This window comes from Pseudomonas sp. NPDC086251 (genome assembly GCF_044746405.1).
Classification (GTDB): Bacteria; Pseudomonadota; Gammaproteobacteria; order Pseudomonadales; family Pseudomonadaceae; genus Aquipseudomonas.
In genome coordinates, this window is sequence record NZ_JBIVBY010000001.1 from 342,640 (window position 1) to 573,325 (window position 230,686).

Consider the following 230,686-nt stretch of genomic DNA (forward strand, 5'->3'; position numbering starts at 1 on the left):
CGGCGTCATCCATTTCAAGGGCCAGGCGGTGGGTGACCTGCCGGCGAATCAGGTGCTCGAACGCGGCATCGCATTGGTGCCGGAAGGCCGCAAGCTATTCCCCTCGCTGAGCGTCGAGGAAAACCTGTTGATCGGCGCCTACAGCAAACGCCCCGGCCCGTGGACGCTGGCGCGGATCTACCAGCTGTTTCCGGTGCTGGAAAAACTGCGTAAACGCCCTGGCACCGCACTGTCCGGTGGCCAGCAGCAAATGGTTGCGATTGGCCGGGGCTTGATGGCCAACCCGCAGTTGCTGTTGTGCGACGAGATCAGCCTCGGGCTGGCACCGACCACGATCAAGGACATCTACGCCGCACTGCCCTCGATCAAGGCTGACGGCACCACGGTGATTCTGGTCGAGCAGGACATCAATCAGGCATTGAGTGTCTGCGACCGTTTCTATTGCTTCCAGGAAGGGCGCGTGTCCCTGACCGGCCGCCCTGGGGAGGCGGACAAAGCGCAAATCAAAGCCGCGTATTTCGGGATCTAGTTATGGAATGGCTCAATACTTTGCTGCAAGGCATGTTGCTCGGTGGCCTGTACGCGATGTTTGCGGTGGGGCTGTCGCTGATGTTCGGCATCATGCGCCTGGTCAATATCGCCCACGGTGACTTCATCGTGCTGGCGTCGTACCTGGCGCTGATGGTGGTCAATCACCTGGGGTTCAGCCCGCTGTCGAGCTTGCTGATCGTGGTGCCGTTGATGTTCTGTTTCGGCTATCTGCTGCAACGGTTGTTGCTGAACCGAACGCTGGGCCAGGACATCCTGCCGCCACTGCTGGTGACTTTTGGCCTGTCGATCATCGTGCAGAACGTGCTGCTGGAATTCTTCAGCGCCGACAGTCAAAAGCTGTCGCAGGGTGATCTCGAAGTCGCCAGTGTCGGTTTCGGCAGTTTGAGCGTGGGCGTGATGCCACTGATCGTGTTTTGCAGTGCGTTGCTGATCATTGGCGGCCTGCAATTGCTGTTCTACAAAACCGCTGTGGGTCGAGCGTTTCGCGCCACTTCCGATGATCAGCAAACCGCGCGACTGATGGGCGTCAACAACGCGCATATTTTCGGTTTGGCCATGGCATTGGCAATGGCCGTGGTGTCGATTGCCGGGGTGTTTCTGGCGATTCGTACCAGCTTCGACCCGACGGTGGGGCCGGCGCGTCTGTTGTACGGTTTCGAAGCGGTGATCATCGGCGGCTTGGGCAGCCTGTGGGGCACCCTGGCCGGTGGGGTGATCCTCGGCGTCGCCCAGGCGCTGGGCGCGAAAATCGATCCTGGCTGGCAAATCCTCGCCGGTCATCTGGTGTTTCTGCTGATTTTGGTCGTGCGCCCGCGTGGCCTGTTCCCACGGAGTGTCGACTGATGAATGCCTTGAATAATCCAGCGCTGACCTATCGCGTACAGCGCACCACCACCAGCAGCATGATCGGCCTGTCATTGCTGGGCCTGTGTGTGTTGGTGTTGATCAGTGCGCCATTCTGGGCCGACCGTTCAAGCCTGCGGCTGGTGGTGGAGTTCGCCTATTACCTGGCCTTGGCGCAAATGTGGAACCTGCTGGCTGGTTACGCCGGCATGGTCTCGGTGGGGCAGCAGGCGTTTGTCGGTCTCGGCGGATACCTGCTGTTCATGCTGTCCACCCGTTTTGGTGTGCCGCCCTTGTTCGCGGTGTTGCTCTCCGGAGTGATGGTCGCGTTGCTGGCGATTCCGACCGCGTTGATTGTGTTTCGATTACGCGGTGCTTATTTCGCGATTGGCACCTGGGTGGTGGCCGAAGTGTTTCGCCTGGGGCTGGCGCAGATGAGCAGCCTTGGCGGCGGTTCCGGGCAAAGCCTGCCGGCGGCGATTGTGCGGCAGATCGGTAATGACCGGGACGAGCGCGAAATGCTGATCTACTTCACCGCGCTGGCCATCGCCATTGCCGCCGTGGCCGTGGTGTTCTTTGTGCTGCGTTCGCGACAAGGCCTGGCCTTGGCGTCGATTCGCGATTCCGAACCGGCGTCCGGCAGCCTCGGGGTCAATACCTTCCGCACCAAGTTGATGGTGTACGTGCTGGCGGCCGGTTGCACGGGCGTGGTCGGCGCGCTGATCTTCCTGCAAAAGCTGCGGATTTCTCCGGATGCCGCGTTCAACCTGCAGGACTGGACGGCGGTGGTGATCTTCATCGTCATCATCGGCGGCATCGGCACGCTCGAAGGGCCGCTGATTGGCACGTTGATCTACTTCGTGCTGCGCGGCTGCCTGGCGCAATACGGCGCGGTGTACATGATCATCCTCGGCGTGGTCGCGGTGGTGATGATGCTCAAGGCCCCGCAAGGGGTGTGGGGGTTGATCAGCGAACGCCTGGGCTGGCAGGTCTTCCCGATGCAGCGACGGTTGTCTGTCCAGAGCGACAAGTAGCACGCTGTCAGGGATGTGGAGTGCGAGGTGCCGACAGGCTAACCTTACTGTTCCTATAAGAACAAAAATATCCAGAGAGCCAGTCAGCCAAGCCGTAATGCAATCCGTGTAGCAGCTGGCGAAGCCTGCGTTCGGCTGCGCAGCAGTCGTGAATCCAGGCACTGCGGTCTATCAGTCAGATCGCATGCACAGGTTTTACGACTGCTGCGCAGCCGAACGCAGCCTCGCAGGCTCGACAGCTGCTACGAGAGGGTGCGTTACGACAACTGACTGGCACTCTCCAGAGAGCCTGCCCCATGGATCGTTTACTCAGTGTCGAAGCCTTTGTGCGAGTGGCCGAAACCGGCAACTTCGCCAAGGCCGCCCAGCAATTGGGCGTGACCCGTTCGGTGATCACCCACCGAATCCAGCAACTGGAACAATTCATCAACGCGCCGCTGTTCCATCGCAGCACGCGGCATGTGCGGCTCTCCGAAGTAGGGGAGACCTACTACAAGGAATGCGCGGACATGGTCGCGAGTTTCAACTCGCTGACCGAACACATGCGCGAGTTGCGCGCCAAACCCACCGGCAAACTGCGGGTGCAGATGCTGCCCGGGTTTGCCATCGGCCACTTTGGCCGGATGCTTGCCGAATTCACCCGGCTGTACCCGGACATTGAGGTCGACGTCATCGTCAACGACCGGGTGGTGGACCCGATCGAAGAGGGTTTCGATGTGGCGTTCCAGATGTTCCCGCCGATGGCCGAAACCCTGATCGAGCGCAAGCTGTTCAGCGTGCGCCGATTGTTCTGCATGTCACCCGATTACGCCGCCGAGTTTGGTGTGCCGACGCACCCGCAGGAACTGCTGCAACACAAGATCGCCTTGTACGAGGGGTATCCATCGCGCAACCGCTGGATTTTCACTGGTGCGGATGAACAGGTGGAGCTGAGCCTGCCGGGCCAGGTGCGATCCAACTCGGTGCATTTGCTGCGCGATTACGCCTCGACGGGCGTGTGCATTGTCTGTTTGCCGACACTGGTGGCCAGCGACGACTTGCTCAGCGGTCGGCTGATTCCGGTGTTGCCCGAGTATGCGCTGTCGTCCTTCAACTTCTCTGCGGTGTACCCGGCGACCCAGCGCCGGGCCTTGAAAGTGCGCACGCTGATCGATTTCCTGGTGGAAAACTTCGGCGACGAACCGTGCTGGGACAAACCCCTGCTGGAGCGTGGCTGGATCCGCTGAATCAACACACCCACTTGTGGGAGCGAGCCTGCTCGCGATTGCGGTTTCACATCCGGCCTGGAGGTAGGCTGACACACCGCCATCGCGAGCAGGCTCGCTCCCACAAGGATTGCAGTGCCCCCAGTGTTTGCGTTTCGCGAACACTGTTGTCGCCGGTCCTCTAATTGTCCCCGGAGCAGCTGCGACGTACTGTTGACTCACTGTTACTACAACAACAAAACGGTGAAAACCATGAGTAGCGCGGCAATCGAAACGGTCTTCGGCTCGCTGGACAATTACAGCAAAGGCTCGGTTGAAATCATCAGCGGCCAGGCCAGCCATTACGCCTTTTCGAATATTTTCGAAGTGGCGGAAAAATCCCTTCCGTATGAAAAAGTCGTGGTCGGCCTCAACTTGGGCTACGTCATTGAAACCCTGCGCGCCGAAGGCCAGTCGCCCTGGTACACGGCCGCGCACGACGAATTCGCCATCGTCATGGACGGTGAAGTGCGGGTGGATCTCCTCAAGCTCGACGCGCCATTGAAAGACGGCGAGGGCACTCGCCTGGCCGGTGAAGTGCCGGCGGGTAAACCGATGGGCTACGTGCTGCTCAAACGCGGCCACCAGTGCCTGTTGCCGGTCGGCACGGCGTATCGATTCGAGGCCAGTCGCCCGGGCGTGATCCTGCAGCAGACCATCAAAGGACCGTTGTCGGTCGAGAAGTGGGCAGACATCTGCTTCAAGTGATCTGAACCTTCCCATCCAACAAAAGCCACAAAAGGAACCCCGTCATGGCCATGCTTGAAACCGCTGCCGATACCACCGCCTTTGCCGACGACGAAGTCCAGGCCAGCGCCCCCCATGCTGTCACCGGCTACCGCGCCTTCAAACTCGGCGCGTTCGAACTGTCGCGCGACGAGTATTTCGCCCGCATCACCTGGCCCGCCAAAGGCCAGACCCGCTCGCACCTGATCCCGGTCGACGCCTTTCTGCGCGCCATGATGCGCGACGTCGCCTGGGGCTTCTTCTACGGCTGGGTCAACTTCGACCAGGTCATCGGCACCCGCAATTACTACGGCAAAGTCGACCTGTACGCCGGCACCTTCAATGGCACGCTCAAGGCCGCCGGCGTCAACTACACCGAAAACTTTGAAACGCCGCTGATCATGGCGACCTTCAAAGCCATCCTGCGCGACTGGACCAACGCCACGTTTGACCCGTTCGCGGCGCCGGAAGAAACCGGTACGGCGTTCGGTCGCAAGAACGGCGACAACATCGAAGCCATCGAGCGCTTCCGCATCGCCACCAAGCGCATGCCGGGCCTGCCGGATGACTCGCCGCTGCGTAACGATTTGCCGGTCAATCGCCAGTTCATCGACGTTTCCCAGGACGAGCCGGAAATCCACGCGGCAGAAGGTTTCGAAGGCCAGCTGCATGCCTTCAGCCTGTTCAAGTACCTGTCGCGCTCCGACGTGACCTGGAACCCGTCGGTGACCTCGGTGTGCAAGGCCAGCCTGTTCTGCCCGACCACTGAAGAATTCATCCTGCCGGTGTTCCATGGCAATGACCGGGTCGAGTGGTTCTTGCAGATGTCCGATGAAATCATCTGGGACGTCGGCGACAAGGACGACGGCAACCCGCGCGCCCGCATCACCATGCGTGCCGGCGACATCTGCGCGATGCCGGCGGACATTCGCCACCAGGGCTACTCGACCAAACGTTCGATGCTGCTGGTGTGGGAAAACGCCACGCCGAACCTGCCGCAACGCTACGAAAGCGGCGAGCTCAAGCCGTATCCAATCGAGTTCTAAGACCTTTGTCTTGCCCGGCATCGCGCCGGGCCATGCTCGAAAGAATCAAGTCGTCAGACACTGCGCCATGGGCGCGGTGCGAGGGAAATATTATGCAAAATCAGCTCTATATCGATGGCCGGTTCGTTGACGCCGTTGCCGGCGGCACCATTGACGTGGTGTCGCCCCACGACGGTTCGTTGATCACCCGGGTTGCCGCTGCCGAAGCCGCGGACATTGAACTGGCTGTCGCCGCGGCGAAACGTGCCTTCCCGGCGTGGTCTGCCCTGGGCGCCACCGAACGCGGGCGCCTGTTGCTCAAGCTCGCGGACAAGATCGAAGAGTGCGGCGAAGAACTGGCGCAACTCGAATCCCTGAACACCGGCCATCCCATTCGCGATTCCCGTGGCCTCGACGTCCCGCGCACGGCCGCCTGCTTCCGCTATTTCGGCGGCATGGCCGACAAGATCGAAGGTTCGGTGATTCCGGTTGAAGCCGGGTTCCTCAATTACGTGCAGCGCAAGCCAATTGGCGTGGTCGGGCAGATCGTGCCGTGGAACTTCCCGCTGATGTTCACCAGCTGGAAAATGGGTCCGGCGCTGGCGGCCGGCAACACTATCGTTATCAAGCCGTCGGAAATCACCCCGCTGTCGACCTTGCGCATTGTCGAGCTGATGACTGAAGTCGGTTTCCCCAAAGGCGTGGTCAACGTGGTGCCGGGTTACGGTCATACCGCTGGCCAGGCGCTGGCGGAACACCTCGACGTCGGCAAGATTGCCTTCACCGGTTCGACGGCCACGGGGCGCAGGATCGTTGACGCCTCGAAAGGCAACCTCAAGCGCATCCAGCTGGAGCTCGGCGGGAAGGGCGCGAACATTGTGTTCGAAGACGCCAACCTCGAAGCGGCCGTCAACGGTTCGGCCTGGGCGATTTTTCACAACCAGGGCCAAGCGTGCATCGCCGGTTCGCGGTTGATCCTGCACAAAGACATCGCTGATCGCTTCCTGGAACGTTTCATCGAACTGGCCAAATCGATTCGCCTGGGCGATCCGCTGGACCCCGAGACCGAAATGGGCCCGCTGACTTCGGCGCTGCACCGCGACCGCGTGCTGGCCTATATCGACATCGCCATCGAGCAGGGCGGCAAGATCCTCGCGGGCGGCAAAGCCCCGGACGATCAGGCATTGGCCAATGGTTTTTATGTCGAGCCGACCATTGTCGAGGCATCGCCCGAAGATCGCGTGTGCCAGGAAGAAGTCTTCGGCCCGTTCGTCACCGTGGTGCGTTTCAGCACTGACGAAGAGGCCTTGGCCATCGCCAACGGCTCGGAATACGGGCTCGGCAGCGGCCTGTGGACCCAGAACCTGGCCCGCGCGCACAAAATGGCCGACGCCATTCATGCCGGGATGTGCTGGGTCAATTGCTACAAACGCGTCAGCCCCGGCAGTCCGTTTGGTGGCGTTGGGCAGTCGGGTTACGGCCGTGAGATGGGCTTCGAAGCGATCCACGATTACACCGAAGCCCGCTCGGTGTGGGTCAACGTCGACGCGAAAATCCCGCCGCACTTCAAACGCTGAGGCCTGCCATGAATCCTTTTGTCTACCAAAGCCTGCCGACCCGTGTGGTGTTCGGCTGGGGCAAGCTCTCGGCGCTGGCTGACGAGATCGAACGCCTTGGCGCCAGACGCGCGCTGATCCTTACCACGCCGGAACAACAGGCGTTGGGTGAACGGGTCGCAGCGTTGCTCGGTGAGCGTGCGGCCGGCGTCTACCCCAAAGCGGTGATGCACGTGCCGCTGGAAGTGGCGCAAGCGGCGCGCGTCGAAGCGGCGCGCCTGGATGCCGATTGCTGCGTGGCCATTGGTGGCGGTTCGACCATTGGCCTGGGCAAGGCGATTGCCATGGATTCGGGGTTGCCGATCGTGGCGATTCCGACGACCTACGCCGGTTCGGAAATGACCCCGATCTACGGGCTGACCGAAAACCGCCTGAAGAAAACCGGGCGCGATCCGAAGGTTTTACCGAAGACCGTGATCTACGATCCACAATTGACCCTGACCTTGCCGGCGCAGATTTCCGCCTGCTCGGGGATGAACGCCATGGCCCATGCGGTTGAAGCGTTGTACGCCGAGGACGCCAACCCGATCATCGGTTTCATGGCTGAAGAATCTATTCGCTCCTTGGCGCTGGCGTTGCCGGGCGTGGTCAATGATCCCAATGACCCTGACGCACGCAGTCAGGCCTTGTACGGCGCGTGGCTGGCGGGCATTTGCCTGGGTTCGGTCGGCATGGCGTTGCACCACAAGCTTTGCCACACCCTGGGCGGGACGTTCAATTTGCCGCACGCTCAGGCGCACGCCATCGTCCTGCCCCACGCCGCGCATTACAATCGTGAAGCGGCGGCGGGGCCACTGCAACGCGCCGCCCGTGCCTTGGGTGGCAGCGAGGCGAGCGAAGTCGGTGCCTTGTTGTACGCGCTGAACCAGAAGCTGGGCATTCCCCTGGCACTGGCAGACATCGGCCTGCCGGAAAACGGCCCGGCCGACGCGGCGCAAATCGCCTGCGCCAGCCCTTATTACAACCCACGGCCGTTTGAACAAGGCCCGATCGAAGCGCTGTTGACCCGTGCCTTGAAGGGCCTGGCACCCGCCTGATTGATCCCACGTCGGAACAATAACAATGACCGATCAAGACAAAGCCGCAGAAATGCTGATCTCCCGGCATGCGGTGGACAGCTTCAACGACGCGCCCAATGCGCGTTACAAACAGATCATGCAAAGCCTGGTGCGTCACCTGCATGCGTTTGTCAGCGACGTCGAACTGACCGAACAGGAATGGTTTGAAGGCATCCGTTTTCTCACCGACACCGGCCACACGTGCGACGGGCTGGTGCGCCAGGAATTCATCCTGCTGTCGGACACCCTCGGCGTGTCGATGCTGGTCGATGCGATCAACCATCGGCACAGTGCCAGCGCGACCGAGACCACGGTGTTCGGGCCGTTCTACATCGAAGGCATGCCGGAGCGTGCGTTCGGCGAAAACATGGCCTTCACGCCGGGCGAAACGGCGCTGGTGCGCGGGCGTGTGGTCGATACCCACGGCGAGCCGCTGGCCGGCGCGGTGCTGGACGTCTGGCAAACCGCCGAAAACGGCATGTATTCAGGCCAGGACACCGAACAACCGGTTGGCAATCTGCGCGGTCGCTATCGCACCGATGCCAACGGCTATTTCGCGATTCGTACGATTGTCCCGGTGTGCTACCCGATCCCTACGGATGGCCCGGTCGGGCGCATGCTCAATGCTGCCAACCGTCACCCGTGGCGACCGGCGCACCTGCATTTCATGATCGACGTGCCGGGTTATCGCAAATTGGTCACGCACCTGTTCAATCACGATGATCCGTACCTGGCGTCGGATGCGGTGTTCGGCGTCAAACAGTCGTTGCAGGTGATCTATGAAGACCGGGTCACTCACGATGATCTGTCTGCCGACCTGGGCATCGACTTGCCGTTCAAGCGTGCGTGTTACGAATTCGTCATGGAAACCGAATGAATCATGGGACAGTTTTTTGCGGTATTCGCTACAGACCACCCGGACTCGCTGGCCTTGCGTCAGCGTTTGCGGCCCAGTCATCAAGCCCACTTGCGCGCGACCGAGACGCATCGGGTGATCGTCCGTCTCGGCGGTCCGACCCTCGACGAGGCGGGCGCGGCGATGAATGGCACGTTGCTGGTGATTGAGGCGGGCAGCCTACCGGAGGTGGAAGCGTTCATCCAGGACGACCCGTATGTTCAGGCCGGTCTGTTTGCCAGCATCCAGATCCGTCCCTGGCACTGGAGCCTTGGCAACCCGGAATTGCGTGGCTGACCATGACCACCATCACCTTGTGCCAACGGGATGACATCACCGACGGCGGCGCTCTGGGGCTGCCCGAGCACCAGCAGCTGCATCCCGCCGGGCTGATTGCCGTTCGTCAAGGCGAGCAGGTCTGGGTGTACATCAACCGCTGCCCGCATTTCTCGGTGCCGCTGGACTTTCGCCCGCAAGAATTCTGCACCTATCGCGGCAAGATCCTGATGTGCGCTCATCACAGCGCGATGTTTCGTTTCGAAGACGGGCATTGCATCGACGGGCCGTGCAAGGGTGCACAACTGGAGCCGGTGCCGGTGCATTGGGTCGAAGACCGGTTGGTGATGGAGGTGTGATCTACACTCTTTGATGGTGAGAACCAGGCTCATCCGGAGGTCATCATGAAAAGGTTGTCGCCCATCAGTCTGTGCGTCGCATTGTCGGTTTTCAGTGTCCAGGGCTGGGCCGAAACGGTGGTGCCGATGAAAGGCCAGAGTTCACAACAAACCCAAACGGACATTACTGAATGCCACAACATTGCGGCCAGTCAGAGCGCTTCGACGGCTACGTCGCCTTCGGGTGGAAGGCTGAAGGGTGCCGCGGTGGGCGCGGCCGCCGGTGCGGCGGGGGCTCAGGTGCGCGGGCGTCAGCATGACGAGTTTTATGATCGTGTCGACGATGATGTAAAGCAGGACTATCGCCAGAATCGCGCCAAAGAGACCGCGGCGGCGGGCGCGGTGGTGGGCGGCTCACGCCAGCGTCAGGAACGCCGCGCACAACAGAAAACCAGCGCCGCAACCACGTCAACGGCCTATACCAGTTGCCTGCAAGGAAAGGGCTATCAGGTCAACCCCTGAACCCTCCCGGAAACCCCGGACCTGTAGGAGCGAGGCTTGCCCGCGAAGGCGTCCACAAGATCGCCTTCGCGGGCAAGCCTCGCGCCTACGAAAAGCTTTTCTGAGCCGTGCGCTGATCGAGCAGGTGAACCATCAACACGGCATACAGCGTGACGAAGATGAACAACCCCATGCGCACCGCAAAAGCGGTGTAGACGTCTTTGCCCGCCGCGCTGTCCTGAACCGACTGGCCCAGCAGGATAATCATGGTGATCAGCGTATTCAGCCAGAACCCCGGGCTTAAACGGGTCGGGCTCAGGGCGTAGAGCTTGCGCGCCAGTATCAGGCCGAACAGCAGCATCCACAGAAAGAACATCCACAGGTGCACAAACAGGCTGAGCGCGCACCAGAACAGGATCGCCAACACCCCACCGAGCAGGGTTGAACCGACCAGTTCGCGACCGGCGTTGCGCGCGCTGGTGGTCTCGCTTTGCTGCCCGAGGCTGACCGCTTTGAGGATGATCGGCAGATAGCTGGCCGGATTGATCAGCGCCAACAGGAAAGTGGGCAACACGATCAAGGTTGCACGTAGCGCCACCCGGCCAGTGGCTTCGGCGGACAGGGGCGGGGCGCGCGGCGGGGTTGGGGCGTTGACCGGTTCCGGGAACAGCCAATGACTGATGGCCATCACCGTGACGGCGAGGAGCAACCCCTTGACCAGGGCAGCAATGACCATCGCCGCCAGGTCAAATTCGGCGACACCGGCCGAGGAAATCATGGTCAGGCCAATCACCAGAAATGTCACGACCAGGTTATTGCCGCCACTCAAGCCAAAACGGAAGGCCAGGAACAGACAGACGCCGATCAACAGCACACCGCTGATGGGGTAGTAACGCAGGATCGGAATCAACAACAAGCCGACGCCCGTGGTCAGCGCCGCCACCAGAGCGAGCACCAGACTGGTTTTGAACGGCAGCGCCCGATTAAGCATGGCCAGCAGCATCAGGCACAGTACCGGCCCGAGAAACGGCAGCGGCAAGCCCAGGCCGAAGCTCGCCGCGAGGCACAGTGCGGTGCCAGTGGCCAGCCGAAGCGCGCGCTGATCCCGGGCTGTGCGTTTAATAAACATACGACAGCCAGCTCATCAGTCCGAGAAACACCCGGCCCAGCAGGTTCAGCGGATTGCCCTGGCTCGGGAACGCCATGACTTCGGCCTGCCCACCGGCACGGATGGCGCCACTCTCGCGCAGCTCCTTCATGGACGTCTCGGAAAACTCGATAATCACCGGAAAACGTTGGGCCGGGCGCAGCCAGTCGCGACTGTTCTGCACACTGGGCAAGGTGCCCGGCGCGGGCGGCTGACCGACGCTGACGCCATAGCCCATGCTGCGCACGCGGCCCTCGAACACTTCGCCCGGCAGCGAATCCAGAACAATCGAAACCGGAGTCTCGAGCTTGACCAGGCCGAGATTGTTCTCGGTCAGATCCGCGCTGATCCACACATCATGGATGGCAATCAACGTCATGACCGGGCTGCCGGCACCCGCGAACTGTCCGGCGTCGGTGCGCAGATCGGTGATCAACCCCGCCGAACGTGCGCGTATCTGCGTGTTTGACAGGTCCAGCTCGGCTTTTGACAGCGCGGTGGCGGCGCTGCGCAGCAAGGCGTTGTCTTCCTGACTGCCACCTTCCTGCTCACGCGCCCGCTGCACTTCGGCACGGGCCTGGGCCACTTGACTGACCGCCTGTTCGCGGTTGGCGCGAGACACTTCCAGCAGGCGCACGGAAATCGTGCCAGGGTCTTCGCGATACAAGCCTTCCAGACGCTGGTTGTCCTGTTTCGCCTTGAGTTCGTTGGCCTGGGCGGCGCGTAAATTGGCTTGCGCCGAAGCAATGCCGGCGGTGCTGGCACCGATCTGGCGGCGTGTCGATTCAAGGTCTGCGCGGGCACGGTCGACGGCGATCTGATACGGCTGCGGGTCCACCTCGAACAGCACATCGCCGGCCTTGACGTCCTGGTTGTTGCGCACGTTGACACGCACGACGCGGCCCGCCACCTCTGACGCCACCGGAATGACAAACGCGCCTACTCGCGCCTGTTGCGTATACGGCGTGTAGCGGTCAGCCAACAGGTACCAGGCCAGGCTCAAGACAATCAGCAGCAACACCCACTTGATGCCTTTTTTCGCCGGGTCGGCGGCCGGCGCCGGTGGCTTGGAGGAGGGCGCGTCGGGGGAGGGCTGCGCGGCTTCACTCATGGTTGTCTACCTTGTCTGGAAGAGGAAAGGCTGGCAGCGCAGCGTCAGGTTCATTCAGCAGATCGCCCCAGTCCGTGCGTTTTTCCATGTGCCGGCGGGTGGCTGGATCGACGCGCGGCAAGGCGCTGTACCAGCCACCGCCCATGGCTTTGTACAAGGCAATCACATTGCTCACCGCATTGCTGCGGGCGACCAGGTAGTTGTCCTGTTGTTCGAGCAGCGCGCGCTGTGCATCCAGCACCCGCTGGAAATCCGAATAACCTTCCCGGTACTGAGTGTTGGCCAGCACCAGCGAACGCTTGGCCGCGACTTCGGCCTCGCGCAGGATGCGTTCGCGCTCCAGCGATTTGATCAGACCGTTCGCCGCGTCGTCCGCCTCGCGTGCGGCCTGGCGAACCTTGTCGCGGTACACCTCGATCAGTTGCTGCAAACGCGCATCCTGCACACGCACGTTGTTGCTGATCTGACCATGGTCGAACAGATTCCAGCGCAAGCTGGGGCCGCCGATCAGGTCCAGCGTCCTCGATGTACCGTTGAGCGTGTCGGCCGACCAGACGATGCTGCCGAGCAAGGTCAGCGACGGATAGAAATCGCTTTCGGCCACGCCGATCAACGCCGATTGAGCGGCGACATTCAGCTCGGCGGCACGCACGTCGGGCCGGCGCAGCAACAAATTGGCCGGCACGTCTTGCAGCACCGCGCGGTCGACCAGCGGGATCAATCCTTCATTTTCCAGCAGCTGCGGCAGCCCGCCGGGCGGCTGGCCGATCAACACGGCCAAGGCGTTGCGTGTGCGCTGTAGTTGATCTTCCAGGTTGGGAATGGTGCTCAACGTGCCCAGGTATTGGGTCTTGGCTTGTTGCAGGTCGAGTTCGGCTTGCTGGCCGCTGTTGAACAGCTTCTCGGTGATCTCGAAATTGCGCTGTTGTTGTTTGGCGTTTTCCCGGGCGACGCGCAAACGGGCTTCGGTGGTGCGCAATGAGTAATAGGTGTCGGCCACTTGCGCCCGTAGCAGCACAAGCACGTCTTCATAGTTGGCCTGGGCGGCGAAGTAGCTGGCATCGGACGACTCGATGGCGCGACTGAAGCGTCCCCAGAAATCCAGCTCCCACCCCACATCAAACCCGGCGCTGTACTGCCAGAAATGGCTGTCCTGCGGGTTAGTCCCCCCGGATTGCTTGCGGTTGAAGTACAAACTGTCGGCGCTGGCCTGTTGCAGTTGTGGGTAAAGGCCGCTTTGGGCAATGCCCAGCTGGGCGCGAGCTTCCATGACGCGCAGGCCGGCGATCTTGAGGCTGGCGTTGTGCGCGTCCGACTCGGCAATCAAACGGTCGAGCACTGGATCGGTGAACACCTGCCACCACTGGCGCAGGTCCGGGTTCATTCCACGTTGGCTGGATTGCTCGAGGGCCGGGGTGTCCCAGTGTTTGACCCACGCTTCACCCGGCGGCTGGAAATCCGGACCCAGCCGCACGCAGCCACTGAGCGCAAGCGCGCCAAGCATCAGGAATCGGCCGGATGTAGATGAATGCATTACGCATTTTCCAGTGCAGGAAGATCACAGGGAGCATAGACGTCCGGATAGGCAAGTTGAGCATTTTGCATATTCGCCCATAACGGAAGTGACAAGGTTTTTTGAAACTACACTGTAGGGGTGCTGAAAAGACCGGCCCTGGAAAAATCGCTGCACTGACCGATGAACCTCGCATTACGCGGGTACGTATCCGCAAGGCAGGAAGCATGCAAGGCACTGAAGAACCAAAGCGCGCACGGGTGCTCGATCCCGTCGATCGGGTCACGGAAGTGATCTTCGGTCTGCTCATGGCGATGACCTTCACCGGAACGATCAGCGTGGCGACCTCAGGCCAGGAGGCGGAACGCACGATGATGATCGCCGCGCTGGGCTGCAATCTGGCCTGGGGGCTTGCTGATGCGGTGATGTATTTGTTGCGAACGCTGATCGAGCGCACCCGCAAGCGCACGCTACTCGCCACGTTGCGCGGCGGGACGGACGCGGCCACGGGCCAGGCGCTGATTGCGCAAGCCTTGCCGCCACGTCTCTCGGCGGCGGCCGGCGCGGATGAATTGGAGTCGCTGCGTCGACGCCTGCTTGAGATCACTGCGACACCGGCAGAGCCGCGCCTGGGCCTGGATGATCTAAAGGGCGCACTCGGGGTTTTCCTGTTGGTCGTGGCCTCGACATTCCCGCTGGTGGTGCCCTTCCTGTTGCTCGACCAGACAGCGCTCGCCGTTCGTCTCTCTAACCTTGTCGGACTCGGGGTGCTGTTCATCGCCGGCTGGATACTCGCGCGCTACGCCGGTGCAAAACCGTGGCAAGGCGCGATTGCGCTGACAGTGACCGGTGCGGTGCTGATCACCGCAATCATCGCACTCGGTGGCTGAAGTAAAAGCTCGCAGCCGAGGGTGTTTATCTTTTGACGACTGACATTTGCGAGGTCCTGATCATGGCAAAAGACAAGAAAAAAGCCCTGAAGAGCAAACCGGCTGAGAGCCTGAAACTGTCGAACAAAGACTATCTTGCCCAACTCAGGAAACTGCATGTCGAACTGGTCAAGTTGCAGGAGTGGGTCAAGGAAAAGGGCATCAAGATCTGTATCGTCTTCGAAGGGCGTGATGGCGCCGGCAAGGGCGGGACGATCAAGGCGCTCACCGAACGGGTGAGTCCACGGGTCTTCCGGGTGGTGGCGCTACCGGCGCCCACCGATCGAGAGAAGAGCCAGATGTATGTGCAGCGCTACCTGCCGCACCTGCCTGCGGCGGGTGAAGTGGTGATCTTCGACCGCAGTTGGTACAACCGTGCGGGCGTCGAGCGGGTGATGGGGTTCTGTACCCAGGAACAGGTGGATCGTTTCCTGAAAACCGTGCCCAATGTGGAGCGTGCGATCGTCGATTCAGGGGTGATCCTGCTCAAGTATTGGCTGGAAGTCAGTCCGCAGGAACAGACCCGCCGGCTAGAGGCGCGGATCAACGATGGCCGCAAAATATGGAAGTTGTCACCCATGGACCTCAAGTCGTACAGCCGCTGGTACGACTATTCGCGTGCACGTGACGACATGTTCAAGGCGTCCGACACCGAACATGGACCGTGGCTGGTGGCCAACTCGAACGACAAGCGCCGGGCCCGTCTGAACATCATTTCTGATTTGCTCAGCCGCATTCCGTACAAGGAGGTGCCTCGCGAGAAGGTGGTTTTGCCCAAGCGGCAAAAGCCCGGCAGCTATCGCGAAGCGGATTATCCGTACAGACGCGTTGCCGAGAAATTCTGACGGGAACGTTCAGTCGATTGGCGCGTTACAGCAAAGGGTCACCGTCCTATGAGCCTTTCGGATGCTTTGCCCCCCGTCCCGGAACCGGGCCGGATTGCGCCTCGGGACACAGGCGACGATCAAGGTCGCTGGAGCCGCTGGCTGCCGGGGTTGCGCACGCTGCGTGGATACCAAATGGCCTGGTTGCGACACGATATCGTCGCCGGTCTGGTGCTGACCACCATGCTGGTGCCCGTCGGCATCGCGTATGCGGTGGCCTCGGGCGTACCGGGCATCTACGGTCTTTACGCGACCATCGTTCCGCTGCTCGCTTATGCGCTGTTCGGGCCCAGCCGGATTCTGGTGCTGGGGCCGGACTCCTCACTGGCGGCCGTCATTCTCGCGGTCGTCCTGCCGTTGTCGGGCGGCGATCCGCAGCGCGCCATCGCTCTCGCGGCCATGATGGCGATTGTCTCGGGGGCGGTGTGTATCCTGGCGGGTATTGCGCGGCTGGGTTTTATCACGGAGCTGCTGTCCAAACCGATTCGCTACGGCTACATGAATGGGATCGCACTGACGGTGCTGATCAGCCAGTTGCCGAAGTTTTTTGGCTTTTCGATCGACGCCGAAGGGCCGCTGAGAAACCTGTGGGCCATCGCCACCGCCGTGCTGGAGGGCAAAACCAACTGGGCGACGTTCGCTATCGGCGCCGTCACGTTGGTGGTGATCCTGCTGCTCAAACCCTACAAACGCGTGCCGGGCATCCTGATCGCGGTAGTAGGGGCAACGGTTGCCGTCGGTGTGCTGGACCTTGCCGCGCGAGCCGGGGTGAAAGTGCTCGGCTCGCTTCCACAAGGCCTGCCGGCGTTCGCCATCCCCTGGATCACCAGCGCCGACATCGTCCCGGTGCTGATCGGCGGCTGTGCTGTCGCCATGGTTTCGTTCGCTGACACCAGTGTGCTGTCGCGCGTCTATGCCGCGCGGACCCGCACCTACGTGGACCCGAACCAGGAAATGGTCGGGCTCGGCGTCGCTAACCTGGCCGCCGGGTTTTTTCAGGGTTTCCCCATCAGCAGCAGTTCATCGCGTACCCCGGTTGCCGAGGCTGCTGGCGCCAAAACCCAACTGACCGGAATCGTCGGGGCACTGGCGGTTGCCTTGCTGCTGCTGGTGGCACCGGACTTGCTGCAGCATTTACCCAACAGTGCACTGGCCGCGGTGGTGATCGCCTCCGCCATCGGCCTGATCGAGATCACCGACCTGCGACGGATTTATCGCATTCAGCGCTGGGAGTTCTGGCTGTCGATCGTCTGCACCGTCGGCGTGGCCGTGTTTGGCGCAATCGAGGGGATCGGCCTGGCGGTGGTGATTGCGGTCATCGAGTTCCTCTGGGATGGCTGGCGCCCATACTCGACGGTGCTCGGGCGTGCCGATGGCGTCCAGGGTTACCATGACATCCAGCGCTACCCCGACGCGCGCCTCATCCCCGGCCTGGTCCTGTTTCGGTGGGACGCCCCGTTGTTTTTCGCCAACGCCGAGTTATTCCATGACCGGGTGCTCGACGCGGTGGCGGCATCGCCAACGCCGGTGAGCTGGTTGGTGATTGCAGCGGAACCCGTCACCAGTGTCGACGTGACGTCCGCCGACATGCTGGCCGAACTGGATGAAACCTTGCGCGCGGCGGGTATCGAGCTGCGCCTGGCCGAAATGAAGGACCCGGTCAAGGACAAGCTGAAGCGCTTCGGACTGTTCGACCGGTTTGGCGAAACCGCGTTTTTCCCGACCCTGGGCGCTGCGGTCAATAGCTACCTGGCGACGCACCCGGTGGATTGGGTCGACTGGGAGGACAAGTAGCGGAATACGCCAGGCACCTGTCATGAAATGAAAAGCCATTGTCGTCTGATGAGAAGCGGTTCACCAGGCGCCGTCCTACAGTCCAATCAGCGCATATCGACGCAAATAGCCAACAGTGCAGATTGGAGAATAAGAAAACATGGCCAAAGCCGTCCGCTTCTACGAAACCGGTGGTCCCGAAGTCCTTCGCTATGAAGAGGTCGAGGTCGGGGATCCGGGCCCGGGCCAGGTTCGCCTGCGCCACGTGGCGGTCGGCCTGAACTATGCCGACACCTACTTTCGCAACGGTACCTACCCGATCCCGATGCCCAACGGCATGGGCGTCGAAGCCTCCGGAGTGGTCCAGGCCGTGGGCGAGGGCGTCACTCATGTGGCCGTCGGCGACCGAGTGACCTACACCGGTTTTCTCAACACCCTGGGTGCCTACAGCACTGAGCGGCTGATCCCGGCCGCGCCGCTGATCAAATTGCCGGAAACCATCAGTTTCGAGACAGCCGCCGCCATGACCATGCGCGGGCTCACGTCTTCGTACCTGATGCGACGCATCTATGACTTCAAGGCCGGCGACAGCATTCTGCTGCATGCCGCCGCCGGTGGCGTAGGGCTGATCGTTTCGCAGTGGGCCAAGCTGCTTGGCCTGACGGTCATTGGCACGGTGTCCACCGATGTCAAAGGTGAAATCGCCCGCGCCCATGGCTGCGACCATGTCATCAACTACAGCCACGAAGATGTCGCCCGACGCGTTCGCGAAATCACCGAGGGCACCGGTGTTAATGTGGTGTTCGACAGCGTCGGCAAGAACACTTTCACGGGTTCCCTGGACTCGCTCAAGCGCCGTGGCCTGATGGTCTGCGTCGGCACGGCATCCGGCCCGATCCCGGCCTTCGACCCGGTCATGCTGGCCATGAAAGGCTCACTGTTCCTGACCCGTCCGGCCTTGGCTGACTACATCGCCGATCCGGCGGAAAAAGCCGCCTTGGCCGGCGAGCTGTTCGACCATGTCGGCAGCGGTCGAATCAAGATCGAGATCAATCAGCACTACGCCTTGCAGGACGCGGTACAGGCGCATCGCGACCTGGAGTCACGCAAGACCACGGGCTCGTCGATTTTCGTCATTTAAGGGAGCGACCCGCCATGAGAGTCGAACAATTGACCGCCAACATCGGCGCGGAACTGATCGGCGTCAACCTTGCCGATGCCGTCCACGACGACGGTCTTTTTGCCGAAATTCGTGCCCAATTGCTCAAGCACCGGGTGGTGTTCCTGCGCGATCAGGACATCAGTCGCGCCGAGCACGTGGCCTTCGCCCGTCGCTTTGGCGAACTGGAGGATCATCCGGTGGCGGGCAGTGACCCCGACCACCCGGGTCTGGTGCGCATCTACAAAAGCCCTGACCAGCCGATGGACCGCTATGAAAACGCCTGGCACACCGATGCCACCTGGCGTGAGGCGCCGCCGATGGGGTGTGTGTTGCGCTGTGTGGAATGCCCGCCGGTCGGTGGCGACACCATGTGGGCCAACATGGTCGAGGCTTACGCGCGGTTGCCGGATGACGTGAAGGTGAAAATCGCCGACCTGCGTGCCCGCCACAGCATCGAAGCGAGTTTTGGTGCGGCCATGCCGATCGAAAAACGCCTGGCGCTCAAGGCGATGTACCCGGATGCCGAGCACCCGGTGGTGCGCACTCACCCGGAAACCGGCGAAAAGGTGCTGTTCGTCAACGCCTTTACCACCCATTTCAGTAACTACCACACCCCTGAGCGGGTGCGCTTCGGTCAGGACGCCAATCCCGGCGCGGGCGAATTGCTGCGCTACCTGATCAGTCAGGCGTACATCCCCGAGTATCAGGTGCGCTGGCGCTGGAAACCCAACAGCATCGCCATCTGGGACAACCGCAGTACCCAGCATTACGCCGTCATGGATTACCCGCCGTGCCATCGCAAGATGGAACGTGCCGGCATCATCGGCGACAAGACTTACTGATCGACCCTCTCTGCATTAGCACTCGTAAACACGCCTGCCCGGCACGACTCCGGGTGGGCGGGACAATCATAAGAACGGAGTAAATCATGCAATTCTTCGACGATTCCCTGCACCCGGAAAACATGGAAAAGGTGGTGATCACCGTCGCCCCTTACGGCCCGGAATGGATGCCGGAAGACTTCCCGGAAGACATCCCGCTGACCATGGATGAGCAAGTCCAGAAAGCGGTCGAGTGCTACGAAGCCGGCGCCACGGTCCTGCACTTGCACGTGCGTGAACTGGACGGCAAGGGCTCCAAGCGCCTGTCCAAGTTCAACGAGCTGATCGCCGGTGTGCGTGAAGCGGTGCCGGACATGATCATCCAGGTCGGCGGTTCGATTTCCTTCGCCCCCGAAAGCGATGGCGAAGCCGCGAAGTGGCTGTCCGATGACACGCGCCACATGCTGGCCGAGCTGACGCCGAAGCCGGACCAGGTGACGGTGGCGATCAACACCACCCAGATGAACATCATGGAATTGCTCTATCCGGAATACCTGGAAGGCACGTCCCTGGCGAACCCGCTGTTTCAGGCCGCCTACAGCGAAATGACCGTACCGGCCGGCCCGGCCTGGGTTGCCGAGCACCTCAAGCGCCTGATGGACAATGGCATCCAGCCGCATTTCCAGCTGACTGGCATGCATGCCATGGAAACCCTGGAACGCCTGGTGCGCAAGGGCGTGTACAAGGGCCCGTTGAACCTGACCTGGATCGGCATCGGTGGCGGTTTTGACGGCCCGAACCCGTTCAACTTCTTCAACTTCATCCACCGCGCACCGGACGGCTGCACCCTGACCTCCGAGTCGCTGCTCAAGAACGTCATGCCGTTCAATACCATGGCGATGGCCATGGGCATGCACCCACGCGTGGGCAACGAAGACACTATCATTGATCATAAGGGCGATCGTTTCGGCTCGGTTGCGCAGATCAAGCAGACCGTGCGCATCGCCCATGAACTGGGTCGTGAAATCGCCACCGGCAAAGAGGCCCGCGAGATCTACCGCATCGGTGTGCAGTACCCGAGCATCGAAGCAACCCTGTTGGCCAATGGCATGGCCCCCAACCGCAAGGTTGGCCAGAAAGGTGTGCCGCAACGCGGCTGACCGGGCAGGGGACGCGAGGCGCTAACCCCTCGTCCCCTGAACTGCTACACGCTTGATAACAACAATAAAACAAAGCTTTGAGGAGGCTGCATGGCCTTTCATCCCATTGCCGCAGACGATGACGACGCCAGTGGTGTCGGTGTTGCGCGCAAGTACGCCTGGATCGTCTTTGCCTTGACGTTCGGTCTGTTGATTTCCGATTACATGTCGCGCCAGGTACTGAACGCGGTGTTCCCGATGCTCAAGGGCGAGTGGGCACTCAGTGACGGCCAGCTCGGCCTGCTCAGCGGCATCGTGGCCTTGATGGTCGGCCTGCTGACCTTCCCTTTATCGCTGCTGGCGGATCGCTTCGGTCGAGTCAAAAGCCTCGCGCTGATGGCGTTGCTGTGGAGCGTGGCCACGCTGGGCTGCGCGTTGGCCCAGGACTATCAGCAAATGTTCATCGCGCGCTTCATGGTCGGTGTCGGTGAGGCGGCTTACGGCAGCGTCGGTATCGCCGTGGTGATTTCAGTGTTCCCCAAACACATGCGCGCCACCCTGGCCAGTGCCTTCATGGCGGGCGGGATGTTCGGTTCGGTGTTGGGCATGGCCCTCGGTGGCGCCATCGCCGCCAAGCTGGGCTGGCGCTGGTCGTTCGCCGGCATGGCGCTGTTCGGTTTGCTGCTGGCGTTGCTTTACCCGGTCATCGTCAAGGAAGCACGCATCGCCCCACAACGCGTGGCCAAAGCTGCGGCGGCGGTCAAGCGGCCGTTGCGTACGCTGTATTCCAGCCGTTCGGTGGTCGCGACCTACATCGGCAGCGGCTTGCAATTGTTTGTCGGCGGCACCGTGATTGTGTGGATGCCCAGCTACCTCAATCGTTATTACGACATGGCCACGGGCAAGGCCGGTGGTGTCGCGGCGATCATCGTGCTGTGCAGCGGCGCCGGGATGATTCTGTGCGGCATGCTCAGCGACCGGATGTGCCGCCACTCGCCAGAACGCAAGGTTGCCCTGGCCATCGCCTATTGCCTGGGCAGTTGCCTGTTGTTGTCGGTGGCGTTCGCGCTGCCGCCGGGACCGCTGCAATTGCTGATGATCTGCCTGGGCATGGTGATTGCCGCCGGCACCACCGGTCCGGCCGGGGCGATGGTCGCCAACCTGACCCATTACTCGGTTCATGGCACGGCCTTCGCCACGCTGACCCTGGCCAACAACATGTTGGGCCTGGCGCCCGGGCCGTTTCTCACTGGCAAGGTGTCTGACCTGATCGGCCTGCATGCCGCGTTTCAACTGGTGCCCCTGATCAGCATCGCGGCAGCGGGCGTGTTCTTTTATGCCAAGTGTCATTACCAAACAGATATTGCCCGGCTGAAGGGCCAGAACGTCGATGACCCGGTCAGCGACGCAGCGTTAGAGGTGAAGTTGTGAGTCGTCGTTTACGTATTGATGTGTTTTTCGATTTCATCTGCCCGTGGTGCCTGATCGGCAAACGGCAACTGGAGCATGCGCAGGTGCAGTTTCGCAGTCGCCACCCGGAGGTGCAGATCAGCACGGTGTGGCACGGGGTGCAGTTGCTGCCACAGGTGCCGGTCCACGGTGAACCCTTCGCTGATTTCTACCGCCAGCGCTTGGGCAATGACGATGCTGTAGCCATGCGCCAGGGTCAGGTGCAGCAGGCTGCGGCGGCCGTCGGGTTGCGCATCGATTTCAGCCGCATCACGACAATGCCCAACACTGCGGATGCCCACCGTTTGTTCGAACGGGTCAGTGCGCAGGGCAATGCTGTGCGGACTGACATCTTGCTCGAGCGCCTGTTCGCCGCGTATTTCCAGAAGGGTGAAGACTTGGGTTGCCGTGAGACTTTGCTGGCGATTGCCCGCTCCTGCGGCATCGAGGCTGAGGCAGTGGCCGACAGCCTGAAAAGTGACGGCAGTCACTTCGACGGTTTCCCGGGCGCGGCGGGTGGCGTACCCAGTTTCCAATTCGACCGTCGCCTGTCAGTGGTGGGCGCGCAACCTGCCGAGGCCTTACTCGGGGCCATGCGCCAGGCACTCAAGGAAAGTGACCGCGAGCGGCAATCGGCATGACTCGGCGTATTCCCGTACCTGCCGGCAAACACCCGCAGGCCGGTAGCCGTGCGCTGTTTGAGTTCGAAGACAAAAGCCTGGCGCTGTTCAACGTCGAGGGCGAGGTGTTCGCCATCGACGACAGTTGCCCGCATCAGGGTGCCTCGCTGTGTGGCGGGCGCCTTGAAGGGAAGGTGATCCAGTGCTGCGCCCATGGTCTGCGTTTTGATCTGCGCAGCGGTTTTTTGCTCAATTCCACTCAGGTCAAAGTCGCCCGTTACCCGGTTGAGATTGTCGACGGTCAGGCATTCATCGTTATCGTTCCCGAGGAGTCCGCGCCATGAGCGTCATTGCGCTGAGTCAAATCCATAGCCGAACGCGCGAACTGGCGCCGGGCTTTGTCGTTAGTCTGATCGTGGCGGCGGCCGCCTCATTTTTGTCCGAGCACTACGGCGCCCCGGTGATGCTGTTCGCCTTGCTGTTGGGCATGGCCCTGAACTTTCTCGCTGGTGATGGCGCCTGCAAGGCCGGTATCGAGTTCACCGCCCGCACCGTGTTGCGCATCGGCGTGGCGTTGCTGGGAATGCGCATCACCCTGGAGCAAATCGCCGGGCTGGGCTGGAAACCGGTGGCGCTGGTGGTGATTCTGGTGGTGGTGACGATCAGTGTGTCAGTGGTGGCGGCCAAGGCCCTGGGCTTCCAGCGCTTGTTCGGCATGCTGACGGGCGGGGCAACGGCAATTTGTGGCGCCTCGGCGGCGTTGGCGCTGGCTGCGGCGTTGCCTAACCATCCGCAGAAAGAGCGGGCGACGCTGTTCACCGTGATCGGGGTGTCGGCGATGTCGACCCTGGCGATGATCGTCTATCCGATGATTGCCAATTGGCTGTCGTTGTCGCCACAAGTGGCCGGGGTGTTTTTGGGCGCCACGATCCACGATGTCGCCCAGGTCGTCGGGGCCGGTTACAGCATGTCGACCGAGACCGGCGACACGGCCACCGTGGTCAAGTTGATGCGGGTTGCGATGCTGCTGCCGGTCATCGTCTGTGCGGCCATGATCACCCGCATGCAGGGCGCCGACCCGACGGGCAAACGACCGCCGCTGCTACCGTGGTTCGCCGTCGGTTTTCTGATCCTGGCGTGCATCAACAGCACCGGCTGGGTGGCACCGGTGGTGCAGGGTTCGGTCAACGAATTGTCGCGCTGGTGCCTGGTGGTTTCCATCAGCGCCCTGGGCATGAAAACCCAGCTCAAGGAACTGGCGGCGGTGGGCATCAAGCCGATTCTGCTGATGGTGGGGGAAACGGTGTTCCTGGTCGTGCTGGTGCTGCTGTTGTTGCGTTGGGGTTTGTAGATAGCAATCCCTGTGGGAGCGAGCCAGCTCCCACATGAGATGCTCAGCGAACACGGCTTTTGTGCACGACAACGATCAAGTGTGGGAGCGGGCTTGCCCGCGAAGAGGCCGGCACATTCAACATCAATATCGCCTGACACGCCGCTATCGCTGGCAGGCCAGCTCCCACAGGGTTTGATGTTTGCCGCATTGTCCGGGCATGCCGTAGAACCGGGGGCTTTTCCTCCGTCGCGGGATCGCCCGCATTGGCCTGCTGTCGGTTCAAACCACCCGTGGCTCCCGTGGCATGCCCAGCGCGCGCTCGGCGATCACATTGCGCTGGATCTCGTTGCTGCCGCCATAAATGGTGTCGGCGCGGGTGAACAGAAACAGCGACTGCAGGCGGCTGAGCTGGTAGGGCGCGGCGTCGAGGATTTCCGCCGCATCGCCGAGCACATCCATGGCCAGTTTGCCCAGGTCGCTGTGCCAGGTCGACCACGCCAGTTTGTATATCATCGCTTCGCGACCGAGGCCGCTGTCTTGCGGGCCTGAGAGCATGCGCAGAGAGTTGTAGCGCAGCACCTTGAGCCCGCTCCAGGCCTGGGCAATGCGCTGGCGCAGCAGCGGGTCGCGCGCGGCACCGTTGGCGCGAGCGATGCGGATGATTTCGTCGAGTTCGTTGTGAAATAGCATCTGCTGGCCCAGCGTGGAAACGCCGCGCTCGAACCCCAACAGCGCCATGGCGATTTTCCAGCCATCACCCGGCTGGCCAATCAGATTGTCGGCACGGGTGATGGCCTGGTCGAAGAACACCTCATTGAACTCACTGGTGCCGGTCAGTTGCCGGATCGGTTGCACGCGAATATTTTCCTGGGCCATCGGCACCAGCAGGAACGACAAACCATGATGCCCCTGGCTGCCGGGTTCGGTGCGCGCCAGCACGAAACACCAATCGGCCTCGTGGGCCAGGGACGTCCAGACCTTCTGCCCGCTGATCAGCCAGTACTCGCCTGATGCATCCAGTTTCGCCCGGGTCTGCACGTTGGCCAGGTCTGAGCCGGCACCCGGTTCCGAATAGCCCTGGCACCAGAACTCGCTGCCATCAAGGATGCCGGGCAACAGGCGTTGTTGTTGGGCCTGAGTGCCGAAGGCGGCCAGCGTAGGGCCGACCAGCCCTTCACCGATATGGCCCATGCGCCCGGGGCCACCGGCGCGGGCGTATTCCTCATGGAAGATGACCTGCTGGCTGATCGACAGGCCGCGTCCGCCTTGTTCCCTGGCCCTGCCGACGCCGATCCAGCCACCCGTGGCCAGCTTGCGTTCCCAGGCTTTGCGCTCTTCGGGAAAACTGTGTTCATCCCCCGGGCCGCCACGAAAGCGCAGCGGCGCAAATTCACCGCTCAAGTGCTCGGCCATCCACTGGGCGACCTCTTCGCGGAACGCTTCGTCTGCACGACTGAATCCGATTTTCATGCTTGGTCTCCCAGAAGGTGTGCGGCCAGACGCTCGCGGTGCAGTGCCGGGCTGCCCAGTAACTGCTCGCCGGCGCGGGCGCGTTTGAAGTACAGGTGAGGATCGTATTCCCAGGTGAACCCGACGCCGCCATGCAGTTGGATGGACTCGGCGGCGCAGTGGAAAAACGTTTCGCTGGCATGGATTTTTGCGGTGGCGGCCGCCTGTTCAAGCTCGCCCGCCACGGTGGTGTCGCCTTCTGGATCGAGGCGTTCCTGGGCGGCGCAGGCGGCGTAATACGTCGCCGATCGGGCGCATTCGACCTGCAGCATCATGTCGGCGCAGCGGTGCTTGATCGCCTGGAAACTGGCAATGGTGCGATTGAATTGACGCCGTTCTGCGATATACGCGAGGGTCAGGTCAAGCGCCTGTTGCGCACCGCCAGTCTGCTCGGCGGCAAGGCCGATGGCCGCGATCAGCAGCGTGTCACGCAACACCGACCAGCCCTGTTCGGGGCCGCAGAGCTGTTGCGCCTCACTGACCTGCACTTGATGCAGTTCGATGCGCGCAAGGCGACGGGTCTGGTCCATGGTCGCCAGCGTGTTGCGCACCACCCCCGGTGTATCCCCCGGCAAGACGAACAGGCTGATGCCCTGTTCGTTTTCACTGCCGGGGGCACGGGCGGCGACGATCAGCACATCGGCCGAGGCGCCATCAATGACCTGGGCGTATTGACCGTCCAGGGTCCAGCCTCCCGGATGCGGTTCGGCCACGGTTTGCACGCTGCTGGCCTGCAATCCCGTGACACTGGCAAACGCCAGGGTGGCACGGGTTGCGCCGGCGGCAATCGCCCCCAGCCAGTGTTCTTGCAGCGCCGGGTTGTGCCCGAGCAACAGGGCCGGGGTGGCCAGGCACGCCGTGGCGAACAGCGGCGAACCCAGCAGATAGCGCCCGCTCTGTTCCAGCAGGATCGCCAGTTCGACAAACCCCAGCCCCATGCCGCCAAAGCGTTCGGGCACCATCAGGGCCGGCCAGTACAGCTCCTGGCCGATCCGGCGCCAGACCTCTGGATCGTGCGCGTCCGGGCGGTTCATGGCGGCGCGCACGGCATGCGAGTCGCTGACCTGTGCGAGAAAACGCTCGGCGCTGTCGCGAATCATCAGGTGTTCTTCGGTAAAAGCGAACTCCATGGGAACTGTCTCTGCAAAGCGGATGAATGCGCGAGTCTGGAGCGGGGCAGGCGCAGTTCGAATCACTAAAACGGACTAGAACCCCAACCTGCGCACCGCATCCTCGACCTTCGCCGGTAGGGGGGAGGCTTGCCCGCGAATGGGGGGCTGCGGTGTATCAGACCTACCGCGTCATCGTTGTTCGCCGGCAAGCCTGGCTCCTACAGGGAAGGAGGGGTCCTTGTCGGCAAGCCTGGCTCCCACAGGTGCTTAGTCTCAACGGACGATGAAGCCGCCGCTGGCGCTTTGCACAATGCTCGCCACGACAGGACATTCAGCCAACGAGGACCAAGGCATGATCGACATTCGCGGTTTGAGCTATTTCGTCTCGCAGATCGAAAACCTCAGCCATTGGCAGCGTTACGCCGAAGACGTGCTGGGCATGCAAGTGCGGGCGGCGCCGGGTGGTGGCTTGTACGTGAAAATGGATGAGCGTCCGTTTCGCATGTTGATCGTCGAAGGCAGCGAGGCGCGTTACCTGGCTTCGGGCTGGGAACTGGCCAACGAGCCGGCGTTCAAGGCCGCACTCGAGCACCTCAGCACCGCAGGCATCGAATGGCAACCGGGCACTGCCGCCGAGATCGAGCAGCGCGGTGTCCAGGCGCTGGTCAAGGTCACCGATCCATCGGGCAACTGCCACGAGCTGAGCTGGGGGCATCGCTCCGATTGCCTGCCGTTTATCTCGCCCCAAGGCGTGCCGCGTTTCATCACCGGCGATATGGGCCTGGGTCACACCGTGCTGCCGGCGCCGAACTTCGACGCCACCCTGGCGTTCGCCAAGGATGTGCTGGGTTTCCAGCTGTCGGACCTTTTCAACTTCCGTCCCGACCCCTCGGCGCCGCCGATCCGCATTCACTTCCTGCATTGCCACAACGCCCGTCACCACAGCCTGGCGCTCGCCGAATACCCGGTGCCGTCCGGTTGCGTGCACGTGATGGTCGAGGTCGATTCGATGACCGAGGTCGGCCGTGCCCACGACCGCCTGCATGCCCATGACGGGCGCCTGTCGGCCACCCTCGGCCAGCACCTCAACGACCGCATGACCAGTTTCTACATGAAGACGCCATCCGGTTTCGACCTGGAGTACGGCTGCGGCGGATTGCAAGTCGACTGGGCCGAGCACTCGGCCTTCGAGTTCACCCGCGTAAGCATTTGGGGGCACGACTTTTCGGTCGGCCAGCAATAAGGAATCGCCATGATGAACAAACAACTGACAGCGGCCGATGCGGTCGCTCAACTGCGCGATGGCATGACCATCGGTTTTGGTGGCTGGGGCCCGCGGCGCAAGCCGATGGCCATCGTGCGCGAGATCCTGCGTTCACCGGTCAAGGACCTGACCGTGGTCGCCTACGGCGGCCCCGAAGTGGGCATGCTGTGCGCCGCGGGCAAGGTCAAAAAACTGGTGTTTGGCTTCGCCACCCTTGATGCCATTCCGCTGGAACCCTACTACCGCAAGGCCCGTGAAGCCGGCGAGCTGGAACTGATGGAACTCGACGAAGGCATGTTCCAGTGGGGCCTGCGCGCCGCCGGCATGCGCTTGCCGTTCCTGCCCACCCGTTGCGGCCTGGCCACCGACGTGACGGGCTTGAACTCGCAGCTCAAGACCATCCAGTCGCCCTATGCCGATGGCGAGGTGCTGCTGGCGATGCCGGCGCTCAACCTCGATATGGCGTTCCTGCACGTCAATGTCGCCGACCGCCTGGGCAACTGTTTGGTGACCGGGCCGGACCCGTACTTCGATCACCTGTTCGCCCGTGCCGCCCAGCAGTGTTTTGTCTCGTGCGAACGCCTTGAAGATCGATTGGCGCTGAGCGCCGAGCAGGCCCGCTTCAATACCTTCGAGCGCTATCTGGTCAGCGGCGTGGTGCATGCGCCACTCGGTGCGCACCCGACCTCCTGCGCCCCGGACTACGGCTGGGACATGAAGCACCTCAAGGGCTACGTCGCCAGCAGCCAGGCGGAAAACGGCTGGTACGAGTATGTGCAGGCCTACATCGCCGCTGGCGAGCAGGCCTATCAGGCACAGAACGGCGGTGCCGATTCCATGGGCGCCTTGCCCCTTCCCGTGTTCTGAGGAATAGCGACTATGTCTGCAACCTGTGATTTCACCCTTGCTGAACTGATGATCGTCGCCGCCTCGGAAGCCTGGCGCGGCGATGGCGAGGTGATTGCCTCTGGCCTGGGCGTGATCCCGCGCCTGGGCGCGAGCCTGGCCAAACTCACCCACAGCCCCGAACTGTTGATGACCGACAGCGAGGCCTTCCTGGTGGAAGAGCCGATCCCGCTGGGCCCGCGTGGCGACTACGTGCCGCGTTACTCGGGCTACCTGTCGTTCGAGCGGGTCTTCGAATGCGTCTGGGGCGGGCGTCGTCACGCGATGATCGGGCCGACCCAGATCGACCGCTGGGGCCAGACCAACCTGTCCTGCGTCGGCGACTATCAAAAGCCCAGGACGGCGATCCTCGGCGTACGCGGCTTGCCGGGCAACAGCATCAACCACCTCAACTCGTTCTTCGTGCCCAGCCACAACACCCGGATTTTTGTCAGTGGCGAAGTGGACATGGTCTCCGGTGTGGGCTTCAAGGCCGAGCGCTGGCCCGAAGGTGTGCGCCGCGACTTGATGGACATCCGCTGGGTGGTCAGCGATTTATGTGTTCTCGATTTCGACGGTCCCGAGCGGGCGGTGCAGGTGCGTTCGCTGCACCCCGGCGTGAGCTTCGAGCAGGTCCAGGAAAACACCGGTTTCCCGCTGCTCAAGTCCGCGCAACTGCACGAAACCGCGCACCCCACCCGTGAACAGTTGGCGCTGATCCGCCGACTCGATCCTCACGATTACCGCGCCACGGCGATCAAGGGCAACCCGCCCGGCATCCGTACGGCCTGAGGCAAGGACAGCGAGCATGCACAGCAGCGACAGTGAATTCATCGTCCGCCAGGACAACGCCGTCTACGAGACGGACACCCCGGTGCTGTACAGCGTGGCCGAGGGTATCGCCACGCTGACGCTGAACCGGCCGACCTTCAACAACGCGCAAAACTCGCAGATGACTTACGCCCTCGATGCGGCCTTTCGTCAGGCGGTAAGCGACGACAGCGTCAAGGTCATCATCCTGCGCGGCAACGGCAAGCACTTCTCGGCGGGCCACGACATCGGCACGCCGGGACGCGATATCGACAAGCCGTTCGAGCGTGCGCACCTGTGGTGGGACCACACCAACAAGCCCGGTGGCGAGCAACTGTATGCCCGCGAACAGGAGGTGTACCTGGGCATGTGCCGGCGTTGGCGCGAACTGCCCAAGCCGACGATCGCCATGGTTCATGGCGCGTGCATCGCGGGCGGGCTGATGCTGGCCTGGGTGTGCGATCTGATCGTCGCCAGCGACGATGCGTTCTTCCAGGATCCGGTGGTGCGCATGGGCATTCCGGGGGTCGAATATTTTGCCCATCCCTATGAAATGAACCCGCGCATCGCCAAGGAATTCCTCTTCACCGGCGACCGCATGAGCGCCACTCGCGCCTGGCAAGTGGGCATGGTCAATCGCCTGGTGCCGCGCGAGGAACTGGAACAGGCCACCTATGCCCTGGCCGCCGGCATCGCCCGTCAGCCACGCATGGGCCTGGCCCTGACCAAGCAGGCGATCAACCATGTGGAGGACCTGCAAGGCAAACGCACGGCGATGGATGCAGCGTTCGCCTGGCACCATTTCGCCCATGCCCACAACGAGTTGTTGTCGGGCGACAAACTGGGCGGCTTCGACGCCAAGGGCATGGCCCGGGCCAATAAGCAGGCCGAGGATAAAAGCCAATGAACCGCTGGCTGGAGACGCCCCTGACCGAGGCCCTTGGCTGCCGTTACCCGATTGTGCAAACCGCCATGGGCTGGGTCGCCGACGCCAATCTGGTGATCGCCACGACCCAGGCCGGAGGCTTCGGTTTCCTCGCCGGGGCTACCATCCCGGCCGATGAACTGGAAGGCGAGATCCGTAAGGTGATCGAGGCCACCGGCGGCAGCAACTTCGGCCTCAACTTTCACATGTTCCAGGACAACGCCGCCCAGTGCGTCGACCTGGCGATTCAATACCGCCTGCGCGCCGTGAGCTACGGACGCGGGCCGGACAAACAAACCATTGCGCGCTTCAAGGCGGCCAAGGTGTTGTGCATTCCCACCGTCGGCGCCTTGAAGCACGCGCTGAAGGCGGTGGAACTGGGTGCCGACCTGATCACCATTCAGGGCGGAGAGGGCGGCGGCCATACCGGCGGCGTGCCCAGTTCGATCCTGCTGCCGCAGGTGTTGGCGGCGGTCAAGGTGCCGGTGATTGCCGCGGGTGGATTCGCCACCGGCCGAGGTCTGGCCTCGGTGCTGGCCGCCGGCGGCGCTGGCATTGCCATGGGCACGCGCTTTCTGATGACCCGCGAATCGCCGACGCCGGCCGCGACCCTGGAACGCTATCTGAAGGTCAACGACCCGCAGCAGGTGCGCGTGACCACGGCGGTGGATGGCATGCGCCACCGCATGATCGAAAACCGCTTCATCAATCATCTGGAGCAGGCCGGTCCGTTCGGTCGCCTGCGCATTGCCCTGGGCAGTGCCTGGCAATGGAAGCAGCAGACCGGCATGAGCCTGGCGCACATGGGTGCGGTGTTTTTCCGGGCGCTGCGTGAAGACCCTTCGCAGCTGTCGCAAGTGGTGATGGCGGCCAACCAGCCGGTGCTGTTGCAGCGCTCGATGGTCGATGGCGCCCCGGACGAAGGGATTTTGCCCAGCGGCCAGGTCGCGGCGGCCATTGGCGAACTGCTCAGTTGTCGTGAAGTCATCGAAGGTATCGCCAGCGAGGCCCAGCACTGCCTGGACGCACTCCTGGCCCGCAGCCAACCCCGTCCCTCGAACCATCCCGCCAGTATCGGAGAACCCCTGTGAACCAGGCATTTACGACACAACTCAACCAGGGGATCGCTGAACTGGTGATCGCCAAGCCACCGGTCAACGCCCTCGATAGCCAGGAGTGGCACGCGCTGGCACGGCAGATCGACGCCCTCGGGGCCAATCCCGAAGTGCGGGTGATCGTGATCCGCGCCGAAGGCCGGGGCTTTTGCGCCGGGGTCGACATCAAGGAACTGGACCAGTATCCCGAGCGGATCGTCGAGGTCAACGCCGGTAACTACGCGACCTTCAAGGCCGTGCACCGCAATCCGGTGCCGGTGATTGTCGCGGTGCATGGTTTCGTTTTGGGCGGCGGCATCGGCATCACCGGGGCAGCGGACATCGTCGTCGCGTCCGACTGCGCGACCTTCGCTTTGCCGGAAGTCGACCGTGGCGCCATGGGCGGCGGTGCGCATTTGCAGCGCCTGTTCCCGGTGCAAAAAGTCCGCTACCTGTTTTTTACCGGCGACAGCATCGGTGCCCCTGAGGCCCTGCAATACGGGTTTATCGAGCGCGTTGTCAGCAAGGACCAGTTGCGGGAAACCGCCCTGGGCATCGCGGCGAAAATCGCCGAGAAGAGCCCGGCGATGATCCGCATCGCCAAGGAAGCCTTGAACGGTATCGAAGACGGCAACCTGGAAGATAAATACCGCTGGGAGCAGGGTTTCACCATGCAGGCCTACAGCAGCCCCGACTCCGCGGAAACGCGGCGGGCCTTCGTCGAAAAACGCGACGCCACGTTCTGAGATATCGCCATGGACCTGACTTATACCCCCAAGCAAAACGCCTTCCGCGCCGAAGTACGCGCCTGGCTGGCCGCCAACCTGCCGCGCGAGCCGCTGGCCAGTTACGACACCCGCGAGGGCTTTGAACAGCACCGCGCATGGGAAGCCAAATTGTTCGAAAGCCGCTGGTCAATGGTGATGTGGCCGGCCGAACTGGGCGGTCGTGGCTGCGATCTGATCGAGTGGCTGATCTTCGAGGAAGAGTACTACGGCGCCGGGGCCCCGATGCGCGTCAACCAGAACGGCCAGCTGTTGCTGGGCCCGACCCTGATGGAATTCGGTACCCCGGAGCAGAAGCAGCGCTTCCTGCCGCGCATGGCCGAAAGCCTGGACATGTGGGCGCAAGGCTGGTCGGAGCCCAACGCCGGTTCCGACATGGCCGCGATCACCAGCAAGGCCGTACTCGACGGCGACCATTACGTGATCAACGGGCAGAAAACCTGGTCGACCCGGGCGATCTACGCCGACTGGCTGTTCGGCCTGTTCCGCAGCGAACCGGGATCGACCCGTCACCACGGCCTGTCGTTCGTCATGGTACCGCTGGATACGCCGGGGGTGAGCATTCGCCCGATCAAGGCGCTCAACGGCAAGGACGCCTTCGCCGAAGTGTTTTTCGACGACGTGCGGGTGCCGGTGACCAACCGCATCGGTGCCGAAGGGCAGGGCTGGCACGTGGCGATGGCCACCGCCGGTTTCGAGCGCGGCCTGCTGCTGCGATCGCCCGCGCGCTTCCAGGCCACGGCCCGCAAGCTGGTTGAACTGTACAAGACGCACCGCGCCAGTGCCGATCGCGATCCGGGGCTGCGCGATGCCGTGCTGGACACCTGGATGGGCGCCGAAGCCTATGCGTTGTCGGCCTATTACACCGTAGGCCGCTTGAGCCGGGGCGAACAGATTGGCGCCGAGTCGAGCATCAACAAGATTATTTGGTCGGAGCTGGACTTGAAGATGCACGAGACCGCCATGCGCATCCTCGGTGCGCGCGGCGAACTGGTGACCAAGGGCTCGGATGCCGGTGATGCAGAGGGCTGGCTGGAGGGGTTCCTGTTTGCGCAGTCCGGGCCGATCTATGCCGGCACCAACGAAATCCAGCGCAACATCATCGCCGAGCGGATGCTCGGCTTGCCGAAATAAGGAACCGCCCATGGACTTCACTTTTAACGATGACCAGTTGGCGTTCCGCGAAGCCATCAGCCGTTTCCTGATGACGGAAGCCGCGCCGGAAATGCTCCGGGAAATCTGGGAAACCGACCTCGGGCGTTCCCGTGACCTGCGCGACAAGATCGCTGGCCAGGGCCTGACCGCCCTGTCGGTACCCGAGGCCGAAGGCGGCCTGGGCATGGACGATGTGACCTGGGCGTTGATGACCCAGGAACTGGGTTACTACGCCATTCCCGATTCATTGGCCGATACCGCCTATGTCGCCTGCGGCTTGCTCGCCGCTTTGCCGGCGTTGCATCCGGCGCGCGCCGAGCTGTTGCCGCGGATCGCCGATGGCAGTTTGCGCCTGGCCATCAGTCATCCGGTTAACGGGCTGATCAGCGATGCGCAATTGGCTGAAGTGCTGATCCTCACCGACGGCGATGACATCCATGTGCTGCCACGCTCCGAAGTGGAGGTTGCAAACCACCCGAGCATTGATGCTTCGCGACGCCTGGGCCGGGTGACCTGGACCCCGTCGCCGAGCACCTGCATTGCCAGTGGCGAGCAGGGCCGCGCGTTGCTGGAGCAGGTACTGAACCGAGGCGCGCTGTCGGTGGCCGGGCAATTGCTGGGGCTGGCGCAACGCATGCTCGACTTGTCGGTGGACTACGTGGCCCAGCGCAAGCAGTTCGGCAAGCCGATTGGCAGCTTCCAGGCGGTCAAGCATCACCTGGCCGATGTCGCCCGTTATATCGAACAGGCCAAACCGGTGCTGTACCGCGCCGCGCATGCCTTGGCTCGCGGCGACGTCAACGCCGGTGTCCGGGTTTCGCAAGCGCGGCTGGCGGCGAACGAGGCGAGCTGGATCGCCGCCCGCAAAGGCATCCAGGTGCATGGCGCGATGGGGTACACCTGGGAAGTGGATCTGCAGATGTTCATGAAGCGCGCCTGGGCCCTCGATGCCTCCTGGGGTGATCGCGGCTTCCACAAGACCCGAGTCGGCGACTACCTGTTCGCCGACGCCACCGGCCTGGGGCCGGGGCATACTTTCGAGGAATGACTCATGGCACAAGCCTACATTGTTGATGCACTGCGCAGCCCCACCGGCAAGCGCAAAGGTTCATTGAGCGAGATCCACGCGATCGACCTGGGCGCCCATGTGCTCAAGGCGCTGGTGGAGCGCAACGTCATCCCTGCCGAGGACTACGACGACGTGATTTTCGGTTGCGTCGACACCATTGGCTCCCAGGCCGGCGACATCGCCCGCACCAGTTGGCTGGCGGCCGGTTTGCCGCTGACGGTGCCGGGCACCACAGTGGATCGTCAGTGCGGCTCGTCGCAACAGGCGCTGCACTTCGCCGCGCAAGCGGTGATGAGCGGCACCCAGGACGTGGTCGCGGTGGGCGGGGTGCAGACCATGACCCAGATCCCGATTTCCTCGGCGATGCTGGCCGGTCAGCCGTTGGGGTTTGCCGATCCGTTCTCGGGCAGCGTCGGCTGGCGCGCGCGGTTTGGCCAGCAACCGGTCAACCAGTTCTACGCCGCGCAACGGATTGCCGATCACTGGCAGATCAGCCGCGAGCACATGGAAGCGTTTGCCCTGCAAAGCCACGAACGCGCCTTGGCGGCTATCGCCAGCGGGCGGTTCGCCCGGGAAATCGTCACCTGCCAGGGCCTGGCGGTGGATGAAACCCCGCGCCACAGCAGCCTGGCGAAGATGGCCGAATTGCAGCCGGTGGACCCGCAATTCCCGTCGATCACCGCGGCCGTGTCCAGTCAGACCTGTGATGCCTCGGCGGCGCTGTTGGTGGTGTCGGAGGCGGCGCTCAAACGTTATGACCTGACGCCTCGGGCGCGGATCCATCACCTGACGGTGCTGGGTGACGATCCCATCTGGCACCTGACCGCACCCATTGCCGCCACGCGTAGGGCACTGGCCAAGAGTGGCCTGAGCATGGGCGACATTGACCGGGTCGAGATCAACGAAGCCTTCGCCTCGGTGGTCATGGCGTGGGCCAAGGAGCTGGATTACGACCCGGCGCGCACCAACGTCAACGGCGGTGCGATTGCCCTGGGTCATCCGCTCGGTGCAACCGGCGCACGACTGATGACCACGCTGCTCAACGAACTGGAGTGCAGCGGTGGTCGCTACGGCCTGCAAACCATGTGCGAAGGCGGCGGTCAGGCCAACGTAACGATCATCGAGCGTCTGTAGTTTTTATGCGAGGCCGCCGCTTCGGGCTTGCGGCCTCCCCATCTATTAAGGAGTCAAACATGACGATGTGTGCAGACCGCACCGTGATTATCACCGGGGCCGGCGGCGGCCTCGGTCGCGCCTACGCACTGGCGTTCGCCGCGCAAGGGGCCAATGTGGTGGTCAACGATATTCGCGCCGAGGCCGCAGAGGATGTGGCGGGGGAGATCCGCGCCAACGGTGGTCAGGTGATAGCCAACAGCGACGACATCACGACCCTGGCCACCGCACAGCGCATTGTCGACGCAGCGTTGGCGGCGTTCGGTGAAGTGCATGTACTGATCAACAACGCCGGGATCTTGCGTGACCGTATGTTCATCAGTCTCAGTGAGGAAGACTGGGACATGGTCATGCGCGTCCACCTCAAGGGCCATTACTGCCTGGCCAACATCCTGGGTCGCCGCTGGCGCGACTTGGCCAAGGCCGGCACGCCGGTCGACGCGCGAATCATCAACACCAGCTCAGGCGCCGGCCTGCAAGGCTCGGTGGGGCAGTCGAATTATTCGGCGGCCAAGGGCGGTATCGCGGCGCTCACACTGGTGCAAGCAGCGGAGCTGGCTCGCTACGGCGTCACCGCCAACGCGCTGGCCCCCGCCGCGCGCACCTCGATGACCGAGAGCGCCATGCCGGATGTAGTGAAAAAGCCTGAGGACGGCAGCTTCGACGCCTGGGCCGCCGAAAACGTCGCGCCGCTGGTGGTGTGGTTGGGTAGCCCGTCTTCGGCTCACGTCACTGGCCAGGTGTTCGAAAGCCAGGGTGGGCGGATCTCCCTCGGCGATGGTTGGCGCACGGGTGTTACCCGCGACAAAGGCGCGTTGTGGCAGGTGGAAGAGATCGGCGCGGCCGTCGACGCGATCCTCGCCGAAGCACCGAAGGCGCAGAGAGTCTGGGGAAGCTGAAGGGCCATAAGATCAAAAGATCGCAGCCTGCGGCAGCTCCTACATTGATCGGGTACGCCACGAATATCGTGGACGGACAACAATCCCTGTAGGAACCGCCGAAGGCTGCGATCTTTTGATTTTTACCAACCCATCAAACATCGCCGCGTATCGCCGCCATACCCCATTTTGACGATGCGCCGGCCCAGCCCACTCCGTACAACTGCAGCGTATTGATTTCTTCGGAGGTAGACGCTGTGAAACAAGCCCCCCCTTATGTTCCCGGTCACCAACTGCTGGCCGGCAAGTCGGTGTTGATTACCGCTGCCGCAGGTGCCGGTATCGGTTATTCCGCGGCCCGGCGCAGTGCCGAGGAGGGTTGTCGGGCGTTGATGATTTCCGACGTCCATCCGCGCCGCCTGGAAGAGGCGGTGGAGCGCCTGAAAGCCGAAACCGGCCTGCAGGCGATTTTTGGCCAACTGTGCAATGTCACCGTCGAAGATGAGGTCCAGGCCTTGGTGGCTACAGCCGAAGAAGCGCTGGGCGGGGTCGACGTGTTGATCAACAACGCGGGCCTGGGTGGCCAGAAACGCGTGGTGGATATGAGCGACGAAGAGTGGTTGCGAGTCCTCGACGTGACCCTGACCGGCACCTTCCGCATGACCCGGGCGATGTTGCCGCACATGCAGCGCCGCGGCGCCGGGGCCATCGTCAATAACGCTTCGGTGCTGGGATGGCGGGCGCAGAAAGAGCAGGCCCACTACGCCGCCGCCAAGGCCGGAGTGATGGCGCTGACTCGCTGCAGTGCCCTGGAAGCCGCCGAATTTGGGGTGCGCATCAACGCGGTGTCGCCATCGATTGCCCTGCACGATTTTCTCAAGAAAGCCTCCAGCGAAGAGCTGCTTGCCAGCCTGGCCGGGCGCGAGGCGTTCGGCCGCGCCGCCGAGGTCTGGGAAGTGGCCAACGTGATGATGTTCCTGGCCAGCGACTACGCCTCCTACATGGTCGGCGAAGTGCTGTCCGTCAGTTCGCAACAAGCCTGAGGAGTCATACATGAGCCACGTTTTCAGCAGTGCCGAGGCATTGCTCGCGGCCGAAGGCCTGGACCTTGGCCACACCGAATGGCTGACCATCAGCCAGCAACGCATCAACCTGTTCGCCGAAGCCACGGACGATCACCAGTGGATTCATGTCGACCCGGTGCGCGCCGCCAGTGGCCCGTTCGGCGTGTGCATTGCACACGGCTACCTGACCCAATCCCTGGCGAATCTGTTCATGCCGCAGTTGTTGACCCTCGAAAACATGGCGATGGGGGTCAATTACGGCAGCGACCGGGTGCGCTTTCCGGCGCCGGTCAAGGTCGATTCGCGGGTGCGCGGCAGCGGCCAGATTATCCGCGCCGAGCCACTGGGCGACGCCGTGCAACTGGTGGTGCGCATGACCATGGAAGTCGAGGGCCAGGCGCGCCCTGGCTGCGTGATCGACACCATCAGCCGCTACACCTTCACCCCCATTTCCAAGTGAGTGCCCCATGGACCTGAATGAAGTCGTTATCGTCGCCACTGCCCGTACTGCGCTGGCCAAATCGTTTCGTGGATCGTTCAACGATACCGAAGCCCCGGTGCTGGGCGGCCATGTGGTGCGCGCGGTGGTCGAGCGCGCCGGCATCGAGCCGGCCGATGTCGAGGATGTGATCATGGGCGCGGCGGTGCAGCAAGGCACCCAGGGCTACAACATCGGCCGTCTGTGCGCCTATACCGGTGGTTTGCCTGACAGCGTGCCGGGCATGGCCCTGGATCGGATGTGCGCGTCGGGCCTGATGAGCATCGGTGTGGCGGCCAAAGGCATCATGACCGGTGAGATGAGCATTGCCATCGGCGGCGGCGTGGAGTCCTTGTCGCTGACCCAGACCCAGCACAAGAACAGCTACCGCGCGCAATCCGCAGCCGTGCTGCACGTCATGCCCAGCGCTTACATCCCGATGATTGAAACCGCCGAGATCGTGTCCCGCCGCTACGGCATCAGCCGCGCCGCTCAGGACGAGTACTCGCTGCAGAGCCAGCTGCGCACCGCTGCCGCGCAACGGGACGGCCTGTTCGACGAGGAGATTGTCAGCCTGAGCGTGGACAAGCTGCTGTTCGCCGATGGCCAGCCCAACGGGCATGAACGGGTGGACGTCGTGCGTGACGAGTGCAACCGGCCCACTACGCGCCTGGAAGACCTGGCGGGATTAAAACCGGTGTGGAAGGACGGCAAGTGGATCGAGCAAGGCGAGTTCGTCACCGCCGGCAACGCCTCGCAGTTCTCTGACGGAGCGTCTGCCAGCCTGCTGATGAGTCGTGCCGAGGCCAAGCGTCGTGGCCTGACACCGCTGGGGATCTATCGGGGGATCGCCGTGGGCGGTTGCGCCCCGGAAGAAATGGGCATCGGCCCGGTCATCGCCATTCCCAAGTTGCTCAAGCGCTTTGGCCTGGGCGTGGCGGATATCGGTCTGTGGGAGATCAACGAGGCCTTTGCCTGCCAGGTGCTGCATTGCCGTGATGCGTTGCAGATTCCGCCGGAGCGCCTGAACGTCAACGGTGGTGCGATTGCCATCGGTCATCCATTTGGAATGTCCGGTGCGCGGATGGTCGGCCACGCCTTGCTCGAGGGCCGGCGGCGCGGTGTGCGGTATGTGGTGATTGCCATGTGCATCGGCGGCGGCATGGGCGCCGCCGGCCTGTTCGAGCTGCCGTAAAGCGAGCGGGGTGCTGTCGCACACTGATTAAATCCATGGGGCCCGCAGGTCGGGCTCGCTGCTGGGGAATGGATATGCAAAGTTGTATGCCCAATGCACAGGTCCTGGCGCAAATGGGCCTGGAGTTGGCCGAGTACGAACGGATCATAGGCGACATCTACAATTCAGCGATGAACACCGCGTCCTTGAGCGATTCGTTGCGCGAAATACGCGCGCTGTTCAAGGCTAATTTCGTGACCTTGATTCTGCGGGTCCAGGATGAGCCGCTGTTGTCCCCGATGGTGGTTGCCGGTGATGTCGAGCTGGGGCAGGGCGGCATCAACCATTACGCTTACTACGCCAAATCCACCCTGTTCGACGGTTTGCCCACCGACACCGTGTTCACCATCGATGAGCTGATGAGCGATGCCGAATGGACCCGCTCGGCGTTTTACCTGCTGTACTGCCAACCCTACGATTGTTATCACATGCTGGGTGCCGATATACGCATGCCGGATGGCGGGACCGTGCGTTTTCGGATCAATCGACCACAGGGTCATCCACCTTTCAGTGGCACCGAGCGGGCCATGTGCGCCATGTTGTTGCCCCATTTGCGCCGGGCCTTGCACCTGTATTCTCTGCTCGACCGCAGTGAGTCGCTCGGCAGCCTGTATTCGCAGACGATCAGCCGCCTCGCGGTGGCGACCTTCGTGCTCGATGAAAACGGCTGCGTGGTGCAACTCAACCCTGTGGCTCGGCAAATCCTCGACAGTCAGGACGGCCTCAAAGTGGTTGGCGGTCGTCTTGAGGCCACCTATCCCAGTGACAATCGGGAATTGGCGCGGCTGGTGCGCAATGCCTTCCAGCGTGCCAGGCAAGGCGCCGGTAAAGGCGTGCAAGTGGCCGAGGCGACGTCGATTTCGCGGCCTTCAGGGCAAGTCAGCCTGGGCGTCGTGGTGGAGTTGATTCCATCTCGTGAATTGCTCGAAGGCAACGGTAAACCCACGGTGGTGGTGTATGTGCGCGACGCGGTGAGCAAGTCGCTGGTGAGCACGGTGGTGACGTCGCAGCTGTACAACCTGACCCCGGCGGAAACGGCGCTGGCCCTGGAATTGGCCAACGGCTTGTCGCTTGAGGAAGCCTCGGAAATTTTGAACATCCGGCGCAATACCGCGCGCGCGCACCTGCGTTCGATATTTTCCAAGACGGGCGTGCGGCGCCAGACCGAGCTGGTGCGGATCATGCTCAATAGCGTGGTAGCGCTGGGCTCACCGCTGCCGGCCGGGTCGCGGAGGTGACTGGGAACCCGGGAAAAATGCGTTAGTCCGTGCGGACGATGCTGTCGGTTTCCTTGCCTGTCGATACTGGGCAACCGTTGTCGAACCCATGGAGAATAAAAATGACCGGCAGTAAACAGTCCCCTAGGTGGGCCTTTACGTTGTTATTGGGATGCTGTGCCAGCGACATGGTAAGTGCCGCACCGGAGGACATCCTGCGCCTTGGCAAAGACTTGACCTGCCTGGGCGCGGAAAAGGCTGGCAATGCCGACGGCAGCATTCCAGCGTTCAGCGGCAAGTGGATAGGTGTACCGCCCCATGTTGATTTCAAGGGCACGGGCAACCACCCGGTGGATCCGTACCCGGACGAAAAACCGCTGTTCGTGATTACCGCGCAGAACATCGCGCAATACAGCGACTCCCTGTCCGACGGCCAAAAAGCCTTGTTCAAGCTGTACCCGGCCACCTACAAAATGCCGGTCTATCCCTCGCACAGGGATTTTCGCGTCAACGACTCGGTCTGCCAGGCTACTCGGGAGAACGCCAACACGGCGCGTCTGGTGGATGACGGTGAAGGGGTGGTCGGCAAGACGGGGGGCACACCATTTCCCGTGCCGCGCAGCGGCCTGGAACTGTTGAAAAACGCCTCGGCTTTTACCATCCGGGCCTGGACCGAGGAGTACATTTCCGACAACGCCTATGTGCTCAAGGACGGCAACATCAACTGGGGCCGCGTGCACTCGCGCAACCTGGCGCCAGCGCTGGAGCCAGGCAAGATTGGCGATACCACCGGCAATTCGTCGTTCTATCTCAATGAAACGCTACTGCCGCAACGGGACAAGGGTGAGATCAATACCGGCACCGAGTTCTGGAACGACAAGACCGAACCGCGCCAGGCCTGGCGTTACGATCCGGGCACCCGGCGTGTGCGGCAGTCACCAGGCTATGGTTTCGACATGTCGTTTCCGGGCAGCGGCGGCTCGATCACCGTGGACGAAGTGCGCCTGTTCAACGGTTCCGGCCAGCGCTACGACTGGAAGATCGTCGGCAAGCGTGAGATGTACATTCCTTACAACACCTATCGCCTGCACGACGCCAAACTCAAATACGCCAACCTGTTGACTCCCGGTCATATCAATCCCGATGCCATGCGTTATGAGCGCCACAGGGTCTGGGAGCTGGAAGGCAATCTCAAGCCTGGCTATCGCCATCTGTATGGCAAACGCAAGTTGTACATCGACGAGGACACCTGGTTCCCGATGCTCGCCGACAACTACGACAACCGTGGCGAGCTGTGGCGCACCTCGATGGTCAACTACTTCTACGCCTACGAAAGCCAGGCCCAGCAGGCGGGCGTAGGTGTGTACTACGACCTTAATGCCGGCAGTTACCTGGCGTTCAACCTGATCAACGAACAGCGCAACGGCTATCTGCTGAACAAACCCGGTTTCAGTCCCCGGGACTTCGGCCCGGAAGCGGCTCGCCGCTTCGGTCAGTAAGCATGAAACAGGGTGCCCGCTGTGTCGGGGGCGCCCTTTGAGAAACACTCCCATTTGATCTAGTCCGACTGAACGATGAACTGCGTCTGCGACTACACAATGATGTCCGGCATGGGATCACCCTGTATTTCTTGGGGGCATTGGCTGCCCCGAAGTCAGCATTCGAGGAACAAGAACAATGACGAAACTTGCTGAAATCAACATAGAGAATGCCCAGCGTACCCACCGTTACGCACGCGGCTGGCACTGCCTGGGCAATGTAAACGATTACCGTGATGGCAAGCCCCATACTCTGGAAATCTTTGGCACCCGCCTGGTGGCATTTGCCGATAGCCAGGGCGCCATCAGCATTCTGGATGCCTACTGCCCGCACATGGGCGCCGATCTGTCTCAGGGTACCGTCGAGAATGACAAACTGGTGTGCCCATTCCACCACTGGAAATACGACACCGGCGGCAAATGCGTGGAGATCCCTTACTGCAAGCGCATTCCACCCAAGGCCAAGACGCGCAGCTGGCTGACCTGCGAGGAAAACAACCTGCTGTTCGTCTGGAACAACCCCGAAGGCCGTCCGCCAAAAGAAGGCGTGGTCATTCCGCACTTACCCGAGATGGATGATCCCGACTGGATTCATGACTGGAACATCGACACCATGCTGATTGAGACCAACCCACGGGAGTTGGTCGATAACCTGGTGGACGCCCAGCACTTCGGGCCGGTGCACGGCACGCCGACCAAGTATTTCGCCAACATTTTCGAAGGGCATATCGGCCATCAGATTTTCCATGGCGACTCCGAGCGCTTGGGCGGCGACTTGATCGCGCCATCGGCCTACTACGGGCCAGCCACTCACTTCACGCATATCAGCTCGATGTTCGGCGATGCGCGGATCCACGCCATTTTGCTCAACAGCCACGTGCCGGTGACGCCAAACAGTTTCGACCTGCGCTTTGGGTGCATGGTCAAGCGGGTTCCTGGCTGGACCGAGGAGCAGAACCAGGAAGTCGCCAGGGCCTATGTCCAAGGCAACCGCGATTCGTTCTACCAGGACGTGGTGATCTGGAAGCACAAAATCCGTATCGACAAGCCGGTGCTGGCAGAAACCGACGGCCCGGTTTATCAGTTGCGTGAGTGGTATGAGCAGTTCTTCACCAATGAGGATGACGTGCCTGCTTCCATGGCGCAGCGTCGCGAATTCATTACGGTCGACGAGCGCTGATAGAGGAGCAGGCCGCCTTCGAGAAGCAAGCGATGTCTCTCGAAGGCGGCATCCCCAGGGGCACTGCCGCCCTTGAGCCATGGTCATGATTCAGGTCCGTTTGAAGGCAATGAGGGAATGCACAATGAAAATAAAAAATGCCTATACCTTTCCTTTGTTAGTACTGACTCTTCTGGTGTTGGTCGTACAGGTTTCGGTGCCGCCGGAATCGGCCAGCGTCAAGGCGTGCAAGCGTTACGCGAGCTGTCTCACGATGAGTTCGGCTGGTTCGAATTGGCTGGGTTTCCGCTAGGGATGTTCTGGCGAGCCCATTCGGTTTGTAGCCGGGCTGGTGTCCTCTTACTCGCCACTACCGCGCTAAAGCGGCTATCACCATGAGTGCGAGAAAACAAACCAACTGTACGAAAAAAAACGCGAATCGAACCGCCACGAACGCATCGGTTTGCACATGGGCTACGTGGACCAGGGACTGGCACACGCGAGCGATCAGGATGATTATGGACAAGTAGTTCACTGCAGGGCCGTCGATACCAAGGGCGGTAATCACGAACACGATGACGCCAAAAACCGGCAGATTTTCCACACAGTTGGCGTGTGCTCTTGTCCCGCGCCGGTACCAATCCTCGCCTTCGAGCCGATCGCTTCGGAAAGAAGCAATCGGCACATTCGAAAACAGGATTCTGACCCAGCGATACACCCCGACGGTGGCCATCAACAACAGTAATGTCCAGGTTGAAAATCCAAGCAGCATCCACATCGGAATGGTCATGGCCGCCATCCTCAAATCAAGCATTTCCAGCACGTTATCTCGCCGTAGTACGACCGACGCGCGGTCGGTCGCCCCCTACCGATCAATTGCTCATGATGGGTGCCAGTGCGGTCTGAATCCTGGACATCTGTGCGGGCGTTGTCATGCGCGTCAGCAGCCGGCCAAAATGTGGATGCTGCACACCCGAGATAATGTATTGCCAGCGGTAGGCGCTCAGCACGCAGGCCTTGATTTGCGCTGTCTCATCGACACTGAACGACCGTGAAGCATTGCGAATGAAGTAGTCTGCATCGGATGCTGATTGTGCCTGCAGGAGGGCGTCGACGGCCGCCACCAGCGCAATCAGATCGTTCACGGCCTGGTCACGCTCGGCTGGCGAGCGTTTCGCGTGCTCCGCCTTCCATTCCAGTTCATCGAGTACGACGTGCCGGCTTTCATCCTTCCAGTGAAATTTGAAGACATCCTTGAACAGTGGGCACAGCTCCTCGTGCGGGGCGATGCTTTGCACGTAGTGCGTCTGAACAAACAGCTCGATGTGGCAGGTCAGCGCCAGTACCGACCAGGTGCTGGACGCCAGCACTGCGCGCGCCACTTCGTTGGGATCGGCGACTTGCTGATATCCCGCGGGCAATTGAGCACCCATCATCGTTTCGATGCGTCGGAACAGCTCCTGATGCTTGATCTCGTCGTTGGAAAATCGCACCAACGCTTCGAGTGCGAGCTGATCGTCAAACACATGGGCCCGACCTTGATCGAGCATTTTGGCACTGATAAAACGCTCGACCAGGCCAAAGAGATACGCATAGGTTCGGCCCTGAATCTGGCTCAGCAGGCGCGCGTCGTCCGGGGCGAGAAAGGTCAGGCGGTCGATGCGCGACAGTCCGTCGGGCAAGAATTTTCGCGAGAAGTCGAAGCGACGGTCCTGTAGCAAATCGCGATCGATCTGCCATTCTGCTTTCTTCGATGATCTGACGATTTGAGCATAACGGGCGACGTTGCCCGAATCCGGGCTGGGGAGGGTAGCGGCGCTGTTCATAGTGATCTCCGGCTTCCGTGGTCGAGTAGGAATGGGCCAATGGCGGCTAACGCGGGAGTCAATGAGCATCGGTGAAGGTCTCGATCACTGAGTCCACGTTGGTGCTAATCTAGGCCTCGCCGTTCAGGCGTTGAATGACCAGTGCGCCTGATTACATGCTCGGGACTCCGGAAAGGAGGGCTGGCCATTGTTGGATGCGCTTTCTGATGTCTTGCGTGTGATTCGGCTGTCTGGAGGGGTCTTCCTCGAGGCGGAGTTCACCGCGCCCTGGTGCGTCAGCGGAAGAATCTCGGCAGACGATTGCAAACCGTTCCTGGCGGCACCCAGGCATATCATTGCGTCGCATTTTGTCGCAGCGGGGCACATGCAGTTGCGCATCGACGACGGCGCCACCCTCGACGTACGGGCAGGCGAACTCATCCTGCTGCCTCGCAATGACGTTCATACGTTTGGCAGCGATCTAAGCGTTGCGCCCATGTTGGCGCGCGAAGTCATTCAGCCGCCGGAAGTCGGCGGCATCTCACGAATCAAGTACGGCGGGGGCGGCGAGGCCACCCAGTTATTGTGCGGATTCCTCGGCTCTGAAACACCGTTCAGTCCGTTGCTTTCGTCGCTGCCATCCTTATTGAAGTTAGATATGCGCGCGACGGCCTCGGGAGCCTGGATTGAAAGCTCATTCCGTTTCGCTGTCAGTGAGATCGCGGCGGGGCGCGTCGGCTCGACAACGGTCATCGCCAAGCTGTCCGAATTGCTGTTCGTCGAAGCCGTCAGCCAGTATGTCGCGAACCTCCCCACTGAGCAGCGCGGGTGGCTGGCGGGTTTGCGAGATCCGCCTATCGGGCGGGCACTGGCGCTGCTCCATGCTCGTCCAACCGAGGGCTGGACGGCAGAAGCGCTGGCGCTCGAAGTGGGCATGTCGCGCTCAGTGTTTGCGGAGCGATTCACGACAGTGGTTGGACAGCCACCGATGCAATACCTGACGCTCTGGCGTATGCATGTGGCGGCTCAACACCTGCGCGAAGGTCGCGGTAATGTGGCGCAAATCGGCTTTGCAGTTGGCTATGAATCCGAAGCGGCGTTCAGTCGCGCCTTCAAGCGCCAGTTCGGCACATCCCCCGGCACTTGGCGTAGACAATCGGGCCCAGCGTCAGTCCCGGTCAGTGACCAATGAGCGAAGCACCCTCCGTTGAACGCCCTTGATCAGTGCCTCCGTGCTCAACTCATTGCCGAGTGGTCCCAGCACCGTTCCATTGAGCATGGTTCGCACGGCTGACACCGCGATGTTCAAGTCATCGACCTGGAAACGTCCACCCACCACGCCCAACGAAATAACGTCTTTCAAAAGTTGCGCCTGTTTGGCGCGCAAGCCTCCTGTTTTTCGTTCGTTGGGCGGTCTCCGGCGGCGTAAACCCATCGCAGGATGATGTGGATTGTTCAAAAACAACCCATCAGTGGGAATGGCGTGGATCGCCACTGCGCGCGATGACTCGCAGGTGCAAGGTCGCGGGCTCCAGGCAACCGCCGGTGGAGAGCTGGCCGACCTGCTGGCGATAGAGTTCCTGCCAGGGGGTTTGCGACGCCGGAATGGAGGGTTTGAACGCCGCCTGACGACGTGCCATTTCGCTTTCATCCACCAGCAGATCGACTCGGCGAGCATTGAGATCGACGCGAAGACGATCGTTGGTCTCCAGCAATCCAATTCCACCGCCAACGGCGGCTTCAGGGGACATGTTGAGAATCGACGGACTGGCCGAAGTACCGCTTTGACGCCCATCACCCAGGCAGGGAAGGGAATCGATGCCGCGTTTGATCAGCGCTGCGGGGGGCGCCATATTGACCACCTCGGCACTGCCCGGGTAACCCACGGTACCGCAGCCCCGAATGACCAGAATGCAGCGCTCGTCGATGTCCAGCGCGGGGTCATTGATGCGGGCCTGATAGTCCTCAGGGCCTTCGAAAACGATGGCCCTGGCCTCGAAACTGTTTTCCGCGCCGGGTTCTGACAGATAGGTTTTGCGGAACGCTTCGCCCACCACAGACATTTTCATGATGGCGCTGTCGAAGAAATTACCGCTTAACACGATGAACCCGGCTCGCTGAATCAAAGGGTCTTCATACGCGTGGATCACATCGGTATCGCTGGCAGCCGCAGTGCCAACGATCTCGCCAATGGTCTTGCCCGAGACTGTGTTGCAGTTTTGATGCAGTCGCCCGGCTTTCTGCAGTTCGTGCATGACGGCCGGCACACCGCCCGCGCGGTGAAATCCTTCACCGAGGTATTTGCCCGCTGGCATGCAGTTAACCAGCAGCGGCACGTCTTCACCGATGCGTTGCCAGTCTTCCAGACTCAAATCGATTCCGGTGTGTCGCGCGATAGCGATGAGATGTGGCGGGCAATTGGTCGAGGCGCCCAGAGCCGACGCCACGGCAATGGCATTCTCAAAGGCTTCGCGGGTCATGATTTGCGATGGGCGAATATCCTGGCGAACCATGTCGACGATGCGCTTGCCAGTGGCATAGGCCATCTGACCGCGTTCACGATAGGCGGCCGGAATGCTCGCGCAGCCGGGCAGGGACATGCCCAGCGCTTCGGCAAGCGCGTTCATCGACAGCGCGGTGCCCATGGTGTTGCAGTGACCAATCGAAGGCGAGGCCGCCGTGGTCATCTCCATGAACCCTTCGTAATCGATCTCACCGCTGGCGAGCAAGTTACGCGCATGCCACAGCACCGTGCCGGAGCCAATCAACTTGCCCTTGTGGTGTCCATCCAGCATCGGCCCACCCGACAGTACGATGGCCGGAATATCCACCGTCGCCGCCGCCATCAGGCAGGCGGGGGTGGTTTTGTCGCAGCCGGTGGTCAGCACCACACCATCCAGCGGGTATCCGTGAAGAATTTCCACCAGCCCCAGGTAAGCCAGGTTGCGATCCAGCGCGGCAGTGGGACGCCGGGTCTGTTCGGCCATCGGGTGCACGGGGAACTCCATGGGAATGCCCCCTGCATCGCGAATGCCCGCTTTGGTGCGCTGCGACAGTTCGAGGTGATGACGGTTGCACGGGGCGAGGTCGCTCCCGGTTTGCGCGATACCGATGATCGGGCGGCCGGATTGCAACTCCTCACGCGTCATGCCGTAGTTCATGAAGCGTTCTACGTAGAGCGCGGTCATGTCCGCATGGCTTGGATCGTCAAACCATTGTTGACTTCGCAGGGGCAGAGGAGTGTTTTCAGGCATCGGTTTTATCTCTTGTTAGAGGGGTATCAACGGGAATTTGAACAACGGCAAATGACTCGACAGAAGAACAACTGCAGCGCATCTGGCGACATTCCTTGATCAGATGTTACCGGTAACAATTATTTTGTAAAGGCCCAGGATCGTATTCGAATGGCGGTAAAGCCGCCCTGAAAGGAGCAGAGGTATGCCTGATTGCGCGCATGTATAATCAGCAACCATCAGTATCGGCTGCGGTGTTTTGATGGTCCGCACGGTCATTTTTTCAGGAAAACAGGACGTCCATGAGTCACGAGGATTTAGGCAGGATCACCACGCCGCCGCGTATGGCCGACGTCGCCAAACTGGCAGGCGTTTCGAAGATGACGGTTTCCCGGGTCTTGGCCGGTCGCGATGTTTCAGAACGCACGCAAAAACTTGTCCTCGCGGCGATTGAAACCCTTGGGTATCTGCCTGATGCCTCTGCTGGAACCCTGTCGACCGGACGCTCGGAGTTTATCGTGGCGCTGGTGCCGTCATTGGCGAGTTCGAACTTTGCCGACACCGTGCGCGGCCTGAATGATGCCGTGAGCGAACATGGCTTGTGTCTGCTATTGGGTGACACGGATTACCACCTGGAGCAGGAGGCATTGCTGGTACGCACCTTGCTGCGCCATCGGCCAGTAGGCGTGATGCTGACAGGCAGCGCGCATTTGGACGAAACCCGTAAGCTCCTGCGCCAGGCGCAAGTTCCGGTTGTTGAGACCTGGGATATTCCAACGGACCCTATTGAGCAATCCGTTGGGTTTTGTAACGTATCGGCCGCTGCCGCGTTGTACGAGCACCTGCATCAGCAAGGCTATCGGCGAATTGGCTACATCGGTGGCGCGTCGGTTCTCGACCACCGGGGGCAGCAACGCCAGCAGGGTTACCTTCAGGCATTCGCAGCGTTGGGGGCAGGGGAGCCCAGGGTGATGGAGTATGGCGAATCACCCATCACGATGAGTCATGGCGGAGAGTCCGTGAAGCGGCTGCTGGAAAAGTGGCCGGATACGGAAGCGGTGATGTGCGTGAGTGACCTGTCGGCGTTCGGCGCAATCATGGAGTGCCATCGACAGGGTCGACGTGTACCCGGGGACGTTGCGATCGCAGGCTTCGGTGATTTCGAAGTATCACGGTATTGCACTCCGACCATTACCACCGTCTCAGTCGATCCTTATGGAATAGGCCGCCGTGCAGGCCAATTGCTGGTCGCCAGTGCCGCTGCGCAGCGGCTTGGACTGCCACGTCCTCGTGAGCGTGACGTCGTCGAATTCAAAATCCTGGCGCGTGAAAGCACCTGAAAGTTTTTAATCGAGCCTGCTTGCTTTGCTCTGAAGCTAATTGCTAAATTAAAAATGTTACCGGTAACACGCAACTTGCAGAGGCCTTTTATCCTTGCGGATTGCCCCAGGTCAGTCCGAGGAACTCAGGTCGCAAGCCAAAACAAAAACAATCGGCATGACAACATGCCTTGAGGTCAACACATGGAATCAGTATCTCAGCGTCCTCTCGAAGGAGAGGGCTCGGCGGAGCTTACCTTCGAGGATCGTACCTACCGAAAGGTCATCCTGCGTATTCTGCCGATCCTGCTGTTTTGCTACATGGCCGCGTACCTGGATCGGGTCAATATCGGCTTTGCCAAGCTGGATATGCTCAACGATCTGCAATTTAGCAACACCGTCTACGCGCTCGGTGCGAGCATTTTCTTCTGGGGCTATTTCCTGTTCGAAGTGCCTAGCAACCTGTTCCTCCATCGCTTCGGCGCGCGCCTCTGGATCGCTCGCATCATGGTCTCCTGGAGCATTGTCTCCATTGCAGTGGCGTTTACCGTGCCGCTGGCAAGGCTCCTCCACATTGAATCGGAGACCATGTTCTACGTGCTGCGCTTCCTGCTGGGGATCTGCGAAGCCGGGTTTTTCCCTGGCGTGATTCTCTACCTCAACTACTGGTTTCCCACCCACCGTCAGAGCCGGGTCATGGCGGGCTTTCTGATGGCCATGCCGATCAGCCTGACGCTCGGCGGGATTCTGTCGGGTTGGTTGATGGGCGCTATGCAAGGTGTGAAGGGCATGGCCGGATGGCAGTGGATGCTGATCATCGAAGGCATCCCGTCGTTGATCATGGCCGTGGTGGTGGTGACGTTGCTGGTCGATAACATCGACAAGGCCAAATGGCTGTCCACCGCAGAAAAGAACATGCTCAAAAACAACCTCAACCGGGAAAACACGAAAAAGGCATCGAGCCTTCGAGAGGTGATCTTCAATGGGCGAGTGTGGTTGTTGGTGTTGATCCTGCTGACCTTCAACACCGGTTTTTACGGTCTGGCATTCTGGATGCCGACGATCATCAAGGCCACGGGCGTTTCCAATACCCTGCATATCGGTTTGCTGACGGCCATCCCATACGCCACCGCCATTGTGGCCATGACCCTCAACGCCTGGCATTCCAACAAAACCGGCGAGCGTCGACTGCATGCGGCTATTCCCGCTTTCATCGGTGGGGTCGGGTTGATTTGTAGCGCGATTTTTGCCCATAACCTGCCGGTGTCTATTTTCTTCCTCAGCGTATCCGCCTCAGGTTTGCTGAGCCTGATGCCGATTTTCTGGACATTGCCAGGCACGGTATTGTCCGGTGTGGCAGCAGCGGCGGGTATTGGCATGATCAACGCAATTGGCAATCTCTCGGGATTTACCGGTTCGATGATTACGGCCACGGCAGAGACACTGACAGGCGACATGAACAACGGCACCTATGTCCTCGGTGGTTGCTTGCTCGTTAGCTGCGTGCTGATTCTGCTGATCCCGAAGACGATGCTTTCAACAGACAAGGCATAACCTGTCGACTAATAGGCAAAGCCCCTATGCACGGGTGAATGTCGAGATCAGACGTGAAGGTGGCGCGCTCAGGCTACTTTCGTTACGGGTGAGACGCGTAAGGTGGCGCGTCATTCCCTGACAGTGAGCCGTTGTGAAGCCTGCTGGGGAATGCTCAGAAGCGCTGAGGTTCGCCGCTTTCGATAAGAGGCAACAGGATGGAATGATGATCGCCTGACCCTCAGTCAGCAGCTCTAACGTCGATCACCAGAGAACAAAAAAAACAATGGATAGCCTGAACTCCAAAGATTCGAACGGTCAGCTGGCGCAGGGTTTCAAGCCGCGTCACGTCACAATGCTTTCTATCGCGGGGATTATTGGCGCGGGTTTATTTGTTGGCTCCGGCCATGCCATCGCGGCTGCCGGTCCAGCGGTATTGCTGGCTTACTTATGCTCCGGCCTGTTGGTCGTATTGGTCATGCGCATGCTGGGCGAAATGGCCGTGGCCAACCCGGACACCGGTTCCTTTTCGACCTATGCCGACCAGGCGATCGGGCGTTGGGCCGGCTTCACCATCGGCTGGCTCTACTGGTGGTTTTGGGTGTTGGTCATACCGATCGAAGCGCTCGCCGCCGGGCATGTCTTGAATCAATGGTTTCCCCAGATCGACACCTGGCTGTTTGCCTTGTCATCCATTGTCCTGTTGGTCGTGACCAACCTGTTCAGCGTGTCCAAATATGGCGAGTTCGAATTCTGGTTTGCGATGGCCAAGGTCGTGGCGATCATCGGCTTTATCGGCCTTGGTTTTGCGGTGCTGATGGGTTGGATTCCCGAGCGAGAAGCCAGCGGATTGAGTCGACTCATGGAGGAGCATGGTGGCTTTGCCCCTAATGGTTTGTCAGCGGTCGTAGGCGCGTTCATCACCATCATGTTCAGCTTCATCGGGACAGAAGCGGTGACCATTGCAGCCGCCGAATCCAGCAACCCCGCGCAGAACATCGCCAAAGCCACACGCTCAGTGATCTGGCGCATCGGCGTGTTTTACTTGTTGTCGATTTTCGTGGTCATTTCCGTGGTGCCCTGGAACGATCCGTTGCTGGCGTCTGTAGGCTCTTATCAGCGGGCACTGGAACTGATGAACATTCCCCATGCCAAGTTTCTGGTGGACGTAGTGGTGTTGATTGCCGTGGCCAGCTGCATGAACTCGTCGATCTATATTTCCTCGCGCATGTTGTTCTCGCTGGGCAAGCGCGGTGATGCGCCGAAGCCACTGAAGGTGACGTCGTCGGCGGGCGTGCCGAGGGCAGCGGTGATTGCCAGCACCGTACTGGGTGCCGGTGTGACCTTGTTCAGCTACTTCATGCCTGCCGGACTGTTCCAGTTTCTGCTCGCCAGTTCCGGGGCCATTGCGTTGCTGGTGTACCTGGTGATCGCCGTGTCGCAATTGCGCATGCGCAAGATTCTGCATCGGCAGAATGTCACGCTGACCTTCAAGATGTGGTTGTTTCCATGGCTGACCTGGTTGGTCATCGCCTTCATCTGCGCAGCGTTGGCGGTGATGATGGTGACGCCAGAGCACCGTCTGGAGGTCTCTTCAACCATCGGCCTGGCGTTGGTGATTTCTTTCATCGGCCTTGTGACCACGCGTCACCATGGGCGACCGCAGAGGGCGGTGTCGGCGCAACGTGCGTAGTCGTCATATTCCGCGCAAAAACCTGCTTGCGCTCTGATCAGTGCGCGAGTAGCGGCGGGGCGGTTAACACCGTCTGCGCCACGGGTCCTTACCGTTCGCTGCGAGAGTAACTTCGATGGCATACGACACCTCCAAGCCCGCACATCCCCAAACCATTGGCTTTTTGCTGCTGGACCAATTCACGTTGATCTCGCTGGCGTCTGCGGTTGAGCCTCTACGAATGGCCAATCAGTTGACGGGCCAAGAACTGTACCGCTGGCACACCTTCAGCCTGGGGGGCGAGCGGGTATGGGCAAGCGACGGCATGCCGATCACGCCGGATTCGTCGACGCATAACACACCGATGCTTGATACGGTGATCGTCTGCGGCGGCATTGGCATTCAAGGCGCGGTGACTCGGGAGCACGTGACCTGGTTGCGATCCCAGGCGCGGCGCTCGAAACGCATCGGGGGTGTGTGCACCGGTAGCTGGGCGTTGGCCCAGGCGGGGTTGCTGGACGGTTTCGACTGCAGTGTGCACTGGGAATTTCTGGCGGCCATGCAGGAAGCTTTTCCGCGCGTGAACCTCAGCTCCAGTCTGTTCACCCTCGACCGTGACCGCTTCACCTGCTCTGGTGGAACCGCCCCCATGGACATGATGCTGCACCTGATCAGTCGCGATCATGGTCATGAACTGGCAGCGGCCATCTCCGAAATGTTTGTCTACGAGCGCATCCGCAACGAACAGGATCACCAGCGAGTCCCCCTCAAGCACATGCTCGGTACCCATCAACCGAAGTTGCAGGAAATCGTCGCGCTGATGGAGGCCAATCTGGAAGAGCCTATCGAACTGGACGAGCTGGCACATTATGTCGGCTTGTCCCGCCGACAGCTCGAGCGGTTGTTTCAGAAGTATTTACAGTCCTCGCCTTCGAGGTATTACCTCAAACTGCGCCTTATCCGCGCGCGTCAGTTGCTCAAGCAAACACCGATCTCCATCGTAGAGTTGTCGGTGGTGTGTGGCTTTGTGTCGACACCGCATTTTTCAAAGTGCTATCGCGAGTGTTTTGGCATTCCTCCCAGCGACGAGCGCTTGGTGACGCAAACCCTACGGCAAGTGACAGTAACGCCGATGGCGCAGGCATTGCCATCGACACGGCCGATGAGCTTGCTGGATCAGGCACGTGATGAGTCGACATTCGCCAGTGTCAAAATCGTGAAATCCTGAGCGATCCGGGTCATTAGGGCCGGTGGGCTTAAGGCGCAATGATCTGGGTCGGCTTACTCGAAGACGCTCGCGAATCAAGCGAGGCTGCGCCTATTCGCTAAACGGCGTCCACCGCGTCTCGATAGTACGCCTTCAGCGTATCGACGAATTCCACGGCCAGTTGCGTCCTCGTTTGGGCGGTCGGCCAGATCACGTAGGTGGGAAAGAGGATGTCGGGCCTGAACGGTCTGATCACGATATCCCGATGCCGATAATCCTTGGCCACCAGCGGATGGGCGAGGGTGACGCCCATGCCGAGCGCGACTATCTCGCAGTTGATCGCGCTGTATTGCGCTTCCACCGCCATCACCCGCTCGACGCCGGCCTGCTCGAATAAGCCGTCCACCAGTGAGCGTATGCCATCCCCGTGACAGAGCGAAACGAACGCTTGCCCTTCGAGGTCTTCGAAGGTGATCTGCGATCGTTCCGCCAGCGCATGTGAGCGGGGCAACACGCAAACGGCTGCGATCTCGGCGAGCAACTCGACCTGCTGACTGTTGACGTCGCCGGGATGAACCACGATGCCGATGTCGCAGAACTGCGATTTCACCCATTGCTCCACCGTCGGCGAGGAGTTCACGTGCAACGACACCGTCAGTTCCGGGCGTGAGTCGGTGAAGGTCTTGATGACCCCGGGCAGCACGCTCATGCCGGTCGACGGGACGGCGGCCACACGCAAACGTCCTGTGCCCAGATTGCGGATGTTCTTCGCCGAATGCTTGAGGCTGTCGAGGCCGACATAAGCACGTTCCACTTCATGAAAGAACGCCTGGCCTTCCTGGGTCGGGATCAGCCGCACGCCCGCGCGTTTGAACAGGGTCAAGCCGGTGCTCAATTCCAGCTGTGCAATCAGCCGGCTGACATTGGGCTGCGAGGTGTACAGCACTTCCGCCGCCGCAGTCATCGAGCCCAATCGCATGACGCTGCGGAACGCTTCTATCTGCCTGAGATTCATGCCGACCATCCATATCAAATATGAATAACTAACCCGGATATTGTGATTTGACCATATAGATAGTGCCTCGCAATACTTCAAACCAGCAACCCATAGCGCACATGAAGATGCGCCATCCCGTGATGTATTCGCCGGGACATGCACTGCGGTGCATGGCTTCGATTGACGCCGAAGCGACTGACGCATTGTTCGATCTGCCCCACGCACTTCGGAGATAGTCTGTGAATAGCCATAACTCGACCTTAGCAACACCGCCGTTTCGCCCTTTGACCCGCATTGCCACGGCTGTCGCTGTCACCCTTGTCGGGCTGGGCAGCGGCGCCGCGTTCGCCGAGCCGACGCTGTATGTCGCCGGTGTCGGCGGTTCCACCGAGCAGATGTACAAGACCAAAGTCATCCCCGCGTTCGAGAAACAGCACAACGTCAAAGTGGTCTACGTCGCCGGCAACTCCACCGAAACCCTGGCCAAACTCCAGGCTCAAAAGGGGCGTCAGCAGATCAACGTGGCGATGATGGATGACGGGCCGATGTACCAGGCGCTGCAATTGGGCCTGTGCGAAAAACTCAGCGACGCCCCGGTCTACAAAGACCTCTATCCGCTGGCGCGCATCAGCCCTGAAGCCACCGCTGTCGGTATGGTCGCCACGGGCATCGGTTACAACGAAGAGGCGTTCAAGAAGCGTGGCTGGGCACCGCCCGACTCCTGGGAAAACCTCACCGATCCCCGCTACAAGCAACTGCTGGGCATGCCACCGGTGACCAACACCTACGGCTTGCACACCCTGGTGGAAATGGCCCGTCTGCGCGGCGGCGGTGAGAAGGACATCAACCCCGGCTTCAAGGCGCTCAAGGATGAAATCGGCCCGAACGTCCTGGCCTGGGTCTCGGCCCCCGGTGAAATGGACGGGATGATGCAAAACGGCGACGTGGTCATGGCGGTGTATGGCAGCGGTCGCGCGGTGGCGCTGCAGGAGACCGGTTTCCCGCTCAAATTCATCTACCCCAAAGAAGGCGCGATTGCCTTGCAGATCGCCGCTTGTGGCATCACGCCCAATGCGCAGCCGGAGCTGTCGCAGCAATTCATTCAGTACGTGTTGTCACCCGAGGTGCAGACAATCCAGGCCCGGCAAAACGGCTTCGCGCCGGTCAACCAGACCGTCACGCTTGAGCCGGACATTGCCGCGCGCATGCCCTATGGCCCGGAGAAGGTCAGTGCGTTGATCAAGGTCGATTGGGACACGATCAACCAGCAGCGTAGCGAGTGGACGACGCGCTGGAATCGCACGGTCGAACGCTAGCCGCTCAGGGGTTCCGATCCTTCCTGAAATCATTCTGGAGACGCAGGCCCGCGCCTGCGTGGCAAGCCAATGGCATTTCTCACACTCGAAGGCATCGTCAAGACGTATGGCAGTTTCAGGGCCATCGACGGATTGAACCTGGAAGTCCGGCACGGCGAATTCATCGCCTTGCTCGGGCCTTCCGGATGCGGCAAGACCACCACCCTGCAATCCATTGCCGGCTTCGTCCAGCCCACCGAAGGGCGGATCGTCCTCGATGGCCGCGACATCACCCATGTGCGTCCCGAGCAGCGGGGCCTGGGCATCGTCTTTCAAAGCTACGCGCTGTTCCCGCACATGAGCGTGGCGCAGAACATCAGTTTCGGCCTGGAAATGCGCGGCGTAGCCAAAGCCGAACGCAGCAAGCGCATCGATGAAGCCCTGGACCTGGTACGCCTCGGCGGCCTCGGCGAGCGTTACCCCAAGGCGCTGTCAGGCGGGCAACGGCAACGGGTCGCGATAGCCAGGGCCCTGGCCATTCGGCCCAACCTGTTGCTGCTCGACGAACCGATGTCCAACCTCGACGCCAAACTGCGCGAAGAGATGCACATCGAGTTGCGGGCGATTCAGCGCGACCTGGGCATCACCACGATTCTGGTGACCCACGATCAGGTCGAGGCCATGACCATGAGCGACCGTATCGCGGTAATGCAAAAAGGCCGGATCGTGCAGATCGACACACCCTACGAAGCGTACGAGCGTCCGCATTCACCGTTTGCCTCGGCGTTCCTGGGCAAGACCAATGCCTTCGCGGGCGCGGTGCAAACCCGCAATGCTCGCTGCTGCAATGTGCAGGTCAAGGACACGCTGTTGCACGTGCCTCACGAGGATCGCTCGCTGGGCAACGACGTCAATGTCTACATCCGCCCGGAAAAAATCCGTCTGACGGAGGCGGGCAGGGGGCGTTTGAACGGACGCATCCGCTTGCGCGTGTTCCTCGGCAACCTGTGGTTGATCGCGGTGGAAAGCAGCTTTGGTGTGGTGCACATGACCCAGCCCAACCTGGGTTCGCCACCGCCGGATGAAAACGCTGAAGTCGGGTTGGACTGGTCGGATGACGACCTGCGTCTGCTGGATCGGGAGGTCGCCCATGGCCAGGTATGACGCCGAACACGTCGGCACGGCGCCGTGGTTGCTGAGCGGGCCGGCACTCCTGGTGTTCGTTGCGCTGTTGCTGGTGCCGCTGCTGTTGACCGCCGTGTTGTCGCTCAATTTGTTCAGCGACACCGAAGGCGTGTTGCCGGTCTACAGCCTCGGCAATTATCTGGAGGTGTTCAAAGACGGTTATTTCCACGAAATCTTTTTGCGCACCGGCGGCATGGCACTGGCGGTGACGGTCCTCTGCGTGCTACTCGGCGTCCCGGAAACCATCATCATTGCGCGCATGGCGCCGCGCTGGCGTTCGTTGTTTTTGCTGGTGGTGCTGGGGCCGTTGCTGATCTCGGTGGTGGTGCGCACGCTCGGTTGGGCGATCCTGTTGGGTAACAACGGCCTGATCAACGATGCCTTGCAGGCGCTGGGGATTACCGATCAACCGGTGAAGATGTTGTTCACCCAGTTCGGGGTGATCATCGCGCTGACCCACGTGCTGGTGCCGTTCATGGTGATTGCCGTGTGGGCCACTTTGCAGCGCCTGGACCTGCAGGTGGAATGGGCCGGCCTGTCCCTCGGCGCGTCGCGTCTGACGGTGTTCCGCCGCATCATCCTGCCGCAGATCATGCCCGGCATTCTCTCCGGCTCGATCATTGTCTTCGCCCTGGCGGCGTCAGCCTTCGCGACCCCCGCGATCATTGGCGGTCGACGTCTGAAAGTGGTGGCGACGGCAGCCTACGACGAATTCCTCGGCACCCTCAACTGGCCGCTCGGCGCCGCCATCGCCATGCTCCTGCTGGTTGCCAACCTGATCATCATTCTGGGTTGCAGCAAGCTGGCCGAGCGTCGCTTCAAGCAAGTCTTCGAGTAACCCGCCATGCACAAGAACGGATTTTTCTCGCTGCTGTTTCATCTGCTGTTCATCACGTTTATCGTCGCGCCGCTGGTGGTGGTGATGGCGATGGCGTTTACCGACAAGGGCTATCTGTCGCTGCCCACCAACGGCTTGTCGTTGCGCTGGTTTCGGGCGTTGCTGGAGAACCAGGAAATGCTCGATGCGTTCTTCCTGTCGCTCAAGCTGGGCCTGGTCTCGGCCACCGTCGCCACGTTGCTGGCGGTCCCGGCAGCACTGGCGATCAGCCGTTACGAGTTTCCGGGGCGTAGCACCCTGACCGGATTTCTGCTGTCGCCGCTGATGATTCCCTCCGTGGTGCTGGGCATTGCCTTTTTGCGATTTTTCTCCATGGCGCAGATTGGCGGATCGTTCTGGGCGCTGAGCATTACCCATGTGATCGTGGTGCTGCCCTATGCCTTGCGGTTGACGCTGGCCTCGACCATTGGCCTGGAGCGCGACATCGAACAGGCCGCCTTGTCCCTCGGCGCGCGGCGCTGGACGGCTTTCTACCGCGTGGTCCTGCCACGGATCCGCACCGGTGTCATCGGCGGCTGGATGCTGGCATTCATCCAGAGCTTCGACGAACTGACCATGACCGTGTTCGTCGCCACGCCTGGCACCACCACCTTGCCGGTGGCCATGTACAACCAGATTTCCCAGACCATCGATCCGCTGATCACCGCCGTCTCCACGGTGCTGATCGTCGGCACCGTGTTGTTGATGCTGGTGCTGGATCGCCTGGTCGGGCTGGATCGGGTACTGATCGGAGAAGGCAAATGAGCCAGGACAGACACAACGTCGTGCAGTCGGACGTGATTGTGATCGGCGGCGGGCTGGTGGGGACGGCGGTGGCCTATGGGCTGGCCCGCAGCGGTGTCGACACCGTGGTGCTCGATCAGGGCGACGATGCGTTTCGCGCTTCGCGAGGCAATTTCGGCCTGGTCTGGGTCCAGGGCAAGGGCCATGACTTGCCGGATTACGCGCGCTGGACCCGGTCTTCGGCGAGTCGCTGGCCGGCGTTCGCGCAAGCACTGATGGCCGACAGCGGCGTCGACGTGCAGCTCAAGCAACCGGGTGGTTTTCACCCGTGCTTCAGCGACGAAGAACTGCTGGAGCGCCAGTGGCGCTTACAGACCTTGCAGGATGCGTTGGGTGATTACCCGTTCGAGATGCTGGACGCCGCCGACGTGAAAGCGCGTTTGCCGCTGATCGGACCGGCCGTGATCGGCGCCAGTTACACGCCGCAGGACGGCCACGTCAATCCATTGAAACTGCTGCGGGCCTTGCACACGTCGGCGCTGGCCAAGGGCGCACGACTGCATGGCAACGTGCAGGTCGATCGCATCGATTGCGCCCCCGGAGAATTTCGTGTCAAGGCCGGTCAGCGTTGCTTTGTCGCGCCACGGGTCGTGCTGGCTGCCGGGCTCGGCAACGCGGCGTTGGCGCGGCAGGTGGGCCTGTATGCGCCGGTTGCACCGAATCGCGGGCAGGTGTTGATCAGTGAGCGGGTGCGGCCCTTTCTCGATTACCCGACCCTCAATGTCCGCCAGACCGACGAAGGCACGGTGCAGCTGGGCGATTCGATGGAGGAGGTGGGCTTCGATGACGGCACGTCCACCGACGTCTTGGCGGCCATCGCCAAACGCGGCGTCTCGACGTTTCCGTTGCTGCGCGATGTGCGGCTGGTACGGGCCTGGGGCGCCTTGCGGGTGCTGAGTCCGGACGGATTTCCCATCTACCAGCAATCCAGCGCCCACCCCGGTGCCTTCGTGGTCACTTGCCACAGCGGCGTGACCCTGGCAGCGGCCCATGCCTTGCGCATCGCGCCGTGGATCATGGGTGGGGCGCCTCCCGATGAGCTGGAGGTGTTTACCGGTGATCGTTTTCTAACTGACAAGGTGTTTTCACATGCGCACTGATCCGCTGTTTCAACCCGTCATCAGTGAAGTCAGGGCGACGCGGACTGTGAGCCTGACCTTCAATGATCAACCGCTGACGGTGCCCGCCGGCATCAGCGTCGCTGCGGCATTGCTGATGTCCGGCATCAGCCGGTTTCGCGCCACACCGGTCAGCGAGTCACCCCGTGCGCCGTATTGCATGATGGGCGTGTGCTTCGAGTGCCTGGTGGACATCGACGGCGTTCCCAATCGCCAAAGCTGCCTGATCGACGTGGTTGACGGCATGCGCATTCGGTCCCAGGAAGGTGCCCGGGATTTGATCTATCAACCGATGAATGTCCAGGCCGTGGAGGTGCAGTCATGAACCGCGAAACCGTCGATGTTGTGGTGGTGGGTGCAGGCGCGGCCGGCATGGCCGCCGCCACGCAAATGGCTGGGCTGGGTTTGCAGGTGGTGTTGCTGGATGAGCAGGGCAGTCCGGGTGGACAGATTTATCGGGGCATCACCCTGGCGCCGCTGTCTCGACGGGATCTGCTCGGGCCGGATTATGCTCACGGCAATCAACTGGTCCAGGCCTTGGCATCATCGAGCGTGCGCTATGAAAAAGGTGCCTCGGTGTGGCAGGTGACCCGCGATCATCAGGTCAGTTATCTGCGCGACGGGCGACTGTATACCTTGGACGCCAACGCCGTGTTGCTGGCGACCGGTGCCATGGAGCGGCCGTTTCCGATTGCCGGCTGGACCTTGCCCGGCGTGATGAGTGCCGGTGCAGCGCAGATCCTGCTGAAAAGCTCAGGCCTGGCGCCGAGCGAACCGGTGGTCTTGGCCGGTTGTGGACCGCTTCTGTATTTGCTCGGCTGGCAGTACCTGCGCGCCGGCGTGAAGATCAAAGCCCTGATCGACACCACGCGTCCCGACGATTACTGGCGTGCCCGTCGGCACCTGTTTGCGGCTCTGCGCGCCTGGCCTTATCTGCGCAAGGGGCTGGAACTGATGCGCAGCCTGCGCAGTGCCGGGATCGCTCATTACAGCGGCGCCGAACAACTGGCGGTTGAGGGCGAAGAGGCGGTACAGGCCCTGACCTTCAGCGTGTCTGGCAAGGCGCAGCGCATCGCCACTCGCTGCGTGCTGCTGCATCAGGGCGTGGTGCCGAATATCCAGTTCAGCCAGGCATTGCGCGCCCGGCATGAATGGGATCTGGATCAGCTGTGTTTCAGGCCGGTCACCGATCCGTGGGGTGAGCTGGATGTGCCAGGTGTCTATGTCGCCGGAGACGGTGCCGGCATCGGTGGCGCTCAGGCCGCGGCCGTACAGGGCCAGCTGGCGGCGCTGGGGATCGCCTCACAACTCAAGACCCTCAGCACCGCTGAGCGTGATGACAAGGCTCGCGAGTTGCGCGTGCAGCTTGAGGCCAACGTGCGGATTCGGCCGTTTCTCGATGCGCTCTATCAGCCCAAAGAACAAAACCGTATTCCGGCCGATGAGGTGATGGTCTGCCGCTGCGAGGAAGTGACGGCGGGCGAACTGCGCGGCTTCGTCGCCCTGGGGTGTTCGGGCCCGAATCAGGCCAAGTCATTTGGTCGTTGTGGCATGGGGCCGTGTCAGGGGCGCATGTGCGGCCTGACCGTGACCGAAGTCATCGCCAAGGCCCGTGGCGTATCGGCGGCGGAGGTGGGTTACTACCGCATTCGTCCGCCGATCAAGCCCATCACATTGGGAGAGCTGGCCGGTGAGTGAGTCGAGCAAACGCCAGGCCGATGTGCTGGTCATCGGTGGCGGTATCCATGGCTTGAGCACGGCGTTTTATCTGGCGCACGCCGGGGTCAAGGTGACTGTGCTGGAAGCGGAGTATTGCGGCCGCCATGCCTCCGGCGTCAATGCCGGTGGCGTGCGCACGTTGGGCCGTCACACTGCGGAAATTCCATTGGCGCTGGCCTCACGCGAGCTGTGGCATGACCTGAAAAATACGTTGGGCGATGACGGCGGTTTTGTCCCCAGCGGCCAGCTCAAACTGGCGGAAAACGCGGCGGAACTGGAGGAGTGCCGGCAGCGGGTCGAGCACCTTCAGGCGTTGGGTTTCAGCCATGAGGTGTTGATCGATCAACACCAGGTGTTCGACACAGTACCGGCCATAGCGCGGCACGTGACGGGCGGCATCTGGGTCGAAGACGACGGTTACGCGGTGCCTTACAAAACCGTCACCGCGTTTCGCCTGGCCGCGGAAAAACGCGGCGTCCAGATTCACGAAAACACCTGCGCGCAACGCATCGAGCAGACAGGTACCCAGTGGCGAGTGTCGACGCCTGCAGGCAGTTTCACTGCCGAACACCTGGTGGTGACGGCGGGCGCCTGGGCCGCAGGCCTGGCGGCCCAGATTGGCGAGCCGGTGCCCGTGCACCCGGAAGGGTTGATGCTGATGGTCACCCATCGCGTCGCACCTTTCTGTGCCCCCGTGCTGGGTGCCACAGCCCGAGCACTGTCGTTCAAACAGTTTGCCAATGGTACGGTAGTGATTGGTGGCAAGCTGATCGGGTCACTGGATTTTCTCGCGCGCCATGGCGAGGTCGACATGCAGCGACTGGGCAACAGCGCGCGCACGGTCACTGATTTGTTTCCACATTTAAAACACTTGGGCGTTAATCGTGTCTGGGCTGGTGTCGAAGCGTTCACCGCCGATGATCTGCCGGTGATAGGCGCCAGTCGTAAAGCCAGTCACCTGAGTTACTCATTCGGTTTTTGCGGCAGCGGCTTTCAGATGGGGCCCGGCACCGGCAAGCGTCTGGCCCAGCTCATACTTGGCGAGCATTCGGACATCTCACTGGAACCGTTCGCCATCGATCGATTTTCCATAGCCGCCAGCACACTGGCGTCTGCTTTTCCTTCCGCTTCAACCATCCCGCAACATTGAGGAGTTCACATGCTGGACATCAAACGCATCGAAACCAATCAGCGCATGAGCCGCGTCGTTCAATGCAACGGCTTCACCTTCCTCGGCGGCCAGACGGCCACCGATCGGACCCAGGACATCAAGGGCCAGACCGCTCAGGTACTGGCGAAAATCGATAACTTCCTGGCGCAGGCCGGGTTGGACAAAACCCGCATTCTCACCGCCCAGGTCTGGTTGAAGGACATCCAGGCCGACTTCTCCGGCATGAACGAGGTGTGGGACGCCTGGGCGCCAGAAGGCCATGCACCGGCACGTGCCACCGTTGAATCGCGTCTGGCGGCGCCGGACTTGCTGGTGGAAATCACCGTCGTCGCGGCGGGCTGATCGCGAGCGGCTCATGGAGTGAACCGGGATTACCGGTTGACTCCATGATCAACAATATCAGCGGCCAATCAATCAGCCGGCGGGTAGCAGGCCTTTCTGTTTGGCGACATGAGTCGCCAGTGCGTCCATCAAATCCGGAGACAGGCAGTCATAGGGCTCCAGGCCGATCGAGCGCAAACGCTCACGGATGGCCTTCATTTGCGCTGGCGGTGTGCCGGTTTCGATGATGGAGGACACGAACGCTGCGAAGCCTGGCGCTGCCCATCCGCTCTGGGGAGAGAGCTCGGTATGGACGAAGTCCAGGCCATAAAACGCATGATCCTTGTTCTCGATGCGCCCGAAGAGATGGACGTGGCACTGCTTGCAGGCGTGCCGCTGGATGGTGGCGGTTTCGTCGACAATGGCCAGTTTTTCACCGTGGGCGGTGACAGTGACCTTATCCCGAGGCACTACGGCAATGACGGCGAACGTCGCGTTTTGCGGTTTCCAGCATTTGCTGCAACCGCACGCGTGGTTATGCAGGGTTTGTGCGTCGATCTTGACTTCGACCTTGTCGGTCGCACACAGGCATTGCAGGGTGCCACCTGCGAAATTCGCGGCGGCGGGTTGGATACCGTTGTCCAGTGCAGGGTGAAGTTTCAAGGTGTTCACGTTGTCTTCTCCGTATCAGGGTGTCAGACGAAAGTGCCCGGGGCCGAGCCCCAGGCGACGGTGCAGCTCGATGTGCATCAGGTCAAAGGCTTCATTGATTCGCTCGAGCAGCAGGGTGTAAGTGACGAAAGACGCCAATTCCAGCCCGCCATTCACGCATCCTAGACCAACTTCAAGCTCTGTGTGCGACCCTCAACGCCTTTGGATTTATCGGCCCGAAGATCGCCATGGGCGATGCCGACGGTGCCAATCTTCTTAAGGAGGGTGGTGCAGCGTGCTGGGAGTGATCGCGCATCAAGAGAGCGACAAATTGTTGGATTAAGCTAATGTCTAGTTGTTCGCCTCGCCAGTCACAGCCTGATCAGCTCGTCCCTGAGTGGCTGGTGAGGCGAACTTTTTTTGGAATGCCCTATCTCCCAGATAGGGATTAGCCGGGCATCGGTTCTACCAGTTCCACCTCGCCACGGATCGGGCTCAAACACAACAGTAATTCATGCACCCACCGAGACATCCGATCCACCTGACTTACGATATCGTCGATGTACTTCTTGGCGGGTTGACCGTCCATTTCTTTCGCCAATTCTGCGCTAGAGCGAATGCAGGCGAGGGGGGGGTGCGAAGACTGTGGGCGACTGCCGTGGACATTTCGACCAAGCCGCCGAAGGTCTTGTTGGCAACGACTTGCTCCTCTTCCGAGGCCAGCAAAATCGACGTGCGTCGGGCAAACCAATAAATCCCGAAATAAATAAGCAGACCGACCATTGTAGACAGCCAGATGATCCAGTGTCCGCGATTGAGGCTTTTAATCAGGTCAAGCGGCTCCCTGTAAATTTCAGCCCAATATCGGGGCTTATCCCCTGATATTGGGAATTCAATAGTGAGCTTTTAATCTATTTTCCGGAGGTGAGTTTCCGGGTGCACTGTGTTGCATATAACCGACGGCTCTTTGTCTTTAAGCGAGTGAATTAACCCTGTTCAACATTCGCGCAACAAATAATAGCAATCGACAATCATTGCTAGTTACATGAAGTTCACAAAAAATACTAACTCACTGTTTTAATTGCAAAAATATCAACGTAACATTTTGATACAAATATTGCGTCGGGCAATTGGTACGCACTAAGTGACGTTGATCTATACCCACTTCAACCGGTGGCCAGTTCGATTTCATCCTCGCGAAATTGAGTTTGTCTTCCTAACTAGCGGTATTTTTTATCTCACGTCCACGAGGCAGCAGCATGACCCCATTTAGGAAGTTCTATGACCAAATAAAGAAGAAGGGATTTCGACGTACAGTTAAAACTCTCTGGGAACGTTATGTGTTTTTCCACTGGGAGCTACTGTGGATGGAGCGTGACTTGATCACCCCCGTATCACCTCACAAATTAAGACCTTATGCTTCAGTGAGTCTAGTGACCATAGATGTAGATAATGCGATTGCGTTCTCCAAGCATTTTGGCGATCGGGTGGACACCATGCGCGAACTGGCGTCGGAAGGCCATACGGGGCATATGTATCTAGATGACAAAGGCGATGCCATTGCATTCATATGGGCAAGCGAACGCGACTATCATGACCGCCATTACTATGGCTGCCGGTTTCCGGTCAAAGAGGGCGAATTTTTTGAGTTTGGCGGAGAAATGACACGTCCTTATTTTGGGACAAGTCTTTCAGTCGATGCCCAAATTGCATTATGGAATACCATGCAAGCCAAGGGATTGAACAAGGTGGTGGATGTCTGCGAGACGCACAATATTCCGGCGCTCAAATTGCACATTCGCATGGGCTATCAGGAGCAGGGCCGGATTACGCATGTCTACGGATTGTTTGGACGGTGGCGGCTATTCCGGGAAACTCACTACAGCGGCTCCCGTTTGGAAACGTTACGAAATCCAGTGAAATCTGTTGCTCCAGTTCCTGCGTGATACACAAACTATCCCGCTGTCGTACCATCGGCAGGTCACCTTGGAATTACGCTGGCGGCGATAGTGGGACGTCTTGCCAGCGAGGAGATCATCGACGACAAGGCGTCCAGTGCCCTTTGCCCATGCCGGCGCGATCGATTCTTCCAGGCAATCACCCAGTCAGATACATCTGATATACCCGGCAGCAAATCAGGTTAGAGTGTTCATCAATATCTGTTCCAGGCCCGCCACTCGATTCGCATCGTCGCGCCAAGCGTTTCCAGCGAACGGACCGGGCAAAAAAAACCTTCTATCAATTGTTATGTGAAGAATGAATCCTCCGCTGTTTATTTCTCTAGATGGGCCCAAGGGAACCGGCAAAACCACACTGTTGGAGGCCGTTACGAAAGTACTGAGGGCAGACAACAAAATGGTGATCCGACTTTGCGAGAGCAAAAGCGATCCCTATCGGGGTGAAACAATGGCCCTCGTTAACAAACTCGTCAGAAATCCCTCCCGGGATTTAGAGTTGGAGGTGTGTGAGCGCTTTGCGGAAAGCCGTACCTGGATTTCCCGGCACGTGCTGGCTAAACAGCCGCCAGGCAGCATCATCTTGATCGATCGCTGGTACCCGTCTGATGCCGCGTTTCGCCGGACAATCCCGTTTGCAGAGATTCTGCAGTTAAACATTGATCGAAACGTGCGAGTGCCAGACCTGCATGTCGGGGTCGTCGCCGACCCTGAAGTTTCATGGGCGAGGGCGACGGCAAGACGGCGTGGGCTGAGCAGTACGGTGATCCATAAGCTGGAAGAACATGTCGCTTGTACCGAGGCGTTTGAGCGAGCGATCGCCGATCACGGCTGGGTTTTATGCCGTAATGAAGGAACAATCGAAGACGCAACGATGCAGGTGGTTTCTGAGATCTACAGAGTCCTGTAGAGGCTCCGTAGGCGACGCTCGTCGCCCCTGGTTTCGGAAAACTTAGCGTCTGCGCTCATATGTCGCTCTATAACTACTCGGAGCTACACCAAAGAAGTCTCGAAATCGCATATGGAAATTGGCGAAACTACAGAAGCCGGTCGCAATCGCGATGTCGGTGATGAGCCGATTGCTTTGAAGAATAAGTTGACGCGCACGCGTCAAGCGCAGCTCAAGGTAGTAGCGTGTGGGCGTAGCACCCACGAAACGGCAGAAGCGACGTTCTAATTGTCGACGGGAAATGTTCACACACTCAGCCAGTTCGTCGATCGATAACGGCTCTTCAATGTTCTTTTGCATCAGTTCTAAAGCGAGCTTCAGGGTTTGTGGCAAGGTGGGATCAGAGTCAACGATGACAGTCGATATCCCAGAGACTTCAGTGGTTTGATCACAACTGAGTATTTCCTCGACAGCCTGGGTCAGCGACACGCCTTGTTTAGCGGTGATGAGCTCCAGCATCATGCGAAGCGAGCTGCTGGCGCCGGCGCACGTGATACGGTTTCTGTCTATTACGTGAGTTCGACAAGAGACCAGGACTTTGGGGAATACATCCTCCATCATCGCTCGCCCATCGGGATGGAAGGCGCACTCGACACCGTCCATTAGCTGAGCTTCCGCCAGGAAAAATGCACCGTTCCACAAACCTCCCATGGTTGCGCCAAGAGAGGCGACGTTACGCAGCTTGCGCCGTAATAGTGGGTCGCTGATCAGCTTCACTCGCAAACCACCGGCGACGATGAGAACGTCGATACGCTCCGGTAGTTGTGATAGCTCCAGGTCTGCTGAAATCGCAATTCCCAGATCGCTCATTACCAGACGGCTCTTGATGCCGACAGTCAACACCTCAAACGCCGGTGTCTCGCTAATCAGGTTGGCGGTCACCAGCGCATCGATAGCGCCGGTAAACGACAGCATCGAGAAATTGTTCAAAAGCACAAACACTACACGTGTCACCGCCTGCGGCTTTTCTGGTTTTTCCGCCGTATAGGAGTACCCCATGTTCTTGTCTTTGAGCACGCTCTCGAATACGAATGGCATAAATCCTCTTTGACACTAGGCAGCGGTTTTTGGAGCGCACAGCAACAAACTAAAGAATGATTGGCAGTCATCACTACCGGCCAATGCTTCAACACTGTGCTTGATGGCATTGCTGAGTGTGGTTCCCAAGCTGTCATCAGCCAGTAAATGGTATTTAGCGCTGAGTTCTTCAGTCGACATAGGGTTGCCTGGGTCGCCCTTGGCCGTCGCGGTTGGGCTGGTAAGACGCGTGCCGTCTTTCAGGGTGACCGTGACGCGGGACAGAATTTCCTCCGGGAACCTGGCGGACAAGTCAGGCGCTTCATGAAGGATTATTTTCTCGCTGATGCTCAAGATGTCTGGCGCATGAATGGAATCCCCGGTGACCTCTTTTGGCCCCAGCTTCCCGCGAACGATCAAGGCTGCCAACGGGAACGCCAGCGCATACTGGGCCTCGTCCGCATTCTTCGGAAAATGCCCTTGCAAACACACCGACTCATGGAATGTTTCGACATCTATGGTCTCGATCAACTCTGCCGCGATGACTGGGTGCGCACGCATCAAATCGGTCATGGCGGTGAGTGCCGGTTGCGCCCAGCGGCATACCGGCCACGGCTTGAAATATTGCTCATCGATTTCCCACCGGGTTCCGATGTCCTGCCAGAAAGTGGAAATCTCCAACGGTTCAACGGTGGCGGCTGGAGCGCCGGTGACTCCTAGCTGCGCCATCAATAGAGCGTTCAGTCCGGCATACGCCCCGGCGCCGTGGGCATCACGCAACATTGTTGGAAAACTCACCAGGCGCATCATCGGACACCTGGGGCCAAAGTATTCCGCGATCCCCAGTGCATGACGGAACGTCGTTTCATCAAGCTTCAGCAGGCGGGCACCGGCGCAAACGACCCCGATCCCGGAAAAGGCACCTGAGGCATGATATTCAGGGGCAGTGGCCATCAATGCCTGGCCCGCCCGCAAGGCGGTTTCGTAACCGATGCACAGCGCGCTGAGGAATTCCTCGCCGCTGATGTCTTTGCCCTGACTGCGATACGCGTCGACCAATGCAACAATGGCCGGGACAACGGTTGCCCCCGCATGCCCCTTGGATGTGAAGTGACCTTCATGTGCATCCAGGCTATCAACGCAGAAACCGCCAGCGTACGCGGCGCCCAATGGATGTACGGCTCTGCCGTCGAACCAAAGGCGGCTGCACAGCTTGTTGGCAGAGTAGTGGGTGTCAGCGTAGGTTTTGAGCATTGCGCTGGTTTGATTGTCGCGAGCACCTGCGGCCACACCAATGATGTCGAGCAGGCAAGTTTTAACCAACTCGCGTGTATGCAGGGGCGCGTCCTGGTAACGGAAATTCTGGACGAATGAATACAACTGCATTTCATGATTCCTGAATGATGAACGCCGAGACGGATGAAAAAGTTGCCCGGGGAAGGGCAACTTTATGCATGTTTAAATGAAGGGACTATTTTTTTGCGGTGGTGGTATTAGCCGCTGCTCGTGCGTCTGCAAGCCAGTTGTCGTAATTCGCGCGATGCGCCGCGATCCATTCTTTTGCGTGACGAGTAATGTCAGCTGCACTTTTCTCACCATTGTGCATTTTGAGATTTTGCGCGCTCTCATCGTCGGTACTGATCTGCATTTCAGACAGGAACTTCACGGCCGCCGGATTTTTCTCGGCGAACTCTTTGTTGATGACCGCTTTGACACTGTCTACCGCGAAACCAAGGTTCTTGCCATTAAAGGTTGTGTTGGTATCGTTTTTGCCACCTGGGAGATCCGTACGCGACACGGTTAACCAAACCACATCTTTACCCTCGACCAGAACACCGGAGATCCACTGAGGTACCCAGGTGTAATAGAGAATCGGCTTGCCTTGTTTGTAACGAGCAATAGTGTCGGCCATCAGGGCAAAATAGGAGCCCTGGTTATTGGAAACGGTCTTTTCCAGGCCATAGGCTTTCATATGGTGGGCGATGATCAGCTCACAGCCCCAGCCGGGGTTGCAACCTGTCAGATCTGCCTTGCCGTCACCGTTACTGTCGAACAGCTTGGCAATCTCTGGCTTTTTCAAATCATCGAGAGAGGTGATGTGATATTCGTCAGCCGTTTTCTTATCGATCATGTAGCCCTGTAGTACGCCCGGCATAATCTCGCCGGTTTTCACCATCGTTTCGTCACCGCCGGCCTTCGCATAGAAAGATTTGTGTAGTTCCTCCCACAGATGAACCGAGAAATCAGCGTCACCATTGGCAATCGCAATCATCATGGTGGAGTACTCGGTTTCCTTAGGCGTCTCAACGTCGTAGCCCAATTCCTTGAGACCGGCCATTGCAATCTCTCCACGAAATCGCTCTTCGGCAATTGACGGGAAAATCGGGGTGATTGATACCCCTTTTCCGGGCTCCTGCGCCGTGGCGGCCGATGCGAAAATTGGCGAAACCGCGAGTACTAAAAGTGCCACAGAATGAATGAATTTCTGTTTTATTCCGAAGGTCGTGAAGTTCATTATCGTTTGCCTTGGCTGGATTAAGAGGTTGGCATTTCTTTTGGTTCAGGACGCGCCGCTTAGCGGTGTTAACTTTCTTTGGGACGGACTTCTATTTTCGTAACAGGGGTTTTTCTCTTCAGGCGATAAATCACCCCCGCCGGGCCTGTCTGGTACCAGTGCTCACCTTGGGTTGCCCTGTTACTGCGTTCGCCCATTGCCTGGGTCAGTCGGTCGAGGAAAATCGCCAGCAATACCAGCCCCAACCCACCAACGGTTGCCAGGCCCATATCAAGGCGGCCAATCCCGCGAAGTACCATCATTCCCAACCCGCCAACCGAAATCATTGATGCGATCACCACCATGGAAAGTGACAACATTAACGCCTGATTCAGACCCGCCATGATCGTCGGTGCAGCTAGAGGAAGTTGAACCCGCCTCAGCATCTGGCGTGGGGTGCATCCGAAGGCCCGGGCTGCTTCAACTTTGTCTTCCGGTACTTGGCGAATGCCCAGATTGGTGAGCCTGACCAGTGGAGCGACCGAAAAGATGATGGTGACCAGTACTCCCGGCACGTTGCCGATACCAAACAGCATCACCACGGGTACCAGATAAACAAAGGCAGGCAGCGTTTGCATTGCATCGAGTACCGGCCGCAGAAGCATCTCCAGCCGGTCACTCCTGGCGCACAGGACGCCCAGCGGTATGCCAACAACTGCACAGAAAAACAGTGAAGTGAGCACCAGGGCGAGGGTGATCATCGCGTCATTCCATACGCCGATCACGCCTAAGAGGGTGAGGGTGACGAGACAAAGAATTCCTATCTTTTTCCCTCCTACCTGCCAGCCGAAGAGCGTTGCAATAATAATGAATATTGACGGAGGAATAGCCAACAATCCGAATTGAATACCATTAAGCACTTGGTCGATTGGCCATCTGATCGAGCGGAATACCTCGCGGAAGTTATGAACCAGATAATTCAGGGCAACTTCTACCCATTGGCCCAACGGGACGTTGATGGATTGAAACGGGTCTAGAAAACTGAATTCGTTCATGTAATCACCTGAATGTCCGAACCTGGCAAGCCAGCCAATGGAGGCTATTAGTGTCGGCTCATTGTCTGAAGCAGTAGGCTCTTGGAAATCGTGCCTTTAAACACACCCTGGCGATCCAGCACGGCCACTGGATTAACAGCATCAGCCACGATGTGAAAGACATCCTGCAGAAGTACATCGTCACGCAGCGTTGGCGTGGATTGATCGACGGCGTACGGATGTTCTGCGCAGATTTTGGCAACATCACCCGCTTTTAGAATCTTCGAGGCATCAAAGCCTTTGAAGAAAGCCCTGACGTAATCGTTAGCGGGGTTGCAAAGCAACGCTTGCGGGGTACCGATCTGTACTACCCGGCCACCCTCCATGATCGCAATGCGATGGCCGATGCGAATCGCCTCGTCAATGTCATGGGAGATGAAGATGATGGTGCGATGCTGTTCTGCCTGCAGGCGGATCAGCTCACCCTGCATTTCGTGGCGAATCAACGGGTCGAGTGCCGAGAAGGCTTCGTCCATCAGCAGGATGGCGGGGTCGTTGGCCAGCGCTCGGGCCAGGCCTACCCGCTGTTGCATACCGCCGGACAGTTGGTGCGGATAGCTGTAGGCGTGACCATCGAGTCCCACCTGCTTGAGCGCCTCAAGTGCACGTTTATGCCGTTCACGTTCTTCGACACCCGAGATCTCCAGGCCGAAAGCAACGTTGTCGATCACACTCATGTGGGGCATCAGGGCAAAGGACTGAAACACCATGCTCATATCTTTGCGGCGTACGCTCAGGAGATCAGCATCCGACAAACCGGTGATTTCCTGGCCGTTGAGATGGATGGTGCCAGAGGTCGGTTCGATCAGTCGGTTGAACAGTCGAACCATCGTCGACTTTCCAGACCCGGAAAGCCCCATAATGACGAAAATCTCACCGCGTTTTACGGAGAAACTGGCATCGAAAACGCCAACGACTTGACCGGTTTTGCTGAAAATTTCATTCTTGTCAGCACCGCGAGCCAGCATCTCCATCGCGAGCTTTGGTTGAGCACCAAAGACTTTGTAAATGTTTTTTACCGAGAGTATCTCGTCACCAAGACTCATAACCCCTCCTGCTGCAATTACGACGTAAGATCAAGAATTCAGGTGTGCATTTCTTGATCAGTTAAGACAGTGCGTGTGGGGGCAGTCAAGCTGGGAGAAAGATCGGGAATTAGTCATTATGACCATCCTCTTAATTATGTGATGTTTATTATTTTTGTTTTATCAGCGCTGAATTAAGCAGTACCTTGATAACCAAGTTATTACCTAATAGAGTCAGCGTCTAACAACATTTCTTCCCGCCAATCAATAACGCTATGTTATCAATCATTGGGCTGTGTCAATTTGCGACTGCGGCAGTGCTAGTTGCGAAGACGAATGCCGCTGGCACTGTCTTAGACCCTCTGTTTCAGCTACGCTCCAGCGAAGGCTCCAGGTGCAACCCTCTCGCCGATCTCGTCCCTAACGGCCTCGAAAGGGCCCCGAACCGGATATTCAATACTCTAGGTTATGGTTAAGCACATCGATCCAGACATGACGCTGCTGAAAATGCCGTCTCTAAAGGCCGTGAAGTCATTCGTAGCCGCCGCCAAGTATCAGAGCTTTACGCGTGCGGCTGAAGCGTTGTGTGTTACTCAAGCTGCAATCAGCCGTCAGATTCGGGAGCTTGAGGCGTACCTTGGGGTAGATCTCTTCAAAAGGGTGGGGCGAGCAGTCGAGCTGACGGAAGCCGGGTCCATCTTTTTTGATGCCGCACAGTTATCTTTCGTCAACATTTCCCAGGCGGCGGAGCGCATCCGCACCAACAATGCAGGCAAGCGCACGTTGACGCTTTGCTGTTCTCCCGCATTTTCAGCCCTCTGGCTCGCAGCGAAGCTGCCGGGTTTTTTTACCAGGAACGCGGACATCGACCTCAATCTGGTCACCACTCAAAACTTTTTGTCGATGGAGCCGGGTGTAACTCCAGATATCTTCATTACTAAAATGGCCAGGATTCAGGATGGCTACCGCAGTTATCCGTTGTTTCATGACGTCATCTACCCGGTGTGCACGCCTCGTTACAAAGAGGAGCACCCTGAGTTGTCCAGTCTGGAAGGATTACGCGACGGGGTTTTGCTAAACCTCAGTCCCTACGGCAGATCCCAGGTAGCGGAGCACGTTGACTGGGGCGTTTGGCTGGCTTATCACGATGTTGATATCGAGAAGCGACCCCACGACAGCCCTCACGTTTTCAACGCGAATGACTACAACCTGGTGATTAGCATGGTGTTGACCCACCAAGGCGTAGCGCTGGGATGGAATCACCTGGTGGAAAACCTGATCGAAAACGGCACGCTGATTCGTCCGATCGAAGAAGAAGTGGTTCTCCATGAAAGCCAGCACTATCTGACATTCCGTGAAGATCGGGTCAATGACGACGCCTGTTGCCGACTACGCGACTGGATTCTCGCCCAGTTTTCCGGACCTGTTTAGAGGATAGAAGCAGTCATTTGAGTAGCGATGAGGCCGATGTTGGATGTACCGGTGGTGATCATTCGTGGTTCTCACCACCGGCAGTGTTGCGCTTAACCGACAGATCTTAACGGGATCGTGTCATTGAGCTGCTCAAGCATCGTTTTGCAGTACCAATCATCAAACTGGCACACACCAATTTCGCTGGCCACCGACAACGGGCCTGGCTCGAAAGCAGGGGAGCTGACCCCGACCTGCGCGCCTTCCACCAAGGTGCGATCCTGGTCATTGGTTGCGAGCCAGACTTTGGTCAATCGATCGATGTCGTAGTCGACACCTTCCTGAGCGTCCTTCTTGACGAGCCATTTAGTAGTGACCAACGTCTCGCCCGGACCGATGGGCAGAACGCGGAAGCTGAGCGCGTGATCGCCCAGAAAGTGGTTCCAGGTTGATGGGTAGTTGAAATAAAGCAACGCACCAATGTTGGCTTCACCGGTTGTGTCCAACCGGCCAGCGACCGCCGGCTTGCCATCCATTGTGTAGCTGACGGCCCCGGAAAACAGGGGGATGCGCGTCATTCGGAAACGACCTTCATCATCCATCACCAATCGGCTAGGCAAACCTGCGGCCTCGCAGCGATCCCAGTGCTCTTTCAGTTCGAGATCTTCATCGCCGCCGGCGCCGCCCACTGATGGGTTGTCCACGAAGGAGTGCATCAATTCCGGGTGGGTAAAGTCACAGTGGTAGCACTCACGGTTGTTCTCGAAAACCAGTTTCCAGTTACCTTTCTCGATGATGTTCGATTCAAACGCGACTTTGCAGTCGTCAAGATTATGAGGCGCAACGAAAGGCGTAACGGCTTTTCTGAACGACGAAAAGTCTGGGGCGACATCAGCTACGCACACATAGATGTACGTTTCGACGACTTCACAATGCACGGACTTCAAGCCGTGCTGAGACTTGTCGAAATCGTCCCCCATGTTCCCGGCGAAAAGCAGTCTGCCGTCCAACTCGAATGTCCATTTGTGGTAAGGGCACACCAGTTTGGCGACTTTGCCGCTTGCTTCCGGACACACCTTGGAGCCGCGATGGCGGCAGGCGTTGTGAAATGCACGAATCTGCTTGTCTGCGCCGCGCACGATCGCGACAGGGTAATCGCCGATTTGCAGCGACAGGTACTGACCTGACTTCTCCAGCTCAAATGTGTGCCCTGCGAAGATCCAGCTTTTGTGCCAGATCTGTTCCAGATCCTGCCTGTAAACGTCTGGATCGCTATAAAGGGCACCTGGCAGCGCGTGGTCAGGCTTGCGCTGCGCGATTAGATTTGAAACGGCCGATTTAGTGCTCACGGTCAACACACTCCAAAAAACCAAGGGGGCGACACATTCAGCCTGCTCAGCGAGGTAAGGCCAAACGGTCTTGAGTTAGCAGTACCGTTTGTGGATCCAGGCCCATCAAACTGTGCTGCTTTTAGCTGCGAACCGGAACGCGTTGCCACGTCCAGGAAGCGTCTTACGAAAAATGTGCCTTCTTGGATGGTGGTGCCATCCGTGCACTCATTTCGTTCAAGACCTTACTCATGCAGGCATTTTTGTAATGCCGATGTTTGCATCAATAGCAATTTCTCTACAGCTCATCATTCGGGGCCCAGACAAACAGATTCAAACTAATCGAACGAATGTTCGGGACATTCTTTTTTGCAATTCGCCGGCAGAATATCGCTGTTGTAAGGCTACGACGGCAATCATGCATCAACAAGAAACTTTTACGCTGATCAATGCATAAACAAATGTTATCAATGGGCGTAGTGGCTTTGACGAGGAAATTTCAAATCATTGAAAATAAAGGAAAAATAATTTTTAAGAACAAGTTGTGCACCTATCTAGGAATGTATACGTCAGAAATACACTCTATTGACCGCCTTCTTTGCCCATGCCAGTCTGGTTTCAACAGTTAGTCGACTAGTCGGTAAAAAACCTCTGGAGGTCATTTGTGAAAGGGCAGCAAAAGTGCTCTTTATAAAGGCTTGAAACTATATAGCCATTCGAGAGAGTTGAGGCGCCTGGGTCATTCCCATGAATTAGGCAACTCTTCGAAACTTCCTTCTGGTCGCTCCAATGATCTATGAAAACACTTTCGCAACATCACTGTTTCAAAATGCTTTTATCGCGCCGCAGGGCATCAAGGCTGTCGCGCTCGTTGATTTTCCACCTGACTCGCATTCGGAGCATTCATCTTGAAATTTGAAGGTATTTATACGCCAGCAGTAACTCCTTATAACGCTGATGGGGAGATTGACTGGAATGTGTATTCGGACGTTTTGGAGTCTCTGATTGAGGCGAAGGTGCACGGCATTATTATCGGCGGGTCGACCGGCGAGTATTACGCGCAGACGTCGGAAGAACGCACGGAGTTGGCAGCCTACGCCAAAGATGTGATCGGCACTCGCGTGCAACTGATCGTCAGTACCGGGGCGATTCGTACCGAAGATGCGGTCCAGTACGCCAAGGATGCCAAATCGATCAAGGCAGACGCCATTCTCGTCACGTCCCCGCCTTACGCGCTGCCAACCTCACAGGAAAACGCGATTCACGCGCTCACTATCGACCGCGCAGCGGACTTGCCGATCATGCTTTACAACTATCCGGGGCGCATGTGCGTTTCGATGGACGAAGAATATTTCACGCGTGTCAGCCAATCGAAAAACGTCGTCGCCATCAAGGAAAGTTCCGGCGACATGGGCCAGGTGCATATGTTGGCCCGGCAGTTCCCCACCATCGCCTTGTCCTGCGGATGGGACGACCAGGCCCTCGAGTTTTTTGCCTGGGGCGCCCGCAGCTGGGTGTGTGCAGGTTCCAACTTCCTGCCCAAGGAACACGTAGCGCTTTATGAAGCCTGCGTGATCGAAAAGAACTTCGACAAAGGCCGTCAAATCATGTCGGCAATGATGCCGCTGATGAATGCCCTGGACGGTGGCAAGTTCGTGCAGTCGATCAAGTACGGCTGCGAAGTTGCCGGATTGAAAGTCGGAAACGTGCGCCTGCCATTGCAGCCACTTGAAGCGGACGAAAAGCAGCGTTTCGCGTCAGTCATTACCGAACTCAAACGTAACGTAGCCAACATTTCTTCGGGAGCCAGCCATGGGTGATCTTCTGAGCAAGGCCGAATATGCCGCTCTGGCCAAAGACATTTCGTTGCCATCCAAGGCGTTCATCAATGGCGCGTTTAAACCTGCGATCTCTGGCAAAACCTTCGCCACGAACAATCCGGCGACCGGTGACTTTTTAACCGACGTCGCAGCGTGTTCGTCCGAAGATGTCGACTTCGCGGTAAGCAATGCCAAGGAGGCCTTTGAGGATGGACGCTGGAGATCAATTTCTCCTCGGGAGCGCAAAGCGGTTCTATTGAAGTTTGCAAGCCTGCTTGAAAGCCATCAACACGAACTGGCCGTCCTTGAAAGCCTCGATAGCGGCAAACCGGTCAGTGAATGTCAGTTGGTCGACATCCCGGACACCATCCACACGATCCGCTGGCACGCAGAACTGATTGACAAGATTTATGACAACACCGCCCCGGTCGGCAGCGACGCGCTGACGATGGTGGTGCGGGAGCCGATCGGCGTGGTGGGCTGCGTGTTGCCCTGGAACTTCCCGCTGCTGATGCTTGCCTGGAAAATCGGCCCGGCGCTTGCTGCGGGCTGTTCGGTCATCGTCAAACCTGCTGAACAAACCTCGCTGACGACGTTGCGTGTCGCTCAACTGGCGTTTGAAGCCGGTATACCCGCTGGTGTGCTCAACATTGTGACCGGCACGGGCAAAGACGTCGGTGAGCCCATTGGTTTGCATAATGATGTCGACATGGTGAGCTTCACCGGTTCCACCGCGACCGGCCGCCGTTTCCTGCATTACGCCGCCGATTCGAACCTGAAACGCATCGTCCTTGAGTGCGGCGGAAAAAATCCGGCCGTGGTGATGGACGATGCGCAAGACCTGGATCTCGTTGCTCAACATGTCGTCAACGGCGCGTTCTGGAACATGGGCGAAAACTGCTCCGCGACGTCTCGTCTGATCGTCCACGCATCCGTTAAAGACGAGCTGCTGGAGCGCATGGGTGCCTACATCCGCGAATGGAAGATGGGCGACCCCCTCGATCCCGAAAACCGCGTAGGGTCGCTGGTCAGCCCTGAGCATTTTGCCAAAGTGAAGTCGTACCTTGAGCACGCCACCGCCGCAAAACTTGAAGTTGTTTACGGTGGCGCGACCAAAGACGGTGCCTTTGTAGAGCCAACGGTGATTGACGGTGTTGGTCGAGACAGCCGGCTGTTCCAGGAAGAAATCTTCGGCCCGATTCTCTCGGTCACCACCTTCAACACGATCTCCGAGGCCATTGCGTTGGCCAATGACACGGTCTACGGCCTGGCAGCTTCTGTTTACACCGCAAGCCTGCGAAGGGCCATCAGGTTGTCGCGGGAAATTCGCGCGGGCATCGTCACCGTGAACTGCTTTGGTGAGGGCGACGCCTCGACACCATTCGGTGGCTACAAGGAGTCGGGCTTCGGCGGTCGGGACAAATCCATTTTTGCCCATGACCAGTACACCGAAATCAAAACAATCTGGATCGATGTGTCTGATCGGTCGGATGAAGAGACCGAAAAATGAGCACCCATACCATCAAGCGCCTGCCGGTAGACACCGGGGTTTCAGGTTGGGAGGCGATTTCCGCACGCACTGCGCCTGTCCGCATGCTTGATGGAAACGTGACGGCGGATTGGCTGATTATCGGGGCCGGTTTTGCCGGCCTGTCCGCCGCTCGCAGACTTTCACAACTGCACCCGGGGGACAGCATTGTTGTGGTCGATGCTCATGAAGTCGCCAAGGGGCCGGCGGGCAGAAACTCTGGTTTCATGATTGATGTGCCGCACAGTCTGTCGTCCGGGGAATACTCCGTGGCGAGTGAGTCTGCAACGGCACTGGAAATCACGCAAAATCGTTTTGCGATTGCTTTTGCCGCTGAAGCTGCACGGGAGTACGGCATGTCTGGCGACACGTTCGACCCTTCCGGGAAGATCAACGCGGCCGCCACTGAGCGGGGATTGAAGCTGAACGTCAATTACGCTCAATCCCTTGAGCGCATTGGTGAGAAGTTCGAGATGTTTGATGCTGCGCAAATGCGCGAAATCACTGGGTCCACCTATTACCACGGTGGGATCTACACGCCCGGCGCAGTGATGATTCAACCCGCGCAATACATTAGAGACCTGGCAGCAGGGCTCGAAGGGAAAATCACGCTGTTCGAACGCTCTCCGATTATTGAGTTGACCAGGCAGGGAAGCGGTTGGAACGCTCGATCGCATAACGGGACGGTGCAGGCCCCCAAGGTCATCCTGGGGGTTAACGGCCACATCGAAGACTTTGGCCATTATCAAGGACGACTGCTGCACGTCTTCACTTACGCTTCCATGACGGCGGCGTACAGTGATAATGCATTCAGGAAAGAGGTGCCGGGCAAAGCCAAGTGGGCGTTGTTGCCGGCTGATCCAATGGGCGCGACCGTTCGCAAGATCTCTTCAGACGGTCTCTCGCGTATTGTGATTCGGACAAAGTTCACCTATGACCCGAGTATCCAGGTGACTCCAGAGCGTGTAGCTGCGGTGGCCAAGGAACAGCGCCATTCCTTGGATGCGCGTTTTCCCGAATTGAAATCCACGGCGTTGGAATTCAGTTGGGCCGGCCGTCTGTGTTTGAGTCGGAACAGCGCAGCTGCATTTGGCGAAATTGAAGAAAACCTGTATTCGGCTTGCTGCGAAAATGGACTGGGTACGGTCAAAAGTACCCTCGCAGGCGTGATGGCTGCGGAGTTGGCATCGGGTACGCGCTCTGAGTTTCTCGATAGTTTCAGTCATGCACCGGGCCCCAGCAAGCTACCACCCAAACTCATAACGAAACTGGGCGTCAGTTCGGTCATTCGTTGGCATGAGTTTTGGGCCGGACGAGAAGGTTAACGATTGGGTAGTTGTCGGTGCCGCGTGGTTGATCATCGGGGACGGTATGCGATTAAAGCAAAGACGTGAGTAAGGTGTTCCGCAGGTATGAATCAACGTCGGGCTGCTGCGCAACATGAAAAAAGGGGAGCCGGAGGCTCCCCGTTGCCAGTCGTGGCTCATCCATTCAAAACGGCAGCGGTAGTTTCGCTGTGCGGCCCCCATCCACCACCAGCACTTGGCCGGTGATAAAGGCCGATAGTTCGGAGGCCAGGAAAACGACTGCGCCTCCAATATCCGTCGGCATTCCGGTGCGTCCAACTGGATGAAGTCGCAGGAGGGCCTGACGCGCCGCACGAGGATCAGCCTGGTTGGCGAGATACGCATCACTTAACTCAGAATTGATCCACCCAGGTGCGATGGCATTGCAGCGAATGCTGTCCCGGCCAAGATCGACAGCCAAGGCGCGGGTCAATCCATGGATGCCCGCTTTGGAGGCACAATAGGCAGCATGTTCAGGGTTAGAGCCTATCCCTTCGATCGAACCGATATTGATGATGCTGCCTGCGCCTCGAAGTCGCATCTGTGGCACGAGCGCCTTGCACAAAAATGCCGGTGCCCGCAGGTTCACAGCCATCATGCGGTCCCAATCCTGCTCGGTCATATCGTCAATGGATTTTTCGAACATGAATCCCGCGTTATTTACCAAAACATCGACTCCGCCGAGTTGCTTCTGGGCGACTTGCGCGATCAATCCGGGAGCGTCTGTCGAAGCGAGATCGGCCTCGACGAAATAGACTCGGGGGTGCTTTTGCAACTCGGCGTCCAATACCTGGCGCTGAGCGATCAATACCGACGCCCCCGCCTCAAGCAGTTTTTCGGTAATGCCCCGACCAATGCCTCTGCCGCCCCCGGTAACCACTACATTTTTACCATTAAGCATTGCTAGCTCTCCTTAGCCTGATACCGGCTTGGCACCTGTGACTTCCACCGTTTCACCGGCGATGTACCTGGCTTCATCGGACGCCAGAAATGCGATGACATCCGCAATGTCTTCGGGCTCGGCGATCCGGCCCAGTGGCACGCTCTTGTTTAACTCCTGCACGGCCTTGTCCGGATCCAGACCTCGACGTGCAAAGCCACTGCGTATCATGGGCGTATTGATTTCGTGCGGGCAGACGGCATTCACACGGATGCCCAAAGGGGCACAATCGCGGCCCAGATTCTTGGTTAAAGCCGCAACCGCACCTTTGCTTGTGCAATACGCCACGTGAGCGGGGCCGGGATAAATACCCCAAACCGATGATGTGTTAACGATCGCGGCGCCAGAGCGATTTTTCATGTGCGGTATCGCTGCACGACAGATGAAGAACACTGCATTCAGGTTGACGCCCATGGCGTCAAACCACATCTCGTCAGTTGTTTCTTCAATGGTGCCCCGGGGAATGATGCCCGCATTGTTCAACACGATATCGATACCCGCAAATAGATCGACAGCCGTTTGAACAATGGCCTCGCAATATTCTTTGCGGCGTAAATCGCCGGTCAGATAATGCACTTCGGCACCTAAGTCTCGGACTTTGGCGGAAATAAGTTTGCAGCCGGCTTCGTCAAGATCAGACAAAACAAGCTTGGCGCCTTCACGGGCGAACAATAACGCTAATGCCTGGCCGACGCCCCCAGCAGCGCCCGTGATAATCACCACTTTATTATTGAACTTCATGGCACCTACCTATTGTTTTTTTTGGTAGAACCATTATTGGGTGTCATGGGTTCTAATCGTCTAGCAACTTTTTTACTGGGGCAAAGATAACGTGCCGTTATCTAAAAAAAGGAATTGATAGAGAGCATTTGAGACGCTGCGACCGCCGTCAAAAAAATGTACGCCACTGTACATGCCGTGTACGCCACGGACCTTGAGGTGTACAGTGGCGAAGAATTTTTTACATGAAGGTGCACCTGGATGTCGCAGGCAGGAAGGGGGAAAACCAAAGCGCAGGATGCCGGCTGGCGAGGGTCCGTCGATGGTTGGCTGGACGCTGCCTACGATGCGCTTAAAGAGTCGGGGGTCGATGCCGTGCGGGTGATGCCGCTGGCCAAGCGTTTGAACTTGTCGCGTACCAGCTTTTACTGGTTCTACACCGACCGTGAGCAGCTGCTCGCGGCACTCCTGGCCCGATGGAAGGACAAAAACACCGGCGGTATGGTGAGCCAGTGCGAGAGCTACGCGGAAAGTATTTCCGAGGCGATTCTCAACATCTTCGAGTGCTGGGTGAACCCTGAACTGTTCGATTCTCAGTTTGAATTTGCGGTGCGCAGCTGGGCACTGCAATCAGACGAGGTCAAAAACGAAATCGCCCTGGCGGACGAAGCGCGCATGAATGCCTTGGCCGCAATGTTCCGACGGTTCGGCTACGAAAACGAGGCGGCGGACGTGCGTGCCAGGACGATCTACCTGACGCAGATCGGCTACATCTCCATGAAGACCACTGAAGATATTGTCGTTCGGTTTCGACGGATTCCTCAGTACGTAAGCGTGTTTACCGGCAAGGCCCCGAAACGACGGGAGCTGGACCGCTTTTATGGCAAGTTCGGCTACGCGGAAAAAGAGCCCGGCGTTTTCGTACCCTTGGTCGAAACATTCGAGGAGTCAACTGCCGATGGCGAATAGAACCGTGGGCATCATCGGCGGCACCGGCTGGCTGGGACGCGCTATCGCCGAGGCGCTGCTCGATAGTCGCCTCCTGAGCCCCGACCACTTGTTGATCTCAAACCGCTCCGGCACGAGCACTTTCGGGCCAGACGTAAGACTGCTGGTCGACAACCAGCAGCTGGTGGACCTCAGCGATATTGTTGTGCTGTCCATTCGGCCGGAGCAGTTCCGTGAACTGCAGATTAACGCCAGTGGCAAACTGGTGATTTCCCTGATGGCGGGTGTCACGGCGGCAGCCATCTGCGCGGCTACCGGTGCCGCTGTGGTTGTGCGCGCCATGCCCAATGCGGCCGTGGAAATCAGGCAATCATTCACGCCTTGGTACAGTGCCGGAAAACTTGATGAGCGCGACCGCAAATGGGTGCAGCGTCTGTTTGAGTGTGTCGGGACGGCAGGCGAAGTGCCTGATGAAGACTGCATTGACTACCTCAGTGCATTGTCTGGGACCGGGCCAGCCTTTCCGGCATTGCTTCAAATGGCGCTCACTGATCAGGCAGTGGCTGCTGGCATTCCTGTTGCCATTGCGCAGCGCGCTGCACGAGGCGTAGTGGTAGGGGGCGGACAATTGCTTGCCACCCATGATCCGCAGCAACTGCTTGAGTCGTTAATGGCTTACCGTGGAGTGACGGCCGCAGCGTTGCAGTCGATGGTCGATCAAAACATCGAGTCCATCATAGGGCAGGCAGTGACGGCGGGCGCGGCAGTGGCGCGGCGGGGAATGTAGCGAAGCGGCGGATAGGCCTCGTTTCAAATATCAAGATTGCCCCTGAGGGGTGAGATCAGGGGCGTGACTTCAGATGTCTTTCAGCAGGCGCAGCGCATCGTAGATGGCCGCGTGAGTATTGCGCGCCGAGACCGCATCGCCGATGCGGAACAGCTGGAAGCGGCCTTCCGGGTTGGTCACGATGTTCTGGGTTTTACCGGCGATCAGATTGTGCTGTTCGACTGCGCCGTCGTTGCTCGAATGGGGGCGCAGATCAAAGTACAAATCGTCCAGGGGCAGGGTGCCGTGGTTGATCACGACCTGATCGACCACCCGCTGCTTGTGGACCTGGCGATAATCGCTACCGAAGTTGGCAACCAGCTGGCCATCGCGCTTTTCTACGGAGTCGACCCGATACGTGACCGTAAAGATGACGTCGAGGTCTTGCAGGCTGCGCATGTAAGGCACCAGGTTCATGGCCATCACCTCCGGGGAAAACGACCGGTCAGGTGTGACGATCTCCAGTTTTGCACCACTGTTGGCAATGACCTCGGCAGCCTGTAGTGCCGCGTGGTCACCTGCATCGTCGAAGATCAGTACGTTCTTACCGGGCTTGATGTCGCCGGAGATAATGTCCCAGGTAGACACCACCAGTTCATTGCCGTGCTTGAGAACCTCGGTGTGCGGCAAACCACCCGTAGCGACGATCACCACGTCCGGCGCCTCAGCCATTACCGTCTCGACCTCGGCCCAGGTGTTGAAGTGAAACTTCACGCCCAGCCGTTCGCACTGCGCCATACGCCAATCGATGATGCTGATCATCTCGCGTCGACGCTCGCTCAAAGCGGTCAGACGAATCTGTCCGCCGGGCTGGTCGGCCACTTCGAATACCGTGACGTCGTGACCGCGCTCACCGGCAACCCGTGCAGCCTCCAGACCCGCCGGGCCAGTTCCGATGACGACTACTTTACGCGGGGTCGATGCCTTGGGAATTTCATGGGGCATGGTGGTTTCGCGCCCGGTCGCCGCATTGTGGATGCAATACGCGGCGCCGCCCTGGTAGATGCGATCGAGGCAGTAATTGGCCCCCACGCACGGGCGGATCTCTTCTTCACGCTTTTCGATAATCTTGCGCACGATATGCGGATCGGTCATGTGCGCTCGAGTCATGCCCACCATGTCAATCTTGCCGGATGCGATGGCGTGTCGGGCGGTGGCGACGTCAGGAATCTTGGCGGCATGGAACGTTGGGAAACCTGTTGCCGCGCGGATCTCACCAGCGAAATCCAGATGGGGAGAGTTGCGCATTCCCTGGATTGGAATCACATCGGTGAGGCCTGCATCGGTATCGATGTGCCCACGCACCACGTTAAGGAAATCAACCAGGCCGCTGTCCTTGAGCATGTGCGAAATAGCGATGCCTTCCTGTGCCCCGAATCCACCGGGCAGGTCCTCATCGCCGGTGTAGCGCACACCCAGCAAAAAGTCCTCACCGCATTGTTTGCGGATGCCGCGCAGGATATCGAACGTAAACCGTAGCCGGTTTTCCAGTGAACCGCCGTAAGGGCCCTCGAGATCGTTGGTCAACGGTGACCAGAACTGATCCATCAAATGCCCGTAGGCCTGAAGCTCCAGACCGTCGAGGCCAGCGGCTTTCATGCGCTCGGCCGCATCGACGTAGTCTTTGATGATTCGCTCGATATCCCATTCTTCCATCTTCTTGGGGAAGGATCGGTGTGACGCTTCGCGGCGGTGAGACGGAGAGACCACAGGCAGCCAGTCAGCCTTATCCCAGCGGGTGCGACGCCCCAGGTGCGTCAGTTGGATCATCACAGCAGCGCCGTGCTCATGACACTCATCCGTCAGATCCTTCATCCAACCAACCACTTCATCCTTGTAAGCCAGGATGTTGTTGAACACTGGCGGGCTATCGCGGGAAACCGCGGCAGAACCGGCGGTCATCGTCAGTGCCACGCCTGCCTTGGCACGCTCGACGTGATACGCCCGATAAAGCTCCTTAGGCATGCCGTCGACCGGGTATGCCGGCTCATGGGAGGTGGTCATGATGCGATTGCGCAGCGTCAGGTTTTTGATTTTATAGGGTTGCAGCAAGGGATCGCTGGACATGTATTGCGCTCCTGGAACAGAACATCAGGCGTGGTTTGACATAACAGTATGTCCAGCGTTCATCTGTGTCAACGATGATGACACCTATGTACATTTTGCTTGCGTGGCGAAAAATCGAGGATTAAGATCCGCCAAAACAAGGACTGGTTTGGCTCGAACGCACCTGTCATCCATCGCATGGTTTGATCAGTGCCCGAGGCGTCATGAAAGTGCTCGCAGCGGTAAATGCACCGTTGAGCCGGACGGAAGAGAGGGTGTGACAGGTGTGATTCAGCGGGATTGAAGAGGGCACAGCTGTGCTTTCTGTATCGACTGCCTTATTGATACTTCGGAAAGGAGCGCATACGTGACAGAGTTATTGGATAGTCGTCTGGCCAGCAAGCAAACAGCTTTTACTGAAATCCCAATCATCGATATATCATCGCTTATCAATGACGAAAACCCACTCGAGGTTGCCAGGCAAATAGGTGACGCATGCGAAAAAGTGGGGTTTTTTTATATTAAAAATCATGGCGTTGAGCAGCAATTGATCGATGAGATGTACACGCTGACCAAGCGTTTTTTCAATCTCCCTTATGAAGAAAAGAACCAGATTAATATCGTAAAATCCGGCCCCACGCTTCGTGGCTATATACCGATGTATGCGGAAAACGTCGATCCGGCCAATACACGGGACTTCAAAGAGTGCTTTGATTGCGGCGCTCATTACGATGAGGTTTCGCCATTTTTTGGCCCTAATCTGATGCCGTCCGCACTGCCTCGGTTCGAGACGGTTGCCGAAAATTATCACTCGGCGGTACTGGCGCTCGCGAGAACGCTCATCGGCGCAATCGCACTGAGTTTGGGGTTGCCACAAGATTACTTTGAGCATCTTCAACGCAAGCCCATCACTATCCAGCGAATCTTGCGCTATCCACCTCAGATGGGAAAAGTGACCCAAGAGGAAATCGGTATAGGGGCCCATACGGACTATGGTTTTTTAACCGTCCTGTCTCAAGATGCCGTCGGCGGTTTGCAAGTGCGCAATCGAGCAGGAGACTGGGTGACTGCGCCACCCGTTGAAGGCACTTTTATCGTCAATATTGGTGATTTGGTTCAAAACCTCACCAACGATCGCTATACCTCGACCATGCATCGCGTCATCAATACCAGCGGCCTGGAACGTTATTCAATTCCGTTCTTCATCGATCTGGATTTCGATGCAATCGTTGAGCCTGTGCCAACCTGCGTCAGTGAGGCGTTACCTGCGAAGTACGAAGCCTACACCTGTGGCCAACACAAGTTTAAGCGATTCGTTGATAGCTATGCGCATTTGCAAGGAGTCGAAAATGTGTGATCGCTCTTTAAGTAGCGTGAGTGCCTGATTTGCAATGGTAAGGCTTACACGTCGGTGCAGGCCAATCTGCGAGCAGCTTCAGGGGGGAAGGGTAGGGGTTTATTACTTGTGGTTGTCAACGCAACCACGAGTGAACTTTTAGGCTATCGGGAATAAGGAGTTTCAATGTGCATCCTATACATGGCAGACCCCCTCGATGCGGAGAAGTGGCGGGATTGCCTATTAACGCATGCCCCTGAACTGGAGTTCCGCCAATGGCCTGATATCGGAAACCCCTCAGATGTTCACTACATCCTGGCTTGGGAGCCTCTCACCAACCTTGCGGAGCAGTTTGGTAATCTTCGACTTCTCTTCGCTGCCGGAGCGGGGGTTGACCAGTTCGATTTGCCCCATTTTCCCGCTCACGTGTCGCTCATCCGGCTGGTAGATAGCTCGATGGCTGACATAATGGCGGAGTATGTGCTGTTTGGCGTGCTTGCCTTGCATCGAGACATTCTCGATTACCGAGAGGATCAGCACAGTGGTCGCTGGCAACCTCGGTCGATCGTGCGTGCTTCGCAGCGACGCGTCGGTGTCATGGGTATTGGCACTCTAGGAATGGCTGCGCTGGGTCGCCTTCAACCATTGGGATTTCAGCTCAGTGGCTGGAACCGTTCTTTGAAGGACATTCCCGGCGGACGTTGCTTCGTCGGCCCAGACGAATTGGACGAGTTCCTGAAGCAATGCGACATTCTTGTGAACATGCTGCCGCTGACTCCTGAAACCAATGGAATACTCAATGCTGCCAGGCTCGATTGCCTTCCGCATGGAGCCGGATTGATCAACGTGGGACGTGGCGCCCACGTGATCGAGACCGATTTGATTTCTGCTTTGGATACCGGGCGCTTGAGAGGCGCTGTATTGGATGTGTTGGTAGAAGAACCTCCTCCCCGCGATAGCTCTTTATGGAACCACTCCCGAGTGCTCATGACCCCTCATATCGCTAGCGATGTACAGATTGACGGCGGGGTAGCATTGATAGTCGAGAATATTCGAAGAGCGCGCGCAGGAACACCGCTTTTAAATGTGGTGGATCGAGGTAAAGGCTACTAGTCGTAACATAGCCGATTCGCTTCGGTCGATTTCCGCAAATACCCCTTCTCAGGTCTCACGTTCGTTAGCTGACGGCAGCCAAATCAACCTCAGCGCACGCTGATTTTACCGTCCAGTCTGCAACCGATGACTCCACTGGGACCACAAGACTCGACTTGGTGTGCCTTGTGGTTTTTTCAACTTGCCGTTGTACAACATACCCGCTCGTCACCCACTTCAAAGCCCGATCTGCATAACCGGCACTAACCCGAGGCCGCGTTGTCAGTTATTGGCGCCTGTAGCGACGAGGACCGTCTCTGATAGCGGCACGTCAGACTGCACTGGGTGTTTCGCCCCATGGGCAAACGCTCGCGATGGATTGCGTCCTGGACCGACTCTTTCTTAAGCGAGCAACTTTCTATGGGTTTTTTTCTCGATCCGCGTCATGACATTGACGCCGCGTTATTAAGTTACCGCCGGCTGTTTTGGTCGTTGGCACTGTTCAGTGGCGTGATCAACCTGCTGGTGCTGGTGCCGTCGCTCTACATGATGCAGGTGTACGACCGCGTCCTTACCAGTCGTAACGAAACCACTTTGTTCATGCTTACTTTGATCGCGCTGGGGCTGTTCATGTTCAGCGCCCTGATCGAGTGGGTTCGTGGCGCGGTGATGATTCGCATGAGCGCGGGGCTCGACGAAGCCTTGAGCGAGCGGGTTTTCGACGCTGCTTTCGCCCGCAGCCTTCGCGAGCACGATGCCAACCCGGCCCAGGTGCTCACCGACCTAGCGACACTGCGGCAGCTGATCACCGGCCAGGGCCTGATTGCCTTGCTCGATGCGCCATGGTTGCCGATCTTTTTGCTGATAGCGTTCATCTTTCACCCATGGTTCGGCGTGCTGACGCTGATTCTGGCCCTGATACTGATCGGCCTGGCTCTGTGGGGAGAATGGGCGACTCGAACACGCTTGGACGAAGCCAATCGGCTGGGTGTGCAGTCGTCGATTTATCTCAACAGCACGTTCCACAATGCCGAAGTCATCCAGGCCCTGGGCATGCTCGGGCCATTGCGTCAGCACTGGAGCCTGCTGCAGCAGCGCATCGTTGCGGCCCAGGCCCATGCCAGTGACCGTGGTGCGCGCATCACGTCGATGACTCGTTTCGTACGCATTTCCGGTCAATCGCTGGCCCTGGGGCTCGGCGCGCTGTTGGTGCTCGAAGGCCAATTGTCGGCGGGCATGATGATCGCCATGTCGCTGCTGTTGGGGCGCGCCCTGGCCCCCGTGGAAATCGCCATCGGCTCGTGGAAGCAATTCAACTCCGGCCGCCAGAGTTACCAGCGCCTCAGTCAACTCCTTGTCCGGCATCCAGGCGAGCGCCTGCGCATGCCGTTGCCACCGCCCACCGGCGCGGTGCGTGTGGAGCAGTTGTATGTCGGCCGGCCCGGTGCCTCGCAACCGATCCTGCGGGGGATCAATTTCAACCTGGTCAAAGGTGACGTGCTCGGCGTTGTCGGGCCCAGCGCCAGTGGAAAGTCAACGCTGGCCAGGGCGCTGGTCGGGGTCTGGCCAGCCATGGGCGGGTCGGTGCGCCTCGATGACGCCGAGATCAGCCAATGGTCTCACGACGCCCTGGGTCCGCACCTCGGCTACTTGCCGCAGGACATAGAGCTGTTCGACGGCACGGTGGCCGACAATGTTGCCCGCTTCGGTGAGCAGGACGCCGACAAGATCATCGCAGCGGGGCGTCATGCTGGCATACACGAGATGATCCTGAGGCTCCCCAAAGGTTACGATACGCCGTTGGGCCCCGGCGGGCTGGGATTGTCCGGGGGACAGAAACAGCGCCTCGGCCTGGCCCGGGCACTCTATGGGCTCCCTTCGCTGATCGTGCTCGATGAGCCGAACTCCAACCTCGATGAAGCCGGGGAGCTGGCGCTGGTCCAGGCGATCGGTGCGCTCAAGACCGCTGGCAGCACCGTGGTGCTGATTACACACCGCCCTAGTGTACTGGCGGTGGTTGACCACATCCTTGTGCTCAAGGACGGCACTCAACAAGCATTCGGTCCACGGGACCGGGTGCTCAAGGCATTGCTTGCGGGGCCGAGACCGGCAGCGATCAAGGAGGCTGGCGAAGATGCATGATCTGACCCCAGGCACACAGATGTACAGCGAACAACGACCGACCGTACGTGATAAACCCACACTGCCAGGTGCCAATACCGACGCGGGCAGCGCGGCACGATATGGCGTGGGCTTCCTGGCCCTGGCACTGGGTGGCTTCCTGCTCTGGGCCTGCCTGGCGCCGCTCGACCAGGGTGTCGTGGGCAGTGGCACCGTGGTCGTGGCGGGCGAACGCAAAGCGGTGCAGTCGTTGGTCGGTGGCGTGGTGGAAAAACTGCTGGTCAGTGATGGCGACCGCGTCACCCAAGGGCAGTTACTGGTGCAACTCAACACGGTGCAAGCGCAGTCACAACTGGACGTGACCCGGGGCAAATTGCTTAATGATCGCAGCGTCGAGGCTCGCTTGATTGCCGAGCGCCTGGGCACCGCCGAGATCCAATGGCCACCAGACTTGCTGGAACACGCTGAAGCGCCGCGGCTCAAGGCAGCCATGGCCTTGCAGAGCCAGTTGTTTGCGACCCGCCGTGCAGAGTTGGCCAGTCGCTTGCAGATCATCGAACACGAAACCGCCGCATTGCAGCAGCAACTGATCGGATATGAAGGCGTCAAGCGCAACTACGAAACGCAGATGCGCTTCCAGCAGCAGGAGCTGGAAGGCCTGCGTGTTTTGGCACATGAGGGCTACGTCCCGCGCAACAAACTCTTCGAGGCCGAGCGCAACGCCGCCCAATTGGCCGGGCAGATTGCCTCCGTGATAGGTGATGTCGGCAGGACTCGCCAGTCGATCAATGAAGGTCGGTTCAAGGCCTTGCAGGCGCAGCAGGAATTTCGCCGCGATGCCGAAATCCAGCTCAGTGAAGTCTCCGCCGAGGCGTCAGCTTTTGCCGATCAGATCAGTGCCTTTGAGTTTGAAGTCGAAAACGGTGCGATCCGCGCGCCGGTGTCCGGACAGGTCATGGACGTGAACATTCATACGATTGGCGGCGTTGCCCAGGCGGGACAAACCCTGATGCAGGTGGTGCCGTTGGATGCGCCGATGGCGATCACCGCGCGTTTCGAGCCGTTGATGGCCAACAAGTTGCGTCCGGGGTTGCCGGTGCACGTGCATTTCACGGCGCTGCAACGGGTGGACACCCCGACTGTCACCGGTACGGTGAGTACGGTGTCGGCGGACCAGTTGATCGATGAACAGACTCACCAGCCGTACTTTTCCGCCAAGGTCGAAATTCCCGCAGATACCGTTGTGTCGCTACAGGCCGCCGGCCTGCCGGTGCGGCCGGGCATGCTTGCCGATGTCACGGTGGTCACGGGCGAGCGTACCTTGATGAACTACCTGATGAAACCTTTGCGCGAACGCTTGCTCGCAGCCTTCAAAGAGGAATGAGCGGCTTTCCTCGTCTTTTAGTACGCCACACATTCCGGTAGGAGCGGGCTTGCCCGCGAAAGCGGTGGCTCAGCTTGCATCCATGCTGGCTGTGCCACCGCCTCGCGGACAGGCTTGCTTACTCAGGCGGTGAAATCGCTGGCGTGCAACTCCTTGACGCCCAGCAGTTCGAATTCGAACTCGGGGGTGGCGTCGGCGTCGACACTGCCGTAGAGAATGCCATCGGCAAAGCGCACTTGGCCGGTAGCGTTGGCAGGGTCGAAAGCGTTGCTGCCGATGAAGGTGAAGGCATCGACAGGGCCGGTCAACGGGTTGGCGTCCAGGCCGGAGAAGTCCAGATGATCGCCTTCGATGCTCTTGAAACCGTTGAGCACATCACGCGAAGCACCGACGCCCATGTCCGACAGCGCACCAAATGCGTAGGTATCCGCGCCAGTGCCACCGGTGAGATTGTCGGTGCCTGCACCGCCGATCAACCGATCATCGCCGGAACCGCCCACGAGCGTGTCATTGCCCGCACCACCGCTCAGGACGTTCGCAGCGCTGTTGCCCGACAGACTGTCTGCATAGGCACTTCCCGTCAGGTTTTCGAAGAATTTCAAGGTGTCGAGCCCCGATCCCCCGGTGTTTTGTTGCGCTGAGGTCGAGAGGTTGGCGGTGACACCGGACAGAGCGCGCTCAAAAGACACGGTGTCATTTCCCTCGCGTCCGTCCAGCACGTTGTTGCCGGCTGCGGCGAACAGCGTGTTGTCCAACGCGTTGCCCGTGCCATTGGCGGCGCCCGGGCTCTCGATATACAGATTCTCGACATTCGTGCCTAGGGTATAGGTCCCCAGACTGCTGCGCACACTGTCGATCCCTCCGGGCAACACGTTGCCTTGGGTCTCGATCACGCTGTCGTCGGCGTTGTCGACATAGTAAGTGTCGTTGCCATCGCCACCACTCATGCTGTCGGCCCCTGCGCCACCATTGAGCACGTTGGCGGCGGCATTGCCGGTGATGAAGTTGCGCAGCGTGTTACCGCTGCCGTCGATCTCCGAGACACCGGTGAGCACGAGGTTCTCGAGATTGGCGCCCAGGGTCCAGCTGACTGATGCCTTCACTGTATCGATCTGCGAGGCCGAGGTGTTGGTTTCCACCACGCTGTCGGACGCGTTGTCGACCAGATAGATGTCGTTACCATCGCCACCGGTCATGGAGTCGGCGCCCAAGTCGCCATCCAGTGTGTCATTGCCCGAACTGCCCACCAGGGTATCGGCCTGGTCAGTGCCGGAGATCATGCCGCCCTGGTTCTGGGCATTGTCGAAAATGTCCTGAACACTATTGTTGTCGTCCGGGTTGCCTTGAAACCCAAGGTCTGCGGCGATGTAGTCGGCCAGGCGCTGGCCGACGATTTCCGCCGATTCCTCGTGCAGGTGCCAGACGTCATCGGGATACACCAGCGGATCGACTTCGTAGCGCAAGGGCAGGTCGGTGTAGTCCACCGCCAGCTTGACGTCGGCGCGTTCGGTGGCGATGGCTTCCTGGACGGCGCGAACATAGCCTACGCCCTCGACGATGGAGGCTATCTTTTCTTCGGAATAGCCCCGGGCACGTGCCGCATCCTCCTGATAGTGGCCGGTTTCCATGATGTACACGTTGAAGTTGCCGAACTGGGCATGCAGGTAATCGAACACCTTCAGTGTGGCGTCCTTGTAGGCCGCGGCCGCCGCTGTTTTGTCCGTGGCACGCGCGATCTCCTGGGCAGCTTCCTCACCCTGGCCCCAAATGATGCCCATGGTGACGTTATCGATCGATTGCAGTTCGGTGAGCTGGTCCCCCAGCAACGCGACGGCACGCAACAGTGCAGGCCCCGGTTGGTTGGTATCAGTCAACCACCAGCACAACTTGAGCTCTTCGGCGCTCAGGGTCGACAGGCCGTTGACCGTACTACCTCCCACCGCGATGTCGATGCCGTTGCCGTCGGCATCGGTGAACTGGCTGCGTACGTCATAGGGGGTGTAGCGGTCCAGGTCTTTGACCAGCATCGAGGTGCCAGATTGATCGTCATCCTCCGTCATGCGCAGCAGGCGCGCGTTGGACTGACCGAGCGTGGGCAGGTAAAGAATGTCCTGTTGTGCGCGCTCGCCAAACACGAAGTCGCTGGCCGTGAGGGTGTTGAGGTAGTTGCCGTTGAGGGCGATCTCAAAACGGTTGCCATTGGCATCCGCGTCGGCGGATTTGATGTAGGTCTTGTCGCCGGCCGCGTTAAGGGTCATGTACAGCGTGTGATTGCTGCCATCGCCGAGACCGAGAAAGCCCAGGCCCGACACATCGATCCTGTCGACGCCAGCAGTGAAGTCATAAATCGTGTCGGTGGCAGTGATGCCGCCGACGTCGTAATCGTGGTAACTGTCGAGCACGTTGGTGTAGCGGAAGGTGTCAGCCCCATCGCCGCCATACAGCGAGTCGCGTCCGGCACCACCGTCGATGATGTCTGCTCCGGTGCCAGCCCTGATCGTGTCATTGCCACCGTTGCCCAGGATCAGGTCAGCACCTGTCGTGCCGTTGAGCGTATCGGCATTATCGGTGCCGACGAGGGTGCTGGCTGGCGCATCAGCCACCGTCAGGGCGAAGCTGTCGCTGACCGAGGCACCTGAAGGATCGGTGGCCTTGACCAGTACGCTGTAGTTTCCGGCCGCTGTGCTGATCGGCGTGCCGCTGAACGTCAGGCTGGTGGCATTGAAGCTCAGCCATGTGGGCAGGGCGCTTCCATCGGCGAGGGTCGCGGTATAGACCAACGCATCCTGGTCGGCGTCGGTGAAACTGTCATGGGTCACGGTGTAATTGAACGGCGTGGTTTCGGTGGCGTTCTGGTCGAGCAGGGGAATGGCCACCACTGGCGCCGCATTGCTTGGGGGGTTCTGGTCGGCGAAGACAAAATGACTCGCCGTCAGGCTGCTCACCAGATTGCCCGCCATCGACAACTCAAAGCGATTGCCGTTGGCGTCGACGGTGAGATCCTTGAGGTAAGTACGGTTGGTCGACGCACTGTAGGTCAGTTGCAGCGTACCGTTCAGACCATTGCCCAGCGCCGTGTAGCCGAGTGCCGAGACATCGATCTTGTCGGCGGTCACATCAAAATCGAGGATTTGGTCGCTTACGCTCGTGGAACTGGTGCGGTAACTGTCGAGTTTCGAGGTATAGCGGAACACATCGGCACCCGCGCCGCCGGTGAGCTTGTCCACCCCGGTGCCACCGATCAGGATGTCGTTGCCCGCGCCACCATTCAGCGTGTCGTTACCTGCGCCACCTTGCAGTTGCTCGTTGGCTGCGGTGCCAGTCAGGGTGTCATTGTTCGGGGTGCCATTGATCACCGTGGGGCCCGCGGGTACGTCCTGCACGGCGAGGGTAAAGCTGTCGCTGACGGTGGCGTTGCTGCCATCGCTCGCGGTGACCTGGATGGAGTAAGTGCCCGACGCGGTGTCGCTGGGTGTGCCACTGAACGTACGAGTGGCGGCATCGAATGTCAGCCAACCGGGCAGGGCGCTGCCATTGGCCAGCTTGGCGGTGTAACTGAGGCTGTCATTATCCGGATCGGTGAAGCTGGTGGCCGGGACAACGTAACTGAACGGTGTACTTTCGGTCGCGCTCTGATCCGGCAGCGGCGTGGCCAGCACCGGCGCCTGGTTGGTGGGTGACGACGTGGCGAAGACGAAGTTGGCGCTGGTCAGTTTGTCGAGGTAGTTGCCGGCCAGCGTCACCTCAAAACGATTGCCATTGGCGTCGGCGGCCAAGGACTTGATGTAAGTCTTGGTGCCGGTGCTGTTGAGCACAAGGTACACGGTGTTGTTCTTGCCATCCCCCAGGCCGGTAAATCCGATGGCCGACAGGTCGATCTTGTCGTTGCTGACATCGAAATCGGTGATGAGGTCGCTAAGGTTGGCACCGCCGGTGTTGTAGTTGCGGTAACTGTCCAGGCGATTGGAGAACACAAAAGTGTCCGCCCCGGCGCCACCGGTGAGGCTGTCCATCCCGGCGCCGCCGTCGAGCTTGTCGTCGCCCGCGCCGCCATTGAGATTATCGTTTCCTGCGAGGCCGAGCAGGGTGTCGGCCGAATCGCTGCCCAGCAATGCATCGCTGGCGCTGGTGCCGGTGACCACCCGATTGAAAATGAAGTTGCTGGCGGTCAGGGTGCTGGCGAGGTTGCCCGAGAGAATCAACTCGAAGCGATTGCCGCTGGCGTCGGCATCGTAGTCCTTGATGTAGGTGCGGTCGTTGCTGGCGCTGTAGCTGACCTGCAGGGTGCCACCACGGCCATTACCCAGGCCGGTGAAGCCCAGGCCGGCCAGGTCGATCTTGTCCTGGGTGACGTCGAAGTCGGTCACGGTGTCATCGAAGCTTGCGGTTGCATTGCGGTAGCTGTCGGACTGAGCGGCGAAACGGAACGTATCGGCGCCGGTACCTCCGGTAAGTTTGTCGATGCCTGCACCGCCCACCAGAATGTCGCCACCAGCCCCGCCGTTGATCGTATCGTTGCCGGCCCCGCCGTAGAAAATCTCGCTTTCGGCGCTGCCCAACAGGGTGTCGTTGCCAGCCGTACCTTGCACAGTGGTCATCGGCACCGTGTCGCTGACGTAGCTGCCGTCACCATAGATCAACGTGGCACCCTTGCTGGTGTGACTGATGGTATTGCCGATGATGGCATTGCGATCCGTGCCGTTTTCATTGCGTTCTGCAACACCGTAGGTCGAGAGGTTGCTGCCGCTGATGATGTTGCCCTGGAGGGTGTTGTCACTGCCGTTGAAGTACTTGCCTGACACGCCCAGGGTGTCGTCGTAGGACTGGATGATGATTTCCGGTACGGGGTTGCCCAGTGAATTGTTGTGGAGCGTGTTGTCGGTGATTTCAACGTGGTTACTGCCGTAGATGCGAACCCCGGCGCTGGCATTGTCGTGAATATCGACGCCGCTGACAGTCACCTCGCTGGACATCTTGATCAGCACCCCTTCGGCGCCGTTGCCGTACACCTCGCCACCGGTGATGGTTATGTTGCTGGGGGAGGGGATGTCCTCGCTGCCGCGCTGCACCACGATGCCATTACCGCCGTTGTTGTAGGCAATGTTATTGGTCAGGGTGAAGTCGTGGGTACTGGTAACGACGTTGAAACCGTGCCGGTCATTGTCGTAGGCGATGTTGTTTTCAAAGGTACTGTCGCTCAGGAAATCAGCGACGAAGCCGTCCAGGCCATTGCCGTGGGACACTGGGGCACATAAGCTGGTTACGCCATAACGCTCCAGGACGTTGAGTAGCGCGCAAGCGCTGAAGCGCGTGACATTGTGGATGAAGATACAAGCGCCGGCGTTCCACGGTGCGAACAGGCAGCTCCAGGCGTGCTTGGCCCAGCCCGGCGAAGAAATATTCAAATGCAGGTCGCCTGGCTGCAGGCCGATCCAGTACATGGTTGAGAGGTGGCCGACTGGGTAGCTCTGGTGACTGTGCAACACCATCTTTGGTTTTGATGTGGTGCCAGAGGTGAAGTACAGCAGCATGGGGTCGGTGGCGAGCGTCTTGCCGTCGACTTCGAATTGTGTGTCATACCCTTTGGCCGCGTCGTGCGAATTCCAACCAGCAGGAGCTGCACCTACACAGGTTCGACTGCAGTGCTCACCAAGACCGGAAAATTTTTCCACGTGGGCACTGCCCACTACCAAATGTTGTACCCGGCCGCGCTCAATGCGATCACGTAAGTCATCTGAGTTAAGCAGCGCGGTGGCGGGGATAACCACAGCGCCTAGTTTGAAGGCAGCCAGCATGGTCTCCCATAACGCAACCTCGTTACCGAGCATCACCAGGATACGCTCACCCCGACGCACGCCGAGGGCGCGCAAGTGGTTAGCCACTTGGTTGGAGCGCGTGGCCAGCTGCTGAAAGCTGTAGCGTTGCTCACTGCCATCTTCTTCGACTATCCAGAGTGCGTTGGCCTGGTTGTCCTCGGCCATCTCGTCGAAGTAGTCCAGCGCCCAGTTAAACTCCTCCAACTGTGGCCATCGGAAATCACGCACTGCCGTTGCATAGTCGGTGCGGTGTTCCAGAAGGAAGTCCCGTGCAGCCAGAAAGGGTTGGCAGTTGCTGTTCATTGGCTTCTCCCAAGACCGTTGCGGGTACCTGACAGCGAGGAAGCAAAGGCAAGCATGAATGCGTTCACAGTGGGATCTCTTATTTATTTTTATTGGGATACGCCCGGCGCATGACCGGGGAGGCGAGTTGAGTATAGGCATGCAAAATCAAATAAAAACGCCCAAAAAACCCAATGTGTTGTGCAAAAAAATTATAGGTTTTTTTCATGCTTGCAAAATGAACGCACTGCTTCTCTAGCACGAGCTGATGCTAGTGAGGGTAAACGGCTAGGTAGAGAGCGGGCGTGTTCTACGGTGTCGCAAGCCCTGAGCTTCCCATCGCAATAGTGCGATGAGGTGTACCTTCGGCTGGTGTTGCTAGTCCCCTTGAGCACGAACATCTAGACGACGAAAGACATCGACGTCTTGTTTGTATCGAATCAAAAACACCACGGCTAGCGCATCAAGCCGCGGCCGCGAGAGCATTGGACGTCAGTGAATCCGTTGAATGCAGTGGTGGAAGAGCCTGTGGGGGGCATCACCTGATACCGAATAGTGCACTTTTTGTTCAAAGTGTTTGCCCAAAAACACATCTGTTTGTGAGCGTCGCATTTCCCTACGCTAGTTTTAACACCCGAAAATTCCGTCGGTAAGTTGGCAGGTGTGCGAAGACTCAGAATTCAGGTGCCATGCGCTGGGCTATCAAATAGCTCGCGCCGCTTGATGCCGTCTCCAAGTTGCTCAGGCTGCTCTTTGCATTAAAAGAACGCTGTTGCTCGCTCTAAATATAGCTTTTGCGTAAGTTTCAATTGCAGTAACACATGAAACTGAAAATGTTCTTCCAATAAAAAATTAATTTAGCCGCTGCAAGTAACGCGCTATCAGAGTGAAGAGACTATGAACAATAATGTTAAGGCCTCCATCAATGCGGTGATCGTCAGTGCAGTCTTTGGCGCAGTGCAGGTAGCCAATGCTGCGTTTATTGAAGATAGTAAGCTGACGCTGGGCATGCGTAACTTCTATTACGATAACGATAATAGAGAAGGGGGGGCAGACCAGCGCGAGTGGGCGCAGTCGTTCAAACTCGATTATTCATCAGGCTTCACCGAAGGTTTCATAGGATTCGGGGTGGATATGCAGAGCCTAGTTGGGATTCACCTCGACGGCGGCAAGGGGTATCACCCGGACAGCAATACGTTTACGCCGAGCGATAGCGACGGGTCGGCGACGCAAGAATGGAGCAGCTTTGGTGCCACTGCCAAAGCGCGGATATCGCAGACAGAATTTCGCGTCGGTAACACGTTGACGCCAAGCCTGCCCATCCTGATCGCTACGGATAGCCGCCTGCAGCCGCAAACATTTGGCGGAGCAATGTTTACCTCAAAGGAAATCGACAACCTCATGATTACCGGGGGGCAGTTGGAACGCGCGAAAGGCCGGGCGTCGACAAACAGCACTGGACTGTCGGTTCCCGGCGGCACCGAGGAAAGTAACCACTTCAGGTTCGCTGGCGCAGACTGGAAGGTGACCAAAGATCTGATGCTCCAGTTCTACTACGCCAACCTGGAGGACTTTTACACTCAGCATTTCTTCGGCTTGATTCATATTCAGCCGCTCGGCGAGCGCCAAAGCTTTAAAACAGATCTGCGCTACTTCAAAAGCAGCTCAGATGGAAAAAACGGTGAACCCGGGTATCGCTTCAACAACAATGGAGGTTATGCGAAAAATCCAGGCGAAGTCGATAATACAACGGCGATTGCCATGTTTACCTACACCTTCCAGAGCCACAGCCTGATGGTAGGTCACCAACGCGTATCCGATGATGGCTCTCTTGTCTGGTTAAGCCAGGCTAACGTGGTTAATGGCAGTGGGCGAAACGAAGGCGAGGGGGGTATTTCGTTTTATTCGTTCACTGACGCCATGATAGGCAACTTTGCCCGCGCGGGTGAGAACACCACATTTGGTCAATATACCTATGACTTCGCAGACGCGGGTATTTCCGGACTGAAAGCATCGATCTCATATTTGCGCGGTGAGGACATCAAGGCAGTCAGTGGCAGTGGCCCCGACTTGCATGAAGTTGAAACCGATCTGCGCATCGACTATGTCGTTCCGGAAGGCCCGCTTAAAGGCTTCGGTACCACGTTACGCCATGGGGTCTATCGAGGTGGTGGTACGAGTATTGACGACCAGGATCAAACTCGACTCATCTTCAACTACACGTACAGCTTCTTCTGACCAGCAAGGTATTTTTGCAAAAGCTCAAGTGGACTGATCCGCCCGCTTCAGGGGTTCAGTGAAGATAAGGGCGGTGAGTGGGTGAAACCGAAAAGTACCCAGCTTACTCAGAACGATGCCAATGACGCTGTACCGTGGTTTTTGCCATCCCCAGCTCCCTCGCGATTTCAGCCTGCGAAAGGCCTTGCACCTTGAGCGCTTGAACTGCCTCTCGCATTTTTGCCGCAGCCGTAACGCGAGGGTGAGGCTTCTCTTCAATTTCTAGCGGAATCGAAGCCTGCAATAGCGCCATGTCCTGGAGATCCTTTTCCGCGATTTTCAGGACATCGCCCGCGCTGCGCTCGTCTCGTGCACCACACACCAGCGCCATCAGGGCAACAGGGCTAAGTTCCAAGACTCTGGCGAGCTCAATAATGGCTTCGAGGCTGGGAGAGGTCACTTCGTTTTCGATGCGGCTTACATGCGTTTGAGCCTGTGTCTGGAGACTACGATCTGGTTGTTTTGGCAGGGGACATTGATGTCAAAGCTAGAGGGGTGGCCTGGGCGAACGGGGTTTTCGCGTGCCCTGTGATTTACGTGAGTGGCAATCATGAATTCTACGGTGGCCACATCGATTCAACGCATCGAAAAATGAAAGACGCCGCATCAGTGCACGTCCACGTTTTAGAAAACGAGATGTTTGTTTGGAACCAAACTCGTTTTCTCTGCGCGACCGCATGGACTGATTTCTCTTCTACAGGGAGCGTCGCTGTGGCGAGCCAAACCGCGTGGGCATGGATGAATGATTTCCGTTTCATCCGGACTGGAGAAAACTACCGACGTTTACGTCCATCCGACCTGGTTAGCCGAAACCACGCGACATTCGCCCGGTTAACCAAAGAGCTTGATAAGCCGTTTGAGGGCAAAACGGTCGTAGTGAAGCATCACGCCCCAGTCTTAGAGGTGGTGGGTGATAAGCATGATGGGCACCTGAGCGCTGCATATGCAAATAGTTGGTACACGCTCCTGGAGAAAGCAGATCTTAGGATTTTCGGGCAGGCCCACCGGGCCGTCGATGTGACGTTGGGACGCTGCCGTGTGGTCTCGAATCCTCATGGGTAGTAACCGATACGTATGGAATCCATCACGCTTCAAATTCACGCGGATGGGTGGCTGTTTGTACTCACTTTGCTCATTGGGCAAATCCGGAATGACTGTTTGAACGATTACGGGTGGATGCTTGTGCCGGATCATCGACCGACATCGAATATCACCAAATGGGTTTTCGAGATCCTGGCGCTCTATGCTTCTGAGCTCTTCGAGCAACGGTTTGCCTCGTCAGCGCCGGGGCGTAATCCTTCGAGCGTCCAAAGTAGCCTGCGCCGTTGGTTCACATGCAGCCACAAAGTCTTCAGGTCGGTCTCCATCATTGCTTCCTTACCTTTGCACTCATCGATCAACTCACTAATCACGCAGAACTGTTAAATCTGGCGAATTTAACTGGATCCCGTGACGGTAGGCAGTAGTAAGGAAGGGGAAGGTATAAGGCATTGTCGCTATACAGGCTACGAAGCGTCGCTCGTATGTATGTTTATCCGCTCATTGGGTTGATTCACTATCCGCGCCGCGGTGTGAAGCGTCGTTGTCCAGCGGGGCTTTAGACGACGACATCCCACCACGGTGCGAGTGTTCCTAGGCAATCGTCGCATTCGTATTTAATCGTCTTCCCGCGTTCGGCCTAAAAAAGATGATCCCTTTACTGAGCTTCAACCGACTGCCCTCAGTAAGTGTTTCCACCAGGAAAGGAACACTGAAGCGTTGAGTGATGATGTGATCAGGAGCACCGGTTATGACGCTGATGACGATCCTGCGTGGCTCATTAGCGTTGAGCCACGAGTTGCCAACCCTGTCGTTGCCTGCGGCCCACAAGGATGAGTCGGTGCTGGTTCGTTCAATCGCTGGGGTTTGCCCCTGAAGCGTCCTATCTGCATCCGCTTAAATGTTGCTCGCCACGAGCACACATAGCGGCGCGTGTACGGTCATTAACCGCACTCACCGTTATCTATCTCTCGTCGCACTGGGCGAAATCCAAAATTCAGGAGCGTGCATGAGCGCACAGCAAAGATCATCGAACCACTTTTGCCCAGGCCATAAGTCGCTGAACAGCGGTGAAACTCCGATGCCACTTGCGCCATCCATTGAGCTGTCAAACGGAGAACGGTTTATCCCTCAGCACTATTTGCAGTACGAACAAACCGTGCAGACGGTATCTGAAATACTGAACGATATTGAGCAGGTTGATCATTATCTTCTGTTCTGTGGTGATGATGAGTTTGGCCTGTACCTCCAAGTAGGTTCCATTGGGCCGGACAACTACAAAGACCTCACAAAGCGCCGAATCGTATACGGCCGAAAGTGGCGTATTGAACGCTACACCCCGACGTCTGAGGTGATACAAACGGCGTTTTTGGCGTTGAAAAAAGCGGCAGAACACGAAGTTCGTGAACTCGTAACTGTTAGAGAATTATCGAGTGGTCACGACGCTACGCCATTCAGTACGCATGTAGATCTGCCTCTCATGGCACGTTTTCCCGAATTAGTCATGGACAACCTCTTTAGCCTGGGTGAGCTACCGGATGATTGGCTTCAAGGAATCCGCTTCGACGGTCGAGCCATTCGAACGAAAGATTGGAGCACTCGTTCCAACGGTAATGCTGTTGTCGATCTGGAGTTGGATACGCCGGTACGAAGCAAGTCTCGTTCGGGTTTTGGTGACTTCACGTTGACGGTTGTGCTTGATAAGCCCAGCAAGACTTCGTTGGTGCATGGTGTGATGAACGCGCTGATTGCTTACAGCGATCGTCGAATCGATGAGATGTTTCGCTATAGAGGATTTGCGCGGTTTAGTCAGGCCGTGAGTCCACTGCGCATCGGGTCTCTATCTCTTGCATCGCGACAATCAGGTGAAGGAGGAAAACAGTTCCGGGCTATAAGAGCCAAGCTGAGTGAGGAGGTCGACAAGAGACGCCCACCGTCATTCGGCGTCGGAGCGTTGGCTGTTCGCAACAAGCGAGCGATCCGCTTAGAAAACGCACTAGAGGGGCACCTACCGATTGAGTCCAACCCGTAGCTTTCAATTCATGGTTCAGTTTTGGCTGGCATGCAATGTAAGGGTTCGGCAGCTTCAGTGGACGCTCAAAGATCATGGGCATGTGAATGGAGCGATAGCGCGCCCGGTACCTTGGTACGTTCCAACCCCCCACCGTCCAGCCACCAAAGCGTCTGTTTATAGGCACGCTGCAACAACGACTCGGTTTGGGCGAAGTTAAACACTGAGACATCCACGGGGCACAACGGCGGAACGATGTGCAGGCTAGTGAGCGTGCGGAAGTGTTCGATGTCGCTCACCAACTGACGCATGCTCATCAGGTTGACGGTGTGCAGGGCTAAGGCGATCAAGCCTCGGGGTGGCTGAGACAGGGCACAACTGACTCCCGTTGGCACGACCACGACGTTGGTCGCTCCCAGGGCCACTGCAGTTGAAATGGGTGTATTGCTGGCCACGCCACCGTCAATCAGGAACTGATCGGCAATCTGCACGCAGGGGAACACCAACGGGATAGCTGCGCTGGCCAGCAATGCCTGCCCGAGTTCACCGGAAGACAGAACGGTCTCAGCACCACTGAGCAAGTTGGTGGTGACGATGTGCAGAGGCAACAGCGCATCTTCAATGCGATGAATCGGCAGCACTTGTCCCAGCAGTCGGTTCAAAGCCGCGGGCTGAAGCAGAAAGCCCCGCCGTTTGATCAACCCTCTACAGGTATCGAGCCAGGACACGGGAAAAATGTCGGTTTTACGCAAGCCACGCCAGAAACCTGCGAGCGCCTCGACCCCAGCAGCATCGGGCCTTGCGGCGAAGTAAGCACCGTTGATGGCCCCGACAGAAGCGCCCACCACCAGGTCGAATCGAACATTGGCCTCGACCAGGGCCTGCAACATCCCCACCTGCACGGCACCCAAGCTACCGCCGCCAGCGAAAACGATTGCGGTTTTGGTTGCCATGCGAAAAGCCTCTGTACCGATGCATCGGATGAGTGTAGTTGACGGAGCAGCGTTGTTTTCAAGAGCTCCCAACATGCACGCCTGGAGCTCCGGGCGTCCCTTTAAAACATCGCAGCGCCCAAGCCACTCAAACCCATATCCAAGCCTAATAGCCGGAATATGAGTGACGTTTGTCTCTTTGCCAGCGACAGAGCGTTGCTTTTCGACGGGCTTATTCTTTCTAACGACATAGGCATAGTGCTCTCAATTGAATTGACAACAAAACGGTTGTCGATGAACCGATGACACAGAGGTATTCAGATGTCTGATAGCACTCAATTGACGCCTTTTCGCATTGAGATCCCACAGGTCGAGCTCGATGATTTGCAGCGTCGCTTGAATGGAACTCGCTGGCCGGATCGGGAAACCGTTGCCGACCAGTCGCAAGGTGCACAGCTGGCCAAGGTGCAAGATTTGGTTGAGTACTGGCGGACTCAGTACGACTGGCGTCGATTCGAAGCTCGCTTGAACAGCTATCCGCAGTTCAAAACTGAAATTGATGGGTTGGGCATTCACTTCCTGCACATCAAATCCAAGCATGAAGATGCAATGCCACTGATCATGACCCATGGCTGGCCGGGATCTATTGTCGAGTTCCTCGATACCATCGATCCGTTGGTTAACCCGACCGCCCATGGTGGCGAAGCCAAAGACGCTTTTCACGTGGTACTGCCGTCGATCCCTGGATATGGGTTCAGCGACAAGCCGACGACCAAAGGGTGGAACCGTACTCGTATTGGTAACGCCTGGCATGAGCTGATGCAACGTCTCGGCTACCCTCGCTATGTCGCTCAAGGCGGCGATTGGGGCAGCGTGGTAACCACTGAGATGGGTCGCCTAAAGTTGGATGGTTTGGCGGCAATCCATGTGAATCTGCCATTCGTTGTTCCTGCCGATATGCCGGCAGAGTTGAGCGAGGAAGAACAAGCGGCACTCGATCAGTGCGTGCTATTTGCTTCTGACGGTATCGCATACCACGATTTGCAAACGACTCGTCCGGAAACGATTGGCTACTCCCTGTCGGACTCCCCTGTGGGTCAAGCAGCGTGGATCTACGAGAAGCTCGCCTCCTGGAGCGATAGCGAGGGTCAAGCAGAGAGCGTTTTCACCTACGACCAGATTCTCGACAACGTGATGTTGTATTGGGTGACGAACAGCGGTGCGTCCTCGGCGCGTATGTATGCCGAGCATCCAGGGCTTAACTTCGGCGCCATTCATCTCGATCTGCCGGTTGCCGTATCCGTGTTCCCAGGAGAGATCTACACGCCACCGAAGGCGTGGGCGGAACAGGCATACAGCAATCTGATTTACTGGAATAAGACGCAGAAGGGCGGCCATTTCGCGGCTTTTGAGCAGCCAGCGATTTTCGTTGATGAAATTCGTGCGGCGTTCTCAAGCGTCCGCTGATTGCCCGCGGGACAGGTGCGCGAGGTACTCGCGCATCGACAGATGAAGTTGATGTTGCTTTGGCGCGCAAAGGGAAACAACCCTTTGTGCGCTAACTTCTATCCTCTATTTTCCGTTCCGCCTTTATGAATACTGCCGTTACCCACGTCGCATGCGTGTGCCAATCATTCGGCCAATCGTTTCCACGGAAAATTCTGCAGCGAATGCTGTCCGCTGTTCGCGCACTTAGTGTGTTCGGGGACTTTTTCCATTCAGCTCCGCAGCCAGTGCAGCCTGAACACTTGGCCGAGCGCCGATTCGTTCTTGGTAGGCCACCAACGCCGGCCATCGCGCCAAGTCAATCGAGAACCACGCGAGCCATCTCAACAGCGTATAGAGGTACGGATCTGCCACGGAGAACGCCTGGCCGAGCAAGTATGGTTGTTGGCTTAAGGTTTCATTGAGTGAATCGATACGTCGAAAGAGGCGAGCGAAAATCTCATCGCGCGCCTGCTGCGGAATGTTCCGGAAGAGGGGGCTCATTGCACAGTTAAGCTCGCACGAAAGGAAGCTCAGGCGCTCACGCAGGCGAACTCGTTGCCAGCTTTCAACCGGAGGGGCTAAGCCTGTTTCTGGTTTCAGGTCAGCAAGGAATTCGAGAATCGTCGAGCCTTCGGTCAACACCTCTCCGTTATCCAGCCGCAAGGCCGCAATGTAGCCATGAGGATTGATGCTCCAGTAATCCTCTCCTGCAGAGGTCGTCTTGGTAGCGTGGTCTACCTGGATCAACTCAAACGGCAGGCCCAGTTCGCGCAAAACAATGTGAGGGGCCATCGAACAGGCTTCAGGCGTGAAATACAGCTTCATGGCGGGCTCTCGATGCGCGTTTTTTGAAACCAAAGGATACCTTGCTTGGGAAAGCCTGTGTTCGAAATGGCGCCACTGAAATCCTTGGAGCCTCATTGGGGGCGAGGTTTGTTCTCATGACCGCAATGGGCAGCAAGCAAGTTATTTTGCCGCTGTCGATCCAGCAGGAATGGATTGTTGCTTTTAAAGCAACTGTGAAACAACTATCGCGTTATTTATGCGGAATTGGCCCGCAGGCATAATTCAACCAGCTCATGTAGGAGGGTTGAAAATGTTAATTTCAGCAATCAATACCATCGAAATAGATGCCGCTCCAGGACGGGTGGGTGAAGTCTGCCAGAAGCTCCCGCAGATAATCCGCACCCTCCTTAGCACTACGAGGTGCGTTGGCTACGCGGTTACTGATAATCGTATGACTAATAATTCCTGGATCGTCAGCGGTTACTGGAAGTCCGAGAGTCAGATGCGCGAGCATTTCGAACATCCAGAACTGGCCGGTTTTATGGAAATGCTTACCAGCGGAATGGCAAAAAGAATTAATTTTAATAGTTTCGTTGTCGGTTTGGATGAGTAAGTGCGACGCGCGAATTCAGGATTGCTCTGTCGAAAGAAAAGTAGAACCCCGCGTTTGTTCAATTCCCACAGTCAGCGTGTGGATGCTCAGCGAAAATGGAAACCAGGATCGGTCTGCCGTAAGTCGCTCTTTTGGAGCAAATACGGCAGTTGCTGAGCTTTCATCTTTATGCACCAGTAAGGTGCATTGGCCAGTAAGAAATCTAGAAAAACGAAAAATATTCCCGCGCTAATTTTAGATTATTTAAGTTTCTACTATCCGCAGTATGAGTGAATAACCTGTCCTGCCTCTGAAATTTTGTCTGTAACTACGAACGTAGCCGGCCCGTATCCACAACGCGAGGCAAAGGCTACGGCTGTTGTAGGGATTGTCTCCTTTGTGGCTACTAACAGTAGAACTCCGCGTTATTTATTGGGGTGATGGCTTTGGGGCAGTATCTACCCATGGGCAGGTTTGCGTGGGCTGCCAACCAAGGTTCACATCTGGATTGCCGCACATTCTGCACTCCAAGCTGAACCAGATCGATTCATAGAATTGGCGCAGAATTTGAGGCAGTGATGATGTTGACGAAACACCAAATTACCTCCGGTGCTTACCTTGAAAATTTTTGTGAAGTGCCACGCGAAATTATGTGGACGCTTGAGCAAATCGAGCAATCAATGCAGGAAACGCTAGAGGCTCGTCCAACGACGGGTGACTTGTGGATCTTTGGTTACGGCTCTTTGCTCTGGAATCCACTTTTAAATTTTGAAGGTCAACAGCGGGCAACGCTACATGGATGGCACAGAAGTTTTTGCATGCGAATTATTGCGGGGCGAGCCACCCTCGATACCCCGGGACGGATGTTAGCTCTGGAACCGGGAGGTTCTACTCAAGGCGTAGCCTTCCGATTGACTGAACAAGTCGCAAAGGAAGAGTTGATATTGCTTTGGGTGCGTGAAATGCCCACCGGTGCATACCGTCCAGTTTGGGCACCGCTATCCCTGGAAGATGGCACGGAAACAATGGCGCTTGTATTTGTAGCTGATCCGTATCACCCGTTGTATGAGCCAGACGCGAGTGTTGAATCGGTGAGTCCGCACATTGCAGGGGCATCCGGGCCGATGGGTACAAATGCTGAGTATGTTCACAAACTTAATAATGCGTTGAGCGAAAGCGGCGTTGTAGATGAATACATCGGAGCGTTATCAGCAGGCATAACCCTGTAAAGCAAGCGACTCTTTTTTAAAGTTTTAATCGTTTTACAAAGTTTTTTCACGAGTTTAACTCGCGGACTGTGTGCAGTTGGCTTTTGAGGTTCAGCAGGGAGCGGAGCAGTTTTTCGATCACTGTCTTTCTAACGAAATTTTATTAAGTAGGAGAAAAAAATGATCGCCCATCACAAACGTCTTTCCGTTGCGTTGAGTGCGCTCTTAGTGGCCGGCACTGCCGGGATCGCGGTGAAATATGGCGATCATTTTGCCCTGGTTCAGTCGGCTAACGCGGCTGAGGCAACGGCAGTCCCTAAAACAGAAGTCGACGTCGCGACGGTTGTCTTCAAATCTGTCAGTGAATGGCAGAGTTATTCCGGTCGCCTGGAAGCCGTAGGGAAAGTCGACATCCGCCCTCAGGTACCCGGCACGATCGTCGGTGTGCACTTCAAGGACGGTGCGCTGGTCAAAAAGGGTGATCTGTTGTTTACCATCGATCAACGCCCTTATCAGGCGGAAGTCGATCGCGCCGCAGGTCAACTGGCCGCTGCAGAATCCCGGGCTAACTACGCTGCCACCGATGCCGGTCGCGCCGCGCGCCTAATCGAGCAAAACGCCATCGCCAAGCGTGATTTCGATGAGAAGCAAAATGCTTCGCGCGAAGCCATTGCGCAGGTGAAAGTGGCCAAGGCTTTGCTGGACGCCGCCAAAGTTAATCTCTCCTACACCGAGATCACCGCGCCGATCGCTGGCCGGGTATCTCGCGCGGAATTGACTATCGGTAACGTCGTATCGGCAGGCACTACAGCACCTCTGCTGACCACTCTGGTGTCGGTGTCGCCCATCTATGCCTCGTTCGACGTGGATGAGCAAACCTATCTGCGCTACCTGAATCAGTCCTCTGCCAAACCCGCTCCGGTTTCTCTCGGCCTGGCCAACGAGGACAGCTATTCGCGCAATGGTGTCGTCGACTCCATCGACAACCAACTGGACACCCAATCGGGAACCATCCGCGTCCGTGCGCGTTTCGATAACGCCAATGGCGCGCTGCTACCAGGCCTTTACGCGCGCATCAAGGTCGGTGGCGGCAAACCATCCGATGCCATTCTGGTGGACGACTCGGCCATCGGCACAGACCAGGCGAAGAAGTTCGTTCTCGTGGTTGGCCAGGACGACAAGGTCGAGTACCGCGAAGTCACCCTGGGCAACCTGCATGAAGGCCTGCGCATTGTTACTTCGGGCCTGAAGGCCGGTGATCGTGTGGTTGTAGGCGGTGTGCAGCGTGTTCGTCCTAACGACACCGTCCACGCCAACTCCGTTGAAATGGCGAACATCGGTCGCGCTGCGAAGCCTTCGGCTTAATAAGAGAACGCCAACATGAACATCTCTAAATTCTTTATTGACCGGCCGATCTTCGCCGGTGTGCTGTCGGTGGTTGTGGTTCTGGCAGGGCTTATCGCCTTGACCAAACTGCCGACTGCCGAATACCCAGAGGTGGTACCTCCCTCAGTGGTGGTACGCGCCGAGTACCCGGGTGCCAACCCGAAGGTCATCGCGGAAACCGTGGCTTCGCCGATCGAAGAGCAGATCAACGGCGTCGAAGACATGCTCTACATGCAATCGCTGGCCAACAGCGACGGCAAGCTGACCACCACCGTCACCTTCAAGCTCGGTACTGACCCGGATAAAGCACAGCAGTTTGTGCAGAACCGCGTCGCTCAGGCCTTGCCGCGCCTGCCCGAAGACGTACAACGTCTGGGGGTGACCACGATCAAGTCGTCACCAACTCTGACCATGGGCGTGAGTATCCTGTCGCCTAACCAGCGCTACGACCTGACCTACCTGCGCAACTACGCCTTGATCAACGTCAAGGATCGCCTGGCGCGGATTCCGGGCGTGGGTGAGGTGGTGATGTGGGGTGCCGGTGATTACTCGATGCGGATCTGGCTCGACCCACAGAAAGTGGCACGACTGAACCTGACCGCCACCGACGTAGTCAGCGCCATTCGTGAGCAGAACGTACAAGTAGCGGCTGGTATTGTCGGTGGTGCACCGATGCTGACTAACGTGCCGATGCAACTGAGCGTCAACGCTCAGGGTCGTTTGAAAACTGAGCAGGAATTCCGCGACATCATCCTCAAGACCAGCGGTGGGGCAGTAACACGTCTGTCTGATGTCGCTCGTGTTGAGATGGCAGCATCGGAGTACACGTTGCGGGCGATGCTCGACAACAAACCTGCGATTCAGATGATCATTTTCCAGCAACCCAATGCCAACTCGTTGCAGATTTCTGACGACGTGCGCAAGGTCATGGAAGAGATCAAGCAGGACATGCCCGACGGTGTTGATTACGGCATCAAGTACGACCCGACCCAATTCGTACGGGACAGTATTCATGCGGTAATCCAGACCCTGCTCGAAGCCATCGCCCTCGTGGTGCTGGTTGTGATCGTATTCCTGCAAACCTGGCGTGCGTCGCTGATCCCATTGTTGGCGGTGCCGGTATCGATCATCGGTACGTTCGCGCTGTTGCTGGGCTTTGGCTACACCATTAACGCGCTGTCGCTGTTCGGCATGGTCTTGGCCATCGGTATCGTCGTGGACGATGCGATCGTGGTGGTGGAAAACGTCGAGCGCAATATTGCTGAGGGTCTTTCGCCTCGCGATGCGACCTACAAAGCCATGCAGGAAGTGAGTGGGCCGATTATCGCCATCGCGCTGACACTGGTTGCCGTGTTCGTACCGTTGGCCTTCATGTCCGGTCTCACCGGTCAGTTCTATCAGCAGTTCGCGATGACCATTGCGATCTCGACCGTGATCTCGGCCTTCAACTCGTTGACCCTGTCGCCAGCGCTGTCTGCCATCTTGCTCAAGGGACATGATGCGCCGAAAGATCGCCTGACGCGGATCATGGACACGCTGTTCGGGCGTTTCTTCAAAGCCTTCAACCGTCTCTTCAACCGCGGTTCGGAAAATTATGGTCGCGGTGTAGGCGGCGTGGTCAACCGCAAGCTTGTAATGCTGGTGATCTACGGCATCCTGCTGGGCGGCGCAGTATTGATGGGCAAAATCGTACCTGGTGGTTTCGTGCCGGCCCAAGACAAGGACTATGTGGTCGCTATCGCGCAATTGCCAAGCGGCGCCACCCTAGATCGCACCGAGAAAGTCGTTCGTGAAATGGGTGATATTGCCCTGGCCATTCCTGGGGTCAGAAACCTGCCGCAGTTCCCCGGGCTGTCGGTCAGCCTGGCTAACTCCCCGAGCAGCGCTCTGGTGTTCCCTGTACTTGAGCCTTCGAAGTACCGTTCCAAAGAAGAGTCCGCCTCGGCAATCGTTGGGCAGTTGAATGCCAAATATGCTGGGATCAAGGAGGCAGCGATTGCGGTATTCCCGCCACCGCCTGTAGCAGGTCTGGGAACGGTTGGCGGTTTCAAACTGATGATCGAAGACCGCGGTGCATTGGGTTACGAGGCGCTGAACAAGGCGACCCAGGATTTCTTGACAGCTGCGGCGAAGGCTCCTGAGCTGGGCCCGGCATTCTCGATGTTCCAGATCAACATGCCACAACTCAATGTTGAACTGGATCGAGTCAAAGCTAAGCAATTGGGTGTGTCGGTGACGGATGTGTTCGACACCCTGCAGATCTACCTGGGTTCGATGTACGTCAACGACTTCAACGCGTTCGGTCGTGTGTATCAAGTGCGGGCACAGGCTGATGCGCCGTTCCGAGCCACCGCTGAAAACATTGGTTTGCTGAAAACCCGTAACAACAAGGGCGAAATGGTTCCACTGTCGTCATTGATCAAAGTCACGACGACCTATGGCCCGGAAATGGTCGTGCGCTACAACGGTTACACAGCGGCGGACATCAACGGTGGCCCGGCGCCGGGTTACTCGTCCGGCCAAGCTCAGGCGGCTGTCGATCGCATCGCCAAGGAAGTGTTCCCCCGCGGCATCAAGTACGAGTGGACTGACTTGACCTATCAACAGGTTCTGACAGGAAACGCCGCTATGTGGGTGTTCCCGATCAGCGTGCTGTTGGTGTTCCTGGTACTGGCTGCGTTGTATGAAAGCCTGACCCTGCCACTGGCGATCATTCTGATCGTGCCAATGAGCATTCTGTCTGCATTGGTCGGTGTGTGGCTGACTAACGGCGACAACAACATCTTCACCCAGATTGGTTTGATGGTGCTGGTGGGGCTATCGGCGAAGAACGCGATTCTGATTGTCGAGTTCGCTCGCGAGCTGGAAATGCAAGGACGCGGCATTGTAGAAGCAGCCATCGAAGCGAGCCGGCTGCGGCTGCGCCCAATTCTGATGACATCCATCGCGTTCATCATGGGTGTGGTACCGCTGGTGTTCTCCACCGGCGCCGGTTCCGAAATGCGTCAGGCCATGGGTATCGCGGTGTTCTTCGGCATGCTCGGCGTGACCCTGTTCGGACTCATGTTAACCCCAGTGTTCTACGTGTTGTTGCGCAAGCTGTCGGGCGTGGAGCACCTGGTCGATAAGCACCGAAAACATTCACATCATGATGCTGACCTTTACGCGAATTTCGACATCAGCCCGGATCGTAAATCATCAGCTCGCGTCCCTGAATCCGCGTTCCTGAAGTAAGGAGAACACCATGAAAGTGTTTGCAATGAATCGGATGCTTTTGAGTTCAGTATGGCTGGCAACCATGTTGATGACGGCTGGCTGTTCTCTGGCGCCAACCTATGAGAAACCGGATGTGTCGGCGCCTAGGGCCTACAAAGAGGACAATGCTCAGTCTCCTCTGCCGCCTGCCGAGGCTGGCAATTGGAAAACCGCTGAGCCGTCGGAAGAGTTTGCAAGGGGCGAATGGTGGCGCGTATTCAATGACACCCACTTGAACCACCTTGAGAGCCAGGCTCAGGACGCGAACCAGAGTCTGGTCGCGGCAGCAGCCCGATTGAAAGAGGCGCGGGCGCTGAACCAATCAGCTCGTTCGGCTTTATTGCCAACCGTGGATGCGGGTTTCGGCCCAACCAGGGAACGGGTATCGCCGGCCTCACAATTCCAGTCTGACAGCGGAAAAGGCGCGAGCCAGACGATGTGGCGTGCCCAGGCCGGCATATCTTATGAGGTCGATATGTTTGGTCGCGTCGCTAATACGGTTGATGCGGCTGATGCGGAAACCCAACGTAGCGAGGCCTTGTTCCACTCGGTGCTGTTGGCGTTGCAGGCGGATGTTGCACAGAACTATTTCGCTTTGCGTGAGTTGGACTCAGAGATTGAGGTCTACAACCATGCGATCGAGCTGCGCGAGCAAGCGCTGAAGCTGGTACAGCAGCAGTATTCGCTGGGCGATATCAGTGAGCTCGACGTTGCTCGCGCAGAGGCAGAGCTGGCGACTGCGCGGTCTGATGCCATGACGGTACAGCGCCTTCGCGCAGCATCGGAACACAGCCTCGCTGTTTTGCTGGGCAAGACGCCTTCGGAATTCTCGATGGCGGCCAATCCTTTGCAGCCGGTTAATCTCAGGATTCCGGCGGGATTGCCCTCGTCGCTGTTGGAACGTCGTCCTGATATCGCTGCTGCGGAGCGTTCCATGGCTGCGGCCAACGCACGGATTGGCGTAGCGAAAGCTGCATTCTTCCCTTCGTTGACGCTGACCGGTTCCGGAGGATTTGAGTCTGGCTCTCTGAGTAACCTGTTCAAATGGAGTAGCCGTACTTTCCTGTTGGGCCCGTTGGCCGGGACGGCACTGAATCTGCCGATCTTCGATGGCGGCCTGCGCAAAGGTAACCTCGCCAATGCGCGGGCGGTCTACGAAGAGGACGTAGCCAACTATCGCCAGCAGGTGTTGGTGGCGTTCCGCGAAGTGGAAGACAACCTCTCGGATCTTCGGTTGCTCGAAGAGCAGACCCAGACCCAGTCACAAGCGGTGGATGCCTCCACTCGCGCTGCTAAGGTAGCCCGGGCTCAGTACACCGAGGGGGATGTGATTTACCTTTCGGTTATCGATGCGGAAAGGACGGCCTTGCAATCTCGCCGTGCGGCGGTTCAGTTGCAGGGCGCGCAAGCGGCGGCCACCGTGAACCTGATCCGTGCATTGGGTGGTGGATGGGGTAACGCATCGCCAGCGAAATCCAACGAGATAGCGCAGAGGTAATTCATTCTTCGCGATCCAATTGCTCAGTATGAACCGATAAGAGCAGCATCCGTTGAAACGAAAAAAGCATGCCCAAGGGCATGCTTTTTTTTGCTTCTAATGTGGCTACGGAATAATGCGCTCACTGCGCAGGCGGTGGAACAGATCAAAGAACACCTTGTCCGTCGTCCGGTATCCCGTAAAGCCCAATTCACGGGTATCAGACATGTCAGTCAGGCACTCGAACCTTCGACCAAGGTCAGCATCGGTGTGCCAGGGCGAGGCCATCCGGTCAAAGCTGCTTTCCTTCAGCTTGTATTTGCGAGCCATGTCCTCCCATACCTGATGACCGTCCGCCATCTGGGTTTCCAGCAAGATGCCGTTACCATCGAACGGTACAGGTTCGAGGTCGAACCATTGTGCGATGCGCCCCCACATCCAGCTCCATCGGAAGGTATCACCATTGACCACATGCAACGGCCGGTTGCGCACCTCAGTGGTAATCGCTGCCCATTCCAGATGCTCAGCGAGCAGGCGAGCATCGGTGACATCGGTCAAGCCCTCCCATTGCGACTTGTTGCCCGGGAACATGAAGGGTCTCGCGGTTTCCTTGCAAATAGCTGCATACGTTGCGAGGGTCATGCCCATGTTCATGGCATTGCCGAGAGCGTAGCCGATGACTGTGTGTGGCCGGTGAACAGTCCAGGAGAACCCTTCGCGCTCAGCAGCGGCAAACAATTCGTCCTCCTGCTCGTAGTAGAAGTTTTCAATGTCCAGACGGGTCATGATTTCGCGAAACGGCGTGGTCGTGTTTAACCCTTTGCCGTACAGCTCGAATGGCCCGAGGAAGTGTTTAAGACCTGTCACCAGGGCCACGTGTTCGACCGTTTCGCTGCCTCGCAGGGCGTCCAACAGGTTTCGAATCATCAGACCGTTGACCTTGATGTTTTCCGCCTCCGTCGCATGACGCTGCCAGCTTGTGTAAAACACATGGGTTGGGTCAACCCCCTTTAAAGCAGCCCTCACATCGGATACATCATGCAGGTCAGCCGCGATGTGTTTGACGCCATCAACAATGCCATAGGGCTTACGGGCAATTCCGAAAACTTCCCACCCGTTGTTCAGTAAATGATGCGCGAGGTTGTTTCCGATAATGCCGGTTACGCCAACAATCAATGCCTTTCTATTCATCTTGATACCTCAGCCTGAGTGTATGCAAAGAGACCAGAATTAAGTGAAGCGTGGTCATTAATGACAATTACTTCGCGAGTACCAACCTAGTCGCCACTTGGTAATTGATAAACCGGACAACGGAGACACTGTGTCGCTCTACGAGAGACAGTGAGCTGTTGTACTTTCTGTATAAACGCGAAGAGAAATTTAGCGCTCGCTCTTGCGGCCACCGATAACCCGAGAACATTGGAATCTCTCGGGGAGGGCGCTTGGCCCAACAGAAGGGTTGTTCTTGTCTGACCTAGCACACAGTGGAATCCACCATCGGAATGCTGCTTATTTCGCCAGAAGCTGCGCGCTGATAACACGAAGAAGAATTGTATCTCTGTGAGCGACGAAGTGTCTCACGGAGGCGAGTTTATTGACTTCTTTCCTTAAGTGACAATTGCTTTCAATCGGCGGCGACATCTCTGTTTCAACAATTCTGCGACCACATATCTAGCAGATATCTGCGCGAACAGCCGCACTTATTGCGCCATTACCGATTACGGCATTGGCGAAGTACGGAGCTAAGAACGACCGCAGGGTTGGCCTTGATGGGCAACTCCGCTTGCGGAACTTCGAACAACGTACAGGCAGCACTCTCCACCCCACTACCGGTGAAATCATGACTTCAAAAAACCACGACGCTAAGGGGGGAGACAAACTGCTCATTCTTGCAGCAATTTGTCTTTCCGCATTGGTATTGCCACTGAGCTTTACAGGAGGCGCCGTTGCCACTCCCGCAATTGGCAGAGATCTAGGGGGCAGCCCCGTTGCCCTTACCTGGATCACCAACGCATTCATGCTGTCCTTCGGCAGCTTGCTGATGGCAGCAGGTGCTTTGGCTGACGTTTATGGCCGCAAACGCCTTTTCACCATCGGCATGATGCTTTTCACGGCCGCATCGTTGGCTCAAAGCATGGCGCCTTCCGTGTTCTGGCTCGACATCCTGCGTGCGATCCAGGGCGTAGCCGGTGCTGCCGCGTTGGCCAGTGGTTCCGCTGCGCTGGCACAAGAGTTCGAAGGGCATGCTCGCACTCGCGCGTACAGCATGCTCGGAACTACCTTTGGTATAGGCCTTGCCTTCGGCCCATTGGTTGCCGGCGTGCTGATCGAAGCATTCAGCTGGCGAGCGATTTTTGTATTCACCGCGGTGATTGGCGTAATTGCTATGGTCTTCGGTCTGCCACGTATGCGTGAAACACGTGATCCGGGCGCGATGGGGCTGGACTGGCCCGGCACCATCACGTTCAGTGCGGTCTTGGCACTGTTCACCTTCGGCGTCATCCAGGCGCCGGAAAGCGGCTGGGGGAGCACGCTGGTGGTTGGCTTGCTGGGCGCGTCGGCGGTACTGCTGATTGTGTTCATCATGATCGAAATGCGTGTTAAGCGCCCAATGCTGGATTTAACGCTGTTTCGTTTTCCGCGATTTGTAGGCGTACAGGTGCTGCCGATCGGCACTTGCTACTGCTACATCGTGCTGGTCGTGATGTTACCTTTGCGATTTATTGGTGTGGAAGGCCTGAGCGAAATTGACGCAGGTTTGCTGCTGCTAGCGCTCTCGGCTCCAATGCTGGTGGTGCCTATGCTGGCCGCGTCCATGACCCGTTTTATCTCAGCGGGTGTCCTGTCGGGCGTGGGCTTCCTTATCGCGGCCGTCGGTCTGCATTGGTTGAGCCTGTACAACGTCGGTGAGCCGAAGTTTGGACTCGTTGGCCCAATGTTGCTGATCGGTATTGGTGCGGGTCTGCCGTGGGGCTTGATGGATGGCCTGTCAGTTAGCGTCGTACCAAAAGAGCGCGCAGGTATGGCTGCCGGCATCTTCAATACCGTACGTGTGGCAGGTGAGGGCATCGCCCTGGCAAGTGTCGCCGCAATGCTCGCTTCGCTGCTGCATGCCAATCTGTCGGACGCTGTTCAAGTGGTAGCGGGAAGCACTGATGCTGCTCTGATTGCGGAAACTGCACACCGTGTGACGACTGGCGACATGGCGCATGCAATCAACACTGTGCCGGGCCTGGCGAATGAGCGCCTGGTAGAAGGGTACGCTTCCGCGTTCCAATACCTGCTGCACATCCTGACCATCATCACCTTGGTTTCCGCTGCCGTGGTGCTGGGGCTGCTGAGCAAAGATCGAACAGTTGCCAATGAAGGCGTAAGTGAAGCGGCCTAACGCGTGAATAGGTTGCCCGTGGTGCTGCTGGCGCGGGCAATGTTTCGGATTGATAGGCTCTTTGGAGCAGAAGACTTTATTCTGCTCCAAAGGTAATACGAGTTGTCAGTCGTACTAGCGTAAGCGATCCGCGAGATAATTGAGCACAGCTCGCGTCTTGGCTGGCATCCGATGTCCCAGTGGGATCAGCGCATGAACGGGGGGGCCGGGCGAATCCACTGAAGTCAGAACACGCACAAGTTTGCCGCAGTCAACATAAGGCTGGGCCACCTTGTCATAGATTTGAGCGATGCCCAGACCAACAACCGTCGCATCAATCACTGCCTGGCCGTCCGACACAATCAAGACTGGCGTTGGGGAAAACTCTCGCAGATGACCATTTTCACCGAGCGACCAAGGGCGTAGTCGGCCAGTAAAACCTCGAAAAATCACAGCTTCGTGATTCACCAGGTCAGCGGCGGATTCAATTGGTGCGTGACGGGCCAGGTAATCCGGCGCGGCGTAAAGGCTGAGCGTGATATTGCACAGCTTTCGGACGGTCATTTCACTGTCTTGGGGCAACTCGCCAGCCCTGACCACAATATCCCACCCTTCACCCACCGCATCTGACATGCGATCGGTCATGGATAACTCCAGTGTTACCTGCGGATACCGATATCGAAGCTCGGAAATTGTGGGCAGGAACAATTGACGAAAACCGGATGGAATGTCCAAACGTACTCGCCCAATCGGTTCCTCTTTGCGCGCGGCCAGCTCACGGGCTGCATCGCGGAGTCCATCCAAGGCAGTAATGGCAGCACTCAGATATGTCTCGCCGTCCTCGGTGAGTCGAACAGCACGAGTGGTGCGCTGAAAAAGCTTGGTACCGAGCCTTATCTCCAGGCGCTGAACCGCTTTGCCCACGTTTGATTTGCTCGTTGATAGATTTTCGGCTGCCCGGGTGAAGCTGCCGGTCTGTGCGACTCCCACGAAGGCGGCGATGTCCGGAAATGAAGTGTCGGCTCGTTCCATTACGGTTCTCTTTTAATGGTGTGTTCGTTTCTACGTGACGCACGGAGCTCGCTTGATCAACTATGGCTCAGATTTTGGAAGCAGTGTCAAATTTCTAAGTCGCATAGTGATGCTCCTGAGTAAATCGCTAATGTGTTGTCGGTATAAATCTAGTCGTCTTGCGCAAGCACCATGAGAGGAGGGCTCATATTTTTTCGCAAAAATAATTTACGAATTTTACATGATGTTTAGGGGATAGTACTAATTGAGGAGTGGGTGGGCGCTGATATCAGTTGGAATGATAGTTAGTGTCGACAGGGAGGGCCGTTGACAACACGTCAGGTAGATTTTTCAGACAGTCGATCGAATTTAATGAAGGGATAAATTTTGATAGTAAGTATTATCGGTGATGATTTTTATGAATTAGTATAATCAGTAGAATGTACATCAGCGAATCGTTGAGCGACCGGTTGAGAAACCGATTAACTCTTTGCTCTCGCTGCTCTGATTTGGTTTGGTTTTTTAGGCCCGCCCGCATGCGGGCCTTTTTTTATCTGTCTGTTTTTATGGGTTTTTCTTCATTTCTTCATTTCTTCATCGAGTGAATGTTCTTTTTTCTCGTTTATTCACAATGCCTCGGCCGCAAAAAAATTTCGGGGCGTGATACGCCTAGATATTTTAGCTGGCCATTCCTACATGGATTTTATAACTCTTATTGAATGGATTCCTGTACAAGGCTGATTTCGAGAAACATGCGTTTTCACATGCTTATAGTATCAGTGAAAATCTGAAAGAGATCGAAAACGAAGAACAGCGCCTGGTTCGTGCGACGCTTAGATTAGAAGGCTGGACGTGAGTTATCTCGGCGGAGCAATGCGAGATAGCGCGGGTTTCAGTCCACTACTTTCATGGGGGTAACGCACCATTCATTGGTCATTTGGCAGATGGCTGCATCCCCAAAAAGGGCGTAACGATTGTATCTGTGTGGGCTACAGAGCGTAGCTTTTTGGAGGGTTTATCATTCTCGGACGGAAGCTCAGACTTTCTTCACCAGCCCAGTCAAAGGGCGCGGAATAAACGACTGATTCCCGAGGAATGCAATGATGACCAAGTTGTACATCGCCGATCAAACCTGCTCCCAAGCCGTTCAAATCATCGCCAACGAAATTGGTCTGAACCCAGAGCTGGTTCACTTCAACGTGTTCGATCAGACCACATCGAATGGCGATTCCTTCGCCGAAGTAAACCCGCTAGGCTACGTCCCTGTACTGGCGCTGGATAACGATTCGCAAGACAAGATTACCGAGACGATCGTTATCACTTCCTACCTGGCAGACCAGCATCCTGAATCCAATCTGATCCCGGCCCACGGTACCCTGGAGCGCGTAAAGGTTGATCAGCTGCTGACTTTCATCGCGACTGAAATTGCGCAAAAGCACATTCCTCTGATGCGCAAACTGATGACCGATTACGGCACCGAGTGGACTCGTGCGAAACTGGTCACTGCTTACACCACTCTCGATACCCGCCTTGCTGATGGCCGTCCTTATCTCCTGGGCGACAACTTCTCTGTTGCCGACGCTTACGTGTGGGCCACCCTGTGGCACGAGCGCTCGGGCACCGAGATTGGCCACCTGGAAAACCTGAAGGCGTGGAAAGCTCGTGTAGACGCACGCCCATCCGTGCAGAAAGCGCTGAAAGATGAAGCTGAAGCTGTGGCCATTCACAAGGCACGCGCGACCGCTTGATTGCTGACACTTGATTGAAATGGGTCGTGGTGAAAACCACGGCCCTTTTTTCTGCGCACCGGAGTGGGTTCAGGAGGCCACCGTTGTGTTCGTTATCGATCGTCTTTCAGTCGGGGAGTGCCAGGAAGAAGAGCTGGCCGCCGATTTAGACAAGATCCCCCCTCACCAGGCGCAGCTCAGCGCGGGTGGCATACTGAAGGCGTTGACCTCTGATGGTTATCGCAGTGCACTCACGTCGGCAACACTGGCGGCGATCCTCTACTGCTCACTGGCGTTGAACCACCAGCTGCCATCGCTATCGATGCCTCCCGCTTACAAAGAAGAAAAGACTGACCCAGCACTCACTCGCTCCTGTTCGGCTCTTCTGATCCTAAGGCGCCTGCCTGTTATCACACTCTGAACCACTGCAGATCAGGTGGCACAGGAGAGGGCTGTCTCATACGGGGCGACAGTCTGTTTCCCATTGAGCATTTATTGGGGATTGATTGCACCAGCATAATCCTGCGCTGCTTTTGAGTTTGCCACCGACCGACTTTTACTTTCCGACACCTCCTTCAAGGTGACTCGGCGCAGGTCACGGTGGAGTCAGATTGAGAAAACAATAAAACCAATTCCTACTGCTCAAATGATCTGTTCGCAGGTCTATGACGAGGTCGATCATGCCGACGTTCGAAGCCCCGCTGCGTGATATGCGTTTTGTGCTCCACGAAGTATTCGATGGGCCAGCTCTTTGGAGTCAAATGCCGGCGTTTGCCGAAGTCGTTGACGCCAGCACCGCCGATGCAATTTTGGGTGAAGCCGCCAAAGTCACATCTCAGCTCATCGCTCCACTAAACCGTGCTGGTGACGAGGAGGGGGTTCACTTTGACTCCGGTGTTGTCACCACACCCGTTGGATTCAAGGAGGCTTATCGCACGTATCGGGAAGGTGGTTGGGTCGGGCTTGCCGGTAATCCTGAATACGGCGGGATGGGGATGCCAAAGATGCTTGCGGTTCAGTTTGAGGAAATGATGTATGCCGCAAACAGCAGTTTTAGCTTGTACTCCGCACTGAGCGCCGGATGTTGTTTGGCAATCGATGCACATGCCAGCGAGGTGCTCAAGTCCATCTATCTTCCCAAGATGTATAGCGGACAATGGTCGGGAACCATTGTGCCTTACAGAGGCACACGCCGGCACGGATCTTGGCATGATCCGATGCCGGGCCGAGCCCTTGGAAGAAGGTTGCTATGCCATCACTGGCTCAAAAATCTTCATCACCGGCGGCGACCACGATTTGACTGAAAACATTGTCCATTTGGTGCTCGCGCGCCTGCCGGATGCGCCGATTGGCCCCAAGGGGATTTCGTTATTTCTGGTGCCGAAGATTCTTGTGGGTGCCGACGGCCAATTGGGCCATTCCAACTCGGTGAATTGTGGCTCGGTGGAGCACAAGATGGGGATCAAAGCCTCGTCTACGTGCACGATGAACTTCGAAGGTGCCACAGGCTACCTGGTAGGCGATCCCCACCGGGGCTTGGCTGCGATGTTCACCATGATGAACTACGAACGGTTGTCGATTGGCATCCAGGGCATTGGGTGCGCGCAGGCCTCCTACCAGAGAGCGGCGCGCTACGCTCGTGAGCGGACTCAAGGACGGGCGCCCACAGGGCACCAGGCTGCTAGTGAGAGTGCCGATCCAATTGTTGTCCATCCGGACGTGCGTCGAATGCTGCTAACGATGCGCGCGTTGACCGAAGGAGGTCGAGCATTCGCGACCTACGTCGGGCAACAGCTGGACATCAGCAAATTTAGCGAACACGCCGATCAGCGATACTCAGCCAGGCAACGCGTTGCCTTACTGATACCTGTAGCGAAGGCTTTTTTCACGGATACCGGACTTGAGAGCTGTGTGCTTGGCCAACAGGTTTTCGGCGGGCACGGATACATCCGGGAGTGGGGACAGGAACAGTTCGTGCGCGATGTGCGAATCGCACAGATTTATGAGGGAACAAATGGCGTTCAAGCTCTGGATTTGCTGGGGCGTAAAGTCATCGCCGATGAATGCTTGGCTTTGGAAGGTTTCACTTCTGAAGTCAAAGCCTTCTGTAAAAATGATGGGCCCTACGCCCGACAGCTGTTCCAGGTGTTAGCCATGCTGGAGGAGGTGAGCCGTTGGCTGCAACTGCAGGCGAGTCATGATCCGAACCGTATCGGTTCTGCGTCTGTCGAGTATCTGCACCTGTTTGGCTACGTCGCTTATGCGTACATGTGGGCGAAGATGGCGGCTGTTGCCCAAAACAACCTGGCTCAGGATTCTGAATTTTATAGCGCCAAACTCGCTACGGCTGCGTTCTACTTTGATCGTGTGCTGCCGCGCGTATTGTCGTTGGAGGCGATACTCATGGTAGGCAGCGATTCACTTTACGGAATCAAAGCAGAGCATTTCTGATCACAGCAATTGAATCGGCTACTTCGCGCTGTCGGCGCGTGGTAGCCGAGCTCGTTGACGCCCCCATACCCCCCCCCAAAAAAAAAAGCGTTCTCACAGCCGATTGTCCACGCTGCGTAATCTATCTTTCGATCCCACCTGCTATTAGCATCTCCCAGCCTCATGAAGCTTTTAAGTTGCCCACGCCACACCCAAACGATCATCGCTTACCTCGTTACTCTCAGCACCGAGCTGTTTAGCTATGTTTTCGACAGAGCATTCTGTGTGTTTGTAAATATTGTCGCTCCCGAAGATACACAGTAACTCTATTTAGAGGTTAATAGACTCGTACTGGAAAATTTCGATAATTCCGAGAACGACGCTAAGCCCCAGATTAAACAACTTGATCTGTTTTTTTACTGAGATGCGCAATTGCTATTCAAATAATGTGAAAGCTGGTAACGAAAAAAACGACTGGCCGGGTGCTGGAGGGAAGTGTACTAATTGGCTCGTGAACTTTTTTTCAATAAGAAAAATAAGGCTGAAGAAAATGTCAACGACTCTACAAGACAGCGTTGGAAACGCCGATATTGTGACCGCCTTCAAATCGGCAATGGGGCGTTTCGCCACTTCGGTAACGTTAGTCACAACCAGTGATGATACCGATACACCACACGGCTTGGCAGCAACTGCCTTCTCTTCCGTTTCCATGGATCCCGCATCTGTTCTGATCTGTATTAACAGGTCAGCCAGCGCTTCCCCCGTCATAAAAAAATCGGGATTCTTTTGCATCAATATGCTGCAAAGCCAGCACGAAAGAATTTGTCAGATCTTCAGTCAATCAGATCTGCGCGAACAGCGTTTCACTGAAGGCGATTGGGAAACCGGTGTTAATGGGACTCGCTATCTTGTAGACGCCCAAGCGGCAATCTTTTGTGAAGTCGCACGAGAAATTGAACACGGCACCCATACCATTATCGTTGGTAATGTCATCGATGTGGTGACACACAGTGCCGAGCAGCCACTTATTTACATGGCCGGACGTTACAGGTCTCTTTCCAGCAATCATTAACTGCCTAATGGTTTGCACTCAAGTTCTAAATCAGCAATTGCAGTGGGCGACGAATTCTTCGTCCGCTCTAGTGCGTCGCTCGTCGTTGTATTCATTACATGCGCAGGAAAACAATAATGAAACTTGCAATGTTTATGCAGCCGCTCCATCGCACCGGTTTGTCCTATCACGAAATGTACAACCAAGACCTTGCCGGTGCCGTGCACGCCGATGCGGTCGGGTTTGATGAACTTTGGGTCGGTGAACATACGACACAGCGCACCGAGCCGATTACCAACGCTTTGCAATTTCTCTCTGCGTTGATTCCCCTGACCAAACACATGAAGTTGTGCCCCGGCGTGCTGAATTTGCCTCAGCACAGCCCGGCTCGTGTAGCTGCCGACATCGCGATGTTCGATCACATGTCCAAGGGGCGGTTTCTCATGGGCATTGGCCCTGGCGGCCTGTCATCTGATATCGAGGTCTACGGTACTGACCGTAAGCTGGGTGCCGAAGTGATGCTGTCTTGCTACGAAATGATTCGTGCCATCTGGGCCACTCAGCCGCCGTACAACCTCGCAACCGATTATCACAAGGTCAGCATCCAGCATACGGTGAATCACGAGCTGCAGCTCGGCTACATGCCTGTTCCATATCAAAACCCTTTCCCCCGAGTGGCCACTTCAGCCATGTCCCATGCGTCCAGCACGGCGAAGCTGGCTGGGGCCAAAGATTGGGATCTGATGTCCGCCTACTTCTGCACCAGGGACGCTGTGGTTTCCCAATGGCAAGCCTATGTCCAGGGTGCGGAAAGAGCGGGCATCAAGCCTGATGCTCGTAACTGGAAGGTCGGTCGTTCGGTATTTGTCGCCGACTCTCAGGCCCAGGCCGAGGATTACATGGCCGATGCGAGCAACTCCATTCGTTACTGCTTCGAGTTCATGGTCAAGAACCTGAGCTCCATCGGTTTGATCAGCGCATTCAAAACCCGTCCGGACATGCTTGATGCAGAAGTCACCATCGAGCATTGCATCAGGGAAATGGTCATTTACGGCGATGTGAATTCGGTAACCGAGCAACTGGTTGCGCTGAGTGAACAGACGGGCCCGTTCGGAACCCTGATGACGACCTTCCACGAGTGGGATAACGAAACGTTGTGGAAGCGCTCAATGGAGTTGACCGCGAAAAACGTAATGCCGCGCCTGAGTGACCACATGGGCCCCCTCTTGGACGCGCAGTGACAGAACTGGGGGTGGCGCAGCCAGCGTGTTGCGCCCGTGTTCGATCTACAAAAAACAGGGTATCCATGAATCTCAAATCATTGCAGGGTCTGACGATCCCAGCCTTACTGCGCCAGCAAGCGACGAGCCAACCTTTCCGGCTCGCGTTCTCTGGTCACTCCTGGAACGGACAACGCGACCGATTGAGTTACGTCCAATTGGTTGCGCGGATGCAGGGGACGGGGCGCTCGCTTCACGCCCGAGGAGTTCGCCAGGGCGAACGCGTTGCTATCTTGCTGACCAACGATTCGATACGTGAATGCGTGCTAACGGCGCTGGGTTGCATGGATATAGGCGCGGTGGTGGTGCCACTCAACACCCGTTCCGCGGACGAAGAGCTACATCATGCGCTGACGCTGACCGAGCCAGTTGCCGTGGTAACGACCCAGGAACACTCCGGTCGCGTCCAAGCACTTTACGCATCTGCGAAGCTGTTCCTGCTGGGGGCAAGTGATGTTCCCGCTGACCAGCGCTGGCCTGACCCCGTAGATACGTTTGATTCAACACCAGTCGCCCGCGCGCCAAAGGCCGATGATCTGGCTTGCTTGTTGTTTACCTCGGGAACAACGGCGCGGGCGAAGGCCGTCATGCATTCGCATCGCAGCATGCTTCACGCAGGGCGCACCATGAGCGCAGCACTCGGGTTGGAACCTGGTGATCAGTATCAGGGTGCGTGGCCGTTCTTTACCAGTTCGGTACTGAGCATGGCCTGTATGTCCGCCTGGGTGACGGGTGCCGGTGTAGTCTTTGAGGAGGCCACATTGAGCAATGCTCAGCGGCTTCGCTTGATCGAAACATAAGCAACGACGGTGTACCACGGTGTGACGTCGATCATCCACTTCCTGATTGATGAGTACCAACGCGATACCTATGACCTGAGTCGATTGCGCCGCGTCAGCTATGGCGGCGCAGTAATGCCTGTCGAAGTAATCGAAAAAATCAGCAAAAGAGTTCCATGGGTCGATCAGGTTCACGTCTGGGGTATGACGGAAACGGGCCCGGCTGGGACGTATTTGGCGCCGCACTTTTTGCCGCGTAAAGCGGGTGCGATCGGCCAGCCCATGCCCGGTTGCTCAGTGCGCGTGGTCGATGAAGGTGGTGTTCCAGTCGCTCAGGGTGAGTTGGGGGAAATTGCGTTTAGCGGCCCCTCCATGGCGCTCGGTTATTTCCGTAATGAGCAGGCCACGGCCGAGTCCTTCGTGGACGGTTGGGTACACACGGGGGATATCGGACGCTTAGATGATGAAGGGCTTTTGCACTTTGTCGATCGCAAGAAGGACATCATCAATCGTGGTGGACTGAAAATATCGTCGGCCTCAGTCGAGGAAGTGCTCTATCGCTTTCCCGGTATTGGAGAGGCCGCCGTCGTTGCTATCCCGCATGCAGGTCTCGGCGAAGACATTGCCGCGTGTGTCGTTCCAGGTCTGGGCCAAACGTTAGACCTCAAGGCATTGGTAGAGCATTGCACTCAGCATCTCTCCGACTTTGCACGACCACGGCAATGGCATGTGCTTTTCGAACTGCCAAAAAGCCCGATGGGCAAAAATCTCAAACGGGAGCTGCGTGATCAGATCAGCGTCCTGCCTCCCGCCGATTTGTCGTCTGGAATTGCCCCATCCGCCACGCCTCAGGTTGCGCTATGAGTCTATTAAACACACCCGCGCTCCTTGCTTTTCGTAAGGAGGTACGCACCTTTATTCGTGACAACTTGCCGGCTGAATTGGCAGAAGAGACGCGTAACAGTTTGCACGTCCCCAGGGCCAGCAGTGCCCGTTGGCAGGCCATTCTGGATTGTCGCGGCTGGGGTGCTGCAAACTGGCCGCTGCAGTTCGGCGGTACGGGATGGGATTTCGCGCGACGCTACATATTCGAGGAGGAGTGTGCGCTCGCAGATGCCCCCCCCCTGAGTGTCTTCGGTCTCTACATGATCGGCCCGACACTCATGGAGTTTGGCAGCCTGGCTCAACAACAACGTTACCTTCCGCCATTGGTTAATGGCACGGAGTACTGGTGCCAGGGGTACTCGGAGCCCAATGCGGGTTCCGATCTCGCCTCACTGAAAACCACCGCTCTGCGTGACGGCAGTGAGTGGGTTGTGAATGGCTCCAAGACATGGCTGAGCTATGGCCACGAAGCCGACTTCATGATCCTGCTAGCGCGCACTGATACCTCGGTGAAACCTCAGGCTGGATTGTCACTGTTTATAGTCGATATGCGCACACCCGGTATCGACATGTACCCAATCCACACCCTGGAAGAAGGGCACAGCGTCAACGCCGTGTTCTTCGACAATGTGCGACTGCCTGGTGATGCGCTGATTGGCTTAGAGGGGCAGGGGTGGACTTACGGTAAATATTTGCTGGCGCATGAGCGCACCAATAACGCCCAAGCACCTAGAACCAAACGAGACCTCTTGGCTTTGTGCGATTTGGCCGGGGAGCGTCGTGGGACTGACGGTAAACCCATGGATCAAGATCCTCGCATAGCACGTCGGTTAGCGTCGCTCTGCGTCGACTACATGGCACTGCAATCAGCCGTCCTTCAAGCACTCGCGGATCAAGCTCTGGGCAAGGCCCCAGGCCCAGAAGTGTCGACGTTGAAAATTCGCGGTTCGGAACTTCAGCAACGCATCACGGAAACCGCCATGCAGATCCTTGGTACCGAGGGGCTGGTGCTGAGTCCCGGATACGGATCGGGCGCCGCAGATATAACAGCCAAAGGCTGGGTCGATCGCCATTTGTTCCGGCGTGTGGTGACGATCTACGCCGGAGCCAATGAAGTTCAAAAGAACATCATCGCCAAATCAATTCTAGGCATGTAGGAGCGGACATGGATCAGGAAACACTGGATGCCGTGGGCGAAACGATGCGGCGCTTTTATCGTGACCATCAACCGTTCGACCAACGGGTCATGAACTATCAGCAAGGACACAAAGAAGGAGCGAATACCTGGGAGGACATGGCCCTTCTCGGTTGGCTTGGCCTATCGCTCCCGGTACATCTGGAAGGTTTTGGTGCATCAGTCAGAAGTTGTTTGTCGTTGATACGCGTGGCTGGCCGCGAGGCCCGTCCGGAGTCGCTATCAGAACATTGGCTGCTTGCACCTTTTTTACTAAAGCACGCGGAGGAGGCCTTGGCCCCCGCGCTGGCTGCAAGCCTGAGCACTGGCACTCGACGTTTAGGGCTGCTGGAACCGCAAGCGAGCCTCACTGTGCAGGCGAATGAGCTGCTGTCGGGGCGGGGCCTGTTAATCGGCACCGAAGTGGCCGTGACCGATTGGTTGGTTCCCGTTCGAGTAGGTGGCGACCTGCGGCTGGCCCAACTCAGCCGGGACGCCGATGGCGTGGACGTTCAACCAGGTCGATTGCTGGACGGTCGTGAAAGTCGTTGGGTGAGCTTTAACCAAACACCGCTGCAGTGGATTGGATCGGCAGGCGAGGGGATCGGACAACGCGCGCTCGATCTTGTCGCAGCCGGCCAGGTCGCTGATTCGGTCGGTGCTTTCGAAAGTGCTTTCGAATTGACCCTGGACTATCTCAAGCAGCGGACGCAGTTCGGTCAGGCGCTGTCGCGATTGCAAGCTGTACAGCACCTGATGGCCGACGTGTTCTGTGATCTTCAGCAGTCGATCAGCCTGATGCACCGATTGGGTCATGAGCTGGATTCAGATCTAGTGAACGCTGCGCCGATGGTTGCTGCATCGAAAAGCTTTATTGGCCGGCGCATGTTGCGCGGTGTCGGTCGCCTGATTCAGCTCTCCGGCGGCATTGCGATGACCGAAGAATACAAGCTCGGCCACCTTTATCGCAGGCTGCAGGTCGCCGCCACCGTGTATGGCGACGCTGAACAACAACTGAGTCGAATCGATCCGCGTTCGCTGCTGATGAGCGCCTGAAACATCGATGTTCCAACCCAGGCCTTCGGGCCGGCTTAGCACCTGAAAACAAAAATCTGAATGATTGGGAGTGAACTGCCATGAGCAACTCTTTGCTGCTTGAAGTCCGTGATCGTGTTGCTTATCTGACCATCAACCGCCCGGAAGAACTGAATGCCGTGAATGCCGAATTACACACGGCGCTGTCGCGGATCTTCATCGACCTCGGGGAGCGGCGTGATCTGGCGGCTATCGTGTTGACCGGCGCTGGTCGCGCATTTTGTGCCGGCGGTGACATTGATTGGATGCGTGATGGCGTGCGCAATCCGGAAAGCTTCGAGATCATCACTTGGGAAGCCAAGCGTATCGTCTACGCAATGCTGGACTGCGAAATCCCGATCATCGGGCGTATCAACGGTGATGCGGTGGGTCTCGGGGCAACGCTGGCGTTGCTGTGCGACATCACGGTGGCTGACGATCGCGCCCGTATTGGCGACCCTCATGTACGGGTTGGTCTCAACGCCGCTGATGGCGGGGGTTTCCTCTGGCCTCAAGCGATTGGCTACGGCAAGGCACGTGAGCTGTTGCTGACGGGCGAATTGCTCAGTGCCAACGAGGCACATCGCCTGGGCGCGATCGGCCATGTCGTTGCTGAAGGTGAACTGGATGCGAAGGTGGAAAACCTGGTGAACAAATTGCGCCAGGGCGCTAGCAAGGCGATTCGGTGGACGAAAGCGGCTTACACCATTCCATTGCGTCAGTTGGCTCATGGACACATGGATGCAGGTACGGCCTACGAGTGCCTGACGAACCTCAGTCCAGATCACGCCGAAGCAATCGAAGCTTTCGCTGAGAAGCGTAAGCCGGTGTTTGGCCGTTAAGACAGTCGTCGCCTTCATTTTTAGAGAGAATAATCAGGAGCCCTCTCCATGTTCCGACTCGAATTTTCAGACGACATTGCCGTCGTTCTTTTGGACGCTGCTCCTGTCAACGCCATGACGTTTGCCAGTTGGGCCACGTTGCCTGACTTAATCCGTGAGGCTGAGCAGCACGGTGCAAAAGCCCTCGTATTCAGTGGCCAACCTCATAAGCATTTCTGTGCAGGTAACGATGTCCGCGAATTCAAAGACCTGACCCCACAAGACACGTTGCGCGGTGTTGCCACTGTCCGGGCAGCGGTGAAGGCTGTGCATGAAAGCCGATTGCCCGCCATCGCGGCGCTCCACGGCGCAGTCATGGGCAGCGGCCTGATATTGGCCTGTGCGTGCGATATCCGAGTGGCGACCGCGGATGCCCGCCTGGGCCTGCCTGAGGTCAAGGTCAACAGCTACGGCGGGTTCGCGATGCTGAGTGAAACGTTGCCACGGGGGGAGGCACGTTCGATGACCCTCACGGGCAACCCCATCAGTGGCGCGCGCGCCTTTGAACTGGGAATGGTGCAAGAACTCGCCGATAACGCGCCGGCAGTCCTGGAGAAAGCAATGCAAATTACAGCGCAGATTACATCGACTTTAACAGGTCGCTTGGCAGACGAAATCAAGGCAGTAATGAACAACCAGGAGCAGCATCCCTTGTGGCAATCGTACGAGCTTGAGCGTGAGTTTGCGTCACGCATCATGGGGACTGCCGGTAACAGTTGATCGCTTCAAGTTAATCGCAATGCCGTGTTAGCCAAAATGGATAGGGCATCTTCCATGGTGCTCTATCCCGGATTCTCACATCCCATTGAAAGGTTAAGACCCAATGAAACTATTTATCCAGGCTGGATCAGGCTCGCTATCACCGCAAATTATTGCAAACGAGATTGGCATCGAACTGGAGCTGTTTAATGTTGATATGGCAGCTCAGCGATACGGCGAGAATGAGTATTATAAAGTCAGTACTTTTTCCATGGTGCCGGCGCTCGTCATTGATGATAAAAAAACACTGCACGAGACGGCTGTAATTTCCGTTTATTTGGCTGACAAAAAGCCGGCTGCACAACTCGTACCCTATGCAGGGACTTTTGAACGTGTTCGGGTCATGGAGATGTTGAGCTTTGTTACCGGGGAAATACATCAGAAATTCATTCCATTGCTTCCCACGTTTGTTAATAGTGAAGCTAAGGATGAGTTTCGAACACTGCTTTCCCACAATCTGACTCATCTTGATAAACAGTTAAGCGACGGCCGTCTCTATATGATGGGTGGGCCATTTGGTGTAGTGGACGCCTATTTGATTTCAATTGTGCCTTGGGTCGTTCGTACAAAGGTCGACATTGAACATCTTGCCCACTTGCAATCGTATATGGACAGGTTACTTGACCGACCTTCGGTGATTAAGGCTATGCGGGATGAGGGGGCGAACGTCACTGATTGGCGCCTGCCATAGGTATCCAATTTCAAACAAGCGACTGTCGTCCATTCTAAAGAGAGAAGGCCGTATGATTCATTTCGTTGCTCCAGGTGACTACATACAAGGGCCAGGCGCGCTGTCTCGGTTGCCTTTTTTTGTCGAACAGGCTGGTGGTGTCGCTGTCATCGTCACCGATGAAGTCGTGTTGGCGAAAGTCAAACAGCAGCTAGGTGTGGTGTTTGGCGCGGAGAGAATGCCGCCTGCTCTTTGTATCGGCCCTGAGGTCACGTATACAGCGATCGAATCACTTTGTTTAACCATGCCGGCGGACGCGACGGTGGTGGTAGGTATGGGAGGTGGAAAAGCAATTGATATGGCCAAGGGCATGGCTGACGCGAAAAGCATTCCAATGATTTCGGTGCCAACAGTAGCGTCAAACGATGGGCCTACCGCCCGGGTGTATGCGGTGTATGACGACGACCATCGTCTTGTCGCTATCGAGCATATGAAAAGTAGTCCGTTGGCGGTGATCGTGGACACCAAGTTGCTCATCAATTCGCCTTTGCGCCTCATGAGGTCAGGTATTGGCGATGCGATTGCAAAAACGTTCGAAGCCGAAGCCGCGTGGAACGCGCGCGGTAGCAACATGCAGGGCAGTGCAGCTCCCGAGCTGGCAAGGGCCATTGCGCGTAGTTGCTACGACACCATACGGCAGTATGCGTTGCCAGGGCTCTCTGCAATGTGGATGGGTGAACCGGACGAGGCGTTCGAAAAGTTGGTTGAGGCCTGTGTGCTGATGTCAGGCCTGGGTTTTGAGAACGGTGGACTGTCTACGGCACATGCGGTCACGCGCGGCCTGACCCAGTCTCGGCATGGAAAACACGCAACACACGGCGAACACGTTGCTTACGGCGTATTGGTGCAGGCCAGGATTGAAGGCCGCACTGGCGTTGAGCTTGACGACCTCACCAGTTTTATTGAAGCGGTTGGGTTACCGACCTCTCTGTTCGCACTGTCAGGGAAACCGGCCGATGAGCAGGATTTTGATCAAATTGCCAAGTTCGCTCTTGAAGCTTCTTACAGCGCAAACTTTCCCGAATCAATGAGTCGGACATCGCTGATCAACGCCATGAAAGGGATAGAAATCCGAGCGGCGGCGCAACAGATGTCACTGGGCGCCTGATCATGTGTTCCGACTCATCCAACTTAGCTGGCTATCAGGTGATGGCGGGCAGGGGTATCGAGATGCTTGAAGTAATCAACCGTGAAATCAACGAACGATCTGACCCGGGTAGGAAGCTGGCGTCCGCCATCTGCCACCAAATGGAAGGTAGTGGTAGGACAATGAAATTCCTCCAGCAGGGGTACCAGGCGTCCGGCGTCGAGATCATCGGCTATTTCCCATACGCCTTTTCTGATGATACCCAGCCCCTGGACGGCCCATTTTCGCAACGTGGAGCCATCATCGGTCAACCGATTGCCTTTGACCTGGATGGCGGTTTGGGCGCCGTTTTGCATGAAGCCCCAGCGATCCAGCGGTTCGTCGGCCCGCAGCTGAACAAAGCAATTGTGCGACTGAAGTTCTCCGAGGTGGCGGGGAGCACCATGTTTCTCAATGTACATTGGAGAGCAGCACACCATGGGTCGGTCGATACCCAGCGAGTAGGCGGTCAGAGAACTATCCGGCAGCGTTCCCCAGCGAATCGCAAGATCCAACCCGAACTCCACAAAGTTAAGTACTCGATCGCTCATGAACAATCTGAAATTAACTTGTGGATGCTCTTCAATAAACGCATCGATCATGGGGGTAATTATTTGTCGCCCGAGGTCGGTCGGACACGTCAGCCCAATAGTACCTGAAAGATCCGTCTGACCGCCCTTAATTGTAGAATCTAGAGCGTCAACCTCTTCGAGTATAAGCAGCGCTTTTTCATAAAAGTACTGACCCTCTTCAGTGGGTGTCAAACTTCGACTGTTTCGTTTTAACAAAGGCAAGCCATACATGTCTTCCATTGCTTTAAGGCGTCCGCTCATGGCCGCTGGAGAAAGACCGAGGTGCCTGCCCGCCGCCGAAAGCGAGCCTGTCTGAACAACCAGCCGGAACAGCTTCATGTCTTGTATGCGATCAACCATGATAGTTTCCCTGAGCTTGCTTTTTGTTTTTATACCGCAACGCGCTAAGTGATTGAACAGTATTATTTCTGAAACGTAAACACCTTGAACTAGCTGCCATTGACATGAACGCCTAGCTTACAGAAATGCTGAATGCAGGTGTAGAAAAATACGAATTGCGCAAGATGATTGCACGGTGTTAGTGGTAAATAACAAAGCAGCAAGTATCTGCGCTTTAAATAGTCCCAAAAATAAAAAAACAGGGAAAACTATGAAGCTCGCTATGTTTATGCAACCTACGCACTCGATGGGCTGGAAGTACCACGAAATGTACGATCAGGATCTTGCTTGCGCCATTCATGCGGACAAGGTCGGTTTCGATGAGATTTGGGTCGGTGAGCATACCTCTCAGCGTCCAGAACCCATTACAAGCGCCTTGCAGTTTCTGTCCAGCCTGATACCGCTGACTGAGCGTATCAAACTGTGTACCGGCGTCGTCAATTTGCCGCAACACTCACCAGCTCGTATCGCAGCAGACATCGCCATGTTTGACCACATGTCAAAGGGGCGATTCATCCTCGGAATTGGGCCAGGTGGTGTGGCGTCTGACGGTGAAGTGTTCGGCTGTGATCGCAAAATCGGCGCGCAGATGATGGTGTCGTGCTACGAAATGATTCGCACGATCTGGAACGCAACGCCGCCTTACGATTTGGCGACCTCACACCACAAGGTCAGTATCCAGAAGACGGTCAATCACGAACTGCAACTGGGATACATGCCTGTCCCGTTTCAAAATCCGTTCCCCCGAGTGGCCACATCGGCCATGAGCTTCTTGTCCAGTACCGCGAAGCTGGCCGGGGCGCAGGATTGGGATCTGATCTCAGCCAACTTCAACACCACCGCCATCGTAGCCTCGCACTGGCAAGCCTATGTCGAAGGTGCCCTGGGTGCAGGGCATCTTCCTGATGCTCGCAATTGGCGAATCGCAAGGTCGGTTTTTGTCGCTGACTCACAAGCCCAAGCTGAGGACTACTTGGCCCAGAAAAGCTGCAGTTTGCGCGTGTATTTCGAGTACATCCTCAACGTACTGGCCAGCATGAATTACGTCGATATTTTCAAAACCCGACCTGATATGGCGGATGACGACGTCACCGTCGACCACTGCATCAAGGAGATGGTCATCTTCGGCGATTCAAAATCCGTCACGGAGCAGTTGGTGGCATTCAGCGAAAAAGTCGGCCCGTTTGGCACGTTGATGACGACCTTCCATGAGTGGGACAACGAAGCACTGTGGCGCCGCTCGATGGAGCTCATGGTTCAGCGAGTCATGCCTCAGTTGAGGGATTACATGACGCCTCGCCTGGATGCACAGCGTTACGAATAACCCAGGTAATTCAGCCGCGGAGGGCACTCGCCTCTCTCGCAGATTTTCACTTTCTAAACCACGCAGGAAATTTCAATGAATACCAATCAAACCACCGAGGCCATACAGATTCACGAGTACGGTGGCGTGGAAAAAATGCAGTACACCTCTATCGAAGTGCCTCCGCCTTCAGCAGGTGAGGTGCAGATTCGCCAGCATGCGATCGGCATCAACTTCCTCGATACCTATCACCGCAAAGGCGTGTTCGCATTGCCCCAATTGCCAGGAGCCCCTGGGGTTGAGGGGGCTGGTGAGGTCATCGCTGTTGGAGCAGGTGTTACTCGCTTCCAGCCTGGCCAACGTGTCGCCTACCCACGTTCTCCTATCGGTGCTTACGTGGGCCTGCGCAATATGGCGGAACGCCATTTGGTGCATCTGCCCGATGGCATCAGCTACGAAGTCGCCGCTGCCGCTATTTTGCAAGGCGCTACCGCGCACATGTTGATCAATCGTGTGGCGCCGCTAAAAGCCGGGCAGACGGTGTTGGTTCATGCTGCCGCTGGCGGCCTTGGCTCCTTTATCTGCCAGTGGGCGAGTTCACTGGGAGTTCGTGTAATCGGTAGCGTCGGTTCGCGGGAGAAAGCAGAGCGGGCTTACAGCCTGGGCTGTGAAAGCGTAATTCTCTACAAGGAGGAATCCTTTGTAGATGGGGTGAGTCGCCTAACCGACGGGCAAGGTGTCGATGTGGTCTACGAAGGGCTCGGCGGAAAAGTATTCCACCAGTCCCTGGAGTGCCTCAAACCATTCGGTCATTTGATCAATCTCGGCCAAGTCGCCGAAAGCTTGCCTTCGGTCAATATCTCAGACCTTGGCCCAATGCGTTCGCTAACGGTCTCGGTTCCAGGTTTGACGCCGTATCTGAACGCTCATCCGAATATCCAGGACATTACCGATGAACTCTTTGAACGCGTTCTCAGCGGTCAATTGAAGGTGCATATCGGCGGGCGCTACGCACTGCGGGATGCGGCGCAGGCTCATCAAGCTCTTGAAAGCGGCACCACTCAAGGGTCGCTGATCCTGCTGCCTGAAGGTGTCTAATTTCAAGTAGAAACGAACGTCAGGCCCCCACGCCAGACTCCATCCTCAGAGGCCTTTTTGGGCCTCTGCTTTCATCTGGGACATCTATGAAAATCGAACTGTCTGGGAAAACAGCTTTAGTCACAGGCTCCAGCAAGGGGATTGGTTTTGCCATTGCCAAAGGGCTGGCCAATGCAGGTGCAAAGGTCGTCGTCAATGATCTGTTGGTTGGCCAGGTAGATAAAGCCGTTACTCAACTGCGAACCGAATTTCCCTTGGCGACTGTTGAAGGGGTGGCCGCAGATCTGGGAACGGCAGAAGGTTGTGCCGACTTGGTAGCGCTGGTACCAACCGTGGACATTCTGATCAACAGCGTGGGGATCTACAGCGTAGAAGACTTCTTCGAAACACCTGACGATGTCTGGCTTCGCTTCTTCAATATCAATGTCATGTCTGGAGTTCGCCTGTCGCGGGCATATCTGCCGGCGATGGTCGAACGCGCATGGGGGAGAGTGATATTCATTTCTTCGGAGTCCGCCTTGTGCGTTCCGATGGACATGATCCATTACGCGACCACCAAAACCAGCAACCTTACGGTTTCCCGGGGATTGGCAAAACGCCTGGCGGGAACAGGGGTAACGGTTAACGCCGTGTTGCCAGGGCCAACGCTATCCGAAGGCGTACAAGCGCTACTTCAGGATGAAAAAGAAGCCTCTGGGCTTTCGATGGAAGAAACAGCTGCCGCCTTTGTGGTGAAGCACCGGCCGAGTTCACTCATTCGTCGAGCAGCGAGCATGGAGGAGGTGGCGAACATGGTTGTTTACGTGGCGTCTACCCAGGCCTCCGCGACAACGGGAGCGGCCTTGCGCGTCGATGGGGGTGTGGTCGATACGATTGCATGACATGTGGAGACGCAATGGTTGGGTCGCCCAGTCCTGCGACTGGGCGCCCATGCCACACTAAACGACCAAACTGCGGTAAAGGGGGGCGCCGGCATGGCCGACGCGCATATCAGAGAATGTCCAAAGGGTACTCGATGATTGCCCGAATTTCATCGAGGTTAGGGCCCACATCACGGTCGGCTCGGTAGATCGAGTTACGCAGTTTGAACGACATATCCTTGAGCGAGCCTTCCTGGACAACGTATTTGACCTGGTTGAAAAACTCGCGCTCAGTACCGTCCTGCTCACCACCAGCATCAATGTTGCTGCCCCGCACGTATGCGGTTTTGTAGGTGAGTCCTGGCACACCGAACTCAGCAAAATCGAGCTCGTAGCTGAGTTGCCAAGATCGCTCATCCTTCAAATTGAAGTCGGAGTAGTACGAGTTGGCAACGTAAATGGTGCTCCCGCCATCTCCGTAGTCGTAGGCGTAGCCGGCATCTCCACTGTTACGCTGATGAGCAACGATAAATGCGTGGGGGCCAACACTGTACTTGGCTGCCAAACTCCATATGGTGTTGGTGTCGTTGACGCCATCACCGCCGAAATCCAACGCCGCCTGGGAGCCATTGGCGTAGTCGGTACGATAGATATTGAAGTCAAAGTTGAGCGCCTGCGACTCAGCCACCGCAATCGTGTAGTTAACGTTCCCGTAGTATTTCTTGTAGGTGTCTTCGACATCGGAGTGGTAGGCAGCGACGCTCAATCCGTCCGTCACGGCGTAGGTACCGCCGATGACGTCAATGCTCTTCAAGCGATTGGGATCGCGGGCCGAATCGCCCATCGGACTGTCTGCGGTGAAACGTCCGACATTCAATTCCAGACCTTCGATTTCCTTGCTGGTGATCAACGTCCCGGTGAATGCCTGGGGGAGCAAGCGGGAATCATCATAGGCAAGTACCGGCATCGACGGGAATTGATTGCCGTAGAGCAGCACCGTGTTGGAGATACGCAGCTTCAGTGCTGCTCCGGCCTCTGAGAGGTCATCTACTGGGTGGCCGTCGCTGTCGGTGTCGAAGAAGGCCTTGTAGTTAGTACCTCGACCGCTATCGAGCTTAACGCCCAGCAGACCGTATGCATCTACACCGACACCAATGGCACCTTGAGTGAAGCCCGACTGGAAGGTGCCGATGAAGCCTTGTCCCCAGACCTTGGCATCATTGGTGTGGTTCTTGTAATCCCGGTTGAAATTTGCGTTACGCAGCAGCAACTTCAGGTCGCTGTCTTCAAGGAATCCCTTCGATTCAGACTGCGAACTGGCGAATGCGTATTGGGAGGACGCGGATAGAACGGCACATGCAAGTGCAAGGCCTTTACGATGAAACATAGTTACTCCTTAGAACTGCATTTCTTTGTTTTAGTGATGGCAGGAGGCTGCGCGCATGTTAACGGTCACGAAACTCAGTATTCGCACCTTGCGTGATGGGTGTTATTAGTTTTGGAGATATCACAACGCGCAGCGGCCTCATAAATACTATTTGACTCGGCCCATCGTAAAGCGGAACATTTTGATTTTTAGTATTGACGAAATTAATGGTGAGAAAGAGCGATATTGAGTAGTCTGCGCTCCGACGAACTCCTGATGAGCTAATGCCCGCTGGATGTTGGCAGAAGCTATTTCATCGTCCTTTGGTTTTTTTGCCGCCTACCCGTAGGCGGCTTTTTTTTATCTTAAAAACTATATCTTTTAAACTGATAACAGAGTGCAATCTCTAACTTATCACTCCGAGCGATACTGGGTTAATGTTGTATAGAAATCACTTCCACTGATAGTGCGATCGCGTACAGAACGACTCACGCTTAGTGATTGAAGTTAAATGAGTGGCTTTCATGAGGAGGCGACACCAAAAAAACTTCCCATAAAGAGGTGATCACGCCTCGATTTCGATCCCGCTCAGATCGGTTGGCAGCTGTGCCATTGTCGCCTGGGCTGCGACTAAGCGTTTCGATTTATGCGGTTTATCTGCGCGAACGACTGGAGCACAATCAAGACCACAAGGTACTGACGGCCGTGGTAGGCGCTCCGGCCACGATTGGAGCATCGGATCGGATCAAAGCTGTCATGAGGCTGGAAGAGAATGTCGTGTTCTGAACCGAATAGGGGGAAGAAGCGGCTTCTTCAAAATCTAAAATGAACAATGCACGTTTTACTATCATCGAAGAGGTAAAAGAATTATGACGATCAATGAGAGAAACTTTCGTGGCGTCGACCTCAACGTTATGGTGACGTTCTTGGTGTTGTACCGCGAATTAAATGTAACGCGAGCAGCGTCACTTATGAAAGTAGGGCAGCCTGCCGTTAGCGGCTCTCTGGCACGACTGCGCGCTCGCTTTAACGACCCGCTATTCATCAGAACGGGAAGAGGTATCCGTCCAACAGGCAAGGCAATTGATATCGCAAAAATTCTGATGCCAGCGTTTACTTGTATCGAGAGCGTCATAACGGGTACTTGCCATGTTGCGGCAGAAGGGGAAGAAATTCAGCAGTTGTAACTATTTATTCCATTAAACACACCCGCTCGAAACAATAAATTCATCGCCCCGCTTGCGAGAATTAATTTTTTCATAACGCAACGAATAGACTCCATCGCAATGTCTATTTCTGATTGCCTTGCAACTTATTACTGGCGCATCGCTCTCAGCTGCTATGCAGCATCTTGTCGAGTTAGTGATTGTTGATAATCAGTCACGAGAAGCCCTTGACCACCTTTCGGGTAAACGCGCATCTACTACGGGCGCTTTTTTTTCTGCCGTCTCCGATAGTCGTTGCCTGGTTCCCGCTCCCTAACTTCTCTCTCAAAATCGTATCGCCGTGAGGCCTTGATCGAGGTTTTCCCTTCTCCCACAAAGCACTCGCAGACCCGATCAGCGTGTTGGGCGAGGTTGGGGTTGAAATTAAGAATGGGGTTCATCTGTTAAAAGATTCGACGGCCGCAGCCGGATGAATCCCTACTCACTGGATCCCTCATCTAAGCTATTGGCCAGGAGCCCTACGAGCTCCAGTGGGCGTCTGGTACCAATTACCCTGTAAATCGGAGCACGTTTACTTCTTGGCAATTTCTTAACCACGCTTTTCGCGCTGGCCCTGACGGCTTCATCTGTCCCATGGATTTGCGCGGCCAAGAGAAGCACGAGGATGGCATCAGTGAGGTTCATAAGTCTGTCCAAAAGCGTGTAATAGTCGGTATAGCACTTGCCGCCTCAAGGAAATGTATTCCAGGCGGGGAGTCGTTGACGCCCGGGTAGTGACTGGCCCGGGCGGGGTACTAAACATAGCAAGCATCAAAGTAGGAGAGGGTGCCAATTGCGGTCGCAACAGAGAAGAGCGACAGTAGCAACGGAACCCTGACCTGAGGCATCAAATTTGAAAGCGCTCTACGTGCGTCTGCAGCTCACCTCCGAGTGAGGACAACGCTGTGCTTGAGGTTGCGGTGTCCTCACTTGCCTTGGCTGTTTGCTCGGAGATCGTGCGAACTTCATAGATGCTGGTATTGATTTGCTCGGCAACGGCGCTTTGTTCTTCAGCTGCCGCGGCAATTTGAAGATTCATGGCCTGCATCACAGAGATGGTCTGACTGATGCTGCTCAGAGATTGCCCAGCCTCGCGTCCCAGATCTAAAGTGCGAGAAGCGAGCTCACGGCTGCTAGACATGGAGTCGGTCGCGTTACTGGCTCCAACCAAGAGCGTACCCACTAGGCTATCGATTTCTGTTGCCGCCTTTTGCGTGCGTTGAGCCAGTGCTCTGACTTCATCGGCAACCACCGCAAAACCGCTGCCTGCCTCGCCAGCACGAGCAGCCTCAATGGCGGCATTCAATGCAAGCAGGTTGGTCTGCTCGGCGAGCGACTTGATCACGGTGAGTACGCCACCAATCTGCCGGCATTCGCCTTGCAAAGATTGAATAGCTTTGGCGCACAAAGAAACCTCGTCGGCGAGATGCTCCATTTCCTGGATGACCTGCTTGAGCTTCAGGTCGCCAATTTTTGCTTCTTCATCGGCTTGAGTTGCAGCAACGGACGCCTCTTCTGCGTCTCGCGCAACACCTCGAACGGTATGTGCCATTTCATTCATGGCGGTGGCGACTTGATCGGTCTCTTCGCGCTGGCGCGTCACGCCTGCATTGGTTTGTCCCGTGGTCACCGAGAGCTGCTCTGCGGCCCCCGCAATTCTGACGGTGCCATCGCCGATGAAGCCGATCAGCTGTCGTAGGTTTTGGGCCATATCATTGATGCTGCGTTCTAATTGACCCAACTCATCCTTGCGATCGCTGACCAAGCTCGCACGCAAATCACCCTTGGCAATTTTGGTGGAGATTTGCAAAATTTTTCGTAGCGGATTGACGATCTGAGAGGTAATGACCCATGCGGCTAGGATAGCCAAAACGATCGAAACAAACGTGATGCCGATCAACGAGAGTTTGGCAGAGGCCACGACTTCGGCTCGCTGGGCCAGCTGCTCCTGGCGCAATGATGTACTGACCGAGCGCATTGCATTGCCGTATTCGGTAATTTTCCACCCGGCGGCCTTGCTGTCGGCGACACCTTGGCTAAACAGCTGGTAACCCTCCTGGTAGCGCCCGAGGATGACGCCTGCATTGTTCAATGAGGCTAATTCTTCCTTTGGCGCACTCGCAACGATGCTCCTGAGCTTCTCCATCAATTCGCTGAGGGCTTTGTCTGCGACCTTGGCGGACTCATCGCTTTGCTGGAAGACGTAACCACGAACCAGATAGCGAATGTTCAACATACTTTGATGCAAGACACTGACATCCCGCACACGCTGCAGCAGGCCGTCATTTTTGTCCTCATTCAGCTTAGCGAAGCCCTTTTTTTGCAGCTCTTCGATTGAACTCAGTGCTTCGTTCCCTGAGCTCACCATTCGGGTACGTGCCGCATCTCGGCGATTCTGCGCCTGAACCAGCTCCTCCAGAGTGTTGCGATAATTGCGCAGCGTCATTTGGATCTCCAACAAGCTTTTTTGCTCGGAGGGGGTTTTCAAAAACACCAGGTTTTCTTTTAGCTGGTTTTCCATCTTGACGATCAATTGCGCAAGCTTCGCCGCTTCAACAGGAGTGCCCGTCGCGATAAATCGTTCGACACTCACCTGAGCATCCAGTACCGATAACTCCATCTGATTGAGGCGGGATATGTCATCACCGCTCACCACCATTCTTTCAGTGCTGCGCAGACCAGTGAACATGACGACCAGTGTGAGCAGCAGTACCACTCCAAAGGCCAAAGCAAGTTTTTTGCTGATAGAAAGATGTGCAAGGTTCAGAGACGTCATTTTCGTGTCTAATCTTTTGAAGAATTAGGCCGTTGGCACAGGCGGATCCGATGTGCCCCAGGCGAGTACCGCACAAGCTGATAACGCTCCGCATAGCGTTATCCTTCTGCAGCGTTTCTACCGCGCTTACATCAGTGGAATGGTGTAACTGAGGATCAGACGGTTCTCGTCTTGATCTCGTTGACCCGGAATATCGTTGCGCCAGGTAGCGCTTCTCCACATAACGCCAACATTTTTCAGCGGGCCGGTGGGCACGACATAGCCAACGGTGATATCGCGTTCCCACTCAGAGTTGCCATTGCCGTTTTCCTTGCCGTTGGAGCCGACCGTATCGATGTCGTCACCACGCAGATAAATCACGCCAGCCTTCAGGCCACGTAAGCCGATGCTTTCAAAGTCATACGCGTAGCGGGCTTGCCAGGTTTTCTCACCAGCGCGGCCGAACTTCTGGATCTGCATGTCGGTGATTGTGTAGTTCGACGAACCGTCGCCCTGGTTCAACCATGGGAAGTCGCTGCTGCCGTTGCTGACCTGATAACCACCGCCGAAGGTATGGCCGCCCACGGTGTACAGGAACAGACCGCTGTACAGATTGTTGTCGACCTTGCCTTTGCCGTTCGGCATGCCGGTATAGTTGCCATTACCGAAGTAGGTCGGTGTGTTTCCGTTGGCCCCATCGTCAGAGCTGTTGAAGTAGCGGAAGTCAGACCTCAATGCGCCCGGGCCAATCGCCCAGGTGTGCACCAGCCCCAGGAAATGCTCTTGTAAAAGTCCTCCAGGTTGCCGTAGTAGTACTGAGCAGTCAGGTCTTTGGTGATCTTGTAATCGCCACCGGCGTACATGAATTTGTTGCTGTTGGCGACTCGTGCGTTCGCACCAGCAATGGCCATCTGCTCGTTGTTGCTGGAGTTACGCGCCTTGACGTGCTCGATCTGACCACCAACCAGGGTCAGGTCTTTGATATCGCTAGATGTGATCTGTTCGCCTTCCCAGGTTTGGGGCAGCAAACGACTGTCGTTGGTGACGATGACGGGCAGTCTTGGTTGCAGCGTGCCCAGTTTCAGCTCCGTCTGGGAAATCTTGGCCTTGGCCGTTAGACCCAGGCTTGAGAAGTTATCGACTGCTTCACCGTTGGACTTGCTCGGGAACGCAACACCACCGTAGGAAGTCGACGTCGTGCCGTTGGTGCCACCGCCCGAATCGAGACGTATGCCGAGTAGGCCAATAGCATCAATACCAACCCCAACTGTGCCCTGGGTGTAGCCAGAGATGAAGCGAACGTCAAAACCTTGACCCCATTCCTCATTCTTGCTTTGCACACCGGAAGCGGTGGCAGCAGCATGGTCACGGTTGTCGACATTGATGTAGTAGTTACGCAGGCCCAAGGTGGCCTTGCTGTCTTCGATGAAACCAGCGGCGTGGGATTGTTGAGCAAGCACGGTCGTAGTAACCGCGAGGGCAAGTGCGGATTTTTTCATAAGTAAGCTCCGAGTATTTTTATTGTTTACTGCGCACAGCGAAAACCCGGGCCAAAAAACTTTGGCCCGAATCGCAGGTGTTTCGTGAAATCGATCAGTGAAGTAAGGCGACAAATCGAAGGCTTTGATTTAGCTCGTGACGATCCGCGAATGTTTGTGGGTGTCTTTCATGGTGACGTACACCAGCAGGGACACGGCAATGCCCGCTGTGACATACCAGTAGTAACCCGTCTCCATATCGATGCTCTTGAACCAGAGGGCGATGTATTCAGCGGTGCCGCCGAAGATCGATACGGTCAGCGCGTATGGCAGGCCGACGCCGAGGGCGCGGATTTCGGTCGGGAACAGCTCCGCTTTGACCACCGCATTGATCGAGGTGTAGCCGCTGACAATGAGCAGCGCGGCCATGATCAGGAAGAACGCGCCCCACCAGGTCGTGATGGTGTGCAAGGTGGTGAGGATCGGCACGGTGAACAGGGTTCCAAGGATGCCGAAGGCGATCAGAATCGGGCGACGGCCGACCTTGTCCGACAGCCCACCGACAATCGGTTGCAGGCACATGAACAGGAACAGCGTGGCAGCGGAAATACTGGTGGAGTCGGTGATGCTCATACCGACGGTGTTCACCAGGTATTTCTGCATGTAGGTGGTGTAGGTGTAGAACGCCAGGGTGCCGCCCATGGTCAGGCCAACTACGGTCATCAGCTCTCTTGGATGACGCAGTAAGGTGCGCATGGCGCTTTCCTTGGCCTTTTCCTTTTTGGCAAACGATTCGGTTTCTTCCATGCCGCGACGCAGGTACAGCGCAACCACTGCGCACAGAGCACCAATGGCGAATGGAATGCGCCAGCCCCAAGCGTACAGCTGCTCTGTGGTCATAAACTGTTGCATGACGATCAGCACAGCCAAGGCGATGAGTTGGCCAGAGATCAGAGTCACGTACTGGAAACTGGAATAGAAGCCACGACGCTCTTTGGTCGCCATCTCGCTGAGGTAGGTCGCGGAGGTGCCGTATTCGCCACCCACCGACAGGCCTTGCAACAAGCGAGCGAATACCAACAGGATCGGCGCGCCGATGCCGATGGTTTCATAGCCTGGACTCAGGGCGATCAGCAACGAGCCGAAGCACATCAGGTAGACCGAAGCCATTAGCGCTTTTTTGCGCCCGACCTTGTCAGCGTAAAGGCCCATCAACCAGCCGCCGATCGGGCGCATCAGAAAGCCCACAGCAAAAATTGCAGCGGTGTTGAGCAGTTGCGCAGTGCTGTCGCCTTTCGGGAAGAAGGCCTTGGCGAAGTATAGGGAGAAGGCGGCATAGACGTACCAGTCGTACCACTCGACCATGTTGCCGACGGAACCACTGAAAATCGATTTGATGCGCTGGCCAGTTGTCTTTTGAGACGTTTGAGCGCCTCTCGACAAGATTGCGGGAGTGTCCAACTTGTATTCTCACTTGAAATTATCGTAAAGCCACGGTCGTAGTAATCGGCACCTAGGCGTCTGAGTGCAGGCTCCGTGCCGCGTACCAAGTCATCGTTCGAAAGTGTTCGGAATTAGGACTGGGTAATAATCCGGTTATGCGGATATTTCTTTAAGTGGGTTTTCACCTGTTTTTCTGCCGACTGGACTTTGGTCTTCTTTCCTAAGTCATGAGCGTCGGCGCTAGTGCAATTTCTAATGCTCAGTATTTCTCGGTTGGATCCAGATTTTCTTGAGCAAAAAAATGCGCCCCTAGAAAAATTGAGTGTCCGTGAATAGTAAACGCGGAATGACTTCGCGACTGTCGCCTTTTAAGCGACGGATTGTCGCTTAGCGGGCTGTTTATTCGGCCTGGAAAAGCATGTAGCGTTCTTGGCGGGCTTTCCTCAAGGCCCATAATTTGTACCAACAATAATGAGGCCAACTCCGTAACGTTGAACTTCAAACTTTCTATTTATAGGTTGAAAATGGACGTGGGGTTACCCAGCCCTGGAGCTAATTCCTAACGTTGAGCACCATCTACATATGATCGATGTTTCGCGTTTTTTAATTGTCACATAAAATCGCTACTCTTCGCGCCGACTAACTTGCGGCGCGAATTTGGCAGGGAAATAGGCTATTCATATTTAGAATTTGATGTTTTAAGGAGTTTGAATTGGCCAGTCACCCAACCATGCGGGCATTGGTAGTCAATGACTACAACAAAGGAAAATTCATTGAAACGCAGGTGCCTCGTCCTGTAGCAGGGCCAGGTCAGGTACTCGTGCGTATTCTGGCTAGCGGCGTCAATCCTATCGACTACAAGATTCGCACCGGTGTGGCGCCTTACGCAGAGCCAGAACTACCGGCAATACTTGGTGCCGACCTGGCCGGTGTCGTTGAAGCGCTGGGCGAGGGGGTCACCAGCTTCAAGGTGGGCGATGAGGTGTATGGAATGACGGGGGGAATTCGCGGCCTACCCGGTACCCTCGCGGAATATGCCGCGGTGCATGCCGACTTGCTGGCACCCAAGCCCAAAAATTTAAGCATGCGTGAAGCCGCAGCGGTTCCTTTGGTTTTCCTTACCGCCTGGGAGGGACTCGTTGATCGCGCGGGTGTTCGCGCTGGCCAACGGGTGTTGATTCAGGGTGGTGCAGGCGGCGTGGGCCACATGGCCGTACAGATTGCACGCGCCCGGGGCGCTCAGGTATTTGCGACTGCTTCTGCCGAAAAGCGTGGAATCGTCGAGTCCTTTGGGGCTACTGCAATCGACTATCGCAAGAGCACGGTCGAAGACTACGTCGTTGAACACACCAATTTTACGGGCTTCGATGTGGTGTACGACACAGTGGGAGGGCAGATATTGGACGACTCACTTATCGCGGCACGTACGTACGGACATGTACTCAGTTGCTATGCCTTCAGTGCACATAATCTGGCCCGGGGGGCGCTTCGTTGTGTGACCCTCTCAGGCATATACGTGTTGTTGCCATTGCTCAGTGGGGAAAGACGCGCGCATCACGGTGAAATCATGCGCGCAGCAACCCGACTCATCGAGGAGGGCAAGGTAAGGCCGTTGTTGGATTCTCATCACTACACCCTGGCAGATGCACACGCGGCGCATGATGCCCAAGAGTCCGGAAGAATTATCGGGAAACTTGTAATCGATATCGCCTGATTCCGGGCGGTTCGGTTTGAAGTACTGCAGATTGGGGAGGGCGCTACCCCAAACATGCGGGTAAGTGGATTCCTTTCAAGGCGGAATCAATGGCTACATCTGCGCAGTTGCGTGGTCGTCGACAAGCGGGCACATCGGCGGCTTCTTCACGAATGAACGGCGTTTCGGGGGAATTAGAAATAATTATCCCGAAATGCTGTTCGCCTAAAATATCAAAAAAAATGTATCCCGACCGTGTGTGATTACGGTCAGCTAAACATGGAGCTGTCATGGCAATACGCAAAATAAGCCTTAAAAACGACTCGTGGCAACCAGGAGAATGCCTCTCTCAAGCCGGAGGGGAGTATATGCACGTTACCATATCCTACGATATAACCGGAATGCGCAATAAAATTGATCACCACATACACGAAGTCATTGAAAGTAGTCATGACCTGCGCAAGATCGAATGTGTAAACACCACTATCTACTGGCAGGCACGTCTAGGGGATCGTTATGACAATCAAGACATGCTTGTAATGAAAGCTGAAATAGTGTTGAAAAATAAACTGGAAGAAATTTTTGTAAAAAATGGTGATCTATCGTACGAAACGGTTACCGCTTATTGCATGATCGGGAATCTAAGGGCGTTTGCTTTTGAGATCGATGCGTAACTGTCAAGCCCGACGAGCAGGTGGCGCGCAAATGCCTTACATGCAAGCGACATTTGCGACTTGTTAGCCTGCTGATTTCTCTGGCAGATTTTCTGTATTGGGCCGATGTCACTGAATAATAGATCGCATTGATCCGAAACTATTAGTCCCAGCTACTACTATCGCCCAGTACAGGATGTCTCCATTTTTTTATCGTTCATGACCCGAGCGCAAATTCCCAAGCATGCTTTGCAGTGGAGGCTGGGTTAGGCCAGACTCCGGCCGGGATACGGATCTATCGCGCGCGACATAAAAAAGGAACGATGATGCTTGATAACTCTGCAATCACACGGCAGTTCTCCGCGGAAGAGGCGACCCATCTTTATTCGAGCTTGCCATCAGTACTGACACCGGCTGACCTCTATAGAGTAAAAGACGATCCCAGCTATAGATCGCTCATTGCCGGCAGTAATGTCTACCTGGTTGTGCGTCGCAGAAGAGTGTATCTCGACCCATTGAACGAGCCCCATGAAAGACAGGACACCGTTTCCCCCTTACGATAAGGGATAGGCAAACGGTTATGTTTATGACTAACAGCAACGATAAGAATGGGGAGCTTTTGGGCCAGGAGCGGCGGCGCCGCTGGAGCCCGGAGCAAAAGCTGGCTATGGTTCGCGAGAGCCTTGAGCCAGGGCAAAGTGTGTCGGTCGTCGCTCGGCGCAACGGCATCAATGCCAACCAGTTGTTCCTGTGGCGCAAGCTCTATCAGGACGGCAGTCTGTCGGCGGTCAGTGCTGGTGAAGCCGTGGTGCCGGCCTCTGAGCTGAGCGATGCACTCAAGCAGATCCGTGAACTGCAACGGATGCTGGGCAAGAAGACGATGGAAGCAGAAATCCTCAAAGAGACCGTGGAGATCGCCCGGTCGCGTAAATGGATTGCGCACTCACCCTTGTTGCCGGGGGACGACCAGTGAAGCTGGTCAGCGAATGTCTCGGTGTGGCGCGCTCGCAATTAACGGTTCGAATCAAGCAATCGGTATCGCCCAAAGTACGGCGAAGCAAGCCTGTGAACGACGCTGAGTTGGTGGCCGAAATCAAGCAACAGGTCAGCGAACTGCCCAGCTATGGCTACCGCCGAGTCTGGGGATTGCTGCGTCGCGCCCGTGAAACCCTGTTGCTGCCCGCGATCAACGTGAAGCGGGTTTACCGGGTTATGCGTAATCACAACTTGCTGCTTGAGCGCCGGATCAAACAGTCCGGTGTGCCGCGTCGGCACGAAGGCCGAATTGCGGTGGAAACCAGCGATACACGTTGGTGCTCGGACGGCTTTGAGTTCCGTTGCGAGGACGGCGCCAAACTGAGCGTGACCTTCGCCCTGGACTGCTGTGATCGCGAAGCCATCGGCTGGGTCGCGAGCCCGACCGGGTACAGCGGCGATGATATCCGCGACTTGATGATGGAAAGTGTGGAGAAGCGTTTCGGTGATCAACTGCCCGCCATGCCGGTGCAGTGGCTAAGCGACAACGGCTCGGCCTACACCGCCGAACAAACGCGCCTGTTTGCTCGACAGATCGGTTTGCAGCCAGTGACCACACCGGTGCGCAGCCCGCAGAGCAACGGCATGGCCGAGAGCTTCGTGAAGACGATCAAGCGGGATTATGTGGCGCACATGCCCAAGCCGGATCGAGAAACGGCGCTGCGTAACCTGGCAATTGCCTTTGAGCATTACAACGAGCAGCATCCGCACAGCGCTTTGAACTATCGCTCACCGAGGGAGTTCAGGCGCTTGGCAGCGGCATCAATTTAACGGGGAGTTGGTGTCCGGTTTTGTAGGGGCAAGTCCAGTCGCTCTTTTTGGCCAACGAGGCCCAGCTAGCCAAACAAACTCGAAACCTACTCACTCAGGAGTCATGAGCACCGCTAACGTGATGTTGATGAATTCTTCATTCTTGCTGATTGTGTCCAAAGCAACGCGTACGTTGCCGGCAACCTCCGCTGAGCCACGCTGCTCAACCCAAAGCGTTAGTTCCATGATCGCGGCTTCGAGGGCTAGCTGGTTCTGATTGATCTTGTAGAGTAAGGAAGGGAGCAGGTCTGCGTCGACATTGTGATTCCTCCGTGGAAGAGATCAGCGTAGATCAGATGCTCAGCGACGTACGACCTACACCACCCTGACGCGGATGCTCGGCATTTAGGAGCGAACAAACAGCCTCTGCCTCCGTCCTGACTTTGAACACGCCATGCTTGCTGGCTGACCCTCCCTCTACAAGATCAACGACCCTGTATCGCTTGCTGCCATCGTCCAGTGTGGTGGTTTCAATCACTCTGAATCTTGCGTGCATGGTCGCTTTCCGTGCATGACATTGGTGACTTAGAAGTACCGGCAAAACAAGACGATTTCAAGAACGGGGCGGGTTTAAGCTGAGACAATTTATGACCGTGCACCGTGCTTCTCATCGCAGGAATGACGGTATAACAGCAAGTGCCGTGATGAGCCATTTTTCCTATAGTCGATGCTTCGGGCCAGCAGCGCCCGGCTAAGCTTCAGATTTTTTTGATGGAGGAACTGACGCTGCCATCGATCCTAATGCCGAAATTTCTCGCGTAAACCCACATGCCCTCGACCTTAGAAAAGAAGAGCGATGACCTGTACAGAATTTCTGACCGCGTACAGAAATCATGGCCAATTATCCGATTTTTCATTCGATCGTCACGCACCCCGTTGCGTCACTCGCTCGCTGCGCTAAGGTGAGGTTTTCCGATAACTAAGACTAAAGTCGTAGGAGGGTGCGGAATGCGAATTCGTGGGGATGTGTTTTGGCAATGGGCTGATCCAGCACTTCACCATCGGACACACGATGAGACGTTAGACGATGGCACGTTCATTGATGTCCAAGTGAGGCTATCGCCCTCGGGATGCACCCAGATGTTCATCGGAGTGTATGCGGCGAGCGGCATGGCTTTGCATGAAGAGGCATTTGATTCCAGACCGGGGGAGTCAATGACTCGTGCTTTAGCCTGGGGTGTGGGGTGTGCAAGGCGGCTCGCGATTAGTCTCAAGCAGACAGAGAGGCATGTGGCCTAGCTTCGTAACAGCAGCTTGGTAGGCATCTGGTCATCTGATCAGGCGTCAAGTGACGACCCACCATCCTTCACCCAAGCTGCTTTCTTATGCTCCAAAGATCCAATACAGAGTAGCAAATCCCGTTTGCACCGCTCAGTCCGGTGCTTCATCAGTCCTAGCCGCATTTGACGTTCGAATTATTTCGAGCCTTGTCGGGGCAGGGGAGTTCAGTTAGGCGAGCGCTAGGTGCCTTCGCCTATACCCTCGATATATCGCGCGTAGAGGGTCGTTGCCTTCTCGATGAGCCTTCCTCGTTCTTGTGGACTGATAAAACCCTGATCTTCAAATTCATCCGCGAGATGCAGCAGCGCCTCGTACTGCTCCTCTGCGTCCATCCGAATCTCAGGCTGGTTAAACAGTTTTTCCCACGATGCCAGCGCTTGTGTTTTGCGAATGTCGTTCATCACAAAAGACCATCAGGTGTGTGCTTTGGTAGATCACCATGGAATCCGTGAAGTTCGAAGGAGAGGACGACCAGTAAAAGGGGGTTTGGAGAGTGTGTATGCATCGTTTTGGCAGCCTGATTGGACTGACGTAAGGGCGCATCGCCGATGGACTCTGCCGCAACGTCTGCGGTCAATATGGATATAAGGTATTTAATTCCTCAGCAGTCAGCCACGAGCGACAAACCTTCGTGCTCGCTCTGGAGACGATCATGAACACAACACATTTTTCCCCGTTAAAACATGTTCGTCATCATCCCCCTCTAGTGAGCGAAAGCCCGGAGGACGCCGCTCGAGCGGAATGGCTCTACAACGCAGCGGAAGAGCTTCTGCGCGGCAACAGCGTGTCGTTCCAACGTCGCATGCATCCTAAGCAAAGTGTGACTGCTGAAGAGTTCGCCCTGGCAGTGGATGAGTACGTGAACAACCGTCTTGCCGATAACGAGGTGCATACCTCGGCGCTGGGCTGGCTGATCATCACCACCGAGCGAGGACATGCCGACAAGACTGCTACAGCGGAACTGCTGGGCAATTGTGATCACCCGTTGGGCAAGCTTGGCGAGATTGCCGAGGCGCTGCTTGAACCCCTCGCGGATGACGCTCTGCTAGCCAAAGCTGAGGATGACCTATGAGCCGTACCTTTGGGATCAGCTAGTTTAAGAACCAGGATCAAGTAGCGACTCAGAGAGGAATGACCATGATTGACGATTCGAAAGTCCGAGAAAGAGCTTATGAGTTGTGGGAAAAAGATGGTCGTCGGGAAGGGGCTGAGGAGTTCTACTGGCGACTTGCGCAGGAACAGCTTGAGGCGGAAGCCACACGTCAAGCTACGGATGGTGAGTGGCCAGCAAAAGGCGAAGCCAGCCGCGTTGATCACTGATGACTACGGTTCTTCACTCCGCTTCCGATACGCTTTGCTGTCTTTGAGCAAGCATTGTCCCTGTTCGAGGACAACGTCGTCGCTGCAACAGAATATGAGCTCGCCGGCTCGAGGGCTCGGTTCAAAGCGTCCACTAAGATTCTGAGGACGAGGGTGGAGACGAACGCTGTGCTCGATCTCATCGGTCGAATGCAGAGGGTGGTTCCTGTGTGAGATTCGATAGGCGCCTAGTTAGGCTGTGGAGCAAAGCTACTACGGCTATCGCTCCTTCGGGCTTAAGCCCGGCTCGACGCCAAGTCTTCACATGTCTTTGGCGGGTCACTCCACATTTGGCCCACCACGACGCATTGCAGCTGTCTCATTTCTCAGGGGCGTTACCAAGCCGTGCGCTATCCCAGGTTTCAGTGATCTCGTCTATTCGATCCGCAATCCGAGGCGTCGTTGATAGGACAAGGCAGCGCGTGTTGCCGACAAATTCTTCTATCAGGTACACAGCGTCGCCGACATCCAGTTCGAGCTCCTGCAGCGCTTCGTCCGGAATTCGAATCGCACCGTCACCATCCCATTCTTCGATGATGATTTTCATAGGTGGCTTTTTCACGTGTGGTCTCCTTTGCTATGAGCCGGCAAGCCGTTCCCGCCTGTAGATTCTCAGTGGCACGTATACAGATCAGGATAATCATCAAGCTTAAGGCTAGGAGCGCCTCCGTCCTCCAGTTCGCGCTTAGGCGTATGTATCACTCCAGCTTCGGCGTCAGCACGCATCTGCTCGAGCTCTCTGTGAAATGCCTTGTCCTGAACCGTGGGTTTGCTGGTGTACGGTTTTCTGTCTGGTAAAGGCTGGGCTGCATAGGTCGTTACCGCGTCAGGGTCGTGCTGCAGCTTTTCTTGAACTTGGGATTCCAGCATTGCACGGAGCGCGTCTTTGTCGGGACGGTTAAGCAATTTGTTACTCCTATTCGGAAGCCAGGCACTCGCTATTCGATTGGTGCATTGAGCAGTTGGAGAGGGCAGGGCCGTTTATTTTTGTGGTTGCATCGCAGATTGGCAGTTACCCGGATTGCAGGTTAAAAATTCTGGTAAGCCTACCAAGGCTTGGAGGCAATCGTCTGTGATGAAAATGATGTCATAGCTCCAGTCTTGTATGCAGCTTTAAAGATGACTTGAAGTGGCCAAACCCTCACCTGCCGTTTTGCATGAAGGCTCATAGCCCAGCGAGCAGTCGCTCAAGCTGTTCTCGCTCCCAGGCGCTCAATAGCTCGACAGGATCAGCGCCGTCCCGCGTAAGCGTCTGGCAGATACACCTTGTCAGCAATATGATGGCTGCCTACATCAGCTGTTGCCTAGCTGCATGACATGGGTAGCATGAGGAATATCTGTTCGTATGAAACCACAGTGCAGATAAAACGAATCGCCCTCGGGAGTATCAGTAGAAAGGTGCACGCTCCGAAAGCGAAGAGCCGCATGTGTCAGCAGCGCTTTTACTAAAGCTTGGCCAACATGCTGTCCTCTTGACGAAGCTGCGACATATACCCGGCGTAGCCTTGCCGTATTGGCCTCCGCATATGGATCAATGGACAAGCCCCCGACGCCTATCAGTTGCTGGTTCAAGCGCGCCACCATAAGACACTCGCCGGGTGCATCGAAACGGTTCGTCCCCGAGTGCCACTCGTCAATCAACCGGGTGATAAACCTGAAACCTTCCTCAACCGCCTCTTTTTCCAATGCCAGAATCTTCGGTGGCAAGTGCGTGATCTGATGGATCTCGAATTGTTTCATTCATCGTCCTTGTTTTTTTGGGGGGGACTTATTGGTAATCGTACTTGGAGCACGTCTCGGCCAGATCAAGCGGGCATCCACTGATGCGGTAAAAGCTGCTCAATCTCACTAGCCTTCTGCGTTGGCAACCGCCTCAGCACATCTTTGAGGTAAGCATACGGATCATGCCCATTAATGCGCGCCGACTGGATCAGGCTCATGATCGCCGCCGCCCGCTTGCCGCTGCGCAGCGACCCAGCAAACAACCAGTTCGACCGCCCAAGCGCCCACGGCCGGATCAAGTTCTCGATCTGGTTGTTATCGATGGGTACAGCCCCATCCTCCAGGTAGCGCGTCAGCGCTACCCAGCGTTTAAGGCTGTAATCCAGGGCCTTGGCCGTAGCCGAGCCCTCGGGCACAAGTTCGCGTTGGGCCAGCATCCATTCATGCAGTTTTTCAGCAATGGGCACCGCTGCTTCCTGGCGTAGTCGCCAGCGATCTTCGTCGCTCATTTCCTTGGCGTGGCGCTCGATTTCGTACAACCCGCCAATCGAGTGAAGCGCTTGCTCCGCCAACTGGCTTTTATTGGCGACATGCAGGTCGAAGAACTTGCGGCGCGCATGCGCCATGCAGCCGATTTCGGTGATGCCCAGCTCGAAGCTGGCCTTGTAGCCGGCGAAGTCGTCACAGACCAACTTGCCGTTCCACGCACTCAGGAAATTACGCGCATGTTCGCCGGCACGGCTGAGGCTGAAGTCGTAGACCACGGCCTTGAGTGTCGAGAATGGCGTGCTGCTGTAGGCCCAGACGTAGGAGCGGTGAGTTTTCTTCTCGCCGGGCGCCAGCATTTGTACCGGCGTTTCATCAGCGTGGACTACGCGCTGGGCCAGCACCGCTTCGCGCAGCGCATCGACCAGCGGCTGAAGCTGTACGCCGGTTTGACCCACCCACTGCGCCAGTGTCGAGCGCGGGATGGCCAGGCCGGCACGGCCGAAGATCTTTTCCTGCCGGTACAGCGGTAAATGGTCGGCGAACTTCGCCACCATCACATGGGCCAACAGGCCTGCGGTCGGGATGCCCTTGTCGATCACTTGGGCCGGCACCGGGGCCTGGATCAGTGTTTCGCACTGCCGGCAGGCCCATTTCCCACGAACATGCTGTTCGACGGTGAACATGCCCGGCGTGTAGTCCAGCTTCTCGCTGACGTCTTCACCGATGCGCTGAAGCTGGCAGCCGCAAGCGCACTGAGTGTTGTCCGGCTCGGGATGGATCACAGTGCGCGGGAACTGCGGCGGCAACGGCGCACGCTTGGGTTGCTGGCGTGGTTCCGTTGCCGCAGGTTCTGGCCGAAGTGCGTTCAGCTCCGCCTCGATGGCTTCAAGATCGGTGTTGAGAAGGTCATCGAGCAAGCTGCCTTGCGCCGGGCTGATCTGTTCGCTGCGCTTGACGAACTTGTGCCGTTTGAGGATGGCGATCTCGTGGGTAAGTTGCTCGATGATCGTCTCATCACGATGAATCTTTCTGTCCTGGGTGTCGATCTTGGACATCAACTGCGCAGCCAGCGTGCGCAGTTGTTCGGGAGTCATTTGGTCGAGATCGGGCAAAGAAGTCATGCCGTGGATTTTACCAAAGCAGCCCGAGTGCTACAGCTAAAAGGCAGCGTTTAAAGTAATGTAATTGCGCCGCCAGCACCGACTCGTTGCCAGGGCAATCCAAGTACCAGCGCCTGAAGTTGTTCGGGGTCGAGCTCGACCTCCGTTCCACGATGGATGCCTGGCCAATGAAACTTACCTTGATTCAAGCGCCGCGCCGCCAGCCAGATACCAACGCCGTCGTGCACCAGGACTTTCATGCGGTTGGCCCGGCGATTGGCAAAGAGGTACGCGCAGTGCGGCTTCGCCGCACCGAACACCGCGACCACTCTGGCCAATGCGGTCTCAGTGCCGGCACGCATGTCCATGGGCTCGGTGGCGAGCCAGATGGCATCGACGCGAATCATTGGGCCAGGCCACGAATGAAACACGCGCAGCCATCCGGATCTGAGGCTGGCCATTTTACGGTGATGGATTTATCACCTAGAGGTAGCGAGATGATCACCATTTCTTCTGTTGCGCGCCTTGGTGCCGGTTTTATGGGAACGAACGCTGGCAGGGTTGCGGGGGATTGATCTCGGTAAATCGGCAGCCACTTGCGGATCACGTTGGCGTTAATGCCGTGATGGATGGCTACGCTGGAAATCGTCGCTCCGGGTTGCAGGCACTCCTGGACGACCTGGGCTTTGAACGATTTCGGGTAAGAGCTTCGTTGGCGCATGAAAATCCTGGCGATAAGGGCGATCGCGTCCGCTTAAAAATACGCGGACACCATCGCCCTAAATGCTGGAGTTCGGTAGGTGTGTTCGCCATCCGCTTACCGTCCCGCTGCCAGAGTTCAAGCGTACCGACTCGGCCATCAGGCGACCTGCAGTACTCGCAGTAGTCAAGGGTGTCACAGTCATTGAATAGCGTGAGTACCCAGCCATCAGTGCTCACGGGCATGAGGCCATGATAGATCTCGCTCCAAGACTGGATGGAGCTACGGATCATGATGCGTTTGCTGAGCGCGACATCCGTCAGTACCTGGCAGACCTCGAGGGCGGTGAGAGGAGAGGTTGTGTTCAATTCATTTCGCTCTCGAGTCATCACTTGCCAGTAGCTAAGCTGCGGTATGAAGTGGCGTCAACGGGGAGGTCGATCCTTCGGGCCGATTGGCCCGGCTAGTCTACAAGCTGGAGAGCTGCTCACTCAGGCGTCATGAGCACCGCTAACGTCATGTTGATGAAGTCCTCGTTCTTGCTGATTGTGTGCAAAGCACCGCGCACGTTGCCAGCGACGTCCGCTGATCCGCGTTGCTCGACCCAGAGTGCCAGCTCCATGATCGCGGCTTCGAGGACTAGCTGATTCTGATTTATCTTGAAGAGCAGAGAAGGGAGTAGGTCTGCGTTCGACATCTTGATTCCTCCGTGGAAGAGGTCAGCCTAGCAGGTGATAGCTATTCACGTTCAAGTTGCCTCGCATCAGAGGTTACAGCTTCCATGATGGTAACTAGCTCCTCGAGCAGTTCTGCATAGTAGCGTGTGAGATAGCCTGCAATGACATCGTTGCGAAGGAGACGTACGAGATAACCTTTGGCTACGACCAAGACCAGCATCGTTTCACCTAACGTGTCTTCAACCTGCTTGTAGTCGTGCTGGAGGTTCTCCATCTCTCGTTCCATACGGGCAATGTCGACCGCACTGACATCACTTGGCTTTTTCTTAATCTCCACCAGCATCTCTGGCCGTGACGCAGCCAAGACCATTCGTGCGTAATTTCTCGTGAAACAGTTGGCTGAGATCATCATTTCAACGGTTTCGATCTGCCGAATTGGCTTCATCTGTCGAAGGGATCGAAAGACGTCCTGCGAGACCATCCGCACCTTGAGCATCTCTGCAACCTCCGGGGCAATACCTTTCAGTAGATTTTCTCTCTCGTAAATTCTATCGACGTTTATCCCGAGCACTGCAGCTATGCGAGAGGCTTCTATACCTTTCTTCAACGCGGAAATGATCATTTTATGCTCTTGGATTGGGGTAAGTCTGTTGATCTGCCGATTGTAGGTAAAGCCCTCATCATCGGTAGAAATTAGGCATAGCGCATCGGTCGCCCCCAATGCTTTGAGTGCCTCTAAGCGAAAATGCCCATCCAAAAGCATGAACGAAGATACCCCATCCGCGATTACCGGCTTAGGATGAACCACCAACGGCTCGACAATTCCGAGCTCTCTTATTGAACTCAAAATGCTGGAGTACTTTTTACTTCCAGGTATCAGTTGTTCGACTTTTCGGGATGGAAGGATTCGCTGCAGGGGAATCGCGATAACACGCTGCTCGAATGCCTGCTTGATCTCTGTCATCACTGCGTCTCCCCAGAAATCCGGTCAGCCAGTGGCTTGGGCATGTCTGGAATTTCTTCGTTTCGAAGCAACGTCTTGAAGTAGTCATCGGCCAGCAATTTTCGCATTGCCGTGACGATAATTAGCAGCCGTCGTTCGTTGATGTCCGACTTTTTGATCATCACTTTTTGGCGCCGAGCCTCAATCTGATAAGCGTGCAGAAGCTTTTGAGGTGTTGGCTTGTCAGTGCGTGGCGCCTGCTGTCCATAGCGCTTACCGAAAGTTTTCCTTTTATCGACTAGGCGACGCACCCTCATCAATTGCTCGCCTTTCAGTACTCCGCTTTCGTAGGCTTCCATCATGGCCTTCTGGAGATCAGCATCCTTTGAGCGAGCGATTTCCATCGCCAACTTTATAGATAACCAGCCTTTCTCGACCGCCGCGATTAGGCGCTCTTCACCCTGACGCAATAGCACAAGAATTCCGTGTACATATCCTGAATCCAAGCATGTTTTGTCGGCTATCTGCTGACAGGTATATCCACGATCAGAAAGGATTTGAATTGATGTCAAAAGCTCACGGTTCGAGTGTTTTCGGCGTGCTAAATTTTCAACCAGCCCGATCAGGTATCGATCCGCCTCGCTAGCGCTGACTACGATACAGGGGATCTTTTTCTCCCCCAGCGCCTGTAGTGCTTCGAAGCGACCTTGGCCACAAACAATTTCATATGGCTCAGTACCGCTAGTCGTGGGAGCGACGGTAATGGGACGTTTAAGACCTAATGCCGATATGTTCTCTACCAGCCTGGCGAACACTTGCTTATTGCGCGCTCTTGGATTGAGCACCCGAATATCGTCAAGTGGAATGAGTTGGATTGTAGTCTCTTCTGCAATGTGCATCAGAGCTCTACGGTGGGCTTGAATCGCCGTCATGCCACTCTCCTGTAATCACTGCGGCGCGATAGCTCAGAAAGGATGTCCAGAGTGTCGAACCGATAGATTTCGAGGCTGGCCTGATTGCGTTCGGCAAGGCGAATCCGTGGGGTCTCAATGTCGATAGCTGGCAGGACGTAGTAATCCAAGGCTGCTTCTTCTTGCTCCTTCATCCGCACAGCTACAGTGATGTCGGGGCTCAAGCCGAAATCAAAGCGGATGTTCCATCGTTTGGTGCCCGCTGGAGACAGCTGACATCGGCTGAGTACGAGAGAGACTGTTACTTCCTCGTTGACCAGCATCAAATCAGTGTGAGGGTCGACTATGACTTTTCCGCCAACTTCTGCAATTTTTGACGTGGTTTGCTGAAGGAGCAGCGGGTGCATCTGCCGTAGTCGCTTGTTGGCTTCGATGTACTGGTAGTCGCGTGCCGGCGTATACCCAATCAGGGTGTAGCAGCGAAGCAGGCTTCCAAATCGATGCTGGTAAGCACTACTAGAGGGACAACCTTCAGCCTCGTCAATCACTAGGCCCGATAGGTATCCGCTGCGTTGGTAAATGGCCTTGAGCACCTTCAGCATTTCATCATCGGGCATCCGATAGGAGCGCGTCTCGATGATCGATTGAGCCGCCTTAAATAGGATCGAATTCACGATAGGGCGGAAGACACCATTGGCTCGAATCCACTCTTCAGGTGGGTTTTCTATACGCGTCTGTTTTAGCTTGAAGGAGCTGTGGTTCCAGACGTTATTGCCAACGTATTTTTCGTTGATCAGCACCTGATGCACAGTGCCGCGAGTCCACGATCTTGCACGGTCGTTGAGTACACCCCGGGCATTCAGCCAATCGGCAATCTCCCGTTCACTTCTACCTTCCTCCACGAACAGACGATAGATGTGCTGCACCATTTCGACCTCGCCCGGTGGGCCCGGCACCAGGATCACTCGGTCAGTCTGAATACTTTTGTGTTCGCCTATCTGCAGCTCATTTTTGGGTGAGCCGTGGCTGTCTACCAGCTGCCGCCGGAGCCCAAACCCTGCTGGGCCACCTTGGCGGTATCCCAACTCGATAAGTCGAGACTGTCCGGCAAAGACTTTCACTGACAGTTCGCGGCTGTACTCGCCTGCCATCATCCGCTTCACACTCTTAACGATGTTGGAGACAGGCGATCCGTCGTTGGTGAATTGCTCTGCACAGTATTGAACGGACACACCGGCCTGCCGGCAACGAACCTCGTAGCTCGCGCTCACGTCGGGATCCTGAAAGCGGCCCCAGCGACTAACGTCATAGACCAGGACTGTGGAGTAATCGGCACGACCGCTTTCCACGTCGAAGAACAGTTGCTTCAGCGCATCACGTCCCTCCAGGCGTAGGCCGCTTTTGCCCGCGTCGGTATAAACCTTGTTGATCTCAAGATCGTGGGTAACAGCGTACAGGCGGATGGTATCGAGCTGGTTCTCGGTCGAGTATTGCTGATGCTCAGTGGACATCCGGACGTACGCCGCTGCCAAGGCCGTGCTCGGTTCATTGAGTGTATTACCCACACCAATGAGGTTTTGCATCGACAGCATCCTCAACTTTCTCGCGGCCACCAAGGCATCGTCAGAGCCGTTTTAGTTACCGCACTTTTTCTGTATGGCTCTAAAGAAGGTAGAAGATCGGGGAGGAAAAAATGTTCACGAAAACGGGCAATTCTTTTCTGGCCCAAAAGGAGTATGCGGCCGGAATAGCCAGGGCTCTCCACATGGAGCTAGGTGAAACGCATCAAGCAACCAAAACTCTGATGCGTTGGACGAACGCGAATGAGCGAACTGTTAAAAATTGGATGGCTGGACATAACGGCCCGCGCGGTGAACATTTGGTGGCACTGATCAAGCACTCTGATCTGGCCCTGGCTGCATTTCTCGGTATGGCAGGGAGGCCGCTAGCGTTGACGGCTTCAGAACTCCCATTGCTCAGGCAGAAACTTCAGGTGGCCATCGAAGGGATTGATTCATGTCTAACGGATAGGGGGTTGTAGGTCACATAGTGAGTGAGTCAGATGAAATGATGACTTTACACATTGGTGCGACAGTCTTGGAAAGCCCTAAGCATGACGTCCTGATGGGCCACGTCTCCTCCCAAAATAGCATTCGCGATCAGAAAAAAACGACTCCCCAATTTGCCGGGAGCCGTCCGAGCTGGCTTGAACCAGCATACGAGAGGGAGGGTATTACCGCCCCCTACCAGGCGGGACTACATCACGCATACCACTCGATGAAACGCTTAAATTCTTCAAAGTGTTCAAAGTGCCAATACTGAGCGGCTTGCCCAACCCTCAACCGCGAAGCATGCTTTCCATTGAGTGCAGAGGTACGCGTTTTGGACGCAGGATAGAGTGCGGCGGGGGAGCAGGGTGCTGTGCTGAGTGATGTTTGCTCTGTCCAGCAGTAGATGGCTCCTCGATCCCGCTCAATAGCAAGCTGCCGTCCTAAGCGGGTAGTGAATCCAGCAATGTACTTAGACGGTTTGGCATTGAGGCTAAGCTTTGCTACGCAATACTCTTCAGCTTGCTTTGCGAGTCCCATGATCAGATCACCTGTGTTGGATTGAAGCTTCGACGACCAGACAACCAACGTAATGCTTCAGATAGCTCGACTACAGTTCGAGTACCTTGCTTGGTGGTCAGCAGACGATCTTGAGCCGTTGGCAAGGTCGCGTTTCGAACGGACTTTTCAGACATCTGCGCCATGATCGCGATCTCGAGCAGTGTGAGACATTCGGAATAAAGTCCCTCCAGCACGGCTGGAATCCCTTCGATGTCGGATCGTTCGGAGTCCAAGCTCGCGCGAATCCCTCCCATCACCAACACCTTCTCTAACGCCTTAGGTGGCGCAGCCCCGTAGTGCTCCACGTAGATTCGGCCAGTCGCTACAAACGCGCTCAAGTCCAACCAGTCCGCGTCATTGTCGTGTCCCTGGGAAGACCACTTTCCCTCCACTGCATACTCGTAGCAAACCTGTGCAAGATATTTGGGACGATCCGCGCTTCCGAGTGTGAGCTTGGCTGCGGACTTATTAATGTTGTAGAGCGTGGACAGTGCGGTGACCTGGACGTCGAATATCTCATCGACCTCCTTTAGCAAAGCTCGCAACGAAATGGGATCGGTAGGATGGACAAACTCTAGATGCTGGTTGGTTTTCATTTGTACGCCTCTCCTTTGATGAGGTGAGGCTAGACGTGGGAAAACGTTTTGTAAAGTAAACTTCCAGGCATATTTGGAATAAATGGAATTTCAGGATTGGCCCGCGTTTTCAGCAACGGAGCAGTCCTGCTGTTGGTGCTGACGCCGAATTGACCCAGTGGCCGAGATGTCACTGCCCCAGTCTTATTTCTCGCGAACCATTGCCTATGCTGGATTTCCACCTACTTGGGGTGGGGCAGTTTTACGTCGGCACGTGGGTCAATTCAGCGTCAGCGTCTACAGCGTATGCTCAATTACTGCATCACTGCTTTCCGGAGAGCGCTGCACGTCGCACCATCAGCGCTACGGGTAAGTGGCGTCCCCATTGGTTGGGTATCGAATGAGCTTCGGGGCACAGAGCGCTCTAGCAAGGGGAGCGCTCAGGCGTGAAGGATGAAAGCCCGCCAGGGCCGAGACCCGCATTGCGGGGCGCGGTTTACGACAGCCATCCGCCGGAGGCGGCACGCCTACAAAGGAACTATTCGCCCTGCCATTCGGCGGTAAATTCAGTCTGCTAACCGCAGAAGCATATGATCAACGGATAGGACTGTCTCAATGGAGGTAGTACCCCATGTCTGATCCATTCACGAAACCATACCGAAACCCTCGTACTGGCAAAACAAGCTCGGGAGGAGCCGCTAGGGAAGGGCGTATCAAAACGCTGGGAGGCGTTGACGAAATCATCAGCCAAGCTGTAACCAAGGCGTTGATAGCCAATGCGGATCAGATCCAAACCGCAAGAAAGCCCGGAAAATGAGATTAGCCAGCCATGTTGGGTAAAGTTATCGAGTTCAAGGCGCACATAAGGCAGAAGAAGCCAACCTTTCCTACTGAAGCGAGCTTGGCGGATTCCATCGTTCGTCAATTTCTTGATGAGGCCGATGCCCCAGTCAAAGATACCCACGTCCGTGCGCAAATCCTTGCGTTCAACCAAAACGGAAAGGGCGCGACCTTGGAGCTAAAAAGGACGGTGCATATACGCATCAGATCTCCCTTCACCCTAGGATACTGGCTAGCTATGTTGCATGAGCCCAGCTATTCCACGTCTTAATTGGCAAAGAGTACGAGGAGTACAACGAGTACTCCTCGTATGCCCATAAGAGTGTATGAGGCACGCTCGCGTGATCTGGCGAAATAGCGGGGGACTGCAAACTGGAAGCTGCTCTAGGTCAGTGCCGATTGGTTCGTCTCGCAATATCCGCACTTCACCGGCCCAGAATTCTCAAATCTCAGCAGATACAGAGAGCCCGTCATGCTCGATTAGTGCCGCAGTTACTCTGATGATTGACCTAGGCTGAAGGCGAGCACGATTTGGCATGCATCGCATTAGCTTGCGTGAGCAGTTGATTGAACGACTCATCGATAACATCGCAAGCGAGATCAGATATGATTCCGACCTCCACGACGTTCTGACCTTTCCAACAAAAATCCTCCCACCTTTATGAATGGACTCTGAATTGTTTTTGACTCTCCTGCACCATTGCATGCCTGATCTTGATCTAAAAAAATCCAAGCTGCACTTAGCTGGTTTTAATCAGGTCGAAGAGCCGATCGACCAGTTCATCGCGGGCACATTTGACACGTGGCAGTCCTATCAAAACGCGAAGAACTTCAGCCGCCAGTACCTAATCAGCCTCATCCAGCTACCAGGTACGAAGCGATGGTTGTTCGCGGGCGTCTACGACCAGCTAGTGCCAAAGGCAAGACCTGCAGGCAAGAAGACTAAGTGGGAATATTCCTATCGTCACATCAGTGGCTTTGAAGAGCTGGAAGGGCGACTCATCCTCGAATATTCAAGGACGGGGCGTCAGTCCTATGTCTACGCGGACAAAGTACTACCTGAGATGCGCGTTCATTCTCTACGGGCCAAGCGACTTACAGTGGGTGACTTTCCAGGGTTCAAAGCAGTTGATATCAGTCACGGAACCCTAAAGGTTGTTGTGAAGGAGCAGATCGACTCGTGGAAATCTGCTTTAAGAAGCGTCGCTGGCGTATACCTCATATCGGATCGAGAGCACCGGATGCTTTATGTCGGGAGTGCGACGGGTGATGGAGGTATCTGGTCGAGGTGGGAAACCTATGCTCGAGGTGGGCATGGCGGAAATGTGCGGCTCAAGGCGCTTGAGAAAGAAAAGGGAAGCATCTTCACCAACGGTTTTTATTTCTCGATTCTAGAAATCGCAGACAAACACACCGGTGAAAAACAGATGCTTCAGCTCGAGGACGAGTGGAAGAGACGACTGTTGACTCGTGATGCGGGATTAAATGGAAATTAGCGGGGCGGCGGGGGATGCCCCTTACTCGGTGAAGCTGAGGCTTAAGTCATGCAATGTGGCTCTGGCAGAAGCATACCGGTAACGCCATCAGGGAATAGTGATCGCCAATGCATCGCGATCCTGGGAAGCGTGACCAGTGAAAAGAGGCAACTGATCTCCTTATTCGGTAGGGAATGCAAAATTTCTGAATTCATCGACATCGATGATGGCTCTTTGCCTTATCATCACTGCACCTGAAAGCAACCTGCAATACATAAAATACGGAATCTAGGATTGCTCCAATGTTCAAAAAAACCCTTACTCGAATCGCTGCTTGCGCATACCTGTCCATGATGTGCTCGGGCATTGCTCTGGCGGACGGCCGAACCTGTTCCGACCCACAGGTCAAAGATGCGTTGACTCTCAAGGCCCAAAATTCCCGCAACAGCTACGTTGACGTAATCAACCGACAAGGGCGCGGTGTCTGGGCCAAAGTTACTGGCATCCACGAAGTCGAGAGCCTTTCGTCCAACAAGGAGTCAGGGCGAAAAAAATGCTTCGCCAAGGCGTCCGTGGAGTCCAACATGGGCATGTTGGCGCAGCCTGTGTGGATGACCTACACACTTGGCCAATACGATGACGGCAAGCAGTACACGGACATTCACGTGATGTCGGCAGACGAGCGCCAAAGTTTCTCTCGCGATCGCTGATTTTTTGGGCACTACAATGGAATGGAAACCTTCCTTTTGGGCTCGGCTGTTTAGAAAAGCTGGGTCATGGATACTGAAGATTGAAAATGAACAGCTCGTCGTCTCGCAAGACGATCAAGCCTTTACGATCCCGCCGGAAGCCTTCACAACACTGAAATACCAGCGTGGCCTGTTATGGACGAACCTGAAGCTATGGGGTGGTCGAGAGCTGCACCTAGTAGGGCTTTCACATTCCACTCGCACGGAGCTCAATCAGCATCTACATGCCGCACTAAGCAGGCACCAGTTCCGGTCGAATTACGCAAAAATCATCAGCTGGCTCAAGGATGTTGATCGGGTAGGAACTTCGGCAGATGTACAGAACCGCTGGTTCACCCGCGACATGCAGCATGACCTCCTGACGAAAAAAAACGCGTTGGGAATCAACACCGCTGAACTCAAAGCCCTATTTGATTCCCCGGTCATTCAGGCAGCTATGGGCGATAACAAACCGCGCATTGAGGCTCGCTTGCGCCAATGGTCACAGAATTGGCCCGATCATTGGAAAGCCCGTAACGAAGCCCACATGACGCGCGAACTCGATGCCTGTGAAGATTTGCTCAACAGGGTTGAGACGCGAAAGCTTAATGACGAACAAGCTAAGGCCGCAGTTTGTTTTGACAATCGTGTTCAACTCATCGCGTCGGCAGGATCGGGTAAAACGTCCACCATGGTGGCAAAAGCGATTTATGCCGTTCACCGTGGCATAGTGGCTCCCTCTGAAATCATCATGCTCGCCTTCAACAAGGACGCAGCCGAGGAACTCCAGGAAAGAGCTGCTCAATCCTTAGAGCGTTTGGAGATGACGGGCATCACCATCAACGCGATGACGTTCCATTCGTTGGGGCTGGAAATCATTGGTGGAGCCACCGGCAAAAAGCCTAACGTTCCCAGGTGGGCTACCAAAACAGAACTCGGTCTCGAAAAGCTAGGGGAAATCGTCGACAGCTTAAAAGATCGGTCGGTCGAGTTTCGTACCAAGTGGGATATGTTCAGGCTCGTATTTGGTAGGGATCACTCAGGTGCAGTCCTGCGTGATGTGGCGGAAGCGTTTGACCGGGATGGTGAGGCAAGATTAATCACACTAAACGGCGAGCATGTGGCGAGCCAGCAAGAACGATTGATTGCCAACTGGCTTTTCTATAACGGCGTCGAGTACCTGTACGAAAGGCCATATGAGCACGATACGGCAACCGCAGAAAGGCGACAGTACTTTCCAGATTTCTACTACCCGCTCCTCGACCTTTATCACGAGCACTTTGCATTCGATGGCGATGGACACGCGCCTGAGCATTTCAAAGACTATGCAGATGATGCTGCATGGAAGCGTAATACTCACGCGGCCTATGGAACAAAGCTCATAGAGTCCACCTCGCATCAGGTTAATACCGGTGAGATCTTTGCGTATCTCACACGCGAGCTGATGTCCCGAGGGGTAGTGCTAGATCCCAACCCCGACCGCCCGATACCCAGTTCAGGCCTCATCCCCCTGGAGCATCTTGATATGCTCAAAGTGCTTCGATCTTTCATCTCGCACTACAAGAGCAACAGCCTGACATCGGAGCAACTCCATCAGCGTTATGACGCACTTCCGCTGAGCGTATTCAAATTTCGCTACAAGATGTTCCTGGAGCTTGCCTTGCCAGTGATCGAAGGATGGGACGATGCGCTGAAAAAAGATCGAGGAATCGATTTTGAGGACATGATCAACCTGGCAGCTGACCACCTAGAGCATGGTTTCCCTTCGCCTTATCGATTGGTGATGGCGGATGAGTACCAGGATGCTTCACGCGCGCGCGCTCGGCTCTGCCGTGCGCTGGTGCAGGCTCCCCATAGCCATTTGTTTGCGGTAGGGGATGACTGGCAATCGATTAACCGCTTTGCGGGCGCCGACGTGTCAGTGATGACTGGTTTCGTTGACTGGTATGGTCATGGGCAAATCTTCCGATTGGAAAAAACTTATCGTTGCCCACAGGCAATATGTGACGCCTCTAGCCAATTTGTAGCCAAGAACCCAGCTCAACTGAAAAAGACAGTCATTTCCGTAACCGACCCTATCGGGCCCGTTTTCAATGCTTTCCAAGTAGCCAATAGGGATGAGCTGCCGGACGGTGTTCGGCAATATCTTGACGACCTCTACTTAGGCTTATCGAACGGTCATACCGCTCCAGCCAAAGACAGACTGGTGTCTGTCTTTGTGCTAGGTCGATACAAAAACGATGAGCAGTTTGTTCCCAAGAGCTGGAAGCAGCGCTATGGCGATCGGCTCGACATCCGGTTCAAAACGATTCACACCTCAAAGGGTGATCAAGCCGATTACGTGATCCTGCCGAACATGGTCGTTCGCGGCTTCCCAAGCCTGAAAGGCGACGACCCAGTGTTTAGGCTGGTGATGCCAGAAGGTGACACCTTTCTGCACGGAGAGGAGCGGCGTCTCTTCTATGTGGCACTGACTCGTGCTCGCCGCTCAGTAGTGATGTTCACCGTCACCGCGAGAAACTCACAGTTCCTCACAGAGCTCGTAAATGATGGTGTGGTCGCAGTGACCGACATCAAGGGTGAGCCGATCAAGGAGGAGCGCTGCCCAGTGTGCAAGCATGGCGTCATCTTGCCGCGTACCGGTAAATTCGGGGACTACAAGTCCTGCTCTGGTTTTCCTGTCTGCAAATACAAACCAATAAAAGCAAAAGCGCCGGGCTATAGATCTCCGAAACTGAGGATGCGTCGGTAGGGCACTGGAAGAGTTGTCCATAGAATGGGCGGCCCATCGCATTTTAGGCGCTCTCAGATTGAGACGTACGCAACGCTCAGGACTATCAAAACGGCATGATGGCATTTTGGATTTTCGAACGTTAGTCTTTAGTTCCATCACTTCATCAAGGATGACCATGAACAAGTTCATCTTAACAATAGGAATGTGCTTCGTGCTCGGCGGGTGCGCCACTTCCCACTACACCGTTGGCCGAGATTTCTCCTCTGAGAATGTGGCCGGATTGGTTACGGTACTTTTTGCACTCAATCAGCACGATGAATTCGGCGCCTGCAAAGGCCTGGAATTTCGCCTGCACATCGATCTGGTAGGTTGAGTCGAAGGCCTCCACCTTGACGTCGTGCCTCTCCTCCAGCGATGTCAGTTCACCTCCCTGTTTGAGGATCCAGTCTCTGACCAAGAACTCGAATTCAGTGGCGGTAATTTCGAGGTTGGGATTCGCCATTGGTGGGAACATTCTTTTCCTTATCGTTCAGTCGAATTGGCAGTGTGCGATAGGTGCGCAGGGCTCGGGGTAGTAGCACCTAAGACTGTCGAACCCTCAAAATGGAATCGGTGATGGCTTGAGCATTTGCGTCCAGCGCTTCCATGGCCGACATCGCATGAGCGGCGACGCTTCCCACGCCATTTTCTGAAAGCCACTTGGTTATTTCTTCTATTGCTGCACCTAGTGCGTGCTGGTTATGCAGCAGCAATGTAAGGGCGTCCGCCGTGGCGATCTTGTAGTTCGAGTTATCTGGCATGGCGGTCTTCCTTGGGATGATGCACAGAGCCTAGTTCATCTCACCGCTGGCTCAAACGGTGCGGGTAGTCGCATAGGTTTGCCCGATGTTTTGGCAGAGCACGACCTGGGCTGACAGGGGGCCAGAAGGCTGCACTCACCGTTTGTACTTGCCCGCGGTGCTTGGTCTGTGGAGCACGCGATGGGTAATACTTATCTACCCGAGCTTCAGGTTTGCGTACGGAGCCAAGCTTCCACCTTTTGCAATCTACCAACCTCGGAAAGCTTTGACTTCCTGTATCTAGAACCTCAAGCAGTCGCTGTCTTTCAGCTCTAGAGGAGAACCAATCATCAACCTCGACGCTGCAGTGGATGGACTCACTCAATGCCCATCTAACGATCATGTCCGCAGCGGCTCTGTAGTGATCGGCCATGAACAGACGTTGGCCCTCCACAGACCAGCGAAGGACAGCTAACCGATCAGTCACGTCTGTGATGCCAAGGTCGCCAAAATAGTCGGTGGTGTCAGGATAATGAATGCCTGCCAATGACACCTTGGCTACGCCGGATTCCCGATCAAAATAGGAAAGGAAATGCCATCCCCCTGTTCTGCTCCCAGAATAGGGAAAATTGATGGCGGCTTTCCCTGTTATGTAGTGCTGATGTGAGACGCGTTTGAGGTCAAAGTCGAAAAGCGGCTGGGCCATGAGGGCTTTCCTGAATTCTTGAGCGCCGATTCGGTTAAGCAGAGCACACACCCAGTCTCGTGGTATAACGCCCCATCGAAGGGTGGAGGATCGCGCTGTTCTAGTTGATGTAAATCATAACCGTATTAAAGCGCGTGGCATATCTCTACGCATTGAGAAGAATGCTGCGAACGAACAGGTAACGCTCAAAAAATACCAGTGAAAAAATATTTTAGTTTCGCTAAGGAATTAGTGAGTGCCGCCGATGATATATGTTCACTAATTAGCTAAGGGTCTGTGCGTGTCTGACGGTATATTTTCTGTGATCAAGAGTGTTTTTCCCACGTTCGTGGCTGGAGCTAAAGATCTACAGCGTTCTATAATTACTCCGACCGAATTTTTCAAAGATATGAAGCTGCGTAATTACTGGTGTGCGCAAGCCAGCGGGATCGGGCTCGTAATGGCCGTTGCGTTATCACTACTAAGCTTTCCATCGCTGAAAGGGATTGGGGTAGAGCTCAGTAAGGACTTTGTATCCGTCATGGTTGTCCTGAATTGCATGTTCCTAATCCTCTATGGCGCTTGCTTTTGGTTTGGCGCACGTCTCATGTTTGGAAAAGGATCGCTGTTTTCTACGATCAACTCATTTTTTTATATCTCGATTTGCCTAGTCTTCATGAAGATCGCTGAGATGCCAGCGCTGGGTTCGAGAATGACCGCTTTAGCGCATAGCTGTGAGCTTGGGGAATTTGGAGCGAATGTCACTGCAGCGATATCCGCAAGTTCTGTTTCGAGGACGTCGAACTTTTTGATCGGCGTATTTTACCTTGCATTTACCGTCTGCTCGGTAAAACTCCAGCGAGGCGTCAATGACTTCGGTATCGTAAGGGGAGTGGTGTCCGCGATTTTTGGGATGATATTCCTAAGTTTAGCCGTTATTTATATCCAAGAACCTGCAGTATATGCAGTGGTCTGCGGCTACTTAGGCGAAAATTAACTAGCTATGTTTTGATTGGTTGGCTAGCTAGCGTTACCTCGCTGTAGATCAGCGATTAAGATTGCTCATAACTGTACCATGGCTGGATGTTTCTTTGCGTCAACAGCCATGGCACCGTTATTGAGGGTTCAGAACAGCGGGTGTGGCCCGAATTCTTCATCAATTCTTTCACCCCATCCTGAGTTTTCTGGTTTGTTAGCGGCCCCTCCTACTATTTTAATAGCGTATGCGCGGCACACTTCCAGAAGCGAGGGCGGGATGTATTCCAGTATCCCTTTGTATTCTTTGTCGTCCCCGTCACGGTACTGGTACAAATCAGCGCACCAAAGATCGTAGACCCAGTCACTGATTTCCTCGTCGCTTTGCGGAAGGGCAATCAACTCTGTGACGAATTTGTTCAGGTGCTGACGCTCCCTCTTGGAAAAGCCTCGGGTGGTTAGGCTAAAAAACTTCAAAGCCCTTATAGCTGGTCTGACTCTCCAGGTGAGCGAGTCAAGTGAGTCTGGCTCTCGCATCAGCGGGACTAGCTGATAGGGGTTGAGATCATCGCCAGTATCAATTGCCACCGAGCATATTATTCGGTCAAGATTGAAGCTTCTACGGTCGTTTCGAAGGTGGCAAAAAGCATCGATAGTATTATCAGCTTCCTTGCGCAGGTCTGATATCTCCCTCTCTGTGACTGTGCCTGTGCCGTCTTGGTATCCAATATATATTCGCATCGTCTTGCCTAATGTATATTCAACAATGGAGCCACAAATTTCCCTGAGGATGACTCAGTCGGATCTCACTACCGTGGTTCAGCTGAGATGCATTCATTTCTTGAGGCCGGCCATTAAAGTTGTCTCAATGTACGACTGCACTCGAGGGGTAAGGTCACCGCTCAGCTTACAAATTCCGGTTCTCGTGAACCCTACCTGGCCCGTCAGACCTTTGTAGCGCACCGAGTAGGATCCTGCGTCCACGACTGAATGCGACAAACCAAAACCTTCGACGCTCTCGGGATCAATTCCGACTTTGGAGGCGATCTCAACACGTGCGGTTGCAGCAATGGAGCTAATGGATCCTGATAGTTTTAACGAGTTCAGAGTGATCGTCTGGAAGCTTTTGATTGAGTCTTTGATTATTTTATCAGTGACAAATATTTGCTCGCAGCTAAATCCGAAGCCAAGTATTTTGTCTAGACTGTTGAGAAGCTCTTTAGAGGAGCGGGGCGGGTCTTCCATTCGGAACATCAGCTGATCAGTACCAAGTAGTGTCACCCTTTGGCTACACGTTGACACGACTTCATTTTGCTTGCTGATACCATCAAGGTCTATAGACGTAGCATATATAGATGTTCTCCAAAAAAATTGGAATGAGCGCTCTGGAATATTTACTATGAAACCACTATTTAGTGAGGGATCGTACCGGCTCTGCGCCAGTTTCTGTAGAAGTTCATCCACAGAAAAAGGAACTCGAACGGCATACCACTTGAATCTTGAGATCATGTTTGCCTCACTATTTTATAGCTACCATGGCTTTTTTAGCGGACGTCTCAATCGCCTTCGATAGTTCATCAATTTCAGGTTTTAAAGGAGTTCTGGAGCGAGGAAACTTTCCATCAATATTTGGATGGACTGACTTCAACAGAACAGAAAATTTATGACAGTCTTTAGGGTCTGCAAAAGACGCCTCGAGCTTATAAATATCACCGTTCCCTAATACTCGCTTAGTAAGCCAGCAAATTTTTACAATAAAGTAAGTGTCCGATGATACTAAGTCATTAAGAATGCCTGACCTGTTCACACCGTTTCCACGGAGCAATACTTTTTCTATGTGCGTTTCGTCTTCGTCGCTTGTTAGGTCGTCTCTATCCTCATCGGATGGCTTAGGCTTGTACACGTAAACGTCCGTAACATCCCGCTTGCTAAAGCCCTCAAGGCCATCGATTAAGTCAATAAAGAATTTCGTTCTTACTTGAGGTGATGGTTTGTCAAAAAGTGTGACAATAAACTTTTCAATCTGGGTAGGTGCTTGCGTTGTTATGCTTGATACTATTTCATCCCGAATTTCGTTGGTGAAATCATTCTGGGGCGAAACAATACTGTATCCATTTTCCGTTTTAGTAAACTCGATTACTGCATCCTTGACAACGAGCTGTGCGAACTCAGATTTTTTGTAATCGAATCTGGAGTATTGGATGGTTAAACTAAAGTTGTCACCCTCTCGTGAGATGTAAGCGTTATCTCCTGATTCGATAATCTCACGTTTTAATTCCTCGATAGCTGAGCGAACATCGTTGACATCCAGTTCTCCCACGAGCTCCACTGTTGTTGAGCGCTCCCTACGTGGAGCTATTCCGATTTTTTCGGAAATGAGCTTGTGATCGTAGTAGTCATGAGTAAGTCGGGAAAAATAATCAGCCAATACTTCGCGGTCTGTTGCCTTGGAGACGATAGTATTTCTATTTCTAAATAGAGTGGTCAACGTCTGTGCGTCAACTTTATGTTTCTGTACGAGCGCATCAAATACGTTTTTGTCAGATGCGAAGTAAAGTGCGGGGCCAAATTTTCTCTTTTTCATTCTCTCCACCCCATCCATGCGATATTGTAACCATCTACCATCGATGTGATAGAAGAGATTTTTATGTCGTTTAGAACCTGCTCCCGTATAGGATCGAATCCCCACATTTTTGCGTATTTTGTTTTCGCAAGGTTGAAGTTCGCCGTCACATCGTGATGTGGGGATTTATGGGTGACACGAATTTGGACTTCTTTTCCCGATTCTAACATTTGGTATCTGGACAGACTATCGAGGAGATATTCAAACTCTTCAGGCGATGCACCGGGTCTGTTGTAATATACGACGTAACCAGCCTGTGAGTTGTTCCCTGCCTGTAGGTTACTGTGCTGCAGAATAAGGTAGGGACTGGTAAGCGCTTCTACAGTTGCTGGTTGTCCCCAAACATCACCCTGCCGGTGTCGCATTACTAAGTCTGGATAATAGAATGTATAGTCAGGCGATATTTTGCGCTGGTGCATTAATCGCATAATGTCATTTGCGATGCTGTATAAGCGCATCAAATCCTCAGGGCCGAAGAAGTGAAGGCAAACATTGGCCGGAATAGGGATGGAATCGAAGCCTATATTATCGATCAGGTCGCCAAACGCTTTGTGGTAGCCATGATCATGATTGTGGACGATCAGTAGTCCGCGAACCTCATGCTCTTCAGATGTATCTATGCTGAACGTGCTTCTCCAAGATTCAGAGTCCTGCGCGCATTCAATAGACATGGCCAATGCTTTAAAAGCGTCGCGAACCTTTGTTTTGGTGATTGATTCTTCTTTGTAAGCTTTTAAGTCGGAATGAAGGTAGATTGTCGATCCGAGATATGGATCTTCATAGAAAAAAATCACATCGCCAGGATGCTTGTCCTTAGGTTTTTTTGTAGGCGTAAGATGGTGAGGGCAGTGACAACTGAAGTTTTCATTCCAACGGGGTTTTATTTCCCATTTAAAATAAGAAAATATGTCTTGGACTAGCGCCTCAGCAATTTCGCCAATATTTACTGTTTCCGACATGGTGCATCCCTAGCAAATTTTCGGATTGGCCTATAGGCTATTGGCCATCATAGCAGTCCTCAGGGGGCTTGTACTCCCTAGGCGCTTGTCGATCCGGATCAATGGGATCCCTGCCGGAGCTTGGTCGGTGACAAACCACCTGGAATGGAGATTCCTGCTGGTTGCACGAAAGCAACGAGGTAGCATGTTCCGGTCACCTTCAGCCTTCACCTCACTTGTCGCTGAGCTGCTGCGTGGTTTATCAGGTGCATGAGAAAACAGGAGGGAAGAATGCGTAGTTTTCAAGGGGCAGTGTTGTTTGTAGATATGCTCGGATTCAGCGCTCTCACTCGAGGGAAACTCAAGCTCACGGAGTCAGAATACACACCATGGAAAATCACGCCTGAAGGAAACTTTCCCCATCAGCTGCTTGCTGCTCAGATTTTGCTAGCTTTTCGAAAGATACTGATGCGAACAGGCCGCCGATTCAAAACTGTGAAGCTTGCACAATTATCAGACTGTGCATTTCTTTGGTCTGAGGATCTTGGGGCGGTTACAGACGCAGGACGCTTCTTAATGCACGAAGCGATTGAGGCAGGATTGTTATGTCGGGGCGGTCTTGCCTTTGGAGATATCCACGAACCCAATAAAATTGATCGGACTATTGGAGCCTTCATTGTTGGCGATGCTGTGACGAGAGCAGCGACCTACGAGACTATGGGCAAGGGAATGCGAGTGTTTACAGATGCAGACACTGCTGCTGAGATCCTCCTGAAACGTCCTCGTGAGTCCTTTTACGGGCTTACCAACCCTCTGACGGGCGAAACGGTTGATGAATGGCTTTGGTACGCACCCGAGTCATTGCTGGAGTCTCAGCGCAGCGGATTGGCGTTAGATGATGTGGTTAGACGACTGGTGTCATGTCATACCATGCTCCGCTATTCACCACGTTTTGCATGGAATGCGGTTTCACCTGAAGGATGTCGGCAATTGGCATGCTCAATTGTCGCTATTTCGGATGCCATGCAAAAGCTCTCGCGAGGCTACGGGGAGTATGAATTTACGGTCGAGTACCTCATTGGTGCAATGCAAAGTCGCAAGGATGCCGTTCGTGAAAGGGTGCAAAAGCAATTTTCCAAGGAGCTTTTGGAGATGGCAATGTCTCGTGATGTCTGTGATCAGTGATCGAGTTTTGCGCCCCACCTGAGTAACGTCGCTCGTGCGGCAGCAGAAAAGACAGCCGGCGTGCTTGCCAGGTCAAGCAGTGCAAATAAGTACAATGAGGAAATCATCGAGACCCAAGGTGGGAGCTCCACGCTGCTGAAGAGGTGGAAGGCTCAGTATGGCTCGGATGAAATAGAGTTCAGGTTGGCCCACTCATAAGAAAGTATGTGTTAGCGGGACGATGAATTTTCGTCTCGCTACACGTAGTTTAGTTGGGGATTTTCCGCTTTCGTGAAATGCAGGCGGCTACCGCAGTCTACATTCCACAAGCAGAGATTTTTTATATGAGATATTTAGACGGCGCTGCTGGGCTTAGGGGTGTTGCACTGAAATATAAATACAACGATGGAAGTAGGTAGGTCGGCTTCCTCAAATTTCTTAGTAACAATCTTAATACATGCCGTTATATTTGTAACTTTAGGCTCGCTCGTGGGTACGTCAAGAACTAGAACGCAACCCAGGCGTGTAATTGCCGCGTATGCTGCCGCCTGGCTAGCCGGTTTGTAGGACTCGTCGACGATTTTGTCTATCAAGGCTCCTTTGTGGCCTTTTCTAACCTTGAGCTCAATTGGTACCTGCCCGAAAAGGATATCTACATTCCCGCCAAATCTTTCAGGTTTTTTCTGCACTTTGTCGTCGAATCGGTCGCGTAATTTTTCGTAGAGAAATGGAAGGAAGAAATCATCCTCCATGTTTTTATACCCTTTTTCTTCATTATCACGCCTCCAGGAAATTGCTTTACTCTTCAGGTAAGATGGCTCCTCGATACAATGCGATACCTGCTTAAGTGCCCAGGTGGAGAATTGAATAAAATCTTTTTCTAACTGTGGGTTTCCGTGAAAGCAGTAATTTTGTTGCAAGACTTTCGAGATTTTTTCATAGTTAACGATTTCTACTGTGCTCATGCGTTCGCGAGTTTCGTGAGGTAGTGAGCAGTAGTTTGCGCCAAATATATTATTGACTGCCGGTTTGTGTATGGAGAATTGAATGTCAATGTCTTGAAGGTTGTTGGCGGAAGATTGTATTCTTATCTGCTGAATATCAAGTTCACCTTGTACGGCGAGAAGCAGTGGCAGAGCGGCCTTGGTACCAGAACCTGATGTAAGGGGAGAGGGCATCATTGCGCTACCGCTCGGTAGATCGAGTTGCATCATTGCCTTTCGGAAGTTGAATTGACTTAGGAGAAAGCTGAATTTTGTTTCACCTGTTAATTCTGATCTTTTTTCAAGAAATGTCCGCAGGTATCCAAGCTGTTTGCTAGCAGATATGGCAGGTGTAGAGAGGGCAATGGATTTAATTAGCTTGGAGTAAGATTCTTCGCCAAAGTAAACCTGGCTCAAAATGTTGTCTTTGAAATTTTTGATAAAATTGGCTTTTGTTATTGATACTTTGAATTTAGGTGTTCCGGTATGGTCGATGCCAATTTTTTCGAATGAGTCAATTACCGGCTTGGTTCCGCACGAGTCACCATTCTTTAGATAGCCAAGTGTGCGTGTGAACCAAGAGCCAAAATGATCCTCATAGCTTACTGTGTTGAATTTCTCTACTGGCTTTTCCATTCCAAGCATCATATGAAAAAGGTTTTCTATATCCGAGGCTGTGGCACTCTTAGATGGTACTGAAATTTCATATTTCTCATGCTGGGGCGGGTTTATATCGAGGTAAAAAATATCGCTTAACTCTACCTCGATCTCTATAGTTTCTTGGTCGGAGTCCATCTCTAATTTGCTAAGAATAACCGCGCTTAAAAAGTTTTCTCCAATGTCGTCAAAGTTCAATTTGAAAACCTTTTTTTTATCATCGGAGCCGTAAATGTTCATGCTGCAACCTCCGTTTTGCTAAGCTACTCTCAGTGTTTGGAATTTAATACTATCTGATTTCGTATGGCTATTACTGCTAGGGAGGAATAGTAGTCGTTATCAATCTGCTTTGGTACCAGATCTAGCTTCGCTGCATACCTGAAAGCCTTAAAGCCCCGACTAACAGGTTAGTGCTTCACATCGCATGGTGGTGAAGCCGCTCTGGGAGACTTGTGTCTGTCTGAATCCAAGCGATCTTGGAGGGTGTCGCAGATCTCAAACCTGTTGATCGTCCACCCGCCGATGCCGTAGCCAACCAAGATGCAGGTCATGAATTCCCTCTCTATTTATGTGAGCCAGGCCGGCGAAGCCGAAGGCGTGAATGTTGAAGCTTCTCGGGTCAAGACATGGCTTGCTTCACTACAGCCAACCCAGCAAGGCGTTCACCATTGGATATGGTTTTCAGAGCGCATTCAGCAGGTTCTCAAGCGTCTGATGCTCCCATACAGATAGCAGCGCAATGGGATTTGTGCCAAACCGATCTCCGGAGTTGAATGACCAGCGGCGTGCATCCGGGCTCACACACGTTTAGCAGTAGTCCGCTAACCACAGTCGTTGAAGATCATAATGCTCTACCTGATAGCCACATTGGTGTCCTCGATGCCCTGGTGTAGTCTGAACAGTCCAGAGGGAGTCCCAATTTTATGATCGAACAGCTCTTCAAAGCGCTACATCACTACAACGAAGCATACCGCGAACTCATCAACGAAAAAGCGATGCGGCACACGACTGATCACGGCGACTTCGAGGTCTTTATTCAATCTGCGCTTAAGCTTACAAAACCTGAAGATTGGGGCTTCATTTGCTCATCGATGGACATTATCAACGACAGCCTTTTAGGCATTGAGCATTTTTGCAAGTATGGCCTTGATGGCCCCACGAAGTATGACGACTTCGGGGACAAATACATCCGCTTGTATGGCGTATTGAACGCCACGTACATCCAGCAACAAGCCCTGCTCAACCTACACCGGATTGCAAACGTAATGAACCTTCGTGACATTGAGCGCAAAGTGACAAACCTTCAGGTACGTGAAGTCAGGAATAAACTTGGCGCGCATAGTGTCGATTAATCGCGAAGCTGGAAAGACTGAAAGCTTTGTTCCAGTTCGATTTACCCTTTCAGGTATGCGCTGTGATTACTACAACAATACAACGCTACAACACACCGAAGTAGATCTAAAAGTAATTCTCGGTGAGCATATCGAACTGATGAATGATATGTATGATGCCATATATCGAAAGTCAGTTGGCACAATATATAAATCAAATAAAGATAAAATTGAAGAGCTTCTAGAGAGAATTGACGATGCCAAGGTACTACGAAATGGCGGCATCGTCATGAGAACACCGGACGGGAAAAGAATCTTTATTACAGCATTCGAGTCAGATAAATAGGAGTAAAGTTCACAATCACTTAGACGTGATAGATGTAAACCTATCCAGGAGAAGGGTTAGCTCTCCATCATATGATGTATCTTCTGTCGCCTCCAAGTATCCAACCATGATTGCTAGAGTAGGCTGCGTACAAAAGTTAGCTGCACTAAACACCTCATCTTTAGTGCCAGGCCCAAACCTGTAGCCACTCCACGTGTTATTTTCCTTATCGGAAACTATATAGCGCTTAAGAGAAGATGCTGAATAGTGCATGGCATCGTCGGAAAGATGCTTGTACATTAGGTAATGGTTAGAGAGCGACGACATATCGGCAATGTCTTTCCAGTTAAGATGGCGGCCCTTGTCCCCAGATATTCGTTCATCCATAGCGGCTTCAACGTCAGCAGCTAGGGAATAACTGCCATTTTTTAAAGCTACCGCCTGACCCCGTTTAGCTGCTAGGTTGTCGTGCTTCAGTAATGGGATGAACTTATCCGGATTATCTATCAGGGCACCGATACAAAATGAATTCTCATATAGACACCTGGCCATGATTCTTGCTTCTACTACCATGCCGCGCTCAAGATTCATGACTGCCGACTGAAAATTGCTCAGTGACCTAATGGCAGAGAACATGGTTAGAACCTTTACATCCATGGTTTTACCGTGATGCTTTTCAAATCCTGAGATGACTATCTTTTGCAGGAGCTGGTTGATATCCCTGAGCAGAGAAAACCACTCAGGATTTTCACCAGTAACATGATCAATGGTTTCTTGTATGTCGCCAGTCAGAAATCCATGGATATTAAATCCGGTATGCCCTGTCGCTGCGGTGCTCAAATCGATCTCCTTTCCTGGTGATTGCATAATCAGCTTAGGGTAGCAAAAGCTAAGGAATGCGTGGCCTGCATTCAAGCATTACCAGGCAGATGCTCCATTCTTCCTTCGGATCAAGCGCAATGTCGGAACCTAGCCCCCCCCGGTTGAGCCGGGGGGGGTGGGGTCGGATTAACAGTGGGGATAGGTGATGAGGATGATCGGGATTGGTTGAGTTGTTGGCACGGTAGGTGGAACGATGGCTATAGTGATGTTAACGGCCAGAAGAATGGCATTAAGAAGGCCGGTGATAGAGTTGATGAATTTGGACATTGTTTTTTCTCATAGTTGTCCTTTATTTAGTGTCCCTATCACAGAACTGACCATTAAATTGAGAATTTTTTGAAAATAAATCTACCATCCATCTATAATCGGCTCAGAAGAATTTTGGTACAGCTTTCGACGCTTCGAATTTGCGATACACATCCTGTGCCACAGCATAATTTATAATATGCCAACCGTGTGCAGTGGGATAAATAAAGCTTTTAATCTCAACCGGGGTAAAGGTGAAGTTTTCAGGCAGGCGTAGCTTTTTCTTTGCAGAGGAATCTGCGGAGTTACACTGCTCGCAAATTATTACCGGGGCAAATCTTGCGGCTGCAGCTCCTTGCAAGGTATACATGCCACCATAGGCGTCGCTGGCATGATCGTGATGTGTATGCAGACCAACAACCCAGCCTTCAAACCGTGAGGGGCTTTTAGGTAATCGCATAGTCCAGCGGAGCACCTGGAATTTGGTACGGTTGCAGCATGGGCACCGCCAATCCTCGGTTAATGATTTATATTTCTGCTTGCAGTGACCACCATCAAATTCTAAATACTCAATTTGTGTTGGGAACTTTCTGTCTCGATTACGGAGAATAGTAGCTTCGCGATCTTTATTACGTATCTTGCTACCATCGCAAGCTATGCAAAACTGATTTATTAGGAAGTCTAGATGACAACTGCAAGTAGCGTCGATAGAACTCATATCGTCTCCATTAACCACATAGCCCGATTGCTATGTGGTCAAATTGTAGATCAGCTTGGCATATCGTTCTGGGGGCCTCCATCTCGCGTCTCCACACGTTTTCCGGCGACAATACTTCCCCACCTAGCGCGGCCATGGATCATGCCGGGATTTCTCTGACAATGTCCCCCTTGATCACGTATTGGTTTTTCACGTACTCACCATCATCACCAGGGGCTTTATCTACAACGATCATGCCGTGCGTAGCGAGGATCGATAGGCCGTCTCGAAGAGAAGTCCACTGCACAGCAGCCCTATTTCTCAAGTTCTCGACATTGATGCTCGAGATCCTTGCTTGATTCGGTCGGACGATCAGTAGCACGGCGTAGATCTTAAGCGCCGCAAGCGCCTTCTCTCCCCGGCGCGAAATCTTCGGAAGCTTCTTAACAACCTCGTTGTTTGGGATTTTGTAGTAATACCCGTCCTTCTCTGCCTCGAAATGCGGGCATACCAGCGTGTACTCAGACTTGAGCTTGCCTCCCCCGGGCTTATGCCGGATCCAGCCGCGTGACTCCACATCTACTAAAGCTTGGCGAACCATGGGCCGACTTAATCCTGTGCACTCCATCAGCTCGCTGACAGAGGAGACGACCGTGTATGTCTTCGCAGTAGGGGTCATCGTTGCAAGAGGGAAGATCACACGAAGCATCGCCTGAGACCGCCCGGCATGAGCACCTCCGCGAAGGAGTGCAATCTCATCAGACCACCATGCCGGCACTTTCGACCAGGGTCTCATTCCTTGTCCTTCTTCTTCACTGATTCCAGCACTGATAGAGCTTTCCAAGCTACGCCGAATGCTGCAAATGCCAGCAATGCGATAACTCCCGAAGGCCCGCTACTTACGATCTCTTTAGCTAATTCCAACATGGTTGCTAACCCTGCTTCACTACGTTGGCTCCTTTGTACTTCAAGGTGCAGGGTCACTTCTAGAAAGGCCTATATTTGTAAAACTCTAAATATTCCTTATTTATCAAATTGTTAAGCGTTGATTTTAAGTATTTCAGGGGGCAATGAGAGGTATAAGATTTCCCCATGATTTACCTTTCATTGACCCCTTGAACGACCACGTTTCAATCTCACTTAATCTGCAAGGAGTCTTCATTGATCATTTTTTACCAGTTGAACTCACGCCAAATCACCCTCGATCATCGCGCAGTCCTTGCTCAAAACTTTTAGCAACGGCTTTCCGAAAGCCGTTCCATGCAGGTGCCACACTCGATGATCCTGTTGGGCGCACGTCTAGCCGTATAGCCAGGCCAGCGGGAGCGGCTACATCGATTTGACCGATACCACTTCCACATATTTGTACTTCTTCCTGGCAGCCTTCACAGCCTCTTGCTCGGCAAGCAACGAGCTCAACGTGTCGGCCTCGTGAGTCAACTCCTGCATCTTCCCCTCAAATTCGTTCCCAACCCGGAGCGTGACCCTAAGCCTGGGCGTAAACGCTTTCGCCGCTTTCTTCTTCGCTACGAGAGCAGCTACCGGCTTCGTAAAGAGAACCTCTGGCACAGGCTCCTCTACTACAGGCGCAGACACCTGCTCTTCGGGCTGAGGCGTACCGAACAGGGCACGACGCATTTCTTCTTCAGTTAATTCAGAGTTCATACAACATCTCAAAGGGCGGAGCTTAGCTCGACAATTTCTAATAGGATTGAAGTACACCCTCTGAGCCCAGATGCTCGAGAGCCATCTCTCATGGGTGCCCTTTCTGCGCCATATGTAGGCGAGCCCTAGTCATCACGGAGTGCTAACAGCATGAGGCTCTTTCTCGATTGCGAGTTTACCCAGCTCTCAGCGTCAGCGAAGCTTATATCGCTCGCTTTGGTGGCCGAGGATGGGCGCGAGTTCTACGTGGAATTACTCGACATATGGCGAGAAGCAGACTGCAGCGACTTCGTCGTAGAGATCGTCCTTCCGCAGCTCTGGGGCGGAAGCTATGCGCTACCGATCAGTGGGGCAAGATCAGCGTTGTTGAAGTTTCTTGCGTCGTTCGACGAAGCTTTGGAAATTGTCACAGACGCTCCACAGTATGACTGGGAGCTTTTCTGCGAACTCGCATATGCCGATGGGAAATGGCCAAGGAACGTCCGGAATTACCCCACTGACGCAACCACTCTAGATGCCATAAACGACGGGATTCCACTTCCACATCACGCTCTCCTGGATGCCCGTATCATTGCCAGCATGTTCGCCCCAGAGAGTCCAACGTAGGGGCTAAATTCTACCTTGCATTCGACCCACGGGCAGTCATGAATTCTACGATTCGATGGGTTCATGGCGAGCCCAGCGCAACGTAGCTATCGACATGAATTGCCTAATGGCCAATGCTCCCCGTTCATTTCTGGATTTCGACCCTGGCAAGGTCAGCGCTGCCTCCACCTTTGCTCGACCCGCCTCGTACATTGCAAAGGCATTGAATTCCGAATCAAGCAGCACTAACAGCACGGAATCGAAAGGTTGCCTCAAATCAATCGAGCCCAGGCGCCCAGTGATCTTTAGCGGATTCAGAATGCATCGGCCTTTGATCTGAATTCTTGCGACGCCATCGTCTTTGCTTTCTGTAGCGTCATAACCAGCCTGTCTGGCAGGGTGCAGTTCGAGTCCAAGTTTCGTAGCCGCTTCGTACTCGGCCACCTCGACAGTAATACCCAGCGGTTTACCGGTCAGTCGGTAGAACCTCCGTGCGAGCACCTTGGCCTCACTCAGCACCTCCAGGACTTCTTTTTGGATCATTTCAACGTCCGGCGACGCGTTGATACGACTGCACAGCTCACTCATCTGCAAACGCCTCAAGTGCGGTGAGAAGTTTAGCTAGCTCAGTAAGGTTGGCCGCAGTGACGATGTCATATTCTCCTCGACTGCTCAGGCGATAAACCTCGCGTGCTTTTTTAACGCGCTCGAGAAGAGGGACGACGATGCCCGATGCTCGCTGTAGGAAGTCGTTTATGTCCGCACGTGTTTGGGGAATCTTGTAACCCTTGACCGCGCTAGAGATGATTACCCCTGCATCGCGAAGCTTGGCAATGCCGCTGGAGCGAATTCTCTGGCCGTCAACCACTCCGAACCCACTGTCTTTTAGATGGGCGATGATTTCGGTAGTCAGCACGTAGTCCTTGGTGACGAATTCGCTTTGAAATCTCAAGAACCGCAAGATTCCTAGCTGCAGGCGCTCATCCTCATCAGAGTGCTTACCAACCCTCTCGCTAAAACTGTCAGCCTGACGAAGAGCTTCCTGGTGTATTTGGTAGTCTGCATAGCCAGACTCATTCGTCGGCGGCGGCAGAAGAGACTGGTACTTGGATGGCCACTCCAGCATGCCGAGAGTTTGGCTGCGAAGGATCTTCTTGTAGGCGAAAACTGCTTCTTCCGATGCTTTCTCTTCGTAGATCTGAGCCACCGAGCCGGCGAAAAAATCTGCAACCTGAACCAAAACGTTGTCCTTACTGGACTTCGTCTGAAAGGCATCCTCATCGCCAAACAGGTCGTCAACGAACCGTTCTACAACGTAGCTTTTGAGGCTCTCCTGAAATTCCTGTCCACCATGCTCGTCTACGATCATTCGGAGATCAGGGTGTGCTCTAAATAGACGTTCATAGAGCAAGCCGTTCACGTATTTAACGAACGAGGTCTTGATACGGAGGCCGCCATCTTTGTGGATTCGTGACTTATCAACGACGGTGAAATAGAGCTTGAACGGGAGCTCGGCCAGCTCGCTCAAGATCCGAGCACGGCGATCAGAATCCTTGGGCTTCAGGTTGCTGGATTTGATCTCACCTTTTTGAAAATGAAGCTTTCGGATTGCTTCAGCCTGGGCATAGGCAGCATCCAGATCTTTCTCTGCCACCAGAATGGAGCACACGATGAAGAAGCCCGAGCTTCCACTCTTTGACGTATCAAGGTCGGGATTACCGGACTCATCCACGAAAGCATACGTTCTGTCCATGGGCGTGTGCTCCATCAACACCTGACTGAACGCGGTGGGTCGCCCAGTGCCAAGGTGGCGGTCTCAGTTAGTAGCGGTGGTTGTGCCGGGCGCAGGGCCCTCACTGAACGTGTAGTTGATGACCACGTCATTGCGGATCAGAACGTCGAGCGTTTTCTGAGTGCCAGTGGTCGTCACCTTCATGGTAACCACGTAGCTTTGAGCATGGGCTGAGCCATTGGTGTAGGTGTATACCCACTTTTCATCAGTCTCGCTGACTGCGCTCTTGGCATAGGGCTCACCGAATAGCGACTTCAACTCGGTAGTCGTGGTTTTGCCCTTGGTGATATTCGCCACACTGGCCGACGGAAAGTCTCGGCCTGCGGTGTAGTGCGACGTAGCGCAACCGCCAAGAGCCAAATAAACTGCCATCACAGCGATGAGTCTTTTCATATCCGTCCTTGATGTTGAAGTGCTCCAGATCCTAGCTGGCATCGAGGCTAAAAGCCATCATCAGGTTGACCAGCTGCTTTCACATTCTCACCGCAATCAGAGTGCCTTGGGAGCCCTAAGCTAGCCTGAGTTGTCGCACAGTCAGACAGCACAATGAGCTGGCCTAATACGTGGTCAGGGAGCTGCACTACTGAGATTGGGTTGCCCAATCGGCGACAGTTACCTTGCTTTTTTGCCCATTGGAATCAAGCGTAAGTGTGCGAATCGTCAAGTGCGACCCGCACGCCTTGCTCAAGTAAGATTCTGGGGTATTTAGGACTGAGCTCGTCCTACCTTAACTGTCCCATTTCGCATCCGGTGAATAGCAAATTTGCTGTTGCAATCGAAGCAGAAACACCAAGTTGTAGCGTTAAGGTCTTGCTTGAGAACCGCTTCAAGACTGCTGGTACAGCTAGGGCATTCAACCGTCGTAACCTCCTCTATCCGATTTTCGAAACGCTTGCGGACGAGGACATCGCCCTCACCATTTCTGTGCAAGTGGAAATGGTTGTGGCATGCAGTGCACCCTGGCATAGCTGAGGAGCCTGGTGCGAGGTTAAGGTTGGCAGCGACCAAGCTTTCGCAATAAGGGCAGCCGATTGATACTTGGGTCGCTGCTTGCACCCGAGCTTCTTCCTGCTGCACCTCTTCCACCAGATCCTTCTTGGCTTCAAGGAGCTCCAGCAGCTTGCTGAGCTGAATGATATAAAAGGATCTTTCTTCCGCTACAGCAGCAAATTCATTCACAAGCTCGTAGCGAGGTGCAAAACCCGAACTATCGGAGCGATGCTGCCAGTCAGCCTTCTCGTCACCACTCACGAAAATTAGGTCTTTCTTATTCTGTCGTCCGATCTGAAGAATCGTTTTCCAGATCAAAAAATCACCAATCCCATAGTCGTCCTTGGACTGGTCTTTATAGCCCGGTGGGATCTGAAGTTTCTGGCGAGCAACATGCTCTGTCAGGAGCTCGCTCTCCTCTTCAGCCAGCTCAATGATGTTCTCGGCGTTAAATACCTTCTTGTACGAAGCACTGACAGGATCATCCCATTCCCAAGACTGGATTTGCTCGCCGAGGGCTCTTTGGGCATTCAAGATCTTTTTCTTGATGTCACGGGCCTCCAAGAGCAGCCCGTTCAAATCATTGTATTGACCAACCCCCTCCAAAATTGGATAAGAAAGCGTGGAGGGCACTACGAGTGCGCTGAGCTTGTCAGGGATACCTTTGATCAGCTCACCGATCTTGTTCGGGCGGTTTTTTACAAACTCACGCGCAGTCTGCGCCGGCAGATATATTCGATTCTCAGAGGCAAGGCGTCTGAAGATATCGATGATCTGCTGCAGACTGGCAGCGCCTGCGCCATAGGGGATCAGCAGTGCATTGGTATCCAGCACAATGTCCGCGTTACCAATGGCTTCTACGAGAGGTTTGGAACACCAGGCGAAAGCTTTCACGGCATCGGGGAGCACCCGCTGCGCCCGAAATGCCGCGTCCAAATCGTGATCGTCCTTGCTGTTTCCTGGATTTGCCATCGTCGCCCCTATAGTTTCAATGATGTAAGGCGTTGCTCCTGGCGTCAGATACCAAGAAAACCAATTGCCTACTATCGTGATGAATCGGCCCTGGTACGGCCAAAGGCACGATGAGCCCCTAATCTATCAATACCCACAAGCTGTCGCCATCATAACGCCATCATTTTTTAGCCCTTGGTTATGGATTGGCGCTAACACATGCGCGCAGTTTTGGTGGCGTAAACCTGCCGTTCCGAAGGTCGCGCACAGAATCAACGGCCAGCCACCGACCAAGTGGTCGACATGATCAACTAAGTGCAGCTACTTGAGTGGCAATGCGACATCGGTGTGGGTAGCCTATTGCCATTACCATCACCATTTGTCTATGTGGGGAAACGCGATTGGATCAGGATACCTCCAACCAAGGAATCGAACGCGACAGGCTTCGTCTCGAAAATACAAAATTTAGGTCGGAAAGCAGTCACAGCCGAACAGTTCTATGGGTAGGCGCTTTTGTTAGTGTTGTCGTAGTTATCATTCCCGCTACGTCAAGCTACCTCAATGAGTCGGCTCGGCTAAAACTTGATACCCAACGGCAGGAGGTAGAGCTACAGCAGAGGGCAGATGACCTCAGACTGAAGCAGAGCGAGATGGAACGCTCCAGAGATGCTACCCGAGTCAAGTTCTTGCAAGATCACATAGACATGATCATGTCAGATGAGCCCGACGCTGAATTGAGATTGACTGCCTTGGTAAAACTTGTATTACCAGCGGACGCTGATGCTCTAATCAGTCAAGTCCAAACGATCAGAAGGGAGCTCGCGTCACGGCGCTCTGGCGCTCAAGACGTCAATAGAGTTTCTAGTGCGCAACAAGATACCGCTGAAGAGGAAAGCTCGGTTCCACCATTGATCGTCACTACAAGCGCTGTGAGTGCCCTAGGAGATCAAAAGTTGGCGCTCGGGATGGCGGCAGGCCGGGCTTACGCTAGGAAAGGGGATTACGAGAGTGCATTGCGAAATTTCAACACTGCGGTTGCCCAAAACCCAAACGACCCTCTGGCCTGGAATTTTAAGGCGTATTCAGAATTTCGAACAAAGCAATTCGCTGCTGCGCTAGGGAGTATTAGTCGTGCTTGGAAGCTCAGCCCGAGCGAGAACAGGACTCGCCGGTGGGTAGCTATCAACGCAACAAAAATACTATGCGCTCAAGGGAGATCGAGCGAAGCGGCAACTTTCTTTAATCAGAATGCATCCGTCGTACCGGAAATCGTTACCGATGTTCACAGTGATGGTGAGTTCCAATCCACTTGCCAGGCCATATGGCAAGGATGAGCCAAGGCAGGACGATGATTTAACCGGGAGCATGCTGGCACTCACGGGATACCTGAGTTGAGCCCCCGCAGGAAGCACCGGTGGAGGTGGCATTTCGAGTAGGATGGCAGAGTTTCGGCAGCCCGCGTCGGGACTGCTCCTGACCTGCTTTGAGACTCGCGATGACCAAGCACTCGGACGCCTTCATTGACCTTGATCGCACCTTCTCCAAAATCCCTCTTGATGCTGATGCGTCTGACGATGTAGACCTAAGCGGTAGGCATAGCCGGCAGGGAGAGCTCCGCTGGCCTGACTTGCTAATTCATAATCGGGTGATACTGCTGTCCGAGGCGGGATCAGGTAAAACTGCTGAGATTCGAAACGTCGCTTGCCAGCTCCGTAGCCAAGGCAAAACTTCATTCTTTCTTCGTATTGAGAACGTCACTTCAGACTTGGAGGACGCCTTCGAGGTGGGGACGTTTGATGAGTTCGAGAGCTGGCTCGCTTCAGACACCGAGGGCTGGCTGCTGATGGATTCAGTCGACGAGGCTCGGTTAAATGATCCGAAAGATTTTGAGCGCGCGATCCGAAAACTTGGCCGATTGATCCAAAACACTGTAGCCCAAGCGCACATAATCATCACTGGACGAAGCACAGCATGGCGCGCAAAGACGGATCTTGCGATCTGTGAAAAGGCTTTCGCGTTTGGGCCCGTAGCTCGGCAAGCACCTTCCACAATAACTGACGGTTTTGAGGACGTTGTGCAGACGGTTCCATACAACACGGAGCCAGATACGTCGTTCCTCTTGGTGACGCTGGACGACATCCATGACGAACAGATTGATCGCTTCTTAAATGCCACTGGCGTCCAAGACATCAAAGCGTTTCGCGCCGCAGTTGAGCGCAAGGAAGCATGGTCGCTAACCACGCGCCCTCTGGACTTCCTGGAACTCGTCGACTTTTGGCGCGAGCACCATCGAATAGGCTCGCGCTTGGAGCTCATGAAAAGCAGCATTAATCGCCGCCTTGAAGAGCGTGACCAAGATCGCGCCGAATCTAGGCCCATTGCTCCAGATAGGCTCAGGGAAGGCGTACGCTTAATTGCAGCAGCAACAACATTAGGGCAAACGTCTGCGATCCGCGTCCCTGATGGTGAGACCAATAAAAGTGGGATTCCCATTCGCGACGTGCTGACGGATTGGAATGACACAGAATCAGCAGCCTTGCTGAATCGACCAATTTTCGAGCCAGGCATCTATGGAACGGTTCGTTTCCACCATCGTACTGTCCGAGAATATCTAACAGCAGAATGGCTACACGAACTCATCCGTGGCGCAGGTTCGCGGGTCAAAATCGAGAACTTATTCTTCCGTACACAATATGGGCTGGAGGTTATCAATCCTTCGATGCGTCCAGTTCTACCCTGGTTGGCCCTGTTGGATGATCGCATTTGTACACGCCTGGAGGAGGTTACTCCGGAGGTGTTTTTTGAGGGCGGCGATCCTGGGCAGCTCCCGCTTAGTACACGCCGCAGAGTGCTGCGCAAAGCGTGCGAGCACTTGGCACAGCCGGCTCACAGCTGGACGATGACTGACTATTCAGCCGTACAGCGATTCGCGCACCACGATCTCACTGAAGACATAAAAGAACTACTGACGCTTTACCGTATCAACGATGACATCGCCTGGTTCCTTTTAAGAATGGTGTGGCAGGGCGAGGTGGTGGGGGCACTTGCAGAGACTAAGCAATTTGCCCTCGATGCTCAGCATAAACATACTCGTTTGGCAGCAATCCGAGCCGTTATCGACCTGGGGACGGCCCAAGATGTAGCCGATGTGCGCCTAGCTCTTCTGGCAGGAGACTCCAAAGTTAACCGGGAGTGGCTAGCTGAGCTGCTTGACGGGCTTGCGCTCGATAGCCAATGGCTGCCTTGGTTGCTACAGGCGATCGAGAGAAGTGCGAAGAAGGAGCGATATAGCGGTAGGGATTCCCTAGCGTTGAAGCTTTCTTCCTTGGCAATGGATTGTCCGCTAGAAAACCTGCCAGCCCTCATATGCGGTCTCGGTGCGCTTTTAGACAAGCCTCCAACTGAAGGGCACGGTTTCAGCGCTATCTCTAAGAGGTACGCCTGGCTAGCCGAGATAGCTGGTCTGGCAGTACTCCGTTTGCTCCAGGCACGAGACCCGTTTGCGCTTGATGAGTCAGCCCTCGCGATTCTGAGCAAGCTGGCCCAGGCGCACATTTACGAAGAGCGAGATACTCGAGAGCTTGGCGAGAAACTCAGGGAGATAGTGCCTTCATGGCCGGAGCTCGATTACAAGCTGTTCTGGTATGATGTTGAATTAGCTCGCAACGGCCGAGTGCATCGTGGGGAACCTGTAACTAACGTCTGGCAGTTGCTTGGTTTCCGGCCATTCTGGTCGTTGAATAGCGATAACTTTGGCCTCGCCTGCGAACACATCGTTTGCCTCACGAATATGCATGATCGACAGATGTCGCTCAGCATGGCGTTTAACATCTACACACAGCACGGCAAACCATCTTCGTGGGACGCTCAACTTCGGCAATCAGCTGATGCTCACGACAAGCTTCGCGAGAAGCTTGAAATTCTCTTAAACCCACCGGAGCGACAAGTTGAGGAGTGGGAGATCAAGCAGGCTCAGTGGAAGGAAGAAGCCACCCAGCGAAAGTCTGAAGAGGCAGAGCATCGTCGCTCTTGGCGAGAAGGGCTCGCCGCCGAAGTGGCGCTGATAAACAGCCCCGAGCCAGGCGTGATGACTCGAAAGCAAGATTACCTAATGGAACAGATGCGTGAGGGCTCATCATCGTCAAATACTTGGAGCAGCGGTAATTGGCAGTCGCTCATAACTGAGTTCGGCCTGCCAGTTGCCCAAGCGTTTCGTACCGGCGCTGTTAATTTCTGGCGGGGCTATTGCCCAACTCTGCCATCCGAGGGGGCTCCTGCCAATTCGATTCCATACAAAGTGATTTTTGGCTTGACTGGGCTCGCTATTGAAGCGAAAGAGGAGCCAGCGAGCTTCTCGAAGATGTCAGCAGATAACGCTAAGTACGCAGCTCGCTATGGGTTGCTTGAGCTGAATGGCTTTCCAGAGTGGCTTCCCAGGCTTTTTGGGCTATACCCGCGTGATATCCAAGAAGTCGTACTGCGTGAAATCAATTACGAGATGGATGCGCCACGTTTGGAGTTGGGCGGCAATCGGGTGCTACAAAGACTGCGCTGGGGTGGGGGTTGGATGTACGAAGAGCTTGCTGCTCCGCTCATGGCCCGGCTGACACAGCATATAAGCGACCTTGAGTCGCTCCAGCTCGTGCTGAGCATTGTGCAGGAGTCGTCGGTCGTTGATGAGTTACTGGCCGAGCTCGTCAGCAAGCGTGCCATAGAAGAAGTCAATTCAGAGATTGCGCCGACTTGGTACGCCGCGTGGGTTGGAGTGGAGCCAGCGCTTGCTATCCCGGCATTAGTAGCTCGCATCGACTCGTTATCCTCAGATGAGGAAAAAGCCACATTTGCCATGCTTTGCCTGATCGCCATTGTCGGAAGCCGCACTGCCAGCCGTTGTCGGCAGAATTACAAAACGGTTGAGCATGTCAAATCGCTGTATCTGCTGATGCACACATACATACGTATTGCAGAAGACATTGACCGTGCAGGAAAAGGAGTCTATTCGCCAGGACTTAGGGACGATGCCCAGAATGCTCGTGATGGGCTTTTAGCTTTTATCCGAGAGACGCCTGGGAAGGAATCATTCCTAGCATTGCAGGAAATCGCACAGGCCCACCCTGCAGAGCGATTACGTTCCTGGAGTGCATTCTACGCTCAGCAAAAAGCTACAGCCGACTCGCAGACGCCGCCGTGGGAACCATCGAAGATCGTTGAATTTCACAAGTCGCTGGAAAGCACGCCATCCACCCACCGTGACCTCTGGAATCTCGCGATAGATCGACTTCTGGACTTAAAGCATGATCTTGAAGATAGCGATTCGAGCTACGCAGAAATTTTGCTCCAGACCAATCAGGAGACTTCCATCCGGAAGTTCATCGGTAAGTGGTTGAGGGATCATGCTGCTGGACGCTACGTCGTGCCGCAGGAAGAGCAGCTTGCCGATGACAAACGCCCTGATTATCGATTCCAAAACAGCCAGTACTATGCGCCCGTGCCTGTCGAACTTAAGCTTTCACAGAACTGGAGCGGCCCCGGGCATTTCGAACGGCTCGAAAACCAACTCTGCGGGGACTATCTACGCGACATAAGCTCAAGCTGCGGGATCTTCTTGCTGGTGAACCATGGAGGTCAGGCGACGTGGGAGACGCCCACCAAAGGCCGGGGCACGTTTAATGATCTAGTAATCGCATTGCAAGAACACTGGTTGGTAATCGCTTCGAGGTTTCCTAACGTTGAAGACATCAAGGTCATCGGCATAGACCTCACCAAGCGAGGAGGGGCGGCCGCGATCAAAGCCATCGAAGCCAATCTGTCGGAGGCTAGTCAGATCGATGGTGAATGAGTACAGCGCCTCGAATGGTTTCGTCAGTTGATAATGGTCTGTAACGTAAATTTGTGATCTGTAACGCTGCTTACGTTACGGCTCACAAAGTTACGTTACAGACCCCAGAAGGCTAGGGAACAGGCAAGCGGAGCGCGTAGGCGTGGTGATGGAAGCCCGAAGGGCCAAGACCGCCGCCTCGCGCCGGGCTTGGTTCACGACAGCCATCCCCCGAAGGGGCACGCCACAACACAAAGCCTCAGAAGCTTATCGAGCCGCGCGTTGATCGTGCGTCCGAGGCGTCACACCTGAAGCGCAAAGATCATAAGTCCTACGCAGCGCCCTCTCGTCGTCGGAGCTGACACTTGAATGCGCGAAGATCGTTGACAGGAACCGCTTGCGCTCGACATTACCGAGCTCCGACCATACTCGTGGCTGGCCTTGTATGTCCGGGACTGCAAGGCGATCCAGAAAATACTCTTCCAAGCTGTGCAGTCGTTGTTGCCCATCGAGGAGGATTTCACTGTTCTCCGCCGCAGCTCTCCCCGCGTAATCGCACCACTCATTGGTGAGATAGCTCCCCAGATCTGTGCCTGACCAGGCAGCAGTAATGAAGCGAGCCTTTTGCCCAACATTCCATACAAGCTCACGTTGCCAAGACGTAACGGGAATACCCATTACGAAGCGTGCTGCCCACGGGTACTTATCGTGAACAGATGAGGGGTCTGCCAGGTACTGCTCAAAGCGCAACGCGAGAACATCAATCGGATACTGATGAGTCGAAGTAGCCAGAACTCGCTGAGGCATTTGGATCGTTTGGTCTGAAATTTCGTCATCGACATAACGCAGAAACAGTTTTGACATGGATTTCCTTAGGGGGAGCAGTGGTACAGGCTAGCCTGAATATTTGAGCAGACGAGGTGTCGGCGCCATCCATCCACGGCCGCAATAGGTCGAATGAAGTTGATGTCGACCTTTTTACAGGTGCTCAAGTGTACAGACCGCCCGAGCTAGGCCACAGACGAACCCGGAAATGAGGCCCGACGTAAATGATCAGTCATTTTCTCGCTCACCACTGGATTGCCTCAGATCGTCTCGAAAACGAAGCGCATTGGGCATTTCAAATGTGTCTTAGGCTGTATTGGCGGCCAGCATTCGCTGAAGCATGTGAATACTGGATTCTGAAATTTCTTCATGGGCTTAACGCTGAAATAAGGTGGACATAGACTTCCTTGGAGGAGGGCAGTGTTACAGGGTGGCCGGAATGTTCGAGAGAATGTGATGCAGTCGCCAGGCATCTATCGTGGCGATGATCAGGAGGTCACGCTCCGTGGACTTGGTATCGATTTGTTCGCTGTCTACAAGTGCTTGAGCATACCCCTGCGCTCGAGCCGCAGCTTTGTCAAAACCAGCAAGGGAGGTGGATGATTCGATGTAACCGATCAAACGCTCCCAGGCCGTGCGCTGGCGATTGCCTCGCACAGTCCTGGAAAACGATATAGCGCCTTTGAGGCACTGGATGAATGCAATCGTCGATTGGTTCAAAGTTGGTTTCTCACCGTGTACATATAGATGAAAAACGGATCGTTTTGAGAAACCTTGAGCGCGATGGAAGATTTTTTTTGTATTAGCGGTATGAACGTAAACGACGCAGCATTGCGCTACACATATCGCTGCGTGGATGCATGTCCAATGTCATGATCTGTGGGAAACCTAACCAGGTAAAGCTGTCAGCTCCCTGTAGAAGTGCCGGTTTTGCGCGAGCTATAGCCGCTTCCTCAGTACCACCGAAGGCCTTGCTCTGAGGCCTTTCTTTGGCGTGACGCTTTTTCTTCGGTTTGAGCATCTCCAGTTCGCTCTCCCCGAAAAGTCGCTCTTTACGCTGACAGTATTCAACTGTACGTGAACCAGGTAACCCACTAATCACGCACTGGCTGAATCGGGCCGAATAGGTCTGAATCGGTATCAGCGCCCTGAGGCGAGGCTTTTTCTCGGTCATCTTCATGTCCTGGAATTCTGAACGTGCTAGGAGATCTGCGATACGGTAATACTCTATAGATAGGGAGGAGATAAGGAGTCCATCACGGCACCTACGAATCTGGGGCACTTCAGTGACTTTAGACCGGTCATTTTCACGTGAAGAGGTGTCTATAGCCGACAATGCACTTGGTATCAGCCCAAGCGTTTCTGACTCAAGAATTTCCTGGGCACCACACGAAAAAGAGTAATCGGAACGACCAGCGTAAATTTCGCTTTCGCTTGCGAAATGCACGGCCATACGGCGATGAGCGCACGCCCCTGTTAGCGTTGACCATAGCGACTCGATTGCAGCAACCGTGGTGCTGCCTACCTTTTCATCCAGGAAGAGATAGAGAGAGTCTTCGTGCGCGACCATGAGCTTGACTGGCGCTAGTGCCCCGACGTCGCGTGCATCCTCCAGGATCTGGAAGACGTCATCATCCACACACTCCGGATTGATTACAGCAAAACGTTGCACAGCAGGCTGAGGCAAATCCTTGAGGTTCGCATCTTTCGATTGCACACAACCGAAGACCCTGTACACGAGGAAGACGCTCGGATCGCCTGAATTGTCAGGGTCAGATACGGCACGAGCTAGCTTGAGCGAGGATAGATGGCGCATATCTCTTCTCCTGAATGCTGGTCTAAGGGAAGACCACAACAGGCTCGATGTCAAGGCGCAAATCGCACAGCAAAAAATAATTCTTCAATGTAATCAGTATCCTACGAGCATACTCATAAGCCTCACCATTGATTGGCGAGGGAAGGGCAGGCAGCAACGGGAGGCTTTTTTTGCGACGGCGGAGGGGCGAAAATCATTTGCTTTTCAGATCGAGACACTCAGCATGCTAAGAGCAGAAAGCTGGCGATGCGTTAGCTCGCTCTGGCGTACAGTGAAGCATTGGCATTCATGACTTCTTTAATGACCCCTAATAGGGACATTAACCACACAAATGCCACTTAATGACCCATTTTTGGATCATTAACGGTTGCCCGTGTTGATCGGTGTGAAGCCGTAGGGCTCTGCCAAATTCAATAACGCGGGGTTCCAACGGTTTTCACGTAACCGCCGAAGAAAAAGCAGGAATTTTTCTGTCGCGGGGTATTCGACCTTATCAACGCAGGAATTATTTTTTAGATTTCCGCTAAAGCTTTGAGCGGATGGATCCGTTTATATTTGTATTAACCCGAGGTAAATACAAATGTTGAATCTAGAATCGTCTATAAGCACTGCTTTCAAAGCTCAACGTTCAATCACACTTTATGGGTCTTATTACGAGGACGAGGAGAAAGAAAGCACTATTGCGTCTGTGGAATTGACCGGGGGCGGAATATTATGCGTGCTGGACAAATCCGAGTATTGCTTTACAGCTCAACAATGTGGCGAGTTGGCAGACAAACTATCGATGCTGATTCAAGCATACACCGTGCGCAAGGGCGACTCGGAGGATCACGGCAGTAAGATGAAACTGGATTTGTCCAAAATATTTTATTCGATGATTTTACAGCGAAGCCCGTCGACCCAGCGCGATTTTTTAGAGCTTTGTGATGACGAGTCAGACGCCTTAAGCTTTGGTGCCAGTGGGGAATTTTACTATACCAACTTGAATGCTGGCGGGAGTGACTACTATCGACTTTTTGTAGGAATCGATGATGAGCTCTGTATCCCGTGCTTTGGTATCGAAGACAGGGTGTTTAGACTGGGTTTTGATGATGCGATATGGCTGATCGAGCAACTGTGCGTGGGAGGCTATTTGCTCGCTCAAGTGGAGTGCGCTAAAGCGAACTCCATGGCTGTTATCATTTCGTAAACCCAAGCAGTGATCGCGAGCGCTCATTCTGCCGGCAAGCGGAGCGCGCAGGCGTGAGGATGGAAGTCCGTAGGGCCAAGACCGGCGCATGCGCCAAGGCTTGGTTCACGACAGCCGCCCCCGGAAGGGGCACGCGCAAAACCATAGGCGCCTCTCAATCAGAAGTAATACCAAATAGCCAAACCGAGTCACTCCTTCGTCATCCGGTACATATGGTTGAGATACCCTAAGTTTGTCTGCCAAAAATATTTCACTATTTCGCTAAAGTTTTTCTCCTAGACGTCCGTTATTATTTCAAACAACATAATATTGGTGAATTTTTTGAGCAACAATGAAGTCCGACCAGCAGTGTTTTTAGCAAAGCGCGAATTTATTTGCTGGCGAGGGCGAGAGCATGACGAACTGTATTCCTGCCAAGTGTCCAGGCAGTGTAATCACTATGTCAGTCTAAATTTAGACATCATGCCGTTTAGGTTCGCTGACGCGGTAGCTGAAGATATCGCGCGCTGTCTCTACGATGCTGTCCTCATTACCATTGGGAATTTGGCAGGATTTGTACCAACGCCTGCGGCATGCGACAGCAAGCTTACGAGGACATTTCGAAAAAGAGCATCTGGTGAGTGGGATTACGCAGCCGAGGGGAGATTCAACTGTCACGAAGCAGAAGATGACGTCTATGTCGTTGAGCCTTGGTCAGGCGGGCACGAACGGGCTGAAATGGTGGCCGTCTACACAATTGAAGATGGAGGAGTAGAACTTGTATTCGACTTCATGGGCTATTCCTTCGGCATGCTCGACGCCGTTTGGCTTGCCAACGCTTTGATGGAAGCCATGGGGAATGAACCGCTGGATGCCTTGGAGACGGCGAGCATGAATAGCAGGCCTATGGCAGGATTCTATCCTGCTGAATTCCGAATGGAGCTGTAAACCACTCTGAGTAATCAGCTGGTTTTTTCGTGACGTCATGCTTTTTCGTAGAGGGTTCGTCGGCGCATGCACTGCGGGCGAAACTTTAAGCCCGAATCAAATACGGCGGAGCAGTTCCTCGAGCTGGCGATGCTCCGCAGGGGCCAGTAGCTCGACAGGATCGGATGCATCTCTTGAGCTGAATTCGTACTTTCGGCCGTCGGGGCTGTAACAGCTATCGCAGTAGTCTAACTCTCCGCAGTCGTTGTAGAGCGTTATCACCCAGTCGTCGACGTTAACGGTCATCAGCCCGCAATAGATCTCATCCCAAGTGGCGTTTGTAATTCTGCGCATTGTGCGTGAAATCATGGAGACGTCACGCAGAACCAGGTAGACCTCTCGAGCGGTGAGCAATTTTTTATCTGACATGGCGTTCCTCACGGCTTGCGGATCTCAAACACAACAACATACTTCACCCTGCATAGAAATTATTTGTCCCTTTTCAGTGTGACGAAATGCCGAAGCCCTAAGCGCGCAGCTATGACTTTGTCCTGAATCTCAATTGGGTCAATGGACATGCCTCCATCCGCTGTGACAGCGAGGGTCTTGAGGTTGTTAACAGCTTTGATGAAGGCTTTTTCTCTGTTTTTCTCCCGCTCCGAACGATCATCACTAAACCATGCCATTGCGTTACTCCTTCTTCTCTAACGTGCCTTCACGGTGTGTAGCTTAGGGCGCATCGATTTGCGCCATTGGGGCTAGAACCGCCAGTCCTGCAAACGCCCCTCAGCATCGACATAGCACGCAAGGTAACACTGGCGGCTAGTGACGTGCGGCGCCGACCGAGGCAGAACAGAACAGAACACCTGTAGGCCTCGTATGCCTAGGACTCAATCAGTGTGTGGGTGATCACCGGAAATCTTTCTACACTCAATGGAGGGCGCTTGCTGGGCCGCGCGCAAAGCGATTCCGCCGAACGACATGCTGGCATCCACGTAGCGCAGCGCCGACTTCATGTCCTTCCAGCCCACATAGCTCATCAGCCCCTTGATGTCCCATCCGTTGGCGGACGCCCAAGTTGCAAAGCCGCGCCTCATCGAGTGGCTGCTATACAACTCCGCTGGTAGTCCTGCCTCTTTGAAAATGCGGCGCAGCACGGGGATGAGGCTATGCGGCTGCATGGCTTTGCCTGACAGATTGCCCCAGCGATCAATTCGCTGGAACACCGGGCCTTTCGCGACCCCGGCGACTGTTATCCAGTTGATGTAGGCCTCCACGGGGCAAAGCATGGCGAGTGCCGGCGTTTGGAACGTTGTTCCTTCATGCTGACGGTCACCCTTTGTGTAGGGCAGGAAGAAGGTAATGCCTTCACCGCTTATGGCTTGGGTATCCTCCACCGTTAGCCTGGCTAACTCGTCGCCTCGAAAGCCACGCCAGAATCCAATCAAGATGATCGCCACCGAGCGACGGTGACGCACCAGCGATTTGTAATCTCCGCGCTCAAGGGCGACTGCTGCTTCCCTTTCAAGCCAGGTGACCGCTTGCTCCAGATGCTTCAGCAGTAGCGGGGCGGCCTGCTTAACCTTTGCAGGGTGCACGACCCTGATGCCTTTGATCATCTGGCGAACGTCAGGCGTCTTGGTCGGATCAGGGAAACCCTGAGTGACGTGCCATTGAGCAAGGGCTGCCAGACGCTGCTTCAGCGTATTGATGGAGAGCTTGTCGGCGTACTCCGCCAGATAGCGAACGACGCCTACGCCAGTCGTGGGCAGGTACCCACCCCAAGTCACCTCGAAGTGCTCGATCGCCGCCCGGTAGCTTTTACGGGTGTTTTCCCGGGTGCCGGCGCTGAGATATCGATCTGCCTTTTCCATCGTACTTTGCCTTCAAAATCGGGGCCTTTCTGCCTTCCTGCGCTTTGCGGAGGCTCTCTGGGTGTCATAAAGGGTCAAGAAGCCATAAAGCACTATTATGGTCTTCTAGTAAACCAAGATCAAACGGCGTAAAATCTCTAGAAAGTGTTATGTAACTACATGACATGTAACACAGTACGAAATCGTAGGAGACCCCATGGCCCGAGGCGGAATCAATAAAGCTGTTGTGCAAGAAGCACGTCAGGCGCTGCTGGCCAGGGGAGCCAACCCCAGCATCGATGCAGTGCGCGTAGAGCTTGGAAATACGGGCTCCAAGACAACGATTTCTCGGTACCTGAAAGAGCTTGAGCCTTCCAGTCGAGCGCCCGTAGCAGCACGTGTACGTATAGGCGACACACTCAACGGTATGGTGCAAACGCTGCTGGATCAGCTTATGGAGGAGGGCCAGGAAGTAATCTCCCATGCGACCGCAGCTTTTGACCTGCAGCGGGCTGCGCTCGAAAACCAGCTCATCGAGCTCGGATCTGAGTTGGCTTCTGCCCAACGTAATTCGGCCACCCAACAGGCCGCGATAGAGACGCAGAACGCTGAACTTGCGACCACCCAGTCCTCACTCCAGGCTGAGCTGACCCGTAACGCGGGCCTCAGTCAGCGCTGTACCGACCTTGAGTCGCTGGTTGCTGAAAAGGAAAAGCACATCCAATCGTTGGAGGAAAAGCACGTCCAGGCGCGTGGAGCGCTCGAGCACTATCGGGAGGCGGCGAAGGAACAGCGAGATCAGGATCAACGCAAGCACGAGTCTCAACTGCATGAGATGCAAGGGGAGCAGCGCAAGCTGCGGGAGACCATCGCCGTGAAACAGGACGATTTGACGCGACTGAATCGTGACAATGAACGCCTGCTCGGTGAGGTCAGGCAGCAAACTAAAGCTCTGCATACTCAGGAGTCCTTGGTTCAGTCTCTCAACACTCAAATTGAGACCCTACGCCAGGGTGAGGCCAAGTCCGTTGGGGTGGCTGAGCACCTCATGGAGCAGATTTCAGCTTTGCGCGAGGAGGTCAAGGCATTCCACAGGGCAACAGCTATAGCTGATCTGCGTGAGCAAGAGACCGTGGCGCTGGTAGCGTCGCTTCAGAAAGAGAATGAGCAATTGCGGCAGGCTGAGATTGATGAACCAGGCCTGGAGGAGGGTGGCTATGCCTCCTCAGATGTAGAGGATCAGCAATTTCCAGGGCGCGCAAAGCCCTCGACCCACCCCTAGGAGATGAAGCATGGATCAGATCACCGGAATTCCACGTAGCAATGATGATGGCGCGTTGGCTTGGCGACTCGCACATGAGCGCCTATCCCAAATGCTCATGGAAAACGTTGATTCCTTTTGCCATCTAGCTCCGATTTTGAAGCTGGATGGCGCCATCAGAATGTATCAACGACTGCCCGTCCCATCGGCATATCGACGAATCGGAAGAGGTTGAGGGAGTTATGATACCCCTCACCTCGATCAGTCCAGTGCTTCCTTCAGCACTAATGCAGCCCCTTTGGCCAATCCACCTATCGATACCTGACCTTTGGGCGTCCATGGAAGGGTTTTGGTGGGATTGATGTAGATGCGCAGCTCAGTCTCATATCCCTCTTCCAACCCCGAAATGATCACTAAATAGAATTTAGTTTTGCTCTCTTCTGCACGGCGGAACTCGGTCTCAGTGAGAGTTATTTCCGCCGGGGCACCGCGGGCGAATGACTTCATCTCAATGAACGTGGCCTTATCCAGAGCTCCGTCGGCGCCGATCCCTCGGTAGGCCTGCAGGTCGACCAGAACAACATCATCCCGCTGCAGCGAAGCTTCGAGGTAAGCCCAAGCCTTGCGCTGCAATTCTGCGGAAGAATATTGCTTGTATGCGCTTTCCGGCACAGAGTTCGAAGATGACCGCTTAGGCGTGAGCGGCTGGTTTATTAGCGGGCCAGTCTTGCGCGGCTGCGGCCCCTTAAAAGTCAGATCGCTTCCGTCGACTACCTCAACAGTAAACTGGAACTCAGGAGGCAGCTCTTTCAGCTTGCGTGCCTGGACGGTACGTTCAGGATTGTCTGCGCTGGCCGTCGCCCCAGCATCTCGCTTGATTACTCGTTTGCGATTACTTCCACCCAATCGTTCCTGTTCGGCGATCAACGCATCAAGACTGGTTTCCACCGTTTCAGTAGCGAGACTGATGTCTGGGATGTACTCGCAGTCTTCGCTGGTAGCCCAGGCGGACACCCATGCGAGTGCGATTTCTCGAGTACACGTGCCATCGCCCAGACCTGCAATGGCGATGCCGCCATACTCGCTCCTACCGATAAATTTCTCGTCATCGAAATGCACAGAAAGAGCAGTTAGATCGGAGTAGGCGTGAAGCTGCATTGGGATTTGCCGCAAACCTCTGGGTGCTGCATTGACGATCAGCTGTCCCGGCAGATGCAGATTTACGCTGGCGTTGTCGAGCCGAGTCCATGGCTCCATTGCCTTGTACGAGCGTTCATCATTTCTCGCAAGGTCAGCCTTGAGCATGCGAAGTGCGGTGTGAAAACAAAAGTGCAGCTCGTCGGTAGTCGCGTTCGTTCTCACAGGAGCGGCTGCAGCGAATGGAAGCCTCTCCAGACCTGCGGCGTTAACGAATCGGGGAATGGTGTCAGCCGCGCAGGGTGGCACCCACAAGGCGATCTTGTCGGACTTGAGACTTGAGTAGTGCGAATAATACAGTGGGCGCTGCGTCGTCCAGGTTTCGCCTGAGCGCAAAGGCAGGAGGCTCAGGCTTCGTCGATCCGCGGCAGTCGCCTTGTCCAGATGCCTATCCATGTGCCTATAGATGTCGAGCAACAATGCATCGTGCTCAGGCTCATACGCTGTTTTAGCTAGGCACTCCAGCTCTCTGATACAGCTTTTCAAGTCAGGCTGACTGATGCCCAGCGCGTTCCACAAAGGGGTGAGGCTGCGGTCATACAGAACGAAAGGTTGCCTGCCATGAAAGATGTCTTTGCCGGCAAAGACAGCTCGCATACTGAACCATTCCTTGCTGCCTTTGGAAGTGGTAACGCACGGGGCAATGAGCCCTTTGTACGATCGCGCAATGCCGAATTTTCCACGCAAACTCAAGGCTTGCATGTCGCCGATCATCGTTTCAGGAGCAACGGCAGAGGTGCTTTGGGGGCAATGGCCAGCCAGAGCCTTGTATAACCTCATTAGACTGAGATCGTCAGATGACGACGTTTGCCGAGCACGCTCAAGGGCCGCCACTAGCTGTGAAACAGGCGGATTAACACGCATCCCCAGCGCGCGAGCAAATTCGCTGTTGGCGTCTGCTTCTGTCAAGCCGCTGGCGAAATCCGTGTGATGGTCGTACATCGCGAGCGTAACCTTCGTCTCGACAATGAGGCTGGTAGGTTTACAAGGTGTACCTGCATAGTTCGGATACCACGCATTGTCAATTAACCTCGCGAGCCACGTGGTAGGTACCGGTGAGCTATCGCTTCTGCCACTTTCTCGGTAGGCAAAGGTTCTGCTGTAGGGTTCGAAGGAGGCCCAGTCGCTATCTATACATAGGAACACCGCTATCGCTCTCTCAACCGCTGAGGGGGCGGAAGCTCCCAAGGTCGTACGAGATTTTCGACCCTTGCGCGATACCGGCAGGGGCGGGCTCTGCCGAATGTTGCGGATGACGGCATCAAGATCGGGCGAGACGAAATCTCGTCGTAACCCTCCGCGTGCTCGGCCCAGGAAGCGGCGAGCTGCAAACTGAGAGGGAAGCACAATGTGCGCGGAGTCGGTGTTGGCCTCGACAAGGCGAGGTGAAATCTCAGCGCCGAGCAATGAGAGAAAACGCTTCACGCCTCGCTTCCGACTTGTGGTAACAACCTCACTTTGAGTGGTTCGTTGGTCTGCTCTGCTGATTTTAAAAACCTCGGCATAGTTCGCCGATGCCCAAAGCAGCTCCGGCGTATTGCCTGCTGCTTTCGACCAGGCGTCTTGCGAGTCGGCGATGGATGCCGGAAGGTACAAGCTGGTGGGCGAGGCAAGCACCTTCGTTGTCGTTATTCGACCATCCTCGAGCGCGACATAGTTAAACGCGTCAATTAGCAGGGCCGCTCCAACCTCATGGCCCAAGTCGGTGTTCTTTGTGTCGACGTGCTCAAACAGATCACGCAGATCCAGAAGATCTTGTTTGTCTGCTGCGATAGGGTTTTCCGCGAAGCGTCTGGCGAATGCCTCAAGGACATCCTGCGCGGTTACCTCTGCCTTGAAGTTGGCGCTCTCTGATAGCCATTCTACAAGTGGTGCATAAGGCGTAGAGAGCAGAAGAGGGTGGACAACATGCGTCAGCTGGTGGCGAGCGGCGAAGTCAATCGAGGGAGGCTGGCCTGTTAGCCAGGAATCGGCTTCGTCGTCGCATCTAGCCTCGGTTCGCTGGCCGCATGCAAGCGGCACCCATTTGGTGTCGAGCAGCGGATAGTCATCATCCAGATCGAGACACCTCATGGCCATGTCCAAGAACCATGCTGGGGGCTTTCCCTCGAATCCATCGTGGTCACAGTGTTCGAATACATCCCCGAGCTCTAATGCATGTGAGACAGACAGGGCTTCCAAAACCACCCGCCAACGTCCGCTATCATCTCGCATCCACTCGGGCAGCATTGGCCTCCCGCTCACCGCGAGGTGGTCGGCTTCCGTAAGCATCCCGTCGATCGACACGTCGCAGTACGAAATCTGGCTCAAAGCGTAGCGACCATCGATCAGGGTCGAGCAAGCTTTGAAGGCATCTATCGCTTTGGCCCATTGTTCACTGAACAATTTGTTGAGCCATTCGGAACTGCTGTCTGTCTTGGCCCCAACTGGGACTGCTAACCACGCTAGCGTATTGCGTTGCTGCGCCAAGTGGATGGCCAGCTCACCGAGAAACTGCCCCGACGCTTCCGTCAGCCACTGATTCCAACCGCCATGGATCATGTCCTCTCGGGAAGTAGACGGGTCGAACTGAGCGTCCAGGGAGAATGCAGCATTGGTGTGAATCTTGGTGGGCAGCGCTACATGGAGTCGTCCTCGAGCATTACCCTCTACCGGCATCGCAATACCGATTGGGGTGTAATCGCCTGTCGCTTTTGCAGCGCGTGCTTTCCCGGCTGGAACCTTTACTTCACAAACGAAGCGCTCCCAAAGGGCGTCGTCCACCAAGAAGGTCGAGTGGGTGACACGGCTCTGGTGCTTGGCTAACGCCAGGTTAAAGTGGCAAGTGGGTTGAGTCTGCTGGATCGCCAAATGCTTTAGTGAAACGCGCTTGTCCAAGTCGAGTAAGGTAATGGCGCGTACGTTGTCCAGGAAGATCAGGTCGCTGGGGGCCCATTCATCAAACCAGGCCTCCAGGGAATCAAGGTCATAGTCCGGATAGAGATCGACGCTGACCATTGTCTGGTTGGCGCGGGGGTCGTAGAAATCGTCAATAGGAACGGCTTCTTCCACCATTGCCACATGGTCATCGCGTGAGCCGAAATGGAAGGGCGCGCTGTGGACTGTAAGATTTTCGCCCAGTTGGGTGAGGGTCTTTAGGCCGATGCCAAACCGTCCCTTCAACTCCGCCGATTTCTGCTTGGTGGAATAGAATGGGTAGATCATCGGCAGCACGTGGGGCAACTCAACAGGCAATCCGTTGTGAACGATGACCAACTGTTTGTTGCCCTGGACGGTCTGCACAGCAAACTGCACGGAGGTGGCGTTCAGATCATCAGCGTTCTGGATAACCTCACGAAGCCCTTGGTAAGGGTCGGTGTTCAACCGTTTGGCGCCCTGATTTCCCCCTTTTAGGAGCGTGCTCAGAATCTCGGGCTGCTCACGCTGAAGTTTGACAAACTCGGTGAGCGCCGCGTTTGCATACTCTTTGCTACGCAGTGTTGGCTCGTTAAACGTGGAGGCTGAGTTGAAGCAGGCTGTAGCGTGTAAGCGTCCGAGTTGCTCGTCCATGATGAACCACCCCATGCAGGCATTTTGAGATCGGCCGATCATAGACGGGCTATGGGTCGAGTGATATGCCTGCTACAGGAAATAGAGCTTCCGAGAGATAAAAGGCCTGTCCAGTCGTACCGATAAAATCTTATTGGACGCGCGCACAGGGGGCCAGTACTACAGAAAACGGATCTTCCAAGGATCGGGATATCGGTGTCGCGGATGAGCCAACAGCCTATCTGGTGAGACTCTTGCGGTAGCTCAGCAAGCTGCTGCAAGTCGATATGGCATTCACTCAAAGGGGCTCCATTTTCGAGTCGCTCAAGACATCCAGGCGTCGCAACATCTCCGAGGCGGTTGATCGCTCAGCAATAGCTTGAATTTGAAGCTGTGACAGAAGTGAAGCCACAGACTGCGACTCCCAGGCGGAACAAGTAGTTACCACTTTCCGGGAGAGATATCCTGGTCAACCTTCTGATGTCTGCCAAATCCTTCTCGATACTGGTCATTCGCCTTTTCCTTGATGGGCTGCCATGTCTGGCGGAGCAGCGAAAGAAGGGGTGTACAGCAGAAAATGACGGAGTCGACAACGTACCGCTTCGCTTATAGCATCAGGCATCCCGCCCATCAAAGCGCCATATAGTACCAACTCGCCAAGGAAGTCGAACGTGATCACCAAAATCCGCATCCGTGGATACCGCATCTACAAAGATTTCCTGCTGAAGCCCAACCCGGGTATGAACATCCTGGTCGGAGACAACGACGCCGGGAAGTCCACCTTAATGGAGGCCATCTCATTGGCGCTCAACGGGCGGATCGGTGGCAAGGGGATCCTGGAGGAGCTGAACCCTCACTGGTTTAACACCGAGGTGGTCACCGAGTTTCTGACCCTAAGAAGAACTGGAATGAAGCCGGCGCTCCCGCAGATTCTCATCGAGCTCTATTTGCAAGACACGGATGAACTACAGGGGCTGCTGGGCGCAGTGAATGCCGACGTTCCAACGAACGCTTGTCCTGGTGTCTTTCTCTCCATTTTCCCCAACGAGGAGTACAAGGACGAGCTGGATGAATGGCTCAAAAATCCTTCACCGCTACTCCCAGTTGAGTACTACACCTACGAATGGCGATCGTTCGCTGATAGCGAACTCACACGTCGGCCGCGGGCGCTCTCCGTGGCCACCATCGATTCTCGCACGGTCAAATCCGCCGCCGGCGTTGATTACCATCTCCGCCAGATCCTTAGCGACCACTTGGAGTCATCCGAGAAAGCAGAGATTTAGCTGGACTACCGCAATATCAAAGCGTCCATGACAGATGGCGCGTTAGCGCCTGTGAACAAGCGACTTTCGGGTCTAAGCGCAGCGCTCCAGGAAGAGCCCATGGCGTTGGCGATGGATCAGACATCCCGCACATCTTGGGAAAGCGTGGTCACTCCACATGTCGACGGCCTGCCATTTGCGATGGCTGGCCAGGGCCAACAGGCTGCAATCAAGATCTCACTCGCGATGAAGCGCCATTCCTCGAAGGCGAACATCGTGATGATTGAGGAGCCCGAAAATCATCTATCTCACACGAGCCTTACCACTCTACTCAATCGCATCGAAAATCTGGCGACGGAAGAGCAGCAGCTCTTCATTTCGACTCACAGCACATACGTGTTGAACCGGCTCGGCCTCGACGCATTGCTACTTCTTCACCGCAACAGCGCGTCCAAAATAACAGAACTTCATCCAGAGACAGTGAGCTATTTCCAAAGACTGCCTGGCTACGACACCCTCCGCCTAGTGCTGGCGAAAAAGGTTGTCTTGGTCGAAGGGCCGTCCGACGAAATCATCTTCGAACGCGTCTATAAGGATTGTTTCGGCGTACGCCCGATGGCCCACGGGATAGATGTCATCAGTATGCGTGGGCTGGCCCTAGCGCGATGCCTTGAGCTTTGCGCCGCGATGAACAAGCCTGTAGCTGTGATGCGCGACAACGATGGCGTTGACCCAATCGACCTACGTACTCCGGTTCTAAAGTGGCTGGACGTGAGGCGCAGAGAGCTGTTCATCGGCACCGTCGCTGACGGCACCACGCTCGAACCCCAGCTTATTACAGCGAACGGCGAGCCTCAGTTGCGCAAGATGCTTGGCATCACTGCGGCAGCAACCCTATTGACCTGGATGGCGCGCGAGAAAACAGAAGGGGCAATTCGACTGGCTGAGTCGGATGAGGTGCTCAGCCCACCTGCCTACATGAAGGCTGCGGCGGAGTTCATCCACAATGCCTAATCTACTGACCTTGGCTGTCGCTGGTGGTAGGAAAACTCAAGGACTGGTCGATCACTGCAAAGCGCTAGCTACCGAACGGCGTGTGCTCGTTGTCACGTTCACTCAGACCAATCAGCAGGAACTGATACATCGCCTCGGCTCCCAAGCCGGCGATCGCCACAACATCGAAGTTCTGGGCTGGTACACATTCTTGCTTCGCCACTTTGCAAAACCGTTCCTGCCATTCAAATTCCCAGGGGAGAGGGTAGGGGGCTTCAACTTCGACGGCCGTCCCAGCATGTTCGCGAAGGACAGGCAAAGGTTTATGGACGGTAGTAACCAGATCTACGCATGCGAACTCGGCCGTCTCGCTCGGGAGCTGATGGCGGCCACCCCCGCGTTGATACGCAGACTGGAATGTCTTTACGACGAGATCATGATCGACGAGGTGCAAGATCTCAGTAGCTATGACTGGGAAATCGTCCATGAGTTGCTTGAGTCTAGGATCGACATCCGCATGGTTGGTGACGTTCGCCAAGCGGTACTCTCGACTAACCCCAGAGGACAGAAAAACAAACAGTATGGGTATGCAGGTGCACTGGAGTGGTTTCTTGTTCGCGAAAAAGGAGGTCTGCTGAGCATTGACTACGCGACCACGACTTACCGCTGCCGAACTGAGATTGCGACTTTCTCTGACACCATATTTGATGCGTCATGGGGCTTCCCAGAAACCACATCTGAGAACCACGTGGTGTCTGAACATGATGGCGTGTACTTGGTGCATTCACAGCATGTCGCCCAATACGTCGAGCGGTATAAGCCTCAGTGTCTTCGCAGCACCATAGCTTCTGGTAAGGAGTTCGTTTTGGACTTCATGAATTTCAAGGTATCGAAAGGCGCCACGTTCGAACGTGTGCTGATCATGCCAACCGCGCCGATCAAAGCTTTCATCCAGAAGCAGACGTATCTCGAGTCCACGCCAGCTTCCGCCTTTTATGTGGCAGCTACGCGCGCCAAGCAAAGCCTAGCGATCATCATCGATAAACCTGGCAACTCGAAACTGCCGGTGTGGGTGCCTTCATCCAGAGGAAGACCTGATTGAATAGCCTCAACGAATTTGTTGCGGTAGAGCAGGGCGCAAATGAATGGATAGCGCGCCGTCTCCATTTATCGTTTGTTTTGGTCGCCGGAAACCCTGTCAATATAACGCCAAATATTGTCCTCTTAATTCTGAAATTGACTTAAGAGCTGATGTAGCAAACACATTAGTAAGCCTGCGTATAAGTAAAAGAACAGGAGGGATTAAACTGCCTTCCGACTTACTTTCGGAATGATTTCCGAATACTTGAAAATGTGAGCGTTCGAAACTTTTCCACAGCATTCCGAATGACTGGATCCGAAGCATTCGCGGCCATCTCCACCAGCTGGAGCCTACATTTCCTTGCAAATTTACCCTCGGGAGAGGTTGAAAAAAGCTTTGAAGGCTGGAGCGGCCTACCCGCATCTACATCCAAGTGCTTCAGATAAGGTTCAAAAATTTCGCTAAATTTTGGATCTAGCGCTCGCAATTCCCCCTGCGGCAACATCTCCAACCAGACGCCATTTGCGCCTTTAGAAAACTGGCTAAGTAGTCCTGGACTGCTCTGGCTTCCCATAACTTGCCTTCTAGACTGCAAAGAGAACCTTGCAATTGCGAAATACATGAGTGTGATTTGTTTGTATTCCTCGCCATACGGCAAAGCTGCGAGACTCTTCATGTACCAGTCCAGCTCGTACTCTGACAATTTACTAAAATGTCGCTCAGGCTGCGCCCATAAGCCACACAACACAGAACCAGTCTTAGCTATAGAAACGTCTTGAAAATAGAAATCGTAAAATCTGTTGATAACAACCTGCGCGAGACCAAGTTGGCATAATGAGTCGCGTGGCGATGATAGAAAGGGTCGCCAAGAAGGATTCATCATCCAGTTTCCGTATGGTTCCAGGGGATTCGGTAGAAATTTCAAACACGCTGCAGGAGCGCACCAATCAGCACCTGGAGTATGAAAAAAATCCACATATCGACACAGATCCTGGGCCTGCAGATCCAATAAAGACAGTCCTTCGGAGAAGCACCAATTCAGAAGGCGCTCGAGATGTATGGTCTCGAAGTAGTAGGACTCATTGGCTTGCTCAGGAGTCCAACTATGGGCCAGCCAAGCAAGATATCGCTGGCAGTACCATAAGCTAACAAACGGAAGGCAGAATGCATCTACAGCCTCAAGCCGGGCTGTCAGTTCGCTATTTTCTGGAAATTGTTCCAAGCCCCGCGGTCGCCATTGAGCGTAAGGGCAAAACATCGGGAATGGGACAAACGGCGACGCCATATGGGCACCAGCATCGTACTATCAGGGACAGCTTCAGAGATATTGTAGATGGTCACGGCGCACGGGTCGGACAACACAGATCATTGGACGCAAACTTTAGCCTGACTCTGAAGAGAACTATCTAAGCTCATGAAAAATCAGTCGGCACAGATTCGTGAAAATACCGACACAGAATCGCGAAAATGGACAGCTTCGGAAAGGTTCCACTCAGACACATCATTTAACATAATATACATTACACGTAACACGATGTTTCCAGATTAGCCTGGTTGCACGCAGATCTTGAAGAGCTCATTCCCCCAAACCCTTCATTCTCGAGTCAGCCTCTGAACCAGCTCCCAATGCTCCGGAAACTGCTCGCCGAGTTTGTGCTGGCTGCCCATCTCCATGTCCGCAAAATCAAACCCTGGTGAAACCGCTTCACTGATCAATCCGAACCCCTCCGACCCATCCGTCAGCTGCGAAGCTTTCCAGACGCCACCCGGTACGTGCAGCTGCAAACATTGTCCGGCGAGAATGTCGCTGCCCATCACGACAGTTTTCAATGTGCCGTTCGGGAAAATCAGGCAGTACTGAATCGCATCTCCCAAATGGTAGTAATGCAGGATGTCGGATCGGTTCAGATGAAAGTATCCAATTGGCGACTCGCGGGTCAGCAGGTAATAAATGGAGGACATCAAATAACGCTGGCCACCGGCGGTCTCGGCCATTGGCTGGTGATCGGTCTGAAAGGTTCTGCGAAAGTAACCACCTTCGACGTGAGGTTCCAGGTTGAGTTCAGCGATCACGTCTTGAGCGTTTTGAAAGTGCTTGTTGCGCCCGTTATCCGTCATGTTGCAAGCTTCCCGTCGTTCAAGAAGTCGTACCAGATCTGGCTATAACCCTTACCTGCTGAAAAAGGCTACATATAACAAAATTATATAACTACACTAAATAGATGTTTAGTTTAGTTATATGCAAGGCGCTTCCTGGCTTGTTATTTCGCCCTAAAATATCAGCTGCAGCCCCTCCTCCAGCATCGTCGCCCAAGCATAAGTTGCGAGTACTTCAGCAACAAGCTGACAAACTCACAAGCTCAACAATCCGCTGTACAGCCCGTACGCCGCCAGCCCCGCGCCGCTGATGACGCAGGTGAATATTCCTTTCTCGACCGAGGTGAACACAGGCTCGCCCTGTTCATGCCTTGCCTTGGCGAACAGGATCACCCCCGGCGCATACAGCAACGCCGAAAGCAGCAAATATTTGAGCCCGGCGGCGTACAACAACCACACCGCATAGCTCAGGGCAATGCCACTGATCAGCAGGTCTTTGCTCCGTTGCGCCGACGCGTGTTCGTAGGTCTCGCCACGCCCGCTCAACAGCACGGCATAGGCCGCCGACCACAGGTACGGCACCAGGATCATCGAGGACGCGAGGTAGATCAGACTGGTGTACGTTCCAGCGGAAAACAGCGTAATCAGCAGAAAAAACTGGATCATCACGTTGGTCATCCACAACGCATTGACCGGCACATGATTGGCGTTTTCCCTGGTCAGGAACACTGGCATGGTTTTGTCTTTGGCCGTGGCAAAGAGGATTTCGGCACACAACAGCGCCCAGGACAACAAAGCCCCCAGGAGTGAAATCGCCAGGCCGATACTGATCAGCAGTGCGCCCCAAGGGCCGACGATATGTTCCAGCACCGCCGCCAACGAAGGATTCTGCAACCTGGCCAGTTCGGGCTGGCTCATGATCCCCAGCGACAGTACATTCACCAGCACCAGTAACGCCAATACGCCAAGGAAACCGATGACCGTCGCCCGGCCAACGTCCGACCGTTTCTCCGCCCGGGCCGAGTAGACACTCGCCCCTTCGATGCCGATAAAAACAAACACTGTGACCAGCATCATGTGCCGGACCTGATCCATCACACTGCCAAAATCCGGATTGCTGCGCCCCCAGATGTCACGGGTAAAAATGTCTGCCTTGAAGGCGACAGCGGCAATGACGATGAACATGATCAGCGGCACGATCTTGGCCACAGTGGTCAACTGATTGATGAAGGCGGCTTCCTTGATCCCGCGCAACACCAGAAAATGCACGGCCCACAGCAGCACTGAGGCACAACCGATGGCGATGGGTGTGTTGCCATGGCCAAACACCGGAAAGAAATACCCGAGGGTACTGAACAGCAGCACGAAGTAGCCGACGTTGCCCAGCCAGGCACTGATCCAGTACCCCCAGGCGGACGAGAACCCCATGTAATTTCCGAACCCGGCCCTGGCGTAGGCGTAGACACCGGAATCCAGATCGGGTTTGCGATTGGCAAGTGTCTGGAACACGAAGGCCAGGGTCAGCATTCCCACGGCGGTGATCGCCCAACCGATCAATATCGCGCCAGCATCGGCATGGGCTGACATGTTCTGCGGCAAAGAGAAGATCCCGCCGCCAATCATGGACCCCACGACAAGAGCGATTAGCGCGCTCAGGCGAAGCTTGTGCGTCGATTGCGACATTTCGGGGCTCCTGTTCCCCGACATGCCGGGGCAGACCTGCATGGGCTAAACAGAGCGTAATAACGGTTATTCGATAACGCCAATAATTGTGCTTATTTAACGTTTATATTTTTACCGTGATGCATATATTTATTAGCTTTATCTATGACTTTTGATACAGCAATTCCGTACTTGAAAAGCCCTTTTGAAATTTGCTTAAAAGAAAAAAAGAACTAGCTTAATAACTCACTGTAATGCGTGATATTCCGACCGTGCCTTAGGCTCTAGAACGCCGGCGTCATAGGCGAAGTCACGTATTTTTTGCCTCCCTCCGGACTTAGGTCGCCTCATAAATACTGGCACGCTAAAAGCAGTAACCCTCCTCCCCTGCAATGGAGTGATGCAATGTCTGAATCCCCGGGCAAATTGAAACTTGGTGCACTGGTTGCTTTAGTCGTGGGTTCAATGATCGGAGGCGGGATTTTTTCCTTACCACAGAACATGGCTGCCAGTGCGGACGTCGGCGCCATTCTGATTGGCTGGGCGATTACCGCCGTCGGTATGTTGACCCTCGCGTTTGTCTTCCAGACGTTGGCCAACCGCAAGCCAGATCTGGACGGCGGGGTCTACGCCTACGCCAAGGCCGGTTTCGGCGACTACATGGGTTTTTCGTCCGCCTGGGGTTACTGGATCAGCGCCTGGTTGGGCAACGTAGGTTATTTCGTACTGCTATTCAGTACGCTCGGGTATTTCTTTCCAGTCTTCGGTGAAGGCAACACAGTCGCGGCGATTATTGGCGCGTCGGTGTTGCTCTGGGCGGTGCACTTTCTCGTATTGCGCGGGATCAAGGAAGCGGCGTTCATTAACCTGGTCACCACCGTCGCCAAGATCGTGCCGCTGCTGCTGTTCGTGTTGATTGCCGTGTTCGCGTTCAAACTGGACATCTTCACCGCCGATATTTGGGGCCTGAAAAGCCCCGATCTGGGCAGTGTGATGAATCAGGTGCGCAAGATGATGCTGGTCACCGTCTGGGTGTTCATCGGCATCGAGGGCGCGAGCATTTTTTCCGCCCGGGCGGAACAACGCAGCGACGTGGGTAAAGCCACGGTGATTGGTTTCATTACCGTGCTGCTGTTTTTGGTGCTGGTGAACGTGTTGTCGCTGGGCATCATGACCCAACCGGAACTGGCCAAACTGCAGAACCCTTCGATGGCCGCAGTGCTCAAACACGTGGTCGGGGAATGGGGCGCCGTGTTGATCAGCGTCGGGCTGATCATCTCGCTGCTGGGGGCGCTGCTGTCGTGGGTACTGTTGTGTGCGGAGATCATGTTCGCCGCCGCCAAGGACCACACCATGCCGGCGTTCCTGCGCAAGGAAAACGCCAACCATGTACCGGTCAACGCGCTGTGGCTGACCAATGCCATGGTCCAGGTGTTCCTGGTCATCACGCTGTTTTCGGCCAGCACCTACCTGTCACTGATCTACCTCGCCACCTCGATGATTCTGGTGCCGTACCTGTGGTCAGCGGCTTACGCCTTGCTGCTGGCCGTGCGTGGCGAAAGCTACGAAGGCGCGCCAGGCGAACGGCAGAAGGATCTGATCATCGGCGCTGTGGCGTTGATCTATGCGGTCTGGCTGCTGTATGCCGGGGGCATCAAATACCTGCTGCTGTCCGCCCTGCTCTATGCCCCCGGCGCGATTCTTTTCGCCAAGGCTAAACTTGAAATAGACAAACCGGTTTTCACCCACGTCGAGAAGCTGATATTCGCCGCAGTGGTGGTGGGTGCCCTGGTGGCGGCCTACGGTCTCTATGACGGCTTCCTGACCCTGTAACAGCCCTGTTTTTAACCTCTGGAGGATCACTGAAATGACCACGGAAAAAGTTAAGTACGGCGTGCATTCCGAGGCCGGCAAACTGCGCAAAGTCATGGTTTGCTCGCCTGGTCTGGCCCACCAGCGGCTGACTCCCAACAACTGTGATGAACTGCTGTTCGATGATGTCTTGTGGGTGGCCCAGGCCAAGCGCGACCATTTCGATTTCGTCACCAAAATGCGCGAGCGCAACGTCGAAGTGCTGGAAATGCATAACCTGCTGACCGACATCGCCGCCCTCCCCGATGCCCTGGACTGGATCCTGCAGCGCAAGATCACCGCCAATTCGGTGGGCCTGGGCCTGATCGATGAAACCAGCTCGTGGTTGCGCAGCCTGGAGCCGCGCAAGATCGCCGAGTACCTGATTGGCGGCGTATCCGGCGACGATCTGCCGACCAGCTTTGGTGGCAAGACCATCGAAATGTTCCGCGATTTCCTCGGTCATTCCAGCTTTATTCTGCCGCCGCTGCCCAACACCCAGTTCACCCGCGATACCACCTGCTGGATCTATGGCGGCGTGACCCTGAACCCTATGTACTGGCCGGCGCGTCGCCAGGAAACCCTGTTGGCCACCGCCATCTACAAATTCCATCCGCAATTCACCAACGCTGACTTCGAAGTCTGGTACGGCGACCCTGACGTGGAACATGGTAACTCCACCCTTGAAGGCGGCGACGTCATGCCGATCGGCAACGGCGTGGTGTTGATCGGCATGGGCGAACGTTCGTCCCGTCAGGCCATCGGCCAACTGGCGGTCAACCTGTTCAAGCACAAAGCGGTGGAAAAAGTGATCGTTGCCGGCCTGCCAAAATCCCGCGCGGCCATGCACCTGGACACCGTATTCAGCTTCTGTGATCGCGATGTAGTGACCATCTTCCCGGAAGTGGTAAGCCAGATAGTCGCCTTCACCCTGCGCCCCGACGAAAGCAAACCGGGGGGCATCGACATCCGTCGTGAAGAAACCAGCTTCCTCGACACCGTGGCTCAGGCTCTCAATCTCAAGGCCTTGCGCGTCGTCGAAACCGGCGGCAACAGCTTCGCCGCCGAACGCGAACAATGGGACGATGGTAATAACGTGGTGGCCGTGGAACCCGGTGTGGTCATCGGCTACGACCGCAACACCTACACCAACACGTTGCTGCGCAAAGCCGGGGTCGAAGTCATCACCATCAGTGCCGGCGAACTCGGGCGCGGCCGTGGCGGCGGCCACTGCATGACCTGCCCGATCATCCGCGACCCGATTGACTATTAATCTGCCCGCCAGGGCCGGCGCTTGATAGAGCGCAGGCCTTGGGGAAATCTGAAATTCAAGGAGACCCGATCATGGCTTTCAATATGCGCAATCGAAGCCTTCTCTCGCTGATGCATCACACCACCCGTGAGCTGCACTATTTACTGGACCTGTCCCGTGACCTCAAACGCGCCAAGTACACCGGCACCGAGCGTCCACACCTGCAAGGCAAGAACATCGCGCTGATCTTCGAAAAAACCTCGACCCGGACCCGTTGCGCCTTCGAAGTGGCGGCCCATGACCAAGGCGCCCACGTTACCTACATCGATCCGGTGTCGTCGCAGATCGGCCACAAGGAAAGCATGAAAGACACCGCCCGCGTGCTGGGGCGGATGTTCGATGCCATCGAATACCGGGGCTTCGAACAGGAGATCGTCGAAGAGCTCGCCGAGTTCGCGGGAGTGCCGGTGTTCAATGGCCTGACCGCCGAATTCCACCCGACGCAAATGATCGCCGACACCCTGACCATGCGCGAACACAGCGACAAACCGCTGCATGAAATCAGCTACGCCTACCTCGGTGACGCCCGCTATAACATGGGCAACTCGCTGTTGATGATCGGGGCCAAGCTCGGCATGGACGTGCGCATCGCTGCACCGAAAGCGTTGTGGCCAACGGAGGACTTTATCGCCCAATGTAAAGCCTTCGCCGAAGACAGTGGCGCGCGCATCACCATCACCGAAGACCCGAAAGCAGCGGTCAAGGGTGTGGACTTCATCCACACTGACATCTGGGTGTCGATGGGTGAGCCGGTGGAAGCGTGGGACGAGCGCATCGAGCAACTGCTGCCCTATCAGGTCAACGCCGACATGATGAAGGCCTCAGGCAATCCGCGTGTGAAATTCATGCACTGTTTGCCTGCCTTCCACAACAGCGAAACCAAGGTTGGCAAGGACATCGCTGCGCGGTATCCGCACTTGGCCAACGGCGTCGAGGTGACGGAAGAAGTCTTCGAATCACCGGCCAACATCGCCTTCGAGCAAGCGGAAAACCGTATGCACACCATTAAGGCGATCCTGGTGTCGGCACTGGCGGATATCTAACGGCCCATGCGGTCGGCTCTTTGTGGGAGCGTGGCTTGCCCGCGATAGGATCGACGCGGTGTGCCTAATGCACCGAGGTGTCTGCATCGCGGGCAAGCCACGCTCCCACAGGGAACTGTGTCTCCTGTTACTTCTCTGTTTAGAAGGACTGCATTATGCGTATCGTCGTCGCTCTGGGCGGTAACGCCCTGCTCCGCCGGGGGGAACCCATGACCTCGGACAACCAGCGCGCCAATATCCGTATCGCCACCGAGCAAATTGCCAAGATCCACCCCGGCAACCAACTGGTCATCGCCCACGGCAATGGTCCGCAGGTCGGGTTGCTGTCCTTGCAGGCAGCGGCTTATACCTCGGTGTCACCCTATCCGCTGGACGTGCTCGGCGCCGAAACCGAAGGCATGATCGGCTACATCATCGAACAGGAACTGGGCAATCTGCTGGACTTCGAAGTCCCCTTCGCCACTTTGCTGACCCAGGTCGAAGTCGACGCCAACGACCCAGCCTTCCAGAACCCCACCAAACCCATCGGCCCGGTGTACACCAAAGCCGAGGCGGAAAAACTAGCGGCCGAAAAAGGCTGGGCCATTGCCCCGGATGGCGACAAGTATCGCCGCGTGGTCGCCAGCCCCAAACCGAAACGCATCTTCGAAATACGCCCGATCCAGTGGTTGCTGGACAAGGGCAGCATCGTGATCTGTGCCGGTGGCGGCGGCATTCCGACCCTGTACACGTCGCCAGGCAAACTGGAAGGCGTCGAAGCGGTCATCGACAAAGACCTGTGCTCGGCGCTGCTGGCCGAACAGCTTGACGCGGATCTGCTGGTGATCGCCACCGACGTCAGTGCCGCCTTCATCGATTTCGGCAAACCAACCCAGAAAGCCATCGCCCAGGCTCACCCGGACGACATGGAAACCCTCGGCTTCGCGGCGGGGTCCATGGGACCGAAGGTGCAGGCAGCCTGCGAATTCGCCCGCCATACTGGAAAGACTGCGGTGATCGGCTCGCTCTCGGATATCGAAGCGATCGTCCAAGGCAAGGCCGGCACCCGCATCAGCACCGCGACACCCGGTATTTCGTACTCATAGACGCGTGAACATAGGGGGCAGGCCCGGTCTGCCCCGATTCAAGGTCTTTTTCGAGGAGAGTCGACAATGGCTACGTTCGAACCCGGTCACCTGCACATCGAGCGACACGCACTGAACGACAAGGATGTCAGCTACAACCTGCACATAGACTATGAAGTCACCCAGGATCCCAAACAGGGCAAAGGGATGCAGTTCACAATGCACGGCAGCATTCAGGGCAAGGACATGACGGAATCGTTTTTCCTGCCCAAGGATCAAGCCTATAACTTCGCCAGCAACGTCACAAAAATCGCCGAGAAATACGGGATTCCGAAGTCGCAGAGCAACATTGGTTCAGTCCACAAACCCTACGACAAGATGTTCGAAGATGTGCGGGTGCAACTGAACATGCAGTCCGGAGACCCCATCAATCCTGAGCACTTCGAGTGACCTGGATTCGTTCTGTCTACCCTCTATGGAACAGCAGACCCATGAAACCCATCCGCGCCGTTGCCCTCGCTTCACTCCTCTCGACCGCCTGCCTGACGGTCCATGCCGCCGATATCCCGTTGGGCAGCACGGCCATGGAAGGTCATATCGTTTCTCGCGTACTGGCCGTTGACCCCGCGAACTACCAGGTCACTATCGAAGATCGCAACAAGAGTCCAATCCCCATCCAGCTCACCGATCAGGCCAAGAACCTGCACAATTTGAAAGTCGGCGACACGGTCGATATTCAGGTAGTTCGTTCGGTCGCTTATGTACTTGATACCGATGTTGGCGGCGAACCGGGCGTCACGAATGAAGCCATGACCATCCGCGCCGCCAAGGACGATCCCAACCCCGGAGGTGAAGCGGTTCGCCAGGTCAAGGTCACGTCGAAGATCACTCGCATCGACTTGAAACAGCATGAGGTGACCTTACTTCCGCCAGAGGGAAAAGTGACTGTGCTGAAAGTCGAAGACCCGAAGCTTCAGGAAAGAATGAAGAAACTTCAGGTGGGTCAGACGATCGATGCCATTTATACCGAAGTCATGAAGGTCAAAACGTCACGCTAGCGACGTTCGCCGACAAGCGTGGCCTCGAACGACAGGACTTGAGTCCGACAGCGCTGTTTCCGTGAGTACCGCAGGATGAATGGCAGGGCCTTACTCGGCAAAGCGTCTGAAAGTCAGCTGTACTGAGCATTATCCGATCATCGCCAGCCTGCCTGGCCACATGGGGGGCGCAATGCGCATTCCATTATTTTACGCGGTGTCAGTTGTACTGTTTTTGCAGGGTTCTGCTTGTCTGGCGCAGTCACCGGATGCCACCGCTGCCGATGCGCCACCCGTGGCGGCGGCCGCCAAGGATGCGGTCTTTACTGAGGAGCAGCTGGATCAGATGCTGGCGCCGATTGCCCTTTATCCGGACCCACTCCTTGCACAGGTGCTGATGGCCAGCACCTACCCAGGGGAAGTCGCCGAAGCCGTCACCTGGTCTAAAGCGAACCCCAAAGCCAAAGGCGATGATGCAGTCAAAAAAGTAGCCAGTCAGCCCTGGGACCCTAGCGTGCAAGCGCTGGTCGCCTTTCCGCAGGTGCTGGTGACGCTGGGGCAGGATCCCGCCTGGGTTCAGCGACTGGGCGACGCCTTCCTGGCGCAGCCCGACGATGTGATGGGCGGCGTGCAACGCTTGCGGCATCAAGCGCAGGCCGCGGGCAACCTGCAGAGCAACCAGTATCAGAACGTGACGGTGCAGAATGTGACGGCCCCCGCCGCGGCACCTGCATCGCCATCGACAATCGCATCCTCGGCCCCCGGCCAGCTCCTCGTCCACTATCATCATTCAACCCGCCGATCCGCAGGTGGTGTACGTTCCTGCCTATAACCCGACAACCACCTACGGCACCTGGGCCTATCCGGCTTCGCCCCCCGTCTACTACCCGCCGCCACCCGCCTATTACCCCGGTTCGGCATTGATGGCCGGGCTGGCGTTCGGTACCGGCGTCGCGATCATCGGCTCGTTATGGGGCGACTGTGACTGGGGCAATAACGACATCGACATCGACGTCAATCGCTACAACAACATCAATCGCAACAACCAGATCACCAACAATCAGAACAAGTGGCAGCACAACGCAGTGCATCGCGACGGTGTTCCCTATCGAGACAACAGAAGCCGCCAGGAATTTGGCCGCCAACTTAACGGTGCCACTCAGCGCCAAGCCTATCGGGGCGACAATGCCCAGCGCGCCCAGGCCCGTGAAAATGCCCGTGGCGCCATGGACAGAAGCGGTTTCGAGAGACCGGCCACTAGCAACCGACAAGCCCGTGATCAAGCCCGCCAGGCGCAGTCGGGAATCTCGGCAGGTAATCGAATGCAGGCTGGCGCAGACAGACCGAAAGTGGCTGACAGAAGCCAACGCGATGGCAAAAACATTCGCGAGAACCCGCAGCCCAGAAGGCAGGATGCTCAGGTGAGTCAGCGCAGGCAGGACCTCTCCCAGACGCGCCAGGGTACGCAAAATCGGCCGGCCGCCAGCCCCGGCAGTGCCCGCAACAACGCATTCGCCGGCGTGCGCTCACCCTCCCAGACCAATGCACAAGCCCTACGTGGCCGGGCCAGCCAGGCTTCCGCTCAGCGTCCGAGCGCCATGCGTTCTGCCGGTCATCAGATCAGCCGGCCGTCCGCCCCAATGCGTTCGAGAGGGGGCCGTCGGTGAACAGCCAACATCGAGTCACAACGCTCATAACCGCTCTGGCGATCACCACAGGCTTGGCGTGGTCGTGCATGGCGATGGCGCAGCAGGCATTCTCAACGCCGGAAAAGGCCGCTGAAGCGTTCGTCAAGGCGCTCGGTACGGAACACGCCGATCAGGCACGCCTCACCGAGTTGCTGGGGGAAGACTGGCGCAGCGTCATTCCCCGCGAGGGTGTGCAACGCAGCGACGTGGATGCGTTTTTGCAGCAATATCACGAGCAACATCAGATCGAAAAACTCAGTGATCGCAAGACCCTATTGGCGGTCGGCAGTGACCACTGGACACTGCCGATCCCCATGGTTAAAGGGGCAAACGGCTGGCGGTTCGACATGAAGGCCGGCAGCGCTGAAATCCGTGCACGGCGAATCGGCCGCAACGAACTCTCCACGGTGCAATCCGTGCTGACCTATCACGACGCCCAGATGGACTACGCGTCGGTGGACCGTGAAGGTGACGGCACACTTGAATACGCGCAGAACATCTTCAGTACACCGGGCACACACGACGGACTCTATTGGGCGGATGACGACAGCGGTCAGATCAGCCCGCTAGGTCCATTGTTCGGCAACACCACTGTCGGCGAGGACTGGCACGGTTACCATTTTCGCATTCTCAAGGGACAAGGCCCGTCGGCACCCGGCGGGGCTTACAGCTACTTGATCGGAGACAAAATGAGCCGCGGCTTCGCACTGATCGCCTGGCCGGCAAAATACGACGACACCGGTGTGATGAGCTTCATGATCAGCCATGAAGGACAGGTGTTCGAGAAAGACCTGGGCCCCCAAAGCGGCAAGCTCGCTCAGTCGATGAAGCTGTTTGATCCGGACAACAGCTGGAAGGAAGTGACGGTCGACCCAAAACCGCAATGATGCCGGTCCCAACCCTGCGCTTCGGGTTGCATTCGCGAATTAGCGATATGCAGGGATAGTGACTACGCTTCTGATCGGGTGGCCTCTATGGAGCTTGGCGTGACTATGATTGCTGTCAGACGGCTCTTCATCTTACCGATCGTCACTCTGGCAGGGGGACTGGTCCTGCTTGCCGGCTGCGGTAAAGAGCCCGCCTCTCCCGCCCGCCAGCCCCCCGATGTGACGGTCATGACCGTCACCACGCGCAACACGCCAGTTACCTTTGAATTCGTCGCACAAACCCAGAGCTCCCGCGAGGTCGAGATCCGCGCCCGAGTGGCCGGTTTCCTCGAGAAGCGGCTATACACCGAAGGCGATCTGGTGAAGGCCGGGCAAACCCTGTTTCAGATGGACCGTAAACCCTTCGAAGCCGCGTTGCTGTCAGCCCAGGGACAACTGGCCCAGCAACAGGCGCGGTGGGAGGTGGCCAAAGCCACCCTGGCGCGCGTGCGTCCCCTGGCGGCACAGAATGCGGTCAGCAAGATGGACCTGGACAACGCCGTCGGTGACGAGCGTCAAACCCGCGCCGCTGTACTGGCCGCCGAGGGCTCGGTCCGCACCGAGCAATTGAACCTAAGTTACACCACCATCAGCTCTCCCCTCACCGGCCTTTCAAGCTTTGCCAAAAAGCAGGAAGGCAGTTACGTCACTCCCGGTGAATCAGGCCTGCTGACCACTGTGTCGCAGATGGACCCGATCTACGTCAATTTCAGCCTTTCGGAAAACGAGACCCTGAAGTACCGCGACGAGATTGCGGCCGGTCATCTCATCTTTCCGCCTCGCAGCGAGTTTGTCGTGGAGATAGTACTGGCCGACGGCACCGTGGTGCCCGACCGCGGTCGCCTGAATTTTGCCGCGCCCTCCTACAGCCAGGACACCGGAACCTTTCTGGTTCGGGCCGTGGTGGCGAACCCGACCAGCCTGTTGCGCCCCGGCCAGTTCGTGCGGGCGCGGGCCATCGGCGCTACCCGGCCGAACGCCATTGTGGTTCCACAAAAGGCGGTGCTGGAAGGCGCCAAAAGCCATTTCGTCTGGGTCGTCAATGCCGAGGGCAAACCGGAGCAGCGCGTTGTCGAGGTGGGTGACTGGCATGGTGACGACTGGTTCATTACCAAAGGCTTGCAGGCGGGTGAGCGCATTGTGGTCGACGGGGCAATCCGGGTCACCCCTGGCGGAGCGCTGAATATCATCTCCCCTACTCCACCGGTCCCGGACGTGGCGCCGGCGACGAAAGCGGCCGTGGCCGCGCAAAACAGTGGGCACAGCCCATGAGCATTTCCCACTATTGCATTGATCGCCCGATTTTCGCCTCGGTGATCTCGATCATCATCACCCTGGCTGGCGCGGTGGCAATGGTCCAACTGCCTGTCGCCCAATACCCTGACATCACACCCCCACAGATTACGGTTGCGGCAACCTACCCGGGCGCCGATGCACTGGTCGTGGCTAACAATGTGGCGGCGCCGATCGAGCAGCAGGTCAACGGTGCCGACAACATGATCTACATGAACTCGTCGAGCTCGGCGACGGGCAACATGACCCTCAACGTGTTCTTCGAAATCGGCACCGACCCTTCGCTGGCCCAGGTCGACGTGCAAAACCGGGTCAACCTCGCACTGCCGCAACTGCCCTCCGCCGTGCAGAGCCAGGGCATCCAGGTACAGAAGAAATCATCGGCCTTCATGATGGTCCTGGCGGTTTACTCCGCCGGCGATCGCTACGACAGCACCTACGTCGCCAACTACGCCAACCTGTACATTCTGGACGCCATCAAGCGCATCCCGGGGGCCAACCAGGCGAGCATTTTCGGTACGCCTGACTACGCGATGCGGATCTGGCTCAAGCCCGACCGCATGGCGCAACTGGGCATCACCGCGGCGGATGTGCAGAAAGCCGTGGCCAATCAGAACCAGCAGTTCGCGGTGGGCCGGGTCGGCCAGTCCCCCACGGGGCAGGCCGTGGAGCAGTCCTTTGCGGTGACCACCAAAGGGCGGCTGACCGAACCTGCCGAATTTGAGAACATTATTCTGCGCGCCAGCAACGACGGCGCCGCCATTGTCCGTCTCAAGGACATTGGCCGGGCCGAACTCGGGCAAAAAGACTACTCGTTGCGCAGCACTTACCAAGGAAAACCGGCGACGCTGATTGCCGTGTATCAACAACCCGGCGCCAACGCCCTCGATGTGTCCGCTGCCGTCACCTCGACGCTGGCGCAGATGAAGGCGACCTTTCCCGAGGGCATCGAATACAAGATCGTCATGGACACCACCGCGTTTACCCGCGCGTCGATTACCGAGGTGATCCACACCTTTTTCGAAGCGTTGGTGCTGGTGGTCGTGGTGGTGTTCATCTTCTTGCAGAGCCTGCGGGCCACGCTGATTCCGGTGTTGGCGGTGCCAGTGTCGATTGTCGGCACCTTTATTGGCATGTCGGCCCTGGGTTTTTCGGTGAACATGCTGACGCTGTTCGGCATGGTGCTGGCGATCGGCATCGTGGTGGACGACGCCATCGTGGTAATCGAAAACGTCGAACGCAACATGCAAGTCCACAAGATGTCGCCCAAGGACGCCGCCAAACGGGCCATGGATGAAGTGGCCGGCCCGGTGGTCGCCATTGTCCTGGTGCTGTGTGCGGTGTTCATCCCGGTGGCGTTCATGGGCGGCATTACTGGCCAACTGTACAAACAGTTCGCGATCACCATCGCCATTTCCGTGGTGATTTCCGGCCTCGTTGCCCTGACCCTTTCACCGGCCCTGGCCGCGCTGCTGCTCAAGCCCCAGCACGGTGACAAAAACGCATTCTTCCGCTGGTTCGAGCGCAGCTTCGAACGCATGACCGACAGCTATTCGCGATCGGTCGCGTTCATGATCAAACGCTTCGTCCTGGCCTTGTTGCTCTTTGCCGGCATGATCGTGTTGATCCTGTTGATGGCGCAACGCATACCCAGTGCCTTCCTGCCGCCAGAAGACCAGGGTTACTTGCTGGGGGCCGTGATCATGCCCGACGCCGCCAGCCTCGATCGCACCGGCGAAGTCGGGAAAGTGGCCAGTGATTTCTTCATGAACGATGCCTCGGTCGAGGGCGTTGCCATCGTTAACGGCTACAGCCTGCTGGACGGCCAGAACAAGAACAATGCGGCCGCTTTTTTCGTTGGCTTCAAGGATTTCGAGGGCCGTTACAAGGACTCGGACACGATCAAGGAACAAAGCGCTCCAGCGGTCATCCAGAAAGCGGCCCACGCTTTTTCCACGGTGCAAGGCGGGATCATTCTGCCGGTGAATCCGCCGTCCATTCCCGGCCTGGGTACGACTGGGGGCATGGAGGTGTGGGTGCAAAGCAAGGGCGACGCCAGTATCGGCCAACTGGCTGAAATGGTCGGGACGCTGGTTGCCAAGGCGAAACAGCGCCCGGAACTCGGCGCCATTACCTCCACGTTCAACGTGTTCTCGCGCCAGCTGCTGGTGGACGTCGACCGGGAAAAGGCGGAAACGCTGGGGGTGCCGGTAGAAGATGTCTACAGCACGATGCAAACCATGTTCGGCTCGCTCTACGTGTCTCAATTCAACAAATTCAGTCGCCTGTGGCAGGTCATTTTGCAAGCCGAGCCGATCTATCGCCTCAAGGCCGAGGACCTGCAACAGATTTACGTGCGCAGCAAGAACCTTGAGATGGTGCCGCTCAAGGCCTTGCTGACCACCCGCTACGTCACCGGCCCTGACTTGCTGACGCGTTTCAACAACTTCCCGGCCGTGAAACTCACCGCCAACGCAGCCCCTGGCTACAGCTCCGGCCAGGCACTGAAAGCTTTGGAAGAAATCAGCGCTGAGATCATGACCAACGACTATGCGCTGGCCCTGAGCGGCGAAGCGTTCGAAGAGAAGAAAAGCGGCGGCGCTTCGTCCCAAGTGTTCATTTTCGGCCTGATCATGGTGTTCCTGATCCTCGCAGCGCAGTACGAGAAATGGTCCCTGCCGGTGGGTGTGTTGCTGGCGGTGCCTTTCGCCTTGTTCGGTGCCCTGCTCGCCGTGTTGATTCGAGGGTTGAGCAACGACGTTTATTTCCAGATCGGCCTGACCATGCTGGTCGCGCTGGCCGCCAAGAACGCCATTCTGATTTTCGAGTTTGCGGTGCTGAACCGGGAAAACGGCATGTCGGCCTACGATGCCGCCATGACCGCGGCAAAAGAGCGCCTGCGGCCCATCGTGATGACATCACTGGCCTTTATCCTCGGGTGTGTGCCGCTGGCCATTGCCGTCGGTGCCTCGGAAAACAGTCGCCACTCCATCGGTACGGGGGTGATCGGCGGGATGCTCGCCGCCACCGTCATCGCCATCTTCTTCATCCCGCTGTTCTACTACCTGGTCGAACGGTTGACCGAGAAAAAAGGCCTGATCAAGCCCCCCGCCCAGCTCCCCTCGCCACTGTCCTCCGGGGAGCTTCCCAAGGGTGCCCCTCAACACCGACATGAGGGAGATTGAGATGCGCACCGCTCATCTCCCCTTCCTGCTGTGCCTGGGCCTGACCGGCTGCATGGTCGGCCCGGATTATCAGCGCCCCGCCACTGACGCCCCGGCTGCCTATCGCTATGCCGACAAGGAGGCACACGATCTGTCGAACACCCTGTGGTGGGAGCAGTTCAAGGACCCGGTGCTCAATGAGCTGATTCGCAGTGCCCTGGCCGAGAACAAGGACATCAAGATCGCCGCCGCGCGGGTCGAGGAATTCCAGGGCCGTTACGGCGTCGTGCGCTCGCAATTGTTTCCGCAGGTTGGCCTCGGCGTGCAAGGCACCCGCAACCGGGCGCCCCGCGACAACGGCCCGGTACCGCTGGATTCCAGCGTCGACCCGATATTCAACAACTACCAGGCCAATCTCAGCGCCAGTTGGGAGCTGGATGTCTGGGGTCGCCTGCGGCGCCTCAACGAGTCCGCGCGTGCCGACTTGCTAGCCTCGGAGGAAGGCCGGCGTACGGTTATTCTCAGTTTGGTGTCATCGGTGGCGTCCAGCTACATCACCCTGCGCGATCTTGACCAGGAACTGCAAATCGCCCGCACCACCGCCAAGGCGCGTGGCGACTCCTACGAAATCTTCAAACTGCGCTTTGGCGCCGGGACCATTTCCGAAATGGAGCTGGCGCAAAACCTCTCCGAGTTCCAGCGCACCCAGGCCTCGGTCGCGCAATTCGAATCGCAGGTTGGCGTACAGGAAAACAACCTGGCCGTGCTGCTCGGACGCAACCCCGGGCCCATCATCCGCGGGCGTGACCTGGAGCAACTGGCCCTGCCGTCAGTGCCGGCCGGTCTGCCGTCGGACTTGCTCGAGCGGCGTCCCGACCTGCGCCAGGCCGAGCTCGACCTGATTTCCGCCAACGCCCGGATCGGTGCCGCCAAGGCGTTGTACTTCCCGACGATCTCCCTGACCGGTCTGCTCGGTTCGGCTAGTAATCAACTCTCCAACCTGTTCACCGGCCCCGCTGCGACCTGGTCCTATGGGGTCGCGGCAAGCATGCCGATCTTCACCGCCGGCGGCATCGCCGGGCAGGTCCAGCAGGCCGAGGCGTTTCAACAACAAGCGCTGTTGAGCTACCAGCAATCGATTCAATCGGCGTTCCGGGATGTCGAAAACGCGCTGGTCACCGCGAGCAAATCCCGCGAGCAGATGGCCTCCCAGGCCAATCAGGTCGAAGCGTTGCGCACCTACACCAAGTTTGCGCGGCTGCGTTACGACAATGGCTACACCAGCTACATCGAAGTGCTGGATGCGGAGCGCAGCCTGTTCGACGCCGAGTTGAGCTACACCCAGACCCGGGGTCTGGTGTTGAACGCCATGGTCGATGTTTACAAGGCAACCGGTGGCGGTTGGGTGACCGAGGCGGACACGTTCACAGTGGCTTCGCCGCGCTGAAGCACTGCACGAATCGGCCTGCGCCCGACATCCGATGGGCGCTCCCCGCGATTTTAAACGCTCCCCCAACGATGGCGCCGGGCGGGGTCAATGCTTTGAACAGGGCAAGGAGTATTCCGATGGCCGATTCAAGCAAGAAGATGAGCCTCATGGGGCTGACCACGCTGGTCACGGTCAACATGATGGGCTCCGGCATCATCATGTTACCCACCAACATGGCCCAGTTAGGCGCGGTCTCGTTGTTGTCGTGGATCTTCACGGCCATCGGCTCGATGGCGATTGCCTACTGTTTTGCCCAGTGCGGAATTTTCTGTCCGCGTTCGGGCGGTTTGTCTGCCTATACCGAAGAAGCGCATGGCAAGTCGGGGTTCTTCATCTGCTCGTACCTGTACTTTCTATCCCTGGCGATTGCCAATGTGGCCGTTGCCATTTCCGCGGTCGGTTACATGACGTCGTTCGTTCCCTGGTTCGGCACCGGCGCGGTACCGTTGTTCGTGGGCACGGTTGGCTTGATCTGGCTGACGATCGTGGCCAATTTCGGTGGCCCGGGCATTACCGGAAAAATCGGCGCAATCACGGTCTGGGGCGTGATCATTCCGGTGGCGGGGCTGAGCGTCTTCGGCTGGTTCTGGTTCAAGTCCGACGTGCTGATCGCTGCCTGGAACCCAAACAACCTGGCGGTTTCCGAAGCCATCGGCAAGGCCATCCCGCTGACTCTATGGGCCTTCCTGGGCATGGAGTCCGCGGCCCAGGCTTCCGATGCGGTGGACGATCCCAAGCGTAACGTGCCGCTGGCGTGTCTGTTCGGAACGCTGGGTGCGGCGGTGGTGTATGTGCTGTCAACCACGGTCATCCAAGGCATAATTCCCAACGCCGAATTAGCCAACTCATCAGCGCCCTTCGCCCTGGTGTATGCGCAGATGTTCAATCCAACGGTCGGCAAGATCATCATGGCGCTGGCGGTCATGGCCTGTATCGGCTCGTTGCTGGGGTGGCAGTTCACCCTGGCGCAAACGGCGAAGATGACCGCCGACCAAGGCCTGTTTCTGAAGTTGTTCAGCAAGGTCAACGCGGTCAATGCGCCCATTGTTGGCATGATCGCCTGTGGCGTACTGCAAACCGCCATGGCCTTGTCGACCATCTCCCCCGATGCCAGCGCCCAGTTCAGTAAACTGGTGAGCCTGGCGGCGGTGACCAACCTGATTCCCTACGTGACGGCGCTGACCGGCCTGCTGGTCATCATGTACAAGGCCGGGGTCTCCCCGGCCATCTACACACGCAACACCGTGGTGTTGTTGATTGCGGTGGCCTATTCGTTGTACGCCTTGTATGCCTGCGGCAAGGATGCGGTGTTCGGCGGCGCGCTGGTCCTGACGTTCGGTTACCTGCTGTATGGTTTCCTCGCCCGGCGTTTTGTCAACGAGGCGCCCGCCTTGACGGCCAGGGCCGGCAATCCTTAGTCGTTGTCTTCGAGAATGGAAAGACATCTGAATTTGGAGAACAGAATATGCGCCTGCCCATAAGCACACCCACCCGTCTGATGCTCGCCTGCCTGCTATCGATGTCATCGGCACTCGCCTGCGCCAACACCCTTGAGCGCGTACGTGCCAGCCACACACTGACCCTGGGCTACCTGCCGCACTTCGCCCCCTTCAGCAGCGAGGACGGCTACAAGGCCAGCGGCTATGCCATCGAGCTTTGCCTGAAAATTGCCGACAAGGTGAAGACGGAACTGGGCTTGTCTGCGTTGCAGGTGCGTTACCAGTCAGTCGAGACCACCGACGAAATGAATGCCGTGGGGGCCGGCAAGGTCGACATTCTCTGTACCCCGACACCGCCCACACTGGAGCGGCGCAAGACGGTCAGTTTCACGGTGCCCGTCTACACGGCCGGCCTCTCGGTGGTCGTACGCCAAGGGGCGCCCGAGACATTGCTCAATGTGCTCAACGGCAAAGTAGCCCATACCGGACCCACCTGGCGTGCGACGGTCAATCAGGGCCTGGCGAACCAGACGTATGCCACGACCGCAGGTGGCATCACCCAGACGTGGATCCGCCAACAAATGCACTTGCTGGGTGTGGTCGCCACACTGGTCACCGTCGACAGTATCGACGATGGCCTCAAGCGGGTTGCCGAGGGCAAGGCCGATGCTTTTTTTGCCGAACGCATGATGCTGGAAAACCGGCTCAGCACAGCATACCCCGCTGGGAATCTGAGGCTGCTGGCGCGCATTTTCGAATACTCGCCAGCGGCGATGGCGGTGGATCGAGACGATGACGATTTCCGTCTGCTGGTCGACACCGCACTGAGTGAAATGTACCGCTCGGGCGAGATTGAAAAAGCCTACGACAACTACCTGGGCGGCGTCAGCGACACGGACAGGAAGCTGTTCAAGGTCTATGCCATACCGTAAAGACAAGCCCGGCGCACCGGGCTTCTCGGTTCAGCCCGCTTCGCTTTCCCGAATCAGCTTTTTGTTGATCTTGCCGACGCTGGTTTTAGGAATCTCGGCGACGAATTTGAACTGCTTGGGGATCGCCCATTTGTTGATGCGGCCACTCTCGACGAACTGTTGCAGGTGCGTCTCGAGAATCCGTCGGTCGAGGAAGGTTCCCGGTTCGCAGATCACCAGCGCCATCGGTCGTTCGCCCCATTGCTCATCGGCAATGCCCACCACGGCGACGGACATCACGGCCGGGTGTTGACTGAGCAGGTTTTCCAGCTCTAGGGAGCTGATCCACTCCCCGCCCGTCTTGATCACGTCCTTGATCCGGTCCTTGATTTCCACCCCGCCCATGGCGTCGATAGAGGCCATGTCGCCGGTGTGCAGCCAGCCGCCCAGCCAAAGCTCCGCGCCCTTCTCGGGTTCCTTCAAATAACCTTGCGTCAACCACGGCGCGCGGACCACGATTTCGCCCAATGACTCGCCGTCATGGGCAACGGCTTTACCGTTGGCATCGACGATTTTCAGATCGACCATCGGCACCGGCGTGCCGGTCTTGATGCGCTTGGGCAACTGAGCTTGCCGGGATTGTTCGAGGTCTTCTTCACGCAGGTAAGTGGTGCAAAGAATCGGGCAGGTTTCCGACATGCCATAGCCGCTGTGCACCTGGATGCCTTTGGCGCTCGCTTCGCTGGCGATACCCAAGGTCAGCGCGCTGCCGCCCAGGAGCATTTTCCAGCCATCAAAACGGCTGTCTGCCGCCGCCTCGCAGCCGAGGATCATTTGCAGGATCGTTGGCACGCAATGGGAGAACGTCACGCACTCTTCACGGTACAACCTGACCAGGCTGTTGGGCTCGTAGCGTCCAGGGTAGACCTGCTTGAGCCCCATCAGGGTCGCGACATAGGGCACGCCCCATGCATGCACGTGAAACATCGGCGTGATGGGCATGTAGACGTCATCGGAACGCAGCAGCGGCAAACCTTGATAGACCCCCAACGTGCCCACGGCATTCAGCGTGTGCAGCACCAATTGACGGTGGGTGAAATACACGCCTTTAGGCTGGCCAGTGGTGCCGGTGGTGTAGAACAACGTCGCGACCGAGTTTTCATCAAAGTCAGGGAACTCATACTGGTCCGGGGATTGCGCCAACAGCTGTTCATACTCGCCTAGCACCGGCAGAGACGTTTCGCTTGCCGTGTCGTCGGTCAACCGCACGTAGCCTTTGACGGTGCTGAGCTGCCCCTGAATCGGCTCGATCAGGGGCAGGAAATCATCATGCACCAGCACCAAATCGTCTTCGGCGTGATTCATGGTATAGAGCACCTGATCCGGCGACAGGCGAATGTTCACGGTGTGCAGCACCGCACCGATCATCGGTACGGCGAAAAAACATTCCAGGTAGCGATGACTGTCCCAATCGAGCAGCGCCACCGTGTCACCGGCCTTGACGCCGGCTGCCGTCAAGGCATTGGCCAACCGGCGAATCCGCTGATTGAGGGTCTGGTAGCTGTAGCGCAGTTTGTCGGCATAGACGATTTCCCGGCCCGGCTCGTAGCGCACGCCGGACAGTAACAGCTGCTTGATCAGCAAGGGATAGGCGTAGGCGCCGTCGGCGGGCGGAATTATTTTTGTCGCCATCATGGTTGTGGTTCCTGGTCCTTGTTTTGCGTGGGCTCGGCGATCAGAACTGCGCCGCATCCAGTTGGTAGAGGCAGTCGCTACCGGCCTTGGCTGACGCGCTCAACGAGTGGATTCGCGGCAGCAGGCGGGCGAAGTAGAAGCGTGCGGTGGCGAGTTTGCTGACGTAGAAATCGTCCTTGGAAGGCGTGCTCATGGCGGCTTTGGCCATGCGCGCCCACATGTAGGCGTACGCGGTGTAGCCAAAGACGTGCAGGTACTCGACCGAGGCGGCGCCGATTTCATTCGGGTTGCTTTGGGCGCGATCCAGTAGCCACGCCGTCAGTTCGTCGAGGGTGTCCACGGCGGCGTTCAACGGTCGGGTGAACTCGCCGAGGTCAGCGCAGGCATTGGCGGTGAAGTGGCGGATTTCGGCGGAGAACAAGCGGTAGAGCGCCCCGCCGCTACCGACGATCTTGCGCCCGGCCAGGTCCAGCGACTGGATACCGTTGGTGCCTTCGTAGATCTGCGTGATGCGCACATCACGCACCAGTTGCTCCTGCCCCCACTCACGGATGTAGCCGTGACCGCCGAAAACCTGCTGGCCGTGCACCGTGGTTTCCAGGCCCATGTCCGTCAGAAACGCCTTGGCCACCGGGGTCAGCAGCGACACCAGATCTTGCGCGCGGTGGCGGGTGACGGCGTCGTCGCTGAACTTGGCAGTGTCCAGTTGCAACGCCACGTAAGTCGAGAAGGCGCGCCCGCCTTCGTTCAAGGCCTTCA

Annotated in this window: 205 protein-coding genes and 7 pseudogenes (2 of these 212 running past the window's edge); 133 read left to right on the forward strand and 79 right to left on the reverse strand. The window is 56.2% G+C overall.

The features are described 5' to 3' along the window. The 12 genes from ACIPL2_RS01505 to ACIPL2_RS01560 all read left to right on the forward strand — a co-directional run. Positions 1–529, forward strand: the 3' portion of a protein-coding gene (locus tag ACIPL2_RS01505) for an ABC transporter ATP-binding protein (RefSeq protein ID WP_401353326.1). 164 nt of this gene lie to the left of the window's left edge; 529 of the gene's 693 nt are visible here — the last part of the coding sequence; its start codon lies off the left edge, out of view; its stop codon occupies positions 527–529. Positions 530–531: 2 nt separating this feature from the next. After that, complete coding sequence (locus ACIPL2_RS01510) at positions 532–1,395, forward strand: branched-chain amino acid ABC transporter permease (protein WP_059402426.1); 864 nt, start codon at positions 532–534, stop codon at positions 1,393–1,395. Beyond that, the gene (locus ACIPL2_RS01515; RefSeq protein ID WP_401352311.1) at positions 1,395–2,429 is read left to right on the forward strand and encodes a branched-chain amino acid ABC transporter permease; all 1,035 of its coding nucleotides are present in this window, start codon (positions 1,395–1,397) and stop codon (positions 2,427–2,429) included. The genes ACIPL2_RS01510 and ACIPL2_RS01515 overlap by 1 nt, the downstream gene beginning before the upstream one ends. A gap of 296 nt (positions 2,430–2,725) precedes the next feature. Next, on the forward strand, positions 2,726–3,655 hold the full coding sequence (locus ACIPL2_RS01520) for a LysR substrate-binding domain-containing protein (RefSeq protein ID WP_401352313.1): 930 nt from the start codon (positions 2,726–2,728) through the stop codon (positions 3,653–3,655). A gap of 231 nt (positions 3,656–3,886) precedes the next feature. Then, complete coding sequence (locus tag ACIPL2_RS01525; protein WP_401352315.1) at positions 3,887–4,381, forward strand: hydroxyquinol 1,2-dioxygenase; 495 nt, start codon at positions 3,887–3,889, stop codon at positions 4,379–4,381. A 44-nt stretch (positions 4,382–4,425) separates the two neighbouring features. After that, entirely contained in the window at positions 4,426–5,445 is a 1,020-nt protein-coding gene (locus tag ACIPL2_RS01530) for a hydroxyquinol 1,2-dioxygenase (RefSeq protein ID WP_401352318.1), read from the forward strand. Between the two features lie 92 nt (positions 5,446–5,537). Beyond that, complete coding sequence (locus ACIPL2_RS01535; protein ID WP_401352321.1) at positions 5,538–7,001, forward strand: aldehyde dehydrogenase family protein; 1,464 nt, start codon at positions 5,538–5,540, stop codon at positions 6,999–7,001. 8 nt (positions 7,002–7,009) lie between these two features. Then, a complete protein-coding gene (locus tag ACIPL2_RS01540) occupies positions 7,010–8,077 on the forward strand; it encodes a maleylacetate reductase (RefSeq protein ID WP_401352324.1) in 1,068 nt (355 codons plus the stop codon). A gap of 25 nt (positions 8,078–8,102) precedes the next feature. Beyond that, entirely contained in the window at positions 8,103–8,975 is an 873-nt protein-coding gene (locus tag ACIPL2_RS01545; protein ID WP_401352326.1) for a dioxygenase, read from the forward strand. 3 nt (positions 8,976–8,978) lie between these two features. Further along, positions 8,979–9,290, forward strand: a complete 312-nt coding sequence (locus ACIPL2_RS01550) for a YciI family protein (RefSeq protein WP_401352329.1) — start codon at positions 8,979–8,981, stop codon at positions 9,288–9,290. 2 nt (positions 9,291–9,292) lie between these two features. Beyond that, on the forward strand, positions 9,293–9,628 hold the full coding sequence (locus ACIPL2_RS01555; RefSeq protein WP_401352331.1) for a Rieske (2Fe-2S) protein: 336 nt from the start codon (positions 9,293–9,295) through the stop codon (positions 9,626–9,628). A gap of 45 nt (positions 9,629–9,673) precedes the next feature. Continuing rightward, complete coding sequence (locus tag ACIPL2_RS01560; RefSeq protein WP_401352333.1) at positions 9,674–10,129, forward strand: hypothetical protein; 456 nt, start codon at positions 9,674–9,676, stop codon at positions 10,127–10,129. Positions 10,130–10,214: 85 nt separating this feature from the next. Here the strand turns inward: ACIPL2_RS01560 and ACIPL2_RS01565 are convergent, their stop codons facing one another. Genes ACIPL2_RS01565 through ACIPL2_RS01575 form a run of 3 tightly spaced genes read right to left on the reverse strand, consistent with a single transcriptional unit; the run spans position 10,215 to position 13,900 of the window. Continuing rightward, entirely contained in the window at positions 10,215–11,237 is a 1,023-nt protein-coding gene (locus ACIPL2_RS01565; RefSeq protein WP_401352335.1) for a DUF2955 domain-containing protein, read from the reverse strand. Next, entirely contained in the window at positions 11,227–12,366 is a 1,140-nt protein-coding gene (locus ACIPL2_RS01570; RefSeq protein ID WP_401352337.1) for an HlyD family secretion protein, read from the reverse strand. Before ACIPL2_RS01570 ends, ACIPL2_RS01565 begins: the two co-directional genes overlap by 11 nt. Beyond that, a complete protein-coding gene (locus ACIPL2_RS01575; protein WP_401352339.1) occupies positions 12,359–13,900 on the reverse strand; it encodes an efflux transporter outer membrane subunit in 1,542 nt (513 codons plus the stop codon). The genes ACIPL2_RS01570 and ACIPL2_RS01575 overlap by 8 nt, the downstream gene beginning before the upstream one ends. A 206-nt stretch (positions 13,901–14,106) precedes the next feature. Here ACIPL2_RS01575 and ACIPL2_RS01580 point away from each other — a divergent pair, with 206 nt between their 5' ends. The 10 genes from ACIPL2_RS01580 to ACIPL2_RS01625 all read left to right on the forward strand — a co-directional run bounded on the left by ACIPL2_RS01580 (position 14,107) and on the right by ACIPL2_RS01625 (position 24,007). Beyond that, entirely contained in the window at positions 14,107–14,769 is a 663-nt protein-coding gene (locus tag ACIPL2_RS01580) for a hypothetical protein (protein WP_401352341.1), read from the forward strand. Between the two features lie 62 nt (positions 14,770–14,831). Further along, complete coding sequence (gene ppk2 / locus ACIPL2_RS01585; protein WP_401352344.1) at positions 14,832–15,653, forward strand: polyphosphate kinase 2; 822 nt, start codon at positions 14,832–14,834, stop codon at positions 15,651–15,653. A 48-nt stretch (positions 15,654–15,701) separates the two neighbouring features. Continuing rightward, positions 15,702–17,486 (forward strand): SulP family inorganic anion transporter, encoded by a 1,785-nt coding sequence (locus ACIPL2_RS01590; protein WP_401352347.1) that lies wholly within the window; start codon positions 15,702–15,704, stop codon positions 17,484–17,486. Between the two features lie 139 nt (positions 17,487–17,625). Beyond that, the gene (locus ACIPL2_RS01595) at positions 17,626–18,606 is read left to right on the forward strand and encodes a quinone oxidoreductase family protein (protein ID WP_401352349.1); all 981 of its coding nucleotides are present in this window, start codon (positions 17,626–17,628) and stop codon (positions 18,604–18,606) included. 14 nt (positions 18,607–18,620) lie between these two features. Further along, the gene (locus tag ACIPL2_RS01600) at positions 18,621–19,469 is read left to right on the forward strand and encodes a TauD/TfdA dioxygenase family protein (protein ID WP_401352352.1); all 849 of its coding nucleotides are present in this window, start codon (positions 18,621–18,623) and stop codon (positions 19,467–19,469) included. 86 nt (positions 19,470–19,555) lie between these two features. After that, positions 19,556–20,608: a 3-keto-5-aminohexanoate cleavage protein gene (locus tag ACIPL2_RS01605; protein WP_401352354.1), complete on the forward strand. Its 1,053-nt coding sequence runs from the start codon at positions 19,556–19,558 to the stop codon at positions 20,606–20,608. Positions 20,609–20,698: 90 nt separating this feature from the next. After that, positions 20,699–22,018, forward strand: a complete 1,320-nt coding sequence (locus ACIPL2_RS01610) for an MFS transporter (protein WP_401352356.1) — start codon at positions 20,699–20,701, stop codon at positions 22,016–22,018. Further along, positions 22,015–22,677: a DsbA family oxidoreductase gene (locus tag ACIPL2_RS01615; RefSeq protein ID WP_401352358.1), complete on the forward strand. Its 663-nt coding sequence runs from the start codon at positions 22,015–22,017 to the stop codon at positions 22,675–22,677. The genes ACIPL2_RS01610 and ACIPL2_RS01615 overlap by 4 nt, the downstream gene beginning before the upstream one ends. After that, positions 22,674–23,000, forward strand: a complete 327-nt coding sequence (locus tag ACIPL2_RS01620) for a Rieske (2Fe-2S) protein (RefSeq protein WP_401352359.1) — start codon at positions 22,674–22,676, stop codon at positions 22,998–23,000. The genes ACIPL2_RS01615 and ACIPL2_RS01620 overlap by 4 nt, the downstream gene beginning before the upstream one ends. Then, entirely contained in the window at positions 22,997–24,007 is a 1,011-nt protein-coding gene (locus tag ACIPL2_RS01625) for a YeiH family protein (protein ID WP_401352361.1), read from the forward strand. The genes ACIPL2_RS01620 and ACIPL2_RS01625 overlap by 4 nt, the downstream gene beginning before the upstream one ends. Positions 24,008–24,268: 261 nt before the next feature. Here ACIPL2_RS01625 and ACIPL2_RS01630 read toward each other — a convergent pair whose 3' ends face one another. Continuing rightward, complete coding sequence (locus ACIPL2_RS01630; RefSeq protein ID WP_401352364.1) at positions 24,269–25,459, reverse strand: acyl-CoA dehydrogenase family protein; 1,191 nt, start codon at positions 25,457–25,459, stop codon at positions 24,269–24,271. Then, positions 25,456–26,628, reverse strand: coding sequence for an acyl-CoA dehydrogenase family protein (locus ACIPL2_RS01635; protein ID WP_401352366.1), 1,173 nt, complete (start codon positions 26,626–26,628; stop codon positions 25,456–25,458). The genes ACIPL2_RS01630 and ACIPL2_RS01635 overlap by 4 nt, the downstream gene beginning before the upstream one ends. 334 nt (positions 26,629–26,962) lie before the next feature. Here ACIPL2_RS01635 and ACIPL2_RS01640 point away from each other — a divergent pair, with 334 nt between their 5' ends. The 16 genes from ACIPL2_RS01640 (at position 26,963) to ACIPL2_RS01715 (ending at position 43,359) form a co-directional block, all read left to right on the forward strand. After that, complete coding sequence (locus ACIPL2_RS01640; RefSeq protein ID WP_401352369.1) at positions 26,963–27,853, forward strand: VOC family protein; 891 nt, start codon at positions 26,963–26,965, stop codon at positions 27,851–27,853. Positions 27,854–27,865: 12 nt separating this feature from the next. Further along, positions 27,866–28,741: a CoA transferase subunit A gene (locus tag ACIPL2_RS01645; protein ID WP_401353328.1), complete on the forward strand. Its 876-nt coding sequence runs from the start codon at positions 27,866–27,868 to the stop codon at positions 28,739–28,741. A 12-nt stretch (positions 28,742–28,753) separates the two neighbouring features. Then, positions 28,754–29,551, forward strand: a complete 798-nt coding sequence (locus ACIPL2_RS01650) for a CoA-transferase subunit beta (RefSeq protein ID WP_401352372.1) — start codon at positions 28,754–28,756, stop codon at positions 29,549–29,551. Between the two features lie 16 nt (positions 29,552–29,567). Continuing rightward, positions 29,568–30,476, forward strand: coding sequence for an enoyl-CoA hydratase (locus ACIPL2_RS01655; RefSeq protein ID WP_401352375.1), 909 nt, complete (start codon positions 29,568–29,570; stop codon positions 30,474–30,476). Further along, entirely contained in the window at positions 30,473–31,585 is a 1,113-nt protein-coding gene (locus ACIPL2_RS01660) for an NAD(P)H-dependent flavin oxidoreductase (RefSeq protein WP_401352378.1), read from the forward strand. The genes ACIPL2_RS01655 and ACIPL2_RS01660 overlap by 4 nt, the downstream gene beginning before the upstream one ends. Then, positions 31,582–32,334 carry an enoyl-CoA hydratase family protein gene (locus ACIPL2_RS01665; RefSeq protein WP_401352379.1) on the forward strand — a complete coding sequence of 251 codons (753 nt, stop codon included), beginning with the start codon at positions 31,582–31,584 and terminating at the stop codon, positions 32,332–32,334. The genes ACIPL2_RS01660 and ACIPL2_RS01665 overlap by 4 nt, the downstream gene beginning before the upstream one ends. Positions 32,335–32,343: 9 nt before the next feature. Then, positions 32,344–33,507, forward strand: a complete 1,164-nt coding sequence (locus tag ACIPL2_RS01670; protein ID WP_401352381.1) for an acyl-CoA dehydrogenase family protein — start codon at positions 32,344–32,346, stop codon at positions 33,505–33,507. 10 nt (positions 33,508–33,517) lie between these two features. Continuing rightward, on the forward strand, positions 33,518–34,576 hold the full coding sequence (locus ACIPL2_RS01675; RefSeq protein WP_401352384.1) for an acyl-CoA dehydrogenase family protein: 1,059 nt from the start codon (positions 33,518–33,520) through the stop codon (positions 34,574–34,576). Between the two features lie 3 nt (positions 34,577–34,579). Further along, the gene (locus ACIPL2_RS01680) at positions 34,580–35,731 is read left to right on the forward strand and encodes an acetyl-CoA C-acetyltransferase (protein ID WP_401352386.1); all 1,152 of its coding nucleotides are present in this window, start codon (positions 34,580–34,582) and stop codon (positions 35,729–35,731) included. 59 nt (positions 35,732–35,790) lie between these two features. Next, entirely contained in the window at positions 35,791–36,669 is an 879-nt protein-coding gene (locus ACIPL2_RS01685; RefSeq protein WP_401352389.1) for an SDR family oxidoreductase, read from the forward strand. A gap of 236 nt (positions 36,670–36,905) precedes the next feature. Further along, positions 36,906–37,691 (forward strand): SDR family oxidoreductase, encoded by a 786-nt coding sequence (locus tag ACIPL2_RS01690; protein ID WP_401352392.1) that lies wholly within the window; start codon positions 36,906–36,908, stop codon positions 37,689–37,691. A 10-nt stretch (positions 37,692–37,701) separates the two neighbouring features. Further along, on the forward strand, positions 37,702–38,172 hold the full coding sequence (locus tag ACIPL2_RS01695; RefSeq protein WP_401352395.1) for a MaoC family dehydratase: 471 nt from the start codon (positions 37,702–37,704) through the stop codon (positions 38,170–38,172). 7 nt (positions 38,173–38,179) lie between these two features. After that, a complete protein-coding gene (locus ACIPL2_RS01700; RefSeq protein WP_401352398.1) occupies positions 38,180–39,385 on the forward strand; it encodes an acetyl-CoA C-acyltransferase in 1,206 nt (401 codons plus the stop codon). 74 nt (positions 39,386–39,459) lie between these two features. Continuing rightward, positions 39,460–40,662 carry a helix-turn-helix transcriptional regulator gene (locus ACIPL2_RS01705; protein WP_401352401.1) on the forward strand — a complete coding sequence of 401 codons (1,203 nt, stop codon included), beginning with the start codon at positions 39,460–39,462 and terminating at the stop codon, positions 40,660–40,662. Between the two features lie 101 nt (positions 40,663–40,763). After that, a complete protein-coding gene (locus ACIPL2_RS01710; protein WP_401352404.1) occupies positions 40,764–42,140 on the forward strand; it encodes a DUF1329 domain-containing protein in 1,377 nt (458 codons plus the stop codon). 178 nt (positions 42,141–42,318) lie between these two features. Continuing rightward, positions 42,319–43,359, forward strand: a complete 1,041-nt coding sequence (locus tag ACIPL2_RS01715) for a Rieske 2Fe-2S domain-containing protein (RefSeq protein ID WP_401352406.1) — start codon at positions 42,319–42,321, stop codon at positions 43,357–43,359. Positions 43,360–43,708: 349 nt separating this feature from the next. Here the strand turns inward: ACIPL2_RS01715 and ACIPL2_RS01720 are convergent, their stop codons facing one another. After that, positions 43,709–44,128, reverse strand: a complete 420-nt coding sequence (locus ACIPL2_RS01720) for an MAPEG family protein (protein ID WP_401352409.1) — start codon at positions 44,126–44,128, stop codon at positions 43,709–43,711. An 82-nt stretch (positions 44,129–44,210) separates the two neighbouring features. Continuing rightward, positions 44,211–45,164 carry a diiron oxygenase gene (locus tag ACIPL2_RS01725; protein WP_401353330.1) on the reverse strand — a complete coding sequence of 318 codons (954 nt, stop codon included), beginning with the start codon at positions 45,162–45,164 and terminating at the stop codon, positions 44,211–44,213. A gap of 187 nt (positions 45,165–45,351) precedes the next feature. Between ACIPL2_RS01725 and ACIPL2_RS01730 the strand changes: the two genes are divergently transcribed. Then, entirely contained in the window at positions 45,352–46,335 is a 984-nt protein-coding gene (locus ACIPL2_RS01730; RefSeq protein WP_401352411.1) for an AraC family transcriptional regulator, read from the forward strand. On the opposite strand, the gene ACIPL2_RS01735 is transcribed toward ACIPL2_RS01730, so the two are convergent. Then, complete coding sequence (locus ACIPL2_RS01735; protein ID WP_401352414.1) at positions 46,312–46,506, reverse strand: hypothetical protein; 195 nt, start codon at positions 46,504–46,506, stop codon at positions 46,312–46,314. The genes ACIPL2_RS01730 and ACIPL2_RS01735 overlap by 24 nt on opposite strands. 106 nt (positions 46,507–46,612) lie before the next feature. Beyond that, positions 46,613–48,397 carry an IlvD/Edd family dehydratase gene (locus ACIPL2_RS01740; RefSeq protein ID WP_401352416.1) on the reverse strand — a complete coding sequence of 595 codons (1,785 nt, stop codon included), beginning with the start codon at positions 48,395–48,397 and terminating at the stop codon, positions 46,613–46,615. A gap of 281 nt (positions 48,398–48,678) precedes the next feature. Here ACIPL2_RS01740 and ACIPL2_RS01745 point away from each other — a divergent pair, with 281 nt between their 5' ends. The 4 genes from ACIPL2_RS01745 (at position 48,679) to ACIPL2_RS01760 (ending at position 54,128) form a co-directional block, all read left to right on the forward strand. Beyond that, positions 48,679–49,716, forward strand: coding sequence for a LacI family DNA-binding transcriptional regulator (locus ACIPL2_RS01745; RefSeq protein ID WP_401352419.1), 1,038 nt, complete (start codon positions 48,679–48,681; stop codon positions 49,714–49,716). Positions 49,717–49,899: 183 nt separating this feature from the next. Continuing rightward, positions 49,900–51,249, forward strand: coding sequence for an MFS transporter (locus ACIPL2_RS01750; protein ID WP_401352421.1), 1,350 nt, complete (start codon positions 49,900–49,902; stop codon positions 51,247–51,249). 265 nt (positions 51,250–51,514) lie between these two features. Next, positions 51,515–52,921, forward strand: coding sequence for a GABA permease (gene gabP, locus ACIPL2_RS01755; RefSeq protein WP_401352424.1), 1,407 nt, complete (start codon positions 51,515–51,517; stop codon positions 52,919–52,921). A gap of 115 nt (positions 52,922–53,036) precedes the next feature. Further along, positions 53,037–54,128 carry a GlxA family transcriptional regulator gene (locus ACIPL2_RS01760; RefSeq protein WP_401352427.1) on the forward strand — a complete coding sequence of 364 codons (1,092 nt, stop codon included), beginning with the start codon at positions 53,037–53,039 and terminating at the stop codon, positions 54,126–54,128. A 97-nt stretch (positions 54,129–54,225) separates the two neighbouring features. On the opposite strand, the gene ACIPL2_RS01765 is transcribed toward ACIPL2_RS01760, so the two are convergent. Then, positions 54,226–55,122, reverse strand: a complete 897-nt coding sequence (locus tag ACIPL2_RS01765; protein ID WP_401352430.1) for a LysR substrate-binding domain-containing protein — start codon at positions 55,120–55,122, stop codon at positions 54,226–54,228. Between the two features lie 221 nt (positions 55,123–55,343). Between ACIPL2_RS01765 and ACIPL2_RS01770 the strand changes: the two genes are divergently transcribed. The 9 genes from ACIPL2_RS01770 (at position 55,344) to ACIPL2_RS01810 (ending at position 63,615) form a co-directional block, all read left to right on the forward strand. Beyond that, positions 55,344–56,420: an ABC transporter substrate-binding protein gene (locus tag ACIPL2_RS01770; protein ID WP_401352433.1), complete on the forward strand. Its 1,077-nt coding sequence runs from the start codon at positions 55,344–55,346 to the stop codon at positions 56,418–56,420. A 69-nt stretch (positions 56,421–56,489) separates the two neighbouring features. Further along, complete coding sequence (locus ACIPL2_RS01775) at positions 56,490–57,563, forward strand: ABC transporter ATP-binding protein (protein WP_401352435.1); 1,074 nt, start codon at positions 56,490–56,492, stop codon at positions 57,561–57,563. Continuing rightward, entirely contained in the window at positions 57,550–58,422 is an 873-nt protein-coding gene (locus ACIPL2_RS01780; protein ID WP_401352438.1) for an ABC transporter permease, read from the forward strand. Before ACIPL2_RS01775 ends, ACIPL2_RS01780 begins: the two co-directional genes overlap by 14 nt. Before the next feature lie 6 nt (positions 58,423–58,428). Continuing rightward, positions 58,429–59,226, forward strand: coding sequence for an ABC transporter permease (locus ACIPL2_RS01785; protein ID WP_401352440.1), 798 nt, complete (start codon positions 58,429–58,431; stop codon positions 59,224–59,226). After that, on the forward strand, positions 59,223–60,365 hold the full coding sequence (locus ACIPL2_RS01790; RefSeq protein ID WP_401352442.1) for an NAD(P)/FAD-dependent oxidoreductase: 1,143 nt from the start codon (positions 59,223–59,225) through the stop codon (positions 60,363–60,365). The genes ACIPL2_RS01785 and ACIPL2_RS01790 overlap by 4 nt, the downstream gene beginning before the upstream one ends. Continuing rightward, complete coding sequence (locus ACIPL2_RS01795) at positions 60,355–60,708, forward strand: (2Fe-2S)-binding protein (protein WP_401352444.1); 354 nt, start codon at positions 60,355–60,357, stop codon at positions 60,706–60,708. The genes ACIPL2_RS01790 and ACIPL2_RS01795 overlap by 11 nt, the downstream gene beginning before the upstream one ends. Further along, positions 60,705–62,081, forward strand: a complete 1,377-nt coding sequence (locus ACIPL2_RS01800) for an NAD(P)/FAD-dependent oxidoreductase (protein ID WP_401352445.1) — start codon at positions 60,705–60,707, stop codon at positions 62,079–62,081. Before ACIPL2_RS01795 ends, ACIPL2_RS01800 begins: the two co-directional genes overlap by 4 nt. Further along, positions 62,074–63,252: an NAD(P)/FAD-dependent oxidoreductase gene (locus ACIPL2_RS01805; RefSeq protein WP_401352447.1), complete on the forward strand. Its 1,179-nt coding sequence runs from the start codon at positions 62,074–62,076 to the stop codon at positions 63,250–63,252. Before ACIPL2_RS01800 ends, ACIPL2_RS01805 begins: the two co-directional genes overlap by 8 nt. Before the next feature lie 9 nt (positions 63,253–63,261). After that, positions 63,262–63,615 (forward strand): RidA family protein, encoded by a 354-nt coding sequence (locus tag ACIPL2_RS01810; RefSeq protein WP_401352449.1) that lies wholly within the window; start codon positions 63,262–63,264, stop codon positions 63,613–63,615. Between the two features lie 72 nt (positions 63,616–63,687). Here the strand turns inward: ACIPL2_RS01810 and gfa are convergent, their stop codons facing one another. The 3 genes from gfa to ACIPL2_RS01825 form a co-directional block, all read right to left on the reverse strand. Further along, positions 63,688–64,266 (reverse strand): S-(hydroxymethyl)glutathione synthase, encoded by a 579-nt coding sequence (gene gfa, locus ACIPL2_RS01815; protein ID WP_401352450.1) that lies wholly within the window; start codon positions 64,264–64,266, stop codon positions 63,688–63,690. Between the two features lie 15 nt (positions 64,267–64,281). Beyond that, positions 64,282–64,404: a hypothetical protein gene (locus ACIPL2_RS01820; RefSeq protein WP_401352451.1), complete on the reverse strand. Its 123-nt coding sequence runs from the start codon at positions 64,402–64,404 to the stop codon at positions 64,282–64,284. Positions 64,405–64,693: 289 nt separating this feature from the next. After that, the gene (locus ACIPL2_RS01825; protein ID WP_401352453.1) at positions 64,694–64,834 is read right to left on the reverse strand and encodes a hypothetical protein; all 141 of its coding nucleotides are present in this window, start codon (positions 64,832–64,834) and stop codon (positions 64,694–64,696) included. 670 nt (positions 64,835–65,504) lie between these two features. Here ACIPL2_RS01825 and ACIPL2_RS01830 point away from each other — a divergent pair. Both ACIPL2_RS01830 and ACIPL2_RS01835 read left to right on the forward strand, forming a co-directional pair. Beyond that, positions 65,505–66,191, forward strand: a complete 687-nt coding sequence (locus ACIPL2_RS01830; protein WP_401352455.1) for an N-acetyltransferase — start codon at positions 65,505–65,507, stop codon at positions 66,189–66,191. Positions 66,192–66,501: 310 nt separating this feature from the next. Further along, positions 66,502–67,110 (forward strand): dTMP kinase, encoded by a 609-nt coding sequence (locus ACIPL2_RS01835; protein WP_401352458.1) that lies wholly within the window; start codon positions 66,502–66,504, stop codon positions 67,108–67,110. Positions 67,111–67,152: 42 nt separating this feature from the next. On the opposite strand, the gene ACIPL2_RS01840 is transcribed toward ACIPL2_RS01835, so the two are convergent. The 5 genes from ACIPL2_RS01840 to ACIPL2_RS01860 form a co-directional block, all read right to left on the reverse strand. Beyond that, positions 67,153–68,187, reverse strand: coding sequence for a GlxA family transcriptional regulator (locus tag ACIPL2_RS01840; protein ID WP_401352459.1), 1,035 nt, complete (start codon positions 68,185–68,187; stop codon positions 67,153–67,155). 15 nt (positions 68,188–68,202) lie between these two features. Continuing rightward, positions 68,203–69,552, reverse strand: coding sequence for an MmgE/PrpD family protein (locus ACIPL2_RS01845; RefSeq protein WP_401352461.1), 1,350 nt, complete (start codon positions 69,550–69,552; stop codon positions 68,203–68,205). Positions 69,553–69,637: 85 nt separating this feature from the next. Beyond that, the gene (gene proX / locus ACIPL2_RS01850) at positions 69,638–70,681 is read right to left on the reverse strand and encodes a glycine betaine/L-proline ABC transporter substrate-binding protein ProX (protein WP_401352464.1); all 1,044 of its coding nucleotides are present in this window, start codon (positions 70,679–70,681) and stop codon (positions 69,638–69,640) included. A gap of 68 nt (positions 70,682–70,749) precedes the next feature. Next, positions 70,750–71,754, reverse strand: coding sequence for a glycine betaine/L-proline ABC transporter permease ProW (gene proW / locus ACIPL2_RS01855; RefSeq protein ID WP_401353332.1), 1,005 nt, complete (start codon positions 71,752–71,754; stop codon positions 70,750–70,752). Between the two features lie 8 nt (positions 71,755–71,762). Beyond that, positions 71,763–72,800, reverse strand: coding sequence for a glycine betaine/L-proline ABC transporter ATP-binding protein (locus ACIPL2_RS01860; protein WP_401352467.1), 1,038 nt, complete (start codon positions 72,798–72,800; stop codon positions 71,763–71,765). A 447-nt stretch (positions 72,801–73,247) separates the two neighbouring features. On the opposite strand from ACIPL2_RS01860, the gene ACIPL2_RS01865 reads away from it, so the two are divergent. Next, positions 73,248–74,210 carry a LysR family transcriptional regulator gene (locus ACIPL2_RS01865; RefSeq protein ID WP_401352470.1) on the forward strand — a complete coding sequence of 321 codons (963 nt, stop codon included), beginning with the start codon at positions 73,248–73,250 and terminating at the stop codon, positions 74,208–74,210. 92 nt (positions 74,211–74,302) lie between these two features. On the opposite strand, the gene ACIPL2_RS01870 is transcribed toward ACIPL2_RS01865, so the two are convergent. Next, entirely contained in the window at positions 74,303–75,538 is a 1,236-nt protein-coding gene (locus ACIPL2_RS01870; RefSeq protein ID WP_401352473.1) for an aromatic ring-hydroxylating dioxygenase subunit alpha, read from the reverse strand. An 887-nt stretch (positions 75,539–76,425) separates the two neighbouring features. On the opposite strand from ACIPL2_RS01870, the gene ACIPL2_RS01875 reads away from it, so the two are divergent. From ACIPL2_RS01875 to ACIPL2_RS01885, 3 genes are read left to right on the forward strand one after another with little or no spacing between them, the layout of a single operon-like run. Next, positions 76,426–77,337 carry a dihydrodipicolinate synthase family protein gene (locus ACIPL2_RS01875; RefSeq protein ID WP_401352476.1) on the forward strand — a complete coding sequence of 304 codons (912 nt, stop codon included), beginning with the start codon at positions 76,426–76,428 and terminating at the stop codon, positions 77,335–77,337. Further along, complete coding sequence (locus tag ACIPL2_RS01880) at positions 77,330–78,847, forward strand: aldehyde dehydrogenase (RefSeq protein ID WP_401352479.1); 1,518 nt, start codon at positions 77,330–77,332, stop codon at positions 78,845–78,847. The genes ACIPL2_RS01875 and ACIPL2_RS01880 overlap by 8 nt, the downstream gene beginning before the upstream one ends. Next, positions 78,844–80,190: an NAD(P)/FAD-dependent oxidoreductase gene (locus tag ACIPL2_RS01885; RefSeq protein WP_401352482.1), complete on the forward strand. Its 1,347-nt coding sequence runs from the start codon at positions 78,844–78,846 to the stop codon at positions 80,188–80,190. The genes ACIPL2_RS01880 and ACIPL2_RS01885 overlap by 4 nt, the downstream gene beginning before the upstream one ends. Before the next feature lie 166 nt (positions 80,191–80,356). Here the strand turns inward: ACIPL2_RS01885 and ACIPL2_RS01890 are convergent, their stop codons facing one another. Further along, entirely contained in the window at positions 80,357–81,112 is a 756-nt protein-coding gene (locus ACIPL2_RS01890) for an SDR family NAD(P)-dependent oxidoreductase (protein ID WP_401352485.1), read from the reverse strand. Positions 81,113–81,124: 12 nt separating this feature from the next. Then, positions 81,125–81,892 (reverse strand): SDR family NAD(P)-dependent oxidoreductase, encoded by a 768-nt coding sequence (locus tag ACIPL2_RS01895; protein ID WP_401352487.1) that lies wholly within the window; start codon positions 81,890–81,892, stop codon positions 81,125–81,127. A gap of 240 nt (positions 81,893–82,132) precedes the next feature. Between ACIPL2_RS01895 and ACIPL2_RS01900 the strand changes: the two genes are divergently transcribed. Together ACIPL2_RS01900 and ACIPL2_RS01905 are read left to right on the forward strand one after the other, a co-directional pair. After that, positions 82,133–82,840: a TetR/AcrR family transcriptional regulator gene (locus ACIPL2_RS01900; protein WP_401352490.1), complete on the forward strand. Its 708-nt coding sequence runs from the start codon at positions 82,133–82,135 to the stop codon at positions 82,838–82,840. Continuing rightward, positions 82,830–83,606 (forward strand): pyrroline-5-carboxylate reductase family protein, encoded by a 777-nt coding sequence (locus ACIPL2_RS01905; protein WP_401352493.1) that lies wholly within the window; start codon positions 82,830–82,832, stop codon positions 83,604–83,606. The genes ACIPL2_RS01900 and ACIPL2_RS01905 overlap by 11 nt, the downstream gene beginning before the upstream one ends. A 69-nt stretch (positions 83,607–83,675) precedes the next feature. On the opposite strand, the gene ACIPL2_RS01910 is transcribed toward ACIPL2_RS01905, so the two are convergent. Next, entirely contained in the window at positions 83,676–85,712 is a 2,037-nt protein-coding gene (locus tag ACIPL2_RS01910) for an FAD-dependent oxidoreductase (RefSeq protein ID WP_401352495.1), read from the reverse strand. Between the two features lie 346 nt (positions 85,713–86,058). Here ACIPL2_RS01910 and ACIPL2_RS01915 point away from each other — a divergent pair, with 346 nt between their 5' ends. The 4 genes from ACIPL2_RS01915 to ACIPL2_RS01930 all read left to right on the forward strand — a co-directional run bounded on the left by ACIPL2_RS01915 (position 86,059) and on the right by ACIPL2_RS01930 (position 91,624). Beyond that, positions 86,059–87,048 (forward strand): isopenicillin N synthase family dioxygenase, encoded by a 990-nt coding sequence (locus tag ACIPL2_RS01915; protein ID WP_401352497.1) that lies wholly within the window; start codon positions 86,059–86,061, stop codon positions 87,046–87,048. Between the two features lie 180 nt (positions 87,049–87,228). Next, positions 87,229–88,140, forward strand: coding sequence for a 2-hydroxyacid dehydrogenase (locus ACIPL2_RS01920; RefSeq protein WP_401352499.1), 912 nt, complete (start codon positions 87,229–87,231; stop codon positions 88,138–88,140). A gap of 399 nt (positions 88,141–88,539) precedes the next feature. Further along, positions 88,540–90,261 carry a type I secretion system permease/ATPase gene (locus tag ACIPL2_RS01925; protein WP_401352502.1) on the forward strand — a complete coding sequence of 574 codons (1,722 nt, stop codon included), beginning with the start codon at positions 88,540–88,542 and terminating at the stop codon, positions 90,259–90,261. Beyond that, positions 90,254–91,624 (forward strand): HlyD family type I secretion periplasmic adaptor subunit, encoded by a 1,371-nt coding sequence (locus ACIPL2_RS01930; RefSeq protein WP_401352505.1) that lies wholly within the window; start codon positions 90,254–90,256, stop codon positions 91,622–91,624. Before ACIPL2_RS01925 ends, ACIPL2_RS01930 begins: the two co-directional genes overlap by 8 nt. A gap of 122 nt (positions 91,625–91,746) precedes the next feature. On the opposite strand, the gene ACIPL2_RS01935 is transcribed toward ACIPL2_RS01930, so the two are convergent. Next, complete coding sequence (locus ACIPL2_RS01935) at positions 91,747–97,743, reverse strand: putative Ig domain-containing protein (protein WP_401352507.1); 5,997 nt, start codon at positions 97,741–97,743, stop codon at positions 91,747–91,749. A gap of 876 nt (positions 97,744–98,619) precedes the next feature. Here ACIPL2_RS01935 and ACIPL2_RS01940 point away from each other — a divergent pair. Next, positions 98,620–99,960, forward strand: a complete 1,341-nt coding sequence (locus ACIPL2_RS01940; RefSeq protein ID WP_401352510.1) for an OprD family outer membrane porin — start codon at positions 98,620–98,622, stop codon at positions 99,958–99,960. Positions 99,961–100,063: 103 nt separating this feature from the next. Here ACIPL2_RS01940 and ACIPL2_RS01945 read toward each other — a convergent pair whose 3' ends face one another. Next, complete coding sequence (locus ACIPL2_RS01945; protein ID WP_401352512.1) at positions 100,064–100,399, reverse strand: sigma factor-like helix-turn-helix DNA-binding protein; 336 nt, start codon at positions 100,397–100,399, stop codon at positions 100,064–100,066. A gap of 35 nt (positions 100,400–100,434) precedes the next feature. Here ACIPL2_RS01945 and ACIPL2_RS01950 point away from each other — a divergent pair, with 35 nt between their 5' ends. The 3 genes from ACIPL2_RS01950 (at position 100,435) to ACIPL2_RS01960 (ending at position 103,069) form a co-directional block, all read left to right on the forward strand. Further along, the gene (locus ACIPL2_RS01950) at positions 100,435–101,061 is read left to right on the forward strand and encodes a metallophosphoesterase (protein WP_401352515.1); all 627 of its coding nucleotides are present in this window, start codon (positions 100,435–100,437) and stop codon (positions 101,059–101,061) included. A 727-nt stretch (positions 101,062–101,788) separates the two neighbouring features. Further along, complete coding sequence (locus ACIPL2_RS01955) at positions 101,789–101,914, forward strand: hypothetical protein (protein ID WP_401352518.1); 126 nt, start codon at positions 101,789–101,791, stop codon at positions 101,912–101,914. A gap of 132 nt (positions 101,915–102,046) precedes the next feature. Next, entirely contained in the window at positions 102,047–103,069 is a 1,023-nt protein-coding gene (locus ACIPL2_RS01960) for a hypothetical protein (RefSeq protein WP_401352520.1), read from the forward strand. A gap of 65 nt (positions 103,070–103,134) precedes the next feature. On the opposite strand, the gene ACIPL2_RS01965 is transcribed toward ACIPL2_RS01960, so the two are convergent. After that, positions 103,135–104,001, reverse strand: coding sequence for a patatin-like phospholipase family protein (locus ACIPL2_RS01965; protein ID WP_401353334.1), 867 nt, complete (start codon positions 103,999–104,001; stop codon positions 103,135–103,137). A gap of 300 nt (positions 104,002–104,301) precedes the next feature. Here ACIPL2_RS01965 and ACIPL2_RS01970 point away from each other — a divergent pair, with 300 nt between their 5' ends. Further along, positions 104,302–105,447: an epoxide hydrolase family protein gene (locus tag ACIPL2_RS01970; RefSeq protein ID WP_401352523.1), complete on the forward strand. Its 1,146-nt coding sequence runs from the start codon at positions 104,302–104,304 to the stop codon at positions 105,445–105,447. Between the two features lie 225 nt (positions 105,448–105,672). Here ACIPL2_RS01970 and ACIPL2_RS01975 read toward each other — a convergent pair whose 3' ends face one another. Beyond that, positions 105,673–106,293, reverse strand: coding sequence for a glutathione binding-like protein (locus ACIPL2_RS01975; protein WP_401352526.1), 621 nt, complete (start codon positions 106,291–106,293; stop codon positions 105,673–105,675). 116 nt (positions 106,294–106,409) lie between these two features. On the opposite strand from ACIPL2_RS01975, the gene ACIPL2_RS01980 reads away from it, so the two are divergent. From ACIPL2_RS01980 to ACIPL2_RS02005, 6 genes are all read left to right on the forward strand, one after another. After that, positions 106,410–106,535 (forward strand): hypothetical protein, encoded by a 126-nt coding sequence (locus ACIPL2_RS01980; RefSeq protein ID WP_401352529.1) that lies wholly within the window; start codon positions 106,410–106,412, stop codon positions 106,533–106,535. 29 nt (positions 106,536–106,564) lie between these two features. Next, complete coding sequence (locus tag ACIPL2_RS01985) at positions 106,565–106,867, forward strand: antibiotic biosynthesis monooxygenase (RefSeq protein WP_401352531.1); 303 nt, start codon at positions 106,565–106,567, stop codon at positions 106,865–106,867. 560 nt (positions 106,868–107,427) lie between these two features. Then, on the forward strand, positions 107,428–108,075 hold the full coding sequence (locus ACIPL2_RS01990; RefSeq protein WP_401352534.1) for a gamma-glutamylcyclotransferase: 648 nt from the start codon (positions 107,428–107,430) through the stop codon (positions 108,073–108,075). Between the two features lie 159 nt (positions 108,076–108,234). Then, the gene (locus ACIPL2_RS01995; RefSeq protein WP_401352536.1) at positions 108,235–109,419 is read left to right on the forward strand and encodes an efflux RND transporter periplasmic adaptor subunit; all 1,185 of its coding nucleotides are present in this window, start codon (positions 108,235–108,237) and stop codon (positions 109,417–109,419) included. 15 nt (positions 109,420–109,434) lie between these two features. Next, on the forward strand, positions 109,435–112,674 hold the full coding sequence (locus tag ACIPL2_RS02000) for an efflux RND transporter permease subunit (RefSeq protein WP_401352539.1): 3,240 nt from the start codon (positions 109,435–109,437) through the stop codon (positions 112,672–112,674). A 10-nt stretch (positions 112,675–112,684) separates the two neighbouring features. Continuing rightward, positions 112,685–114,193 carry an efflux transporter outer membrane subunit gene (locus ACIPL2_RS02005; RefSeq protein ID WP_401352542.1) on the forward strand — a complete coding sequence of 503 codons (1,509 nt, stop codon included), beginning with the start codon at positions 112,685–112,687 and terminating at the stop codon, positions 114,191–114,193. Between the two features lie 105 nt (positions 114,194–114,298). On the opposite strand, the gene ACIPL2_RS02010 is transcribed toward ACIPL2_RS02005, so the two are convergent. Then, positions 114,299–115,363 (reverse strand): SDR family oxidoreductase, encoded by a 1,065-nt coding sequence (locus ACIPL2_RS02010; RefSeq protein ID WP_401352545.1) that lies wholly within the window; start codon positions 115,361–115,363, stop codon positions 114,299–114,301. 649 nt (positions 115,364–116,012) lie between these two features. Here ACIPL2_RS02010 and ACIPL2_RS02015 point away from each other — a divergent pair. Further along, the gene (locus tag ACIPL2_RS02015) at positions 116,013–117,560 is read left to right on the forward strand and encodes an MFS transporter (RefSeq protein ID WP_401352547.1); all 1,548 of its coding nucleotides are present in this window, start codon (positions 116,013–116,015) and stop codon (positions 117,558–117,560) included. A gap of 114 nt (positions 117,561–117,674) precedes the next feature. On the opposite strand, the gene ACIPL2_RS02020 is transcribed toward ACIPL2_RS02015, so the two are convergent. Further along, positions 117,675–118,571 carry a LysR family transcriptional regulator gene (locus tag ACIPL2_RS02020; protein ID WP_401352550.1) on the reverse strand — a complete coding sequence of 299 codons (897 nt, stop codon included), beginning with the start codon at positions 118,569–118,571 and terminating at the stop codon, positions 117,675–117,677. A gap of 742 nt (positions 118,572–119,313) precedes the next feature. Here ACIPL2_RS02020 and ACIPL2_RS02025 point away from each other — a divergent pair. From ACIPL2_RS02025 to ACIPL2_RS02090, 14 genes and pseudogenes are all read left to right on the forward strand, one after another. Beyond that, positions 119,314–119,406 (forward strand): annotated as a pseudogene (locus ACIPL2_RS02025) (transcriptional regulator GlcC); the annotation flags it as partial. A 247-nt stretch (positions 119,407–119,653) separates the two neighbouring features. Next, on the forward strand, positions 119,654–120,298 hold the full coding sequence (locus ACIPL2_RS02030; protein ID WP_401352551.1) for a glutathione S-transferase family protein: 645 nt from the start codon (positions 119,654–119,656) through the stop codon (positions 120,296–120,298). A gap of 85 nt (positions 120,299–120,383) precedes the next feature. Further along, positions 120,384–120,698 (forward strand): hypothetical protein, encoded by a 315-nt coding sequence (locus ACIPL2_RS02035; protein ID WP_401352552.1) that lies wholly within the window; start codon positions 120,384–120,386, stop codon positions 120,696–120,698. A gap of 259 nt (positions 120,699–120,957) precedes the next feature. Continuing rightward, a pseudogene (locus tag ACIPL2_RS02040) lies at positions 120,958–122,728 on the forward strand (acyl-CoA dehydrogenase C-terminal domain-containing protein). Between the two features lie 529 nt (positions 122,729–123,257). Next, complete coding sequence (locus tag ACIPL2_RS02045; RefSeq protein ID WP_401352554.1) at positions 123,258–123,779, forward strand: flavin reductase family protein; 522 nt, start codon at positions 123,258–123,260, stop codon at positions 123,777–123,779. A 116-nt stretch (positions 123,780–123,895) separates the two neighbouring features. Further along, a complete protein-coding gene (locus tag ACIPL2_RS02050; RefSeq protein ID WP_401352556.1) occupies positions 123,896–124,999 on the forward strand; it encodes an LLM class flavin-dependent oxidoreductase in 1,104 nt (367 codons plus the stop codon). A gap of 65 nt (positions 125,000–125,064) precedes the next feature. Further along, positions 125,065–126,195 (forward strand): annotated as a pseudogene (locus ACIPL2_RS02055) (class I adenylate-forming enzyme family protein); the annotation flags it as partial. Then, entirely contained in the window at positions 126,190–126,681 is a 492-nt protein-coding gene (locus ACIPL2_RS02060; RefSeq protein ID WP_401353336.1) for a class I adenylate-forming enzyme family protein, read from the forward strand. The pseudogene ACIPL2_RS02055 and the gene ACIPL2_RS02060, both read left to right, overlap by 6 nt. Then, positions 126,678–127,859 carry an acyl-CoA dehydrogenase family protein gene (locus tag ACIPL2_RS02065; RefSeq protein WP_401352558.1) on the forward strand — a complete coding sequence of 394 codons (1,182 nt, stop codon included), beginning with the start codon at positions 126,678–126,680 and terminating at the stop codon, positions 127,857–127,859. Before ACIPL2_RS02060 ends, ACIPL2_RS02065 begins: the two co-directional genes overlap by 4 nt. A gap of 8 nt (positions 127,860–127,867) precedes the next feature. Beyond that, entirely contained in the window at positions 127,868–128,932 is a 1,065-nt protein-coding gene (locus ACIPL2_RS02070; protein ID WP_401352560.1) for an acyl-CoA dehydrogenase family protein, read from the forward strand. 80 nt (positions 128,933–129,012) lie between these two features. Next, the gene (locus ACIPL2_RS02075; RefSeq protein ID WP_401352562.1) at positions 129,013–129,792 is read left to right on the forward strand and encodes an enoyl-CoA hydratase/isomerase family protein; all 780 of its coding nucleotides are present in this window, start codon (positions 129,013–129,015) and stop codon (positions 129,790–129,792) included. A gap of 48 nt (positions 129,793–129,840) precedes the next feature. Then, complete coding sequence (locus ACIPL2_RS02080; protein ID WP_401352564.1) at positions 129,841–130,551, forward strand: enoyl-CoA hydratase/isomerase family protein; 711 nt, start codon at positions 129,841–129,843, stop codon at positions 130,549–130,551. Positions 130,552–130,654: 103 nt separating this feature from the next. Then, the gene (locus ACIPL2_RS02085; RefSeq protein ID WP_401352566.1) at positions 130,655–131,281 is read left to right on the forward strand and encodes a glutathione S-transferase C-terminal domain-containing protein; all 627 of its coding nucleotides are present in this window, start codon (positions 130,655–130,657) and stop codon (positions 131,279–131,281) included. 52 nt (positions 131,282–131,333) lie between these two features. Continuing rightward, complete coding sequence (locus ACIPL2_RS02090) at positions 131,334–132,428, forward strand: iron-containing alcohol dehydrogenase (protein ID WP_401352568.1); 1,095 nt, start codon at positions 131,334–131,336, stop codon at positions 132,426–132,428. A 23-nt stretch (positions 132,429–132,451) separates the two neighbouring features. Here the strand turns inward: ACIPL2_RS02090 and ACIPL2_RS02095 are convergent, their stop codons facing one another. Next, complete coding sequence (locus tag ACIPL2_RS02095) at positions 132,452–133,378, reverse strand: LysR family transcriptional regulator (RefSeq protein ID WP_401352570.1); 927 nt, start codon at positions 133,376–133,378, stop codon at positions 132,452–132,454. 250 nt (positions 133,379–133,628) lie between these two features. Between ACIPL2_RS02095 and ACIPL2_RS02100 the strand changes: the two genes are divergently transcribed. From ACIPL2_RS02100 to ACIPL2_RS02110, 3 genes are all read left to right on the forward strand, one after another. Continuing rightward, a complete protein-coding gene (locus ACIPL2_RS02100) occupies positions 133,629–134,741 on the forward strand; it encodes an LLM class flavin-dependent oxidoreductase (RefSeq protein ID WP_401352571.1) in 1,113 nt (370 codons plus the stop codon). A 75-nt stretch (positions 134,742–134,816) separates the two neighbouring features. Then, a complete protein-coding gene (locus ACIPL2_RS02105) occupies positions 134,817–135,818 on the forward strand; it encodes a quinone oxidoreductase family protein (protein WP_401352573.1) in 1,002 nt (333 codons plus the stop codon). 86 nt (positions 135,819–135,904) lie between these two features. Then, positions 135,905–136,699, forward strand: a complete 795-nt coding sequence (locus ACIPL2_RS02110) for an SDR family NAD(P)-dependent oxidoreductase (RefSeq protein ID WP_401352575.1) — start codon at positions 135,905–135,907, stop codon at positions 136,697–136,699. Between the two features lie 109 nt (positions 136,700–136,808). Here the strand turns inward: ACIPL2_RS02110 and ACIPL2_RS02115 are convergent, their stop codons facing one another. Then, a complete protein-coding gene (locus tag ACIPL2_RS02115; RefSeq protein WP_401352577.1) occupies positions 136,809–138,065 on the reverse strand; it encodes an OprD family porin in 1,257 nt (418 codons plus the stop codon). An 848-nt stretch (positions 138,066–138,913) separates the two neighbouring features. Here ACIPL2_RS02115 and ACIPL2_RS02120 point away from each other — a divergent pair. Beyond that, complete coding sequence (locus ACIPL2_RS02120) at positions 138,914–139,231, forward strand: LysR family transcriptional regulator (protein ID WP_401352578.1); 318 nt, start codon at positions 138,914–138,916, stop codon at positions 139,229–139,231. Positions 139,232–139,687: 456 nt separating this feature from the next. On the opposite strand, the gene ACIPL2_RS02125 is transcribed toward ACIPL2_RS02120, so the two are convergent. The 5 genes and pseudogenes from ACIPL2_RS02125 to ACIPL2_RS02145 form a co-directional block, all read right to left on the reverse strand. Beyond that, positions 139,688–139,894, reverse strand: coding sequence for a hypothetical protein (locus ACIPL2_RS02125; RefSeq protein ID WP_401352580.1), 207 nt, complete (start codon positions 139,892–139,894; stop codon positions 139,688–139,690). Positions 139,895–140,096: 202 nt separating this feature from the next. Beyond that, entirely contained in the window at positions 140,097–140,960 is an 864-nt protein-coding gene (locus ACIPL2_RS02130; protein ID WP_401353338.1) for a methyl-accepting chemotaxis protein, read from the reverse strand. Beyond that, a pseudogene (locus ACIPL2_RS02135) lies at positions 140,952–142,025 on the reverse strand (methyl-accepting chemotaxis protein); the annotation flags it as partial. The gene ACIPL2_RS02130 and the pseudogene ACIPL2_RS02135, both read right to left, overlap by 9 nt. Before the next feature lie 126 nt (positions 142,026–142,151). Then, positions 142,152–143,503: pseudogene (locus tag ACIPL2_RS02140) on the reverse strand (OprD family porin). A gap of 129 nt (positions 143,504–143,632) precedes the next feature. Beyond that, on the reverse strand, positions 143,633–144,928 hold the full coding sequence (locus tag ACIPL2_RS02145; RefSeq protein ID WP_401353340.1) for an MFS transporter: 1,296 nt from the start codon (positions 144,926–144,928) through the stop codon (positions 143,633–143,635). Between the two features lie 727 nt (positions 144,929–145,655). Here ACIPL2_RS02145 and ACIPL2_RS02150 point away from each other — a divergent pair. From ACIPL2_RS02150 to ACIPL2_RS02160, 3 genes are all read left to right on the forward strand, one after another. After that, a complete protein-coding gene (locus tag ACIPL2_RS02150) occupies positions 145,656–146,639 on the forward strand; it encodes a zinc-dependent alcohol dehydrogenase family protein (RefSeq protein ID WP_401353342.1) in 984 nt (327 codons plus the stop codon). Positions 146,640–146,908: 269 nt separating this feature from the next. Further along, positions 146,909–147,292, forward strand: coding sequence for a hypothetical protein (locus ACIPL2_RS02155; protein WP_401352582.1), 384 nt, complete (start codon positions 146,909–146,911; stop codon positions 147,290–147,292). Between the two features lie 565 nt (positions 147,293–147,857). Continuing rightward, positions 147,858–149,077, forward strand: a protein-coding gene (locus ACIPL2_RS02160; protein WP_401352584.1) for an IS3 family transposase whose coding sequence is annotated in 2 segments (ribosomal slippage) — positions 147,858–148,203 and positions 148,203–149,077 — 1,221 coding nt in all. Because the reading frame shifts where the segments join, the coding sequence is not laid out codon by codon here. A gap of 90 nt (positions 149,078–149,167) precedes the next feature. Here the strand turns inward: ACIPL2_RS02160 and ACIPL2_RS02165 are convergent. Beyond that, positions 149,168–149,362, reverse strand: coding sequence for a hypothetical protein (locus tag ACIPL2_RS02165; RefSeq protein WP_401353344.1), 195 nt, complete (start codon positions 149,360–149,362; stop codon positions 149,168–149,170). Between the two features lie 702 nt (positions 149,363–150,064). On the opposite strand from ACIPL2_RS02165, the gene ACIPL2_RS02170 reads away from it, so the two are divergent. Beyond that, positions 150,065–150,355, forward strand: a complete 291-nt coding sequence (locus ACIPL2_RS02170) for a hypothetical protein (RefSeq protein WP_401352586.1) — start codon at positions 150,065–150,067, stop codon at positions 150,353–150,355. 221 nt (positions 150,356–150,576) lie between these two features. On the opposite strand, the gene ACIPL2_RS02175 is transcribed toward ACIPL2_RS02170, so the two are convergent. Beyond that, positions 150,577–150,798 carry a hypothetical protein gene (locus ACIPL2_RS02175; protein WP_401352587.1) on the reverse strand — a complete coding sequence of 74 codons (222 nt, stop codon included), beginning with the start codon at positions 150,796–150,798 and terminating at the stop codon, positions 150,577–150,579. A gap of 251 nt (positions 150,799–151,049) precedes the next feature. Here ACIPL2_RS02175 and ACIPL2_RS02180 point away from each other — a divergent pair, with 251 nt between their 5' ends. Both ACIPL2_RS02180 and ACIPL2_RS02185 read left to right on the forward strand, forming a co-directional pair. Beyond that, positions 151,050–151,469 (forward strand): hypothetical protein, encoded by a 420-nt coding sequence (locus ACIPL2_RS02180; protein WP_401352589.1) that lies wholly within the window; start codon positions 151,050–151,052, stop codon positions 151,467–151,469. A gap of 65 nt (positions 151,470–151,534) precedes the next feature. Continuing rightward, positions 151,535–151,717, forward strand: coding sequence for a DUF2934 domain-containing protein (locus ACIPL2_RS02185; RefSeq protein ID WP_401352591.1), 183 nt, complete (start codon positions 151,535–151,537; stop codon positions 151,715–151,717). A 358-nt stretch (positions 151,718–152,075) separates the two neighbouring features. Here ACIPL2_RS02185 and ACIPL2_RS02190 read toward each other — a convergent pair whose 3' ends face one another. The 10 genes from ACIPL2_RS02190 to ACIPL2_RS02235 form a co-directional block, all read right to left on the reverse strand. Next, positions 152,076–152,318 carry an AbrB/MazE/SpoVT family DNA-binding domain-containing protein gene (locus ACIPL2_RS02190; RefSeq protein ID WP_401352593.1) on the reverse strand — a complete coding sequence of 81 codons (243 nt, stop codon included), beginning with the start codon at positions 152,316–152,318 and terminating at the stop codon, positions 152,076–152,078. A gap of 50 nt (positions 152,319–152,368) precedes the next feature. Next, entirely contained in the window at positions 152,369–152,662 is a 294-nt protein-coding gene (locus ACIPL2_RS02195) for a hypothetical protein (RefSeq protein WP_401352594.1), read from the reverse strand. A gap of 387 nt (positions 152,663–153,049) precedes the next feature. Then, positions 153,050–153,496, reverse strand: a complete 447-nt coding sequence (locus ACIPL2_RS02200; RefSeq protein ID WP_401352596.1) for a GNAT family N-acetyltransferase — start codon at positions 153,494–153,496, stop codon at positions 153,050–153,052. Between the two features lie 65 nt (positions 153,497–153,561). Then, positions 153,562–155,088 (reverse strand): IS66 family transposase, encoded by a 1,527-nt coding sequence (gene tnpC, locus ACIPL2_RS02205; RefSeq protein ID WP_401352598.1) that lies wholly within the window; start codon positions 155,086–155,088, stop codon positions 153,562–153,564. Positions 155,089–155,138: 50 nt separating this feature from the next. Continuing rightward, positions 155,139–155,474: an IS66 family insertion sequence element accessory protein TnpB gene (gene tnpB / locus ACIPL2_RS02210; protein ID WP_177009613.1), complete on the reverse strand. Its 336-nt coding sequence runs from the start codon at positions 155,472–155,474 to the stop codon at positions 155,139–155,141. Then, positions 155,471–155,788, reverse strand: a complete 318-nt coding sequence (gene tnpA / locus ACIPL2_RS02215) for an IS66-like element accessory protein TnpA (protein ID WP_005747240.1) — start codon at positions 155,786–155,788, stop codon at positions 155,471–155,473. The genes tnpB and tnpA overlap by 4 nt, the downstream gene beginning before the upstream one ends. A 466-nt stretch (positions 155,789–156,254) precedes the next feature. Continuing rightward, positions 156,255–156,464, reverse strand: a complete 210-nt coding sequence (locus tag ACIPL2_RS02220) for a hypothetical protein (protein ID WP_401352601.1) — start codon at positions 156,462–156,464, stop codon at positions 156,255–156,257. Positions 156,465–156,505: 41 nt separating this feature from the next. Further along, the gene (locus tag ACIPL2_RS02225) at positions 156,506–157,408 is read right to left on the reverse strand and encodes a plasmid partitioning protein RepB C-terminal domain-containing protein (protein WP_401352603.1); all 903 of its coding nucleotides are present in this window, start codon (positions 157,406–157,408) and stop codon (positions 156,506–156,508) included. After that, a complete protein-coding gene (locus tag ACIPL2_RS02230; protein WP_401352604.1) occupies positions 157,408–158,319 on the reverse strand; it encodes a ParB/RepB/Spo0J family partition protein in 912 nt (303 codons plus the stop codon). Before ACIPL2_RS02230 ends, ACIPL2_RS02225 begins: the two co-directional genes overlap by 1 nt. Then, entirely contained in the window at positions 158,316–159,881 is a 1,566-nt protein-coding gene (locus ACIPL2_RS02235; protein WP_401352606.1) for a recombinase family protein, read from the reverse strand. Before ACIPL2_RS02235 ends, ACIPL2_RS02230 begins: the two co-directional genes overlap by 4 nt. Before the next feature lie 110 nt (positions 159,882–159,991). Here ACIPL2_RS02235 and ACIPL2_RS02240 point away from each other — a divergent pair, with 110 nt between their 5' ends. Next, positions 159,992–160,339, forward strand: a complete 348-nt coding sequence (locus ACIPL2_RS02240) for a hypothetical protein (RefSeq protein WP_401352608.1) — start codon at positions 159,992–159,994, stop codon at positions 160,337–160,339. A gap of 220 nt (positions 160,340–160,559) precedes the next feature. Here the strand turns inward: ACIPL2_RS02240 and ACIPL2_RS02245 are convergent, their stop codons facing one another. The 3 genes from ACIPL2_RS02245 to ACIPL2_RS02255 form a co-directional block, all read right to left on the reverse strand. Beyond that, a complete protein-coding gene (locus tag ACIPL2_RS02245; RefSeq protein ID WP_401352610.1) occupies positions 160,560–160,886 on the reverse strand; it encodes a hypothetical protein in 327 nt (108 codons plus the stop codon). Between the two features lie 2 nt (positions 160,887–160,888). Next, a complete protein-coding gene (locus ACIPL2_RS02250; RefSeq protein WP_401352612.1) occupies positions 160,889–161,503 on the reverse strand; it encodes a hypothetical protein in 615 nt (204 codons plus the stop codon). 553 nt (positions 161,504–162,056) lie between these two features. Continuing rightward, complete coding sequence (locus tag ACIPL2_RS02255; RefSeq protein ID WP_401352613.1) at positions 162,057–162,446, reverse strand: hypothetical protein; 390 nt, start codon at positions 162,444–162,446, stop codon at positions 162,057–162,059. Between the two features lie 580 nt (positions 162,447–163,026). Here ACIPL2_RS02255 and ACIPL2_RS02260 point away from each other — a divergent pair. The 3 genes from ACIPL2_RS02260 to ACIPL2_RS02270 all read left to right on the forward strand — a co-directional run bounded on the left by ACIPL2_RS02260 (position 163,027) and on the right by ACIPL2_RS02270 (position 167,277). After that, positions 163,027–163,818 (forward strand): GIY-YIG nuclease family protein, encoded by a 792-nt coding sequence (locus tag ACIPL2_RS02260; RefSeq protein ID WP_401352615.1) that lies wholly within the window; start codon positions 163,027–163,029, stop codon positions 163,816–163,818. Between the two features lie 281 nt (positions 163,819–164,099). Next, on the forward strand, positions 164,100–164,507 hold the full coding sequence (locus ACIPL2_RS02265; protein ID WP_401352617.1) for a hypothetical protein: 408 nt from the start codon (positions 164,100–164,102) through the stop codon (positions 164,505–164,507). 16 nt (positions 164,508–164,523) lie between these two features. Beyond that, entirely contained in the window at positions 164,524–167,277 is a 2,754-nt protein-coding gene (locus tag ACIPL2_RS02270) for a UvrD-helicase domain-containing protein (RefSeq protein ID WP_401352618.1), read from the forward strand. A 172-nt stretch (positions 167,278–167,449) separates the two neighbouring features. Here ACIPL2_RS02270 and ACIPL2_RS02275 read toward each other — a convergent pair whose 3' ends face one another. The 3 genes and pseudogenes from ACIPL2_RS02275 to ACIPL2_RS02285 form a co-directional block, all read right to left on the reverse strand. Then, complete coding sequence (locus ACIPL2_RS02275) at positions 167,450–167,773, reverse strand: hypothetical protein (protein ID WP_401352619.1); 324 nt, start codon at positions 167,771–167,773, stop codon at positions 167,450–167,452. 67 nt (positions 167,774–167,840) lie between these two features. Continuing rightward, entirely contained in the window at positions 167,841–168,059 is a 219-nt protein-coding gene (locus ACIPL2_RS02280; protein ID WP_401352621.1) for a hypothetical protein, read from the reverse strand. Between the two features lie 206 nt (positions 168,060–168,265). Continuing rightward, positions 168,266–168,744: pseudogene (locus ACIPL2_RS02285) on the reverse strand (hypothetical protein). Positions 168,745–169,024: 280 nt separating this feature from the next. Between ACIPL2_RS02285 and ACIPL2_RS02290 the strand changes: the two are divergent. Continuing rightward, complete coding sequence (locus ACIPL2_RS02290) at positions 169,025–169,720, forward strand: hypothetical protein (RefSeq protein ID WP_401352623.1); 696 nt, start codon at positions 169,025–169,027, stop codon at positions 169,718–169,720. Between the two features lie 128 nt (positions 169,721–169,848). Here the strand turns inward: ACIPL2_RS02290 and ACIPL2_RS02295 are convergent, their stop codons facing one another. The 4 genes from ACIPL2_RS02295 to ACIPL2_RS02310 form a co-directional block, all read right to left on the reverse strand. Next, positions 169,849–170,439 (reverse strand): hypothetical protein, encoded by a 591-nt coding sequence (locus tag ACIPL2_RS02295; protein ID WP_401352625.1) that lies wholly within the window; start codon positions 170,437–170,439, stop codon positions 169,849–169,851. A gap of 93 nt (positions 170,440–170,532) precedes the next feature. Continuing rightward, complete coding sequence (locus ACIPL2_RS02300) at positions 170,533–171,207, reverse strand: hypothetical protein (protein ID WP_401352627.1); 675 nt, start codon at positions 171,205–171,207, stop codon at positions 170,533–170,535. Between the two features lie 10 nt (positions 171,208–171,217). Continuing rightward, entirely contained in the window at positions 171,218–172,282 is a 1,065-nt protein-coding gene (locus ACIPL2_RS02305; protein WP_401352629.1) for a hypothetical protein, read from the reverse strand. Then, the gene (locus tag ACIPL2_RS02310) at positions 172,279–173,280 is read right to left on the reverse strand and encodes a hypothetical protein (protein ID WP_401352631.1); all 1,002 of its coding nucleotides are present in this window, start codon (positions 173,278–173,280) and stop codon (positions 172,279–172,281) included. Before ACIPL2_RS02310 ends, ACIPL2_RS02305 begins: the two co-directional genes overlap by 4 nt. Positions 173,281–173,550: 270 nt before the next feature. Between ACIPL2_RS02310 and ACIPL2_RS02315 the strand changes: the two genes are divergently transcribed. After that, positions 173,551–174,444: a hypothetical protein gene (locus tag ACIPL2_RS02315; RefSeq protein ID WP_401352633.1), complete on the forward strand. Its 894-nt coding sequence runs from the start codon at positions 173,551–173,553 to the stop codon at positions 174,442–174,444. Positions 174,445–174,504: 60 nt separating this feature from the next. Next, complete coding sequence (locus tag ACIPL2_RS02320; RefSeq protein ID WP_401352635.1) at positions 174,505–174,642, forward strand: hypothetical protein; 138 nt, start codon at positions 174,505–174,507, stop codon at positions 174,640–174,642. Positions 174,643–174,776: 134 nt separating this feature from the next. Here ACIPL2_RS02320 and ACIPL2_RS02325 read toward each other — a convergent pair whose 3' ends face one another. Then, a complete protein-coding gene (locus tag ACIPL2_RS02325; RefSeq protein ID WP_401352637.1) occupies positions 174,777–176,303 on the reverse strand; it encodes a hypothetical protein in 1,527 nt (508 codons plus the stop codon). A gap of 309 nt (positions 176,304–176,612) precedes the next feature. Between ACIPL2_RS02325 and ACIPL2_RS02330 the strand changes: the two genes are divergently transcribed. The 3 genes from ACIPL2_RS02330 (at position 176,613) to ACIPL2_RS02340 (ending at position 177,740) form a co-directional block, all read left to right on the forward strand. Continuing rightward, positions 176,613–176,795 carry a hypothetical protein gene (locus ACIPL2_RS02330; protein WP_401352639.1) on the forward strand — a complete coding sequence of 61 codons (183 nt, stop codon included), beginning with the start codon at positions 176,613–176,615 and terminating at the stop codon, positions 176,793–176,795. A 191-nt stretch (positions 176,796–176,986) separates the two neighbouring features. Then, positions 176,987–177,415, forward strand: a complete 429-nt coding sequence (locus ACIPL2_RS02335) for a hypothetical protein (protein WP_401352641.1) — start codon at positions 176,987–176,989, stop codon at positions 177,413–177,415. Beyond that, a complete protein-coding gene (locus tag ACIPL2_RS02340) occupies positions 177,405–177,740 on the forward strand; it encodes a hypothetical protein (RefSeq protein ID WP_401352642.1) in 336 nt (111 codons plus the stop codon). Before ACIPL2_RS02335 ends, ACIPL2_RS02340 begins: the two co-directional genes overlap by 11 nt. 15 nt (positions 177,741–177,755) lie before the next feature. Here ACIPL2_RS02340 and ACIPL2_RS02345 read toward each other — a convergent pair whose 3' ends face one another. The 5 genes from ACIPL2_RS02345 to ACIPL2_RS02365 form a co-directional block, all read right to left on the reverse strand. Further along, the gene (locus tag ACIPL2_RS02345; RefSeq protein ID WP_401352644.1) at positions 177,756–178,559 is read right to left on the reverse strand and encodes a DUF5677 domain-containing protein; all 804 of its coding nucleotides are present in this window, start codon (positions 178,557–178,559) and stop codon (positions 177,756–177,758) included. Positions 178,560–178,971: 412 nt separating this feature from the next. Continuing rightward, the gene (locus ACIPL2_RS02350; protein WP_401352645.1) at positions 178,972–179,565 is read right to left on the reverse strand and encodes a hypothetical protein; all 594 of its coding nucleotides are present in this window, start codon (positions 179,563–179,565) and stop codon (positions 178,972–178,974) included. A 139-nt stretch (positions 179,566–179,704) separates the two neighbouring features. Then, positions 179,705–180,340: a hypothetical protein gene (locus ACIPL2_RS02355; RefSeq protein WP_401352647.1), complete on the reverse strand. Its 636-nt coding sequence runs from the start codon at positions 180,338–180,340 to the stop codon at positions 179,705–179,707. Beyond that, positions 180,337–180,471, reverse strand: a complete 135-nt coding sequence (locus ACIPL2_RS02360) for a hypothetical protein (protein ID WP_258347475.1) — start codon at positions 180,469–180,471, stop codon at positions 180,337–180,339. The genes ACIPL2_RS02355 and ACIPL2_RS02360 overlap by 4 nt, the downstream gene beginning before the upstream one ends. 402 nt (positions 180,472–180,873) lie before the next feature. After that, positions 180,874–181,209: a hypothetical protein gene (locus tag ACIPL2_RS02365; RefSeq protein ID WP_401352649.1), complete on the reverse strand. Its 336-nt coding sequence runs from the start codon at positions 181,207–181,209 to the stop codon at positions 180,874–180,876. A 150-nt stretch (positions 181,210–181,359) separates the two neighbouring features. Between ACIPL2_RS02365 and ACIPL2_RS02370 the strand changes: the two genes are divergently transcribed. Continuing rightward, positions 181,360–181,815 (forward strand): hypothetical protein, encoded by a 456-nt coding sequence (locus ACIPL2_RS02370; protein WP_401352651.1) that lies wholly within the window; start codon positions 181,360–181,362, stop codon positions 181,813–181,815. Positions 181,816–181,860: 45 nt separating this feature from the next. Here ACIPL2_RS02370 and ACIPL2_RS02375 read toward each other — a convergent pair whose 3' ends face one another. From ACIPL2_RS02375 to ACIPL2_RS02390, 4 genes are all read right to left on the reverse strand, one after another. Further along, the gene (locus ACIPL2_RS02375; protein WP_401352653.1) at positions 181,861–182,382 is read right to left on the reverse strand and encodes a hypothetical protein; all 522 of its coding nucleotides are present in this window, start codon (positions 182,380–182,382) and stop codon (positions 181,861–181,863) included. Beyond that, entirely contained in the window at positions 182,375–183,547 is a 1,173-nt protein-coding gene (locus ACIPL2_RS02380) for a DUF3800 domain-containing protein (protein WP_401352654.1), read from the reverse strand. Before ACIPL2_RS02380 ends, ACIPL2_RS02375 begins: the two co-directional genes overlap by 8 nt. A 63-nt stretch (positions 183,548–183,610) precedes the next feature. Further along, positions 183,611–183,979 (reverse strand): hypothetical protein, encoded by a 369-nt coding sequence (locus ACIPL2_RS02385; RefSeq protein WP_401352656.1) that lies wholly within the window; start codon positions 183,977–183,979, stop codon positions 183,611–183,613. A gap of 312 nt (positions 183,980–184,291) precedes the next feature. Continuing rightward, positions 184,292–185,548 carry a PIN domain-containing protein gene (locus ACIPL2_RS02390; RefSeq protein WP_401352658.1) on the reverse strand — a complete coding sequence of 419 codons (1,257 nt, stop codon included), beginning with the start codon at positions 185,546–185,548 and terminating at the stop codon, positions 184,292–184,294. 683 nt (positions 185,549–186,231) lie between these two features. Between ACIPL2_RS02390 and ACIPL2_RS02395 the strand changes: the two genes are divergently transcribed. Both ACIPL2_RS02395 and ACIPL2_RS02400 read left to right on the forward strand, forming a co-directional pair. Continuing rightward, the gene (locus ACIPL2_RS02395) at positions 186,232–186,861 is read left to right on the forward strand and encodes a tetratricopeptide repeat protein (RefSeq protein ID WP_401352660.1); all 630 of its coding nucleotides are present in this window, start codon (positions 186,232–186,234) and stop codon (positions 186,859–186,861) included. A gap of 161 nt (positions 186,862–187,022) precedes the next feature. Continuing rightward, the gene (locus ACIPL2_RS02400; RefSeq protein ID WP_401352662.1) at positions 187,023–191,366 is read left to right on the forward strand and encodes a hypothetical protein; all 4,344 of its coding nucleotides are present in this window, start codon (positions 187,023–187,025) and stop codon (positions 191,364–191,366) included. A gap of 246 nt (positions 191,367–191,612) precedes the next feature. Here ACIPL2_RS02400 and ACIPL2_RS02405 read toward each other — a convergent pair whose 3' ends face one another. The 3 genes from ACIPL2_RS02405 to ACIPL2_RS02415 all read right to left on the reverse strand — a co-directional run bounded on the left by ACIPL2_RS02405 (position 191,613) and on the right by ACIPL2_RS02415 (position 193,986). Next, positions 191,613–192,209 carry a DUF262 domain-containing protein gene (locus ACIPL2_RS02405; RefSeq protein WP_401352663.1) on the reverse strand — a complete coding sequence of 199 codons (597 nt, stop codon included), beginning with the start codon at positions 192,207–192,209 and terminating at the stop codon, positions 191,613–191,615. A gap of 384 nt (positions 192,210–192,593) precedes the next feature. Beyond that, entirely contained in the window at positions 192,594–192,890 is a 297-nt protein-coding gene (locus ACIPL2_RS02410; RefSeq protein ID WP_401352665.1) for a hypothetical protein, read from the reverse strand. An 82-nt stretch (positions 192,891–192,972) separates the two neighbouring features. Continuing rightward, positions 192,973–193,986, reverse strand: coding sequence for a hypothetical protein (locus ACIPL2_RS02415; RefSeq protein WP_401352666.1), 1,014 nt, complete (start codon positions 193,984–193,986; stop codon positions 192,973–192,975). 580 nt (positions 193,987–194,566) lie between these two features. Between ACIPL2_RS02415 and ACIPL2_RS02420 the strand changes: the two genes are divergently transcribed. Continuing rightward, on the forward strand, positions 194,567–195,175 hold the full coding sequence (locus ACIPL2_RS02420) for a hypothetical protein (protein WP_401352668.1): 609 nt from the start codon (positions 194,567–194,569) through the stop codon (positions 195,173–195,175). Between the two features lie 312 nt (positions 195,176–195,487). Further along, on the forward strand, positions 195,488–196,102 hold the full coding sequence (locus ACIPL2_RS02425) for a hypothetical protein (RefSeq protein WP_401352669.1): 615 nt from the start codon (positions 195,488–195,490) through the stop codon (positions 196,100–196,102). Positions 196,103–196,198: 96 nt separating this feature from the next. On the opposite strand, the gene ACIPL2_RS02430 is transcribed toward ACIPL2_RS02425, so the two are convergent. The 3 genes from ACIPL2_RS02430 to ACIPL2_RS02440 form a co-directional block, all read right to left on the reverse strand. Continuing rightward, on the reverse strand, positions 196,199–196,510 hold the full coding sequence (locus ACIPL2_RS02430; protein WP_401352670.1) for a hypothetical protein: 312 nt from the start codon (positions 196,508–196,510) through the stop codon (positions 196,199–196,201). A gap of 59 nt (positions 196,511–196,569) precedes the next feature. Then, a complete protein-coding gene (locus tag ACIPL2_RS02435; protein WP_401352671.1) occupies positions 196,570–196,767 on the reverse strand; it encodes a hypothetical protein in 198 nt (65 codons plus the stop codon). Between the two features lie 204 nt (positions 196,768–196,971). Then, positions 196,972–197,955, reverse strand: a complete 984-nt coding sequence (locus tag ACIPL2_RS02440; RefSeq protein WP_401352672.1) for a tyrosine-type recombinase/integrase — start codon at positions 197,953–197,955, stop codon at positions 196,972–196,974. 196 nt (positions 197,956–198,151) lie between these two features. Between ACIPL2_RS02440 and ACIPL2_RS02445 the strand changes: the two genes are divergently transcribed. Both ACIPL2_RS02445 and ACIPL2_RS02450 read left to right on the forward strand, forming a co-directional pair. Next, complete coding sequence (locus ACIPL2_RS02445) at positions 198,152–199,216, forward strand: DNA-binding protein (protein WP_401352674.1); 1,065 nt, start codon at positions 198,152–198,154, stop codon at positions 199,214–199,216. Positions 199,217–199,226: 10 nt separating this feature from the next. Next, positions 199,227–199,430, forward strand: coding sequence for a hypothetical protein (locus ACIPL2_RS02450; protein ID WP_401352675.1), 204 nt, complete (start codon positions 199,227–199,229; stop codon positions 199,428–199,430). Between the two features lie 26 nt (positions 199,431–199,456). Here ACIPL2_RS02450 and ACIPL2_RS02455 read toward each other — a convergent pair whose 3' ends face one another. Then, entirely contained in the window at positions 199,457–203,941 is a 4,485-nt protein-coding gene (locus ACIPL2_RS02455; RefSeq protein WP_401352677.1) for a sacsin N-terminal ATP-binding-like domain-containing protein, read from the reverse strand. Positions 203,942–204,591: 650 nt separating this feature from the next. Between ACIPL2_RS02455 and ACIPL2_RS02460 the strand changes: the two genes are divergently transcribed. From ACIPL2_RS02460 to ACIPL2_RS02470, 3 genes are all read left to right on the forward strand, one after another. Next, positions 204,592–205,203, forward strand: a complete 612-nt coding sequence (locus ACIPL2_RS02460; RefSeq protein ID WP_401352678.1) for an AAA family ATPase — start codon at positions 204,592–204,594, stop codon at positions 205,201–205,203. Positions 205,204–205,302: 99 nt separating this feature from the next. Next, on the forward strand, positions 205,303–206,196 hold the full coding sequence (locus tag ACIPL2_RS02465) for an ATP-dependent nuclease (protein ID WP_401352680.1): 894 nt from the start codon (positions 205,303–205,305) through the stop codon (positions 206,194–206,196). Next, complete coding sequence (locus ACIPL2_RS02470) at positions 206,189–207,277, forward strand: UvrD-helicase domain-containing protein (RefSeq protein WP_401352681.1); 1,089 nt, start codon at positions 206,189–206,191, stop codon at positions 207,275–207,277. Before ACIPL2_RS02465 ends, ACIPL2_RS02470 begins: the two co-directional genes overlap by 8 nt. A gap of 217 nt (positions 207,278–207,494) precedes the next feature. Here ACIPL2_RS02470 and ACIPL2_RS02475 read toward each other — a convergent pair whose 3' ends face one another. The 3 genes from ACIPL2_RS02475 to arcD (ACIPL2_RS02485) all read right to left on the reverse strand — a co-directional run bounded on the left by ACIPL2_RS02475 (position 207,495) and on the right by arcD (ACIPL2_RS02485) (position 211,036). Further along, positions 207,495–208,478 (reverse strand): hypothetical protein, encoded by a 984-nt coding sequence (locus ACIPL2_RS02475; protein WP_401352683.1) that lies wholly within the window; start codon positions 208,476–208,478, stop codon positions 207,495–207,497. A gap of 371 nt (positions 208,479–208,849) precedes the next feature. Beyond that, positions 208,850–209,374, reverse strand: a complete 525-nt coding sequence (locus ACIPL2_RS02480; RefSeq protein WP_401352684.1) for a cupin domain-containing protein — start codon at positions 209,372–209,374, stop codon at positions 208,850–208,852. Positions 209,375–209,608: 234 nt separating this feature from the next. Beyond that, positions 209,609–211,036, reverse strand: coding sequence for an arginine-ornithine antiporter (gene arcD, locus ACIPL2_RS02485; RefSeq protein ID WP_401352685.1), 1,428 nt, complete (start codon positions 211,034–211,036; stop codon positions 209,609–209,611). A 384-nt stretch (positions 211,037–211,420) separates the two neighbouring features. Here arcD (ACIPL2_RS02485) and arcD (ACIPL2_RS02490) point away from each other — a divergent pair, with 384 nt between their 5' ends. The 13 genes and pseudogenes from arcD (ACIPL2_RS02490) (at position 211,421) to ACIPL2_RS02550 (ending at position 228,253) form a co-directional block, all read left to right on the forward strand. Continuing rightward, a complete protein-coding gene (arcD, locus tag ACIPL2_RS02490; protein WP_401352687.1) occupies positions 211,421–212,848 on the forward strand; it encodes an arginine-ornithine antiporter in 1,428 nt (475 codons plus the stop codon). Positions 212,849–212,882: 34 nt separating this feature from the next. Continuing rightward, positions 212,883–214,139: an arginine deiminase gene (arcA, locus tag ACIPL2_RS02495; RefSeq protein WP_401352689.1), complete on the forward strand. Its 1,257-nt coding sequence runs from the start codon at positions 212,883–212,885 to the stop codon at positions 214,137–214,139. A 71-nt stretch (positions 214,140–214,210) separates the two neighbouring features. Further along, positions 214,211–215,221, forward strand: coding sequence for an ornithine carbamoyltransferase (locus ACIPL2_RS02500; RefSeq protein WP_401352690.1), 1,011 nt, complete (start codon positions 214,211–214,213; stop codon positions 215,219–215,221). 155 nt (positions 215,222–215,376) lie between these two features. Beyond that, positions 215,377–216,306, forward strand: a complete 930-nt coding sequence (gene arcC / locus ACIPL2_RS02505) for a carbamate kinase (protein ID WP_401352692.1) — start codon at positions 215,377–215,379, stop codon at positions 216,304–216,306. A 66-nt stretch (positions 216,307–216,372) separates the two neighbouring features. Then, positions 216,373–216,735: a DUF5064 family protein gene (locus tag ACIPL2_RS02510; RefSeq protein ID WP_401352694.1), complete on the forward strand. Its 363-nt coding sequence runs from the start codon at positions 216,373–216,375 to the stop codon at positions 216,733–216,735. Between the two features lie 41 nt (positions 216,736–216,776). Next, entirely contained in the window at positions 216,777–217,343 is a 567-nt protein-coding gene (locus ACIPL2_RS02515; RefSeq protein ID WP_401352695.1) for a hypothetical protein, read from the forward strand. Between the two features lie 172 nt (positions 217,344–217,515). Next, positions 217,516–218,989: pseudogene (locus tag ACIPL2_RS02520) on the forward strand (DUF3300 domain-containing protein). A gap of 68 nt (positions 218,990–219,057) precedes the next feature. After that, positions 219,058–219,897 carry a DUF2950 domain-containing protein gene (locus ACIPL2_RS02525; protein WP_401353346.1) on the forward strand — a complete coding sequence of 280 codons (840 nt, stop codon included), beginning with the start codon at positions 219,058–219,060 and terminating at the stop codon, positions 219,895–219,897. 228 nt (positions 219,898–220,125) lie between these two features. Further along, a complete protein-coding gene (locus ACIPL2_RS02530) occupies positions 220,126–221,208 on the forward strand; it encodes an efflux RND transporter periplasmic adaptor subunit (RefSeq protein WP_401352697.1) in 1,083 nt (360 codons plus the stop codon). After that, positions 221,205–224,414: an efflux RND transporter permease subunit gene (locus ACIPL2_RS02535; RefSeq protein WP_401352698.1), complete on the forward strand. Its 3,210-nt coding sequence runs from the start codon at positions 221,205–221,207 to the stop codon at positions 224,412–224,414. Before ACIPL2_RS02530 ends, ACIPL2_RS02535 begins: the two co-directional genes overlap by 4 nt. Before the next feature lies 1 nt (position 224,415). After that, positions 224,416–225,840, forward strand: a complete 1,425-nt coding sequence (locus ACIPL2_RS02540; RefSeq protein WP_401352700.1) for an efflux transporter outer membrane subunit — start codon at positions 224,416–224,418, stop codon at positions 225,838–225,840. Positions 225,841–225,959: 119 nt separating this feature from the next. Then, positions 225,960–227,300 (forward strand): putrescine-ornithine antiporter, encoded by a 1,341-nt coding sequence (gene potE / locus ACIPL2_RS02545; RefSeq protein WP_401352702.1) that lies wholly within the window; start codon positions 225,960–225,962, stop codon positions 227,298–227,300. A 47-nt stretch (positions 227,301–227,347) separates the two neighbouring features. Further along, complete coding sequence (locus ACIPL2_RS02550; protein ID WP_401352703.1) at positions 227,348–228,253, forward strand: amino acid ABC transporter substrate-binding protein; 906 nt, start codon at positions 227,348–227,350, stop codon at positions 228,251–228,253. Positions 228,254–228,283: 30 nt separating this feature from the next. Here the strand turns inward: ACIPL2_RS02550 and ACIPL2_RS02555 are convergent, their stop codons facing one another. Then, positions 228,284–229,927, reverse strand: coding sequence for a fatty acid--CoA ligase (locus ACIPL2_RS02555; protein ID WP_401352705.1), 1,644 nt, complete (start codon positions 229,925–229,927; stop codon positions 228,284–228,286). Between the two features lie 40 nt (positions 229,928–229,967). Further along, positions 229,968–230,686, reverse strand: partial view of an acyl-CoA dehydrogenase C-terminal domain-containing protein gene (locus tag ACIPL2_RS02560; RefSeq protein ID WP_401352707.1) — the 3' end only. Its footprint extends 1,060 nt past the window's final position; the window shows 719 of its 1,779 coding nt (coding positions 1,061–1,779); its start codon lies beyond the right edge, outside the window; it ends in the stop codon at positions 229,968–229,970.

Excerpts from the sequence above, each read along its gene's own strand:
- ACIPL2_RS01510 (WP_059402426.1), top strand. The coding sequence starts at position 532 with ATGGAATGGCTCAATACTTTGCTGCAAGGCATGTTGCTCGGTGGCCTG.
- ACIPL2_RS01515 (WP_401352311.1), top strand. The coding sequence starts at position 1,395 with ATGAATGCCTTGAATAATCCAGCGCTGACCTATCGCGTACAGCGCACC.
- ACIPL2_RS01520 (WP_401352313.1), top strand. The coding sequence starts at position 2,726 with ATGGATCGTTTACTCAGTGTCGAAGCCTTTGTGCGAGTGGCCGAAACC.
- ACIPL2_RS01525 (WP_401352315.1), top strand. The coding sequence starts at position 3,887 with ATGAGTAGCGCGGCAATCGAAACGGTCTTCGGCTCGCTGGACAATTAC.
- ACIPL2_RS01530 (WP_401352318.1), top strand. The coding sequence starts at position 4,426 with ATGGCCATGCTTGAAACCGCTGCCGATACCACCGCCTTTGCCGACGAC.
- ACIPL2_RS01535 (WP_401352321.1), top strand. The coding sequence starts at position 5,538 with ATGCAAAATCAGCTCTATATCGATGGCCGGTTCGTTGACGCCGTTGCC.
- ACIPL2_RS01540 (WP_401352324.1), top strand. The coding sequence starts at position 7,010 with ATGAATCCTTTTGTCTACCAAAGCCTGCCGACCCGTGTGGTGTTCGGC.
- ACIPL2_RS01545 (WP_401352326.1), top strand. The coding sequence starts at position 8,103 with ATGACCGATCAAGACAAAGCCGCAGAAATGCTGATCTCCCGGCATGCG.
- ACIPL2_RS01550 (WP_401352329.1), top strand. The coding sequence starts at position 8,979 with ATGGGACAGTTTTTTGCGGTATTCGCTACAGACCACCCGGACTCGCTG.
- ACIPL2_RS01555 (WP_401352331.1), top strand. The coding sequence starts at position 9,293 with ATGACCACCATCACCTTGTGCCAACGGGATGACATCACCGACGGCGGC.
- ACIPL2_RS01560 (WP_401352333.1), top strand. The coding sequence starts at position 9,674 with ATGAAAAGGTTGTCGCCCATCAGTCTGTGCGTCGCATTGTCGGTTTTC.
- ACIPL2_RS01565 (WP_401352335.1), bottom strand. The coding sequence starts at position 11,237 with ATGTTTATTAAACGCACAGCCCGGGATCAGCGCGCGCTTCGGCTGGCC.
- ACIPL2_RS01570 (WP_401352337.1), bottom strand. The coding sequence starts at position 12,366 with ATGAGTGAAGCCGCGCAGCCCTCCCCCGACGCGCCCTCCTCCAAGCCA.
- ACIPL2_RS01575 (WP_401352339.1), bottom strand. The coding sequence starts at position 13,900 with ATGCATTCATCTACATCCGGCCGATTCCTGATGCTTGGCGCGCTTGCG.
- ACIPL2_RS01580 (WP_401352341.1), top strand. The coding sequence starts at position 14,107 with ATGCAAGGCACTGAAGAACCAAAGCGCGCACGGGTGCTCGATCCCGTC.
- ppk2 (WP_401352344.1), top strand. The coding sequence starts at position 14,832 with ATGGCAAAAGACAAGAAAAAAGCCCTGAAGAGCAAACCGGCTGAGAGC.
- ACIPL2_RS01590 (WP_401352347.1), top strand. The coding sequence starts at position 15,702 with ATGAGCCTTTCGGATGCTTTGCCCCCCGTCCCGGAACCGGGCCGGATT.
- ACIPL2_RS01595 (WP_401352349.1), top strand. The coding sequence starts at position 17,626 with ATGGCCAAAGCCGTCCGCTTCTACGAAACCGGTGGTCCCGAAGTCCTT.
- ACIPL2_RS01600 (WP_401352352.1), top strand. The coding sequence starts at position 18,621 with ATGAGAGTCGAACAATTGACCGCCAACATCGGCGCGGAACTGATCGGC.
- ACIPL2_RS01605 (WP_401352354.1), top strand. The coding sequence starts at position 19,556 with ATGCAATTCTTCGACGATTCCCTGCACCCGGAAAACATGGAAAAGGTG.
- ACIPL2_RS01610 (WP_401352356.1), top strand. The coding sequence starts at position 20,699 with ATGGCCTTTCATCCCATTGCCGCAGACGATGACGACGCCAGTGGTGTC.
- ACIPL2_RS01620 (WP_401352359.1), top strand. The coding sequence starts at position 22,674 with ATGACTCGGCGTATTCCCGTACCTGCCGGCAAACACCCGCAGGCCGGT.
- ACIPL2_RS01625 (WP_401352361.1), top strand. The coding sequence starts at position 22,997 with ATGAGCGTCATTGCGCTGAGTCAAATCCATAGCCGAACGCGCGAACTG.
- ACIPL2_RS01630 (WP_401352364.1), bottom strand. The coding sequence starts at position 25,459 with ATGAAAATCGGATTCAGTCGTGCAGACGAAGCGTTCCGCGAAGAGGTC.
- ACIPL2_RS01635 (WP_401352366.1), bottom strand. The coding sequence starts at position 26,628 with ATGGAGTTCGCTTTTACCGAAGAACACCTGATGATTCGCGACAGCGCC.
- ACIPL2_RS01640 (WP_401352369.1), top strand. The coding sequence starts at position 26,963 with ATGATCGACATTCGCGGTTTGAGCTATTTCGTCTCGCAGATCGAAAAC.
- ACIPL2_RS01645 (WP_401353328.1), top strand. The coding sequence starts at position 27,866 with ATGAACAAACAACTGACAGCGGCCGATGCGGTCGCTCAACTGCGCGAT.
- ACIPL2_RS01650 (WP_401352372.1), top strand. The coding sequence starts at position 28,754 with ATGTCTGCAACCTGTGATTTCACCCTTGCTGAACTGATGATCGTCGCC.
- ACIPL2_RS01655 (WP_401352375.1), top strand. The coding sequence starts at position 29,568 with ATGCACAGCAGCGACAGTGAATTCATCGTCCGCCAGGACAACGCCGTC.
- ACIPL2_RS01660 (WP_401352378.1), top strand. The coding sequence starts at position 30,473 with ATGAACCGCTGGCTGGAGACGCCCCTGACCGAGGCCCTTGGCTGCCGT.
- ACIPL2_RS01670 (WP_401352381.1), top strand. The coding sequence starts at position 32,344 with ATGGACCTGACTTATACCCCCAAGCAAAACGCCTTCCGCGCCGAAGTA.
- ACIPL2_RS01675 (WP_401352384.1), top strand. The coding sequence starts at position 33,518 with ATGGACTTCACTTTTAACGATGACCAGTTGGCGTTCCGCGAAGCCATC.
- ACIPL2_RS01680 (WP_401352386.1), top strand. The coding sequence starts at position 34,580 with ATGGCACAAGCCTACATTGTTGATGCACTGCGCAGCCCCACCGGCAAG.
- ACIPL2_RS01685 (WP_401352389.1), top strand. The coding sequence starts at position 35,791 with ATGACGATGTGTGCAGACCGCACCGTGATTATCACCGGGGCCGGCGGC.
- ACIPL2_RS01695 (WP_401352395.1), top strand. The coding sequence starts at position 37,702 with ATGAGCCACGTTTTCAGCAGTGCCGAGGCATTGCTCGCGGCCGAAGGC.
- ACIPL2_RS01700 (WP_401352398.1), top strand. The coding sequence starts at position 38,180 with ATGGACCTGAATGAAGTCGTTATCGTCGCCACTGCCCGTACTGCGCTG.
- ACIPL2_RS01705 (WP_401352401.1), top strand. The coding sequence starts at position 39,460 with ATGCAAAGTTGTATGCCCAATGCACAGGTCCTGGCGCAAATGGGCCTG.
- ACIPL2_RS01710 (WP_401352404.1), top strand. The coding sequence starts at position 40,764 with ATGACCGGCAGTAAACAGTCCCCTAGGTGGGCCTTTACGTTGTTATTG.
- ACIPL2_RS01715 (WP_401352406.1), top strand. The coding sequence starts at position 42,319 with ATGACGAAACTTGCTGAAATCAACATAGAGAATGCCCAGCGTACCCAC.
- ACIPL2_RS01720 (WP_401352409.1), bottom strand. The coding sequence starts at position 44,128 with ATGACCATTCCGATGTGGATGCTGCTTGGATTTTCAACCTGGACATTA.
- ACIPL2_RS01725 (WP_401353330.1), bottom strand. The coding sequence starts at position 45,164 with ATGAACAGCGCCGCTACCCTCCCCAGCCCGGATTCGGGCAACGTCGCC.
- ACIPL2_RS01740 (WP_401352416.1), bottom strand. The coding sequence starts at position 48,397 with ATGCCTGAAAACACTCCTCTGCCCCTGCGAAGTCAACAATGGTTTGAC.
- ACIPL2_RS01745 (WP_401352419.1), top strand. The coding sequence starts at position 48,679 with ATGAGTCACGAGGATTTAGGCAGGATCACCACGCCGCCGCGTATGGCC.
- ACIPL2_RS01750 (WP_401352421.1), top strand. The coding sequence starts at position 49,900 with ATGGAATCAGTATCTCAGCGTCCTCTCGAAGGAGAGGGCTCGGCGGAG.
- gabP (WP_401352424.1), top strand. The coding sequence starts at position 51,515 with ATGGATAGCCTGAACTCCAAAGATTCGAACGGTCAGCTGGCGCAGGGT.
- ACIPL2_RS01760 (WP_401352427.1), top strand. The coding sequence starts at position 53,037 with ATGGCATACGACACCTCCAAGCCCGCACATCCCCAAACCATTGGCTTT.
- ACIPL2_RS01765 (WP_401352430.1), bottom strand. The coding sequence starts at position 55,122 with ATGAATCTCAGGCAGATAGAAGCGTTCCGCAGCGTCATGCGATTGGGC.
- ACIPL2_RS01775 (WP_401352435.1), top strand. The coding sequence starts at position 56,490 with ATGGCATTTCTCACACTCGAAGGCATCGTCAAGACGTATGGCAGTTTC.
- ACIPL2_RS01780 (WP_401352438.1), top strand. The coding sequence starts at position 57,550 with ATGGCCAGGTATGACGCCGAACACGTCGGCACGGCGCCGTGGTTGCTG.
- ACIPL2_RS01785 (WP_401352440.1), top strand. The coding sequence starts at position 58,429 with ATGCACAAGAACGGATTTTTCTCGCTGCTGTTTCATCTGCTGTTCATC.
- ACIPL2_RS01790 (WP_401352442.1), top strand. The coding sequence starts at position 59,223 with ATGAGCCAGGACAGACACAACGTCGTGCAGTCGGACGTGATTGTGATC.
- ACIPL2_RS01795 (WP_401352444.1), top strand. The coding sequence starts at position 60,355 with ATGCGCACTGATCCGCTGTTTCAACCCGTCATCAGTGAAGTCAGGGCG.
- ACIPL2_RS01800 (WP_401352445.1), top strand. The coding sequence starts at position 60,705 with ATGAACCGCGAAACCGTCGATGTTGTGGTGGTGGGTGCAGGCGCGGCC.
- ACIPL2_RS01810 (WP_401352449.1), top strand. The coding sequence starts at position 63,262 with ATGCTGGACATCAAACGCATCGAAACCAATCAGCGCATGAGCCGCGTC.
- ACIPL2_RS01825 (WP_401352453.1), bottom strand. The coding sequence starts at position 64,834 with ATGGACGGTCAACCCGCCAAGAAGTACATCGACGATATCGTAAGTCAG.
- ACIPL2_RS01830 (WP_401352455.1), top strand. The coding sequence starts at position 65,505 with ATGACCCCATTTAGGAAGTTCTATGACCAAATAAAGAAGAAGGGATTT.
- ACIPL2_RS01835 (WP_401352458.1), top strand. The coding sequence starts at position 66,502 with ATGAATCCTCCGCTGTTTATTTCTCTAGATGGGCCCAAGGGAACCGGC.
- ACIPL2_RS01840 (WP_401352459.1), bottom strand. The coding sequence starts at position 68,187 with ATGCCATTCGTATTCGAGAGCGTGCTCAAAGACAAGAACATGGGGTAC.
- ACIPL2_RS01845 (WP_401352461.1), bottom strand. The coding sequence starts at position 69,552 with ATGCAGTTGTATTCATTCGTCCAGAATTTCCGTTACCAGGACGCGCCC.
- proX (WP_401352464.1), bottom strand. The coding sequence starts at position 70,681 with ATGAACTTCACGACCTTCGGAATAAAACAGAAATTCATTCATTCTGTG.
- ACIPL2_RS01860 (WP_401352467.1), bottom strand. The coding sequence starts at position 72,800 with ATGAGTCTTGGTGACGAGATACTCTCGGTAAAAAACATTTACAAAGTC.
- ACIPL2_RS01865 (WP_401352470.1), top strand. The coding sequence starts at position 73,248 with ATGGTTAAGCACATCGATCCAGACATGACGCTGCTGAAAATGCCGTCT.
- ACIPL2_RS01880 (WP_401352479.1), top strand. The coding sequence starts at position 77,330 with ATGGGTGATCTTCTGAGCAAGGCCGAATATGCCGCTCTGGCCAAAGAC.
- ACIPL2_RS01885 (WP_401352482.1), top strand. The coding sequence starts at position 78,844 with ATGAGCACCCATACCATCAAGCGCCTGCCGGTAGACACCGGGGTTTCA.
- ACIPL2_RS01890 (WP_401352485.1), bottom strand. The coding sequence starts at position 81,112 with ATGCTTAATGGTAAAAATGTAGTGGTTACCGGGGGCGGCAGAGGCATT.
- ACIPL2_RS01895 (WP_401352487.1), bottom strand. The coding sequence starts at position 81,892 with ATGAAGTTCAATAATAAAGTGGTGATTATCACGGGCGCTGCTGGGGGC.
- ACIPL2_RS01900 (WP_401352490.1), top strand. The coding sequence starts at position 82,133 with ATGTCGCAGGCAGGAAGGGGGAAAACCAAAGCGCAGGATGCCGGCTGG.
- ACIPL2_RS01905 (WP_401352493.1), top strand. The coding sequence starts at position 82,830 with ATGGCGAATAGAACCGTGGGCATCATCGGCGGCACCGGCTGGCTGGGA.
- ACIPL2_RS01910 (WP_401352495.1), bottom strand. The coding sequence starts at position 85,712 with ATGTCCAGCGATCCCTTGCTGCAACCCTATAAAATCAAAAACCTGACG.
- ACIPL2_RS01920 (WP_401352499.1), top strand. The coding sequence starts at position 87,229 with ATGGCAGACCCCCTCGATGCGGAGAAGTGGCGGGATTGCCTATTAACG.
- ACIPL2_RS01925 (WP_401352502.1), top strand. The coding sequence starts at position 88,540 with ATGGGTTTTTTTCTCGATCCGCGTCATGACATTGACGCCGCGTTATTA.
- ACIPL2_RS01930 (WP_401352505.1), top strand. The coding sequence starts at position 90,254 with ATGCATGATCTGACCCCAGGCACACAGATGTACAGCGAACAACGACCG.
- ACIPL2_RS01935 (WP_401352507.1), bottom strand. The coding sequence starts at position 97,743 with ATGAACAGCAACTGCCAACCCTTTCTGGCTGCACGGGACTTCCTTCTG.
- ACIPL2_RS01940 (WP_401352510.1), top strand. The coding sequence starts at position 98,620 with ATGAACAATAATGTTAAGGCCTCCATCAATGCGGTGATCGTCAGTGCA.
- ACIPL2_RS01955 (WP_401352518.1), top strand. The coding sequence starts at position 101,789 with ATGACGCTGATGACGATCCTGCGTGGCTCATTAGCGTTGAGCCACGAG.
- ACIPL2_RS01960 (WP_401352520.1), top strand. The coding sequence starts at position 102,047 with ATGAGCGCACAGCAAAGATCATCGAACCACTTTTGCCCAGGCCATAAG.
- ACIPL2_RS01965 (WP_401353334.1), bottom strand. The coding sequence starts at position 104,001 with ATGGCAACCAAAACCGCAATCGTTTTCGCTGGCGGCGGTAGCTTGGGT.
- ACIPL2_RS01970 (WP_401352523.1), top strand. The coding sequence starts at position 104,302 with ATGTCTGATAGCACTCAATTGACGCCTTTTCGCATTGAGATCCCACAG.
- ACIPL2_RS01975 (WP_401352526.1), bottom strand. The coding sequence starts at position 106,293 with ATGAAGCTGTATTTCACGCCTGAAGCCTGTTCGATGGCCCCTCACATT.
- ACIPL2_RS01980 (WP_401352529.1), top strand. The coding sequence starts at position 106,410 with ATGACCGCAATGGGCAGCAAGCAAGTTATTTTGCCGCTGTCGATCCAG.
- ACIPL2_RS01985 (WP_401352531.1), top strand. The coding sequence starts at position 106,565 with ATGTTAATTTCAGCAATCAATACCATCGAAATAGATGCCGCTCCAGGA.
- ACIPL2_RS01990 (WP_401352534.1), top strand. The coding sequence starts at position 107,428 with ATGTTGACGAAACACCAAATTACCTCCGGTGCTTACCTTGAAAATTTT.
- ACIPL2_RS01995 (WP_401352536.1), top strand. The coding sequence starts at position 108,235 with ATGATCGCCCATCACAAACGTCTTTCCGTTGCGTTGAGTGCGCTCTTA.
- ACIPL2_RS02000 (WP_401352539.1), top strand. The coding sequence starts at position 109,435 with ATGAACATCTCTAAATTCTTTATTGACCGGCCGATCTTCGCCGGTGTG.
- ACIPL2_RS02005 (WP_401352542.1), top strand. The coding sequence starts at position 112,685 with ATGAAAGTGTTTGCAATGAATCGGATGCTTTTGAGTTCAGTATGGCTG.
- ACIPL2_RS02010 (WP_401352545.1), bottom strand. The coding sequence starts at position 115,363 with ATGAATAGAAAGGCATTGATTGTTGGCGTAACCGGCATTATCGGAAAC.
- ACIPL2_RS02015 (WP_401352547.1), top strand. The coding sequence starts at position 116,013 with ATGACTTCAAAAAACCACGACGCTAAGGGGGGAGACAAACTGCTCATT.
- ACIPL2_RS02020 (WP_401352550.1), bottom strand. The coding sequence starts at position 118,571 with ATGGAACGAGCCGACACTTCATTTCCGGACATCGCCGCCTTCGTGGGA.
- ACIPL2_RS02030 (WP_401352551.1), top strand. The coding sequence starts at position 119,654 with ATGACCAAGTTGTACATCGCCGATCAAACCTGCTCCCAAGCCGTTCAA.
- ACIPL2_RS02045 (WP_401352554.1), top strand. The coding sequence starts at position 123,258 with ATGTCAACGACTCTACAAGACAGCGTTGGAAACGCCGATATTGTGACC.
- ACIPL2_RS02050 (WP_401352556.1), top strand. The coding sequence starts at position 123,896 with ATGAAACTTGCAATGTTTATGCAGCCGCTCCATCGCACCGGTTTGTCC.
- ACIPL2_RS02060 (WP_401353336.1), top strand. The coding sequence starts at position 126,190 with ATGGCGCTCGGTTATTTCCGTAATGAGCAGGCCACGGCCGAGTCCTTC.
- ACIPL2_RS02065 (WP_401352558.1), top strand. The coding sequence starts at position 126,678 with ATGAGTCTATTAAACACACCCGCGCTCCTTGCTTTTCGTAAGGAGGTA.
- ACIPL2_RS02070 (WP_401352560.1), top strand. The coding sequence starts at position 127,868 with ATGGATCAGGAAACACTGGATGCCGTGGGCGAAACGATGCGGCGCTTT.
- ACIPL2_RS02075 (WP_401352562.1), top strand. The coding sequence starts at position 129,013 with ATGAGCAACTCTTTGCTGCTTGAAGTCCGTGATCGTGTTGCTTATCTG.
- ACIPL2_RS02080 (WP_401352564.1), top strand. The coding sequence starts at position 129,841 with ATGTTCCGACTCGAATTTTCAGACGACATTGCCGTCGTTCTTTTGGAC.
- ACIPL2_RS02085 (WP_401352566.1), top strand. The coding sequence starts at position 130,655 with ATGAAACTATTTATCCAGGCTGGATCAGGCTCGCTATCACCGCAAATT.
- ACIPL2_RS02090 (WP_401352568.1), top strand. The coding sequence starts at position 131,334 with ATGATTCATTTCGTTGCTCCAGGTGACTACATACAAGGGCCAGGCGCG.
- ACIPL2_RS02095 (WP_401352570.1), bottom strand. The coding sequence starts at position 133,378 with ATGGTTGATCGCATACAAGACATGAAGCTGTTCCGGCTGGTTGTTCAG.
- ACIPL2_RS02100 (WP_401352571.1), top strand. The coding sequence starts at position 133,629 with ATGAAGCTCGCTATGTTTATGCAACCTACGCACTCGATGGGCTGGAAG.
- ACIPL2_RS02105 (WP_401352573.1), top strand. The coding sequence starts at position 134,817 with ATGAATACCAATCAAACCACCGAGGCCATACAGATTCACGAGTACGGT.
- ACIPL2_RS02110 (WP_401352575.1), top strand. The coding sequence starts at position 135,905 with ATGAAAATCGAACTGTCTGGGAAAACAGCTTTAGTCACAGGCTCCAGC.
- ACIPL2_RS02115 (WP_401352577.1), bottom strand. The coding sequence starts at position 138,065 with ATGTTTCATCGTAAAGGCCTTGCACTTGCATGTGCCGTTCTATCCGCG.
- ACIPL2_RS02120 (WP_401352578.1), top strand. The coding sequence starts at position 138,914 with ATGACGATCAATGAGAGAAACTTTCGTGGCGTCGACCTCAACGTTATG.
- ACIPL2_RS02125 (WP_401352580.1), bottom strand. The coding sequence starts at position 139,894 with ATGAACCTCACTGATGCCATCCTCGTGCTTCTCTTGGCCGCGCAAATC.
- ACIPL2_RS02130 (WP_401353338.1), bottom strand. The coding sequence starts at position 140,960 with ATGGCCCAAAACCTACGACAGCTGATCGGCTTCATCGGCGATGGCACC.
- ACIPL2_RS02150 (WP_401353342.1), top strand. The coding sequence starts at position 145,656 with ATGCGGGCATTGGTAGTCAATGACTACAACAAAGGAAAATTCATTGAA.
- ACIPL2_RS02155 (WP_401352582.1), top strand. The coding sequence starts at position 146,909 with ATGGCAATACGCAAAATAAGCCTTAAAAACGACTCGTGGCAACCAGGA.
- ACIPL2_RS02170 (WP_401352586.1), top strand. The coding sequence starts at position 150,065 with ATGCGAATTCGTGGGGATGTGTTTTGGCAATGGGCTGATCCAGCACTT.
- ACIPL2_RS02175 (WP_401352587.1), bottom strand. The coding sequence starts at position 150,798 with ATGAACGACATTCGCAAAACACAAGCGCTGGCATCGTGGGAAAAACTG.
- ACIPL2_RS02180 (WP_401352589.1), top strand. The coding sequence starts at position 151,050 with ATGAACACAACACATTTTTCCCCGTTAAAACATGTTCGTCATCATCCC.
- ACIPL2_RS02185 (WP_401352591.1), top strand. The coding sequence starts at position 151,535 with ATGATTGACGATTCGAAAGTCCGAGAAAGAGCTTATGAGTTGTGGGAA.
- ACIPL2_RS02200 (WP_401352596.1), bottom strand. The coding sequence starts at position 153,496 with ATGAAACAATTCGAGATCCATCAGATCACGCACTTGCCACCGAAGATT.
- tnpC (WP_401352598.1), bottom strand. The coding sequence starts at position 155,088 with ATGACTTCTTTGCCCGATCTCGACCAAATGACTCCCGAACAACTGCGC.
- tnpB (WP_177009613.1), bottom strand. The coding sequence starts at position 155,474 with ATGATTCGCGTCGATGCCATCTGGCTCGCCACCGAGCCCATGGACATG.
- tnpA (WP_005747240.1), bottom strand. The coding sequence starts at position 155,788 with ATGCGCCAACGAAGCTCTTACCCGAAATCGTTCAAAGCCCAGGTCGTC.
- ACIPL2_RS02220 (WP_401352601.1), bottom strand. The coding sequence starts at position 156,464 with ATGTCGAACGCAGACCTACTCCCTTCTCTGCTCTTCAAGATAAATCAG.
- ACIPL2_RS02225 (WP_401352603.1), bottom strand. The coding sequence starts at position 157,408 with ATGACAGAGATCAAGCAGGCATTCGAGCAGCGTGTTATCGCGATTCCC.
- ACIPL2_RS02230 (WP_401352604.1), bottom strand. The coding sequence starts at position 158,319 with ATGACGGCGATTCAAGCCCACCGTAGAGCTCTGATGCACATTGCAGAA.
- ACIPL2_RS02235 (WP_401352606.1), bottom strand. The coding sequence starts at position 159,881 with ATGCAAAACCTCATTGGTGTGGGTAATACACTCAATGAACCGAGCACG.
- ACIPL2_RS02240 (WP_401352608.1), top strand. The coding sequence starts at position 159,992 with ATGTTCACGAAAACGGGCAATTCTTTTCTGGCCCAAAAGGAGTATGCG.
- ACIPL2_RS02245 (WP_401352610.1), bottom strand. The coding sequence starts at position 160,886 with ATGGGACTCGCAAAGCAAGCTGAAGAGTATTGCGTAGCAAAGCTTAGC.
- ACIPL2_RS02250 (WP_401352612.1), bottom strand. The coding sequence starts at position 161,503 with ATGAAAACCAACCAGCATCTAGAGTTTGTCCATCCTACCGATCCCATT.
- ACIPL2_RS02260 (WP_401352615.1), top strand. The coding sequence starts at position 163,027 with ATGCCTGATCTTGATCTAAAAAAATCCAAGCTGCACTTAGCTGGTTTT.
- ACIPL2_RS02265 (WP_401352617.1), top strand. The coding sequence starts at position 164,100 with ATGTTCAAAAAAACCCTTACTCGAATCGCTGCTTGCGCATACCTGTCC.
- ACIPL2_RS02270 (WP_401352618.1), top strand. The coding sequence starts at position 164,524 with ATGGAATGGAAACCTTCCTTTTGGGCTCGGCTGTTTAGAAAAGCTGGG.
- ACIPL2_RS02275 (WP_401352619.1), bottom strand. The coding sequence starts at position 167,773 with ATGTTCCCACCAATGGCGAATCCCAACCTCGAAATTACCGCCACTGAA.
- ACIPL2_RS02280 (WP_401352621.1), bottom strand. The coding sequence starts at position 168,059 with ATGCCAGATAACTCGAACTACAAGATCGCCACGGCGGACGCCCTTACA.
- ACIPL2_RS02295 (WP_401352625.1), bottom strand. The coding sequence starts at position 170,439 with ATGCGAATATATATTGGATACCAAGACGGCACAGGCACAGTCACAGAG.
- ACIPL2_RS02300 (WP_401352627.1), bottom strand. The coding sequence starts at position 171,207 with ATGATCTCAAGATTCAAGTGGTATGCCGTTCGAGTTCCTTTTTCTGTG.
- ACIPL2_RS02305 (WP_401352629.1), bottom strand. The coding sequence starts at position 172,282 with ATGAAAAAGAGAAAATTTGGCCCCGCACTTTACTTCGCATCTGACAAA.
- ACIPL2_RS02310 (WP_401352631.1), bottom strand. The coding sequence starts at position 173,280 with ATGTCGGAAACAGTAAATATTGGCGAAATTGCTGAGGCGCTAGTCCAA.
- ACIPL2_RS02315 (WP_401352633.1), top strand. The coding sequence starts at position 173,551 with ATGCGTAGTTTTCAAGGGGCAGTGTTGTTTGTAGATATGCTCGGATTC.
- ACIPL2_RS02325 (WP_401352637.1), bottom strand. The coding sequence starts at position 176,303 with ATGAACATTTACGGCTCCGATGATAAAAAAAAGGTTTTCAAATTGAAC.
- ACIPL2_RS02330 (WP_401352639.1), top strand. The coding sequence starts at position 176,613 with ATGAATTCCCTCTCTATTTATGTGAGCCAGGCCGGCGAAGCCGAAGGC.
- ACIPL2_RS02335 (WP_401352641.1), top strand. The coding sequence starts at position 176,987 with ATGATCGAACAGCTCTTCAAAGCGCTACATCACTACAACGAAGCATAC.
- ACIPL2_RS02350 (WP_401352645.1), bottom strand. The coding sequence starts at position 179,565 with ATGAGTTCTATCGACGCTACTTGCAGTTGTCATCTAGACTTCCTAATA.
- ACIPL2_RS02355 (WP_401352647.1), bottom strand. The coding sequence starts at position 180,340 with ATGAGACCCTGGTCGAAAGTGCCGGCATGGTGGTCTGATGAGATTGCA.
- ACIPL2_RS02360 (WP_258347475.1), bottom strand. The coding sequence starts at position 180,471 with ATGTTGGAATTAGCTAAAGAGATCGTAAGTAGCGGGCCTTCGGGAGTT.
- ACIPL2_RS02365 (WP_401352649.1), bottom strand. The coding sequence starts at position 181,209 with ATGAACTCTGAATTAACTGAAGAAGAAATGCGTCGTGCCCTGTTCGGT.
- ACIPL2_RS02370 (WP_401352651.1), top strand. The coding sequence starts at position 181,360 with ATGAGGCTCTTTCTCGATTGCGAGTTTACCCAGCTCTCAGCGTCAGCG.
- ACIPL2_RS02375 (WP_401352653.1), bottom strand. The coding sequence starts at position 182,382 with ATGAGTGAGCTGTGCAGTCGTATCAACGCGTCGCCGGACGTTGAAATG.
- ACIPL2_RS02380 (WP_401352654.1), bottom strand. The coding sequence starts at position 183,547 with ATGGACAGAACGTATGCTTTCGTGGATGAGTCCGGTAATCCCGACCTT.
- ACIPL2_RS02385 (WP_401352656.1), bottom strand. The coding sequence starts at position 183,979 with ATGAAAAGACTCATCGCTGTGATGGCAGTTTATTTGGCTCTTGGCGGT.
- ACIPL2_RS02390 (WP_401352658.1), bottom strand. The coding sequence starts at position 185,548 with ATGGCAAATCCAGGAAACAGCAAGGACGATCACGATTTGGACGCGGCA.
- ACIPL2_RS02395 (WP_401352660.1), top strand. The coding sequence starts at position 186,232 with ATGATCATGTCAGATGAGCCCGACGCTGAATTGAGATTGACTGCCTTG.
- ACIPL2_RS02400 (WP_401352662.1), top strand. The coding sequence starts at position 187,023 with ATGACCAAGCACTCGGACGCCTTCATTGACCTTGATCGCACCTTCTCC.
- ACIPL2_RS02405 (WP_401352663.1), bottom strand. The coding sequence starts at position 192,209 with ATGTCAAAACTGTTTCTGCGTTATGTCGATGACGAAATTTCAGACCAA.
- ACIPL2_RS02415 (WP_401352666.1), bottom strand. The coding sequence starts at position 193,986 with ATGCGCCATCTATCCTCGCTCAAGCTAGCTCGTGCCGTATCTGACCCT.
- ACIPL2_RS02420 (WP_401352668.1), top strand. The coding sequence starts at position 194,567 with ATGTTGAATCTAGAATCGTCTATAAGCACTGCTTTCAAAGCTCAACGT.
- ACIPL2_RS02430 (WP_401352670.1), bottom strand. The coding sequence starts at position 196,510 with ATGTCAGATAAAAAATTGCTCACCGCTCGAGAGGTCTACCTGGTTCTG.
- ACIPL2_RS02435 (WP_401352671.1), bottom strand. The coding sequence starts at position 196,767 with ATGGCATGGTTTAGTGATGATCGTTCGGAGCGGGAGAAAAACAGAGAA.
- ACIPL2_RS02440 (WP_401352672.1), bottom strand. The coding sequence starts at position 197,955 with ATGGAAAAGGCAGATCGATATCTCAGCGCCGGCACCCGGGAAAACACC.
- ACIPL2_RS02445 (WP_401352674.1), top strand. The coding sequence starts at position 198,152 with ATGGCCCGAGGCGGAATCAATAAAGCTGTTGTGCAAGAAGCACGTCAG.
- ACIPL2_RS02450 (WP_401352675.1), top strand. The coding sequence starts at position 199,227 with ATGGATCAGATCACCGGAATTCCACGTAGCAATGATGATGGCGCGTTG.
- ACIPL2_RS02455 (WP_401352677.1), bottom strand. The coding sequence starts at position 203,941 with ATGGACGAGCAACTCGGACGCTTACACGCTACAGCCTGCTTCAACTCA.
- ACIPL2_RS02465 (WP_401352680.1), top strand. The coding sequence starts at position 205,303 with ATGGCGTTGGCGATGGATCAGACATCCCGCACATCTTGGGAAAGCGTG.
- ACIPL2_RS02470 (WP_401352681.1), top strand. The coding sequence starts at position 206,189 with ATGCCTAATCTACTGACCTTGGCTGTCGCTGGTGGTAGGAAAACTCAA.
- ACIPL2_RS02480 (WP_401352684.1), bottom strand. The coding sequence starts at position 209,374 with ATGACGGATAACGGGCGCAACAAGCACTTTCAAAACGCTCAAGACGTG.
- arcD (WP_401352685.1), bottom strand. The coding sequence starts at position 211,036 with ATGTCGCAATCGACGCACAAGCTTCGCCTGAGCGCGCTAATCGCTCTT.
- arcD (WP_401352687.1), top strand. The coding sequence starts at position 211,421 with ATGTCTGAATCCCCGGGCAAATTGAAACTTGGTGCACTGGTTGCTTTA.
- arcA (WP_401352689.1), top strand. The coding sequence starts at position 212,883 with ATGACCACGGAAAAAGTTAAGTACGGCGTGCATTCCGAGGCCGGCAAA.
- ACIPL2_RS02500 (WP_401352690.1), top strand. The coding sequence starts at position 214,211 with ATGGCTTTCAATATGCGCAATCGAAGCCTTCTCTCGCTGATGCATCAC.
- arcC (WP_401352692.1), top strand. The coding sequence starts at position 215,377 with ATGCGTATCGTCGTCGCTCTGGGCGGTAACGCCCTGCTCCGCCGGGGG.
- ACIPL2_RS02510 (WP_401352694.1), top strand. The coding sequence starts at position 216,373 with ATGGCTACGTTCGAACCCGGTCACCTGCACATCGAGCGACACGCACTG.
- ACIPL2_RS02515 (WP_401352695.1), top strand. The coding sequence starts at position 216,777 with ATGAAACCCATCCGCGCCGTTGCCCTCGCTTCACTCCTCTCGACCGCC.
- ACIPL2_RS02525 (WP_401353346.1), top strand. The coding sequence starts at position 219,058 with ATGGCGATGGCGCAGCAGGCATTCTCAACGCCGGAAAAGGCCGCTGAA.
- ACIPL2_RS02530 (WP_401352697.1), top strand. The coding sequence starts at position 220,126 with ATGACCGTCACCACGCGCAACACGCCAGTTACCTTTGAATTCGTCGCA.
- ACIPL2_RS02535 (WP_401352698.1), top strand. The coding sequence starts at position 221,205 with ATGAGCATTTCCCACTATTGCATTGATCGCCCGATTTTCGCCTCGGTG.
- ACIPL2_RS02540 (WP_401352700.1), top strand. The coding sequence starts at position 224,416 with ATGCGCACCGCTCATCTCCCCTTCCTGCTGTGCCTGGGCCTGACCGGC.
- potE (WP_401352702.1), top strand. The coding sequence starts at position 225,960 with ATGGCCGATTCAAGCAAGAAGATGAGCCTCATGGGGCTGACCACGCTG.
- ACIPL2_RS02550 (WP_401352703.1), top strand. The coding sequence starts at position 227,348 with ATGCGCCTGCCCATAAGCACACCCACCCGTCTGATGCTCGCCTGCCTG.
- ACIPL2_RS02555 (WP_401352705.1), bottom strand. The coding sequence starts at position 229,927 with ATGATGGCGACAAAAATAATTCCGCCCGCCGACGGCGCCTACGCCTAT.